At 59.3% G+C, this 228,542-nt stretch carries 217 protein-coding genes, 2 tRNA genes and 1 other annotated feature (1 of these 220 running past the window's edge); of the genes, 109 read left to right on the top strand and 110 right to left on the bottom strand.

Annotated features, from left to right (window positions below):
• Positions 1-93 precede the first annotated feature (93 nt).
• From QSV77_RS04185 to QSV77_RS04125, 13 genes are all read right to left on the bottom strand, one after another.
• A complete protein-coding gene (locus QSV77_RS04185; protein ID WP_302732617.1) occupies positions 94-1,047 on the bottom strand; it encodes an ABC transporter permease in 954 nt (317 codons plus the stop codon).
• The gene (locus QSV77_RS04180; RefSeq protein ID WP_142839559.1) at positions 1,037-1,981 is read right to left on the bottom strand and encodes an ABC transporter permease; all 945 of its coding nucleotides are present in this window, start codon (positions 1,979-1,981) and stop codon (positions 1,037-1,039) included. The genes QSV77_RS04185 and QSV77_RS04180 overlap by 11 nt, the downstream gene beginning before the upstream one ends.
• Positions 1,982-2,050: 69 nt before the next feature.
• A complete protein-coding gene (cueR, locus tag QSV77_RS04175; RefSeq protein ID WP_302732615.1) occupies positions 2,051-2,539 on the bottom strand; it encodes a Cu(I)-responsive transcriptional regulator in 489 nt (162 codons plus the stop codon).
• Between the two features lie 11 nt (positions 2,540-2,550).
• Positions 2,551-3,573, bottom strand: coding sequence for a 2Fe-2S iron-sulfur cluster-binding protein (locus QSV77_RS04170; RefSeq protein WP_302733883.1), 1,023 nt, complete (start codon positions 3,571-3,573; stop codon positions 2,551-2,553).
• Positions 3,574-3,586: 13 nt separating this feature from the next.
• On the bottom strand, positions 3,587-6,091 hold the full coding sequence (locus QSV77_RS04165; RefSeq protein ID WP_302732614.1) for a heavy metal translocating P-type ATPase: 2,505 nt from the start codon (positions 6,089-6,091) through the stop codon (positions 3,587-3,589).
• 164 nt (positions 6,092-6,255) lie between these two features.
• Positions 6,256-6,341: transfer RNA gene (locus QSV77_RS04160), tRNA-Leu, on the bottom strand.
• A gap of 138 nt (positions 6,342-6,479) precedes the next feature.
• Positions 6,480-7,208, bottom strand: a complete 729-nt coding sequence (locus QSV77_RS04155; RefSeq protein ID WP_302732613.1) for a nuclease — start codon at positions 7,206-7,208, stop codon at positions 6,480-6,482.
• Between the two features lie 187 nt (positions 7,209-7,395).
• Complete coding sequence (locus tag QSV77_RS04150) at positions 7,396-7,929, bottom strand: MerR family transcriptional regulator (protein ID WP_035217793.1); 534 nt, start codon at positions 7,927-7,929, stop codon at positions 7,396-7,398.
• A gap of 266 nt (positions 7,930-8,195) precedes the next feature.
• Positions 8,196-8,534: an integration host factor subunit alpha gene (locus tag QSV77_RS04145; protein WP_003502236.1), complete on the bottom strand. Its 339-nt coding sequence runs from the start codon at positions 8,532-8,534 to the stop codon at positions 8,196-8,198.
• Positions 8,535-8,776: 242 nt separating this feature from the next.
• Positions 8,777-9,748 carry a beta-ketoacyl-ACP synthase III gene (locus tag QSV77_RS04140; protein ID WP_269698161.1) on the bottom strand — a complete coding sequence of 324 codons (972 nt, stop codon included), beginning with the start codon at positions 9,746-9,748 and terminating at the stop codon, positions 8,777-8,779.
• A gap of 4 nt (positions 9,749-9,752) precedes the next feature.
• Positions 9,753-10,814 carry a phosphate acyltransferase PlsX gene (gene plsX, locus QSV77_RS04135; protein ID WP_302732610.1) on the bottom strand — a complete coding sequence of 354 codons (1,062 nt, stop codon included), beginning with the start codon at positions 10,812-10,814 and terminating at the stop codon, positions 9,753-9,755.
• A 100-nt stretch (positions 10,815-10,914) separates the two neighbouring features.
• Positions 10,915-11,478: a DUF177 domain-containing protein gene (locus QSV77_RS04130; RefSeq protein ID WP_269698163.1), complete on the bottom strand. Its 564-nt coding sequence runs from the start codon at positions 11,476-11,478 to the stop codon at positions 10,915-10,917.
• Positions 11,479-11,486: 8 nt separating this feature from the next.
• Positions 11,487-12,026: a ubiquinol-cytochrome C chaperone family protein gene (locus QSV77_RS04125; RefSeq protein ID WP_269698165.1), complete on the bottom strand. Its 540-nt coding sequence runs from the start codon at positions 12,024-12,026 to the stop codon at positions 11,487-11,489.
• Between the two features lie 270 nt (positions 12,027-12,296).
• Between QSV77_RS04125 and QSV77_RS04120 the strand changes: the two genes are divergently transcribed.
• The gene (locus QSV77_RS04120) at positions 12,297-12,827 is read left to right on the top strand and encodes an outer membrane protein assembly factor BamE (RefSeq protein ID WP_046798876.1); all 531 of its coding nucleotides are present in this window, start codon (positions 12,297-12,299) and stop codon (positions 12,825-12,827) included.
• A gap of 81 nt (positions 12,828-12,908) precedes the next feature.
• On the opposite strand, the gene QSV77_RS04115 is transcribed toward QSV77_RS04120, so the two are convergent.
• The 12 genes from QSV77_RS04115 to QSV77_RS04060 all read right to left on the bottom strand — a co-directional run bounded on the left by QSV77_RS04115 (position 12,909) and on the right by QSV77_RS04060 (position 25,250).
• Positions 12,909-15,047: a sodium-translocating pyrophosphatase gene (locus QSV77_RS04115; protein WP_302732609.1), complete on the bottom strand. Its 2,139-nt coding sequence runs from the start codon at positions 15,045-15,047 to the stop codon at positions 12,909-12,911.
• A 220-nt stretch (positions 15,048-15,267) separates the two neighbouring features.
• Positions 15,268-16,491: an MFS transporter gene (locus QSV77_RS04110; protein ID WP_302732608.1), complete on the bottom strand. Its 1,224-nt coding sequence runs from the start codon at positions 16,489-16,491 to the stop codon at positions 15,268-15,270.
• A 21-nt stretch (positions 16,492-16,512) separates the two neighbouring features.
• The gene (nusB, locus tag QSV77_RS04105; RefSeq protein WP_046798873.1) at positions 16,513-17,010 is read right to left on the bottom strand and encodes a transcription antitermination factor NusB; all 498 of its coding nucleotides are present in this window, start codon (positions 17,008-17,010) and stop codon (positions 16,513-16,515) included.
• A gap of 4 nt (positions 17,011-17,014) precedes the next feature.
• Entirely contained in the window at positions 17,015-17,461 is a 447-nt protein-coding gene (locus QSV77_RS04100) for a 6,7-dimethyl-8-ribityllumazine synthase (protein WP_020809943.1), read from the bottom strand.
• 175 nt (positions 17,462-17,636) lie between these two features.
• Complete coding sequence (locus QSV77_RS04095) at positions 17,637-18,269, bottom strand: LysE family translocator (protein WP_065115375.1); 633 nt, start codon at positions 18,267-18,269, stop codon at positions 17,637-17,639.
• Positions 18,270-18,564: 295 nt separating this feature from the next.
• Entirely contained in the window at positions 18,565-19,176 is a 612-nt protein-coding gene (locus tag QSV77_RS04090; RefSeq protein ID WP_302732606.1) for a riboflavin synthase, read from the bottom strand.
• A complete protein-coding gene (gene ribD / locus QSV77_RS04085; protein ID WP_302732605.1) occupies positions 19,176-20,390 on the bottom strand; it encodes a bifunctional diaminohydroxyphosphoribosylaminopyrimidine deaminase/5-amino-6-(5-phosphoribosylamino)uracil reductase RibD in 1,215 nt (404 codons plus the stop codon). The genes QSV77_RS04090 and ribD overlap by 1 nt, the downstream gene beginning before the upstream one ends.
• 2 nt (positions 20,391-20,392) lie before the next feature.
• The gene (gene nrdR, locus QSV77_RS04080) at positions 20,393-20,872 is read right to left on the bottom strand and encodes a transcriptional regulator NrdR (protein WP_006312828.1); all 480 of its coding nucleotides are present in this window, start codon (positions 20,870-20,872) and stop codon (positions 20,393-20,395) included.
• Positions 20,873-20,884: 12 nt separating this feature from the next.
• On the bottom strand, positions 20,885-22,174 hold the full coding sequence (gene glyA / locus QSV77_RS04075) for a serine hydroxymethyltransferase (protein ID WP_269698174.1): 1,290 nt from the start codon (positions 22,172-22,174) through the stop codon (positions 20,885-20,887).
• Positions 22,175-22,362: 188 nt separating this feature from the next.
• Positions 22,363-23,694 carry a murein L,D-transpeptidase gene (locus QSV77_RS04070; RefSeq protein ID WP_142839547.1) on the bottom strand — a complete coding sequence of 444 codons (1,332 nt, stop codon included), beginning with the start codon at positions 23,692-23,694 and terminating at the stop codon, positions 22,363-22,365.
• A gap of 374 nt (positions 23,695-24,068) precedes the next feature.
• Positions 24,069-24,578: a MarR family winged helix-turn-helix transcriptional regulator gene (locus QSV77_RS04065; RefSeq protein ID WP_169539083.1), complete on the bottom strand. Its 510-nt coding sequence runs from the start codon at positions 24,576-24,578 to the stop codon at positions 24,069-24,071.
• Between the two features lie 234 nt (positions 24,579-24,812).
• A complete protein-coding gene (locus QSV77_RS04060) occupies positions 24,813-25,250 on the bottom strand; it encodes a DUF6163 family protein (RefSeq protein WP_046798867.1) in 438 nt (145 codons plus the stop codon).
• Positions 25,251-25,434: 184 nt separating this feature from the next.
• Between QSV77_RS04060 and hemB the strand changes: the two genes are divergently transcribed.
• From hemB to QSV77_RS04045, 3 genes are all read left to right on the top strand, one after another.
• Entirely contained in the window at positions 25,435-26,448 is a 1,014-nt protein-coding gene (gene hemB / locus QSV77_RS04055; protein WP_302732604.1) for a porphobilinogen synthase, read from the top strand.
• A 98-nt stretch (positions 26,449-26,546) separates the two neighbouring features.
• On the top strand, positions 26,547-27,005 hold the full coding sequence (locus QSV77_RS04050; protein WP_302732603.1) for an RDD family protein: 459 nt from the start codon (positions 26,547-26,549) through the stop codon (positions 27,003-27,005).
• A 178-nt stretch (positions 27,006-27,183) separates the two neighbouring features.
• The gene (locus QSV77_RS04045; protein ID WP_302732602.1) at positions 27,184-27,942 is read left to right on the top strand and encodes an arginyltransferase; all 759 of its coding nucleotides are present in this window, start codon (positions 27,184-27,186) and stop codon (positions 27,940-27,942) included.
• Between the two features lie 84 nt (positions 27,943-28,026).
• On the opposite strand, the gene parC is transcribed toward QSV77_RS04045, so the two are convergent.
• Positions 28,027-30,279: a DNA topoisomerase IV subunit A gene (gene parC, locus QSV77_RS04040; protein WP_302732601.1), complete on the bottom strand. Its 2,253-nt coding sequence runs from the start codon at positions 30,277-30,279 to the stop codon at positions 28,027-28,029.
• Positions 30,280-30,508: 229 nt separating this feature from the next.
• Between parC and QSV77_RS04035 the strand changes: the two genes are divergently transcribed.
• Complete coding sequence (locus QSV77_RS04035; RefSeq protein ID WP_142839541.1) at positions 30,509-31,699, top strand: hypothetical protein; 1,191 nt, start codon at positions 30,509-30,511, stop codon at positions 31,697-31,699.
• A 40-nt stretch (positions 31,700-31,739) separates the two neighbouring features.
• Here the strand turns inward: QSV77_RS04035 and QSV77_RS04030 are convergent, their stop codons facing one another.
• From QSV77_RS04030 to aspS, 4 genes are all read right to left on the bottom strand, one after another.
• Positions 31,740-33,221, bottom strand: coding sequence for a SulP family inorganic anion transporter (locus QSV77_RS04030; RefSeq protein ID WP_302732600.1), 1,482 nt, complete (start codon positions 33,219-33,221; stop codon positions 31,740-31,742).
• A 74-nt stretch (positions 33,222-33,295) separates the two neighbouring features.
• Positions 33,296-33,351 (bottom strand) — a sequence feature (sul1 is cis-regulatory element that is thought to sense ions involved in sulfur or methionine metabolism; They are found in Alphaproteobacteria).
• Positions 33,352-33,429: 78 nt separating this feature from the next.
• The gene (locus QSV77_RS04025) at positions 33,430-35,535 is read right to left on the bottom strand and encodes a HAMP domain-containing methyl-accepting chemotaxis protein (protein WP_302732599.1); all 2,106 of its coding nucleotides are present in this window, start codon (positions 35,533-35,535) and stop codon (positions 33,430-33,432) included.
• Positions 35,536-35,848: 313 nt separating this feature from the next.
• Positions 35,849-37,294: a cell envelope integrity protein CreD gene (gene creD / locus QSV77_RS04020; protein WP_302732598.1), complete on the bottom strand. Its 1,446-nt coding sequence runs from the start codon at positions 37,292-37,294 to the stop codon at positions 35,849-35,851.
• A gap of 252 nt (positions 37,295-37,546) precedes the next feature.
• Positions 37,547-39,334, bottom strand: a complete 1,788-nt coding sequence (aspS, locus tag QSV77_RS04015; protein ID WP_302732597.1) for an aspartate--tRNA ligase — start codon at positions 39,332-39,334, stop codon at positions 37,547-37,549.
• 180 nt (positions 39,335-39,514) lie between these two features.
• Here aspS and QSV77_RS04010 point away from each other — a divergent pair, with 180 nt between their 5' ends.
• The 6 genes from QSV77_RS04010 (at position 39,515) to QSV77_RS03985 (ending at position 45,967) form a co-directional block, all read left to right on the top strand.
• Positions 39,515-40,786, top strand: coding sequence for an MFS transporter (locus tag QSV77_RS04010; RefSeq protein WP_302732596.1), 1,272 nt, complete (start codon positions 39,515-39,517; stop codon positions 40,784-40,786).
• A gap of 82 nt (positions 40,787-40,868) precedes the next feature.
• Positions 40,869-42,029 (top strand): ribonuclease D, encoded by a 1,161-nt coding sequence (rnd, locus tag QSV77_RS04005; protein ID WP_142839535.1) that lies wholly within the window; start codon positions 40,869-40,871, stop codon positions 42,027-42,029.
• A 77-nt stretch (positions 42,030-42,106) separates the two neighbouring features.
• Complete coding sequence (locus QSV77_RS04000; protein WP_302732595.1) at positions 42,107-42,715, top strand: hypothetical protein; 609 nt, start codon at positions 42,107-42,109, stop codon at positions 42,713-42,715.
• A 205-nt stretch (positions 42,716-42,920) separates the two neighbouring features.
• Positions 42,921-43,949 (top strand): adenylate/guanylate cyclase domain-containing protein, encoded by a 1,029-nt coding sequence (locus QSV77_RS03995; protein ID WP_052820378.1) that lies wholly within the window; start codon positions 42,921-42,923, stop codon positions 43,947-43,949.
• Between the two features lie 152 nt (positions 43,950-44,101).
• Positions 44,102-45,460, top strand: a complete 1,359-nt coding sequence (locus QSV77_RS03990) for an esterase-like activity of phytase family protein (RefSeq protein WP_142839534.1) — start codon at positions 44,102-44,104, stop codon at positions 45,458-45,460.
• 159 nt (positions 45,461-45,619) lie between these two features.
• The gene (locus QSV77_RS03985; protein WP_302732594.1) at positions 45,620-45,967 is read left to right on the top strand and encodes a hypothetical protein; all 348 of its coding nucleotides are present in this window, start codon (positions 45,620-45,622) and stop codon (positions 45,965-45,967) included.
• Between the two features lie 127 nt (positions 45,968-46,094).
• Here the strand turns inward: QSV77_RS03985 and QSV77_RS03980 are convergent, their stop codons facing one another.
• From QSV77_RS03980 to QSV77_RS03960, 5 genes are all read right to left on the bottom strand, one after another.
• Positions 46,095-47,018 carry a hypothetical protein gene (locus tag QSV77_RS03980; RefSeq protein WP_302732593.1) on the bottom strand — a complete coding sequence of 308 codons (924 nt, stop codon included), beginning with the start codon at positions 47,016-47,018 and terminating at the stop codon, positions 46,095-46,097.
• A gap of 223 nt (positions 47,019-47,241) precedes the next feature.
• Positions 47,242-48,765, bottom strand: a complete 1,524-nt coding sequence (ppx, locus tag QSV77_RS03975; RefSeq protein ID WP_046798850.1) for an exopolyphosphatase — start codon at positions 48,763-48,765, stop codon at positions 47,242-47,244.
• A complete protein-coding gene (locus QSV77_RS03970) occupies positions 48,762-50,960 on the bottom strand; it encodes an RNA degradosome polyphosphate kinase (RefSeq protein ID WP_142839947.1) in 2,199 nt (732 codons plus the stop codon). The genes ppx and QSV77_RS03970 overlap by 4 nt, the downstream gene beginning before the upstream one ends.
• A gap of 104 nt (positions 50,961-51,064) precedes the next feature.
• On the bottom strand, positions 51,065-51,793 hold the full coding sequence (hdaA, locus tag QSV77_RS03965; protein WP_302732592.1) for a DnaA regulatory inactivator HdaA: 729 nt from the start codon (positions 51,791-51,793) through the stop codon (positions 51,065-51,067).
• A gap of 2 nt (positions 51,794-51,795) precedes the next feature.
• Positions 51,796-52,953 (bottom strand): AI-2E family transporter, encoded by a 1,158-nt coding sequence (locus QSV77_RS03960; RefSeq protein WP_269698193.1) that lies wholly within the window; start codon positions 52,951-52,953, stop codon positions 51,796-51,798.
• 275 nt (positions 52,954-53,228) lie between these two features.
• Here QSV77_RS03960 and QSV77_RS03955 point away from each other — a divergent pair, with 275 nt between their 5' ends.
• The 4 genes from QSV77_RS03955 to QSV77_RS03940 all read left to right on the top strand — a co-directional run bounded on the left by QSV77_RS03955 (position 53,229) and on the right by QSV77_RS03940 (position 56,958).
• Positions 53,229-54,023 (top strand): class I SAM-dependent methyltransferase, encoded by a 795-nt coding sequence (locus QSV77_RS03955; protein ID WP_302732591.1) that lies wholly within the window; start codon positions 53,229-53,231, stop codon positions 54,021-54,023.
• A gap of 123 nt (positions 54,024-54,146) precedes the next feature.
• Positions 54,147-55,220 carry a phosphoribosylformylglycinamidine cyclo-ligase gene (gene purM / locus QSV77_RS03950; RefSeq protein WP_302732590.1) on the top strand — a complete coding sequence of 358 codons (1,074 nt, stop codon included), beginning with the start codon at positions 54,147-54,149 and terminating at the stop codon, positions 55,218-55,220.
• On the top strand, positions 55,217-55,891 hold the full coding sequence (purN, locus tag QSV77_RS03945; protein ID WP_302732589.1) for a phosphoribosylglycinamide formyltransferase: 675 nt from the start codon (positions 55,217-55,219) through the stop codon (positions 55,889-55,891). The genes purM and purN overlap by 4 nt, the downstream gene beginning before the upstream one ends.
• A 131-nt stretch (positions 55,892-56,022) precedes the next feature.
• Entirely contained in the window at positions 56,023-56,958 is a 936-nt protein-coding gene (locus tag QSV77_RS03940; RefSeq protein WP_302732588.1) for an omptin family outer membrane protease, read from the top strand.
• An 80-nt stretch (positions 56,959-57,038) separates the two neighbouring features.
• Here the strand turns inward: QSV77_RS03940 and QSV77_RS03935 are convergent, their stop codons facing one another.
• The 4 genes from QSV77_RS03935 to QSV77_RS03920 all read right to left on the bottom strand — a co-directional run bounded on the left by QSV77_RS03935 (position 57,039) and on the right by QSV77_RS03920 (position 61,583).
• Complete coding sequence (locus tag QSV77_RS03935; protein WP_302732587.1) at positions 57,039-57,992, bottom strand: peptidoglycan-binding protein; 954 nt, start codon at positions 57,990-57,992, stop codon at positions 57,039-57,041.
• 144 nt (positions 57,993-58,136) lie between these two features.
• Entirely contained in the window at positions 58,137-58,730 is a 594-nt protein-coding gene (locus QSV77_RS03930; RefSeq protein ID WP_302733881.1) for an NUDIX domain-containing protein, read from the bottom strand.
• A gap of 40 nt (positions 58,731-58,770) precedes the next feature.
• Entirely contained in the window at positions 58,771-59,367 is a 597-nt protein-coding gene (locus tag QSV77_RS03925) for an NUDIX domain-containing protein (protein WP_269698202.1), read from the bottom strand.
• A gap of 11 nt (positions 59,368-59,378) precedes the next feature.
• On the bottom strand, positions 59,379-61,583 hold the full coding sequence (locus QSV77_RS03920; protein WP_302732586.1) for a molybdopterin-dependent oxidoreductase: 2,205 nt from the start codon (positions 61,581-61,583) through the stop codon (positions 59,379-59,381).
• Positions 61,584-61,611: 28 nt separating this feature from the next.
• On the opposite strand from QSV77_RS03920, the gene QSV77_RS03915 reads away from it, so the two are divergent.
• Entirely contained in the window at positions 61,612-62,475 is an 864-nt protein-coding gene (locus QSV77_RS03915) for a 23S rRNA (adenine(2030)-N(6))-methyltransferase RlmJ (RefSeq protein WP_271361016.1), read from the top strand.
• Between the two features lie 3 nt (positions 62,476-62,478).
• Here QSV77_RS03915 and QSV77_RS03910 read toward each other — a convergent pair whose 3' ends face one another.
• Positions 62,479-63,426: a lysylphosphatidylglycerol synthase domain-containing protein gene (locus QSV77_RS03910; protein ID WP_142839520.1), complete on the bottom strand. Its 948-nt coding sequence runs from the start codon at positions 63,424-63,426 to the stop codon at positions 62,479-62,481.
• Positions 63,427-63,687: 261 nt separating this feature from the next.
• Here QSV77_RS03910 and QSV77_RS03905 point away from each other — a divergent pair, with 261 nt between their 5' ends.
• The 4 genes from QSV77_RS03905 to QSV77_RS03890 all read left to right on the top strand — a co-directional run bounded on the left by QSV77_RS03905 (position 63,688) and on the right by QSV77_RS03890 (position 65,823).
• The gene (locus QSV77_RS03905) at positions 63,688-63,873 is read left to right on the top strand and encodes a type II toxin-antitoxin system HicA family toxin (RefSeq protein WP_271361015.1); all 186 of its coding nucleotides are present in this window, start codon (positions 63,688-63,690) and stop codon (positions 63,871-63,873) included.
• Positions 63,874-63,921: 48 nt separating this feature from the next.
• On the top strand, positions 63,922-64,311 hold the full coding sequence (locus QSV77_RS03900) for a type II toxin-antitoxin system HicB family antitoxin (protein WP_271361014.1): 390 nt from the start codon (positions 63,922-63,924) through the stop codon (positions 64,309-64,311).
• A gap of 125 nt (positions 64,312-64,436) precedes the next feature.
• The gene (locus tag QSV77_RS03895; protein WP_302732585.1) at positions 64,437-65,204 is read left to right on the top strand and encodes a ribonuclease; all 768 of its coding nucleotides are present in this window, start codon (positions 64,437-64,439) and stop codon (positions 65,202-65,204) included.
• Positions 65,205-65,226: 22 nt separating this feature from the next.
• Positions 65,227-65,823, top strand: coding sequence for a glutathione S-transferase (locus QSV77_RS03890; RefSeq protein ID WP_302732584.1), 597 nt, complete (start codon positions 65,227-65,229; stop codon positions 65,821-65,823).
• A gap of 115 nt (positions 65,824-65,938) precedes the next feature.
• Here the strand turns inward: QSV77_RS03890 and QSV77_RS03885 are convergent, their stop codons facing one another.
• Entirely contained in the window at positions 65,939-66,595 is a 657-nt protein-coding gene (locus QSV77_RS03885) for an outer membrane protein (RefSeq protein ID WP_142839515.1), read from the bottom strand.
• Between the two features lie 350 nt (positions 66,596-66,945).
• Here QSV77_RS03885 and QSV77_RS03880 point away from each other — a divergent pair, with 350 nt between their 5' ends.
• From QSV77_RS03880 to QSV77_RS03860, 5 genes are all read left to right on the top strand, one after another.
• On the top strand, positions 66,946-67,734 hold the full coding sequence (locus tag QSV77_RS03880; RefSeq protein ID WP_302732583.1) for an SDR family oxidoreductase: 789 nt from the start codon (positions 66,946-66,948) through the stop codon (positions 67,732-67,734).
• Positions 67,731-69,776 carry an excinuclease ABC subunit UvrC gene (gene uvrC, locus QSV77_RS03875; RefSeq protein ID WP_302732582.1) on the top strand — a complete coding sequence of 682 codons (2,046 nt, stop codon included), beginning with the start codon at positions 67,731-67,733 and terminating at the stop codon, positions 69,774-69,776. Before QSV77_RS03880 ends, uvrC begins: the two co-directional genes overlap by 4 nt.
• Positions 69,777-69,879: 103 nt before the next feature.
• Complete coding sequence (pgsA, locus tag QSV77_RS03870; RefSeq protein ID WP_046798832.1) at positions 69,880-70,467, top strand: CDP-diacylglycerol--glycerol-3-phosphate 3-phosphatidyltransferase; 588 nt, start codon at positions 69,880-69,882, stop codon at positions 70,465-70,467.
• On the top strand, positions 70,467-70,721 hold the full coding sequence (moaD, locus tag QSV77_RS03865) for a molybdopterin converting factor subunit 1 (protein ID WP_142839513.1): 255 nt from the start codon (positions 70,467-70,469) through the stop codon (positions 70,719-70,721). The genes pgsA and moaD overlap by 1 nt, the downstream gene beginning before the upstream one ends.
• 4 nt (positions 70,722-70,725) lie before the next feature.
• A complete protein-coding gene (locus QSV77_RS03860) occupies positions 70,726-71,193 on the top strand; it encodes a molybdenum cofactor biosynthesis protein MoaE (RefSeq protein WP_302732581.1) in 468 nt (155 codons plus the stop codon).
• Positions 71,194-71,251: 58 nt separating this feature from the next.
• Here the strand turns inward: QSV77_RS03860 and QSV77_RS03855 are convergent, their stop codons facing one another.
• Positions 71,252-72,148: a branched-chain amino acid ABC transporter permease gene (locus QSV77_RS03855; protein ID WP_302732580.1), complete on the bottom strand. Its 897-nt coding sequence runs from the start codon at positions 72,146-72,148 to the stop codon at positions 71,252-71,254.
• Between the two features lie 61 nt (positions 72,149-72,209).
• Here QSV77_RS03855 and QSV77_RS03850 point away from each other — a divergent pair, with 61 nt between their 5' ends.
• Complete coding sequence (locus QSV77_RS03850) at positions 72,210-72,761, top strand: CGNR zinc finger domain-containing protein (protein WP_302732579.1); 552 nt, start codon at positions 72,210-72,212, stop codon at positions 72,759-72,761.
• On the top strand, positions 72,758-73,270 hold the full coding sequence (locus tag QSV77_RS03845) for a hypothetical protein (protein ID WP_302732578.1): 513 nt from the start codon (positions 72,758-72,760) through the stop codon (positions 73,268-73,270). Before QSV77_RS03850 ends, QSV77_RS03845 begins: the two co-directional genes overlap by 4 nt.
• 286 nt (positions 73,271-73,556) lie before the next feature.
• Here the strand turns inward: QSV77_RS03845 and ndk are convergent, their stop codons facing one another.
• Both ndk and QSV77_RS03835 read right to left on the bottom strand, forming a co-directional pair.
• A complete protein-coding gene (ndk, locus tag QSV77_RS03840) occupies positions 73,557-73,979 on the bottom strand; it encodes a nucleoside-diphosphate kinase (RefSeq protein WP_003502118.1) in 423 nt (140 codons plus the stop codon).
• Between the two features lie 103 nt (positions 73,980-74,082).
• Positions 74,083-74,778 carry a glutathione S-transferase family protein gene (locus QSV77_RS03835; protein ID WP_052820359.1) on the bottom strand — a complete coding sequence of 232 codons (696 nt, stop codon included), beginning with the start codon at positions 74,776-74,778 and terminating at the stop codon, positions 74,083-74,085.
• A gap of 247 nt (positions 74,779-75,025) precedes the next feature.
• Between QSV77_RS03835 and QSV77_RS03830 the strand changes: the two genes are divergently transcribed.
• Entirely contained in the window at positions 75,026-76,072 is a 1,047-nt protein-coding gene (locus QSV77_RS03830; RefSeq protein ID WP_302732577.1) for a GGDEF domain-containing protein, read from the top strand.
• 172 nt (positions 76,073-76,244) lie between these two features.
• Positions 76,245-78,128: an ABC-F family ATP-binding cassette domain-containing protein gene (locus tag QSV77_RS03825; protein WP_302732576.1), complete on the top strand. Its 1,884-nt coding sequence runs from the start codon at positions 76,245-76,247 to the stop codon at positions 78,126-78,128.
• A gap of 65 nt (positions 78,129-78,193) precedes the next feature.
• Here QSV77_RS03825 and QSV77_RS03820 read toward each other — a convergent pair whose 3' ends face one another.
• From QSV77_RS03820 to QSV77_RS03800, 5 genes are all read right to left on the bottom strand, one after another.
• On the bottom strand, positions 78,194-78,676 hold the full coding sequence (locus QSV77_RS03820) for a heme-binding protein (protein ID WP_142839506.1): 483 nt from the start codon (positions 78,674-78,676) through the stop codon (positions 78,194-78,196).
• A gap of 89 nt (positions 78,677-78,765) precedes the next feature.
• On the bottom strand, positions 78,766-79,374 hold the full coding sequence (locus QSV77_RS03815; protein ID WP_271361006.1) for a response regulator transcription factor: 609 nt from the start codon (positions 79,372-79,374) through the stop codon (positions 78,766-78,768).
• Complete coding sequence (locus QSV77_RS03810) at positions 79,371-81,044, bottom strand: sensor histidine kinase (protein ID WP_302732575.1); 1,674 nt, start codon at positions 81,042-81,044, stop codon at positions 79,371-79,373. The genes QSV77_RS03815 and QSV77_RS03810 overlap by 4 nt, the downstream gene beginning before the upstream one ends.
• 163 nt (positions 81,045-81,207) lie before the next feature.
• Positions 81,208-83,148 (bottom strand): EAL domain-containing protein, encoded by a 1,941-nt coding sequence (locus tag QSV77_RS03805; protein WP_302732574.1) that lies wholly within the window; start codon positions 83,146-83,148, stop codon positions 81,208-81,210.
• Between the two features lie 54 nt (positions 83,149-83,202).
• Positions 83,203-83,472, bottom strand: coding sequence for a hypothetical protein (locus QSV77_RS03800; RefSeq protein ID WP_302732573.1), 270 nt, complete (start codon positions 83,470-83,472; stop codon positions 83,203-83,205).
• A 404-nt stretch (positions 83,473-83,876) separates the two neighbouring features.
• Here QSV77_RS03800 and QSV77_RS03795 point away from each other — a divergent pair, with 404 nt between their 5' ends.
• Entirely contained in the window at positions 83,877-84,803 is a 927-nt protein-coding gene (locus tag QSV77_RS03795) for a Gfo/Idh/MocA family protein (RefSeq protein ID WP_302732572.1), read from the top strand.
• A gap of 24 nt (positions 84,804-84,827) precedes the next feature.
• On the opposite strand, the gene QSV77_RS03790 is transcribed toward QSV77_RS03795, so the two are convergent.
• The 3 genes from QSV77_RS03790 to QSV77_RS03780 all read right to left on the bottom strand — a co-directional run bounded on the left by QSV77_RS03790 (position 84,828) and on the right by QSV77_RS03780 (position 87,966).
• Positions 84,828-85,856 (bottom strand): sensor domain-containing diguanylate cyclase, encoded by a 1,029-nt coding sequence (locus QSV77_RS03790; RefSeq protein ID WP_302732571.1) that lies wholly within the window; start codon positions 85,854-85,856, stop codon positions 84,828-84,830.
• 141 nt (positions 85,857-85,997) lie between these two features.
• Positions 85,998-86,447 (bottom strand): DNA polymerase III subunit chi, encoded by a 450-nt coding sequence (locus tag QSV77_RS03785; protein ID WP_271361000.1) that lies wholly within the window; start codon positions 86,445-86,447, stop codon positions 85,998-86,000.
• Positions 86,448-86,472: 25 nt separating this feature from the next.
• The gene (locus QSV77_RS03780) at positions 86,473-87,966 is read right to left on the bottom strand and encodes a leucyl aminopeptidase (protein WP_302733880.1); all 1,494 of its coding nucleotides are present in this window, start codon (positions 87,964-87,966) and stop codon (positions 86,473-86,475) included.
• 331 nt (positions 87,967-88,297) lie between these two features.
• Here QSV77_RS03780 and lptF point away from each other — a divergent pair, with 331 nt between their 5' ends.
• The 7 genes from lptF to QSV77_RS03745 all read left to right on the top strand — a co-directional run bounded on the left by lptF (position 88,298) and on the right by QSV77_RS03745 (position 96,753).
• Positions 88,298-89,467, top strand: coding sequence for an LPS export ABC transporter permease LptF (gene lptF / locus QSV77_RS03775; RefSeq protein ID WP_302732570.1), 1,170 nt, complete (start codon positions 88,298-88,300; stop codon positions 89,465-89,467).
• Positions 89,464-90,552 (top strand): LPS export ABC transporter permease LptG, encoded by a 1,089-nt coding sequence (gene lptG, locus QSV77_RS03770; protein ID WP_271360998.1) that lies wholly within the window; start codon positions 89,464-89,466, stop codon positions 90,550-90,552. Before lptF ends, lptG begins: the two co-directional genes overlap by 4 nt.
• On the top strand, positions 90,552-92,933 hold the full coding sequence (locus QSV77_RS03765; RefSeq protein WP_302732569.1) for an LPS-assembly protein LptD: 2,382 nt from the start codon (positions 90,552-90,554) through the stop codon (positions 92,931-92,933). Before lptG ends, QSV77_RS03765 begins: the two co-directional genes overlap by 1 nt.
• Before the next feature lie 299 nt (positions 92,934-93,232).
• Positions 93,233-94,180, top strand: coding sequence for a peptidylprolyl isomerase (locus QSV77_RS03760; protein ID WP_269698249.1), 948 nt, complete (start codon positions 93,233-93,235; stop codon positions 94,178-94,180).
• Positions 94,181-94,206: 26 nt separating this feature from the next.
• Positions 94,207-95,229, top strand: a complete 1,023-nt coding sequence (gene pdxA / locus QSV77_RS03755; protein WP_302732568.1) for a 4-hydroxythreonine-4-phosphate dehydrogenase PdxA — start codon at positions 94,207-94,209, stop codon at positions 95,227-95,229.
• Complete coding sequence (rsmA, locus tag QSV77_RS03750) at positions 95,229-96,059, top strand: 16S rRNA (adenine(1518)-N(6)/adenine(1519)-N(6))-dimethyltransferase RsmA (RefSeq protein WP_269698253.1); 831 nt, start codon at positions 95,229-95,231, stop codon at positions 96,057-96,059. The genes pdxA and rsmA overlap by 1 nt, the downstream gene beginning before the upstream one ends.
• A 70-nt stretch (positions 96,060-96,129) precedes the next feature.
• Positions 96,130-96,753 (top strand): alpha/beta hydrolase, encoded by a 624-nt coding sequence (locus tag QSV77_RS03745; protein WP_269698836.1) that lies wholly within the window; start codon positions 96,130-96,132, stop codon positions 96,751-96,753.
• 1 nt (position 96,754) lies between these two features.
• On the opposite strand, the gene gmk is transcribed toward QSV77_RS03745, so the two are convergent.
• From gmk to fabD, 7 genes are all read right to left on the bottom strand, one after another.
• Positions 96,755-97,417: a guanylate kinase gene (gene gmk, locus QSV77_RS03740; protein WP_142839495.1), complete on the bottom strand. Its 663-nt coding sequence runs from the start codon at positions 97,415-97,417 to the stop codon at positions 96,755-96,757.
• Between the two features lie 5 nt (positions 97,418-97,422).
• Positions 97,423-98,310 (bottom strand): YicC/YloC family endoribonuclease, encoded by an 888-nt coding sequence (locus QSV77_RS03735; RefSeq protein WP_046798811.1) that lies wholly within the window; start codon positions 98,308-98,310, stop codon positions 97,423-97,425.
• A gap of 71 nt (positions 98,311-98,381) precedes the next feature.
• Complete coding sequence (gene mltG, locus QSV77_RS03730; RefSeq protein WP_302732567.1) at positions 98,382-99,602, bottom strand: endolytic transglycosylase MltG; 1,221 nt, start codon at positions 99,600-99,602, stop codon at positions 98,382-98,384.
• A 328-nt stretch (positions 99,603-99,930) separates the two neighbouring features.
• Entirely contained in the window at positions 99,931-101,193 is a 1,263-nt protein-coding gene (gene fabF, locus QSV77_RS03725) for a beta-ketoacyl-ACP synthase II (RefSeq protein ID WP_302732566.1), read from the bottom strand.
• 252 nt (positions 101,194-101,445) lie between these two features.
• A complete protein-coding gene (locus tag QSV77_RS03720; RefSeq protein ID WP_003502080.1) occupies positions 101,446-101,682 on the bottom strand; it encodes an acyl carrier protein in 237 nt (78 codons plus the stop codon).
• Between the two features lie 349 nt (positions 101,683-102,031).
• Positions 102,032-102,769, bottom strand: a complete 738-nt coding sequence (gene fabG, locus QSV77_RS03715) for a 3-oxoacyl-[acyl-carrier-protein] reductase (RefSeq protein WP_006314577.1) — start codon at positions 102,767-102,769, stop codon at positions 102,032-102,034.
• A gap of 96 nt (positions 102,770-102,865) precedes the next feature.
• On the bottom strand, positions 102,866-103,810 hold the full coding sequence (gene fabD, locus QSV77_RS03710; RefSeq protein ID WP_302732560.1) for an ACP S-malonyltransferase: 945 nt from the start codon (positions 103,808-103,810) through the stop codon (positions 102,866-102,868).
• A gap of 221 nt (positions 103,811-104,031) precedes the next feature.
• Here fabD and QSV77_RS03705 point away from each other — a divergent pair, with 221 nt between their 5' ends.
• The 5 genes from QSV77_RS03705 (at position 104,032) to rplI (ending at position 107,839) form a co-directional block, all read left to right on the top strand.
• Positions 104,032-105,075 (top strand): aldo/keto reductase, encoded by a 1,044-nt coding sequence (locus QSV77_RS03705; protein ID WP_174031136.1) that lies wholly within the window; start codon positions 104,032-104,034, stop codon positions 105,073-105,075.
• A gap of 292 nt (positions 105,076-105,367) precedes the next feature.
• Positions 105,368-105,829, top strand: a complete 462-nt coding sequence (rpsF, locus tag QSV77_RS03700; RefSeq protein ID WP_003496829.1) for a 30S ribosomal protein S6 — start codon at positions 105,368-105,370, stop codon at positions 105,827-105,829.
• 13 nt (positions 105,830-105,842) lie between these two features.
• Entirely contained in the window at positions 105,843-106,091 is a 249-nt protein-coding gene (gene rpsR / locus QSV77_RS03695) for a 30S ribosomal protein S18 (RefSeq protein WP_003496832.1), read from the top strand.
• A gap of 183 nt (positions 106,092-106,274) precedes the next feature.
• Positions 106,275-107,249: a DUF2232 domain-containing protein gene (locus QSV77_RS03690; protein ID WP_142839489.1), complete on the top strand. Its 975-nt coding sequence runs from the start codon at positions 106,275-106,277 to the stop codon at positions 107,247-107,249.
• Positions 107,250-107,263: 14 nt separating this feature from the next.
• A complete protein-coding gene (gene rplI, locus QSV77_RS03685; RefSeq protein WP_046798806.1) occupies positions 107,264-107,839 on the top strand; it encodes a 50S ribosomal protein L9 in 576 nt (191 codons plus the stop codon).
• 261 nt (positions 107,840-108,100) lie between these two features.
• On the opposite strand, the gene QSV77_RS03680 is transcribed toward rplI, so the two are convergent.
• Genes QSV77_RS03680 through QSV77_RS03670 form a run of 3 tightly spaced genes read right to left on the bottom strand, consistent with a single transcriptional unit; the run spans position 108,101 to position 111,385 of the window.
• Entirely contained in the window at positions 108,101-109,168 is a 1,068-nt protein-coding gene (locus QSV77_RS03680; protein ID WP_302732559.1) for an HlyD family secretion protein, read from the bottom strand.
• Between the two features lie 19 nt (positions 109,169-109,187).
• Positions 109,188-110,933 carry an MFS transporter gene (locus QSV77_RS03675; RefSeq protein ID WP_302732558.1) on the bottom strand — a complete coding sequence of 582 codons (1,746 nt, stop codon included), beginning with the start codon at positions 110,931-110,933 and terminating at the stop codon, positions 109,188-109,190.
• A complete protein-coding gene (locus QSV77_RS03670; protein WP_302732557.1) occupies positions 110,930-111,385 on the bottom strand; it encodes a MarR family winged helix-turn-helix transcriptional regulator in 456 nt (151 codons plus the stop codon). Before QSV77_RS03670 ends, QSV77_RS03675 begins: the two co-directional genes overlap by 4 nt.
• A gap of 309 nt (positions 111,386-111,694) precedes the next feature.
• Here QSV77_RS03670 and QSV77_RS03665 point away from each other — a divergent pair, with 309 nt between their 5' ends.
• Complete coding sequence (locus tag QSV77_RS03665; RefSeq protein ID WP_046798803.1) at positions 111,695-113,182, top strand: replicative DNA helicase; 1,488 nt, start codon at positions 111,695-111,697, stop codon at positions 113,180-113,182.
• Positions 113,183-113,284: 102 nt separating this feature from the next.
• On the opposite strand, the gene QSV77_RS03660 is transcribed toward QSV77_RS03665, so the two are convergent.
• The 3 genes from QSV77_RS03660 to QSV77_RS03650 all read right to left on the bottom strand — a co-directional run bounded on the left by QSV77_RS03660 (position 113,285) and on the right by QSV77_RS03650 (position 115,238).
• Complete coding sequence (locus QSV77_RS03660; RefSeq protein WP_302732556.1) at positions 113,285-113,587, bottom strand: AzlD family protein; 303 nt, start codon at positions 113,585-113,587, stop codon at positions 113,285-113,287.
• Entirely contained in the window at positions 113,584-114,288 is a 705-nt protein-coding gene (locus tag QSV77_RS03655) for an AzlC family ABC transporter permease (RefSeq protein WP_142839485.1), read from the bottom strand. Before QSV77_RS03655 ends, QSV77_RS03660 begins: the two co-directional genes overlap by 4 nt.
• A gap of 92 nt (positions 114,289-114,380) precedes the next feature.
• A complete protein-coding gene (locus tag QSV77_RS03650; protein ID WP_302732555.1) occupies positions 114,381-115,238 on the bottom strand; it encodes an AraC family transcriptional regulator in 858 nt (285 codons plus the stop codon).
• Between the two features lie 86 nt (positions 115,239-115,324).
• On the opposite strand from QSV77_RS03650, the gene alr reads away from it, so the two are divergent.
• The 14 genes from alr to rarD all read left to right on the top strand — a co-directional run bounded on the left by alr (position 115,325) and on the right by rarD (position 127,508).
• Positions 115,325-116,500 carry an alanine racemase gene (gene alr / locus QSV77_RS03645; RefSeq protein ID WP_302732554.1) on the top strand — a complete coding sequence of 392 codons (1,176 nt, stop codon included), beginning with the start codon at positions 115,325-115,327 and terminating at the stop codon, positions 116,498-116,500.
• 65 nt (positions 116,501-116,565) lie between these two features.
• Positions 116,566-116,835, top strand: a complete 270-nt coding sequence (locus tag QSV77_RS03640) for a type II toxin-antitoxin system ParD family antitoxin (RefSeq protein WP_302732553.1) — start codon at positions 116,566-116,568, stop codon at positions 116,833-116,835.
• 16 nt (positions 116,836-116,851) lie between these two features.
• Positions 116,852-117,142 (top strand): type II toxin-antitoxin system RelE/ParE family toxin, encoded by a 291-nt coding sequence (locus QSV77_RS03635; RefSeq protein WP_142839482.1) that lies wholly within the window; start codon positions 116,852-116,854, stop codon positions 117,140-117,142.
• 6 nt (positions 117,143-117,148) lie between these two features.
• Positions 117,149-118,555: a DNA repair protein RadA gene (gene radA, locus QSV77_RS03630; protein WP_142839481.1), complete on the top strand. Its 1,407-nt coding sequence runs from the start codon at positions 117,149-117,151 to the stop codon at positions 118,553-118,555.
• 89 nt (positions 118,556-118,644) lie between these two features.
• Positions 118,645-119,232, top strand: a complete 588-nt coding sequence (locus QSV77_RS03625) for a CvpA family protein (RefSeq protein ID WP_046798795.1) — start codon at positions 118,645-118,647, stop codon at positions 119,230-119,232.
• A gap of 138 nt (positions 119,233-119,370) precedes the next feature.
• Positions 119,371-120,879, top strand: coding sequence for an amidophosphoribosyltransferase (gene purF, locus QSV77_RS03620; RefSeq protein ID WP_003502024.1), 1,509 nt, complete (start codon positions 119,371-119,373; stop codon positions 120,877-120,879).
• Between the two features lie 146 nt (positions 120,880-121,025).
• Positions 121,026-121,766, top strand: coding sequence for an SDR family NAD(P)-dependent oxidoreductase (locus QSV77_RS03615; RefSeq protein ID WP_302732552.1), 741 nt, complete (start codon positions 121,026-121,028; stop codon positions 121,764-121,766).
• 216 nt (positions 121,767-121,982) lie between these two features.
• Entirely contained in the window at positions 121,983-123,368 is a 1,386-nt protein-coding gene (gene cysS / locus QSV77_RS03610) for a cysteine--tRNA ligase (protein WP_302732551.1), read from the top strand.
• A 253-nt stretch (positions 123,369-123,621) separates the two neighbouring features.
• On the top strand, positions 123,622-123,990 hold the full coding sequence (locus QSV77_RS03605) for an endonuclease domain-containing protein (protein WP_302732550.1): 369 nt from the start codon (positions 123,622-123,624) through the stop codon (positions 123,988-123,990).
• Entirely contained in the window at positions 123,987-124,463 is a 477-nt protein-coding gene (locus QSV77_RS03600) for a GFA family protein (protein ID WP_302732549.1), read from the top strand. The genes QSV77_RS03605 and QSV77_RS03600 overlap by 4 nt, the downstream gene beginning before the upstream one ends.
• The gene (locus tag QSV77_RS03595; RefSeq protein WP_302732548.1) at positions 124,460-124,921 is read left to right on the top strand and encodes a GFA family protein; all 462 of its coding nucleotides are present in this window, start codon (positions 124,460-124,462) and stop codon (positions 124,919-124,921) included. Before QSV77_RS03600 ends, QSV77_RS03595 begins: the two co-directional genes overlap by 4 nt.
• Positions 124,921-125,406, top strand: a complete 486-nt coding sequence (locus QSV77_RS03590; protein ID WP_302732547.1) for a GFA family protein — start codon at positions 124,921-124,923, stop codon at positions 125,404-125,406. Before QSV77_RS03595 ends, QSV77_RS03590 begins: the two co-directional genes overlap by 1 nt.
• On the top strand, positions 125,403-126,359 hold the full coding sequence (gene pip, locus QSV77_RS03585) for a prolyl aminopeptidase (protein ID WP_302732546.1): 957 nt from the start codon (positions 125,403-125,405) through the stop codon (positions 126,357-126,359). The genes QSV77_RS03590 and pip overlap by 4 nt, the downstream gene beginning before the upstream one ends.
• A 240-nt stretch (positions 126,360-126,599) precedes the next feature.
• Positions 126,600-127,508, top strand: coding sequence for an EamA family transporter RarD (gene rarD / locus QSV77_RS03580; RefSeq protein ID WP_302732545.1), 909 nt, complete (start codon positions 126,600-126,602; stop codon positions 127,506-127,508).
• A gap of 54 nt (positions 127,509-127,562) precedes the next feature.
• Here the strand turns inward: rarD and QSV77_RS03575 are convergent, their stop codons facing one another.
• On the bottom strand, positions 127,563-129,323 hold the full coding sequence (locus QSV77_RS03575; protein ID WP_302732544.1) for a penicillin-binding protein 2: 1,761 nt from the start codon (positions 129,321-129,323) through the stop codon (positions 127,563-127,565).
• 243 nt (positions 129,324-129,566) lie between these two features.
• Positions 129,567-130,187 (bottom strand): TIGR00730 family Rossman fold protein, encoded by a 621-nt coding sequence (locus QSV77_RS03570; RefSeq protein WP_080842185.1) that lies wholly within the window; start codon positions 130,185-130,187, stop codon positions 129,567-129,569.
• A gap of 156 nt (positions 130,188-130,343) precedes the next feature.
• Here QSV77_RS03570 and QSV77_RS03565 point away from each other — a divergent pair, with 156 nt between their 5' ends.
• The 6 genes from QSV77_RS03565 (at position 130,344) to QSV77_RS03540 (ending at position 138,112) form a co-directional block, all read left to right on the top strand.
• Positions 130,344-132,377 (top strand): LysM peptidoglycan-binding domain-containing protein, encoded by a 2,034-nt coding sequence (locus QSV77_RS03565; RefSeq protein ID WP_302732543.1) that lies wholly within the window; start codon positions 130,344-130,346, stop codon positions 132,375-132,377.
• Positions 132,378-132,483: 106 nt separating this feature from the next.
• Positions 132,484-134,370 (top strand): ABC transporter ATP-binding protein/permease, encoded by a 1,887-nt coding sequence (locus tag QSV77_RS03560; protein ID WP_302732542.1) that lies wholly within the window; start codon positions 132,484-132,486, stop codon positions 134,368-134,370.
• A gap of 128 nt (positions 134,371-134,498) precedes the next feature.
• Complete coding sequence (locus tag QSV77_RS03555; protein ID WP_142839938.1) at positions 134,499-135,233, top strand: phosphatidylserine decarboxylase; 735 nt, start codon at positions 134,499-134,501, stop codon at positions 135,231-135,233.
• 24 nt (positions 135,234-135,257) lie between these two features.
• Positions 135,258-136,127 carry a CDP-diacylglycerol--serine O-phosphatidyltransferase gene (gene pssA / locus QSV77_RS03550; RefSeq protein WP_269698360.1) on the top strand — a complete coding sequence of 290 codons (870 nt, stop codon included), beginning with the start codon at positions 135,258-135,260 and terminating at the stop codon, positions 136,125-136,127.
• 171 nt (positions 136,128-136,298) lie between these two features.
• On the top strand, positions 136,299-136,430 hold the full coding sequence (locus QSV77_RS03545; protein ID WP_256367995.1) for a hypothetical protein: 132 nt from the start codon (positions 136,299-136,301) through the stop codon (positions 136,428-136,430).
• Positions 136,431-136,819: 389 nt separating this feature from the next.
• Complete coding sequence (locus QSV77_RS03540) at positions 136,820-138,112, top strand: PleD family two-component system response regulator (RefSeq protein ID WP_302732541.1); 1,293 nt, start codon at positions 136,820-136,822, stop codon at positions 138,110-138,112.
• A 681-nt stretch (positions 138,113-138,793) separates the two neighbouring features.
• Here the strand turns inward: QSV77_RS03540 and QSV77_RS03535 are convergent.
• Both QSV77_RS03535 and QSV77_RS03530 read right to left on the bottom strand, forming a co-directional pair.
• Entirely contained in the window at positions 138,794-139,555 is a 762-nt protein-coding gene (locus QSV77_RS03535; protein ID WP_302732540.1) for an SOS response-associated peptidase, read from the bottom strand.
• A gap of 10 nt (positions 139,556-139,565) precedes the next feature.
• Positions 139,566-139,889 carry a YnfA family protein gene (locus tag QSV77_RS03530; RefSeq protein WP_142839466.1) on the bottom strand — a complete coding sequence of 108 codons (324 nt, stop codon included), beginning with the start codon at positions 139,887-139,889 and terminating at the stop codon, positions 139,566-139,568.
• Positions 139,890-140,031: 142 nt separating this feature from the next.
• Here QSV77_RS03530 and QSV77_RS03525 point away from each other — a divergent pair, with 142 nt between their 5' ends.
• From QSV77_RS03525 to QSV77_RS03485, 9 genes are all read left to right on the top strand, one after another.
• Positions 140,032-140,448 (top strand): NUDIX hydrolase, encoded by a 417-nt coding sequence (locus tag QSV77_RS03525; RefSeq protein WP_271360970.1) that lies wholly within the window; start codon positions 140,032-140,034, stop codon positions 140,446-140,448.
• Between the two features lie 98 nt (positions 140,449-140,546).
• Positions 140,547-140,984, top strand: a complete 438-nt coding sequence (locus QSV77_RS03520) for a TIGR02301 family protein (RefSeq protein WP_269698364.1) — start codon at positions 140,547-140,549, stop codon at positions 140,982-140,984.
• A gap of 105 nt (positions 140,985-141,089) precedes the next feature.
• On the top strand, positions 141,090-141,347 hold the full coding sequence (locus QSV77_RS03515) for a hypothetical protein (RefSeq protein ID WP_003496894.1): 258 nt from the start codon (positions 141,090-141,092) through the stop codon (positions 141,345-141,347).
• Between the two features lie 14 nt (positions 141,348-141,361).
• The gene (locus QSV77_RS03510) at positions 141,362-142,129 is read left to right on the top strand and encodes a hypothetical protein (RefSeq protein ID WP_142839463.1); all 768 of its coding nucleotides are present in this window, start codon (positions 141,362-141,364) and stop codon (positions 142,127-142,129) included.
• A gap of 121 nt (positions 142,130-142,250) precedes the next feature.
• Positions 142,251-143,099 carry a folate-binding protein YgfZ gene (locus tag QSV77_RS03505; RefSeq protein WP_302732531.1) on the top strand — a complete coding sequence of 283 codons (849 nt, stop codon included), beginning with the start codon at positions 142,251-142,253 and terminating at the stop codon, positions 143,097-143,099.
• 2 nt (positions 143,100-143,101) lie between these two features.
• Positions 143,102-143,725: an HD family hydrolase gene (locus QSV77_RS03500; RefSeq protein WP_302732530.1), complete on the top strand. Its 624-nt coding sequence runs from the start codon at positions 143,102-143,104 to the stop codon at positions 143,723-143,725.
• The gene (locus QSV77_RS03495; RefSeq protein WP_302732529.1) at positions 143,722-144,240 is read left to right on the top strand and encodes a tyrosine phosphatase family protein; all 519 of its coding nucleotides are present in this window, start codon (positions 143,722-143,724) and stop codon (positions 144,238-144,240) included. Before QSV77_RS03500 ends, QSV77_RS03495 begins: the two co-directional genes overlap by 4 nt.
• A 78-nt stretch (positions 144,241-144,318) precedes the next feature.
• Positions 144,319-145,140 (top strand): mechanosensitive ion channel family protein, encoded by an 822-nt coding sequence (locus QSV77_RS03490; protein ID WP_142839460.1) that lies wholly within the window; start codon positions 144,319-144,321, stop codon positions 145,138-145,140.
• 184 nt (positions 145,141-145,324) lie between these two features.
• Positions 145,325-146,011, top strand: coding sequence for a metal-binding protein ZinT (locus tag QSV77_RS03485; protein ID WP_271360964.1), 687 nt, complete (start codon positions 145,325-145,327; stop codon positions 146,009-146,011).
• A 194-nt stretch (positions 146,012-146,205) separates the two neighbouring features.
• On the opposite strand, the gene QSV77_RS03480 is transcribed toward QSV77_RS03485, so the two are convergent.
• From QSV77_RS03480 to QSV77_RS03470, 3 genes are all read right to left on the bottom strand, one after another.
• Positions 146,206-147,024: an ABC transporter permease gene (locus QSV77_RS03480; protein WP_046798769.1), complete on the bottom strand. Its 819-nt coding sequence runs from the start codon at positions 147,022-147,024 to the stop codon at positions 146,206-146,208.
• A complete protein-coding gene (locus QSV77_RS03475) occupies positions 147,021-147,809 on the bottom strand; it encodes an ABC transporter ATP-binding protein (protein ID WP_194287535.1) in 789 nt (262 codons plus the stop codon). The genes QSV77_RS03480 and QSV77_RS03475 overlap by 4 nt, the downstream gene beginning before the upstream one ends.
• Before the next feature lie 410 nt (positions 147,810-148,219).
• A complete protein-coding gene (locus QSV77_RS03470; protein ID WP_302732528.1) occupies positions 148,220-149,263 on the bottom strand; it encodes an ABC transporter substrate-binding protein in 1,044 nt (347 codons plus the stop codon).
• Between the two features lie 290 nt (positions 149,264-149,553).
• On the opposite strand from QSV77_RS03470, the gene QSV77_RS03465 reads away from it, so the two are divergent.
• The 4 genes from QSV77_RS03465 to QSV77_RS03450 all read left to right on the top strand — a co-directional run bounded on the left by QSV77_RS03465 (position 149,554) and on the right by QSV77_RS03450 (position 155,649).
• On the top strand, positions 149,554-151,113 hold the full coding sequence (locus tag QSV77_RS03465; RefSeq protein ID WP_302732527.1) for a VOC family protein: 1,560 nt from the start codon (positions 149,554-149,556) through the stop codon (positions 151,111-151,113).
• A 269-nt stretch (positions 151,114-151,382) separates the two neighbouring features.
• Positions 151,383-154,154, top strand: a complete 2,772-nt coding sequence (locus QSV77_RS03460; protein ID WP_302732526.1) for a DUF2339 domain-containing protein — start codon at positions 151,383-151,385, stop codon at positions 154,152-154,154.
• Positions 154,151-154,795, top strand: coding sequence for an HD domain-containing protein (locus QSV77_RS03455; protein WP_302732525.1), 645 nt, complete (start codon positions 154,151-154,153; stop codon positions 154,793-154,795). The genes QSV77_RS03460 and QSV77_RS03455 overlap by 4 nt, the downstream gene beginning before the upstream one ends.
• Positions 154,796-154,806: 11 nt before the next feature.
• Positions 154,807-155,649, top strand: coding sequence for an MOSC domain-containing protein (locus QSV77_RS03450; protein WP_302732524.1), 843 nt, complete (start codon positions 154,807-154,809; stop codon positions 155,647-155,649).
• Between the two features lie 89 nt (positions 155,650-155,738).
• Here the strand turns inward: QSV77_RS03450 and QSV77_RS03445 are convergent, their stop codons facing one another.
• Complete coding sequence (locus tag QSV77_RS03445) at positions 155,739-156,473, bottom strand: bifunctional 2-polyprenyl-6-hydroxyphenol methylase/3-demethylubiquinol 3-O-methyltransferase UbiG (protein ID WP_302732523.1); 735 nt, start codon at positions 156,471-156,473, stop codon at positions 155,739-155,741.
• Positions 156,474-156,653: 180 nt separating this feature from the next.
• Between QSV77_RS03445 and QSV77_RS03440 the strand changes: the two genes are divergently transcribed.
• Positions 156,654-157,868 carry an MFS transporter gene (locus QSV77_RS03440; RefSeq protein ID WP_302732522.1) on the top strand — a complete coding sequence of 405 codons (1,215 nt, stop codon included), beginning with the start codon at positions 156,654-156,656 and terminating at the stop codon, positions 157,866-157,868.
• A 2-nt stretch (positions 157,869-157,870) separates the two neighbouring features.
• Here the strand turns inward: QSV77_RS03440 and recO are convergent, their stop codons facing one another.
• From recO to rpoZ, 11 genes are all read right to left on the bottom strand, one after another.
• Positions 157,871-158,635, bottom strand: coding sequence for a DNA repair protein RecO (gene recO, locus QSV77_RS03435; RefSeq protein WP_271360956.1), 765 nt, complete (start codon positions 158,633-158,635; stop codon positions 157,871-157,873).
• Positions 158,636-158,691: 56 nt separating this feature from the next.
• Complete coding sequence (locus QSV77_RS03430; protein ID WP_302732521.1) at positions 158,692-159,069, bottom strand: response regulator; 378 nt, start codon at positions 159,067-159,069, stop codon at positions 158,692-158,694.
• Positions 159,070-159,205: 136 nt separating this feature from the next.
• A complete protein-coding gene (locus QSV77_RS03425; RefSeq protein ID WP_046798760.1) occupies positions 159,206-159,958 on the bottom strand; it encodes a Crp/Fnr family transcriptional regulator in 753 nt (250 codons plus the stop codon).
• A gap of 345 nt (positions 159,959-160,303) precedes the next feature.
• Positions 160,304-161,245: a GTPase Era gene (era, locus tag QSV77_RS03420; protein ID WP_080722881.1), complete on the bottom strand. Its 942-nt coding sequence runs from the start codon at positions 161,243-161,245 to the stop codon at positions 160,304-160,306.
• 82 nt (positions 161,246-161,327) lie between these two features.
• Positions 161,328-162,047 carry a ribonuclease III gene (rnc, locus tag QSV77_RS03415; protein WP_142839449.1) on the bottom strand — a complete coding sequence of 240 codons (720 nt, stop codon included), beginning with the start codon at positions 162,045-162,047 and terminating at the stop codon, positions 161,328-161,330.
• Positions 162,044-162,790, bottom strand: coding sequence for a signal peptidase I (lepB, locus tag QSV77_RS03410; RefSeq protein ID WP_046798756.1), 747 nt, complete (start codon positions 162,788-162,790; stop codon positions 162,044-162,046). Before lepB ends, rnc begins: the two co-directional genes overlap by 4 nt.
• Positions 162,791-163,000: 210 nt before the next feature.
• Positions 163,001-163,405 carry a holo-ACP synthase gene (acpS, locus tag QSV77_RS03405; RefSeq protein WP_046798755.1) on the bottom strand — a complete coding sequence of 135 codons (405 nt, stop codon included), beginning with the start codon at positions 163,403-163,405 and terminating at the stop codon, positions 163,001-163,003.
• Complete coding sequence (locus QSV77_RS03400) at positions 163,402-163,980, bottom strand: DUF2062 domain-containing protein (RefSeq protein ID WP_269698396.1); 579 nt, start codon at positions 163,978-163,980, stop codon at positions 163,402-163,404. Before QSV77_RS03400 ends, acpS begins: the two co-directional genes overlap by 4 nt.
• A gap of 443 nt (positions 163,981-164,423) precedes the next feature.
• Positions 164,424-164,570, bottom strand: a complete 147-nt coding sequence (locus tag QSV77_RS03395) for a hypothetical protein (protein ID WP_052679647.1) — start codon at positions 164,568-164,570, stop codon at positions 164,424-164,426.
• 197 nt (positions 164,571-164,767) lie between these two features.
• Positions 164,768-167,002 (bottom strand): bifunctional (p)ppGpp synthetase/guanosine-3',5'-bis(diphosphate) 3'-pyrophosphohydrolase, encoded by a 2,235-nt coding sequence (locus tag QSV77_RS03390; RefSeq protein ID WP_142839446.1) that lies wholly within the window; start codon positions 167,000-167,002, stop codon positions 164,768-164,770.
• 132 nt (positions 167,003-167,134) lie between these two features.
• A complete protein-coding gene (gene rpoZ / locus QSV77_RS03385; RefSeq protein WP_046798752.1) occupies positions 167,135-167,527 on the bottom strand; it encodes a DNA-directed RNA polymerase subunit omega in 393 nt (130 codons plus the stop codon).
• Positions 167,528-167,919: 392 nt separating this feature from the next.
• Here rpoZ and QSV77_RS03380 point away from each other — a divergent pair, with 392 nt between their 5' ends.
• Positions 167,920-168,489, top strand: a complete 570-nt coding sequence (locus tag QSV77_RS03380; protein WP_035218078.1) for an NYN domain-containing protein — start codon at positions 167,920-167,922, stop codon at positions 168,487-168,489.
• Positions 168,490-168,705: 216 nt separating this feature from the next.
• Positions 168,706-170,205, top strand: coding sequence for a methyl-accepting chemotaxis protein (locus QSV77_RS03375; protein WP_271360951.1), 1,500 nt, complete (start codon positions 168,706-168,708; stop codon positions 170,203-170,205).
• A 149-nt stretch (positions 170,206-170,354) separates the two neighbouring features.
• On the opposite strand, the gene smpB is transcribed toward QSV77_RS03375, so the two are convergent.
• A complete protein-coding gene (gene smpB, locus QSV77_RS03370; RefSeq protein ID WP_046798750.1) occupies positions 170,355-170,837 on the bottom strand; it encodes an SsrA-binding protein SmpB in 483 nt (160 codons plus the stop codon).
• A gap of 223 nt (positions 170,838-171,060) precedes the next feature.
• Positions 171,061-171,945, bottom strand: coding sequence for a 4-hydroxy-tetrahydrodipicolinate synthase (dapA, locus tag QSV77_RS03365; RefSeq protein WP_046798749.1), 885 nt, complete (start codon positions 171,943-171,945; stop codon positions 171,061-171,063).
• Between the two features lie 401 nt (positions 171,946-172,346).
• Here dapA and QSV77_RS03360 point away from each other — a divergent pair, with 401 nt between their 5' ends.
• Positions 172,347-174,419, top strand: coding sequence for a lytic transglycosylase domain-containing protein (locus QSV77_RS03360; protein WP_302732520.1), 2,073 nt, complete (start codon positions 172,347-172,349; stop codon positions 174,417-174,419).
• Positions 174,420-174,586: 167 nt separating this feature from the next.
• Here QSV77_RS03360 and QSV77_RS03355 read toward each other — a convergent pair whose 3' ends face one another.
• Together QSV77_RS03355 and QSV77_RS03350 are read right to left on the bottom strand one after the other, a co-directional pair.
• Positions 174,587-175,654, bottom strand: a complete 1,068-nt coding sequence (locus tag QSV77_RS03355) for a porin (protein WP_302732519.1) — start codon at positions 175,652-175,654, stop codon at positions 174,587-174,589.
• Between the two features lie 580 nt (positions 175,655-176,234).
• Entirely contained in the window at positions 176,235-177,302 is a 1,068-nt protein-coding gene (locus QSV77_RS03350) for a porin (protein WP_302732518.1), read from the bottom strand.
• Positions 177,303-177,917: 615 nt separating this feature from the next.
• Between QSV77_RS03350 and QSV77_RS03345 the strand changes: the two genes are divergently transcribed.
• The 6 genes from QSV77_RS03345 (at position 177,918) to QSV77_RS03320 (ending at position 181,425) form a co-directional block, all read left to right on the top strand.
• Positions 177,918-178,559 (top strand): hypothetical protein, encoded by a 642-nt coding sequence (locus QSV77_RS03345; protein WP_302732517.1) that lies wholly within the window; start codon positions 177,918-177,920, stop codon positions 178,557-178,559.
• Entirely contained in the window at positions 178,556-178,894 is a 339-nt protein-coding gene (locus QSV77_RS03340; protein ID WP_302732516.1) for a hypothetical protein, read from the top strand. Before QSV77_RS03345 ends, QSV77_RS03340 begins: the two co-directional genes overlap by 4 nt.
• A complete protein-coding gene (locus QSV77_RS03335) occupies positions 178,891-179,145 on the top strand; it encodes a hypothetical protein (RefSeq protein WP_302732515.1) in 255 nt (84 codons plus the stop codon). Before QSV77_RS03340 ends, QSV77_RS03335 begins: the two co-directional genes overlap by 4 nt.
• A gap of 495 nt (positions 179,146-179,640) precedes the next feature.
• Positions 179,641-180,387, top strand: coding sequence for a LuxR family transcriptional regulator (locus tag QSV77_RS03330; RefSeq protein ID WP_302732514.1), 747 nt, complete (start codon positions 179,641-179,643; stop codon positions 180,385-180,387).
• Positions 180,388-180,461: 74 nt separating this feature from the next.
• Positions 180,462-181,148 (top strand): acyl-homoserine-lactone synthase, encoded by a 687-nt coding sequence (locus tag QSV77_RS03325; RefSeq protein WP_302732513.1) that lies wholly within the window; start codon positions 180,462-180,464, stop codon positions 181,146-181,148.
• Entirely contained in the window at positions 181,141-181,425 is a 285-nt protein-coding gene (locus QSV77_RS03320; protein WP_302732512.1) for a hypothetical protein, read from the top strand. Before QSV77_RS03325 ends, QSV77_RS03320 begins: the two co-directional genes overlap by 8 nt.
• 107 nt (positions 181,426-181,532) lie before the next feature.
• On the opposite strand, the gene QSV77_RS03315 is transcribed toward QSV77_RS03320, so the two are convergent.
• From QSV77_RS03315 to QSV77_RS03300, 4 genes are all read right to left on the bottom strand, one after another.
• Complete coding sequence (locus tag QSV77_RS03315; protein WP_302732511.1) at positions 181,533-181,892, bottom strand: response regulator; 360 nt, start codon at positions 181,890-181,892, stop codon at positions 181,533-181,535.
• 10 nt (positions 181,893-181,902) lie between these two features.
• Positions 181,903-183,435, bottom strand: a complete 1,533-nt coding sequence (locus QSV77_RS03310; protein ID WP_302732510.1) for a sensor histidine kinase — start codon at positions 183,433-183,435, stop codon at positions 181,903-181,905.
• A gap of 1,038 nt (positions 183,436-184,473) precedes the next feature.
• Positions 184,474-184,710, bottom strand: coding sequence for a hypothetical protein (locus QSV77_RS03305; protein WP_302732509.1), 237 nt, complete (start codon positions 184,708-184,710; stop codon positions 184,474-184,476).
• Positions 184,711-185,035: 325 nt separating this feature from the next.
• Positions 185,036-185,126, bottom strand: a tRNA-Ser gene (locus QSV77_RS03300).
• A gap of 163 nt (positions 185,127-185,289) precedes the next feature.
• Between QSV77_RS03300 and QSV77_RS03295 the strand changes: the two genes are divergently transcribed.
• Positions 185,290-185,631, top strand: a complete 342-nt coding sequence (locus QSV77_RS03295; protein ID WP_149898946.1) for a hypothetical protein — start codon at positions 185,290-185,292, stop codon at positions 185,629-185,631.
• 93 nt (positions 185,632-185,724) lie between these two features.
• Positions 185,725-185,901 (top strand): hypothetical protein, encoded by a 177-nt coding sequence (locus tag QSV77_RS03290; protein WP_302732508.1) that lies wholly within the window; start codon positions 185,725-185,727, stop codon positions 185,899-185,901.
• Between the two features lie 3 nt (positions 185,902-185,904).
• Here QSV77_RS03290 and QSV77_RS03285 read toward each other — a convergent pair whose 3' ends face one another.
• Entirely contained in the window at positions 185,905-186,705 is an 801-nt protein-coding gene (locus QSV77_RS03285; RefSeq protein WP_302732507.1) for an HpcH/HpaI aldolase/citrate lyase family protein, read from the bottom strand.
• Between the two features lie 7 nt (positions 186,706-186,712).
• On the bottom strand, positions 186,713-187,930 hold the full coding sequence (locus tag QSV77_RS03280) for an NAD(P)/FAD-dependent oxidoreductase (protein WP_302732506.1): 1,218 nt from the start codon (positions 187,928-187,930) through the stop codon (positions 186,713-186,715).
• 328 nt (positions 187,931-188,258) lie between these two features.
• Between QSV77_RS03280 and QSV77_RS03275 the strand changes: the two genes are divergently transcribed.
• Both QSV77_RS03275 and QSV77_RS03270 read left to right on the top strand, forming a co-directional pair.
• Positions 188,259-188,606 carry a hypothetical protein gene (locus QSV77_RS03275; RefSeq protein WP_142839932.1) on the top strand — a complete coding sequence of 116 codons (348 nt, stop codon included), beginning with the start codon at positions 188,259-188,261 and terminating at the stop codon, positions 188,604-188,606.
• A gap of 137 nt (positions 188,607-188,743) precedes the next feature.
• Positions 188,744-189,856: a pyridoxal phosphate-dependent aminotransferase gene (locus QSV77_RS03270; protein WP_302732505.1), complete on the top strand. Its 1,113-nt coding sequence runs from the start codon at positions 188,744-188,746 to the stop codon at positions 189,854-189,856.
• A 283-nt stretch (positions 189,857-190,139) separates the two neighbouring features.
• Here the strand turns inward: QSV77_RS03270 and QSV77_RS03265 are convergent, their stop codons facing one another.
• The gene (locus tag QSV77_RS03265; RefSeq protein WP_046798706.1) at positions 190,140-190,406 is read right to left on the bottom strand and encodes a sel1 repeat family protein; all 267 of its coding nucleotides are present in this window, start codon (positions 190,404-190,406) and stop codon (positions 190,140-190,142) included.
• A 587-nt stretch (positions 190,407-190,993) separates the two neighbouring features.
• Here QSV77_RS03265 and QSV77_RS03260 point away from each other — a divergent pair.
• The 6 genes from QSV77_RS03260 to QSV77_RS03235 all read left to right on the top strand — a co-directional run bounded on the left by QSV77_RS03260 (position 190,994) and on the right by QSV77_RS03235 (position 194,487).
• Positions 190,994-191,332, top strand: coding sequence for a DUF2147 domain-containing protein (locus QSV77_RS03260; protein ID WP_142839437.1), 339 nt, complete (start codon positions 190,994-190,996; stop codon positions 191,330-191,332).
• A 174-nt stretch (positions 191,333-191,506) separates the two neighbouring features.
• On the top strand, positions 191,507-192,103 hold the full coding sequence (locus QSV77_RS03255) for a hypothetical protein (RefSeq protein ID WP_302732504.1): 597 nt from the start codon (positions 191,507-191,509) through the stop codon (positions 192,101-192,103).
• A gap of 159 nt (positions 192,104-192,262) precedes the next feature.
• Positions 192,263-192,445 carry a hypothetical protein gene (locus QSV77_RS03250; protein WP_035218142.1) on the top strand — a complete coding sequence of 61 codons (183 nt, stop codon included), beginning with the start codon at positions 192,263-192,265 and terminating at the stop codon, positions 192,443-192,445.
• A 10-nt stretch (positions 192,446-192,455) separates the two neighbouring features.
• Positions 192,456-192,629, top strand: a complete 174-nt coding sequence (locus QSV77_RS03245; RefSeq protein WP_193559488.1) for a hypothetical protein — start codon at positions 192,456-192,458, stop codon at positions 192,627-192,629.
• Positions 192,630-192,731: 102 nt separating this feature from the next.
• Positions 192,732-194,237 (top strand): AMP nucleosidase, encoded by a 1,506-nt coding sequence (gene amn, locus QSV77_RS03240; RefSeq protein WP_269698401.1) that lies wholly within the window; start codon positions 192,732-192,734, stop codon positions 194,235-194,237.
• 58 nt (positions 194,238-194,295) lie between these two features.
• Positions 194,296-194,487, top strand: coding sequence for a type II toxin-antitoxin system VapB family antitoxin (locus QSV77_RS03235; protein WP_142839433.1), 192 nt, complete (start codon positions 194,296-194,298; stop codon positions 194,485-194,487).
• A 376-nt stretch (positions 194,488-194,863) separates the two neighbouring features.
• Here the strand turns inward: QSV77_RS03235 and QSV77_RS03230 are convergent, their stop codons facing one another.
• The 3 genes from QSV77_RS03230 to QSV77_RS03220 form a co-directional block, all read right to left on the bottom strand.
• On the bottom strand, positions 194,864-195,334 hold the full coding sequence (locus tag QSV77_RS03230) for an OsmC family protein (RefSeq protein ID WP_302732503.1): 471 nt from the start codon (positions 195,332-195,334) through the stop codon (positions 194,864-194,866).
• 64 nt (positions 195,335-195,398) lie between these two features.
• Complete coding sequence (locus QSV77_RS03225; RefSeq protein WP_302732502.1) at positions 195,399-196,772, bottom strand: aspartate aminotransferase family protein; 1,374 nt, start codon at positions 196,770-196,772, stop codon at positions 195,399-195,401.
• Between the two features lie 291 nt (positions 196,773-197,063).
• On the bottom strand, positions 197,064-197,972 hold the full coding sequence (locus QSV77_RS03220) for a diacylglycerol kinase family protein (protein WP_302732501.1): 909 nt from the start codon (positions 197,970-197,972) through the stop codon (positions 197,064-197,066).
• 237 nt (positions 197,973-198,209) lie between these two features.
• On the opposite strand from QSV77_RS03220, the gene QSV77_RS03215 reads away from it, so the two are divergent.
• Positions 198,210-199,454, top strand: coding sequence for an MFS transporter (locus QSV77_RS03215; protein WP_142839430.1), 1,245 nt, complete (start codon positions 198,210-198,212; stop codon positions 199,452-199,454).
• Positions 199,455-199,702: 248 nt separating this feature from the next.
• Complete coding sequence (gene mgtE, locus QSV77_RS03210; RefSeq protein WP_142839429.1) at positions 199,703-201,076, top strand: magnesium transporter; 1,374 nt, start codon at positions 199,703-199,705, stop codon at positions 201,074-201,076.
• A 150-nt stretch (positions 201,077-201,226) separates the two neighbouring features.
• Here mgtE and QSV77_RS03205 read toward each other — a convergent pair whose 3' ends face one another.
• Entirely contained in the window at positions 201,227-202,063 is an 837-nt protein-coding gene (locus QSV77_RS03205; protein ID WP_065115238.1) for an undecaprenyl-diphosphate phosphatase, read from the bottom strand.
• Positions 202,064-202,183: 120 nt separating this feature from the next.
• Positions 202,184-202,573, bottom strand: a complete 390-nt coding sequence (locus tag QSV77_RS03200) for a helix-turn-helix domain-containing protein (protein WP_142839427.1) — start codon at positions 202,571-202,573, stop codon at positions 202,184-202,186.
• A gap of 103 nt (positions 202,574-202,676) precedes the next feature.
• On the opposite strand from QSV77_RS03200, the gene QSV77_RS03195 reads away from it, so the two are divergent.
• Positions 202,677-203,693 carry a zinc-binding alcohol dehydrogenase family protein gene (locus QSV77_RS03195; protein ID WP_302732500.1) on the top strand — a complete coding sequence of 339 codons (1,017 nt, stop codon included), beginning with the start codon at positions 202,677-202,679 and terminating at the stop codon, positions 203,691-203,693.
• Positions 203,694-203,784: 91 nt separating this feature from the next.
• On the opposite strand, the gene QSV77_RS03190 is transcribed toward QSV77_RS03195, so the two are convergent.
• Both QSV77_RS03190 and QSV77_RS03185 read right to left on the bottom strand, forming a co-directional pair.
• Positions 203,785-204,525, bottom strand: a complete 741-nt coding sequence (locus QSV77_RS03190) for a pentapeptide repeat-containing protein (protein ID WP_302732499.1) — start codon at positions 204,523-204,525, stop codon at positions 203,785-203,787.
• A 362-nt stretch (positions 204,526-204,887) separates the two neighbouring features.
• Positions 204,888-206,552: an electron transfer flavoprotein-ubiquinone oxidoreductase gene (locus QSV77_RS03185; protein ID WP_302732498.1), complete on the bottom strand. Its 1,665-nt coding sequence runs from the start codon at positions 206,550-206,552 to the stop codon at positions 204,888-204,890.
• A gap of 386 nt (positions 206,553-206,938) precedes the next feature.
• Here QSV77_RS03185 and QSV77_RS03180 point away from each other — a divergent pair, with 386 nt between their 5' ends.
• On the top strand, positions 206,939-207,550 hold the full coding sequence (locus QSV77_RS03180; RefSeq protein WP_302732497.1) for a 3'-5' exonuclease: 612 nt from the start codon (positions 206,939-206,941) through the stop codon (positions 207,548-207,550).
• Between the two features lie 36 nt (positions 207,551-207,586).
• Here the strand turns inward: QSV77_RS03180 and QSV77_RS03175 are convergent, their stop codons facing one another.
• From QSV77_RS03175 to QSV77_RS03165, 3 genes are all read right to left on the bottom strand, one after another.
• The gene (locus QSV77_RS03175) at positions 207,587-208,162 is read right to left on the bottom strand and encodes a GNAT family N-acetyltransferase (RefSeq protein WP_142839931.1); all 576 of its coding nucleotides are present in this window, start codon (positions 208,160-208,162) and stop codon (positions 207,587-207,589) included.
• 272 nt (positions 208,163-208,434) lie between these two features.
• A complete protein-coding gene (locus QSV77_RS03170; protein ID WP_302732496.1) occupies positions 208,435-209,199 on the bottom strand; it encodes an isocitrate lyase/phosphoenolpyruvate mutase family protein in 765 nt (254 codons plus the stop codon).
• A gap of 311 nt (positions 209,200-209,510) precedes the next feature.
• A complete protein-coding gene (locus QSV77_RS03165) occupies positions 209,511-210,239 on the bottom strand; it encodes an SDR family oxidoreductase (protein WP_302732495.1) in 729 nt (242 codons plus the stop codon).
• Positions 210,240-210,329: 90 nt separating this feature from the next.
• Between QSV77_RS03165 and QSV77_RS03160 the strand changes: the two genes are divergently transcribed.
• Positions 210,330-210,713 carry a helix-turn-helix domain-containing protein gene (locus QSV77_RS03160; RefSeq protein ID WP_271360927.1) on the top strand — a complete coding sequence of 128 codons (384 nt, stop codon included), beginning with the start codon at positions 210,330-210,332 and terminating at the stop codon, positions 210,711-210,713.
• Between the two features lie 76 nt (positions 210,714-210,789).
• Here the strand turns inward: QSV77_RS03160 and QSV77_RS03155 are convergent, their stop codons facing one another.
• The gene (locus QSV77_RS03155) at positions 210,790-211,710 is read right to left on the bottom strand and encodes a cation diffusion facilitator family transporter (RefSeq protein ID WP_142839419.1); all 921 of its coding nucleotides are present in this window, start codon (positions 211,708-211,710) and stop codon (positions 210,790-210,792) included.
• A gap of 80 nt (positions 211,711-211,790) precedes the next feature.
• Between QSV77_RS03155 and QSV77_RS03150 the strand changes: the two genes are divergently transcribed.
• Positions 211,791-212,579 carry an SDR family oxidoreductase gene (locus tag QSV77_RS03150; RefSeq protein WP_269698416.1) on the top strand — a complete coding sequence of 263 codons (789 nt, stop codon included), beginning with the start codon at positions 211,791-211,793 and terminating at the stop codon, positions 212,577-212,579.
• Between the two features lie 21 nt (positions 212,580-212,600).
• Here the strand turns inward: QSV77_RS03150 and QSV77_RS03145 are convergent, their stop codons facing one another.
• Positions 212,601-213,578, bottom strand: coding sequence for a sensor domain-containing diguanylate cyclase (locus QSV77_RS03145; RefSeq protein ID WP_302732494.1), 978 nt, complete (start codon positions 213,576-213,578; stop codon positions 212,601-212,603).
• 411 nt (positions 213,579-213,989) lie between these two features.
• Here QSV77_RS03145 and QSV77_RS03140 point away from each other — a divergent pair, with 411 nt between their 5' ends.
• From QSV77_RS03140 to QSV77_RS03130, 3 genes are all read left to right on the top strand, one after another.
• Complete coding sequence (locus tag QSV77_RS03140; RefSeq protein WP_302732493.1) at positions 213,990-215,288, top strand: Hsp70 family protein; 1,299 nt, start codon at positions 213,990-213,992, stop codon at positions 215,286-215,288.
• 43 nt (positions 215,289-215,331) lie between these two features.
• Positions 215,332-216,243, top strand: a complete 912-nt coding sequence (locus QSV77_RS03135; protein WP_302732492.1) for a uracil-DNA glycosylase family protein — start codon at positions 215,332-215,334, stop codon at positions 216,241-216,243.
• A gap of 151 nt (positions 216,244-216,394) precedes the next feature.
• On the top strand, positions 216,395-216,586 hold the full coding sequence (locus tag QSV77_RS03130; protein ID WP_003509784.1) for a hypothetical protein: 192 nt from the start codon (positions 216,395-216,397) through the stop codon (positions 216,584-216,586).
• 368 nt (positions 216,587-216,954) lie between these two features.
• On the opposite strand, the gene QSV77_RS03125 is transcribed toward QSV77_RS03130, so the two are convergent.
• Positions 216,955-217,893: a DMT family transporter gene (locus tag QSV77_RS03125; protein ID WP_142839415.1), complete on the bottom strand. Its 939-nt coding sequence runs from the start codon at positions 217,891-217,893 to the stop codon at positions 216,955-216,957.
• Positions 217,894-218,338: 445 nt separating this feature from the next.
• On the opposite strand from QSV77_RS03125, the gene pepN reads away from it, so the two are divergent.
• From pepN to QSV77_RS03110, 3 genes are all read left to right on the top strand, one after another.
• Positions 218,339-220,987 (top strand): aminopeptidase N, encoded by a 2,649-nt coding sequence (pepN, locus tag QSV77_RS03120; RefSeq protein WP_302732491.1) that lies wholly within the window; start codon positions 218,339-218,341, stop codon positions 220,985-220,987.
• Between the two features lie 136 nt (positions 220,988-221,123).
• Complete coding sequence (locus QSV77_RS03115) at positions 221,124-221,444, top strand: carboxymuconolactone decarboxylase family protein (RefSeq protein WP_271360923.1); 321 nt, start codon at positions 221,124-221,126, stop codon at positions 221,442-221,444.
• A 238-nt stretch (positions 221,445-221,682) separates the two neighbouring features.
• Positions 221,683-224,019: a PAS domain-containing sensor histidine kinase gene (locus QSV77_RS03110; RefSeq protein ID WP_302732490.1), complete on the top strand. Its 2,337-nt coding sequence runs from the start codon at positions 221,683-221,685 to the stop codon at positions 224,017-224,019.
• Positions 224,020-224,219: 200 nt separating this feature from the next.
• On the opposite strand, the gene QSV77_RS03105 is transcribed toward QSV77_RS03110, so the two are convergent.
• The gene (locus tag QSV77_RS03105) at positions 224,220-227,189 is read right to left on the bottom strand and encodes a bifunctional [glutamine synthetase] adenylyltransferase/[glutamine synthetase]-adenylyl-L-tyrosine phosphorylase (protein WP_302732489.1); all 2,970 of its coding nucleotides are present in this window, start codon (positions 227,187-227,189) and stop codon (positions 224,220-224,222) included.
• 321 nt (positions 227,190-227,510) lie between these two features.
• Here QSV77_RS03105 and QSV77_RS03100 point away from each other — a divergent pair, with 321 nt between their 5' ends.
• Positions 227,511-228,374: a MipA/OmpV family protein gene (locus tag QSV77_RS03100; RefSeq protein WP_302732488.1), complete on the top strand. Its 864-nt coding sequence runs from the start codon at positions 227,511-227,513 to the stop codon at positions 228,372-228,374.
• A 45-nt stretch (positions 228,375-228,419) separates the two neighbouring features.
• Here the strand turns inward: QSV77_RS03100 and QSV77_RS03095 are convergent, their stop codons facing one another.
• Positions 228,420-228,542, bottom strand: the 3' end of a protein-coding gene (locus QSV77_RS03095; RefSeq protein ID WP_302732487.1) for an SDR family oxidoreductase. 1,602 nt of this gene lie beyond the right edge of the window; only the last 123 of its 1,725 coding nucleotides appear in the window; its start codon lies off the right edge, out of view; the stop codon is at positions 228,420-228,422.

Genomic DNA, 228,542 nt, shown 5'->3' with positions numbered 1-228,542 from the left:
CATGCGGCTTCAGACGATATTACTCTCCTTCCAGTTCCTTCGCCTCAGCTATGTTTGACGATGATCAAGCCGGCCATTCCCTGCCGACAGGCGTCAATGACCATTCTGTTTTTTGGTCTCCAGGTTCAGCCCATGGCCGATCCAGGTCACGCTCAGCGCCGACAGGAAAATCGCCAGACCGGGTGCGATGACGAGAATGGGCATGCGCTCCGCATAGGCCTGGGCATCGGCGAGCATCAGCGCCCAGTCGGCGGCCGGCGGCTGCACGCCGAGACCCAGAAACGACAGGCCGCCCACCGTGATCAGCTTGTGGCCAAAACGCAGGAACGCCACGGCCGCAATCGGCCAGATCGTATTCGGAATGATATGCCGGAAGATGATGAAGCGCCGCGTGCAGCCAAGTACTTCCGCCGCGCGGATATATTCGCGGGAATTGATCGACAGCGTCAGCCCGCGCGCCAGACGCGCAAAGGGTGTCCAGCCGACAATCGTCAGCGATGCGATCAGGGTTCCATATCCCGGCCCGAAGATGGCGACCAGGAAGATGGCAATCACCACGTCCGGAATGGCGATGAGCAGGTCGACCACGCGCATCAGGACTTCGTCGAGGATACCGCGGCTGCGGCCGCTGATGATGCCGACAAAGGTGCCGATGGCGACCGAGAGAATGACGGTGATGGCGGCAATCGTGACCGTGAAACGGCCGCCGATCAGCAACCGGCTGAGCACGTCGCGACCGAGATGGTCCGTTCCCAGCCAGTAGGTGGCGCCTGGCGCATTCAGCCGCAGGCGAAGGTTCTGCTGTGCGGGATTATACGGCGATATCCATGGCGCGATGACCAGCAGCAGGATGATGACGAGAAAGATCGCCGATCCCGCATAGAAGGTCCAATGCCGTCGGCTGATGAAGTCCGTGAACCGGCTGAAGGCCGACGGGCGCTTGGGGGTGGCGGTCATTGGCGTGTTGATCATGGGCGTATTGCTCAGGGGCGTATTGCTCAGGGGCAAGGCGGCTACCGGCGCGCTCGGGAACTGGCTAATGGTCATTGTGACCTCGCATTGCTGGATTGATCAGGACATAAAAGCCGTCGGCCAGGGTATTGATCAGGATGGACAGGGCGACGATGCAGATGAAACCACCCTGCAGCATCGGGATGTCGCGATTGACCACGGCATCATAAAGAAGCCGACCCATGCCTGGAATGGCGAAGATGACTTCCACGACCACTGAGCCGCCAAGCAGGCCCGCGAGCCACAATGCAAAGAAGGTGACGACGGGCAGCGAGCCGTTGCGGACACCGTGCCGCAGGACCGTGCTATGCATGCCGAGACCCCGGCTGCGAGCGGCAGTGATATAGGGCGCGCGCAGAACCTCGGCCATCGCCGCGCGTGTCACCTGCGTGAAATAAGCGAGCGGGCGCAGCGTCAGGGTCAAGGCGGGAAGCACCAGCGATCGCCAGCTGTCCCATCCCGCCGACGGCAACCAGCCGAGATAGAGCGCAAAGACCAGCGCCGACATGGGCGCGAACCAATATTCCGGCGTCGCAACGAAGGTCTGGATCATCAGTGTCGCGAAATTGTCGAGCCGCCCGCCCGGGCGCATCGCCGCCAGCGTGCCGAGCGGCAGCGCCACGGCGACCGCGATTGCCAGCGCCGTCAGCGCCAGCGTTACCGAAACGCCGAGGGAGCGCAGAAGCTCACCGGCCACCGGCTGGCTGCTGGTGAAGGAAAAGCCCAGATCGCCGCGCAGCGCGTTTGAGAGCCATGCGAAATATTGCACATAGAGCGGCCGGTCGAGCCCGAGACTCACTCTCAGCGCCTCGACCGCATGCGGATCGAGCGCGGTATCGCGCATGCGGGAAAACAGGATGGTGCGGGCCGGATCGCCACCCGCCATATAGGGCAAAAGAAACGCGATGACGGAAACGATCGTCAGCATCAGGCACAGAATAAGGAAGCGTTGCAATATCTGTATCCACATGGCCCGGTTTCCTTCACCACAATTGGCATTTGCTGCAATCGACGATCAGTTCCCGATGGGAACGGCTGTTTATTTCATGAGACGCGACAATTCCGTCGCCACGCCGGAGGTGCCCCTCAGCATTCCGGAGCGCTTGGGCACAACCGCTACCGGAACAAAATCGGGGTCTTCGGATTGCGCCAGATCCTGAATGATCGGGCAATCCGGCTCGCCATTGTCAGGGCAATAGGTTGCGAGATTTCGAAGCGTGTCGGCCATGTCGCGGAGCGAATGCATCTTCGCTTCCAGATCCACGACATGCTCCATGACGATGCGTTTGACATCGCAGGACGCGCCACCCGGATCGCGCCACAGCGTCATCAACTGCCTGATCTTTTCGATCGAGAAACCAAGGTCGCGTCCACGCCTGATGAAACGCAGCGTCTCCAGATCATTGGCCGTATAGACCCGATATCCGGAATCCGTGCGGTTTGCCGATTTGATCAGGCCGATCATCTCGTAATGACGGATCATCTTCGCAGAAACACCTGAGGCGGTGGCGGCTGTGCCGATATTCATGGATCCTGCTCCTATCTGTCCGGGGTGAAAAACACGTCTGCATGAATGTCGGCGGCGCGCATGCCCCGCGCCACCAGTTGCGGCACGGTTGCCTCGATCATCGCCGGCGGGCCCGCGAGATAGGCTTTCCAGCCGTCAAGGTCGTCAAAATCATCCGCCACCGCGTTGCCGACATAACCGCACCGCATCTGCGCATGTGGCTCATTGGAGAGAACCGGAACGAAGCTCAGATTGCCGTGGTGCGCGGTAAGCGCTTCGAAATACTCGACCATATAAAGATCGCGCAGGGCGCGGGCGCCGAAATAGACATGGACGGGGCGATCCCGGCCCGTCATTTGCCCCGTTGCAAGAGCAGCCTCGACAACCGCCTTGACCGGTGCCAGACCCGAGCCGCCGGCAATGCCAAGGATTGGCCCACAATGTTTTTCCCGCAGGAATGACGAGCCGAAAGGCCCCACCAAAGTGACAGGATCGCCCGCCTTGGCCTGCGCGAATATATGGCCGCTTGTCAGGCCGCCCGGCACGTGCCGGATGTGGAATTCGATCAACTCCTCGTCGATCCGGCTGGCGATGGAATAGTCGCGCGGCGAACAGTCCGGGTAAAGCAGACGCACATATTGGCCGGGTTTGAAGGTAAACTGCGCGCGATCGTCGAGCCTGATGCGGATGAGCTTGATATCATGTGTCGCATCCACGGCTTCCGCTACCACGCCCTCAAAGCGGCCGGTCGGAATATCGGCAAACTCATCCTCGCCGTTGAGCCAGCCGATCGTCACGTCGCTTAGCGGCACGGCGCGGCAGGCGAGCGTCAGGCCTTCCGCCTTTTCCTCTTCGGTCAATGAAAAGGGCGTGTGCTTGAGAAGATCGATCTCGCCGGAGACGAGGTGCGATTTGCAGGCGCCACAGCGGCCCATGCGACAGCCGTGCGGATAGGTGATGCCTGCAGCCAGCGCGGCCTGAAGCACGGTCTCGCCTTGCGCCGCCATTATGCTGCGTCCGATCTGCGGCAGATAGATTGTGTTGCCAGGCGTCATCATATCCGCCCTCCTATTCGGCCGCTGCGAGCTGCATGCCAGCCGCTTTGTCCACCAGCGGCGCACGGAAGCTTTTCAGGCGCAGCGCATTTGTCAGGACAAACACGCTGGAAAGCGCCATGGCTCCGGCGGCAAGGACAGGCGACAGCAGAACGCCGTTGACAGGATACAATATTCCGGCCGCAACGGGAACGAGTGCAGCGTTGTAGGCAAAGGCCCAGAACAGATTCTGGCCGATATTGCGGATGGTCGCCTTGGAGAGCGCGATGGCATTGGCAACGCCGCGAAGATCGCCCGACATCAGCACCACATCGGCGCTTTCAATCGCGACATCCGTGCCCGTGCCGATGGCAAGGCCGACATCAGCCGCGGCAAGCGCCGGCGCATCGTTGATGCCATCGCCAACAAAGGCGACGCGTCGCCCGCCAGCGGCCAGTCTCTTCACCGCCTCGACCTTGCCGTCCGGCAGCACTTCCGCCACCACTTCATCAATGCCAAGACGGCGAGCGATGGCTTCGGCAGTGCGGCGGTTGTCGCCGGTAATCATCGTGACCTTGAGACCCAGCGCATGCAGCGCCGCGATTGCTTCCGGCGTCGTCGGCTTTACCGGATCGGCAACAGCAATGATCACGGCCAACCTGCCATTGACGGCGGCATAAAGCGGCGACTGCCCTTCCCTGCCCAGCCGTTCGGCATCACCGGCGAACATGGAAACATCGTAACCGAGCTTCGTCATGAAGCGATCCGCACCCGCTTCGACCTTGCGGCCATCGACTATCGCCGCCACGCCGAAACCGGGGGTGGCCTCAAAGCTCTCCGCATTGGCAAGCGTCAGGCCGGCATGTTTCGCAGCCTCAACAATTGCCTCGGCGATCGGATGTTCGGAACGGTTTTCGAGTGAAGCAACGAGGCGCAGCACTTCATCCGCGTCGAACCCCTCAGTCGTGGTGAAATGCACCAGTTTCGGCTTGCCGAGCGTCAGCGTACCGGTCTTGTCGACGGCGATAACATCGGCATCACGCAGCGTCTGGAGCGCATCGCCACGCCTGAACAGCACACCCATCTCGGCAGCGCGGCCGGTGCCGACCATGATAGAGGTGGGCGTGGCAAGGCCCATGGCGCAGGGACAGGCGATGATGAGGACTGCAACAGCGTTGACAAGCGCGAAGGTCAAAGCCGGGTCCGGCCCGAACACGAACCAGACGATGAAGGTGGCGAGTGCGGCCAGCATCACCGCCGGCACGAACCAGTTGGTCACCTTGTCCACCAGCGCCTGAATGGGCAGCTTGTCGGCCTGCGCCTCCTCGACCATGCGGATGATCTGGGCGATCAGCGTATCTGCACCCACCTTCGTGGCGCGGAAGGTGAAGGAGCCATTACGGTTGACCGTGCCGCCGACGACTTCGGAACCCGCCGCTTTGGTCACCGGGATCGGTTCACCTGTTATCATCGATTCATCGACATAGGAGGAGCCATCGATTACCAGGCCATCGACGGGCACCTTTTCGCCCGGACGGACAACGATCACGTCACCGGTCTGTACGTCCTGCAACGGCACATCGACGGTTTCGCCATTGCGCAGGACGCGGGCCGACTTGGCCTGCAGGCCGACCAGCCGCTTTATCGCCTCGCTGGTGCGACCCTTGGCGCGCGCCTCGAGAAAACGGCCGAGCAGGATGAGCGTGACGATAACGGCCGCCGCCTCATAATAGACATTGGCCGTGCCATGCGGCAGGATTTCCGGCAGGAAAGTGGCGACCACCGAAAATCCCCAGGCGGCGGCAGTGCCCAGCACGACAAGCGAATTCATGTCGGGTGCAAGCCGCAAAAGTGCGGGTATGCCCTTTTTGAAGAAGCGCAGACCGGGTCCGAAAAGAACAAGCGTGGTCAGCGCAAATTGCAGATACCAGCTTTCCCGCATGCCGACCGTTTCCATCACGAAATCATGGATGGCGGGAACCAGATGCGAACCCATCTCCAGCACGAAGACCGGCAGTGTCAGGGCAACGGCAACGGCAAGGCTGATTTTCAGACCGCGCAATTCGGTTTCGCGTCGGTCCGGCTCATCACCCTTGGCTTTGTCCGTGGCGATTTCGCTTGCCTTGTAGCCAGCCTGGCTGATTGCTTCGGCCAGTCTGGCGGCAGAGACGGTATTGCCAGCAACGCGGACAGTGGCGCGTTCCGTGGCCAGATTGACGCTTGCACCGGAGACACCGGCGACAGTCTTCAGCGCCTTCTCCACGCGCCCGACGCAGGAGGCACAGGTCATACCCTCAATATCGAGTTCGATGGTTTTTTCGTCGACGCCATAACCCGCATTCCGCACGGCTGCGATGACAGCCATCACATCGGGCGGGCCGGAAAAGGCAATATCGGCGCGCTCGGTCGCGAGATTGACCGAGGCCTTGAGAACCCCCGGCACCCTGGCAATCGCCTTCTCGACACGACCGACGCAGGAGGCGCATGTCATGCCATCGATCGCAATCTGATGGCTTGCCCGGATCTCTGTTTGTGACATGCGTATGACCCCTCTTTTCTTTATATCGAAAAAGATAGGGCTTCCCATCGTGGCAAGGTCAATAGGTTCTTTTTGATGATTTTCAAGAAGAGATGACACGCACGTGAACGGGCGTTTTTACGCCGGCTCAGGACTTGAGGTAGGGGAATAAATCAAAGGGAAGTTGGTGCGGACGGCGGGACTTGAACCCGCAAGACCAATGGTCGGCAGATTTTAAGTCTGCTGCGTCTACCGATTTCGCCACGTCCGCATTGCCGCGCCGCTTGCCAATCCGGCTCCGGCGCTGCAACTTGCTTCGTCATTATTCGGTGCAGGATTAAATAGTTCCGATCCCGAATGCCGACAGCGCCTCATCTACACAGGCAGAACGGTTGCGGTCAACGGGGCCTCAGCCACACCAGGACTGATTTTTTGCAGATGCCGGATGTGCCAGTCCTTCGCGGACGAGCTGATCGGCAAAGGAGACACCCGAACGCGAAAGCCGTTTGCGTTCCATGGCTTGCCCGCTGGCACCTGCGGAAGAGGCAACATCGAAGGTACCGGCATTCAGCATGTCGCGGAGCCTGACCTTGGCGACGAAACCGCGCTGGCGTTCTTCCATGCAGCGCGCCCGGTCGATCTGCGGAACCTCGATGCCGGCAAGCTGCATTTTCACGCCCTTCATCCAGAAGGTGTTGCCGTCGGCCACGCAGTTGTTAAGCCCGGAACGGCCACAAAAGGCAAAGGCACCGCTCTTTTCACCGATCGAGATTTTTTCGACCGTGGGACGGGTTTCCGGCAGGATGGCTGCGACCTGGCTCTGCGAAGACGTGGATGGCATGGCGATGGAGCGTGGTGGCACCGGCCCGTTGCCGGGCGAAACCGCCGATGCAGGCCGAATGCTCGCCACTTTTTCCGGCGCGGCCGCCTCACGTTTTGCTGCGGTTGCAAGTTTTGGAGAATTCGCTGTCGCGGATGTCGCCTTCGCAACATGACGTTGCGGCAGGAAACTGTCGCGATATTCGTAAGCCTGAATGCCACCGGCGACGACGCCCAGCATCAGCACCCAGGGCCAGACGCTGCCACCAGCCGATTTCTTCGCCGTGCGGCGTCGCCCTGTCGATTTTCGATTGCTCACGATCGGACTCCTTCTTTACGGAGCCGCATTATCGGCCAAAGGAGTTTCCGAAAGGTTGGCATTTTAGAGCATTCGCGTTTTCCTCGAATCGAGAAAACGCTCTAACTCTTTGTTTTGACGCGTTTCCAGACGGAGAACCGCGGTTCACTTTTCCTGGAAATGCTCGAACAGACCTGTGGATAAACGATCAGCGAACCTGATCGAGAAGTCGCTTGCATTCGAGCAGATCGAACAGGGCTTCCTGAAGCAGCGCCTGATCATCCTTGCCGATGCCCGACTTGCCGACCGATATTTCCGCATCGCTGCCGCCGCCACCGAAGCCGAAGAAACGGCCGCTTGGCTTGGCCTTCGGGCGGCCGACCACCTCGTCGCCATCGGTATCGATGACGCGCGGTTCGGCGACTTCCTTCTCGCCACTCGCCGCCATGATGGCTTCCATGGTCGCGAGATCACCCGAGGCAATGGCCGCCACGAAACGGTTGCCATTGGCTTTCAGCAGCTTCTGCACGCCCTTGATGGTATAACCGTGGTCATAAAGAAGGTGACGAATGCCTTTGAGGAGATCGATATCGTCAGGGCGGTAATAACGGCGGCCCCCGCCCCGTTTCATCGGCTTGATCTGCGGAAAGCGTGTTTCCCAGAAACGCAGCACGTGCTGCGGCAGGTTCAGCTCATCCGCCACTTCACTGATGGTCCGAAACGCGTCGGGGCTTTTGTCCAAATTTCCACTCCCATCCGGACCTGGAGCGCCATGCATCCAGCCGGTGCTGAACAGAACGCCTATCACCCGCCGAACATTCAACCGTCGCGAAAACCGTATCCGATCTTCACGCCGATGCCCGTTACGGCAAGATACCAATTACTAAAATTGATTATGATGCGAGTCGACTGGATTTCAACGGCTTGCACGTTGAAATTCAAGCATGTTCACAAGAAGAATGGGGAAAAGGGCTTGCCATATGGCAAAAATGCCGTGCCGCAGCCGGCTTACGCCCCGGCCTTTTGACCCTTTTGCTTGGCCTTGCGGGCCGTGTGCGCCTTGAGAATACGCTGCTTCAGCACATTCGACGCCTTGAAGGTCATCACCCGGCGCGGCGAAATCGGAACTTCCTCACCCGTTTTCGGGTTGCGGCCGATACGCTCGTTCTTTTCCCGGATCTGGAAGGTCGCGAAGGACGAAAGCTTGACGACCTCACCACGGGTGATTGCGTTGCAAATCTCGTCGATGATCGTCTCGACCAGTTCTGCGGATTCGGTGCGGGACAGCCCGACTTTACGAAACACAGATTCTGCAAGATCTGCGCGTGTCACTGTCTTCCCGGCCATTTTTCCCCACAAACCGTGTCTGAATTTTTCTCTAGGAGCCGCCGAGATTATTTCCCTTGTGGCGACCGGTCAAGGGATTGTTCCAGATTCATTTGAGGCTTTCGGCAATCAGTGCAAGGGCTTAGGGCGCTTGGTGCAGATTTGCCGCAACGACAGGGTGCTCAGGCGCAACGGATCAGGCCTCGACTGCGAAAAACACAACCGATTTCGCGTCAACGCCTGCCCGCGCAATGAATTTACCGTTACCAGCGCAGCAGCACCGCACCCCAGGTGAAACCGCCGCCCATGGCCTCCAGCATGACCAGATCGCCCTTCTTGATGCGACCGTCGCTGGCCGCAACGGCCAGCGCCAGCGGAATGGATGCTGCCGAGGTATTGCCGTGCTTGTCGACGGTAATGACCACCTTTTCCGGATCGATATTGAGCTTCTTCGCCGATCCGTCGATGATGCGCTTGTTGGCCTGATGCGGCACGAGCCAGTCGAGATCATCCGCCGTCGTGCCGGTTGCTTCGAAAGCCTGCTCGATGACGTCGGTGATCATGCCGACGGCATGCTTGAATACTTCGCGGCCTTCCATGCGCAGATGGCCGACGGTGCCAGTCGTCGAAGGCCCGCCATCGACATAAAGCTTTTCCTTGTGCGAACCGTCGGACCGCAGCTGCGCGGTCAGGATGCCGCGATCGTCAGAGGTCCCCTCGCCTTCGCCAGCTTCCAGAACAAGAGCGCCGGCGCCATCGCCGAACAGAACGCAGGTGGTGCGGTCTTTCCAGTCGAGGATGCGCGAGAATGTTTCAGAGCCGATGACCAGAACGCGCTTGGCCATGCCACCGCGAATATAAAGATCGGCGGTCGAGACGGCATAGACGAAACCGGAACAGACGGCCTGCATGTCGAAGGCGAAACCATGGGTCATGCCGAGACGATTCTGGATGTTCACCGCCGTTGCCGGAAAGGTGTTGTCCGGAGTGGAGGTCGCCAGAATGATGAGGTCGATATCATCAGGGGTCAGGCCAGCATTGTCGAGCGCAGCACGGGCCGCAGCTTCACCGAGCGAAGCGGTCGTTTCGCCTTCGCCGGCGATATAGCGCTGCCGGATGCCGGTGCGCTGCACGATCCATTCGTCGGATGTCTCGACGACACCTTCGATTTCGCTGTTGGTCATCACACGCTTCGGAAGCGCTGCCCCGAAACCACGGACTATAGAGCGGATCATTCCCTTATTCCTCGTCAGCCACGAGAGCTTCGGGCGCCGGGGGCGGAAGCCGTCTTGCGTGGTAAATTTTCAGATCATTTTCAATCTTGGCCGTCAGGCCGTTATGAACCATGTCGTAGCCGACATCCACGGCGGAGGCAAAACCGATGGCATCAGTGCCGCCATGGCTCTTGATGACAATGCCGTTCAGGCCGAGAAACACGCCACCATTGACCTTGCGCGGGTCCATCTTTTCCCTGAGCACGTCAAAGGCGCTTTTCGCCAGGACATAACCGATCTTCGCAAAGAAGCTGCGGGAAATCGCCTCACGCAGCAGCGTGGTGATCTGGCGTGCCGTGCCTTCGGCGGCCTTGAGCGCGATATTGCCGGTGAAACCTTCGGTCACCACCACATCCACCGTGCCCTTGCCGATATCATCGCCTTCAACGAAACCGCGATAGTCGATGGTACCGAGGTCAGCCTCGCGGATCAGCCGTCCGGCCTCGCGCACCTCTTCCTGACCCTTGACCTCCTCGACGCCGACATTCAGCAGGCCGACGGTCGGACGGTCGATATCGAACAGGGCACGCGCCATGGCGCCGCCCATAAGGGCGAAATCCAGCAATTGCTGGGAATCGGCACCGATCGTTGCGCCGACATCGAGAACGATGCTCTCACCCTTCAAAGTCGGCCAGATGCCGGCGATGGCCGGACGTTCCACCCGCGCCATGGTGCGCAAACAGAATTTGGCCATGGCCATCAGCGCGCCGGTATTGCCGGCGGAGACGACGACATCCGCCTCGCCAAGCTTCACGGCCTCGATGGCGCGCCACATGCTTGAGACATAGCGGCCGCGACGAAGCGCCTGGCTCGGCTTTTCGTCCATGGCGACCGAGACTTCACAATCGTGAAAGACCGACTTTTCCCGAAGCGCGGGATATTGTGCCAGAATGGGGTCGCATTTGCTCTTCTGCCCATAGAGCAGAAAAGTTACATCGTTGTGCCGTTCAAGCGCCTTGGCGGCACCGGGTATGGCAACATCTGGGCCGAAATCGCCACCCATGACGTCAATTGCAATTCTGATCACTCGTCCCTTATCCTTTTTGCCGCCACTCAAGCGGATTTTGCGCGAAAATACCTTTTCCGGCTTTTGTTACAATAAAATTATTTCAGCCCAACCGGGCCATTCAGTCTTTTTTCCAATCTTTTAACGCGGCGAAAGGCGACGGGCGCTTTTCTTCTTCCGGCTCCTTGTCTGCGGTTTCTGGAAATTCCGCATCCGGCTTGCGCGGATAGGGGTCGATCGCCAGGGCAGCGAATTCGGCAACCGCAGCGCCGACATCGATGCTGTCGCCGGTGAACTGGTCGGGGATGTCAGGACCATCGGGGTCGAGTACGATCTCGCCTTCCTCATTGGTGACCATCCGCGCCAGCTTCGATCCCTCCGGCACAAAAATATGCTCAACAGGTTCGTCGATCTTGCTCGTGACCGGCTCCAGCGTCACGACGCAGGACTGGGTCACGGCCGCATGCACCTCGCCCTTGATCTTCACGCCGTCCTTCTTCCAACGGGTAACCTGCAATTCCGCCTTCAGATATTCGACAGAAACCACATTCCAGAATTTCGCCAGCGCCTTCAGCTCCTCGGCGTTGGCTTCCAGACCAATCCTGACGGGATTGGCGGAAATATGGCCTACCTTTACGGGATAGGAAAAAGGCAGGTCGTCATTTGCGGCGTGTCGCGTGTTCATGGTGAACCTCATCGTCCAGGCAAGGGCAGCGTCAGGCTTCCGGTTGCTATTGTTTCTTCGGAGACGGCGGAAAGGGCCGAAGAGGCTTCCATCATCCAGCCTGCCAGCCCGTCCAGCGCCGGCGCCGTCTCGTCTGCCTGCGGATATATATTGCGCCGAAGCGCTGCGGCAAGGGCAACGGGGTCGGATGCGTCCAGCGCCGCCGCATAGGATTCGAGCCGCCCGTAAAACATGCCGGCGAATTTCTTCATGCGTTTCGGCACGCCCTGGTCACCGATACCGAGTTCACGGATGGAATGATCGATATCCTGAAAAAAGGCGTCAACGATCTCCTGCGCGATCTCCTGACCGCTGACCCCGGAGGACTTGGTGCGACGGAAATAGAGAATCATGATGACCGACAGCATCTCGAAACGGCCCATCACGGTATCGGGAACGCCGAGATCGAGATAAAAACCGGGCGTGCGGGCGGCCGCCGTCAAGGTCTCATATTGCCGGTCGACTATGGCGCGATTGTTGTTTTTCTTCTTGAAGAGCCCGAATATCATCGTTTTTTTCCGAACGTGACCGGTGAATTCACTTACCGCCCCTCGCACTTGTTGCATGATCGTCAAAGCTGGTTTACCGAAGCATCCACGAATTGCAATGCTGTCGCGGTCACGTTCGTCTTTCGGCTGAAACAGTCGAAGAGAACCGGAGGAGTTCCAAAAGACCGGGAAAGCATTGAATTTGGGGGGTGATCGGGATTTTCCGTCCCCGGATTGACACAATCATGTGCACAGACACTGTGCACCACGCAATGCCGGAAGGTGCCATTCATGATCGCAGTCGGGGAAAAGCAGTTGAGCAAGCAGAAATCCGCAAGTCACGGCAAAATTCTGAGCAAGACGGCCATCGCAATCGTGCTCGCATCCGGCCTGCTTTCCGCCTGCACCAGCACCACCGATGTGTTCCACAACGGCTACGTCATGGACGAGCAGTCGCTCCAGCTGATCCCGGAAGGCTCCAGCCGCGAACAGGTTCTGTTGACCATGGGCACGCCCTCCACCACGGCGACCTTCGGCAACGAGGTGTTCTATTACATCTCGCAGAAGCGCGTGCGCCGCGCCGCCTTCATGAAGCCGACGCTGGTCGAGCAGAACATTCTCGCCATCTATTTCAACAAGGACGGCGTGATTGAACGCAAGGCAAATTACGCGCTGCAGGACGGCAAGGTCTTCGACACGATTTCGCGCACCACCCCGACGGGCGGCAAGGATCTCACCTTCCTGCAGCAGCTGCTCTCCGGCGGCACCTCGGGCGCCAACATCGCCAAGAGCATTCTCGGCCAGGGCAACAACACGCCCTGACCGGCAGGCAAAAGCATTCGCAAAATCAAAGGCCCGAGGATTGCTCCCCGGGCCTTTTTTTGTGTGTCAGGCATCAAGCTTTCAGTGGGCAAGAATTGCCAGCAGCAGCAGCGCCACGATATTGGTGATCTTGATGGCCGGATTGACGGCGGGGCCGGCGGTGTCCTTATAGGGGTCGCCGACGGTATCACCCGTCACCGACGCCTTGTGGGCGTCCGAACCCTTGACGTGGCGCACGCCGTCCTTGTCGATGAAACCATCCTCGAAGCTCTTCTTGGCATTATCCCAGGCGCCACCGCCTGATGTCATGGAAATCGCCACGAACAGGCCGTTGATGATGACGCCGAGCAACGATGCCCCGAGTGCGGCAAAGGCTGACGCCTTGGAGCCCGAGATCAGCAGCACGCCAAAATAAACGACGAGAGGGGCGAGAACCGGCAGAAGCGACGGGATGATCATTTCCCGGATCGCCGCTTTCGTCAGCAGATCGACCGCCCTGCCGTAGTCAGGCTTTTCCGTGCCCGCCATGATGCCGGGTTTTTCGCGGAACTGACGACGTACCTCCTCGACGATGGCACCTGCCGCCTTGCCCACCGCCGTCATGGCGATGCCGCCGAAGAGGTAGGGGATAAGGCCACCGAACAGCAGACCGGCAACGACATAAGGATTGGCAAGGCTGAAGGAAATCTCGCCCATGTCCTTGAAGTAGGGATAGGTATCGCCATTGGCGGCGAAATAGGACAGGTCGTTGGCATAGGCGGCAAACAGCACCAGCGCGCCGAGGCCGGCAGAGCCGATGGCATAACCCTTGGTCACCGCCTTGGTGGTGTTGCCGACTGCATCCAGCGCGTCGGTCGCCTTGCGCACATCCGGATCAAGGCCGGCCATCTCGGCAATGCCGCCGGCATTGTCCGTGACCGGGCCGAAAGCGTCGAGCGCCACGATCATGCCGGCAAGGCCAAGCATGGCGGTGACCGCGATGCCGGTGCCGAACAGGCCGCCGAGCTGGTAAGTGCCGATGATGCCACCGACGATGACGATGGCCGGCAGCGCCGTCGATTCCAGGGAGACGGCAAGCCCCTGGATGACGTTGGTGCCGTGGCCGGTAACCGATGCCTGGGCGATGGAGTTGACCGGGCGCTTGTTGGTGCCGGTATAATATTCGGTGATGACGACGATCAGCGCCGTGACGACCAGGCCGACCAGCCCGCAAAGGAAGAGGTTGGTGCCGGTAATTTCCATTCCGGCGACCGTGCCTATCGTTCCCCAGCCAACCGTTGCATAGGTTGCGACCGCAAGACCGGCGACCGAGAAGATGCCGGTGGCGATAAGCCCCTTATAGAGCGCGCCCATGATGGAATTGTTGGTGCCAAGCTTGACGAAGAAGGTACCGGCAATCGAGGTCAGGATGCAGGCGCCGCAGATCGCCAGCGGATAGGCCATGGCGCTTTCCAGGATCGGCGTTCCGGCAAAGAAGATCGCGGCGAGAACCATCGTCGCAACAACGGAGACGGCATAGGTCTCGAACAGGTCGGCCGCCATGCCGGCGCAATCGCCGACATTATCACCGACATTGTCGGCAATGGTTGCCGGGTTGCGCGGGTCATCCTCCGGAATGCCGGCCTCGACTTTGCCGACGAGGTCACCGCCGACATCGGCGCCCTTGGTGAAGATGCCGCCGCCGAGACGGGCGAAGATCGAAATCAGCGACGCGCCGAAGCCGAGCGACACCAGCGCGTCGATGACCGCGCGTGATCCGGGCGGATGGCCAAGGACCGAGGTCAGGATGTAATAATAGATGGAAACGCCAAGCAGCGCGAGGCCGGCAACCAGCATGCCGGTAATGGCGCCCGACTTGAAGGCGATATCAAGGCCGGCGCCAAGGCTGTGGGATGCGGCCTGCGCGGTGCGCAGATTGGCGCGCACGGAAACATGCATGCCGACGAAACCGGCAACGCCGGACAGCACCGCGCCGATAACGAAACCGATGGCCGCGATGGCCGACAGCAGATACCAGGCAAGAACGGCGACGATCAATCCGACGATGGCGATGGTGAGATATTGACGGGTGAGATAAGCCTGCGCACCTTCACGGATAAAACCTGCTATTTCACGCATACGCTCGTTGCCCTGATCGGCATCGAGAACGCTCTTGGTCGTCCACACCGCGTACACCACGGACAGGACCCCACATAAAATCACTAACGGTATTACGGTCATGCGCACTTACCTCCCAAAAGGCCGGGTCTCACTCCCTCCCCGGCGCGGCGAACCATGTGCAAGGACATGGGCGTTCACACGCGCACCAGGTCCTGTCGGGGCCGTTTATTCCCCTCCCAAGGAAAAACGGCCTGCGCGGCAAGATTGCGTTGGCGAAAGGTGCGGCGTCAAGCCCACAAATTTGCCTGAAACATGAAAGGGGTAGAGAAGGAGCGCGACCTTACGCGGCGGTTTTGCGCTGCCTCAGCAGCAGCGAGAGGACGAGCAGCAGGCAAAGGCCCGCAACCGGCCAGATGACGAGGTTCATCACCGACCAGCCCCATGCCGTAAACACCTTGCCGGAAGAGAAGGACGAGAGCGCTACCGTGCCGAACAGCACGATATCGTGGAAGCCCTGCACCTTGTCCGCCTCATGCGGGCGATAGCTTGACGTGATGATGGCGGTTGCGCCGATAAAACCGAAATTCCAGCCAAGCCCGAGCAGGATGAGCGCGGCCCAGAAGTTCCACAATTCGATGCCCATATGGGCGATGACGGCGCAGGCCATCAGCACGGTGAGGCCGAATGCAACGATTTTTTCCGCACCGAATCGGGAAATCAGCATGCCGGTGAAGAAGCTCGGCGCGAACATGGCCAGAACGTGCCACTGGATGCCGAGCGTGGCAAGTTCTGTGGGGAAACCGCAGCCGACGACCATGGCAAGCGGCGCACCGGTCATCATGAAGGTCATCAGCGCATAAGAACCGATACCGCAGACCATGCCGGTGATGAAACGCTGGGTGCGGACGATTTCCGACAGCGGACGCGCGGCCTCCGTATGGGTGGATGCTGCCTTCGGGTCGGGCAATTTCAGGAAAGCCAGAATGGCGATCGAGACGAGGCCGAGCGGCACCAGTGCGATGAACGCGCCGGCAAAAGTGACCGGTGCGAGCAGATCCTTGCCGAGGATAGCCAGTTGCGGCCCGACGATGGCCGAAATGATGCCGCCTGCCAGAATCCAGGAAATAGCCTTCGGCTTGTAAAAGGATGGCGATGCGTCGGCTGCGGCGAAACGGATTTTTTGCGTGAAGCCGCCTGAGATACCGATCAGCACCAGACCGAGAGCAAACAGCCAGAAATCCTTGCGGAAGAGCGCGACTGCGGCGATACCGCCGCCGATCGAGCACATCAGCGCGCCGACCATGAAACCAGCCTTGCGGCCGAGGAAGCGGGATGCCGCCGCAACGCAGATGGCGCCGAGCGCCACGCCGATATTGAAGCCGGTGAGCGGCGCGGTTGCCAGCGACTTGTCGGCACCGAGCAGCTGATAACCGGCAAGCGCGCCGACTGAAAAACTTAAGGGCGCGGCCGACCCCATGATCGCCTGCGCCATGGTGAGGAGGAAGACGTTGCGCTTGGCCTCGCCCAGTTGAACTTCAAGTCCGGGGACGGAAACGGCGCTCATGTCTTCCTCACCTAATGTATTTTAGCGTTTTGCCTCGCCGCGCACCTGCTTGGCGATGCGGTCAAGCACCGCATTCACCAGCTTCGGCTCGTCGTGTTCGAAGAAAGCGCGGGCGATTTCAACATATTCCGTGACGATGACGGCGACCGGTACGTCATTGCGCTCAAGGATCTCGAAGGTGCCGGCGCGAAGAATGGCGCGCACGGTGGCATCGAGACGCGACAGCGGCCAGTCTTCCAGAAGGGCGGAACGCACCAGGGGGTCGATCTTCGTCTGGTCACGGACGACGCCGGAGACGATGGAGCGGAACCACGACGGATCGGCCTTCAGATAGGTATCGCCATCGACTTCCTGACCGAGACGGTGCGCCTCATATTCGGCCACCACTTCCATCACGCCGGTGCCGCCGACATCCATCTGGTAAAGCGCCTGCACGGCCGCAAGGCGGGCCGCGCCGCGCTGGTTGGCCGGCTTTACCGAAGGCTGGCGCGGTTCGCCGCCATTATCAACGTTCGACATGCGCTCAGCCACCCAGTTTCTTCTTCAACTCGATCATGGTCAGCGCCGCACGGGCGGCAAAACCGCCCTTGTCCTTGTCGGAACGGCGCACGCGCGCCCAGGCCTGCTCGTCATTTTCAACGGTGAGGATACCGTTGCCGATCGGCAGCGATTCGCTGACGGCGAGATCCATCAGGGCGCGGGAGGATTCGTTGGAGACGATGTCGAAGTGGTAGGTCTCGCCGCGGATGACCATGCCGAGTGCGACGAAACCATCATATTCCGTACCGTCATTGTCGGCGCCATCAAGCGCCATGGCGATGGCGGCGGGGATTTCCAGCGCGCCGGGAACGGTGATGACGTCATAGGTGGCGCCGGCCTCATCAAGCGCGAACTTCGCGCCTTCGAGAAGGGCATCCGCCATATCGTCGTAAAAACGTGCTTCCACGATAAGAAGATGAGGTTTGGACATGTGAGGGTTCCTGGGGATTTTCCCGAAAAGCTTTACGCCGGATCATACCGGCTTTTGCGGCGGTCAAACCACGGCTGGCCGTTCTTGGCAAGTATTTTCATGCATCGCCCACGCAGCATGGCCCGTTTGCGGGGTATCCCGCAAGGCTTGATGTCTCTGCGGCGCGGATGAAAAATCAGCTTTTCTGGAAAGCCAGATGCACGCCAAGCCCCATCAGCACCGTTCCGGCGGCGCGCCGGGCCAGAGCCTGCACGGCGCTCGACCGCTTCAGACGCCCGACCATGGCGCCCGCCAGAAGCACGCCGACGAGATCGGCGGAGGAGAAAATGAAATTGACGGCGATGCCGAGGATCAGGAACTGCAGCCAGACCGGGAAAGCGGCCGCCGGATCGACGAATTGCGGCAGGAAGGCCAGAAAGAACAGCGCCGTCTTCGGATTGAGGACATCAACGATGATACTGTCGATGAAAGCCCGACGCGCCGATTTCGGCTCGATGGTCAGATTGACCGCTTCGCCTTCCAGCTTGCTGCGCAGCATCGAGAAACCCAACCAGATGAGATAAAGCGCGCCGCACAGCTTCACCGCGAGGTAAAGCCATGGCACCGCCTGAAACAGCACGGAGAGACCGGCCGCAGCGGCGAAGATATGAAAATAGCAGCCGACATGGATGCCGAGTACCGCCATCAGCCCGGCAAACCGACCCCGCGCCATGGTCTGTGCCGCCGCGTAAAGCATGGCCGGACCGGGAATATAGGCGAACAGGGCGGTGGTTATGAAAAAGGCTGTCAGCAGTTCAAAAGACGGCATGATGTATGTTCCCTACCCTGTTTGGCGCGCAGTCGATCTCAAACGGCTGAATGACGTCTTTACAATCTTTCCGGTTCGACCGGAAGTGTGGCGGCGACCAACACCGATCACGATCAAACTCGCTGCTCCTCCTCCGTCATGCCGGACTTGATCCGGCATCCAGCCGACGCGCGTCTGTGCGGCGAAAGGAGTCTTCTCAGCCCAAGGACTTGGGCTGGCTGGATTCCGGCTCAAGGCCGGAATGACGGGAGAAGGAAGAGTCCGCGAACATAATAAAGCGCCGAGCCTCGCCAGCTTACGCCGAGGGAAATTCCGCAAGCCGTGCGGCATAACGCGCCATCGTATCGACTTCGAAATTGACGAAGTCTCCGGGCTGGCGCTCGCCCCACGTCGTCACAGTGAGCGTGTGGCGGATGAGCAGCACGTCGAAATCGGTGCCTTCGACGGCATTGACGGTCAGCGAAGTGCCGTCGAGCGCCACGGAACCCTTGGGCGCCACGAATTTCGCCAGATGGTCCGGTGCGCGCAGGCGGATACGTACCGCTTCGCCTTCCGGCTCCACGGCCAGGATTTCCGCCTTGCCATCGACATGGCCGGAGACGATGTGACCGCCAAGCTCGTCGCCGATCTTCAGCGCCCGCTCCAGATTGACATGGGTGCCCTGTTTCCAGCCGGCAATCGTCGTCAGGCGCAGCGCCTCTTCCCAGGCCTCGACCTCATACCAGCGCTCGTTGCTGCCGTCTTCCGGCAGCCTCGTCACCGTCAGGCAAATACCGCCATGGGAGATGGATGCGCCCATATCGATGGTCTTGGGATCGTAGTTGGTCGCCACCCGCAGACGAATGCCTTCAGCCAGGGCTTCCAGCTCGGAAATGGTTCCAACGTCGGTGACAATTCCGGTAAACATCAAATCGGCCTTTCATAATCGAAGCAGCGATCCGGCCCATAGACGGTTTCGCTGACCAAAGCATAATCGCCCGTGATATCGGCACGGCGGAGCGGCGTTTCAATGCCGCCCTCACCGATCACGACAGGGCTTTCAAACAGCATGATACGGTCCACCAGCCCGGCTTCAAGGAATGATTTTGCGGCAAAGGCACCGCCTTCGACCAGAAGTTCCGACATGCCGCTATCGGCAAGGATGTGGAGGAGGTTTTCGAGGGTTGTGGCTTCGAGGATCTGGACGCCAGCGTTGGTGAGGAGTTGGCGCTTTGACTCGCGGTTACCCCCCTCTGCCCTGCCGGGCATCTCCCCCTCAAGGGGGGAGATCGGCAAGGGGCTAGCCGCTCGCGCAAATTTTTTCCCGGTTTCCCATTCGCCTTCGTTGGAAAGCAGACTAGACGGCGCTCCGTCGAGGGCAGAGGGGGGTAAAGCCGCAACCACCACCGGAACCTCCCGCGCACTCCGCACCAGCTTCGACGTCAGCGGCAATTCAAACTGCCGGTCCAGCACGATGCGCACCGGCGAGCGCTGCTCCATGCCGGCGATCCGCACCGTCAGTTCCGGGTCATCCGCAATCGCGGTCCTGATGCCGACGAGAATACAATCGCAACGCGCCCGCAGCTCATGCACGGCATGGCGAGCCTTAGGACCGGTGATTGCCACCTGCCCCTCGCCTTTCCTGCCGATCATGCCATCGGCGGAAACGGCAAGTTTCAGAATCACATGCGGGCGTTTTTTCATCTGGCGCGTGAGGTAACCGGCAAGCGCCCTCTTACCCTCATCACGCAGCAGGCCGGTTTCCACGACAATGCCGGCATCGCGCAAAATCGTATAACCACGGCCGGAAACACGCTCATCCGGATCATCCACCGCCACCACGACACGGGCGACGCCGTATTCGACCAGAGCATTGGCGCATGGCGGGGTCTTGCCCCAGTGCGAGCATGGTTCGAGCGTCACATAGGCGGTAGCACCACGGGCCGCCTCGCCGGCGATTTCCAGCGCCTGACGTTCGGCATGGGGGCGACCGCCGATGGCAGTCACCGCTTCGGCGATGATTTTCCCGTCCTTGACGAGAACACAGCCGACCGAGGGGTTGGTCAGCGTCTGGCCCTGGTGGCGAAGCGAAACCTCGATGGCGCGGGCCATGAACCTTTCGTCATCGGCACGGCTCGTCACGGCTAGACTCCGGCGTCCGTGTCGCGGGCGATCTTGGCGTTGATTTCGGCAATCACGTTTTCAAAATCCTCGGCATGGCTGAAATCGCGATAGACCGAGGCATAACGCACGAAGGCCACGTCATCGAGGCTTTTCAGCGCTTCGAGAACCTGCAGGCCGATTTCTTCCGAGGGAATTTCCGTCTCGCCGGAGCTTTCGAGACGACGGGCAATGCCTGACACGGCCCGCTCGATCCGGTCGCGGTCAACCGGGCGCTTGCGCAGCGCGATCTCGAAGGATCGCACCAGCTTTTCCCGGTCGAAGGGCAGCTTGCGGCCGCTTTTCTTGATGACCATCAGCTCACGCAGTTGCACGCGCTCATAGGTCGTGAAGCGGCCGCCGCAATCGGGGCAGATGCGCCGCCGGCGGATGGAGGTGTTGTCCTCCGCCGGACGCGAGTCCTTGACCTGTGTGTCTTCGGAACCGCAAAATGGGCAGCGCATCGTCTTTTTTCCTTACATGTACGGGTACATCGGGAAACGGTCGGTCAGGCCGACGACCTTTTCACGTACCGCAGCTTCGACGGAGGCGTTGCCCTCGTCCGAATTGGCAACCTTCAAGCCGTCAAGAACCTCGACGATCAGCTTGCCGATTTCGCGGAATTCCGCTTCCTTGAAACCACGCGTCGTGCCGGCCGGCGTGCCAAGACGGACACCGGAGGTGACGAAGGGCTTTTCCGGATCGAAAGGAATGCCGTTCTTGTTGCAGGTGATGTAAGCGCGGCCCAGGGCTGCTTCCGCACGCTTGCCGGTGGCGTTCTTCTTGCGAAGGTCGACCAGCATCAGGTGGTTGTCCGTGCCGCCGGAAACGACATCCAGACCGCCTTCGATCAGGGTTTCGGCCAGTGCCTTGGCGTTCTTGACGACCTGTGCGGCGTAGTCCTTGAACTCCGGCTGCAGCGCTTCACCGAAGGCCACTGCCTTGGCGGCGATGACGTGCATCAGCGGGCCGCCCTGCAGGCCGGGGAATACGGCCGAATTGAACTTCTTGGCCAGATCCTCTTCATTGGTGAGGATCATGCCGCCACGCGGGCCGCGCAGCGACTTGTGCGTCGTCGTCGTTGCAACATGGCAATGCGGGAACGGCGACGGGTGCTGGCCACCGGCAACGAGACCGGCGATGTGGGCCATGTCGACCATCAGGTAAGCGCCGACTTCATCGGCGATCTCGCGGAAACGCTTCCAGTCCCAGACGCGGGAATAGGCGGTGCCACCGGCGAGGATCAGCTTCGGCCGGGTTTCCTTGGCCTTGCGCTCCACTTCGTCCATGTCGAGCAGGTTGTCGCCTTCGCGCACGCCGTAGGACACGACGTTGAACCATTTGCCGGACATGTTGACCGGCGAACCGTGGGTCAGGTGACCTCCCGAGTTCAGGTCGAGACCCATGAAGGTATCACCCGGCTGCAGGAGCGCGAGGAACACGGCCTGGTTCATCTGCGAACCGGAATTCGGCTGGACGTTGGCGAAGTTGACGCCAAACAGCTTCTTGGCGCGCTCGATGGCAAGCTCTTCAGCGATGTCGACGAACTGGCAGCCGCCGTAATAACGCTTGCCCGGGTAACCTTCGGCATATTTGTTGGTCATGATCGAACCCTGCGCTTCAAGCACGGCGCGGGAAACGATGTTTTCCGAGGCGATCAGTTCGATCTCGTGGCGCTGGCGACCCAGTTCCTTCTCGATCGAGCCGAAAATATCCGGATCAACTTCGGCAAGCGGACGGGAGAAGAAAGCATCTGTGTTCGACATGGTGAAGGCTCCTGAAACAGTAATGCGATGGCGTCTTAGCGTTCCGCCCGGACAAGAGCAATACGAGGTGCGAGATTTGCCCGTCAAAACGCGACGTTGCGACAAAAAACGGCAGCTGTTCTCAGAAAATCGTCAAGAAAAAAGCCGCACCCGAAGATGCGGCCTGTTTTCATCGATAAAAGCGCCGATCAGTTGCGCGGCAGAAGGTCGTCATCAACAGCGCCAGCCGGCTGCTCCATGCCGCTCGTGGTGTTCAGCGCCAGTTCGGCGTTGCCGTCCTTCTCGTAGATATCGTCGCGGAACTGCACCACGCCGTCCTTCGCAGACCATGCGGTGATGTAGACGAAATAAACCGGCACTTCCTGAGCCAGCTTGATCGGCGTGTTGACGCGGGTGGCGATGACGCGTTCCATTTCCTGACGCGACCAGCCGGGCGTGTCGCGCAGCAGCCAGCTTGTGAGGTCGCGCACATTCTGAACGCGCACGCAGCCGGAGGATTCGAAACGCATCAGCTTGTTGAACAGGCCCTGCTGCGGCGTGTCGTGCATATATTCGTTGTTCGGATTGTGGAAGTTGATCTTCGTCGAAGACATGGCGTTGATCTTGCCGGGGTCCTGACGGAACATCAGGTTCGGGGCCTTCGGCGCGAACCAGTCGACCGCGGTCGGCGGCACTTCCTGTCCCTTGCCATCGATGAGGCGGATATTGTTCCGCTCCAGATAGGTCGGGTCCTTCTGCATCAGCGGCACGATATCCTTCTCGATGATCGAGCGCGGCGCGGTCCAGTAAGGGTTGAGGATGACCTCGTAAATCTTGGAATTGATGACATGCGTCGGGCGGCTGGCGCGGCCGACGACAGCCGTGTTGCGCAGGACGACGCGCTCATTCTCCACCGCTTCGATGGCAGCGGCCGGAATATTCACCATCAGGTGACGCGGACCGAGATCGCCCGACATGGACTGGATGCGCACGAGGTTGGTCTGCAATTGCGCCAGACGAATCTGGGCCGAAACATTGAGCGCCTTGGTGGTATATTCACCGCTGACACCATCGGCCGGAAGACCATGGCGGGCCTGGAAGCGTTTCAGCGCACCATCGACGTAACTATCGAAGGCGCTGGAAATGCCGGCTTCGCGCGGCAGGTCGCCGGACACCATCAGTCGCTGGCGCAGCGCCTGTACGGAGGGGTCGGAGACGCCGATCTGGAGACGCTGCTGGCTGACGGGCACATCCGGCCAGCCGCCATTCTGGACGATCTGCTGATATTGCATGATCGCCTGCTGCATGTAGACCGGCGCTTCCCGGCCGAGAACCGGATTGTTGGAAACGACGCCGACGGCGGAACGCGACGTATTGGCGTCGAACTGGTCATCCCAGTTGCCGCGGCGTGACGAACCCATGAGGTCGTTCAGCGCATTTTGCGCCAAGGCCGGCGCGGCAAGTGCTGCAACACCAACGGAAACGGCTGAGCGCAGAAGCGCGCGGCGCGATACGGAATCGGAAACGGATTTCTTTGTCATTCTACCTACCAGCCACTCTCTTCGGCATTCTCAACAATGCCTAAATCAATATGATTAACAAACACGTACAACGTGCCTGCCGGCCGGTAATGCTCGAGGCCCAGGGTCTGGGCGCTACAGCCTGGCGGAACAGTCGGGACTTGCCGCGACAGCAGGAGAAACAGCCGGCTCCCTCACCCTTGCCGGTCCCATATCAATATGGCCAATTCGTGTCACGAGCCTTTTCTCACAAAGCTGTGTTGCCTGAAAACAAAGGCGAAGGCTCGGATAAGGCACCGGGCTTGACATGAAAAACAAGCGTCGGCGTTGCACGGAATCCGCAAGCCGGAGGCAAAGCGATGCCCCCGGCTTAAACAGTGAACCCGTCGCGGATATTAGAGACGATAAGCGATCGAGTCGTTCCAGAAGCGATCGAGGCGCTGCAGCAGCTTGTTCATTTCGGAGAACTCGCCGGTGCCGATGCCGCCGACCTTTTCGATCGAGCCGACGTGGCGTTCATAAAGGCGGGCAACCGTTTCGGCGATGGCCTGGCCTTCTTCGGTCAGGCTGATGCGGACCGAGCGGCGGTCGACACGCGAGCGCTGGTGGTTGATGAGACCGAGGTCGACCAGCTTCTTGACGTTGTAGGAAACGTTAGAGCCGAGGTAGTAACCGCGGGAACGAAGTTCACCGGCCGTCAATTCGGAATTGCCGATGTTGAACAGCAGGAGCGCCTGTACGGCGTTGACGTCATCACGACCCTGACGATCGAACTCGTCCTTGATGACATCGAGGAGGCGGCGGTGGAGACGTTCCACCAGATGCAGCGACTCCATGTAGAGCGAACGGATGGTATCTTCGTGTGCGTCGGCAACAACGGCCTGCGGCTTAACTTTGCTATTGATCATGACTGCCTCACTGTTTTGTTTGGCGGTGTGTTTGTTTGTCTCCCGCCTTGAGTGAGAACCTAATCAATGCGCATAAAATTCTACTTAAAAGCTACGATTAACAAATGGTTACCTGCATTTTCCCATGAGGACCCAACTTGTGGCGAAGCGGGAATGGTCAGAGGCCATGCATTATAAATCAATGACTTAGAGGTAAAAAACAGCCTGAAAACAGGCCGCATTGCTTTATTCTTATGGTAAATCAATTCTTGCGCGTTCTTCATTCTGGCGGTGATCCAGCCAGAAAGCGACCAGAAATAGTATATAAATGGTTGCCACGAGACCGTGCATGACGGGTACCAGCGTGTTGGCGCCGAAGATATGTGGCCATACCTTATACATGGCGATCTGCGCGCCTGCCCCCATGACCCACATGACCGCGCCCCAGGAGGCGCCAAGCCAGAGACCGAGGGCCGCAACCGGGAAAATAACCGCCAGTGCACTGCCCGCCACCCGCCAGGGCAGGTTCAGCATATCGAACCGCCCCTGCCCGCCCAGCGAATACCCCGTGAGCATTGCCCAATATTGCAGGCCGAACCAGAAACAGGAGACCGCGACCAGCCTCATGAAGACCAGAAAGAGGATTTCCGTAAGCGGACGCTTCGGCAGAGGTTGAGAATCAGGTTCCATGGCCGGAAGATACGGTCTCGACGGGCGGGCGACCAGCCCATATTGAATCCGGTGGTCTACCTTGTCAAAGCATCGCTGCCCGGCAAGGCAGGCAAGAGGGAAAGCCAGGGCGACATTGTCGCATTCGCACGGCGCATGCTTCATGTTATGCAGCTTGCGAAATTTGACCGAAGGACATTCTGACATGCAGGACAAAACGCATCTGGTCGACGAGATCACCGGCCATCGCCGCATGCGGCGCAATCGCAAGGCGGATTGGACGCGCCGTCTGGTGCAGGAGAACCGCCTGACCGTCGACGATCTCATCTGGCCGGTCTTCATCGTGCCCGGCAGCAATATCCTCGATCCCATTCCGGCGATGCCCGGCGTCAACCGCATGAGTATCGACAAGCTCGTCGAAGCGGCGAAGGAAGCCACCGACCTCGGCATTCCGGCAATCGCCACCTTCCCGAATATCGAGATGGATCTGCGTGACGAGACCGGCTCTAATGCGCTCGAGGCCAACAATCTCATCAATCAGGCGACGATCGCGGTCAAAAAAGCCGTTCCAAATATCGGCATGATCACCGATGTCGCGCTCGACCCCTTCACCAGCCACGGGCATGACGGCATTTTGCGCGGCGACGAGATCGTCAATGACGAGACGGTCGATCAGGTCGTCAGGGCGGCGATCCTGCAGGCCGAGGCCGGTTCGGACATTATTTCTCCGTCGGAAATGATGGATGGCCGCATCGGCGCCATTCGTCGCGGCCTTGATGCCGCCGGGCACCAAAATGTCGGCATCATGGCTTACGCAACGAAATTCGCCTCCGGCTATTATGGCCCCTATCGCGAGGCCATCTCCACGGCCGGCCTGCTGAAGGGCGACAAGAATAGCTATTACATCAGCCCTGCCAACGGCATGGAAGCGATCCGTGATGCGGCGCTCGATGTGGAGGAAGGCGCGGATATGCTGATGGTCAAACCCGGCCTGCCCTATCTCGACATCTGCTGGCGGCTGAAGGAGAATTTTGGGCTGCCGACTTTCGCCTATCAGGTGTCCGGCGAATATACCCAGATCAAGGCGGCGGCCATGAATGGCTGGATCGACGGCGAACGGGTGATGATGGAAACACTTCTCTGTTTCAAGCGTGCAGGCTGCGATGGCATCTTGAGCTATTTCGCCATCGAGGCTGCACGCAAACTCGCAAAGGGCTGACGGCCACCTCTTATTGTATTCGGTCGTTTTCTTCCCATATTGTCTGCTGACACGGCATATAAGCCGCGCTGTCAGACCTTTTCAGGAGAGAACGAAAGATGAGCCTCGACCAGAACCCCACTTATGCCGCACCGGACGACTGGCGCGCCTATAGCGGCGTCCTGAGCCGGCGCGTCTTCGCGTTCCTGATCGATTACGCGATCGTTCTGCTGCTTTGCATTCCGGCCGCCGTGATTGTCTTCTTTCTCGGCGTGATTACATTCGGCCTCGGCTTCTTCCTCTACCCGGCGCTGTTCGTCATCGTCGCGGTGCTTTATTTCGGCGTATCACTCGGCGGTCCCTCGCAGGCCACACCCGGCATGCGGGCGATGGGCATCGCCATGGCGCGCATGGATGGGCGGCGAATCGATTTCCTGCTGGCGACCGTGCACATCGTGCTGTTCTGGGTCATCAACTCGGTTCTGACGCCGCTGATACTGCTCGCAGGCCTGTTTACCGAGCGCTCGCGCCTCGTTCACGACTTCCTGCTCGGCACCGTCATGGTCAGAACACGCTGATATCGCAGAAAGCCACGAAAACGTGGCTTTTAAAGGCGGTAAATACCTCATCCCGCAGTTGACGTTTTCCGTCATTTTGCCATTCTGTGAAATTATGCATGTCGCTTGAAGCGCCGCCGCCAACCCCGTGAAATCGCGGCGCGCTTTCATAACAGACGCAGGAGGCGATCACGGTTCGATGAACACGCAGGCGACGCCCTCCCCCCAATTCTATCTTACGGCGCCGGCCACCTGCCCCTATCTGCCGAACCAGATGGAGCGGAAGGTCTTTACGCATCTGGTTGGCCCGCGCGCGTCAGACATGAACGACCTTCTGACCCAGGGCGGTTTCAGGCGTTCGCAAAACATCGCCTATCGCCCGGCCTGCGAAAACTGCCGCGCCTGCGTTTCCGTGCGCATCCTGACCGAGCAGTTCCAGCCGACGAAATCGATGCGGCGCGTGTTGTCCATTAACAAGGATGTCGTCGCCACCGTTCACGCCGCCGAACCTTCCACCGAGCAGTTCTCCCTGTTCCGCCGTTATCTGGATCACCGCCACCAGTCTGGCGGCATGTCCGACATGTCGGCGCTGGACTATGCAATCATGGTCGAAGACACGCATGTGAACACCCGCATCATCGAATACCGCGTGCGCGAACCGGGCTCCGGCATTGATTCCAGCAAACGCGGCGAGTTGCTGGCCGTGGCGCTCAGTGACGTGATGAGCGACGGCCTGTCGATGGTCTATTCTTTCTTTAATCCCGATCTCGAAAAGCGCTCGCTCGGCACCTTCATGATCATCGATCATATCACCCGCACCCGCGCGCTTGGCCTGCCGCATGTCTATCTCGGCTACTGGGTCGATGGTTCGGAAAAGATGGGCTACAAGACCCGCTATCACCCGCAGGAACATCTGACGCCGCGCGGGTGGGAGGTTTATCACCCTGACGAAGAATAACGGGGTCGCCACGTCCTATTCAATTCGGATAGCAAAAACACACGAAAGACGTCCCGAATAAACTTCCGGGACGCCACTTCAATATTACCCGCCAAATTTCCCGCTACGTGGAAAACCCTTCGGCACGGTGCGGCCAACGGTGGCACGGTCGGCCAGCCATTCGCGCAGTTCTTCACCCACCTTGTTGAAGAGACGCCCGGCCGTGTCCGACCAGGACAAGCCCTCGGCGAGCGCGAAACATTTCACGTCGATGACACCGCCATCCTTGTAGCGTTGCAGGCGCACGCCCTTGCCGCGTGACATTTCCGGCACCTGCGACAGCGGGAAGGCCAAAAGCTTGCGGTTTTCGCCGACAACAGCGACATGGTCGCCCGTCACCGGCACCGCCAGCTTGGCTTCGTCAGGCATGGCGACATTCATGATCTGCTTGCCCTTGCGGGTATTTGCGACCATTTCGCTTTCCGCCACGATGAAACCGTTGCCAGCGGTGGAGACGAGCAACAGCTTGCGTGAGGGATCATGGACGAAGGCGGTCAGGATGTCCTGATCGTTCTCCATGTCGACCATGATGCGGATCGGCTCGCCATGGCCGCGCCCACCCGGCAGCTTGTCGGCGCCGAGCGTATAGGCCTTGCCGCCGGTGGTCAAAAGCAGCAGCTTGTCGGTGGTCTGCGCCGGGAAGGCAAGCTTCGGGCCGTCGCCTTCCTTGAAGGTCAGGGTCGACGTATCGGACATGTGGCCCTTCAACGCCCTGATCCAGCCTTTCTGCGAAATGACGATGGTGACCGGTTCCTTTTCAATCATCGCCTGCTGGATGGCCTCGATATCGGCATCCGGCGCATCCGCGAACTGCGTGCGGCGGCGGCCAATTTCGGTTGCCTTGGCATATTTCTTTTTGACCTCGCCGATTTCCCAGGCGACGGTCTGCCACTGCTTGTCGTCGGAGGCGAGCAAGCCTTCGATTTCGGCCTTCTCGCTGCTGAGTTCATCGAACTCCTTGCGGATTTCGAATTCCTCGAGCTTGCGCAGATTGCGCAGCCGCATGTTGAGAATGGCTTCGGCCTGGTTGTCGGTGAGTGACCACTTGGCCATCATCACCTGTTTCGGCTCATCCTCCTCGCGGATGATGCGGATTACCTCATCCAGATTGAGATAGGCGACCAGCAGGCCGCCCAGAATCTCGAGCCTGCGATCGATAGCGGCCAGACGGTGGCGGGAGCGGCGGACCAGCACGTCCTTGCGGTGCGCCAGCCATTCGGTCAGCACCTCGTTCAGCGCCATGACCTTCGGCACCTTGCCAAGCGACAGCACGTTCATATTGAGCGGCAGGCGACTTTCGAGGTCGGACAGGCGGAACAGCGATTCCATCAGGAGCGTCGCATCGACGGTGCGGTTCTTCGGCACCAAGACGATGCGCACGTCTTCGGCGGATTCGTCGCGAACATCTTCCAGCAGCGGCAGCTTGCGGGCGAGCAGAAGCTCGGCGATCTTTTCGATCAGCCGCGATTTCTGCACCTGGAAGGGAATTTCGGTGATGACGATCTGGTAACCGCCGCGACCGAGATCTTCCGTTTCCCATTTGGCGCGCACACGAAAACCGCCGCGGCCGGTCTTGTAGGCATCGAGAATATTCTCGCGGCTTTCGATGATCACGCCACCCGTGGGCAGATCGGGGCCGGGAATGAACTCCACCAGCTTTTCGACCGTCGCATCGGGATGCTTGATGAGATACAGCGCCGCATCGCAAAGTTCGTGGGCATTGTGCGGCGGGATCGATGTCGCCATGCCCACGGCAATGCCAGAGGCACCATTGGCCAGAAGATTCGGGAAAGCACCCGGCAGGACCACCGGTTCCTCGTCTTCCTCATTATAGGTGGCGCGGAAATCCACCGCGTCCTCGCCAATGCCTTCCAGCAGCAATGCAGCCACATCGGTCATGCGCGCTTCGGTGTAACGATAGGCGGCAGCGCCGTCGCCATCGATGTTGCCGAAATTGCCCTGCCCGTCGACGATCGGATAACGCTGCGAGAAATCCTGCGCGAGGCGCACCAGCGCATCATAGACCGACTGGTCGCCATGCGGGTGGAACTTACCGATGACGTCACCGACGATACGGGCGCATTTCTTGAAGGCCGAGTTGGGACGAATGCCCATTTCGCTCATGGCGTGAATGATGCGGCGGTGAACCGGCTTCAGCCCGTCACGCACATCCGGCAGCGCACGATGCATGATCGTGGACAAGGCGTAAGCGAGGTAGCGCTCTTCAAGCGCCGCCTTCAAATCGACCGGATGAATGTTATCGTCTCCGCCAGACGGAGGTACAAGATTTTTTCCCATGGTGCTTGACTAGCCGAAATGCCGATTCCCGGCAAGAAACTCAGGGGTTTGCCCTGTGGATGAAAACACCTCTTTCGTGAGGTTTTTTGTTAACCGCGATCTAAATGCCGCAATGCCGCCGTCATGGGAATCGATCTAAATTCTGTAGACCTTTGAATAATCGTGAATATAAGTATCACCATTAGCATTCTGACAGGGTGCACATCCGTACGTTGAGGGAAGAAACATCATGAGATTGAAATCCACCCGGCAGGTTCTTTTCGCGAGTGCCGCGCTTCTTACGCTTTCGGCACCGGCTTTTGCGCTGGACGGCGGGGATGTGCTGAAGAAGATCAATGCAGCCTATGCCGCCCAGGGCGGTGAGATCGCCGCCGGCTCGGTTGCCGTAAACGGCTCGACGGTGACGCTGAACAGCGTGACCTTCAACGCAGCCGCCGATCCCGCCAAGAAAATCCCGGTCGGCAACATCACGCTTGAAGGCGTCGAGGAAAACAACGGCGGTTACACGATCAAGAACGCCCGTTTCGACAATATCGACTACAAGCAGGAAAACGTGGAGATCAAGGCAAGCGACATCTACATGTCGGGCCTCGTCATTCCCGCTGATGCGACCACCGGCACCGTCGATGCGCTGATGTTCTATGACGAAGCACATAGCGGCCCGGTTTCGGTTTCCATCGATGGCAAGCCGGCTTTTTCGCTTGAGGAAAGCACCGCGACGATGTCGGTCAGCGATGACAAGGCCTCGATCGGTTTCGAACTTGATGCATCCGGCTTCAAGGCCGATCTCAGCGAAGTCACCGACCCGGCCACGAAGGACGCGATCGAGAAGCTCGAACTCAAGGCCCTTTCCGGCGACATGACCATGAGCGGCAGCTGGGAAGTTGCCTCCGGCACCGTTGATGTCGAGGAATATGCCATCAACCTCGACAATGTCGGCCGCCTCAACATGTCGTTCGGCTTCTCCGGCTACACGCTTGCCTTCATCAAGTCGATGCAGGAGACGGTGAAGGCGCAGGCCGCCAATCCGAACAAGGAACAGGCAGACCAGGCAGCCAGCCTTGCCATGCTTGGCCTGATGCAGCAGCTTTCCTTCGTCAATGCCGAGATCAGCTTCGAAGATGCCAGCATCACCAAGCGCGCCATCGATTACACGGCAAGCCAGCAGGGCATGACGAGCGACCAGCTCGCCCAGACCATCAAGGGCATGGCCCCGATCATGATGGCCTCGCTCAACGTACCGGAGTTGCAGAACATGGTATCGACAGCGATCAACACCTATATCGACAATCCGAAGAACTTCTCGATCACCGCGGAGCCGGAAAAGCCGGTTCCGTTCCCGATGATCATGGGCGCTGCGATGGGCGCGCCAAATACCCTGCCGAAAATGCTCGGCGTGACGGTGACGGCAAACGAATAAACAAAAAAGCCCCGGTTCTGCCGGGGCTTTTTATTTGTACTCAATGCAGCGGGGCTGCCGCCGAACCCTGCTTGTCGTGCAGGGCGAAACGGTCGATCATGTGAGCGCTCGCCTCATTGACGCCGATCACTTCGACCCGCCTGCCGACCTTACGGAATTTCAGGACCACCTTGTCCAGCGCGCCGACTGCGGAGATATCCCACAGATGCGCCTCCGAGACATCAATCGTCACCGCCTCCACCTCTTCGGCAAAATCGAAGGCGGCGATGAAGCTTTCCGTCGAAGCGAAGAAAATCTGGCCGTCGACGCGGTAGATCCGCTCGCGACCATCTGCTGAAAGCTCCGGTCTGACGTGGAAAAGCTTGGAAACCTTGCCCGCGAAAAACACGCCGGAAAGAAGCACGCCCGCCAGCACACCCTTTGCAAGGTCATGGGTGGCGAGCACCGTGCCGACGGTTACCAGCATGACGATGCTTGACGATGGCGGGTTGCGGCGCAGATCAAGGATCGAACGCCACGAGAAGGTGCCGATGGACACCATGATCATGACAGCCACCAGAGCCGCCATGGGAATGATGCGCACGAGATCATCCAGCACCAGAATGAGGAACAACAGGAACGCACCTGCAACGAAAGTGGACAAGCGGCCGCGACCGCCGGAGCTGACATTGATGACGGACTGGCCGATCATGGCACAGCCGCCCATGCCGCCGATAAGGGCAGACGCGATATTGCTCGTCCCCTGCCCGATGCATTCCTGGCTCTTGTTGCTGCCCGTATCCGTCATGTCGTCGACGATCTGGGCCGTCAGCAGCGATTCCAGCAGGCCGACGGCGGCGAGCGCCACGGAGTAGGGAAAGATGATCTGCAACGTTTCGAAGGTCAGCGGCACCTGCGGCAATGCAAAGATCGGCAATGTCGACGGCAACTCACCGAGATCGCCGACCGTGCGGATGTCCATGCCGGAAAACACCGCCACGCAGGTCAGGGCAACGATGGCGACCAGCGGTGATGGAATGATCTTCGTGACCAGCGGAAAGAGATAGATGATCGCAAGACCGGCGGCGATCATGACGTAGGTTTCGACCGGCACGCCGATCAGTTCCGGCAATTGCGCCATGAAGATCAGGATCGCCAGCGCATTGACGAAGCCGGTCATGACCGAACGCGAGACGAAGCGCATCACCCGGCCGAGTTTCACAAGGCCCGCCAGGATTTGCAGCACGCCCATGAGAATGGTGGCGGCGAAGAGATATTGCAGCCCGTGCTCCTTGACGAGCGTAACCATCAGGACGGCGGTGGCAGCGGTTGCCGCCGAGATCATGCCCGGTCTGCCGCCGGTGAAGGCGGAAACGCAGGCAATCGCGAAGGAGGCGAACAGCCCCACTTTGGGATCGACACCGGCAATGACGGAAAAGCCGATGGCTTCCGGAATGAGGGCGAGCGCCACGACGATACCTGAAAGAAGATCGCCGCGAATATTGGAAAACCACTCACGTCTGTAAGTCTGAAATCTGTTCATCTGATTTTTTCGCAAAGAATGACGCACCGGCCGGAGCCATGTCCGGTAGATTGAAAAGGAATGTCGGTGCTTTGCGTTGTCTGGCGGATCGGCGGCCAGAAGAGCCACCCGGGATTTCACCGGGTCCGTGGTGAGTACCCCACCTATAAACAGCAAAAAAGCGGGCGGCAAGTTGCGCGCCCGCTTTTCGATGCAGCGAAATGAGGTATCAGGCCGCTTCGCGCAAGCCTTGCTCCTCGATATCCATATCGCTCAGCCGGAACTGACAGACAAGATCCTTGAGACGGGCCGTCTCGCTCGCCAGCATGGCGCTGGCGGCATTGTTTTCCTCGACCATGGCGGCATTCTGCTGCGTGCCCTGATCCAGATTGTTGACGGCGGTATTGATCTCGGAAAGCCCGAGCGACTGCTCCTTTGTCGCAACGGCGATGGCTTCGATATGGCCGTTGATCGTCTTGACCGAGCCGCCGATGCGCGACAGGGCTGCGCCGGTTTCCCGCACGAAACGCGCACCGTCCTTCACCTCGGTGCTGGAGTTGCGGATCAGCACCTTGATCTCGGCCGCGGCTTTTGCAGAGCGCTGTGCCAGTTCGCGCACCTCCTGGGCGACGACGGCGAAACCGCGTCCCGCCTGGCCCGCACGGGCTGCCTCGACGCCGGCATTCAACGCAAGAAGGTTGGTCTGGAAAGCGATCTCATCGATGACGCTGATAATGCTGCCGATCTTGCCGGATGACTGTTCGATCTTTTCCATGGCCATGATCGTATCGACGACGAGGTCGGCGGTGCGGCTGGCATCCTCATCGGCAGAATGGGCGACCGTGCGGGCTTCCACAGCACGCTCAGCCGAGATGCGGATATTCGCGGTCAGTTCATCGAGAGCGGCGGCAGTTTCTTCCAGCGAGGCGGCCTGCTGCTCGGTGCGGCGGGCAAGATCGGCAGCGCTCTGGCTGATTTCCTGGCTGCCGCCGTCGATTGCCACGCTCGACTGCACGACGCCGGACATGGCGGCATCCAGCTGGCGGATGGTGCGGTTGAGATCGTGGCGCAGCGTCTCGAAATCCGGAGCGAAAGGCTCGTTCAACTCGAAGGAGAGATCACCGGCGGCAAGACGGTGCAGCGCTGCCGCAAGACCGCTCGTCGCCTGCATCAGCCGCGCCTGTGCCTCCGCCTCCGCCTCGCGCTGGAAACGGGCCTTTTGGTCTTCCGCGTGTTGCCGGGCCGCAAAAGTCTGGTTCTCCAGTTCGATCTTGGCGATGGCGGCCTGCCGGAAAATTTCCAACGCCTGCGCCATGGCGCCAAATTCATCCTTACGGCGCAGGCCGGGAACGTCGAATTCGGTTTCACCTTCGGCAAGGCGACGCATCGCACCGGTGATCAAGGTCGCGGGGCGCGTTATCGAACGGCCAATGAGATAGACCCCGGCAAAAAGGATCACGACGGTCAGGGCAATGAGGGCGACGACGATCGAAACCGTGGTTTCCGCCGCATTTTTGTTCTGCAGCGCGCTTGCCTGCCGCTCCTGCCGATAGGCCGAGGAAATATCGGCGACGAGCGGCAGCAATGCGGTATAGGCCGTGGCGACCGTTTCGCGTGCCGCCTGCTCCTCCAACACCGCCTGCGCATAAAAGCGGAAGGAGGCGGTGTAGATTTCCAGCGCATCCATGATGCGCTGGCGCTCGACGCCCGGCCGGTACTCCAGCTTCACCAGCGCCTTGAAGGTTTCCACCTCCGCGGCGTGTTTTGTCGCATAGGTTTCGTCGCGCCGCAGGATGAAATCCTTCTCGTGCCTGCGCATCATCAACATGCTGGCGCGGATTTCGGCATTGGCAACGGTGTCGATGTGTTTTTCAATGGAATGCACACCATTGCGCATCGCGCCTTCAAGGCCTTCCGCGGGGGTGAGACCCAGCTCCTGATTTTTGGAAACCAGCGCTTTCATGCGTTCTCCATAGGCAGCAACACCCTGCGCCAGCGCATCAAGTTTCACGCGGGCCTGCGGCGTGGCGCTGCCTTCGAGAGAATTGACGGACTGCCCAACCTTGCCCATCGTCTGGTCGAACTGCGCAACGGAATTCATGTCCCTGGAAAGCAGGAAGTCCCTCTGGTGAAGACGGCTTTCATGCAGAGCGTCCACAAGCGTCGTCAACACCCCGTCCCTCTGGATCAGCGTGTCTTCAGCGATGCGATAACGCTCCTCCATCTGCCGTTGCCACAACAGCATGCCCGCGATGACGGCGATACCGCACAGCGCAGCCAGCGCCAGCATGGACACGCGATGCGCTATTTTGAACGTCGAGACCAGCGAAAACATTCAACCCTCATTTGTGAAATTTCATGGGGGCGATGAATGATCGACAAGACTTAAGAAGTTCTCTACCGGATTTGTCAGTTTGATTAAGTTTTTATGACAATCCACAGATTAAGCAGAATAGACAGGAGATACCCGCAAGCAAAAGGCTTGCACGATAAAGATACCTTCCGGGAAAACAGAGTAGACAGGAGGCGGAAAGCGCTGCTTTCCCGCTTCAGTATTGCCTCCCTGCTTTTCTCACCTGACGCCAAGCCGGATAAGGAAAAACAGGGAGTTACGTCGATTGAGATCAATCCGGCCGGAGCATGCCAGACTATGCCACCTCGTTTGCGGAGTTGCGCATCTGCGAAGCGCCTGCCCCCGACCAATCGACCCGGCGGGTGGCGTACATGGTTGCGGCTATGGCAATGAAGGAAATCACAGCACCTGCCAGCAACGCATATTCGTCTTCGTTCAAAACCAGATACATGACGCCGTAGGCGACCGCCAATACGGTAAACAACGCCACACCATTCCTGCGACTATTGGTTGCGCTACCGAGATAAGATGCGATCAGCGCCGCCGTCGCTGTTGATGCCGTAATATAGGCCACCGTGAAGCCCGTATGCTCGGAGAGCGCCAGCAGCAACACGTAGAAGATAATCAGCGCCAGCCCCGTCAGCACATATTGTATCCAGTGCACGACAGTACCGCCCTTGAGTTCAACGATGAAGACGGCAAGGAACACCAGTGAGATGAAACCGATCGAATATTTCAGCGTTCGGGCGATGATCTGGTAAAATTTCACGGGTTCGACGAGGTTGATCGTCATCAGGCTGCCCGACAGCGGCAGACGCGTGCCCTCCACCACCCGGTCTATGCCTCTCGCAAGATAAGGAATGGTCCAGTTCGCCTTGAAATCCGTAGCGGTGACGGTCTTCTGCTCGGGCAGGAACAGGCCTTCGAAGCCGGGATGTGGCCAATCGGCGTTTGCCGCAAAGCTCGTCGTCTGGCCGGCCGGCGCCACGGCAAAACTGCCTGAACCATTCAGGGAAAAGGCGATATCGAAGGCGAAGCCGGTTTCGATGAGGTTTCTCTCAATCGGCCTGTGCACACCGGCATCGGACCGGATCGATACCTCTGGACCGGCGCGGTTGGTCATCACCGAAATATCCCGCATGCCGGGATCAAAAGGCAGAACCGGGCCGCCATCGATTTTGACGCCGGCGCTGGAGCGTATGCCGGTCATATCCTGTATGCTGAGGACGAGAATGGCGTTCTCCAGTCGCGGCGTGCCGGAAAAGCGCGCGAGGTCCTGCAGGATGCCGGAACCGAAGCGGCCTTTCAGCGCGATGTTGCCGTTATAGACCGGCAGGCTGTAGATCGACAGCTGCTTTTCCTCGGTCTTCAGATCGGCCGCAACTTCAAGCGTTTCCGGCATGACCAGCACCCATTCCGTCGTGCGGTCGACGATGCTTTGGCCATTCACCTCGCGGCGGCGGTCCACGTCGAAAGGCACGGCAAGATAGGGACCGTTCACCACCTGATCACCGCCCCAGCCATTGGCAATCCGCCCCGACACATCTTCCGCCCGCGAGGCGCGCTCTTCCGTCAACCCCCAGACAAGCAGGAGCGGCACGAGCAGAACCATGGATATGAAGCCGATCATCAGGAACTTGGCGCCCGGCGAGCGCAGGCTGACGGCGAAATTGCCGCGCGGCGGGGCTGGAGGTGCATATCCACCCGCCGGCGCGATATCTTTTTCCGTTTCATGTACCATTCTGAAATCCTTATAAATATGATCGCGCCGAAACCGAAAGCGAAGTTCGGCGGCGCTGTCCCAAGTTTAAAACCCCAAATAGTCTTGCGTCCCCCAGGTGAACGCAGAGCCTATACTGGAAGCGGATTTCGGCTGATTGTGCGCGGAATTCGGTTTAACTCGCGGTAAAATTGTGACTTTGCCGCGTTCGTTGCAAAAACAAAAAGGGCCGGCGTCGCCGCCAGCCCTTTGTTTGAACCTGAATAGACCAGATCAGTCCTTTTTGGACGGAATAACGCGCAGCGCCAGTTCGCGAAGCTGCGTCGGCGTTGCCGGCGACGGGGCGTTCATCAAGAGATCCTGCGCCTGCTGGTTCATCGGGAACAGCGTGATTTCGCGCAGGTTCTTGGCGCCGACCAGCAGCATGACCACACGGTCGATGCCGAATGCGCAACCGCCATGCGGAGGCGCGCCGTACTGGAAGGCGCGGTAGAGACCGCCGAAGCGCTCTTCCACATCGCTCTGCGATAGGCCGACCTTTTCGAAGGCCTTGACCATCAGCTCAGGCGACTGGTTACGGATCGAGCCGGAGGCGATTTCGAAGCCGTTGCAGACCGCGTCATACTGGAACGCCTTGATGGAGAGCGGATCCTGCCCTTCCAGCGCTTCCATGCCGCCCTGCGGCATGGAGAAGGGGTTGTGAGCAAAGTCGATCTTCTTTTCTTCGTCGTTGTATTCGAAGAAGGGGAAATCGACGATCCAGCACATTTCGAAACGGTCGCGGTCAATCAGGTTCAGCTCGTCGGCGGCGCGGGTGCGCGCCTCGCCGGCGAACTTGTAGAACTTGGCGGGATCACCGGCGACGAAGAAGCAGGCATCACCCGCTTCCAGGCCGAGCTGCTGGCGTAGCGCCTCGGTGCGTTCCTCGCCGATGTTCTTGGCAAGCGGACCGGAACCGCCGACCTTGCCGTCCTCTTCCCTCCAGAAGATGTAGCCGAGGCCCGGCTGGCCCTGAGACTGCGCCCATGCGTTCATGCGGTCGCAGAAAGCGCGCGAGCCGCCGGTCTTGGCCGGGATTGCCCAGACCTGAACCTTGGGGTTGGAAGCGATCATGTTGGCGAAGACCTTGAAGCCCGAACCATCGAAATGTTCGGTCACGGCTTCCATGACGATCGGGTTGCGCAGGTCCGGCTTGTCGGAGCCGTATTTGCGGATCGATTCGTCATAGGGAATGCGCGGCCATTGTTTCGTCACCGGCTTGCCGTCGGCAAACTGTTCGAACACGGCCGTCATCATCGGTTCCATCGTGGTCCAGACATCTTCCTGGGTCACGAAGCTCATTTCGACATCGAGCTGGTAGAATTCACCCGGCAGACGGTCGGCACGCGGGTCTTCATCGCGGAAGCACGGAGCGATCTGGAAGTAGCGGTCGAAACCGGCCACCATCAGAAGCTGCTTGTACTGCTGCGGCGCCTGCGGCAACGCGAAGAACTGGCCTTCGTGGATGCGCGAGGGAACGAGGAAGTCGCGCGCACCTTCCGGCGAGGATGCGGTGAGGATCGGCGTCGTGTATTCGGCAAAGCCCAGTTCACCCATGCCCTTGCGCATGGAAGAGATGATCTGCGTGCGCTTGACGATGTTCCTGTGCAGCGTCTCGCGGCGCAGGTCGAGGAAGCGGTACTTGAGGCGAACGTCCTCGGGATATTCCGGCTCACCGAAGACAGGCAGCGGCAATTCCTTGGCAACACCCAGAACCTCGATTTCCTGTGCGTAAAGCTCGATCTCGCCGGTCGCCATGCCCTTGTTGATGGTGTCCTCTGAACGCGCCTTGATCAGACCGTCGATACGGATCACCCATTCGCCGCGCACCGTCTCGGCAACCTTGAAGGCCGGGCTATCGGGATCGGCCACCACCTGGGTGATGCCGTAATGGTCGCGAAGGTCGATGAAGAGAACGCCGCCATGATCTCGCACGCGGTGAACCCAACCGGAAAGGCGAACGGTTTCGCCGACGTCGGACTTGCGGAGAGCGGCACAGGTGTGGCTGCGGTAACGATGCATTTTTATATCCTGGAACGTGTCGTGGGCCAGATCAGCCGCACTGTCGAATTTGGCCGGAAAAACGCATGACCAGCCTGATTTGTCAAGGCAAAGCGCAAGATTGTCGCCTCCTGACTGTCCTTTCCCCCGCCTTGGCTTTAGATAGTGCTTATTCAGCCCGCCAAACCGAGTCGGCCCGCAATGAGCCAGATCAGACCCCTTATCCCGCTTCTCGTCACCGCCGGCATCCTGATCGGCGGCAATGGCCTGCAGGGAACCTATATCGCGCTGCGCGGCCTGTCCGAAGGGTTTTCGGCCAGCACCATCGGCCTCATCAGCGCCGCCTATAGTCTCGGTTTCGCGCTCGGCTGCATTTCGGTGACACGCCTGCTGCGCAAGATCGGCCATATCCGCACTTTTGCCACCATGGCGGCCGTGGCGTCGGCTGCGTCGATTGCCATGCCACTCATTCTGCATCCGCTGTTCTGGCTGGCGATGCGCTTCATCATCGGCATTGCGGTTGCCTGTCTTTTCGCGGCCATCGAAAGCTGGATCAATGCGCAGGTGACGAATTCCAACCGGGCGCGGACACTCTCCATCTATCGTTTCGTCGATCTCGGCTCCGTCACGCTGGCGCAATACATCATACCCGTCGCCGGCATTGATGGCCCGGTGGTGTTTTCGCTGATCGCCATGGCGCTCTCGCTGTCGCTGGTGCCGATCTCGCTTGCCGACAAATCCAACCCCGCCCCGCCGAAACAGATACCTTTCAATCTTTTCGCCGTCTGGCGCATTTCGCCACTTGCCGTCGTCGGCTGCGTCGCCGTCGGTCTCAGCATGGCGGCATTCCGCAATATCGGTCCGATCTACGCCGAGCAGATCGGCCTTTCGGTAACGGCGATCGCCACCTTCATGAGCGCCGGCATCATCGGCGGCGTGGTGCTGCAATATCCGCTCGGCGTTTATTCCGATCGTTATGACCGGCGCATCATCATTCTCGCCACCACCGCGGGTTCGGTGATCGTCGGTCTATTTCTAGCCTTCTTCGCTGGCACCGACGAGTGGAGCAACATTATCGGCGTCTTCGTGTTCGGCGCATTCGCCCTGCCGCTTTATTCGCTCAGTTCCGCCCACGGCAACGACCATGCCAAGGAAGGCGAACATGCGATGGTTTCGGCCGGGCTTTTGTTCTTCTGGTCGGTGGGTGCGACTGTCGGCCCCCTGCTCGCTTCCGTTCTGATCGACCAGTTCGGCCCGAAGGCACTGTTCAGCTACACCGCCGCGATCCAGATCGTTTTCATCGCCTACACCATATATCGGCTGCGGGTGCGCGAGGGTGTTCCCGTGGAAGAGAGGAACTGGCGGTTCCGTTCGCTTTTGCGCACGTCAGCCTATTTTCAGAAGCTCGCGGCCCCCACGCCGCCCAAAAAGGACGGGACGGAGCCCAATCCGCCCGAGAAAAACGATCCTTGAACCTTCAAAGGCGGGCTTTGTATTGACATGCGCCCGGCAAAGGGAAAGTAAGACGGATAATTTTCACGAGTGGCCATTTGCAATGATTGAAACGACTGCCGCCCTCGCCGAAGCCTGCACGGAACTGGCGAAATCGGAATTCATCACCATCGACACCGAGTTCCTGCGGGAAACGACCTTCTGGCCGGAGCTTTGTCTCGTGCAGATGGCAAGCCCGACGCTTGAAGTGCTGGTCGATCCGCTCGCCAAGGGTCTCGATCTCACGCCGCTTTTCGAGCTGATGGCCAATCCTGCTGTCGTGAAGGTTTTCCATGCCGCACGGCAGGATATCGAAATCATCTACCATCTCGGTGGGCTCATTCCGCACCCGATCTTCGACACCCAGGTCGCCGCCATGGTCTGCGGTTTCGGCGATTCGATCTCCTACGACCAGCTGGTGCAGAAGATCAAGAATGTGCAGATCGACAAATCCTCGCGCTTCACCGACTGGAGCCGCCGCCCGCTGACCGAAAAACAGCTGGATTACGCGTTGGCCGACGTGACCCATCTGCGCGACGTCTATCTCTCGCTGAAGTCGCAGCTGGAGCGCGAAGGCCGCTCGCTGTGGCTGACCGAAGAGATGGACATTCTGGAATCGCGTGACACCTATGACATGCATCCCGACGATGCGTGGCTGCGGCTGAAATCGCGCCTGCGCAAGCCGACCGAGCTCGCCATCCTCAAATTCGTCGCCGCCTGGCGCGAGCGTGAGGCGCGCTCGCGCAACGTGCCACGTTCGCGCGTCCTGAAGGATGATGCGATCTTCGAAATCGCCCAGCAGCAGCCAAAGGACGCCGAGGCGCTGTCGCGCCTGCGCACGATCCCCAAAGGCTGGGAACGCTCCACTTCGGGTACCGCCATCATCGAAACCGTAAATGCAGCGCTGGCATTGCCGAAAGAGGAAATGCCCAAGGCGCCGCGCCACAGCCACGCGCCGGAAGGCTCCGGTGCTGCCGTGGAACTCTTGAAGGTTCTGCTGAAGCTGACGGCCGACAAGCACGGCGTTGCCGCCAAGGTCATCGCCAACAGCGACGATCTGGACAAGATCGCCGCTGAAGGTGAAAACGCGACCGTGGGGGCACTGACCGGCTGGCGGCGCGAACTCTTCGGCGATGTGGCGCTGAAACTCATCAACGGCGAAGTGGCGCTGCGTTTTGCCGGCAAGAAGGTCGAGGCGGTTGAGGTTGCTGTGAGCGGCGAATAGCCCCTCGCTTTTAACCCCAATTTTGCCCGTATCGCGGTCCATCCCTGTGCACATCGTTGCGCTTTGAGGGTCTTGTGATGAAACCTGCCTGCATCCTGCTGCTGGCCGCCCTTGTGGCAGCCGCAGGCATTCTCCCCGCGCCTTTTTCCGCGCGCGCCGATGACGGCAAGGTCGATCTTCAGGGCGAATGGACGACCGACTGCCTGAAGATCGGCAAAAACGACCGGCATGGCATCGTCACACGCATCACGATACGCGGTGATCGCATGCACGCCGTCTCGCAAATCTATGCCCGCAATGGCTGCCAGCAACCCACGGTGCAGGTACGTTATGAAGGCACGCTTGATGGTGGCCTGAGAGACCATGACAGCATGCTCTTTGCCCATACCGTCACCGCGATTACCATGACACCGAACGACGCCGACGTCGTTGCGCACTATAATGGCGACCCGAAGGGCACCGGCTGCGGCCTGAACGGCTGGAAGGAGAATGTTCCCTTTGATGTCGATGGCCGGACCTGTGCAGCCATCACCTTTGCCCACAAGGGAGAAACCCTGTTCGACCGGGCATGGATCGACGGCAAGCGGCTGCGTTTTGCCGCCTTTCCGGTCAAATGGTCGAACCGTTCGCCGGATGACCGGCCGCAATCCCCGCTTGAAACTGTCTATTACAGAACATCATATTAGACGTAATGCCACCTGTGCGCCCGTTTTGCGGCAACAGGGCAACAACCTTTCCAATCCTTCATGTGACCTTACCGAAAGGTCACTTTTTGCAGCGCATTTTCCACATTAATGTCGCATATGACCGCAACAGAAGCTTCGCCGACGGGAGCGGCCAGTTCTTCCTTCCCGAGGCCAAGCCTTCCCTGCCCGAGACCCAAGAACCGACATGAGAAAATTGCTGCCCATTCTGGATTACGTGGTGCTCTTCGTTGCCGTGGCCGGCGCCGGGGTGGCCTACGCATTTCTGGAATATGGCGGCGGCGCATTGATCGGCGCGACCTATGCGCTGTTTGCCTGCGCACCCATTCTCGCTTTTGAGCGCGGTTACATCATGCCCGGCCTGTCGCGGCGGGTCAGCGCATTGCCGACACCGGTCTATATCGCCGTCGGTCTGATCATCTATGCCGTTCTCGTTTTCTGCGGCTTCGGGCTTGGCGGCACCATCCTGTGGCTGAGCGGGATATTTCCCGGCACCTGGAAACGGGCAGTGCATGCCGAAGTGCAGACGCTCGTCTTCACCCTCATCGTCTGCGGCATCATCGTTTTCATCATGCGGGTGCGCGAGCTTCTTGGCCGCGACATCTTCATCGATCTCATTCTCGGTCGCTATCGCCGCCCCGTCAGCGAAGACCGCGTCTTCATCTTCATCGATCTTGTCGGCTCCACCTCCTTTGCCGAAACCAATGGCGACCTGAAGGCCCAGGAGTTTCTCGGCGAAATCTTCGCGAGCTATGCCGCACCGGTCCGGAAACATGGCGGCGTCATCGATGACTATATTGGCGACGCCGCCATCATTACCTGGCCCTATCACATGGCGATCAGGCGGGCGGCCTGCGTGCGCTGTGTCTTCGATATTCTGGCGACCATCGAGGAAAAACGCGACATGTGGATTTCCCGATTCGGCGAAGTGCCGCGCCTGCGCTTCGCCATCCATGGCGGGCCGGTCATAACAGCGGAAATCGGCGTCGATCACCACAAGATCACCTATTTCGGCGATACGGTAAACACGACCTCGCGTCTCGAATCACTGAGCAAGATGCTCGGCCACCCGGTGCTGATTTCCGCAGACCTTGCCCATCAGCTGGTGCTTCCAAAGGGTGTGCGCAGCGAATATCTCGGTGAACATGCGGTCAAGGGCCGTGGCCAGACACTGGGTGTATGCACGCTCAGCCAGTATCAGGCCCCTGCCGCATAAGGGCAATTGGCTGGAAGAAGCCGTGCTGTCCCGTTTGGAGACGGCAGCCGTCATCAAAATTCATCAAAGCTTCAAACGACAATCACCTGCCTGTCATGGAGCGCCCCTATCGCCTCAATCCTGTCTTCAACAGGTATCGAGGGGTCTTATCCATGAAGCACATTCTTTTCGCGTCCTGCGCAGTTCTCGCGCTTGCCACCACATCTTATGCGGCCGAGAAGGAGTTTCCGGCAAAGCTGGTCTCCCACGCCATTCTGCCGGCCAACACCATCATCCCAGCACCATCAGATGCGCCGGAGCACCTCAAGACCTCCGCCAAGTTCACGACGGCCGACCGCAAGCGCGCCGAGGGCCTCGGCACCGTGCCCGGCAAGGACGGCGTTCGCCTGACCGGTCTTTCCATGCCGTTCAACGGCCAGCCGATGCAGGGCTTTTCCGGTATCAAGGCCATGGCCGACGGCAGCTTCTGGAGCCTTTCCGACAACGGCTTCGGTTCCAAGCTGAATTCCAGCGACGCCATGCTGATGCTTCACCATCTGAAGTTCGACTGGGACGCCGGCAAGGTCAACGCGCTTGAAACCGTGTTTCTCTCCGACCCTGACATGAAAGCGCCCTTCCCGATCGTTCTCGAAGGATCGAGCAAGCGTTACCTGACGGGCGCCGATTTCGACGTCGAATCCATTCAGCCTGTCGCCGATGGTTTCTGGGTGGGCGAAGAGTTCGGTCCTTACATCCTGAAATTCACCCGTGACGGCAAGCTGACCGACGTCATTGCCACCAAGGCTGGTGACATCGACGTGAAGTCGCCGGATCATCCGACTCTGGCCCTGCCCGGCAACCCGACGCAGAAAATGCCTGCCTTCAACCTGAAACGTTCCGGCGGTTATGAAGGCATGGCGCTCTCCAAGGACGGTTCGAAGCTCTACGGTCTGCTGGAAGGCCCGCTCTACACCGCCGATGGCCAGGTGGAGAAAACCGAAGACGGTTCGACCGGCCTTCGGATCATCGAACTCGACACCGCCAAGAAGGAATGGACCGGCCGCACCTGGCTCTATCCGCTGGCAGAGGGCGGCGAAGCCATCGGCGACTTCAACATGCTTGACGACAGCACGGCGCTGGTCATCGAACGTGACAATGGCGCCGGCACCGCCGACAAGGCGTGCGCCGATCCGAAGAAGCCGGAAGCAAACTGCTTTGCCGTGCCTTCCAAGGTCAAGCGCATCTACAAGATCGAGTTCAATGACGCCAATGTCGGCAAGGCCGCCCGCAAGATCGGCTATATCGATCTTCTGAAGATCTCCGATCCTGACAACAAGAAACGTCAGGGCGGCGGCAACGGCTATTACGACATGCCTTTTGTCACCATCGAGAATGTCGACCGCGTCGACGCCACGCATATCATCGTCGGCAACGACAACAACCTGCCCTTCTCGGCAGGTCGTGCGCTGGACAAGGCTGACGATAACGAATTCGTCCTCTTGGAAGTCAAGGACCTGCTCGACGCCAAGTAAGTAAAACGGTGCCGGAACTGGTTCCGGCACCACCCGCGCGACCGCGCATATTCAACAGGGCGGAGCGTCCTTGCAGCCTCCAGAGGAGGCGCGGCGCTCCGCTTTTTTTCCAGCCAAGCCTGACCCGGAGCCCGGCTCCGAAACGGGAAAGACCCCTTCATGCAGGATCATGCCGAACGACTTTATTATGCGCTGAGGAAAAGCTGGTCGGGCGAGACCAGCAGCCTGTGGTCGCGGGAAAACCCCGCCCGTGGACAGGGCAGCGTCACCGCTCTGGTGGTTCAGGATATTTTCGGCGGTGATATCGCCAAAACCGCCGTCAGCGGCGCCGACCATTTCTACAATATCGTCGATGACATTCGCTGGGATTTCACCTTCGCCCAGTTTGATATTCCCGTCGGTTATCAGGACAGGCCCGCCACCCGCACCGAAGCGATGGCAAAGATTACGCCGCTGCAATATGCCTATCTCAGCGCCTGCATCAGGAAGGCGCTGGGGCACGGTTGATCTAATCTAAAACGAAGGCCAGCCAGTTTGCCCAGCCCCGAAACAGGTCCGGAGCCGCGCGCGCACAACGATGAAATCAAGCGATGTGCAAAACCAGCGTCGTCTCTGATTTGCCTGGAATAAGGTACTATTTCAGGCAGTCATCCAGACGTTGCTGGCCGCCCCAATCGGCGAATGCCTTCTTTGAGGCGACAATCAGGGCGTTTTCGTTGTTCGCATCGTATTTGACCGCCGGTATTTTCTTTCCGAAAAACACCCACAGGACATCTGCGGTCTCCACCTGACCGGCGAATCTGTTGTTACGCGTGACATTGTCGGTGATTGGCAGACCGGCAAGTGATCGCGCAAGGGCGGGTGTTCCCTCTCCAACTCTCGGGCCGGCATCCCCAACCACGAAAGGCACCGCAATTTTTTTATCCTTGCGGATGGCAACTCCGAAGGAGCCCATGACAATGCCATTGGAAGCAAGAATGGTGCTTTCTGGAATGACGCCGGCGGGAATTCTCAGAGGATTGACGTAACGGCGCTGAACAGCTTCATCCCTGATGCTTTGATCGGCAAATTTTGTTGGCGAGACAAAGAAACCGCTACCGTCCGATTGCTCCACAGGAACGACTCCACGCACAAGCTCGCCCTTCATGGAAACCTCGTCTTTGCCGAGTATGCCATACCAGCGTACAACGCCCACGGATTTATCTTTCCAGCCTGCCTTACCAATCCGCGCGACGTCGCTCATAAACGTCTCGGTGCAGGTCGCATTGTCGGTCGAACCATGGTATTTTTTGCCACCAGGCAGATATACTTGGCCTGCATTGCACAGATGAATAAGAGCACCTGCCGTTGCATTTTTGGGATGATACGCTTTTCCGTATCCATCAATATTGATGTTTACCTTCGAATAACCGACAACTCCATTATCATTGAGTATCTTTGCGGAACTCAGTCCCTTTATGTCGCGCGTAGTTTTCCCTTCACATTTCGATTGGGCGACAGCGTAACTCGATGCAAAAACAGCGGCAGTAAACACTACCATAGCAGACAATATTTTCATGAAAGACTTCCCCCGAAGAAACGATCAAATAAATTTTCGTGGCTTATCTTAATCCTTCCTCCATGGGTTGCAATAAAAAAATCAACCACTGGTTATGTGATCTGCGATCCAGGTGCAGCAATGCAAAAAGCCGCCGATCTTATTGATCGACGGCAGTCATTCAGAAAAATCGTTGTTATGAAATTATGCCGGCCGATGTCGCAAGCCGGCGACTTTAGACGGCTTATTCGAACACAAACGCCAGCCGCTTGCCCGTCAGCTTCGCCAGCTGCTGCAAACGCCCGTCCAAACGCTCGCCGGCAAAATCGCAATAATCGTGCGGCACCACGAATTCCAGATCGAGATCGGGATTGGTGGATTTGCGGAATTTCAGATGGTCGACAACGCCCGGCATCGAGGCCGAGAACAGGTAAACGACGCGCAGCAGGCCGCCGAGCAACTTGCCGAGTTCCAGCAGCCGGTCACCTGCCATGGCCGCCAGCGGCTCGGTGGTGCCGTTGTCGTTCAGTCCCTCGAAGCGATAATAATTGGCGAGCGCTATATAGGCTCGGCCCGGATGGGTAATTGCGACGAAAGAGGAGTGGGCGATGATATTGAGCGCCTGCAGGCCGCGATAGTCCGGATGCGCACGCCAGCTGATATCGGCGAGAAGGCAGGCCGCCTGGCGGTAACGGCTTTCTTCTTCCGTCTCGTCGATGCCGAAGACAGGAAAGGTGCGACCGCTCCAATCCGCCAGTTCACGCGCATGTTCGGGCGAACGGGCGCGCAGGATGGCAAGTTCATCGGCCGTTACCAGCAGCGGGTCCAGATCCCGCTCCGTTTCCGTCAGCAGCGAATAGAGATAACCTTCGCGCACGCCCTGCGCGGAAAAGGCGATCTTTGCCGGCTTCATCACCTTCAGAACCTCGCGCATGGCGATGGCGCCGAAGGGCAGAAGCGAACGGCGGTTCTTGGAAACCGCCTGCCAAGCCGGATCCTTGCTGTCCCTGGAGAGAATGACCTCCTCCAGAAAATTCAGCATTTCCTCCAGCGGCAATTCATATCCCTGCATCATATGCAGCGGGTAACCGGTGATTTCCATGTGCAGCTTGGCGATGTTTCGCCATGTGCCGCCCACGGCATAAAAGGTGCGTCCCTCACCCGCCGTCAGCAGCTTTGCAAAGGATTTGACGTGTTTTCTGGCAATGGTCGCTGCTTTTTCGAGCGAACCATCCGATTGCTCGGAAAGCCTCAGGCCACCGAGCGGCAGGGTAATGCCCTCGCCGCAGCTTTTGCCCTTGATGTCGATGAGTTCGAGCGAACCACCGCCCAGGTCGCCGGCAATGCCATCCGGATCATGGAAACCGCTGATCACTCCATAAGCGGAATAAAGCGCTTCCTTTTCGCCTGACAGCACCTCGACCTCGCAACCGAGAATGGCTTCTGCCTCGCGGATGAAATCCGGACCGTTTTCCGCTTCACGCGCCGCCGCCGTCGCCAGCACGTAAAGTTCCTGTGCCTGCGCCTGTTCGGAAAGCGCATGGAAACGCCTGAGCGCCATCAACGCCCGGCTGACACCTTCCTCATGCATGCGGCCCGTCAGCGCCAGTCCTTTGCCGAGACCGCAAAGGACCTTTTCGTTGAACAGCACCGCGGGCGCGCGGGAGAGACCTTCATATACGACAAGACGAACGGAGTTCGAACCAATATCTATGACGGAAACGGGGGCAAGGCCGGTCAGCCGCCCCTGTGCTTCTGATCGAGTCATTCAGCCTGTTTCTTGCGGGAAGAAATCAACCCGGCAATCAATTTGGGCGCACTGGATTTCAAGGCTTCACCACGTCCGGAAAGGCTGGGATTGGTCATGAAATAGTGCTGCGCGTTGAACGGTTCTTCGCCTTTACGCACCTCGATGCGCCTCGACGTTCCGTCCGCAAGTATCTCGTAGCTCTGCTGGTTGTCAATGAGATTGCCCAGCATAATCTGTGAAAGAACCTGCTCGTGCACGGTGGGATTGGTGAGCGGCACCAGCGTTTCCACACGGCGATCAAGGTTGCGCGGCATCATGTCGGCCGAGCCGATATAGACCAGCGCCTTGTCGGACGGCAGCCCGAAACCGTTGCCGAAGCAGAAAATCCGGCTGTGTTCGAGGAAGCGGCCGACGATGGATTTGACGCGGATATTGTCGGAAAGACCGGCCACCTGCGGGCGCAGGCAGCAGATGCCGCGGATCACCAGATCAATCTCCACACCCGCCGCACTGGCGCGGTAAAGCGAATCGATGATTTCAGGATCGACCAGCGAATTCATCTTCATCCAGATCGCCGCCGGCGCACCACGCTTGGCGTGCTCGATCTCTTCATTGATGTGCTTCACGATGCGCGAACGCAGCGTATAGGGCGAAATCGCCAGCTTCATGCCCTCTTCCGGCTCACCATAACCGGTGATGAAGTTGAAGATATTCGCCATGTCGTGGGCGATCTTCGGGTTGCAGGTGAAGAAGGACAGGTCGGTGTAAATCTTGGCCGTGATCGGGTGATAGTTGCCCGTGCCGAGATGGCAATAGGTTCTGAGCTTGCCGTCCTCGCGGCGCACCACCATCGACATCTTGGCGTGGGTTTTCAGTTCGATGAAGCCGAACACCACCTGCACGCCGGCACGCTCCAGATCGCGCGCCCAGCGGATGTTGGCTTCTTCGTCAAAGCGGGCCTTCAATTCCACCAGAGCGGTGACGGATTTGCCGGCTTCGGCCGCGTCAATCAGCGCACGGACAATCGGGCTGTCATTGGAGGTACGGTAAAGCGTCTGCTTGATGGCGAGAACTTCGGGATCGCGCGCTGCCTGCAGCAGGAACTGCACGACCACGTCGAAGCTTTCATAGGGGTGGTGAACCACCATGTCCTTTTCGCGGATGGCGGCGAGGCAATCGCCGGCATGTTCGCGCACGCGCTCCGGGAAACGGGCGTTGTAAGGCTCGAACTTCAGGTCGTCGCGCGGCGCGCGCACGATTTCCGAAATGGTGTTGAGCGCCAGAAGACCCGGCAGAACCGCGACGCGATTGTCCGGCACGCCAAGTTCATGCACCACGAACTGGCGCAGCGACTGCGGCATTTCGCTGTCGGTCTCGATGCGGATAACGGAGCCGCGGCGGCGGCGCTTCAGCGCGCTTTCGAAGAAACGGACCAGATCTTCCGCCTCTTCCTCCACCTCGATATCGCTGTCGCGAATGATACGGAAGGTGCCGAAGCCGCGGACCGTATAACCGGGATAAAGCCGGTGGATGAACAGGCCGACCACATCTTCAAGCGTGATGTAACGAATGGCGTTCTTGTCATCCGGCAGGCGCACGAAGCGGTCGAGTGCGGGTGGCAGGCGCAGGAGCGCGGTCATCGGCTCGCGGCCGTTGACGCTGTCGAGCTGCAGGCCCATCGAGAAGCCAAGGTTGGGAATGAAGGGGAACGGGTGCGCGGGGTCGATGGACAGCGGCGTCAGCACCGGGAAGATACGCTCTTCGAATTCGGTGCCAAGCCAGGTGCGGTCGGCATCGGACAGTGCGGCAGGCCGCACGACGAAGATTTCTTCCTTGGCGAGATATTGCTGCAGCACGGCGAGCGAGGCCTGCTGCTCCATCTGCAGATTGTCGATTTCCTTCAGAATGTCTTCCAGCTGCTCGGCCGGCGTCTTGCCATCCGGCGTCCGCACGGTGATCTTCTGGCGAACCTGGCCTTCGAGGCCGGCGACGCGGACCATGAAGAATTCATCGAGGTTGGCGGCAGAGATGGAGAGGAAACGCAGCCGCTCCAGAAGCGGATGATCCGTATTCAGCGTTTCTTCAAGAACGCGACGGTTGAACTGGAGCCAGGAAAATTCGCGGTTGACGAAACGAGCGGGGCTATCCCAGAGGCTCTCGCCCTCGGTCACCGGCTGAACCTTGTCGAAGTTGTCCTGCGCTACTGCGTCCATGCCCTGTTCCATCCCCTGACCAATTTCCGTCCCGTGATCCTGTTGCATCGCGTGATCGTCCTTCTTGCCCGTATAACAGTTTGACGACGGAACTGTGACAGTCGTCAATCGATGTCCAGCTCGCTGCCCGCCGCGGTGCTGTCCATCGCATTGAGGACTTCCGCTGCCAGCGGGCGGGTTATTCTCGTTCCGCGCGCAAGCGCCAGCCTGTCGATGCGGTCCACAATCGTCTGGGCCGTATCGAGCGAGCGCTCCATTCTATTGACGATGTAACCTATGAGTTTGTCATCCATGTAAAGCTGCCGGTCGGCGAAGAGTTTTACCAGCACCTGCGCCAGCAGCCCCTCATCCGGCTCACCCGTCTCCACCACCGTCACGGCCTTCAGGCGCGAGCGCAGGTCCGGCAGCGTTACCGGCCATGCGGCCGGCCATTGCCGGCTTGTCATCAAAAGCGTCGTGCCGTGCTGGCGCACGCTGTTGATGACATGGAAGAGTTCGGTGTCGTCAAAACCGCGGCGGTCGGCATCCTCGAAGAGAACGGGTCCGTTCTCGGCCGCACGCGCGGCATCACCGCCGGCCTGCGGGTGGATATCCCGGGCGCCGGCAATGTTTTTCCAGATATTGGCGAGATGCGATTTTCCCGAGCCGGGTGGCCCGGCCAGCACGACGACCGGCGCGCGCCAGTTCGGCCATTCATCGACAAGGCTGACGGCGGCCGCAAGTGACGCGGACACGAGGAGATCGTCCCGGCCGGAGGCGGCCTGGTGTGAGAATGCGAGCGGCAGCTGCTCGGCCTTCGACCGGGCGTTATCGGTTTTGATTGGGTCAGTCATCGTCAGCCCTGACCATCCACCTTGGCGGAGGACGTTTCCTTTTCTTCCAGGCCAGGATTGGCGTCCCAGGGAAGGTTGGCAGCGTGTCCGTGATAGAGATCGCTTTCAAGATACCGCGACAATGCGAAGCGGACAAGCACGCCGACGGCGGCAGCCGCCGGAACCGCGACCAGAAGACCGACGAAACCGAACAATGCGCCGAAGGCGAACAAAGCGAACATCAGCCATACCGGATGCAGACCGACGCTTTTGCCCACGAGCTTCGGCTGCAGGATATTGCCTTCGATGAACTGGCCGGAAAAGAACACGGCAAGTGTGAGAAACACATAGATGTAATCCGGCCAGAACTGCACGATGGCGACACCGACGGCAAGGATGAGGCCGACCATGGAGCCGATATAGGGAATGAAGCTGATGAGGCCGGAGAAAAGACCGATCAGCAGGCCGAAATTCAAGCCCACCAGCGACAGGCCAACGGCATAATAAACACCGAGAATGATGCAGAGCGACCCCTGCCCGCGCACGAAACCGGCAATCGTCTTGTCCATGTCGCGGGCGATCTGGCGGACGGTATGCACGTAGTCGCGCGGTATCCAGCTGTCGACCTTGTCGATCATCCGGTCCCAGTCGAGCAGCAGGTAAAAGGCGACAACGGGGGTGACGACCAGCAGCGACACCACATCGACCAGCGATTTGCCGGAGTTCCAGATCTGCGTCAGCAGCGTGCCGATGAAACCGGCGCCTTCGGTGAGGAGCTTGGAGAAATTCTCCTTCACGGCGTCGATCTGGTTGCTCACCCAGTCCGGCAGCAGGTTGGTATCGGCACCGGCAATCAACTGCTGCAGGGACGAGATATATTGCGGGATACGGGTGATGAATTCCGAGGCCTGGGCGGCGATGAGCGGAATGATGATGATGAGCGACAGCGCAAAGATCAGCACGAAGGAGACGAGAATGACGACCGTCGCCATCAGCCGGTTGAGACCGCGACGCTCCAGCCAGTCGGCAACCGGGTCAAGAAAATAGGCAAGCGCCATGCCGGCCACGAAGGGCAGCAGAATGGAGCTGAAGACCATCAGGAAAAGGACAAAGACGGCAAGCACGCCGATCCAGAAAAATACCTGCCGGCGCAGGCTCATGCCGCTTACATGGGGTTGCATTCACTCATCCTCTTGTCGCCGTGCCGTCACCGCCCAAGATGGAGATAGGATGCCCATATGCTTATGGTCAAGACCGCTGCGGCTGCGCACGGGCCGCCGGAGCACCCAGGCCTGGTTATCTTTTTCCCATGCAAGCTCGTCCAGTTGGCAAAATCCCGCCTTTCCGGGGCTTTGGGCCGCAACGGCAGGTTGACCGACCGCCAATATTAGACAAATATCAAATAATAGTCGGGCGAGCCCGCAGCGCTCTGTGATGTCCGGCAACCGGAGGCACGATGCAAGGCACCAGTGAAAATGGCATCGCGGAACACAATGCCGGTCTTTTCGATCACCCCGACATTGCCGAGTGGTACGACAACCAGCAGCTTTATCCGGCCGAACGCATTATTCTAGACCAGTTCCGCCATGCCTATGCCGGCAAACGGCTACTTGATCTCGGGGTCGGCACCGGCCGGACGACGAAGCCGCTTCTGCCGCTGGTGGGTGACTATATCGGCATCGATCGTTCGCAACCCATGCTGGCGCTGGCGCGGCGCAATTTTCCGGCAGCCACCTTTCTCGACATGGATGTGCGGGCGATCGGGCAATTCGGTGCGGAGCGGTTCGACTGCGTGCTTGGTGCGCTCGCGATTTTAAGTGCCTTCGGCCATGAGGATCGGCTCGCCATCATCCATGCCATCAGCAACATTCTGGCGCCCGGCGGTTATTTCATCTTCTCATTTCATAACCGGCAATGGAAACGGGCCGGCGGCATGCCGTTGCACCGGCGATCCTGGCACCCGCGGGAAGTGGTGAATTCGCTGCATCCGCAAAGCTGGATCAACTATCTGCGCCTGCAGGCCGCCACCCGGCAGACACCTGAATACGCCATTCTGGTGGATCAGGCGCATCGCTGGAGCGGCCTGTTTTATTTCATCGACCTTGCCGCCCAGAGCCGCCAGCTGGAAGCGGCGGGTTTCGAAATCGTCGCCCGTTTCGGCGAGAACGGCCGGCTGATCGAGGAAAACTCCGATACGTCCAATGACGGGTTGCTTAATCTCGTCTGTCGCGTCGCTTCGCCGGCATCATGAGTGTCTCACACCGCAAGCCCTGCCAAAGCCGTTAAAAACCGGAGCTTTTGCCACTCAAACCCTTGCATCAGGCCCCGTCCCGTGCGAATGGCGACGCCAAAGGAACCAGCGGAGACGAGAGCCATGAGCCAGTCGGGCAAGAACGGTCTTACCTATAGTGACGCAGGTGTGGATATCGACGCCGGCAATCTGATGGTCGAAAAGATCAAACCGGCGGTGCGCTCGACACGGCGTCCCGGCGCTGATGGCGAAATTGGCGGCTTCGGCGGCCTGTTCGATCTGAAGGCGGCTGGTTTTACCGATCCGGTTCTGGTGGCCGCCAATGACGGCGTCGGCACCAAGCTGAAGATCGCCATCGACGCGGATTATCACGATACGGTTGGCATTGACCTCGTTGCCATGTGCGTCAACGATCTCGTCGTTCAGGGCGCCGAGCCGCTGTTCTTTCTCGATTATTTCGCCACTGGCAAGCTCGACCCGGATCAAGGTGCGGCCATCGTTTCCGGCATCGCTGCCGGTTGCCGCGAATCCGGCTGTGCGCTGATCGGCGGCGAAACCGCCGAGATGCCCGGCATGTATTCCAACGGTGACTATGATCTCGCAGGCTTTGCCGTGGGTGCGGCCGAACGCGGCCAGCTTCTGCCGGCCGGCGACATTGCCGAAGGTGATGTCATTCTCGGCCTGTCTTCCTCCGGCGTTCACTCCAACGGCTTTTCGCTGGTGCGCAAGATCGTTTCGGTTTCCGGTCTTGGCTGGGACGCCCCTGCCCCCTTTGCCGAAGGCAAGAAGCTTGGTGAAGCACTGCTGACACCGACACGCATTTATGTGAAGCCGCTCCTGAAGGCGATCCGCGAGACCGGCGCGCTGAAGGCGCTGGCGCACATTACCGGCGGTGGTTTCCCCGAGAATATTCCGCGCGTTCTGCCCAAACATCTCGCCGCCGAGATCGATCTCGATGCGATCAAGGTTCCGGCGGTCTTCTCGTGGCTGGCAAAGACCGGCGGCGTCGAGGCCAAGGAAATGCTGCGCACCTTCAATTGCGGCGTCGGCATGATCGTGGTGGTTTCGGCTGAAAACGCTGCCAAGGTTACCGATGCGCTGACGGCGGAAGGCGAAACCGTGTTCCCGCTCGGCCGCATGGTCGCCCGGCAAGAGGGCGCGCATGGCACGATCTACAAGGGTACTCTCGGCCTATGATGCGCGCCGCCCTGTCGTCCGGTCGCACACGTGTCGTCGTTTTCATCTCCGGCAGCGGCTCCAACATGGTGTCGCTGGCGAAAGCCTGCCAGGCGGCGGATTTTCCGGCTGAAATCGTTTGCGTCATCTCCGACAAGGCTTCTGCGGGCGGTTTGGAAAAGGCCCGGGATCTTGGCATTCCAACGCTCGTCTTCGAGCGGAAGACCTATGCCAGCAAGGCCGAGCATGAGGGCGCCATTCTTGCCGCACTTGGCGAAATCGCGCCCGACATCATCTGCCTTGCCGGTTACATGCGGCTGATATCAGGGGATTTCATCGCTCCCTATGAAGGCCGCATCATCAATATCCACCCGTCGCTGCTGCCGCTTTTCCCGGGTCTCAACACCCATCAGCGCGCCATCGACAGCGGCATGAAGATTTCCGGCTGCACCGTGCATTTCGTGACCGAAGGCATGGATGAAGGTCCGACCATTGCTCAGGGCGCTGTTCCGGTGCTTTCCAACGATACGGCCGAGACACTCGCGGCGCGGCTTCTGAGCGTCGAGCACCAGCTTTACCCACTCGCCCTGAAGCGACTTGCAGAAGGCAAAGTGCGGATGGAAGGCGGCAAGGCCGTCTTCACGGATAACGAAAGTAAATCCGAGTATTCCAGTCTGATTTCCACTTTCTGATAAAGAAATCACTAAAGTACAACAATACTTAAAGTGGTATTTCCGGAAAAATAAACCGATCATTTACCATAATCATCTCTAATGCCTGCAACGGCCCGTATTTCGGGCCCTCCGGTCAGTCAGGAGCGATTATGCTATTTCCGAGATTTTCCCTGCCGCTTACGGCAGTTTTGCTGATGGGCACCAGCCTGCCGCTCGCCGCGGAACAAAGCGGTATTACCGCCTCGCTGGATGCCGGTGTTCTCAATCTCCGGGCAACGGAAACCGTTCATATTGGCGGCAGCAAGCTGAGCGAACTCGAATGGGAAACCAAAAACGCCATGGCGTTGCGTGGCTCCCTCGGGCTTGAGCTTGCACCCGGCTGGCGCGTCAAGGCCGAAGGCCGCGTCGGTTTTGAAGGCGACGGCTACATGACCGACTATGACTGGATAGCGCCTTTTTCCAGAGACAGCTCCAAAAACAACTGGAGCCATCGCTCCCAACACGATGATACGCGACTTGATCACTATTTTTCGGGAAGCTTCGAGCTTAACCGCATGCTGCTGGATGATCCCCAGCAATATCTCAGCGCCGGCGTCGGTTTTCGTTATACGGATGTGCAATGGTCGGCCTATGGCGGCAGCGCCGTCTACAGCCTTTTCTCTCGAAGAGATCTGAACATCAGGTTCAAGGACGGTGAAAAGGGCATTACCTATCGCCAGCAAATCCCCGCCTTCTACGGCAACCTGACCGGCGGCCAGAGATTCGGCAACTGGTCGCTCAATGCCGGCCTGGAGGGCGGCGCGATGGTTTTTGCCAAGGCGACGGATGATCACTGGATGCGCGATATGCGCTTTACCGATAAATTCGACGTTGCCGGCATGTTCGGGGTGAAGGCGGGTGTTGCCTATGACCTGACCCAGAATGCCTCGATCTACATAGATGGCGCCTATGAATATACCAGTCTGGGGCGCGGGGACACGCATTATAGCGGCGCGGGCGCTGGAAACCTGACTTCGGAAAAGAATGCTGGCGGGGGCGACCTGCAGTCGATTTTCGTGGGCGCCGGTATCAAGGGTCGGTTCTGACACCCAATGAAGTCTGCCCAGAAAACCGCGCCTCGTTAAAGGCGCGGCTTTGATTTATGGGCACATTGCCCAATCAGTATCTAAAACCAGTCCTGCTGCCAGATATAATCACGGTAGGTCCATGGCGGCGTGTTGGCCAAGGTTGCCTTGGAATATATCTTCAACAATTCGGCACCGAAGGTTGAAGCACCGGGAACAAGGCCGACCTCCCATTGAAAATGCCACCATTCAGCGCCGAGATAATCGCCACCCTTCTCGAAGGCTGCGCGTGCGCGGATTGGTTTGAAACCGTTCTTGGCAAAAAGGGCCGTCAAGTCGAGAAAATGGCCCGTGACGGACACTCCCTTGACGCGGTTCTTGTTGGTCACGACATCGGGGATCGTCTGCTGCGGCGGCAAAGCTCCTTTTTCAGCCCTATCCTGCCAGCAACGGGCATAAACATTGTAGCGTCTCTCGCCGATCCGCTGGGCGACATAGGCGTCGTTCGACGGATCCTGCATACCGCTCCAGATGAAAAGATCGAGCGCCCGCCCTGAGTAGTGAAAGGAAGTGGCGCTGCGGTTTTTGCTGACCGTGGCGTTTAAATCGCGGACGCCGCCGGAAGAGGTCATCAATCCACCCTGGCGACGAACCTCCTTGTAGACCTGCTTATAGGCGGACATGACGTCGCTGCGCAGCCTGACACGCGGATACCCTTTTTCCTTTCCCGTTCCGAAAAGGTCCGCCTCACCTATCTCGATGCTGTAGCTCGCATCGCCTGCCAGTGATAGCGGCGAGACCAATTCCCGCTGCCGTGTTTCATATGCCTGCTGCAAGGCAGCGAGCGTTACAGGCCCTATGCGACCATCTTCATAAAGTTGATTGTCCGCCTGAAATGACAGTACCGCTTCTTCCGTATCCGCACCGAAGACGCCGTCCGTCTCGAGACTTTCATAATCGGCCGAGGCCGATTTTCGCCCCTCGAAATGCAGAAAATTCAAAATTTCCTGGACCGCCTGCACGGCACTGCCGCGCGAACCTTTTTCCAAAATCATAGCCAGCCCCCCAGCCGCTTGTGAACCTAGACGCACAAAGCTTACCGGGGTTGATTAATTAATCAACAACAATTTTTAATTGAATTTAAAGTAATTTAGAGTATAGTTCGAGAGACATTCCCCGTTTTCGCACAGCCTTTAATATTAAAGGCTGTGACGGTTGAGCATTGCCCATTGCAAGAGGATAATCGTCTTGGAATCGGTGATTTCGCCGGACGAGATCATCGCGAAGGCTTCGTCGAGACCATAGGTCAAAACTTCCAGATCCTCGCCTTCGCTTGCAAGACCGCCGCCGTTACCGGCCTGCACGTCGAGATCGATATGCGCGACGAAGAGGCTGACCTTTTCCGTCAAGGTTCCGGGGCTGGCATACATGTCGAAGAGATAATCGACCTTCTCAACCGCGTAACCGGATTCTTCCATCGCCTCACGGCGAATGGCGTCGGCCGCATTGTCGTCATCGAGAAGGCCGGCCGGGACTTCGATCATGAAGCTTGGATCGCCGTTTACGAAGGCGGCGGGGCGGAACTGCCGCACCATCACCACGCTGTCGCGCTTCTTATCGTAAAGCAGAATGGCCGCGGCGCTGCCGTGGTCGTGCACTTCGCGCACGATGCGGATCGTTTTGCCATCCGGCATGCGCTGGTCGAAAATAAGCTTCTGCATATGCACGAAGCCCTTCCAGACCGTCTCTTTTTCCACCAGCCGTATTCTGTCCGCCTCGCCGGCAGCAGTCATTTTCAATGAACCGTCCATAGTCACTCCGCAGGCAATTTCGTCACAGGGTGAGGGACGATTTGTTCAGGGCCGCCCATTGCAGCAGCATGATCGTCTTTCCATCGCAGATATCGCCGGTTTCTATCATCTTCATGGCATCCGCCAGTGAAAACTCCAGAACCTCGATGTCCTCGTCCTCATGTGCGGCACCGCCGCCCTCCTCCACCCGATCCGATGAATCGATGATGGCGGCAAAAAAGTGCAGAATTTCGGTCACGGAACCGGGCGACATGAAGGATTTGAACAGAAACCGCACGTCTTTCACGACATATCCGGTTTCCTCCATCACTTCGCGGCGAATGGCCTCGGCCGGGTCGTCACCATCCAGCAGGCCGGCGGGCGCCTCCAGAAGCCAGCCGTGATAGCCGTTCACGTAGGTCGGCACGCGAAACTGCCGCACCAGCACCACCGTCTCGCGGCGCGGATCGTAAAGCAGGATGGTCGCGCCATTGCCGCGATCATAGGCCTCACGCCGGATGACTTTCGTTTCACCTTTCGAATTGGTGTAATCATAGGTGATGTTGCGGAGATGATACCAGTTCTTCGAGAGCGTCTCGTCTTTCAGAATTTCAATCTTCACATTGTCGAACTTGCTCATTCCATGTCCCGTCAGTCTTTGCGCAGCCAAACCTTGTTGTCATGGAAAGCCGCGCCACCATAGGGGGCAACGGCATCGGCGCCGGTGAGAACATTGATGCCCTCGCCATCCAGATGCGCCTTGTTGGGCCACAGCCCTTCGGCAATCAGCACGCCTGGCCTGGCGCCCTCAACAATCTTCGCATGGAGGCGTACTTGGCCGCGTGCGTTGCCAATGCGGACGATGTCGCCATCGGCGATACCGTGACCGGCGGCATCCTCGGCGCAGATCATCAATTCCGGGCGGCCTTCCTTCTGCACGGAGGTCTTGGTTTCCGCAAAGGTGGAGTTCAGGAAGTTGCGGGCCGGCGATGTCGCCAGCCGGAAGGGATGATCCCCGTCGGCGGTCTCGATGACATCCACCTGATCCGGGAATTTCGGAAACTCGGATACCGGCCCCATGACGCCGATATTTTTTGGCGGTTTGTTCGGAGACGGCCCCGTTGCCCAATCCGGGCTGAACCGGAACTTTCCGTCGCCATAACCAAAGCCCTCGAGATAATGCGCCACCTCGAAAGACGGCTGCGCATCGATCCACTTCTCCTCCGCCAGCGTATCGAAATCACCCCAGCCGCTGACTTTCAGCATACGGTCGGCATGCTCGCGGGCCGAAAGGCCGAAACCGGGCATATGATCGACGCCGAGGCGTTTCGCCAGTTCCTCGATAACGAAGAGGTTGGTGCGCACCGTTTCCGGCGGCTCGACAAGTTTGGGCCCAAGCAGAATATGGTTCTGGCCACCGGCGCGGTAGATATCGTCATGTTCGAGGAACATGGTGGCCGGCAGCACGATATCGGCCATGTCAGCCGTCTCGGTCATGAATTGCTCGTGCACGGCAACGAAAAGATCGTCGCGCAGGAAACCCTGCTTCACCAGCCGTTGTTCGGGCGCCACGTTGACGGGATTGGTGTTCTGGATGAGCAGCGCCGTCACCGGGCCGCCGTGGCGCAGCGCATTGGCATCGCCCGTCAGCACGGGGCCGATCTGCGACTGGTCGAGCTGGCGCACATCGGGGTCGGCATAGGCCGTGCCCATCAGTTCCGCCTTGTTGAGCCGGAAAATATCGCCGTTATTGTGGAACGCGCCGCCGCCCTCATATTGCCAGGAGCCGAGCACGGTGGCGATCGACAGGGCCGCGTGCATGGCGACCGCGCCGTTGCGCTGGCGGGCAAAACCGTAACCCAGCCGGAAGAACGTCTTTTTCGTCGTGCCGACAAGCCTTGCGAAACCCTCGATCTCTTCGACGGAAAGACCTGTAATCTCCGACGCCCATTGCGGCGTCTTTGTCTTTAGATGCGCTTCCAGCCCGGCCGGATCATCGGCAAAGCGCGCCATGTAATCGCGATCGGCATAACCATCGCGGAAGGCGATGTGCATGATGGCGCAGGCGAGCGCCGCATCCGTGCCGGGGCGAACGACGATGCGCATATCGGCCTGTTTCATCGTCGGATTGTCGTAGATATCAACGACGACGATCTTTGCGCCGCGCTCCTTGCGGGCCTTGACCGCATGGGTCATGACATTGACCTGCGTGGCAACCGCATTGGTGCCCCAGATGACGACGACATCGGCCTTGCCAATCTCGCGCGGATCGGGACCACGCAGCGCACCCGTGCCCATCACGTAACCCGTCCAGGCCATGTTGGTGCAGATCGACCCGAAGAAGCCGGAATATTTCTTGGCGTGGCGCAGCCGCTCGATGGAATCGCGCTGCACCTGCCCCATGGTTCCGGCGTAGAAATACGGCCAGATGGCCTCCGCGCCATGCCGGGCCTCCGCCTTGACGAAAGCATCCGCCACCTCGTCCAGCGCCGCTTCCCAGGAAATCTCCTGCCAGTCACCCGCCCCTTTTACGCCCTTGCGGCGCTTCGGGGTCAGCAAACGGCCGGGATGATAGATGCGTTCGGAATAGCGCGCCACCTTGGCGCAGATGACGCCGGCGGTGTATGTATTGCTGTTGGCGCCGCGCACGCGGCCGATACGGCCTTCCGCGTTGATATCGACCTCCAGCGCGCAGGCGCTCGGACAGTCATGCGGACAGACGGTGTGGCCGATACGGAGTTCGGCATTGGTGGCGGCTTTTTCAGCGGAGATCGGGGTCGCAACGTTCATGGCTTTTGTATATTGCATCAATGTTGCGGCCAAAAGGCCGAAGTGACGTCCATCAAGAATATTCATCCTGGCCATCTGCAAGCGAGACACATCCATGAACTACCGCCACATCTATCACGCCGGCAATTTCGCGGATGTTCTCAAACACGCAGTTCTTGCCCGCCTGGTGCGCTACCTGCAGAACAAGGACAAGGCGTTTCGGGTGCTGGATACCCATGCCGGCATCGGGCTTTATGACCTTACCTCGGAAGAGGCGCAGAAGACCGGCGAATGGCAGACCGGCATCGGCAAGCTGGTGGAGGCCGACCTGCCCGCCCCCATCGCCGAACTGCTCGAGCCCTATCTCACCGCGGTGAAGGAGCTCAATCCGGAGGGCGGCATTCAATTTTATCCCGGCTCGCCGAAACTCGCACGCATGCTGTTTCGTCCGCAGGACCGGCTTTCGGCCATGGAACTGCATCCGGACGATAGCCGGGCTTTATCCCGTCTCTTCGAGGGCGATTATCAGGTGCGTGTGACCGAGCTGGACGGCTGGCTGTCGCTCGGCGCGCATCTGCCGCCCAAGGAAAAACGTGGCCTTATCCTCGTCGATCCGCCTTTCGAGCTTGAAAACGAATATCAGCGACTGGCCGATGGCCTGAACAAGGCCTATCGGCGTTTTTCCACGGGCACCTATTGCCTGTGGTATCCGCTGAAAAAGGGTGCGCCGATCAAGGATTTTCACGAGCGGCTGCAATCCTTCGACATTCCGAAAATGCTGTGCGCCGAGCTTTCCGTGAAAAGCGACCGGCTGGAAGGCCTGAGCGGCTCCGGCCTCATCATCGTCAACCCGCCCTATACGCTGAAGGACGAGTTGCACACGCTCCTGCCCTTCCTGAAAACGGTGATGGCGCAGGACCGCTATGCCTCGCACCGCGCCTTCTGGCTGCGCGGCGAGGAAAAGTCGGAGGAGGACTGAGGGTTACCTCAATCCTTCCCGCTTCTGCGCCTCTGCAAGCTGTGACCGCTCGAAGAACAGGATCACGAACAGGGCCATGATGAACGGAATTATGAGGTAGAACAGCCGGAAAACCAGCAGCGCCGCGATCACGTCCGCCGGGTTCATATCCGGCAGACCGGTGACGAAGACCAGTTCCAGCACGCCAAGCCCGCCCGGCGCATGCGAGATGAGCGCCGCCGAGAACGAAATCAGGAATATCCCGAGGATGATCATGAAACCGGGATTTCCGGCCTCCGGCAGCGCGAAATAGATGATGCCCGCCGCACCGATCAACTCGATCGGCCCGATGACCAGCTGTTGCGCCACCAGTTTCGGTGCCGGATAGGGCAGGAAAAACGAGCGGATTTTCAGCGGTTTCAGCTTCAGCAGACTGCCAAGCACGTAAAGGCCGACGATAACAAGCAGCAGGATGCCTGTTGTTGTGGAAGCCTCAACAGGAAGGATGCCGGTGAAGCGTTCGGTGATGTCAGGCTCGTAAAGCAGCACCATGCCGATGAGCATGATGGTTCCGATGATGAAGGTGAAGGAGCAAAGACCAACGAGAACGCCAACCTCGGCGGCGCTCAGGCCCTTGGACGTATAGGCCCGGTAGCGCACCACGGCGCCGGAAAACACGGAAGCACCGACATTGTGGGAAAGCGCATAGGTGGTAAACGAGGTGAGCGTGATGAAGAACCAGTTCACCTTGCGGCCGAGATGCTGGAGCGCAATGCGGTCGTAGCCGGCAAGCGCGGCATAGGCCAGCAGTGTGGCCATGCCGGAGCACACCCAGTCCCGCACACGGATGGCCATGAAGCTTTCCCAGAGATCATCAAGCGAAAGACCGCGCAGCTCATGATAAAGCAGCCAGGCTGAAAACCCGATCGTCGCCAGACCAACGACAGGCCAGATATATTTCTTAAATCTCATGCGGTCATGCCGCCTATTTCCTCCAGCTTCGCCCAAGCCTCCTTCCGTCTTTCGCGGAAGATTCGCCGGAGTCTATTCGTTATGCGGCGAAGCTTTCAACCTTTTCACAAAAAATTGCCTGTCACCTTTTGTTGCCGTGTCACACTCCTACCCCACGTGGTCCTCACGCAGCATTCGCAAGGCTGTAATCGTGCAAATATATGCACAGCAGAAATTGACCTTTCCTGTTGCGAGTGCAAATATATGCACAGCGGAGATTTAATGGAAACAAATGCTGCTAAAGTCATCAAGCGGCTGAAGGAAGAAGGTTGGGCGTTCGACCGGCATGGAGCTGCCCACGACATCTATCGCCACCCCGAAAAGGGTTTTGTACAGGTGCCGAGGCACCGTCAACTCAGTCCGGGCGTGGCGGGTTCCATTGCGAAGAAGGCCGGGTGGAACGCTTAACGTTCCCGTCGCGAAAAACCAATGTTCAACGACCTATGGAACTGCGAAATGACTGTCAGGTATCCCGCACTTATAGATGGAGAGAAAGGCGCTTATGGCGTGGTCTTTCCGGATATGGACGGCGTGGTCGCCATGGGTGAAACCATAGACGAAGCGATTATCAACGCCGAAGAAGCCCTGCGCGATTACGCGCTTGAAATGGACCGAGACAACGCGCCTCTGGCGGAACCCAGCGCGCTCGAAGAGGTATCCGTGCCTGGGGGAAGCATGTTGACGAGTGTGCCACTCATTCGTCTTGCGGGAAAACCCGTGCGTGCCAACATGATGCTTGACGCCGACGTTCTCGATTTCATTGATAAGGAATCCACCAGACGCAAGATGACGCGCACCAGCTACGTCAACTGGATGACGCGACGTATTGCGCAGATGGGCGGCTGAGGGATTGTGGGAAGTATTGGCAGCTCACACGAAACAACATTTGCCCCGTTCACAAGTTGATGTAAGACCACTTTGTCGCCTTCAGGCGATGTGAGGTCATCCACTTTCCGGAGAGCGCGCACGGAATGAATCGTTATGCCGGTTTCATCGCTTTCGGTATTCTGTCGCTTGCCGCGCTGTGGTTTGCGCAAGAACAAACCGTTCCCACCAGCTCCAATCCGAACCGCCAGACACAATCGCAATCACAGCCCGCTGGAAATCCAGACGCACCTCGACGCGATGCATCCCAACAGCATGCAGGCACCAACCCCGCCCCTCGCGGCACGGGTTTTGATTTTTACGTGCTATCATTATCCTGGTCGCCGGCATTCTGCGCCAGTTCGGAAGGTTCCGGCAATCGCCAGCAATGTGGCAGCGACAGGCGTTACGGTTTCGTCGTGCATGGGCTCTGGCCGCAAAACGAAAACGGCTATCCCGAATTCTGCAAAAGCGGCGAACCGGACCGTGTGCCGGACGCGATCGGCCGCACCATGTTCGACATCATGCCCTCCATGGGTCTGATCGGCCACCAGTGGCGCAAACACGGCTCCTGTTCCGGCCTGTCGCAGAAAGATTATTTTTCAGTGACGCGGGCCGCATTTGAAGCCGTGACACTGCCGGGCAAGATCGCCTCGGGCGCGCAAGCCGCCACCCTTTCCGCCGACGCCATCGAAACCGCCTTCACCGACGCCAATCCCGGCCTGTCGAAACGCGGCATCTCGATCAGCTGTGATGAAAAGCGCCTGGAAGAAGTGCGCATCTGCCTCAACAGGGACATGACATTTCGCGACTGCCCCGAGCTTGACCGCAAAGGCTGCCGCGCCGGCTCCACCGAAATCATCCCCATACGCTAATTCAACCCCATAGGACCCAACCATGGAACTGCTTTATTCGCCCGCCTCCCCCTATTCCGCCAAGGTGCGCATGGCCGCCCGCCATCTCGGCATCGAGATTACCGATGTGCGCGTCGACGCCAGCGCCGAGCCCGCAACGCTGATGGACAATAATCCGCTCGGCAAGATCCCGGTCCTGCTGCTGGATGACGGCGGCTCTGTTTATGACAGCGTGGCGATCATGCATTATCTCAACCGTCTTTCGGGCGGCAAGCTTTACCCGAAAAAGGACGGCAAGCGCACGGAAGCGGAAATTCTGGAAGCGCTTTGCGACGGCATCATGGATTGTCTCCTGGCCATCGTTTACGAGCGCCGTTTTCGCCCGGAGGACAAGATCCATCAGCCGTGGATCGACAAGCAGTGGAAAAAAGTGGTCCGGGGCCTCGACCATCTGAACGCCAACCTGCCCAAGACCGGCAAGAAGCTGCATGGCGGCCATTTCGCGCTGGCAGCGATGATCGGTTATCTCGACCTGCGTTTTGCCGGTGAATGGGCCGAAGGCCGCGATGCGCTGGCACAATGGCCGGAGATTTTCGGCAAGCGTTTCGAAGCCTATGCGGAAATGAAGGCAGCCGCCTGAGGCGAAGCGGAACAGTGCCCGGCCAGGTCGCCGGGCGCTCTCGGCAACCCACAAGAACAAAAACAAAAAAGCCGGGGTTTGCGCCCCGGCTTTTCCTTGACCGATCCGTGAAGGATCAGAACTTGACGCCGATACCGGCCTTGACGGAGTGATCGTCGAAACCGCGCGAGAATGCGCCGGAGTCGAGACCGTAGTCCTTCTTCTGGTAGTCGCTGTAGCGATATTCCAGACGGGCGGTGATGTTGTCGGTCACCATGGCTTCAACACCGGCACCAACGGTGTAACCGAGGGCGGTGGCGCTGTCCTTGGAGGTCGCGTCACGAACCTTGTTGTCGGAGACAGCAAGACCGGCCGTACCATAGAGCAGGAACGGGTTCATGTCGTAACCAACGCGGCCACGCAGCGAGCCGTTGACGCCCTGCTTGCCTTCGATGGCGCGACCGGCAACCGTACCGGCAGAGCCCTTCTCGTCGCCCAGGTTCACGTCTGCTTCCGCACCGTAAACGATCTGGCCGCTCTGCATGTTGTAACCACCGTACAGGCCGCCACCGAAGCCCTTGGCGTCACGGCCGTCATTGCTGGAGCTGAAACGGCCCCAGTCATAGTTGACCGTACCACCGAGGTAAGCGCCGGACCAATCCTTGACGGGTGCGGGCTGGTCGTAGGACACCGGTGCCTGGGGCACTTCGTTTACGGCGTCAGCGGCGTGAGCAGCCGAAAAGCCGGCAGCTGCCATGGTCGAAGCCATAAGGGTTGCTACGAAAATACGCATGCTATTCTCCTTTCAGGACCGCTCTGCACTCAAAACATTGTTTTCAGACGCGGTGTAAAAATCGTCGGGTTAATCGCCCCTCTGGAAACTGAACTTGATGGGAGAATGCGGAGATCAAAGAGCCAAAATGTGAATTGTTTGGGGCAGACACGTGACTAGAATTAGACGTTGCCTAATTGCCACAAGGGTTTTATTAACCCTAACAAAAGCCTAATCAGCAATAGATCGGCTTTAAACTTAGTTATATTTAAATTAAATCAAAATTGCATTGCGAATAAAAAATCGCCCAATTCTTTTAGGGCTGACGGACAGCTTGCGATTTGCATTTATATCCAGCACATAGGGCATGTATGAGCAAATGCAGGTCCGCCGTGAAAGAAGATATACAAAAGACAGTCTTGATAACCGGAGCCGCCCGAAGGCTTGGACGGGCAATCGCCACCGATATGGCCGCCCATGGCTTTGCGATTGCCGTCCATGCCAATGAATCGATGGCGCAGGCGGAGGAATTCGCTAACGAAATAAGGCAAAACGGTGGCAAGGCCGTTGCCGTTCAGGCGGATTTGACACAATCTGCGCCAACCATGGCGCTTGTCGAAAAGGCAGCTTCCGCCCTCGGCCCCATCGGCGTCGTCGTCAATAATGCCTCGGTTTTTCTGGAGGACAGTGCGGATAAACCCGATCCGGCGATCTTCGACGCGCATTTTTCCGTGCATGTGCGGGCACCGTCCCTCATCGCCGCTGCTTTTGTCGAGCAATTGCCGAAGGACAAATCCGGTCTGATCGTCAATATCATCGATCAGCGCGTGCTGGCGCTCACACCCCGTTTCTATTCCTACACGCTTTCGAAATCCGCCCTCTGGACTGCGACACGAACGATGGCGCAGAGCTTTGCGCCGCGTGTGCGGGTGAACGCCATCGGGCCGGGTCCCTCCTTCAAAAGCGAAAGACAGGCGCCCGAGGACTTTCAGGCGCAGATCGACGGCCTTATATTAAAGCGTGGTCCTGCCCCGGATGAGTTCGGGCGGACGATTCGCTTTCTTTACGATACGCCGTCGGTCACCGGACAAATGATCGCGCTCGACGGCGGCCAGCACCTTGGCTGGGAAACCCCTGACGTGGCGGAGATACCTGAATGAACGGAAAGAAGCTGCCTGATGGCGGTATTCTCTTCGATGAAACCGACGATGAAGACGACGATGCAAGCCTTGCCACGGCAGAAGTGGCGGAGGCTCCGCGCGACGCCGTGGGCATGGACTGGAATGCGGGCTGGAAGAATGAATCCGGCCTGAAGGGCATGGACCTCATCGGCGAATTCGTCAAACACCTGCCCAACTCGCCGGGCGTCTATCGCATGTTCAACGAAGCGGGCGACGTTCTTTACGTCGGCAAGGCGCGCTCGCTGAAGAAGCGTGTCGGCAACTATGCCCAGGGCCGCGTGCATTCCAATCGCATCGCCCAGATGGTGCGTTTCACCACCCATATGGAGTTCGTCACCACACGCACGGAGACAGAGGCGCTTCTCCTGGAAGCCAACCTCATCAAGCGCTTGCGGCCGCGCTTTAACGTGCTTCTGCGTGACGACAAATCGTTTCCCTATATTCTCATCACCGCCGACAATCGTGCCCCGGCGATTTTCAAGCACCGGGGTGCACGGGCGCGCAAGGGCGATTATTTCGGACCGTTTGCGTCGGCCGGCGCAGTGGGGCGCACGATCAATTCGCTGCAACGCGCCTTTTTGATCCGCACCTGCACCGACAGTGTTTTCGAGACCCGCACGCGTCCCTGTCTTCTGTACCAGATCAAGCGCTGTTCCGGCCCCTGTACGCATGAGATCAGCGATCAGGGGTATGAGGAACTCGTCAAGGAAGCCAAGGATTTCCTGTCCGGCAAAAGCCAGAGCGTCAAGACCGCCATTGCGCGGCAGATGAACGAGGCGGCCGAGGATCTCGATTTCGAGCGCGCCGCCGTCTATCGCGACCGGCTGGCCGCACTTTCGCATGTCCAGAGCCATCAGGGCATCAATCCGGCCGGCATTGAGGAAGCGGATGTTTTCGCCATTCATCACGAAGGCGGCATTTCCTGCATTCAGGTGTTCTTTTTCCGCACCGGCCAGAACTGGGGCAATCGTGCCTATTTCCCGAAGGCGGACCCTTCCCTGCCCGGCTCGGAAATCCTCAACGCATTCCTTGCGCAGTTTTACGACGACAAGCCGGTGCCAAAACAAATCCTGCTGTCCGAAACCGTCGAGGAACAGGAATTGCTGGCCGCAGCACTCGGCGAAAAAGCCGGCCACAAGGTCACGATCAGCGTGCCGCAGCGCGGCGAGAAAAAGGACATTACCGACCATGTTCTTGCCAATGCCCGCGAGGCGCATGGCCGCAAGCTGGCGGAAACCTCTTCGCAGGCACGGTTGCTGAAAGGTTTTGCAGAAACCTTCAGCCTGCCCTATGTGCCGCGCCGCATCGAGATTTACGATAACTCGCATATCATGGGCACCAATGCCGTGGGCGGCATGGTGGTGGCGGGGCCGGAAGGTTTCGTGAAAAATCAATATCGCAAGTTCAACATCAAATCGACCGACATCACCCCGGGTGACGACTTCGGCATGATGCGCGAGGTGATGACCCGCCGTTTCTCACGCCTGCTGAAGGAAGAGGGCAAGCCGGACCGAGAACGGACACCCACACCGGAGGAAGCGGCCGACATGCCTTTCCCCAGCTGGCCGGACGTGATCCTGATCGATGGCGGTCAGGGGCAGATGACGGCGGTGCGCGCCATCCTCGATGAACTCGATATTCGTGACTGTGTGACCGCAATCGGCGTTGCCAAGGGCGTGGACCGCGATGCCGGCCGTGAACGCTTTTTCGCGGATGGACGCAGCGACTTCTCCCTGCCGCCGCGCGATCCCGTGCTCTATTTCATCCAGCGCATGCGTGACGAAGCTCACCGTTTCGCCATCGGCTCGCACCGGGCGCGGCGCAAGAAGGAAATGATACGCAATCCGCTGGATGAAATCTCAGGCATTGGCCCCGGTCGCAAACGGTCGCTGCTGCAGCATTTCGGCACTGCCAAGGCCGTTTCGCGTGCCGGCCTCAACGACCTGATGGCCGTCACCGGCATTTCCGAGGCGGTGGCGCGGCAAATCTACAATCACTTCCACGAGAGCGGCCGCGATTGATACCGAACCGTCGTGGCGAACTGCTAAAAAAACATAATCACATGTTGACCCTATGCGTCAGGGGCGGCATCAAGACAGCTGATCTTTGACTGACAGGTTTCCCATGGCTTCGCGCGCATACAGCATCCCCAATCTTCTGACCTATGGCCGCATATTGGCGGTTCCTGTCATCGTTTTGTGCTTCTTCATCGAGGGCAAACTGGAAAGCTCGGATTTCGCGCGCTGGACGGCGCTCTGGCTGTTCATCATCGCCTCGCTGACCGATTTCCTCGATGGTTATCTGGCCCGCATCTGGAACCAGACGTCCAATATCGGCCGGATGCTGGACCCGATCGCCGACAAGCTGCTGGTCGCCTCCGTGCTGCTACTGATGGCTGCTGATGGCACCATTGCCGGCTGGTCGCTCTGGGCCGCCATCACCATTCTCTGCCGTGAAATTCTGGTCTCCGGCCTGCGCGAATATCTGGCGGCGCTGAAGGTCAGCGTTCCCGTCACCCGCATCGCCAAGTGGAAGACAACGATCCAGATGGTCGCCATTGCCTTCCTGCTGGCAGGTCCGGCGGGTGACAAGGTCCTGCCCTATACGACAGAGATGGGCATTACGCTTCTCTGGCTTGCGGCTGCGCTCACCATGTATACCGGTTATGATTACTTCAAGGCCGGCCTCAAGCACATCGTGGACGAAGACTGATGACACGCATCGTTTATTTCGCCTGGGTGCGCGAGAAGATCGGTACCGATGAGGAAGAGCTGGACATTCCCTCCTCCGTCACCACGGCTGGTGAGCTGATCGCCTGGCTCATAACCCGTGGCGAAAACTACGAGGCGGCCTTCGAATTTCCTGATGTGATCCGCGTTGCGGTCAATCAGGAACATGTCGAGCATGACGAGAGCATCGTCGGCGCGCGCGAGATCGGTCTCTTTCCGCCGATGACCGGGGGATGAGCGGATGCAGAAAGCTGTGCAGCCGACGATCCGTGTGCAAAGTGAGGATTTCGATGCCGCAGACGAAACCCGGCGGCTGACGCAACGCGACAAAAGCATCGGCGCGGTCGTCGCCTTCACCGGGCTTTGCCGCGACGACGGCGGCACGCTTGCAGCGCTGGAGCTTGAACATTATCCAGGCATGGCCGAAGCCGAAATTACCCGCATCGCCGCACTCGCCATCGAACGCTTCAACCTTCTCGGCCTCACCGCCATCCACCGCCATGGCAAGATCGCTGCCGGTGAGAATATCGTTCTCGTCATTGCCGCTTCCAGCCACCGGCAGGCGGCCTTTGACGGCGCAAATTTCGTGATGGACTATCTGAAGACCTCCGCCCCGTTCTGGAAAAAGGAACATGGCAAGGACGGAGCGGTGCGAGACTGGGTATCAGCCAAGACGACCGACGATTCGGCGAAGGACAAGTGGCGGTAATTCATCTCCTTTTCCCGCATTTCCGGGCGGAGAACCGCAGTCCGCTTTCGGAAATGCCTCAAGGCGCCTCCGCCCTGCTGCGCATGACAATCAACCAGCCGACCAGAAGCGCCAGCACCGCCGCATCACGCCAGACGACCGGGCCATAACCGGCCCACAGGGTTTCCGCAAATCCGACGGCCGCCGCCCCCAAACCGCAGATAAGCGGGCTGGCATAACCGCCCGCTGCCGAAATCAGCACGATCTTGAGGCCGAAGACGAGGCCGGCGCCAAAATCCATGGTGCCGTAATAAAAAGTGGCCAGCACACCGGCAATGGCGGCGACAAGTCCTGCCGCGCAGTAGGATAGCAGGAATACCCGGCCCGCATTTACGCCGCAGAACGATGCCGCAAGCGGATCATCCGATACGGCTTTCCACCGTCTGCCGAAAGCGGAACGGCCGAGATAAACGGATCCTGAGAGGACGACCAGTCCAAACGCTGCCGTGTTCAGCATCTGCATTGGCGTCAGGGTCACGGCAAAGCCGCCATCGCTCCAGAAGCGCACCGGTTGCGACAAAAGCGGCGGCAGCCATAATTGCCTTGTGCCGGCAGCGATCCTTGCACTTTCGGTAAGCGCAATAAGCACGCCGATGGAGGCGACTGTCACCGCATTGGGAGAGGCTTTCACCAGCGGCCGCATCACCGCCCTGCCGACGAAACCCGCAGCCCACAACCCGCCGAACAGCCCTGCCCCCGCCCCAAGCGCCAGTGTGGCCGGCAGAACCAGCCATAACCGGTTCCAGCCGAAATCGGCAAATAACAGGCAGGTCTGGCCGGCGAAGGCGAATATGGCACCATAGGTGACATCGGCACGTTTGGTGACAGAAAAGGCGAGGGCATAACCGAAGGCCAGAACCGCATAGAGGGCTGCGACCGGCACGGCATTCAGCAATTGTTGCAGGAAATAAGCCATACGCATCCTCCCAGCATTATTGTAACTGTTAAAATACGTTTTGACAGTTATAATATGCCGCATGATCTTTCGCTGGACAGCTCATCGTTTCGCAGGCGGCGCATTGGCGCTTGATGTCGCCAATAGTGTGATCCTGCGCTTGGACGCCGCAAAATCGGTTGACCGTTTTGCAGTGCCCGAACAGATCGCCACTTTTGCCGAGGCATCGACACGGCTTGGCGCGGAGCGCGACAGGTTTCCCGCACTCAACGCACCCGAAGCGGAGCAACGGCCAATCCTTCTCAAACTTCGAGAGGCGATCGACGATTATTTTCGCTCGTCGATCATGGGTGCCGGCGGTGATGACGCCAGGCTGGCGGACCTTCTTTTCGCCTGCGGCACGGCCTTGCGCACCTTTCCGGCGGCCGAAAGCCTCGGCAACGCCACGGCCCATTCCGCCCTGTCGCTGCTTGCGCGGGAGACACGGGAACGGCTGCGGATCTGCGGCAATTGCGGCTGGCTCTTCATCGATCGCAGCAAGAACAGAAGCCGGATCTGGTGCGACATGGCGGTGTGCGGCAACCGGCAAAAAGCCAGCCGGCACTACCACCGGACAAAGGAGGCGCAGGCATGAACAGGATTGCCCTTCCGTTGCTTGCGGTCGTGGCCGCGCTCGGTCTCTCCAGCTGTCAGCGCGACGAACCGCGCGAGGTCGCGAAGATTTCAGGCCGCATGTTCGTCTTCAATTACCGCGTGGCGATTGCCACCTATCTGGTGACCCTGCAGCGCGTCGCGCCCATCGCCGACGGCAGCACGGTGGAGGCCTCATTCGAAAATCCCCGTGGTGGTCCTGACCTGACGACGAGCGACAGAATTTTTCCAGCCGACGAAAAGATCGCCGTTCAGAGCCCGCCGGTCGAATGCGTCAAGCAGGATCGGCCGTATAAAGTCACCATCCGCATCAAGGGGCCTGAGGGCGCTGTTCTGCAGACGATCGAGACCACGATCCACTCCGACACGGACCAGTCGCTTCTTCCCGCCAAACCGCTGGTGGTCGGGCCGCTCTACACGCCCAATCCAGAGGTGTTCAAACCTGACGGTACCACGGATATGCGGCCGGCCCAGGGGTGTCCGGCGTCGTGAAGACTTTTGGCGACCCGAGTTCCCGGAGCGAAGTAACAAACTCTCATCCGTCATGCCGGGCTTGACCCGGTATCCAGCAGCCGCGCGTCTGCGCGGCGTAAAGAGTTTTTCGCGATCAAAGACTTGATCGCACTGGACCCCGGATCTGGTCCGGGGTGACGGAGTGTGGAGGCCCGTACCTGTCACCCAACAAAAAAACGGAGCCTTTCGGCTCCGTTTCTTCGAGTCTTTTCAGCGGCTTCGTGCAATCGCCTGCAACAGCGATTCAAGCCGTTGATATTTTGAATCAGCCGACGATTTCGGTTTCGGCGAACCAGTAGGCGATTTCCTGTGCGGCGGTTTCCGGAGCGTCGGAACCGTGAACGGAGTTTTCGCCGATGGAAAGCGCGAAGGACTTGCGGATGGTGCCTTCAGCGGCCTGGGCCGGGTTGGTGGCGCCCATGATTTCGCGGTTCTTAAGGATGGCGTTTTCGCCTTCCAGAACCTGAACGATGGTCGGGCCGGAGGTCATGCCTTCAACGAGTTCGCCGAAGAAAGGACGCTCTTTGTGAACGGCGTAGAAGCCTTCAGCTTCGCGCTTGCTCATCCAGACGCGCTTGGAGGCGACGATGCGCAGGCCGTTATCTTCAAATACCTTGGTGATCGCGCCCGTCAGGTTACGCTTGGTTGCGTCCGGCTTGATCATCGAAAATGTGCGTTCAATCGCCATGTGTCCGTTTCCTTTTCCTATATAGAAAGTGGGCGGTCTTTACCCGCCCAAAGGCCCGAAAACAAGGGGGATCGACCATATTGCGATAACGGCGCGAGACATTTCACGCCGCTGTCACACTGCGGCCTCTTGCATCATAGAGATCAAGGCAGCCTTCGAACCAGTCCCGCACCGGGTCATTATCGGAAAACAGATCGGCACCGGTGGTGATCCTTGCCCATTGCAGCGCGCCGAACACGATGTAATCGGCAAAAAGCGGCGACGTGCCGCCGATAAAGGGCTGGAAGCTCAACATGCGACGGATCGGCGCCAGCAATGCCGGAAAGGCCGCGATTTCCGCTTCGCGGTTCGCCGCGACATCCTCAAGCGGGCGGCCAAGCGCTTTCGTCCTGCTGTCACGGAAGTAACGGCGATCCGGCTCATCCAGCATATTGTGGATATCCAGCAGGGCGATACGGGTGATGGCCGGGTGAAGCACCGTCTGGGACCAGCTTTCAACGAAGCGGGCCATTGCCTTGCCGCCCTCCCCGTCAAACAGCGACGGCCGCTCCGGATAGGCGTCATCCAGATAAAGCGCAATTTCGAAACTGTCGCTCACCAGCTGCTCGCCGTCGCGCAGGATCGGCACCGTTCTCGAAAAACCGTCCTCAACCGTCGGTATGACCGTGAAGGGCAAGGGGCGCTCCTCGAAATCCAGCCCCTTATGCGCCAGCGAAAGCACGGTTTTCCAGCAATGGGGAGAAAACGGCCGGGAAATGTCGCTTCCACACAGCGAGTACAAGGTTCTGGAGTTCGTCATGGGCAGCACCTTCTTTGGCTATATCGATACAACGATATAAGAACGGCAATGGCCTGAAATCAAATCAGCATTAATCATGTTATCGATCAAAAGCCGTCCACTCTCCGACAAACGCGAATTCCAGCACCAAGACGACAAAAACATCCCAGGAGTTTAGTCTATTTTAAACCGTGGCGTGTAGGAATAGCCGCATTCGGATGCTGCATATTTCGATGAATCCATAAATACTATCTTTTTGGGGCTGACGGTGACGACATCTGCTGGCGATAAAAAACGCGAACAGTCAAAAAACGGTCTTGTCGTTACCAAGATCACGCAATTCATCGCCAAGATGAATATTGCGCCGCTGCCGCGCAATTACGAATTGATCTACGAAATATTGTCGGGGCACAACCCGGCCATGGGGCGCGATATATTGGCACTCGGCAACGCGCCGCAGCAGCATGAAATCGATATTATCGGCCAGAGACACAATTTGCCCGGCTTTTCGAAGATCGAGGCCGAGGCAATGGCCAACGAGGCCTTCGAAACGCTGAAGCAGATCTCAGCGCGGCTGGAAGCCGGCGTGCAGCGGGCCGAAACGTTCATCGCCAGCCTTGCCGAGGAAAATCATCAGGAGCCGCCGGCAACCGAGCGGCTCGCCCGCTTGATGGGCGACATTCACGAGGAACAGACGAGCCTGCGGCACTTCATCGCCATGGGGCTGATGAAAATCCGCGAAGTTGAAAAACGCCGGGCCGAACTGCAGGCAAGTTCCCTGCGGGACGCATTGACGGCGCTTCCCAACCGCGCGGCTTTCCTCGAAAAACTCGCAGACCTTTTCGCCGGCGACCAGGCGGCATCCGCCACCTCGCTGATGCTGCTCAACATTGACCGCTTCCGCGAAATCAATGGCAAATATGGCACCAGCGCCGGCAACAAGGCGCTCCGGCGGTTTGCGGCACTTTTCCGCAAGACCATCAAGAAAGACGATTTCGTTGCCCGCGTCGGCGGCAATGAATTTGCCTTTCTGTTTGCCAACGTCTCGCAAAATACCGCAGAAGCGATTGCGGAAAGGCTGCGGCAAAGTGTGGAGGCGCTGCGCTTCGTGACCAGTGAAGGCGAAGGCGAACATCTGACGGTTTCGATCGGCGTTGCGGCGGTGGACGGCACCGCCACGCCCGCCGAATTTTTCAGCCATGCCGAACTTGCCCTGCTTTCGGCACGCTGCGGGACGCGCAACTGCGTTGTTGGCTATTCCCGGGACCTGGCCCAGCACAGCCGCAGCAGCTATCTGGCCCAGCTTGGCTGTTAGAGCACTTCCAGTGAAAATGCATCGCGGTTTTGCGCCCGAAAAACGCGCAAAACCAAAGTTTGCGCGCACGCGCGACAATTCCGCCCAAACCGACTCGCTTCAAACGCCATATATGATCCGATGTGGCGCGGGCGCTCTTGCCTTGGCCACGCAGTTCGGCCAAAACGGCGCCATGATTACGATTACCGACCTTTCCGCCCGTATCGCCGGGCGCCTGCTTCTCGACCATGCCAGCGTGGCGCTTCCCGCCGGCGTGAAGGTGGGTCTCGTTGGCCGCAACGGCGCCGGCAAATCCACCCTGTTCAAGGTGATTACCGGCGATTTTTCCGCCGAAAGCGGTTCGGTCAGCATTCCCAAACAGGCGCGCATCGGCCAGGTGGCCCAGGAAGCGCCGGGAACGGAAGAATCGCTGATATCAATCGTGCTTTCCGCCGACAAGGAACGCAGCGCCCTTGTGGCCGAAGCGGAAACCGCAACTGATCCGCACCGGATCGCCGAAATCCAGATGCGGCTCGTCGATATCGATGCGCATTCGGCCGAAGCCCGCGCGTCCAGCATTCTTGCCGGTCTCGGGTTCAACCACGAGGCACAGCTTCGCCCCGCCTCCTCCTTCTCCGGCGGATGGCGCATGCGCGTGGCGCTCGCCTCCGTGCTGTTTGCCGAGCCGGACCTTTTGCTGCTCGACGAGCCGACCAACTATCTCGACCTCGAAGGCACGCTGTGGCTGGAGGAATATATTCGCCGCTATCCGCATACCGTCATCATCATCAGCCACGATCGCGACCTTCTGAACAATGCCGTCAATTCCATCGTGCATCTGGACCAGAAGAAGCTGACCTTCTATCGCGGCGGTTACGACCAGTTCGAGCGCCAGAAGGCCGAGGCCGACGAATTGCAGATGAAGGCCAAGGTCAAGAGCGACGCTGCGCGCAAACATCTGCAAAGCTTCATCGACCGCTTCCGTGCCAAGGCCACCAAGGCCCGACAGGCGCAAAGCCGCATCAAGGCGCTGGAGCGCATGGGCACGGTTGCCGCTGTTATCGAGGACCATGTTCAGCCGATCACATTTCCCGAGCCGGAAAAACAGCCCGCCTCGCCCATCGTCGCCATCAATGGGGGTGCTGTCGGTTACGAACCGGGCAAATCGATCCTGAAGCAGCTCAATCTGCGCATCGACAATGACGATCGCATCGCGCTGCTCGGCTCCAACGGCAATGGCAAATCCACCTTCGCGAAATTCATTTCCGGCCGGCTTGCCCCGCAGGCGGGCGATCTTCGCACCGCCCCCGGCCTGAAGATCGGTTTCTTTGCACAACACCAGCTGGATGATCTGGTGCCTGATGAAACGCCGGTCGAACATGTGCGCAAGCTGATGCCGCTGGCGCCTGAAGCGCAGGTGCGCTCACGCGTGGCGCAGATGGGCCTTGCGACGGAGAAGATGGCGACGGCGGCGAAGGATCTGTCCGGTGGTGAAAAAGCGCGTCTGCTGATGGGGCTTGCCGCATTCCACGCGCCGAACCTGTTGATCCTCGACGAACCGACGAACCATCTCGATATCGACAGCCGCCGCGCGCTGATCGAGGCGCTGAATGATTATAACGGCGCAGTCATCCTCATCTCGCACGATCGTCACCTCATCGAAGCGACGGTGGACCGGCTGTGGCTGGTTGCCGATGGCACGGTCAAAACCTTCGAAGGCGACATGGAGGAATATCGCGACATCGTCGTTTCCTCCGGCAAGAAAAAGGAAGACAAAACCGAGGCCGCGTCCGATCAGGCGTCGAAGGCAGATCAACGCAAGGCGAATGCGGAAAAGCGCGCCCAGCTTGCGCCGCTCAAGAAAAAGATCAACGAAATCGAATCCCTGACGGCGAAGCTTGAGAAAATGATTCAGGCGCTCGACAAGGAACTGGCGGACCCCGCCCTTTACGAAAAGGCGCCCGCCAAGGCCGCACAGAAGGTCAAGGAACGTGGCGAGGCCGCTGCCAAACTTTCCGACGCCGAAGAGCAATGGCTGATGCTTTCCGGCGAATATGAGGAAGCAATGGTGGGGTGATGCGCGTCAGCGCGGGCCCAATTCCGACGGCTTTTTCAGAAGCCGCCGGATTTATCTGACGCTGCTTACTTGGCGCCGATGGCGTTGAGGCCTTCGCGGGCGCATTCCACATCAATGGCGCCAGAGGGCGCACCGCCGACGCCGATGCCGCCGACGAGGGCCTCACCGATCTTGATCGGCAGACCGCCGGCCTGGATGACCATGCGCTCGTCCATATTGCGCAGACCATCATTGGCAGGCTTGGAGGCGATGAAATCCGCGATTTCGCCGCTATCACGACCAAGCGATGCGGCGGCGAAAGCCTTGCCGGTTGCGCTGGAGACCGTATGCGGGCCGGAATTATCCGCCTTCAATACCGTCTTGGTGGCGCCGTCGCGGGTGACGATGGCAACGGTGACGGCGCTACCTTTTGCGACACAAGCCTGAAGCGCTGCCTTGGCCGCCTTTTCAGCCATTTCGAGCGGCAGGTAAGGAGCGGTCGGCAGCGTCTGGGCCAATGCAGCCGAAGGGGCGATCAGAACGGACGCGATGAGAAGATTGCGGATCATGAAAAGGTCCTCTTGCTTGATGAGGACTTCAACCTAGGCAAATAAAACACGGCTGCGAATCCGTAAGCCTTGCCGGATGGTCAGTAGTTCTACCGATCTTCGCCGGCCTCCAGCCACAGCCTTGTCATTTCCGCCTGTGAGGTGGTGCCGAGCTTGAGGCCGATGGCGGCGCGATGACTGTCGACCGTGCGTGGTGACAGGCCAAGCCCATCGGCGATCTGGCGGGTGGTGAAACCGAGTGCGATGCGCTCGAGTATCTCACGCTCACGCGCGGTCAGAAGCGACAGCAGCGCCACCGTTTCCGCCTGCAATGCCCGTGCGTCCAGCGTGCGGGCAAGCGTCTGGTGCGCCTTCTGGATCGCGTCGATAAGATCCTGCTCATCCACGGGCTTCGACAGGAAATCCACGGCACCGTTACGGAAGGCGCGGCGGCAGGCCTCGATATTTCCATGGCCGGAAATGATGATGACCGGCCAGTCGATACCTTCCTCCACCAGCTTTTCCTGAAGCTTGAGGCCGGTAATGGCGGGCATGCGGATGTCGAAGATCAGGCAGCCCGGCTCGAGACCCGGCAAATGGCTGAGGAAAGCCGTTGGATCGGCAAATCCCTTCGCCTTGATGCCGACCGTGGACAGAAGCAATATCAGCGCCTTGCGCACGGCGTCGTCGTCATCAACGAGATAGACGGGCAACGTCATGGTTTCGTTGCCTCCGTGGTGACCGGCAGGACAACGCGGAACAAGGCGCCATTGTCCTGCTCGATAAAGAGGATTTCGCCGCCGGCGCGCTCCGCCAGCCGCTGGCTGAGCGCGAGACCAAGTCCCATGCCGTTGTTTTTGGTGGTTGCGAAGGGGGTAAAAAGCCGGTCGCGCAATTGCAGCTCCACGCCGGGGCCGTTATCGGCGACTTCGAACAGGGCAAGATCGCCCTCGCGGGTGAGCGTTGCGGTGATTACGCCCTTGCCCTCGGCACCGGCCAGCGCATCAAGGGCATTACGCAGCAGATTGAACATCACCTGCTCCATTTCCACCGGATCGACCCGAACCAGAAGTGGCACCTCTGGCTGGCGGATATCGATGACGACCTGCTGGCGCGCCGCCTCGCCGGTCAGAAGTGCATCGACATTACGCAGCGCAACGCGCAGATCATGGGCCGTGGCCGGATGGCGGTGCGGCAGCGACCAGTTGCGGAAACGGTCAAGCATGTTGGCGGCGCATCGCGCCTGCTCGATCATATCGTCCAGCGCGCCGGAAAGCGTTGCGACATCCTGACGGGCAAGAAGCCGCCGCCCGGCCTGCGCCTGCGCCAGAATTGCCGTCAGGGGCTGGGTCAGTTCATGGGCAAGGCCGCTTGCCATTTCTCCAAGCGCATTGACGCGCGAGGCGTGGGTCAGCCTCGCCTCCATGCCGCTTAGCTCTGCCCGTCTTTCGGCGGCGCGTATACGTGTTCTCTGCCTTGCCATCACGATGCCGAACACAAAAATGACGCTGGCACCGGCCAGCGCCGCCAGCAAGGCGCCGCCCGGCAGAAGTTCCCGCCAGGTGATGGGAAGCGCCACCTCCAGAAGCAAAGGCTGGCTGTCACTGCTCAGCTGCCGGGCATATTGCGGCTCCACGGGCAGTTGCGGCGGGCCGTATAACAGGGTGCCATCCGGCATCTTCAGGCGGATCACTGCCCGTTGCGCCGACCAGAAGGGGGAATCGGATGCCAGCAGCCGTGCCGCATCGACAGCAAGCACCAGCGCCTGCCGTGCCATCTCGCTATTGGGGCTGCGCTTGACGATGAGATAATGGCCGGGCCTCAGCGCACTTGCCAGCAATGCGGGCTTGCCCGTAAACACCGATGACGCGTTGCGGATATCCGCCGCCAGTTCATTTTCCAGCGGTCGGGTGCCGGCTGCGGGACCACCCTCCGTCAACGAGACCAGCTGGACTTCATCGATGCGCGGATAAAATTGCAGAATGGGTGCGGCGATGGCAAGCAGCAGGCCATGATCCGATCCCTGCTCCGCCTGCGCCACCGCAGACAGCGCCGTCACATGGGCATCATGCTGATCCGCCCGGCGCGTAGCCTCGGCCTGCAAGGCGTCGCTCTGCCGCTCCAGCTCGCCCAGCAGGCTACCATATTGATAGGCCGCCAGGGCGGACACGACCGCCACCATCAACAATGCCCAGACCGCAAACACCCGGAAAAACGACAATACGGGCGCAGGACGCAGATCACCCGGCGATGGCCTATGGCCGGATACGGCATCGGCGATGGTGCGCAGCGATTGCGTGACGCTACCCGCCCTTGCCGCGGTTTCCCCTGGCGGCGATTGCGCCGATATTCCGGCTCGTCTGTTCCCTGCGTCGTTTTTTTCAAGCATTGGTTCGCTCGCCTGACCGGAAAACACGGTCGGAACTCTGGTTCTTCAAAGCACCTCCTCAGCATAGACCGGGCAAAGATTCAATCCGGAAGACGCCGGCTACCATGCCACGGCAGCCAGAACGCGCCGACGGAGCGGTACGACATGGCTTGCCGCAAACGCTCTAGGCGCATTCCCTGCGGGGCTGCAGGCGATCGAGCGGCACAGCGGGCGAATAGAGATAACCCTGACCGAAACGGATGCCCATCTGCATGAGAAGCCGGCTCTGCTCCTCCGTCTCTATGCCTTCCGTCACCAGCTTGGCGCCGTAACGCTCGGCGCTTTCGAATGCGAGCGCGATGGCGTCCTTGAAGCGTGACTGATCGAGCCGGGACGTCATCCAGTGGTCGATCTTGACCTCTTCGAAGGGGAACCTCGCGAGCAGGGTGAGCGCGGCATAACCTGTGCCGAAATCATCAAGCGACAGCCGCACGCCTGCTTCACTCAGCCTGTCGAAATTCTGCTGCACGACATCGATGGCCGGTACACGGCTCATTTCCGTCACCTCGATCGACAGCCGATGCGCCGGAACCGCCATTTCACTGAGGAACGCCACGACCCGGTCTCCGAAACGCGGGGTCGAAAATGACGAGGCGGAAATATTCACAGACAAATGAAAATCCGGCTCAAGGCTCCGCAGATTGCTGAGGTCGCGGACGACCGCCTCGATTGTCGACCACTCGAATTCCACCAGCAGCCGATGGCGCTCGGCAATTTCCAGCACATAATAGGGCGAAAGCGCCTGCCCGCGCGCATCGGTTGCTCGCAGAAGCGCCTCCGCACCGATCATGCGGCGATTGTGCATTTCAAATTTCGGCTGGTAGCATATTGGCGGCCTGCCGGATTTGACCCAATGGACCAGCATCTGCCGAACACCCTCGTCGCGGCTGGCTTTTTCGGCAAAGGAGAAGGGGAAAATCTGCACCGGATTTTCGCTTCTCCTCAGCGCCAGGCTGAGATGCCTGAGAAATGATGCCACGTTCTGCCGGGAAAGCATGTCCAGGTTGGCCGCGCCGATCTTCAGATGCGGGGCCGGCCCCGCCTCCGCGGAGCGGCAAAATGCGCTCAGCCCATCATGCAGATGCATCATGAGCCGTGCGCTTTCCGACTTTTCCAGCGAGACCCCCTCGATGACCACCGCAAGTGTCGTATCGCCGAACATGAAGCTGCGCGGCGCATTGGAGTGCGACAGCAGGCTGCTGTCACCATCACATACTTCCCGCGCCAGTCGCGGCCAGAAAAGATCGGCCCAGTCCTCGCCTTCACAGGCGGCAACATCGGCAATATTGACGATTTCTATAAGAAGGAGCGCGTGTGGCACGGGCGGCTCCCGCCGGGCCATCGTTTCGATGTGGTCTTTGAGGGCGCGACGGTTGGGCAGGCCGGTCAGGGAATCCGTCCGCGCCGCGATATCACGCTTCCTCACTTCCTCCCGCGCCCGCGCCTCGCTGCGCAGAACAAGAAACAGGCAGGTGATCATCGGCAGGCCAACAACGACCGCCCCCAGGGTGCGGCGGCCGACGCCGCTCAAGAACAGCGCTTGATCGATAAGGCCCAGACCGAACGAGACGGAAATGGCAAACAGCGCCGCAAGAAACCGCACACCAAAAACGGCGAGAATATCGCGCATTCCCAGCTCAGTGAAACGGCGTCGGCGCATCCAGCCATACATCAATATCCCGAAAGCCGAGATGACGACCATGTCCTGAAAAGCGGCAAGAAACAGCACGGGGCCACCGATCACGTAGCGCCCGGCAGCAACGAGAAGCAACGCTATTCCGCCACCCTGCCATGAGCCAAGAAGCCCCGCCAGAAACAGCAGATCCGAGCGGATATAGGGTTTGGAAGGCAGCTGGATAAACTCGGAAACCAGAAGCGTCAGCAGAAATCCGGCCACGCCGAAAATGATACCGTAATAAATCTTATAACGCGGGTCATCGAGGGCGATCTTGCGGCGCATGAGGATCAACACGGATACCATGCCGATCACCGCAGCTGCCTGGAGCAGCAGGAATGGAAGCTCGGCGGCAGCGGCCGCTGCCTGAACGGCGATCAATTCCATCATCTGCAAATCCCCGGTTATTATTTGTTTCGCCGCCGGAGTTCCGGCGTTCGCCTTTCACAATTCCCGTATCTGCGAGGTACGGACTATAACACAGAGCCCGCTGCCACGGCCGGCCCATATCGCCGCCGCAGTTCGCATCCCGGTAAAATTCTCCGGAGCGACAATCGCTCCCGCCTGTGGGGCGACCAGCACCGCATAATGCCGCGCCGGGAAATAAAGGAACAGGAGCGGCGTGACAACAAACAACCGGACGGCAACATCCAGCCAGATAATCTCCGGCGCCCAGTTCGTATCGACAAACAGGTACCGATTATAGACAATCATGCCGAAATTAATCCACACGTATTGAACCGATGGTTGCTTTCATTGATTTTACGAATGAACCCGGAAGACCGGTCATCTTTAAATAAAAATACCATCCAATTACTCTTTGATACACCCTTAAGAAAAAAATAAAGTTCCAAATTTCAGCAATTATTCAAAACAACTACAAAACTACCATTAAAAAATATTGAAAAGCCGGATTTATGATTTAAACTTGAAACATCACCTCTAATTCCAGATATTACTTTATTCCGAAACGACATATTCAGCGTTTTATTTTCCGGTATTGCTCATCAAAAAAGCCATTCCCGGCCGGGACGATCACCTTGCCCCTTCGGCCATTTCTGCTAGAAACTTATAAAGTCACACTTTATTTCATGAAGCACGCACACGGGTACCTCTCCATGTCAGCCACCAAGCTTGCCATCGTCGGCGTCGGTAAAATCGTTCGCGACCAGCATCTTCCAGCCATCGCGGGCAATCCGGATTTCGAATTGATCGCCACGGCGAGCCGGCATGGCACCGTGGATGGCGTCGCCTCCTATGGCACCATCGAGGCAATGCTGGAAGCGGTTCCGCAGATTGAGGCCGTGTCCCTGTGCATGCCGCCGCAGTTTCGTTATGAGGCAGCCTATGCGGCTCTGAACGCCGGCAAGCATGTTTTCCTTGAAAAGCCGCCGGGTGCTACGCTTTCTGAAGTGCAGGATCTTGTCCGCCTTGCGGATTCGAAGGGACTTTCGCTGTTTGCAAGCTGGCATTCGCGTTACGCGCCGGCGGTGGAAGCGGCCAAGGCATTTCTGGCTTCCACAAAAATCGACAGCGTGCATGTGATCTGGAAAGAGGATGTGCGCCACTGGCATCCGAACCAGGCTTGGATCTGGCAGGCGGGTGGCCTTGGCGTCTTCGACCCCGGCATCAACGCACTTTCGATCATCACCCATATCCTGCCCCGCGCGCTGTTCCTGACCAAGGCGACGCTGGAATTCCCGGAAAACCGCGATGCGCCGATCGCTGCGGACCTGCATTTTTCCGACGTGACGAAAATGCCTTTGCGGGCCGAGTTCGACTGGCGCCAGACCGGCAAGCAGAGCTGGGATATCATCGCCGAAACGGCCGGCGGACGGATGGTGCTTTCGGAAGGCGGCGCAAAACTCTCGATCAACGGCGAAGAGAAGCTCTCCCAGCCTGAGCGGGAATATCCCGCCCTTTACGAGCGTTTCGCGGAGATCATCAAGGCCGGCCGCTCCGATGTGGATCTGGCGCCCTTGACCCATGTGGCCGACGCCTTCCTGCTCGGCCGCCACAAATTCGTGGATTCCTTCTACGACTGACAAAAAGGCCGTTTTCAGAACTTCTCAGAGGGCGCGGCTGACAAAACGGTCGCGCCCTGATTTTTTGGCTTGATACAGAGCCTCATCGACGCTGCACAATAGCGCCGCGCGATCCGCCCCCGCCTGCGGGGCAATCGCGCCGCCGATGCTGAGGCGCGCTGTGACTTCATGACCATCGACATCGAAAGGTTCACGGAAGGCGGACAGAAGCCGGTCGGCCAATCCGTTCATCAACACCGACGAGTTGGGATGCGGTATGAAGATTGCAAATTCATCGCCGCCCATGCGCACCACGATATCTTCACTGCGGATAGCATCGCGAATACGTCCGGCAGCGGCAGTCAGCACACAGTCGCCCGCCGGGTGGCCGAATGTATCATTGATCGTCTTGAAGCCATCCAGATCGAGATAGAGAACACCAAAGGTTTCATTTGCCTGAAGCGCCGCCCCCAGCTGGCCATCAACGATCGCCTCCAGTGCCTTGCGGTTATAAAACCCGGTCAGCGGATCGGTCATTGCCGCATCGCGCAGTTCGCGCTCGGCGAGACTCATGGTGAAATTGGCTTTCTGGAGACGCAACAGCGCCGCCGCCAGCAGCGCGAAATGCCGGAGATTGTCGATTTCGGCGCGGGAAAATTTTCTCGGCACCGTATCGACGAGGCAAAAGGCTCCCACAACGAGGCCCGCCTCCAGTTCGATCGGCGCACCGGCATAAGAACGCAGTTCGGGGCCGCCTTTCACATAGGACATGAAACGAAAATCGGGATGCTCCGTCAGATCGGAAATGGCCACGACATCCCGTCTGGTAATGACACGGTTGCAGATGGACAGATCGCGCGGGCATTCCGACAGCTGCATTCCCACCTGTTCGGCGATATGCAGCCAATCCTCATCGACGATATGAACGGCGGCGCGCGGCACGCCGAACACGCCCTGCCCCAGCTGAGAAAGCACCTTCAGTTCCGGTATTTCCGCATTCTTGAAGGACATGATGGACCTCACCGCGACCAGACGCTCCGTTTCCCCTTCCGGTCGTGATATCGCCTGTCCCATGATGATGTCCTTCTGCTATTTCATATGAAGCCTCGTCCGGCCGGCACATAATGCAAAAACCGATATGCGGCGCCACATGCGAATTGTTGTCGGTCTGTTTGTGGGCTTCCGCAGGCGGCCGGTCTCGACACCTGCCGGCAACTACGCCTTTTTCTGCCAGCGCCCCTCTGGCGACTGTTGCCAATAGGTCAGTGCGTGACCTTCAGTCTTCAGCCTTTTCCAGTGATTTCGCGCCATTTCGAGCTGGTAGGCATCATATCCGTCGAACATGAAGACGATGCGCTCATAGGCCTCTACCGCCGGCGGTTCGGCGCCATCCACCAGAAAGCGGACATTTGCGCCGTTGCCGTTGACTTCCGAGGCTGTGAGCAGAATCGGCTGGCTTTGCGGTGCCGGAGACGCATCCGTGGCGTGCGGCAGAAAACTGTCGTCACGAAAGGTCCACAGATGCGCGTCGAGGAAATCGCGGCGCTCCTCGTCCACCGTCTGGATCGCGACTTTCCAGCCGCGTTCCAGCGATTTTTCGAGCAAAGGCGGCAGCGCGTCCTCGAGCTTCGATTCCGTCAGATGGTAGAACAGAATTTCGGTCATCCGCAGACTTCGAACTCCGCTCGCATCAATCTTCGTAATGGGCGCGAACGAGTTCGTTCAAAAGCCTCACGCCATAACCCGATCCCCAGGACTGGTTGATTTCGGTCATGGGCGATCCCATCGCCGTGCCGGCAATATCGAGATGCGCCCACGGCGTTTCACCCACAAAGCGCTTGAGGAACTGCGCGGCGGTGACGGAGCCCGCCAGACGGCCCGAGCTGTTCTTCATGTCGGCAAATTTGGAATCGATGATCTTGTCGTAATCCTTGCCGAGCGGCATGCGCCACAGCTTTTCCGCCGTCGCGTCACCAGCCTGGGCGAGGCGCGTCGCAAGCTCGTCGTCATTGCAGAAAAGGCCGGCCTGAAGATTGCCGAGCGCAACCGTGATCGCACCCGTGAGGGTGGCGAGGTTGATCATGAATTTCGGGCTGAAACGCTCCTTGGTGTACCAGAGCGCATCCGCCAGAACCAGGCGACCTTCGGCATCGGTATTAATGATCTCGATGGTCTGGCCGGACATGGAAGTGACGATGTCGCCCGGACGCTGGGCATTGCCATCGGGCATGTTTTCCACGAGACCGATAACGCCGATGACATTTGCCTTCGCCTTGCGGGCCGCAAGCACATGCATGAGGCCGGTGACGGCTGCGGCGCCACCCATGTCGCCCTTCATGTCTTCCATGTTGAGGCCGGGCTTCAGCGAAATGCCGCCAGTATCAAAAACGACGCCCTTGCCGACGAAAGCAATGGGTTCATCCTTCTTGGAACCACCGTTCCACTGCATGACGGCAAGCCGCGGCGGACGGGCCGAGCCCTGCGCCACGCCGAGAAGCGCGTTCATGCCAAGCTTCTTCAAGTCCTTTTCGCCGAGAATCTCGACATCGACACCCAGCTTGCGCAGCTCTTCCGCCTTTTCGGCGAATTCGACGGGGCCTAAAACGTTCGGCGGCAGGTTGACGAGGTCGCGCGCCAGAACGACGCCGCCCGCAACAGCCTCGGAGACGGCAAAGGCCTTTTCCGCTTCCTGATGAGCGGCCGTGATGATGACGACATCGACTTTCTTCGGTGTCTTTTCGTCGTCGGATTTTTTCTTGGTCTTGTAGGCATCGAAGCTATAGGCGCGCAGCAGAAGACCCAGTGCGAAATCCGCAGCAGCCTGCGCGCTGATTTCGACGCCCGGAGCATCGAGATAGATGGCGACCTTGTCTGCCTTGCGGAAATTGGCGGCGGCGGTGCCGCCGGCGCGCAGCCAGTCATGCGCAACAAGTTTCGCCGGCTTGCCGAGGCCGATGACGAGCAATCGGTCGGCGCTCGAGCCCTGCGGCGCGATCACATCGAGCGTCGTCATGGATTTGGCAGCAAATCCCGCAATCTTCGCCGCCCTCTCGATCACGCCACCCGGATCGGCCTCGGAAGCACCGGCGGCGGCCTGCGCCTCACCGGAGGCCTGCAGCACAACGGCCAGCGAGTTTTCAAGCGAAGCGGAATTGGCGAAAGAAATATCGAATTTGGCGGACATGTTTTCCTGCTCTTCATGGTCAAATTGCATGATGCGCACGATCATGGCCTTTTCAGCCCCCGGCGCAACCCTACATTTTTTATGGCCTGATTTGTTTAAAGGCCGACATTCCTTAAAGGTCCACATTCGTTAAAGGAATGACATTTTTGCGGCTGGGCCGATTACGTCATGAAACCGACAGCTTGTTCCACAAAAAGACACAGGCGATGGAAAAATCGTCGTGCAAAACATATTTGTGAGCACGCCGGAATAGCCAATTGCAAACGATGCGATTAGATAGGCGGAAATCCGGCGGGCAATCGCACGGGAAAACAATGTCGAACAGGGCCGTATGAAGCTTCTTGAGAACTATATCCTGCGGCGGACAACGCAGATGTTTCTGGTCGCGCTGTTGCCGGTGCTGGCCATCATCTGGACCATCCAGGTTCTCCAGAGAATCAATCTCGTCACCGATACAGGCCAGTCGATGGGCTCCTTCATGGCGCTCGCGACGCTGATCCTGCCGACGCTGATCCCCGTTGTTTTACCTTTTGCCCTCGTCATCGGCATCACCCAGACATTCACGGCGATGAACAATGATTCCGAGCTTGCCATCATCGATGCGGCCGGATCGCCGCGTTCAGTGATGTTTCGCCCGGTTCTCATTCTGGCCGCCGTTCTGAGCGCCCTTTCCTTCACCATCACCAATTTCATCGAGCCGCCGGCGCGTAACTCCGCCCGGCAGATGGTGGCTGCGGCCTATGCCGACCTCCTGTCCTCGGTGATCGAAGAAAAGACCTTCCGTACCATTCAGGATGGTCTCTATGTGCAGATCGCCCAAAGGCAGGGCCGGATCCTCAAGGGCCTGTTCGTCGCCGACCGCCGCGATCCGAATTTCGATCTCATCTATTATGCCAAGGAAGGCATGATCGATGAGAGCGGCACATCGCTGACCATGCGCGACGGCGAAGTGCAGCAGAAGACACCTGACGGCAAGGTGTCGATCGTCAAGTTCCTGTCCTACGCCTTCGACCTTTCGACCATGTCGGAAAAGCAGGATTCCGAACCCTCGCTGTCTCCGGGCGATGCCAGCCTCGGTTTCCTTCTGTCGCCCGACGAGAACAATGCGAGCTACAAGCGGTCGCCGGAAAACTTCCGCAGTGAGCTGCACAAGCGCCTGTCGGACTGGATGTTTGCCTTTGCCTTCGCGTTGATCTCGCTGGTCATCGCCGCCGATGCCCGTTCGCATCGCGAGGCGCGCATGCATCCCATGGTCGCCGCGCTGGTAACGGCCTTCATGCTGCGCTGGCTCGGCTTTTACGTCACCAACCAGGTCAAGCAGAGCGCGGCTTTCATTCCGCTGGTCTATGCCGTGCCGGGTCTCAGCGGCGGTGCGGCCGCCTTTATCCTGATAACCGGTCGCAAGCCGAAGATGCCGAAGATTATCGCGGATGCGGCGGGCCGGATGCGCCGTCTGTTCTCCAGCCGGCTGGCACGCAATTCGGGGAGCGACAACGCATGATTTTCAACACGCTTGCCCGGTATTTCCTGAAACGATATCTGATGACGGCCGTCTGGTTCGTGCTTGGCGTATCGTCGATCATCTATCTCGCGGATTTCAGCGAGACGGCACGGCGCATGTCCAGCGTGCCGGGCTATTCGGTTCCGGGCGCACTTGGCCTGACAGCACTTCGCCTGCCGCTGATTCTGCAACAGACCGTTCCCTTCATCGCCCTTTTCGTGGGCATGACGACGCTGATCTCGCTCAATCGACGTTACGAACTGGTTGTCACGCGCGCAGCAGGTGTTTCCGCTTGGCAATTCATCCTTCCTTTCGTCCTCGGATCCGTCCTTCTCGGCATTCTGTCCGTTGTCGTTTTGAACCCCATCGCCGCATGGGGCCAGAATCGGTCGCTGGCTATGGAAGCGGGATGGCGCAACGAAGCCAATGGCGGCCGCCAGCAGCAGATCATTCCATGGATGCGTCAGGCGAGCGGCGGCCAGGATACGATCATCGGCGCCAAGAGCTTCGAGGACAACGGAACGATGCTGCTCGATGTGGTTCTGATCCACCTCGACAAGGACGGAAACATCGTCTCGCGGCAGGATGCCAAGTCGGCAAAGTTGGAAGATGGTTACTGGCTTCTTAACGGTGTGACGGAAACGCGTGCCGGGCATGTGCCAGTTCGGCAAGAGAGCACGCAGATCAGTACCAATCTGAGACGCGAATTCGTGCAGGAACGCATGACACAGACGGAAACCGTTGCTTTCTTTGATCTTTCTCACAAGATCGAAGTTGCAAAGTCTTTTGGACTGTCTTCAAAAGCGCTTGAGACGCAGTATCATTTCCTGCTATCGACGCCCCTGCTTCTGGTTGCGATGACCTTGATCGCCGCGACCGTTTCATTAAAGTTCAGCCGCTTCGCCCAATCGCGTTCCGTGATTCTGGGTGGAATCGTTTCCGGCTTCGTGCTTTATGTAGTAACCGTGCTCGTAAGGGCATTCGGGAGTGGTGGTGTTGTCCCTCCCACCGTCGCGGTCTGGGTTCCAGTCGTCGTGGCGTTGGCTTTGGGGGCAACCATTCTGCTTCATCAGGAGGACGGCTAGTGGCGGTATATGACCGCGGGAATATCAGGCGGCTTTGGACGGCCCTTCTGACGGGTGCCGCTGTGTGCGCGTATTTGGCATCAAGCCCGGTCGCTTTTGGCCAGGGCGGGTTGCTTGCGTCTGCAAGCCAAGACGATTCGAAACTCCTGCTTACAGCAAATGAACTGACCTATAATCGCGACTCCCAGCGCGTCATCGCGAAGGGCGTGGTTCGCATGAAATATTCGGGCTACCGCATGGTGGCCCAGCAAGTGGAATATAATCAGCAGACCGGCCGTGTGATCGCGCATGGCAATATCGAGCTGATCGAACCCGGCGGCAACAAGATCTATGCCGACGAAATGGACGTTACCGACGACTTTGGCCAGGGATTCGTCAACGCGCTGCGCGTCGAGACCCCTGATAATACCCGCATCGCGGGTGAAAGCGCCGAGCGTCTCGAAGGCGACCTGATGGTCCTCAACAACGGCGTCTACACCGCCTGTCTGCCCTGCGCCGCAAAGCCTGAAAAGGCGCCGCTCTGGCAGGTCAAGGCAGAGCGCGTCGTTCAGGACGGCAAGACCCATACGATCCGGCTGGAAAAAGCCCGCCTGCAGCTTTTTGGCCATTCCATTGCCTATGTGCCGTTTCTGACGGTTCCGGACAATACGGTGAAGCGGAAGTCCGGCTTCCTGTTCCCGCAGATGAGCATTACCGACAATCTCGGTTTTGGCATCGGCGTTCCCTATTTCCAGGTCCTGTCCGACACATCTGATGTGACGGTTACGCCGACCTATTACACGACGCAGGGTCTGCTGTTGCAGGCGGAGCTGCGCCAGCGTTTCGAAACCGGCATGCATACGGTCACGATCGCCGGCATCAGCCAGCTGAAATCCGAAACCTTCACGGCCGGAACCAGCGACGCGCTCAACGACAATCGCGGCATGATCGCCAGCAAGGGCGATTTCAACATCAATCCGCGCTGGGCATTCGGCTGGGATGCCATGGTGCAGACCGACAACAACTTTTCACGCACCTACGGGCTGAAGGGTTATAAGAACGACGTCCAGACCAACCAGATCTACCTCAGCGGCGCGAGTGAACGGAACAGCTTCGACGCCCGCGGTTATTATTTCAACGTTCAGAATACGGACGATACCGAATCTCAGGAACGTAAGCAGGCGATCGTTCATCCGGTTGTCGATTACCGTTATTTCGTTCCGGATCCGATCTATGGTGGCGAGCTTTCGCTGACCACCAACCTGACCAGCATCACCCGCCTGAAGCAGGACGCATACGCTCTTGGTGGCTATTCGCGCTTTAACGGACTTGAGGGTGACTATACGCGCCTCTCCACCGAAGCCGAGTGGAAGCGCACCTTCACCATGGATAGCGGCCTGCAGATCACACCGATCCTCGCTGCACGTGGCGATGCCCTGTGGACGGACATGTCCCCGGCAAGCTTCACCTCTGGCGGCACGTCTTATGCCTATGAAGGCATGATGCATGATGACGCGGCGTTCCGCGGCATGGTCACCGGCGGTCTTGAGGTGCGTTATCCCTGGCTCTTCACGGCGCTTAACAGCAGTCACGTGATCGAACCGATCGCACAGATCTTCGTGCGTCCGAATGAGCAATATTCCGGCCGTCTTCCCAATGAAGATGCGCAGGCTTTCGTGTTCGATGCGACTAATCTGTTCGAGCGTGACAAATTCTCCGGTTTCGACCGGATCGAAGGCGGCACGCGCGCCAATCTTGGCTTCCGCTACAATGGCACGTTCGACAACGGTTACGGCGTTCGCGCCGTTGTCGGCCAGTCTTTCCATCTGGCGGGCGAAAACTCCTTCGCTTCTTATGATCTGGCGAATGTCGGCGCTGATTCCGGCCTCGAATCCGACCGTTCGGATTACGTCGCCATGGCCGCCTTCGATGCACCGATCGGCCTTTCGCTGTCATCGAGCCTGCGTCTCGACAAGGACAACTTCGACGTCAACCGGTCGGAGACAGGCCTCAGCTATTCTGACCGCCGCATCACCGGCAAGGTCAGCTATACCCAGGTCAAGGCGCAGCCAAAATATGGCTATAACGAAGACCGCGACATCGTTCAGGCTTCCGGCATGCTGCGCATGGATGACAACTGGTCGCTCTTCGGCTCGATCAATTACGATCTGAATGGAAAATTTGCCTCCGAGCGCCGCATCGGCATTGCCTACCAGGACGAATGCACGATCTTGACGGTCAGCTATTCCAACGAGGGCAACATCAATTCCACTCGGCAGGCCGCCAATGACTGGTCGATCAACGCCCGTCTGGCGTTCCGCACGCTCGGCGATATCAGTGTCGGCTCCGCAAATGAAGACTGGGCCGATATGGATATCGGCTGGAAGCCGAATAATTACTGAGTTTAAAGGCGGGTCACGCAGCATCGTGACCCGCCTTTTTGCCATTCAGCCAGTAAAAGTCACGGTTTCGCCGCAACAACACGCCAGTGTCGGCCGGGTATAAACCTCTATCGGGTTTTCTTTCAACAAACCGACACATTGCCGTCCTGCGGATCGCGATGATATATACGTGGCAAAATCGCGGCGCGGACGCGCAAATGCAGGTCTGACAGGCCGGGGAATGTGAAATTTCCACCGTCAGGCAGAACAGACTGGCGGGACAGGGAGACAGGCCCCTGCCCGACGAAAGGGAGAAGGACATGATGAATTTCGGAAAGACGGCTTTGCGTGGCGCTGCTTTCGCCTTTGCGATATTTGCCGTTCCCATGGCCGCCGTGCCCTATACCGGCCAGGCTTTCGCCGACGCCACGGTCAAGATCGTCGTCAACAAGACACCGATCACCAATGACGATATTGCCAAACGCGTCGCCTTCCTGAAGTTGCAGCGCCAGTCCGGTAATCTCAACGAAAAGGCGCGCGAGCAGCTGGTCGATGAGGCACTGAAACGCGAGGAAATCGGCCGTGTGAAAATGTCGGTCAGCACCGATGAGGTCGATGCCGCTTTTGCGCGTTTTGCCGGCAACAACAAGATGAAACCGGATCAATTGTCGAAGGTGCTGGCACAGGCGGGCGTCGGCGCTGACCATTTCAAAGCCTTCATCGCCGTGCAGATGAGCTGGCCTCGCCTTGTCAACGCCCGTTATGGCGCACGCGGCAAGATGTCGAACCAGGACCTCGTTACCCGCCTGCAGGAACGTGGCAACAAGCCGGTCACGACCGAATATTTCCTGCAGCAGGTCATCTTCGTCATCCCGGAGTCCAAGCGCAATTCCATTACCGGCAAACGCAAATCCGAGGCTGAAGCCTCGCGCAAGCGTTATCCCGGCTGCGACCAGGCCATGACCTTTGCAGCAACCATGCGCGACGTGGCGATCAAGGATCTTGGCCGCATTCTCGCGCCTGAGCTGCCGGAAGACTGGAAGGCGCTGGTTGAAAAGACCAAGGAAGGCGGCACCACCGGAACGCGCGTGACCGAAAAGGGTGTCGAATATCTGGCCATCTGCAAGCAGCGTCAGGTTTCCGACGACTATGCGGCGGAGATGGTGTTCAAGTCCGAAGACCTGATGAAGGCCAAGGACGGCGAAAACCCGAACGAAAAGAAGTATATGGATGAGCTGCGCAAGAAGGCGCAGATCGTCAACACCTGATACTGATACGAAAGTCGGGTCTTTCCGTGACACATGCATCCCTGCCGCTTGCCCTGACACAGGGAGATCCAGCCGGTATCGGCCCTGATATCGCCATTGCCGCCTGGGCCAGGCGTCAGGAGAACGGTCTTCCGCCGTTTATCTTTATCGGTGATCCCGATGTGGTGGCCAGCCGTGCGGCACTGATCGGCATTCCGGTCAATATCGAGACCTGCGATGTGGCGGATGCCGTAAGCGTTTTCGATCGCGCTTTCCCAGTCCTGCCGCTTCCCGTCGGGTTCGAGGTTCAGGCAGGCCAGCCACATGTCGGAGCCGCGCATGCGACGATCAAGGCGATAGAAACCGCCGTTTCCCTGACTGTTGAGGGCAAGGCTGCAGCCGTCGTCACCAATCCGATTGCAAAATCCGTGCTTTACGAAGCGGGTTTCGGATTTCCCGGTCACACGGAATTTCTGGCCGATCTCGCTTTGCGCCTTAGGGGTGAGCAGGTGATGCCGGTGATGATGATTGCCGGTCCCAAGGTCCGCGTCGTCCCGGTCACGATCCACATCCCCGTCAAAGACGTGCCGGCAGCGTTGACCGAAGAACTGATTGTCGAGACATGCCGTATCGTCGATGCCGATCTGCGGCAGAAATTCGGAATAGAAGCTCCGCGTCTGGCGGTTGCCGGGCTTAACCCGCATGCGGGCGAGGACGGCGCGCTTGGCACCGAGGACCGCGACGTGGTTCATCCGGCGACCATGCGGCTACGCAAAGACGGGATCGATGCTTTCGGCCCCCTGCCCGCCGATACCATGTTCCACGACGCCGCCCGCAAGCGCTATGATGTCGCCGTGTGCATGTATCACGATCAGGCACTCATTCCGGCCAAGGCACTCGGCTTTGACGATTCGGTCAATGTCACGCTCGGCCTGCCCTTCATCCGCACCTCGCCGGACCACGGCACCGCCTTCGGCATTGCCGGTCAGGGCATCGCCAATGAGGCAAGCCTTGTGGCGGCGCTGAAGATGGCGGCGGAAATTTCCGCCCGCAGTCGGGCCGTCGCATAATGGCGGCCATAGACGGACTGCCGCCGCTGCGCGATGTCATCCAGCGCCATGGGCTCGATGCGAAGAAATCCCTTGGGCAGAACTTCCTGTTTGATCTCAACCTCACCCAGAAGATCGCCCGGACAGCGGGGCCGCTTGAAGGCGTGACGGTGATTGAGGTCGGCCCGGGACCTGGCGGCCTCACCCGCGCCATTCTTTCGCTCGGTGCCAAAAAGGTCATCGCCGTCGAACGCGACAGCCGCTGCCTGCCGGCGCTGGCGGAAATCGAAGCGCATTATCCCGGGCGTCTCGAGGTGATTGAGGGCGATGCCCTCAAGACCGATTTCGAGGCGATGATTCCCGCCGGTGAACCGGTGCGTATCATCGCCAACCTGCCTTACAATGTCGGCACACAATTGCTGGTCAACTGGCTTCTGCCAAAAGCGTGGCCGCCTTTCTGGCTCTCCATGACGCTGATGTTCCAGAAGGAAGTCGGCCAGCGCATCGTGGCTGAGGAAGGCGACAATCATTACGGCCGCCTTGGCGTTCTCGCCGGCTGGCGCACGGTATCGGAAATGGCCTTCGACGTGCCACCGCAGGCCTTTAGCCCGCCGCCGAAGGTGACGTCCACCGTCGTGCACCTGCTGCCCAAGGACAAGCCGCTGCCTTGCGATGTCGCCAAGCTTGAAAAAGTGACCGAGGCCGCCTTCGGTCAGCGGCGCAAGATGTTGCGCCAGAGCGTGAAGAGCCTTGGCGGCGAAACGCTGCTGGAAAGAGCGGGCATTGACCCCACACGACGGGCGGAAACGCTGTCGGTGGAGGAATTCGTGACATTGGCGAATTGCCTGTAACACGCTCTGTGATGCACTGTTCTGGACGGTGGGACACAGGTTCGTGGACCCTGCGATTAGAGGAACAAGCGTGGAGAATGCCGGTTTTCACTACAAGCTCGATGTTCCCACCGAAACACCCGACTGCGCGGTTGTCCTGCTGCATGGATCGGGACGAACGGAAGAGGACCTCATCTCCTTTGGCCGCGCCACCTTTCCTAAGGGCGTCTTATATGCGCCGAGAGGGGCTGTTCCCTGGGAGAATGGCTTCGCATTTTTTCGCAGAAGGCCTGACAGACAGCTCGATATCGACGATCTGAAACATCAAGCTGCCAGACTATGCCGGTTTGTCACCTTCGTGTTTCAGCAGACGGGGCAAAGACCCGTTCTCGTCGGATATTCGAACGGTGCGATCATTGCGGCTGAAACGATATGTCAGGACCGCCATCCGTCAAAGGGCGCTATCCTGCTTCGCCCACTATCTCCGAGGAGTGAACAGCCTCTTCCAAACCTCGCAGGGTATCCCATACTTTTGCTTGCGGGCGCCCGTGACGACCGGCGTCACCCCTCCGATGCCCCGCATCTGGCCGGTCAACTGGCTGCAGCCGGTGCGGAGGTCATTCTGGAAACGATCGACGCGGGCCATGGATGGGCAGAAGATGCCATGGACGAGCGACTGACCCGTCAATGGCTGGCGCGTGGACCCGCAGCGTAAATCAGAGCTGCGGCTCTTCCTCGAGCAGCGCCCGCACAAAATCGAACATGCCGTGACGGCGGTCGCGGCGGACGCGTTCGGCTTTTACGATCGCCTCCACGGCTTCGAAGGCCGCCTGCAGGTCGTCGTTGAGGATGACATAGTCATAATCGCGCCAGTGCTCTATTTCAGCGCGGGAATTGACGAGGCGCGTCTTGATGACCTCTTCGGTGTCCTCTGCCCGGCGGTGCAGGCGCGATTGCAGTTCGGTCATGGTCGGCGGCAGGATGAAGATCGAGACGACGTCGGCCTTCATCTTGTCCTGAAGCTGCTCGGCGCCTTGCCAGTCGATATCGAACAGCATGTCGCGGCCAACAGCCATGGCATCTTCCACCGGCCCGCGCGGGGTGCCGTAAAAATTGCCATGAACCTCCGCCCATTCCAGCAGCGCATCGCTATCCCGCAAGCGCTCGAATTCACGCTTGGAAATGAAATGGTAGTGGATGCCGTCAATCTCGCTCTGGCGGCGCGGGCGCGTCGTGACGCTGACGGACAGACCGATATTCTTGTCCTTGTCGAGCAGGTTGCGGGCAATCGTGGATTTGCCTGCGCCCGATGGTGAAGAAATCACCAGCATCAGCCCTCTGCGGGCAATCGTGACGGGAGAATCATTCACCGGGGCCATGGGGTCTACTCCAGATTTTGGACCTGCTCGCGGAACTGGTCGATAACCACTTTCAGCTCTATGCCTGCTGCGGTTACCGCACTGGCGTTCGATTTGGAACAGATTGTATTCGACTCGCGGTTAAATTCCTGTGCAAGAAAATCGAGCTTGCGGCCGACAGGCCCGCCATTTGCCAAAAGCTCACGCGAAGCCTGCACATGGGCGCGCAGCCGGTCCAGCTCTTCACGCAGGTCCGCCTTGGTGGCGATCAGCGCCGCCTCGGCGTGGAGGCGATCACGATCGAGCCCGTGCATGCCCTCGCCGATCAGGGCGATCTGCTGGGCAAGCCTTGCCGCGATCTGTTCCGGCTGGCGGGAAGGATCATTTTCAATAAGCTCCACAAGCGTTTCGATCCTGTCGATCTGCCCGGACAGGATGGCAAACAGCGAGGCGCCTTCCCGCTCGCGCATGTCCTTCAGCTTCTCGATGGCAACTGCGAAACCGGCCAGCACATCGGCGTTGCGTGCGGCCTGCGCCTCAGCGTCATCTTCCGCCTCGCGAAAATCGACCAGACCGCGCAGTGACAGCAGCGTATCGAAGCTCAGCGGCTTGTCTTCCACGACATCGCCAAGCTCTTGTTTGAGCGCCAGAACAGCGGCGAGAGCATCACGATTGATGACGGCCTCCAGCCGGTTTTCCGCAATGGCCAGCGTCAATCCTGCCTGGATGTTGCCGCGGGAAAGGTGCCCGCCCGCAATTTCCCGCAGGGCCGTTTCCAGCGCTTCCAGACCGGTCGGCAGGCGCAGGCGCATATCAAGCCCCTTGCCGTTTACCGAGCGAAGTTCCCACGCCCAGCGGTAACGGCCAGATGTTCCTTCGCTGCGCGCAAAGCCGGTCATCGATTGCAATGTCATATCTGGAAGCCCCCCGTCATGCCGTACAAAACCGGGCCTTGCGTTTGGCAGGGCCCGGTCAGGATCATCAATCAGTCGTTGGTCGGTTTTTCCGCCTCTGCGCCGCCCGGCTGGCCATCCACGGCCACATCCGGATTGGCGCCGGCTGCCGCCTTTTCCGCCTCGATCTTGCGCCAGCGGCGGACATTGGCGTTGTGCTCGTCCAGCGTCTTGGCAAAGACGTGGCCGCCTGTGCCATCGGCAACGAAATAAAGGTCGTCGGTACGCCACGGATTGGCAACCGCCTCAAGTGCTGCCCGGCCCGGATTGGCGATGGGAGACGGCGGCAGGCCCTTGATGACATAGGTGTTGAACGGCGTCTGCTTCTGCAGGTCCGACTGATAGATTGGCCGGTCGGAGGGTTTTCCGTCGCCGCCGAACAGACCGTAGATGATCGTCGGGTCGGATTGCAGGCGCATGCCCTTCTTCAGGCGGTTATAGAAGACGGAGGCGACATGGGCGCGCTCGTCATCCTTGCCGGTTTCCTTCTCGACGATCGAGGCGAGCGTCACGAATTCCTCGACGGTCTTGATCGGCAGGTCGGGGTCGCGCCGTTCCCAGATCATGTCGATCAGCTTGTCCTGCGCCGCGCTCATCTGGTTGATGATCTCTTCGCGCTTGGTGCCGCGGGTAAAGCGATAGGTATCAGGGCGCAGGCTGCCTTCTTCCGGCAAGGCGGAGGGCAATTCGCCATCCAGTACCTCGTCTGCGGCAAGGCGCGCGAACATCTGCTTGACGGTCAGACCTTCGGGCAGCGACACGGAATAAAGGATCGACTTGCCGGATTCCAGCAGCATCATGATGTCCTTCATCGATGCGCCGGCCTTGATCTCATATTCGCCCGCCTTCAGCGTCTGGTCCTTCTGCAGGTAGCTGCCGGTCATCAGGCGGAAAATGCGGGCATTCGAAACGACGTCGTTGCGTTCGAGATTATTGGCAATCTCGATAATGCCAGCGCCGTTGCGCACCGTGAAATGTGTGTTCGTCTGAAGTGGACCGGGCTCCTGGAACGCATTGATCATGTAATAGAAAGCGGCAATGGCCAGGACACAGACGGCAACCGCAAGCGTCATCAGAAAATTCAGGAAGATCACTAGCTGGCCATGGGCCTTGCGGGAGCGCTTCGGCGGGGCCGGCACCTTTTCCGGGCGCAGCGCCTCGGTTGGGGATTTCGGAATGATCGGGCCGCGATTGGATTCGCCCGCGCCGTTCTGTCCGTATGGTCCCTGGCTGTTCTGGTTCGTGTCGCTCACCGTCGGTCCTTTTCAGTTCGGCGTTGTCAGCGCTTTTTGCGCAGGTAATGCGGCAAAAACAGGTTCGGAATGTCTTCCTGCACCACATAGAGATATCGTGAAGGCTTGCTATTCCGCTTCACGAACATCGTTTCGGACAAAGCCGATGGAGGAAGCAGCCTGCGGCCGGAAATCACCCCGAACCGGCAAACGCTTCCCATAAACGACTACAATATCGGCGCGAAAACCGGAATGGCTTTCGCAAGCCGCAATGCGTTCTTCAAAGGAAAGAACGTCCTTTGTCAGCACCCGGTGGGAGGGCGCCAGCGGCGGCAAGCCGCCGCCGCAATTATGCTTCGTAACGACGCAGCACGAGAGAGGCGTTGGTGCCGCCGAAACCGAAAGAGTTCGAGAGCGCCACATTGACCTGCCGCTTGCGCGCCTTGTGCGGCACCAGATCGATCTTCGTCTCGACATCGGGATTGTCGAGGTTCAGCGTCGGCGGAACGATGTTGTCACGGATCGCGAGCGTCGCGAAAATCGCTTCGATCGCACCCGCCGCACCCAGCAGATGGCCGGTGGCCGACTTGGTGGAAGACATGGAAATCTTCGAGGCCGATTCGCCAACAAGCCGCTCGACTGCGCCAAGTTCGATCGTATCGGCCATGGTGGAGGTACCATGGGCATTGATGTAGTCGATATCGTCAGGCGTGAGACCCGCGCGCTTCAGCGCCATCAGCATGCAGCGATAGGCGCCTTCGCCGTCTTCGGACGGGGCCGTGATGTGGTAGGCATCACCGGAAAGGCCGTAACCGACGACTTCGGCGTAAATCTTCGCGCCGCGCGCCCTGGCATGCTCCAGCTCTTCCAGAACGACGATGCCCGCGCCCTCACCCATGACGAAACCGTCGCGGTCGCGGTCGTAGGGGCGGGATGCCTTCTGCGGGTCATCATTGTGCTGGGTGGAAAGCGCCTTGCATGCGGCAAAACCGGCAAGCGCGATGCGGCAGACCGGCGATTCGGCACCACCGGCAACCATGACGTCGGCATCGCCAAGCGCGATCAGCCGGGCGGCGTCGCCAATGGCATGCGCACCGGTCGAGCAGGCCGTTACCACGGAATGATTCGGTCCGCGCAGCTTGTGGCGGATGGAAACCTGGCCGGATACGAGATTGATCAGACGGCCGGGAATGAAAAATGGTGAAATGCGGCGCGGGCCCTTGTCGCGCAGCGTATAGCCCGCCTCGACAATGCCTTCCAGGCCGCCGATGCCGGAGCCGATCAGAACGCCTGTCGCGATCTGGTCCTCATCCGTTTCCGGATGCCAGTCCGCATCGGCAAGCGCCATGTCGGCGGCGGCCATCCCGTACAGGATGAAAGGATCGATCTTGCGCTGTTCCTTGGGCTCCATCCAGTCATCGGCATTGAAGGTGCCGTTGGAGCCATCACCGACGGGAATGCGGCAGGCGATCTTTGCGGGCAGGTCCTCGACTTCGAATTCAGTTACGAGACGGGCGCCGTTCTGGCCGGCGAGCAGCCTTTCCCAGGTGACTTCCGTTCCACATCCAAGAGGAGATACCATGCCGGTACCGGTGATAACGACACGCCTCATCGCCAATGCTCCGCCCTTATCCAAATCATCGGTCTTTTCTGCAATGCCGGACGCCATGAACTGACGTTTGCGAGACGCTGCAGCATTTCAAATGTCCGCATAATTTTCGCCGCGCACCGTTTCCGGCCGGGGAGCTTATGCGGAGCCTGGAACGCGCGCCGGTTCGGGCACGTACCGTCTCTCTATAAAACATTGGCCCGGACGAGCCGGGCCAAGATGGGGAGGATATTGCACCTCCCCCATGAAGGTCGATCAGGCCTGGGCCTTCTCGATGAACTTGACGGCGTCGCCAACGGTCAGGATCGAGTCAGCTGCGTCGTCGGGAATTTCAACGCCGAATTCTTCTTCGAAAGCCATGACCAGTTCAACGGTGTCGAGCGAATCAGCGCCCAGATCGTCAATGAAGCTGGCGCCTTCGACAACCTTGTCGGCGTCAACGCCAAGATGATCAATTACAATTTTCTTTACGCGTTCTGCGATATCGCTCATGTCGGTTTCCTCGACCTTTATTTTGAAGGGAATGCCTTGCGGCACCCTGCCCTGTTAGAAGCCCTCATGCGCCGTTCAAATCCGGCACCGCTGGCAAACCCGTTCAACCCGGTCCAAGCTAGACATCGTCACGCAAAATCGCAACGGCTTCCTGTCTCTCCGGGACGACTGTTCACAGTCTTGGCCCGCTTAACACGGTTTCAATCGGTCGAAAAGCCTGAAAACGCGCTAAGCACAGCGTATGACAGGCAATTTAGCCGGAAACCGGTCGGCGGAGCCTTGCGGCGCGAGCTACCCAAGAAGGTGCTGAAATAGCGCCGCAATCCTTTTCATGACGGCTGGAAGCGCGTCAGATCATCGCCATGCCGCCGTTGACGTGCAGGGTCTGGCCGGTCATGTAGGCGGCCTCATTGGAAGCCAGATAAAGAACGGCGGAGGCGACTTCAGCGCCGGTGCCCATGCGCTTCATGGGGATGGCGCCCATGATGGCGTCCTTCTGCTTGTCGTTCAGCTTGCCGGTCATGGCGCTTTCGATGAAGCCCGGAGCCACGCAGTTGACGGTGACGTTGCGGGTGGCGATTTCCTGTGCCAGCGACTTCGAAAAACCGATCATGCCGGCCTTGGAGGCGCAATAATTGGCCTGGCCGGGATTACCGGTGACACCGACGATGGAGGTGATGTTGATGATGCGGCCGAAACGGCGGCGCATCATCGGATGCGTCAGCTCACGCGTCAGGCGGAACATCGCGGTCAGGTTCACTTCGATGACGTTGTCCCAGTCCTCGTCGCTCATGCGCACGAAGAGACCGTCCTTGGTGATGCCGGCATTGTTGACGAGAATATCGACGCCTTCCAGCTCGGCTTCGGCCTTTTCGCCGAGAGCCTTGACCTCGGCGCGGTCGGCAAGGTTAGCCGGGAAAATCTTGACGCGATCGCCAAGTTCCGCCGCCAGCGCCTCGAGCTTTTCGACGCGCGTGCCATGCAGGCCGACGGTTGCGCCCTGTTTGTGCAGAAGGCGGGCGATTTCTTCGCCGATGCCACCGGTCGCGCCGGTTACGAGAGCCTTGCGGCCTGTCAGATCTAACATGGTCCGTTCCTTCTTTAGAGCAAATCCTGCAGGAGCTTTTTGCGGTTCTGCGTCGGGAATTGTCAAAAATAAAGCCGTTGCGGGGCGAAGCCCGTCTCAGCCGATAAGAGTGGCAAGAAGCTGGTCGATATCGGCCGCACCGTTGACGGCAACGCCGTTCACCGTCTTGTCGATACGGCGGGCAAGGCCCGTCAGCACCTTGCCGGAGCCGATCTCGTAAAGCTGCGTGACATTGTTGGCGGCAAACCACTCAACCGTTTCGCGCCAGCGCACCTGACCCGTCACCTGCTCGACCAGCAGGGCGGCGATCTCGTCGGCATCGGAAACCGGCGCGGCGCGCACATTGGCGACGACGGGCACGACGGGCGCCTTCTTTTCGACCTTGGCCAGCGCCTCGCGCATCGCTTCCGCAGCCGGCGCCATCAGCGCCGAGTGGAAGGGCGCGGAAACCGGCAGCATGATGGCGCGCTTGGCGCCTTTTTCGGAAGCGATCGCGGCGGCTTTTTCGACAGCGGCCTTGGAGCCGGAGATGACCAGCTGGCCGCCGCCATTATCATTGGCGATCTGGCAGACGCCGAGAATGCCGGCCTCCTCGCAGATTGCCGAAACCGCAGCATGTTCCAGCCCGATGATCGCTGCCATGGCGCCTTCGCCGACCGGCACTGCGGCCTGCATGGCATTGCCGCGGATGCGCAGAAGCCGCGCGGTATCGGCAATCGAAAACGTGCCGGCAGCACAGAGCGCCGAATATTCGCCAAGCGAATGGCCGGCGACATAGGAGACAGCGTCGGAAAGCTTCAGACCGCGCGCTTCGAGAACCCGCATGACTGCCATGGACACGGCCATGAGTGCCGGCTGGGCGTTTGCCGTCAGCGTCAGCGTCTCTTCCGGGCCGTTCCACATGATATCGGAAAGCTTCTGGCCAAGCGCCTCGTCCACTTCCTCGAACACGGCGCGCGCCTCGACGTAGGTATCGGCAAGCTCCTTGCCCATGCCGACGGCCTGGCTTCCCTGACCGGGAAATGTGAATGCAATACCCATGGGATGTGGTCCTTCTTGTCTGGCTTGCCTTTATTCCAGCGACTTCCATTCACATTCCGGCCAGCGGTGTCAAGACTTGACGCCCTGCGGCAGGCGCATCCGCAGGGTTTTGCCACCCTATTCGGCCTTTCTTTTAGTCATATTTTTTCTTGCACTGCGGCAATTCCCCATTACTTTCATGCCACCCTTCAAAACATCTCGCCAAGCACCGGGACATTTCCATGAAACAGAGACTATTGGGCCGCACGGGTATTTCCGTGTCCGAAATTTGCCTTGGCACCATGACGTGGGGCACGCAGAATACCGAAGCCGATGCCCATGGGCAGATGGACTACGCCATCGAGAATGGCGTCAATTTCTTCGATACGGCCGAGCTTTACCCCACCACCCCCGTTTCCGCCGAAACCCAGGGGCGGACGGAAGAATATATCGGCACATGGTTCGAAAAGACCGGCAAGCGTGATCAGGTCGTGCTCGCCACCAAGGTTGCCGGCTCCGGGCGCGATTACATTCGCGGTGGCCGCGATATCGATGCCGCCGCCATCCGCGAGGCAGTCGATACCAGCCTCAAGCGCCTGAAGACTGATTATATCGACCTTTACCAGATTCACTGGCCGAATCGCGGCACCTATCACTTCCGTGGCGCCTGGGGTTTCGATGCCTCCGGTCAGGACAAGGAGCGCACGCTCGCTGAAATCACGGAAAAGCTCGATACGCTCGGCGAACTGGTGAAAGCCGGCAAAATTCGCGCCATCGGCCTTTCCAACGAAAGCGCCTGGGGCACGCAGAAATATATCGACATCGCCGAGGCTCGCGGCCTGCCACGCGTCGCCACCATCCAGAACGAATATAACCTGCTCTATCGCAGCTTCGATCTGGACATGTCGGAAGTCGCCCATCACGAGGATGTCGGTCTGCTCGCCTATTCGCCACTGGCGGCCGGACTTCTCACCGGCAAGTACCAGAACGGCGCCTACCCGGCGGGATCCCGCGGCACCATCAACAGGGAGCTCGGCGGCCGCCTGCAGCCACATCAGGAAGCGCCGGTCAAAGCCTATCTGGAGCTTTCCGCCGAGCATGGGATCGATCCGGCACAACTCGCAATCGCCTTCTGCCTCACCCGCCCCTTCATGGCCGCAGCCATCATCGGCGCAACAACAATGGACCAGCTGAAGGTGGATATTGCCGCCGCCGACGTGACCTTGTCGGATGACGTTCTCAATGGGATCGCGGCGATCCATCGCAAGTATCCGATGGCGATCTGACACCATCACGGCGCGCTTTTTTACCCTGTGTCCTTGCATTCCGGGCAAAAATGGGTATAAGCGCGCTGTTCACAACACCCGGTCCAATTGGCTGGTGGCTGAACGGAGGGCTGGTTTCGGTAACGAAACAGCAGGAACCATAAGGTTTTTCCGGCCTCCCGTGTCTCCGCTCTCGACCGTCTCGAACAACGCTTTTCTTGCTTTAAGGCCTCACGGCCTCACCCAAGAGCAGTCGTTGAGGCTTAGCGCCGTTGCCGGGTGAAGGACGAAACGCAAGAAAGGCAAAGCTTAAATGGCTCTTTACGAACACATCTTCCTTGCCCGGCAGGATATTTCTGCCCAGCAGGTCGACGCACTTGTCGAGCAGTACAAGGGCGTTATCGAATCGTTCGGCGGTAAAGTCGGACGCGTCGAGAACTGGGGTCTGAAGTCCCTCACCTACCGCATCAAGAAGAACCGCAAGGCTCACTACGCTCTCATGGACATCGACGCTCCGGCGGCTGCAGTTCATGAAGTCGAGCGCCAGATGCGCATCAACGAAGACGTTCTTCGCTACATGACCATCGCCGTCGAAGCCCACGAAGAAGGCCCGTCCGCGATGATGCAGAAGCGCGATCGCGACGACCGTCCGCGCCGTGACGGCGACCGTCCGGACCGTGGCCCGCGTGAAGATCGTGGCCCCCGCGCACCGCGCGAAGGTGGCTTCGGCGACCGCGAAGACCGTCCGCGCCGTCCGCGCGAAGACCGTGCATAAGGAGAATTGACCAATGGCTGATACATCCTCTTCCCAGGCACGCCGCCCGTTCCACCGCCGTCGCAAGACGTGCCCCTTCTCCGGCGCCAACGCTCCGAAGATCGACTACAAGGACGTTCGTCTGCTGCAGCGCTACATCTCTGAGCGCGGCAAGATCGTTCCTTCCCGCATCACGGCCGTTTCCCAGAAGAAGCAGCGCGAACTCGCCCAGGCGATCAAGCGCGCCCGTTTCCTCGGCCTGCTGCCATACGTCGTAGCGTAATGAATTGAAGCGAGGCTGCGCTTTGGTGCAGCCTCGTTTTTCTCGATCAGCTGACTCTTAATCAGCGGGTCGAAAATTATAATCCTTCCGCGTTGGGCGCGGATCGATACTCTAAAAACCCATGTTGGGGATAAGGCTCTCGGAGCGATCCTCTAACTGCTCAAGTTTCAGCAGGACAGCGAAGTGCAAAAGTTGAACCAGACAGTGCTGATCTCCGGCGTTCTCGCCGGCATATGCGCCGCGTTTTTGACGCTTGGCGCAACGGCACAGTCGTCCTTTTCCTTCCTGCTTTATGCCGGGTCGGCCATGCCGATCTTCATCGCCGGGATGGGCTGGGGCAATCGCGCCGCCATCGTCGCGATCATCACCACGGCCATCATCGGCGCGCTGGTCATGTCGCCGCTTTTCGCGCTGACCATCGCCATTTTTACGCTGATTCCGGCGGGCTGGCTGTCGCATCTTGCCAATCTGGCGCGCCCGGCCTCCGAACTCGGCGGTCCGGATGACCTGCTCGCCTGGTATCCGCTGTCCGGCATCGTCCTGCATCTGTGCATTCTGGTCTGCATCGCCGTCATCATTCTCGGCTGGATGATCGGCTACGGCCCTGATCTCGTTGCCCGCATGGTCGATATCATGATGACCTCGGTGCAGAACCGCGAACCCCTGTTCGAGCCCAATGCCGAGGCGCTGGCCCAGACGAAATCGCTGCTGGTGCTGATGCTGCCGATCGTTCAGGGCGGCCTGTGGGTCATCCTGCTGTTTGCGGCCTATTATTTTGCAAGCCGGCTGGTCGGTTCCTTCGGCAAGGGTCTTCGCCCGCGTGAGGATATCGCTTCGGCGCTGCGCATGCACCGCAACGCGATCTTCATCTTTCTCGGCGGCATCGTCGCCATGTTCTTCGGGGGCGTCGCTGCCATGGTTGGCGCGGTCATCTGCGGCACCTTCGGCGCGGGCTTCCTGATGGCAGGTTATGCCTCGCTGCATAAAAAAGCGCGCGGAAAGGACTGGCGTCTGCCGGTTCTCATCCTCGCTTATCTCTCGGCGGTCTTTGTCTTTCCGCTGTTCATCATTCTCGTGCTCGGCTTGAGCGACGTGCGAAGCACGATCTCGCTGACGCCTGCACGGAAAACCGACAATTCGAACGAAACCAACAACTAGAAAGGATCAAGAAGATGGACGTTATTCTTCTCGAACGCATCAACAAGCTCGGCCAGATGGGCGAAACCGTCAAGGTTCGCGACGGTTACGCACGTAACTTCCTGCTGCCGCAGGGCAAGGCGCTGCGCGCCAACGCCGCCAACAAGACCCGTTTCGAAACCGAGCGCGCAACGCTTGAAGCCCGTAACCTCGAGCGCAAGTCGGAAGCCCAGAAGGTTGCCGAAGCACTCGAAGGCAAGTCCTTCATCGTCGTCCGTTCGGCTGGCGAAACCGGTCAGCTGTACGGTTCTGTTGCTGCCCGCGACGTCGTCGAAATCCTCGGCGCAGAAGGCTTCAACATCGGCCGCAACCAGGTTGAACTGAACACGCCGATCAAGACCATCGGCCTGCACAACGTTACCCTGCACCTGCACGCCGAAGTCGAGCTTCAGGTCGAACTGAACGTTGCCCGTTCCGCCGAAGAAGCCGAACGCCAGTCCAAGGGCGAAAGCCTCACCTCCGCCGACGCCATCTACGGCGTTGACGAAGACGCACTGCGTCCGGAAGACTTCTTCGATCCGGAAGCTGACGGCAACGGCGACGACGAATAAGATCTGGCTTAACGGCCATAGGAAAACCCCGGATGGAAGCATCCGGGGTTTTTTGTTTGCGTTGAGTATGCGGAGAGGCCTACCCCCCTCTGCCCTGCCGGGCATCTCCCCCACAAGGAGGGAGATCGGCAAGGCGATATTGCATCGCTACATTCGCAACGTTAGGTGATCGAGCGGTAGCCGCTTGTCGATCTCCACCCTTGTGGGGGAGATGCCCGGCAGGGCAGAGGGGGGTGAACCGCACCCTCCAACCTCAACCGACTACCTCGCCGCCGTCTCCGCCCCCTCAACCGCCGCGCTCTTATCCACATGCACCACCACCGACATGCCCGGCGACAGATCCGCCGCCAGCGGCTGATCCGCATCAATCGCGATGCGAACGCCAAGGCGCTGGGCGATCTTCACGAAATTGCCGGTCGCATTGTCCGGCTTGATGACGGCGAATTCCGATCCGGTGGCCGGCGAGAACCGCTCGACACGGCCGTTGAGCTTGCGGCGATGCAGCGCATCGACCGAGATCGTTACCGGCTGGCCGACCTGCATGCCGGCAAGCTGGGTTTCCTTGAAGTTGGCGATGACCCAGACATCATGCGGCACGACAGCCATCAACTGTGTTCCGGCCGTGACATATTGGCCGGTGCGCACGCCGACCTCACCCAGCCTGCCGTCCACCGGCGCATGGATTTCGGTATTGTCGAGATCGATCCTGGTGAGTTCGACAGCGGCTTCGGCATTGGCGACCGCCGCCTGCAGCGAACTGCGATTGACGATGATGGTCTGCAAGTCCTGACGCGACACTTCGAGCGCGGCTTTCGCCTGCGACAGGGAGGCCCGGGCCTTTTCAAGCGCGGCATGCGCCTCTTCCTGCAGGCTGGAGGTTCCGACGCCGCTTTTGATGAGATTATCCTGCCGGTCGGACGCGAGCTGCGCCTGTTTCAGCGAAGCCTCGGCGCTATCGACTGCCGCCTGACTGGAGAGAATATTGGCATTGGCAGCGTTTTCCTGCTGGCGGGAATTATCGAGCGCTGCCTTTTGCGTATCGAGCGATGCAGCCGCCTGCGCCTGTTTCTGGCGGTAGATGCGGTCATCGATCTTTGCCAGCAACGTACCCTGCTTGACCTCTTGGTAGTCCTTGACCGGCACATCCACGACATAACCGCTGACCTGCGGGCTCATGGTCGTGACGTAACCGCGCACGAAGGCGTTGTCGGTCATTTCGACGGTGGAGAGAAACGGCGGCAGCCGCCAAGCGTAAAGCACGAGTGCTATGCCGGCGAGACCGCCGAGCAGAACGAGAATGGAAACGGGGGTAAAAAACTTCTTCAGCATTTTGTCACTCTTGGAAGGTTCAAGACTGTGGTGCCGGTGCGGCATCGACATTATCCCGGAGAAGGAATGGACGGATGCGTATCCAGGCAAGGTGGAGCAAAAGCGCAGCCAGTGCCAGCGCCGAAACAACTGATATCAGCAGGAACGTGTCATTATAGGCGAGCACATAGGCCTCCCTGCTGACCTGCTGTCCCAGAAGCGACAGCCCCTCCGCCTTCAGCAGCGCCGGATCGGTGATGACATGGCTGTAAGCACCGGAAAGCTGGGATACGCGCTGGGAGACCATGGGGTTGGTGAGCAGGATATTTTCCACCAGAACATTGGAATGGAATTTTTCGCGCAGCGTCACGAAACTGCCGAGCAGCCCGGTCATCAGCATCGAACCCGTGATCTGGGTGAACAGAAATATGGCGATGAAATTCACCAGATATGGAGCGCCTCTGGCAAGTGCTGCGGCAAAACCCTTGGACATGACGGGCGGCAGGAACATGGCGGCACCAAAGGCGATCATCATCTGGCTGAGATACATTTCACCCGGCCGCGTCAGATTGGTGGACTGGCTGTCCATGAACGAGCCGGCGGCAATCAGCGTCAGCGCGATCACATGGGCCGTATCGACATATTTCGTCAGCATCAGAAAGGCGCAGGCCGCGCCGCCAAGCACAGTCGCCAGCAGCACCAGTGCATAAAGCGTTGTCGTCTGTTCGTTCAGCAGGCCAAGCTGCTGGTAAAAGCCGACTGCCGTTGAAGATTGCTCGGAGGAAACCGCGCGGTAAACCAGCAGGACAGCGATGATATGCAGGTTGGTTTTCGAGAAAATCCAGCGCAGGTCGAGCAGCGGGTTCTTGCGCGGCAATTCGATGAAGGCCATGAGCGTCAGAAGCGCGATCGACGTCGCCAGAAGCACGCCCAGCCACCAGGTTTCGAACCACCAGTAGAACCGGCCGAGCGTCAGCATGACCGCCAGACAGCCGAGACCGCCGGCAAACAGCAGATAGCTCAGAATATCCACGCGCTCGATGACTTTGGCGCGCGGCGGCGGCGTGACTTTCAGCACATAGATCATGGCGAAGGAGATCAGCGCAAAACCCACCTCCATGGAATAGAGCGCATTCCAGCCGCCGATTTCCAGCAGGGAGGGCGAAACGATGCGCGCGATGGGTGCCGACAGCAACGTACCGGTCAACGCGATGCTGAAACCGAGCGAGAATTTTCGCGCCGGCGGAAAGGCCTCGAGAATATAAAGGAATCCGAGTGACGAGATCGGCGCGGCGGCCATGCCGCTGACGAAGCGGATCACGGTTGCCGAATGCAGGTCCGTCACGAAGAGGTTGAGACAGGAGGCAACCACGAAGGCGATGATCGAGAGTTCGGCAAAGGGCCGCAGGCCATATTGCGCCCTGATCTTGAAGAGCGCGATGGAGAAGGTAGCATAGGGCGCCATATAGGCAGCGGAAAGCCATGCCACCTCAGCCACCGTGGCGGAAAATTCGCCCTGTAACTGGTAGATATTGGCCATGACGAGGTTCATGCCCAGACCCTGGGTTATGAAGAACGACAGGCCCGCAAAGATGAAACACAGCCGCAGCCACACCGGCCGCTCAATCGGCTGCGGTGCAGCGGGAACAGCAGGTTCCGGCGCGATCTCGCCACCATCGGCATCGCTCACTGTTTGGGAGGCAGCCACGGCTTCCTCTGGCCTGGCAACAGCCACATCCTTTTCAGAGGCAGCCTCGTCCGTGGTCTGCGGCAACACGGTGCTCACGATTGCACCCTCCCCGCCGCAAGGTTTTGCAGATTGGCCGAAAGACGGCGCATCACATCCAGCGCCATGGCCAGATCCTCAGAGGAAATATCGGCGGCGATTTCCGAGCGCAGCGTCTTTGCCACCGCCTGCACCGTGCCGGAGGTCTTCTCGCCCTCTTCCGTCATATGGATGCGCTTGGCGCGGCGGTCGTTTTCATCGGAGCGACGTTCGATGAGGTTCTGTTTTTCCATGCCATCGAGAACCCGCACCAGCGTCGGAGTTTCGATTTCCATTTCTTCTGCAAGCTCGGTCTGCGTCAGCGGGCCGCGTCGCGACAGGGCAAAAAGCGCACGGGCACGCGCCAGCGTCAGGCCGCTTTCCCCTACCCGCGCATCAAAAAACGCGCGCAGTTTGCGGGTGAAAGCGGAGACTTCATCGAGAAGCTGTTCCTTGTCGGTCTCGCGGGACATGTCAGCAAGCCTTATAATTAGCACACTACTTATTTACTACCTACTTATTCGTAAGCCTGACGATTTTCAAGTTTCTTTCATGCCGGGTCTGCCATGCGGTAAACTCATGGCAGCGAATCACGTTGCCGGAAAATTCCGGCACCCCGTCCCCACCCGCCTGTGGATTGCTGGGGACAACTGAAGATGTGATCCAGCTTTACAGAGCGGACGTCAGCCTGCCGTATAGTGTTGCAACAATATCATTGACTGCCATGCCCCAGGAAGCCAAACCCAAGGTTTAAGGACAAGGCAAGGGAGATCGCGCAAACCATGAACGACGCTGTGAGAAAGATCACCCCCGCAGAACCGCATTACCGCGAAGCGCCGAACAATATCGAGGCTGAGCAGGCGCTGCTGGGCGCCATCCTCGTCAATAACGACGCCTATTACCGTGTGTCGGATTTCCTGAAGCCCGTGCATCTTTACGAAGCCCTGCATCGCAAGATTTTCGAGGTGGCGGGCGATATCATCCGCATGGGCAAGACCGCCAATCCGGTGACGATCAAGACCTTCCTGCCCGCCGACGACAAGATCGGCGACCTGACGGTGGCGCAATATCTTGCGCGCCTGGCCGCAGAAGCCGTATCGATCATCAATGCCGAGGATTACGGCCGGGCGATCTACGACCTAGCTTTGCGCCGCGCGCTGATCCAGATCGGCGAGGATGTCGTCAACATCGCATTCGACGCGCCGCTGGACATGCCGCCGCAGGCGCAGATCGAAGACACCGAGCGCCGCCTGTTCGAGCTGGCGGAAACCGGGCGTTACGACGGCGGCTTCCAGTCATTCAACGATGCGGTGGCGCTGGCAATCGACATGGCCGGCGCCGCTTTCGAGCGTGACGGCAATCTCTCCGGCATTTCCACCGGCATTCACTCGCTCGACGCCCGCATGGGCGGCCTGCAGCGCTCCGACCTTATCGTGCTTGCGGGTCGTCCGGGTATGGGCAAGACCTCGCTGGCCACCAACATCGCCTATAACATTGCGGCGTCCTACGATCAGGAAGTGCAGCCTGATGGCTCGTTCAAGGCGAAAAACGGCGGCGTCGTCGGCTTTTATTCGCTCGAAATGTCGTCCGAACAGCTGGCCACCCGTATCATTTCCGAGCAGACCGAAGTGTCATCCTCGAAAATCCGTCGTGGTGACATCACCGAAGCGGATTTCGAAAAGCTCGTCGCCTGCTCCCAGATGATGCAGAAGGTGCCGCTTTACATCGACCAGACCGGTGGTATCTCCATCGCCCAGCTTTCCGCCCGTGCGCGCCGTCTGAAGCGCCAGCGCGGCCTCGATGTTCTGGTCGTGGACTATATTCAGCTGATGACCGGCGGCGGCAAGGGCGGCGAAAACCGCGTGCAGGAAATCACCCAGATCACCACGGGCCTCAAGGCACTTGGCAAGGAACTCAACGTTCCCATCATCGCGCTGTCACAGCTCTCCCGTGCGGTGGAAAGCCGCGAAGACAAGCGCCCGCAGCTTTCGGATCTGCGTGAATCGGGCTCCATCGAGCAGGACGCCGACGTGGTGCTGTTCGTGTTCCGTGAGGAATATTACGTCAAGAACATGGAACCACGCGACCCGGCCGACCCGAAATATGCCGAATGGGAAAACCATTTCGACCGGGTGAAGGGTACGGCGGATGTCATCATCGCCAAGCAGCGTCACGGACCGACCGGCACGGTGAAGCTCGCCTTCCAGTCCGAGTTCACCCGCTTTGCCGATCTGGCCGACCCGTCCTTCAGCCAGTACGAAGAGCATTGATCCGAACCGGATGGCGAGGGCGAAACGGTCTTCGCCCTCACAACCTCCCCCATTTCAGTATGGGAACGGATGGAGTCTTTTCAGGGTCTTGGCAGGATTTTCTTACAATCCGATTCCGCGCAGCAGCGCCACGGTGACGACGCCGAGCGTGGCTGCCGGCAGCAGGCTGAGGCGCAGCGCCGCAATCGCCGTTACCGCGCAGGCGATGGTTTCTGCCAGCCCGCTCGCAAGCGCCGTCGGTGTGACAACGGCCATCAGAACGGCGGGCGGCACCACACCGAGCGCCTTCTTCAGGCGCGGCGTCAGGGTGAAATGACTGACCAGCAGCAGGCCGCCTAGCCGGGTGGCGACTGTTGCCGCCATCATGGCAAGGATCGTCAGCAGGGTATTTGCATCAAGCGTCATGCCGGCTGCTCCGCCTGTTCTTCGTGACTGAAGGCGGCGACGGCAAGCCCCGCCAGGGCACCGGCTGCAATATACCAGGCGCCCGGAACCAGCGCATGGGTGAGACAGGCAGCAGCTGCGCTTGCCAGCAACACGAAGCCTGTCTCCCTGCCCTTCCAGAAGCCCATGAGCAGCACGATGAAGACGGCCGGGAAAGCGAAATCCAGACCGAGGATCGACATGTCGCCCATGACCGCGCCAAGCAGCGCGCCTGCAAGTGTGCTTAGATTCCAGAGGAGATAGATCGGCAGCGCCGCGCCGATAAAAAAAGCCGCGGTCAAATTTGCAGTCATCGCCCGAAACTCCGACAGCGCCCAGGATTCATCCGTCAGCACCAGCATGGCCGCATATTTTCGCCAGCCGGTAAAATCATCGAGCTTGCCTGCGATCGAAGCGCTCATCAGCACATGGCGCAGATTGACCAGCAACGCGGCAAAACCGAGTGCGCTCCAGCTTGCCGGATGGGTCCAGAGATCCATGGCGACGAATTGCGAGCCGCCGGCAAAGACCAGCAGCGACATCAGCGATGCTTCGAGCGGCGACAGGCCCTTGGCGATGGCGACCGCGCCGAACACGACGCCAATCGGCACCATGGCAACCAGCAGCGGGGCAGCGGCCCTCAACCCGGCGGTAAATTCGGCACGTTTTTCCGATGCGGACATCCCATCCTCCCTTTCAGAAGACTGCGATTACGCCTGGAAAGTCATCCGGTCTTGAATGAAAGTGACATCGGGCAGGAAAACAGGGCAGCGGATCAAGCCGTCCGGAATTGCCCCGGCGTGACGCCGGTGCGTGCCTTGAAATGCCGGGTGAAATGCGCCTGATCGGCAAAACCGCACAGTGCCGCCACCTCGGCCGGCATCTCACCGGCGCGCAAAAGGCGACGCGCCTGCCGGATTCGCACATCCGTCAGATAGGCATGCGGGGTAATGTGAAACTCCTTCCGGAAAGCCCGGATGATGTGAGCACGGCTGAGACCGGCGATGGACGCCAGCTCCTCAAGACCGATATCGGTTTCGTAATTATCGGAAAGATAGTCGCGGGCGGTATAGACCGCCGTTTTTTCGCGGGTTTCGACGGGCAGAATAATGGCGCTGCCGTGCCTGCCGAAGAGAGCTGCAAGAACCGAAAACATACCCTCATCCGCTTCCAGAGCGCCGGATTTCGCCTCCAGCCGCCGGTGCGCCATCTGGAAGGCTGCGGCCATCTGCGGGTCGCGCGGCAGAAACCTTGGGAAAGATGGCGTGCCGTGAAAGGCTCTGCCCGTGACATCCTCGATGACGTCACGCAGCAGCAAGCTGTCGGGATAGATCATCCGATAACGATAACCGCCGCCGCCCGGCGCACCATAGTGAATCTCATCCGGGTTGATGAGATAAAGATGCCCCGGCCCCGTCTGTTCGGTGGTGCCCTGAATGGTGGAGATTTGCGAGCCGCTTTCGATCGCGCCGATCGAGAAAGTGTCATGCGCGTGCGGCGAATATTCATGGGTGAGAAACGTCGCACTCAGACATTCCATGCCGCCGAAACGCCGGTCACGCCAGAAACGCGTCGTTTCCGCCGCGGCAATCGGCATGACATCTATGGCCTGTTCCTGCGAAACATTGTGCATGAGCCGAGTTTAAAGCATTCGATCCTTACCGTCTTGAACAAAAGTGCTAGGGTCTGGCCGGTTCCAAAATCAACCGGACGCATGGCATGACAGACGACTTCGAAGATACATTTTCTGAAAACGAAACCGACGCATTCGAACACGCGCCGCTGAGGCTGACCGTCGATCTCGGCGCGCTGGCCGACAATTGGCGGGACATGAAGAAGCGGTCCGGCAAAGCGCGGACAGCAGCTGTCGTCAAGGCCGATGCCTATGGTCTCGGTATCGAGGATTGCGGCGCGACGCTCTATCATGCCGGTGCGCGGGATTTCTTCGTGGCGACGGTGGCCGAGGGCGCGACGTTGCGCTCCTACGCCCCGGAAGCGCGCATCTTCGTTCTGTCAGGCATCTGGCAGGGCCAGGAACGGCAGGTCTTCGACAATGATCTGGTGCCGGTGCTGGCCTCCGAGGAACAGCTGTCCTTCTGGATGGCGACAGTTACCGAGCGGGGCGACCACCCCTGCGCGCTGCATGTGGACACCGGTTTCAATCGCCTCGGGCTGCCGCTCGACGACGCGCTGTTCCTTGCCGACGACGTGACGCGACCGGCGAGTTTCGACCCGGTTCTGGTTCTGTCGCATCTCGCCTGCGCCGACACGCCATCCTCGCCGATGAACAGGGTTCAGCTCGAATCATTCCGGAAGGTTAGCGCTGCTTTCGAAGGTATCGAATCAAGCCTTTCGGCATCCGCCGGAATTTTCCTCGGCTCAGATTATCATTTCGACCTCACCCGCCCCGGCATCGCCCTTTATGGCGGCGAGGCGGTCAACAATGTCGCCAACCCCATGCGGCCCGTCGCCAAAGCCGAAGCGCGGATCATCCAGATACGCGAGGCGGGTGAAGGCCAGACCGTCAGCTATGGTGGCAGCTTCCTGCTCAAGCGCGCAAGCCGGCTTGCCATTGCTTCCGTCGGTTATGCGGATGGCTATCAGCGTTCGCTGTCCGGCTCCGGCATTCCGCTGCGCGAAATGGGCCATGGCGGCGCTTATGGCGTTGTGAATGGCTACAAGGTGCCCGTTGCCGGCCGCGTGACAATGGACCTCACCATTTTCGACGTCACGGATGTGCCTGTTAACGCCATTCGCAGCGGCGACTATATCGAGCTTTTCGGCCCGAACGTGCCCGTCGACGAGACCGCACGGGCGGCTGGCACCATCGGCTACGAGATGCTGACAGGGCTTGGCCTGCGCTACGAACGGCAATATCTGATGGCCGACGACTGAGAGCTGCCTTTAGCTCTTGGAAAGCCGACGTGACCTGTGCTAAAAGAGAACAAAAGGAGATCGAAATGCCCGAAATCCATTTGAGCGAGCAGGACGAGAAGTTCATCGAGGAGCAGGTGGCGGCTGGTATTTACAGCGACGCGGACGCCGTCATTCATGCGGGCCTGCAATTGTTAAGCAGTGAGGAAGGTAAAAGAGCCGCGCTTCAGTTGCTGATCCAGGAGGGCATCGACGACGCCGAGGCGGGCCGGGTTCACCGTTATGTCTCACAGGACGAGTTTCTGAGCGATATCAAAAGAGTTTCCGCGCAGCTAAAAACGGGGACCGGCCATTAAAATCCGGACTCCAACCTTGACCACGCGCGCAAGGCGCGACCTTGCCGAAGACCACGCCTATATCGAGACTGAAAATCCCCTTGCTGCCGATCGCCTCGTCCTCGATATCTTCAATAAAATCGAATCGATAGCGGCACTGGGCTTATCCGGTGTCTCAAGAAGCGGATATGGAGCCGGGCTTCGCAGCATCGCTTATCGTGAGCGCGTCATTTTCTTTCGTGTCGACGAGAATGAGCTTACCGTTCTGCGCGTGCTGCATGGCCATCAGGACATTTCCGCCAAAGATTTCAAACAAGAAGAAAACTGACATAAGATGGCCAAAGCCAAGACCCAATTCGTGTGCCAGAACTGCGGCACGGTTCACACCCGCTGGGCGGGAAAATGCGAAGGCTGCGGCGAGTGGAATACCATCGTCGAAGAGGATCCGATGGGCGGCATCGGCTCCGGGCCGGGCAAGGTGCCGAAGAAGGGCAGGCCTGTCACGCTGACCTCGCTTTCCGGCGAGATCGAGGAAGCGCCGCGCATTCCGACCGGCATCAGCGAACTGGACCGGGCGACCGGCGGCGGTTTCGTGCGCGGTTCGGCGGTCCTGATCGGCGGCGATCCTGGTATCGGCAAATCGACGCTGCTGATGCAGGCAGCGGCGGCCCTGTCGCGGCGCGGTCACCGCGTCATCTATGTCTCGGGCGAAGAGGCGGTGGCGCAGGTGCGCCTGCGCGCCCAGCGTCTGGAAGCGGCGGAAACCGATGTGCTGCTGGCTGCTGAAACCAATGTCGAGGATATTCTGGCGACGGTTTCCGAGGGCAAACGGCCCGATCTCATCATCATCGATTCCATACAGACACTTTGGAGCGACACGGCCGATTCCGCGCCCGGCACGGTGACGCAGGTGCGCACCGGCGTGCAGGCGATGATCCGGTTTGCCAAGCAGACGGGCGCGACCATGGTGCTTGTCGGCCATGTGACCAAGGAAGGCCAGATCGCCGGTCCGCGCGTGGTCGAGCACATGGTCGATGCCGTACTCTATTTCGAGGGTGACCGCGGCCACCACTACCGTATTTTGCGCACCGTCAAGAACCGCTTCGGACCGACGGATGAAATCGGCGTTTTTGAAATGTCCGATCGCGGCCTCAGGGAAGTCTCCAATCCCTCCGAACTGTTTCTGGGGGAGCGCAACGAAAAATCGCCCGGTGCAGCGGTTTTTGCCGGCATCGAAGGCACCCGCCCCGTACTCGTCGAAGTGCAGGCGCTGGTCGCCGCCACCTCGCTGGGCACGCCACGCCGCGCCGTGGTCGGCTGGGACAGTTCGCGGCTTGCCATGATCCTTGCCGTGCTGGAGGCCCATTGCGGCGTGAAGCTCGGTCAGCATGACGTTTATTTGAACGTGGCTGGCGGATACCGGATTTCCGAACCGGCGGCGGATATGGCGATTGCCTCGGCGCTGGTTTCCTCGCTTGCCGGTCTTGCCCTGCCCGCCGATTGCGTCTATTTCGGCGAAATCAGTCTGTCGGGTGCGGTACGTCCGGTGGCACACACGGTGCAGCGATTGAAAGAAGCCGAAAAACTTGGTTTTTCCGCCGCACTTCTGCCGTCTGGTTCAGCTGAATTGCCGAAAGCGGGCAAAGGTCGCTGGACGGAAATTGAAAGCCTTCCGGACCTCGTGGCGCGCATCGCCGGCTCCGGCAACCGGTTCAAACAGGTTGAGGACGACGAATATTGATCCTTTCGCCAAGGGAAACAGTGGTGTAAGAGGATCGCAAAATTGGCAAGGCAGCGTCTGACAAGGCGTCGCACCTCCGGAGTTGGTATATGCCCATTACAATTTTCGACGGCATCGTCATCGCCGTTGTTCTTTTCTCCGCCGTTCTTGCGATGGTGCGCGGCTTTTCCCGTGAGATTCTGTCGATCGCGAGCTGGGCCGGTTCGGTCGCCGCCGCCTATTATCTCTATCCGGTTCTGCTGCCCTATGCGCGCAACTATACCGATGACGACAAGATCGCCATCGCCGGTTCGGCTGGCGTGGTCTTCCTCGTCTCGCTGATCGTCATCTCCTTCATCACCTCGCGCATTGCCGATTTCATCATCGACAGCCGCATCGGCGCGCTGGATCGCACGCTCGGTTTCCTGTTCGGCGCGGCGCGCGGCATTCTGCTTTTGGTCGTCGCGGTCGCCTTCTGGAACTGGCTGGTGGATGTGAAGACGCAGCCGGAGTGGGTGACGCAGGCCAAGTCCAAGCCCTTCCTCGATGGGCTGGTGGGCAAGCTGGAGGCGGTTCTGCCTGACGATATCGAGCCGCAGATTCGCGCCCGTATCCTTGGAAAACCGCAGGAACCGACGGCCGCGCAGGCCCCTGCGGAAGATGTGCCGGCAACAAATCCGCCAGCAACGAATAATTGACACGAGGGTGCGCCTTGCAATGCATGCAAGGCGCGCTATTTGTGCTAAATATCAAGCACGACACAGACAGGCCAACCGGGAGACACGCTCACCGGAGAGGTCTTTCTTTTTTCTCGGTAGAGAGCAAGGGCAAGCCGGATGATTGAGCCGCTTTCGCATTCCCCGTTCCCTGGGGCCACTTTCAAGGAAGAGATCGACGGCGATACGCTGCATGAAGAGTGCGGCGTTTTCGGCATTCTCGGCCATGCCGACGCCTCGGCGCTGACCGCGCTCGGCCTGCATGCGCTTCAGCATCGCGGCCAGGAAGCGGCTGGTATCGTCTCCTTCGACGGCAAGCGTTTCCATCAGGAACGCCATATGGGCCTCGTCGGCGATCATTATACCGATCCCGCAACGCTTGCCCGCCTGCCCGGCTCCATCGCCATTGGTCACACCCGTTATTCCACCACCGGCGAAGTGGCGATGCGCAACGTGCAGCCGCTGTTTGCCGAGCTGGAAGAAGGCGGTATTTCCATTGCCCATAACGGCAACTTCACCAACGGCCTGACGCTGCGCCGCCAGATCATCGCCACCGGCGCCATCTGCCAGTCGACATCGGATACCGAAGTCGTTCTCCACCTCATCGCCCGCTCGCGCCACTCCTCCACGGCCGATCGTTTCATCGACGCTATCAGGCAGATGGAAGGCGGTTATTCGATGCTGGCGATGACGCGAACCAAGCTGATCGCCGCGCGTGACCCGATCGGCATCCGCCCGCTGGTCATGGGCGAGCTTGATGGCAAGCCGATCTTCTGCTCCGAAACCTGCGCTCTCGATATCATCGGCGCGAAATTCGTGCGCGACGTTGAAAACGGTGAAGTCATCATCTGCGAAATCCAGCCCGATGGTTCGATCACCATCGATGCGCGCAAGCCTTCAAAGCCGCAGCCGGAGCGTCTCTGCCTGTTCGAATATGTCTATTTCGCCCGCCCCGATTCCGTCGTCGGCGGCCGCAACGTCTATACGACACGCAAGAACATGGGCATGAACCTTGCCAAGGAAGCGCCGCTGGAAGCCGACGTCGTTGTCCCGGTTCCCGATGGCGGCACGCCGGCAGCACTCGGTTTTGCGCAGGAAAGCGGCATTCCCTTCGAATACGGCATCATCCGCAACCACTACGTCGGCCGCACCTTCATCGAGCCGACGCAGCAGATCCGTGCTTTCGGCGTCAAGCTCAAGCATTCCGCCAACCGGGCGATGATCGAAGGCAAGCGCGTGGTGCTGGTGGATGATTCCATCGTGCGCGGCACCACTTCGGTCAAGATCGTTCAGATGATCCGCGAAGCCGGCGCCAAGGAAGTTCATATCCGCGTTGCGAGCCCAATGATTTTCCATCCGGATTTCTACGGCATCGACACACCTGACGCCGACAAGCTGCTCGCCAACCAATATGCCGATGTCGAGGCGATGGCGAAGTTCATCGGTGCCGATTCGCTGGCTTTCCTGTCGATCGACGGGCTTTACCGCGCCGTCGGCGGCGAGAACCGCAACCATGCGCGGCCGCAGTTCACGGATCATTATTTTACCGGCGACTATCCGACCCGCCTTCTCGACCAGAACGGCGAGGCGATGGGCAGCAAGATTTCCATGCTGGCCAGCAACGGCTGATAGCCCGAATGAACAAGCGGCCGCCGGCTTCCGGGGGCCGCTTTTTTCTTGCCTTTTGTTCAGGCCGTCCCATGCGACGATTTAATCGCTTGCAGCCGGCCGCTGTGGCTTCGTAAAAGGAGGCGCAATCATTTCGGAGGGGCAACATGACCATCAATCTCAAGGGCCGGATCGCGCTCGTCACCGGCGCTTCGCGCGGTATCGGTTATTTCACGGCACTGGAACTGGCCAAGGCCGGCGCGCATGTCATCGCCTGCGCCCGCACGGTCGGCGGCCTTGAGGAACTGGACGACGCCATCAAGGCCGTTGGCGGCACTGCGACGCTGGTTCCCTTCGATCTTTCCGACATGAACGCCATCGATGCGCTGGGCGCCAATATCTTCGAGCGCTGGGGCAAGCTTGATATTCTGGTCGCCAATGCCGGCGTCCTCGGCGTCATCTCGCCGGTCGGCCATATCGAGGCCAAGGTTTTCGAGCGGGTGATGACCATCAATGTCACCGCCACATGGCGGCTGATCCGCTCGGTTGAGCCGCTGCTGCTGAGATCGGATGCCGGCCGCGCGCTGATCCTGTCTTCGGGTGCCGCCCATAGCTGTCGCCCCTTCTGGGGTGTCTATTCCACCTCCAAGGCTGCGGTGGAAGCACTTGCCCGCACCTGGGCGGCAGAGACCGAAAAAAGCGCGCTGCGCATCAACAGCATCAATCCCGGCGCCACACGCACCGCCATGCGGGCCCAGGCCATGCCCGGCGAGGACCCGGCCACCGTGCCGCATCCCTCAGAGGTCGCCGCCGCCATTCTTCCGCTTGCCTCGCCGGAGCTTACCGAAACCGGCAAGCTCTTTGTCGTGCGTGACAGGAAGTTCGTGGACTACCGCCAGCCGAAGTGACTGTTTCATGCCTCGGCAGCCGATGCGGTCACCACGGATGCTCTTGACCGCACGGCACCGCCGCGCCATAAGGCAAGACATGAAAACAACGATCTGCACCTGCTGCTGAATAAATTTTGCTGGTTCGCCGCCGGCCAGATCGTTTTCGTCTCCCCGCAAGGTCCAACAGACAAACGGTCCGGTCAGGACAATTGACTGCCTTTAGGGAACACCCGCATGTCCTTGCGCCTCAAACTCCACAATACCCTGACACGCGAAAAGGCGGAATTTGCGCCAATCGACGCTGATAATGTGCGCATGTATGTCTGCGGCCCGACGGTCTATGATTTTGCCCATATCGGCAATGCGCGCCCGGTCATCGTGTTCGATGTTCTCTACCGGCTGCTGCGTCACGTCTATGGCGAGACCCACGTGACCTATGCCCGCAACATCACCGATCTCGATGACAAGATCAATGCGCGGGCGCTGCGCGATTATCCGCATCTGCCGCTCAACGACGCCATCCATGCGGTGACGAAAAAGACCGCCGACCAGTTCCACGACGATGTGGCCATGCTCGGCTGCCTTCCGCCGACCGTCGAACCGCGCGCCACCGATTATATCGCCGAGATGATCGATCTCATCGAAAAACTGATCGCCCGCGGCCATGCCTATACGGCGGGCGGCGAGGTGCTGTTCGACACCCGCTCGATGGCCGATTACGGCCAGCTTTCGAAGCGGCCTCTGGACGAGCAGCAGGCGGGCGCACGCGTGGCGGTGGAAGCCCACAAGAAGACCCCGGGCGATTTCGTGCTGTGGAAACTGTCCTCGCATAACGAACCGGGCTGGGAAAGCCCCTGGGGCCGTGGCCGTCCCGGCTGGCACATTGAATGCTCGGCCATGGCCGGTCGTTATCTCGGCGAGGTGTTCGACATTCACGGCGGCGGGCTCGATCTCATCTTCCCGCATCATGAGAACGAAATCGCGCAATCGCGCTGCGCCCACGGCACGCATGTCATGGCCAATGTGTGGATGCATAACGGCTTCGTGCAGGTGGAAGGCCGCAAGATGTCGAAGTCCGAGGGCAACTTCGTGACCATCTACGAATTGCTGCACACGGAGAAATTCGGCGGCCGGCAATGGCCGGGCGAGGTTCTTCGCCTTGCCATGCTGATGACGCATTACCGCGAACCGATCGATTTTTCGGTGAAGCGTCTTGAAGAGGCCGAACGTCTGCTTGCCAAGTGGCCCGCGGCCGATGCCTCCGATGCGGCACCGGATGAAACCGTGCTTGAGGCGCTTGCGGACGATCTGAACACGGTTGCCGCCGTCCAGGCGCTGCACGCGCTGGCCCACGCCGCCAATCTGGACCCTTCCAGGCTGCCGGCCTTTGCCGCCAGCGCTGCACTGCTCGGTGTCTTGCCGAAAAAGGCGGAAATGGATGAGGCCATCGTTTCGGCTGTCGATGCGCTGGTGCAATTGCGGCTCGAGATGCTGAAGGCGAAGAACTTTGCGGAGGCAGATCGTGTTCGCGACGAGCTTTCGGAGAAGGGCATTCAGTTGAAGGATGGCAAGGACAAGGAAACGGGCGAGCGGACCACGACGTGGGAGTTGAAGCGGTAGGGCTGCGATTCGCGGCTTACCCCCTCTGCCCTGCCGGGCATCTCCCCCACAGGTGGGGAGATCGACTCGTGGTTAGGCCCCGCATTTCTCTTCGGTCGAAATGGAGCGACGCAGGCGCGTCATACCGATCTCCCTCCTTGTGGGGGAGATGCCCGGCAGGGCAGAGGGGGGTATCCTCGCTCACCACAATCCGCTTGCGATTTTAAGTTCCCTCAACCAATCTAAGGCGAGGCACTAAACGGCGAACCAGAGCATGCCGCATGCAGATGTAGACCCGATGCATCGCAAATATGCGAAGCAGATGCGGAAAGTAATGACGGATGCCGAGCTGAAGCTCTGGAACGCTATTCGCGCCCATCGCCTTGAAGGATTGAGTTTTCGCAGGCAAATGCCGATTGCCGGTTTTATCGTCGATTTCGCCTGTTCGGATCATCGACTTATTATCGAGCTCGATGGCTCTCAACATACATCTGAGGCAGCGTTAAACTACGATCGTGAAAGAACCGTGCGGCTTGAAAAAGACGGCTGGACCGTCCTCCGTTTCTGGAACGATGATATCCTCAAAGACATCGATAATGTCTGTCTCCACATTATCCGAACGGTAAAGGAGAACCAAGCATGACCACCCATACCGGCGGATGCCAGTGCGGCGCGATCCGTTTTCGCGCGACCGGCGATCTGAAAGACAGCTCCGTCTGTCATTGCCGCATGTGCCAGAAGGCTTTCGGGGCTTATTATGCGCCGCTGGTCTCCGTGCGCGGCGTCGAATTCGAATGGACGCGCGGTGAGCCGAAACGGTTTCAATCTTCCAGTGTCGTCAAGCGCGGTTTCTGCCCGGAATGCGGCACGCCGCTGACTTATGAAGCGCCGGATGGCGTGGCGGTGGCAGCAGGGGCATTCGACGATCCCGCGGCGCTGCCGCCGACCATTCAGTGGGGCGTGGAGCGCAAGATCGATTTCGTCGACAGCATCCACACGCTGCCTGCCGTTCCCACGGAAGACGACCTGACCTCGGTGGATTATCTCACCAACCTCGTCTCCTATCAGCACCCCGACCACGACACTGAAAGCTGGCCACCGGAGAGCGGAAAATGAATGAAGCGGGCTTTTCCGGTGGTTGCCAGTGCGGCGCCGTGCGTTTTCACGCCGGCAAGCTTGGCCGGGCCTCCATCTGCCATTGCCGCATGTGCCAGAAACATTTCGGCAATTTCTTCGGCGCGCTGGTCAGCGCCGATCAGGCGCATCTGGTCTGGACACGCGGTCAGCCTGCCCTCTTCCGCTCCTCGACCAAGATCCATCGCGGTTTCTGCAACAAATGCGGCACGCCGCTGACCTATCATTATCCGGGAGGTGTGGAGATCGCCATCGGCGCTTTCGATCACCCGGAGCGGATCGAGCCGCAGGTGCAGGTCAATTTTCACAAGCGCATGCCGTGGATCGAGCAGCTGTTTTCCAAACCGGCCGTGGAACAGGGCGTGGACGAGGCGGAAATCAACTCCTATCAGCACCCGGATCACGACACGCAGGTCTGGCCGCCGGAAGAAGGCCGCTGATGGGCGAGCTGACGGCCTTCAGTGGCGGATGCCAGTGCGGCGCAGTGCGTTATCGGGTCAAGGGCGGGTTGCGTTATCCGCATCTGTGCCATTGCCGCATGTGCCAGAAGGCGTCGGGCAATTATTTCATGCCGCTTGCGGCAAGTACCCTTTCGCAGTTTGAGATGACCCGCGGCGAAGCATCATGGTTCCAGTCTTCCGACCATGTGCGCCGCGGTTTTTGCGGCCGCTGCGGCACGCCGCTTTTTTACGACGTTACGGGCGCCGATTTCATCAATATCACCCTTGGTTCGCTGGATGAGCCAGAGCGGATAAAACCGGAGGCGCAGTCCAATCTTGCCAGCAAGATGCACTGGTTTTCCGAGCTTGACGGCTTGCCGGTCGAGCCGGAACCTGCAACGGATGACGCGCCCGCGCCGGTGAACAGCCGGCAGCATCCGGACCACGACACGGCCAAATGGCCATCAGAGGACATTAATCCATGACCGAAGAATTGCGCGGCTTTTACCCCGAGATCGAACCTTTCGAGACCGGCATGCTCGATGTCGGCGATGGGCACGTGATCTATTGGGAACGAGTGGGCACACGCGGCGCGAAGCCGGCGGTTTTCCTGCATGGCGGCCCCGGCGGCGGCGTGAACCCCACGCATCGCCGCGTTTTCGATCCTGCACTTTACGACGTCATCCTGTTTGATCAGCGCGGCTGCGGCCGTTCCACACCGCATGCGGAACTGGAGGCCAACACCACCTGGCATCTGGTCGCCGACATTGAAAGGCTGCGCGAGCTTTGCGGCTTTGAAAAATGGCTGGTTTTCGGCGGTTCCTGGGGTTCGACGCTGGCACTCGCTTATGCTGAGACCCATCCGAACCGCGTCAGCGAACTCGTCCTGCGCGGTATCTACACCGTCACCCGGCCGGAACTGGACTGGTACTACCAGTTCGGCGTTTCGGAAATGTATCCGGACCAGTGGGAAAAATTCATCGCGCCCATCCCGCAAGCCGAGCGTGGTGAGATGATGCAGGCCTATAATCGCTATCTCACCGGCACTGACGAGGCAAAGAAGCTTGAATGCGCCAAGGCATGGAGCCAGTGGGAAGGCGCGACCATCGCGCTCGTTACCGATCCTGACCGCGTCGAGGATTTCGGCGAGGATAAATATGCCATCGCTTTTGCGCGCATCGAGAACCACTTCTTCGTCAATGCCGGCTGGCTGGAAGAACGGCAACTGCTGCGCGATGCCGGCAAGCTCAGGGATATTCCCGGCGTCATCGTGCATGGGCGTTACGACATGCCCTGCCCGCTGAAATATGCGTGGCAGCTGGCCAAGGCCTGGCCGAAGGCGGATTTCCACATTATCGAGGCGGCGGGACACGCGATGAGTGAGCCCGGCATTCTCGACCAGCTGATCCGCGCCAACGATCGATTTGCCGGGAAATAAGAGTCTTTTCAGCGGCTTGAAACGGCCGGATGAGACAATGATTCATGGGGGATGCCGATAAGGCTCCACGCGCGGCTTCCCGCGTGGAGCATCCGGACAGTTACGATGGCAGCTTATTTCAAGAGCAAAGCGCCTGTTATTCATGCAGTTTTTCTCATGAACCCTTCACGGAAATGAATTGGCCGCCCCTGTGGCGATCCGCTATAAAACGCCATCCGAACAATTTTGGCGGTACTCCCCATGGCACTCGACAAATCGCTCCCGGCCCAAGAGGGCGGCGACAGCGCGCGCGGTTTTGCTTTCGCGCTCTCCGCTTATCTCTTGTGGGGCTTCCTCCCCATCTACATGAAGGCGGTTGCGCATATCTCGCCGATCGAGGTCATCGTGCATCGCGTCATCTGGTCGGTGCCGATCGCGGCGGCAGTGCTGATTGCGCTCGGCCGGACAACGGAAATCCGCTCGGCACTGAAAAGCCCGAAGATGCTGGCCATGGCGAGCCTCACCGCCGCCCTCATCAGCATCAACTGGGGTATCTATATCTGGGCGATCGGCGCCGGCCGCGCGCTGGATGCCGCACTCGGTTATTTCATCAATCCGCTGTTCAGCATTTTTCTGGGTGCCGTGCTCCTGAAGGAAAAACTATATCCGGCGCAGATCGCCGCCATCGGCCTCGTGGCAATAGCGGTGGCGATCCTGACCTGGCATGCGGGCAGCCTGCCGTGGGTGTCCATCGCGCTTACCATGTCCTGGGGATTTTACGCCTTTTTCCGCAAGACATTGCCGATTGGCGCGACGCAGGGCTTCCTGCTCGAAGTCATGCTGCTGTCCATTCCCGCCGTGCTGGTCATGGCCTGGCTGGGCTTCAGCGGACAGGCGCATTTCATGGGCGGCAATTCCGCCGACACCTGGCTTCTGGCAGCAAGCGGCGTGATCACCGCCGTTCCGCTCATTCTCTATGGCAATGGCGCCAAGTTGCTGCGGCTTTCGACCATCGGCATCATGCAATATATCGCGCCGACGATGATCTTCCTCATCGCCATCTTCATCTTCAAGGAACCCTTCGACACCGTGCGGATGGCGGCGTTTGCGATGATCTGGGTGGCGCTGGCGATCTATACCGGCTCAAGCCTGATGCGGTTCAAGCGGTAATCCGGCTCCTTCCCTCGTTCCTGTGCCCGCTGCGGGAACGAGGAGAGGCGGACATCAATAGTCCATCAGCAATTGCGGATCCGCTTCGTATCCGAAACGCGGTTTGACACCGAGGAGCGCTGCCGTCTGGGCGACGATTTCGCGGATCATCGGCGCTGCGGTCGAGGCTGCCGTGCGGCCGCCGTTCTCACCCGTCTTTGGCGCATCGATCATCGACAGCACGACATATCTCGGCTTATGCATCGGAAAGGCGGCGACGAAGCTGTTGAAATTGATATCCTTGGCGTAGCGGCCGTTGATGACCTTGTCAGCGGTGCCGGTTTTGCCGCCGACGTGAAATCCTTCGACCTGCGCACGCCTGCCGGAGCCCTTGATACCATTCCAGTTGAAAAGATAACGCATATCGGCGCTGGTCTTTCCCTTGATGACGGCACGGGAAACCGTGGCTGCATCTTCCCTTGAACGCGACAGGAAAGTCGGTGAAATCAGGTTTCCGCCATTGATAAGCGCTGCGGCGGCAACCGCCGTCTGCAACGGTGTGGTGGCGATACCGTGCCCGAAGGAAATGGTGACGGAATTGATCTTCTTCCACGTCCTCGGCTGGGTTGGCGTGGCCACGCCCGGCATCTCGGTCTCCATGCGCGACAGCAGCCCGAGTTTCGTCAGGAACTGCTGGTGGCCTTCGACACCGACCATGTCGGCAACCGCCGCCGTGCCGATGTTGGATGAGTATTGAAACACTTCCGCGATTGAAAGCGGGCGGTTCTTGCCCCAGAAATCCTTGATGGTGAAGCCGCCCATGCGGATCGGCCGCGACGCGTCAACCACCGAATTCAGCGTGATCGCGCCTGCCTCCAGCCCCATGGCGAGCGTGAAGCTCTTGAAGGTGGAGCCCATCTCGAAGGTGGCGTTGCTCATGCGGTTGAACCAGCCCTTTTCATACTCCCTGTCGATGCTGCCATCGGCAAGCGTACGGGACGGTTCGTTGGGGTCGTAGTCCGGCACCGAGGCCATGGCCAGCACCTCGCCCGTCTCCACATCGAGGATCACGGCACCCGCCGCTTCCGCCTGATAGTCGGTTTTCGCCTTCATGACGACCTCACGGACGATGTTCTGCACCCGCAGATCGATCGACAGTTTCACCGGCTCCAGCGCCACGCCGCTTGCAAGACCAGTGGCGCGCAGATCGGCGAGCCCCTGCTGGTCGAGATAACGCTCCATGCCGGCAAGGCCCTGATTATCGACATTCACGTGGCCAATAATATGCGAGGCCGTCGGACCGCCCGGATAAAACCGGCGCTTTTCCGGCCGGAAGCCGATGCCGGGTATGCCGAGATTGAGGATATCCGCCTGCTGACGGGGCGTAAGCTGGCGTCGCAGCCATTGGAAACCGCTATCCGAACGCAATCTGCGATGTGTGTCGCGCCAGTCGAGATTGGGGATGACGGTCGCCAGCTTCTCCACCACCTCGTCGGGATCGACAACCCGGCGCGGATCGGCATAAAGCGACACCATGTTGAGATCGGTGGCAAGAAGCTTGCCGTTGCGGTCGACGATATCCGGCCGCGACGCGACGGCGGTGGCGCCGGTGTTGATCCACGCGGTTGCGACGGGTTGCGCAAGCCCATATTGAACAAGACGCGCAGCCACGACGGCATAGATGGCGACGAAAACGGCGATCAGGATACCGAGGCGCATTTGCGTATCCACCCGGCGGCGGGCGGCGGAACCAAGCACGCCTTCCCTGCCCCGCAGCGGGCTTCTCTGAATAATGAAATGCGCCCGGCTTTTAAGCCGCACCACAAAAGCAATCATTTCCTGATGTACCCAATCTCATGGCGGCGAAAAGAGATTCCGCGACAGCCAACGTCCTGGTGACGCTGGCACAGGATCAGTCGCAGGGCCATGAAAAGAGCGGGTTGGGCGATGCCGCTGTTAAATCTGTATTAATATACACTTAAAATTATAATGAACCGCGCGGCGGTTCATTAACGATTTTCCAATGCGCGAATGCATGCCGTTATCCCGAAACCGCCGCACGCTCCAGGGCAACATGTTTCAGAGGCGGGAAATGACCGAAGGGTCGCCTTCCGGGTTCTGCTGCGCCAGCGCCCGGTCGATGATGGCGGGCACGATGTCCTTCACCTCGTCGACGACAAGCGGGTTCAAGAGGTGGGCCCGATGGATGAAACCCTGGTCGCGCATGTGCTGCACCAGCTCCAGCATCGGGTTCCAGAAACCGTTGATATTGGCAAAGACCATCGGCTTGGCGTGACGGCCAAGCTGCGCCCAGGTCATGATCTCGACGATCTCTTCCAGGGTGCCGACACCGCCCGGCAGGGTCACGAAGGCATCCGAGCGCTCAAACATCATATGTTTGCGCTCATGCATGTCCTTGGTGACGACAAGCTCGTTCAATTGTCCGAGAGAATGGCGCGTTGCCTCCATATCGACCAGAAATTCCGGTATGATGCCCGTCACTTCGCCGCCGTTGGAAAGAACGCCGCTGGCAACCGCGCCCATGATGCCCTTGGTGCCGCCGCCATAAACGAGGCGGATGCCGTTTTCGGCAATGGATTTTCCAAGCGCGCGGCCTGCTTCCATGTGAGCTGGATCACGTCCGGGCTGGGAGCCGCAATAAACGCAGATGGATCGAATCGCTGTATTTTTGTCCGTCATGAGAGGAAGGAACTATGCGGGATGCTGCACGTCAAGAAAATTTGGGAAATCCCTTGTAAATATGGCCTTTTGGCCACACGCCGCTTGTCTGGCGCCAGGTAAGACGCTAGCAATCTCAACTCGTGTGAAAAGCTTGAAATACCCGGAGATTCCAGGATGAAAAACAATAAAGCCGGTTTGCTGGCGCTGATCGTGCTGGGCATTGCGTCCCTGCTCATGATCTTTTTCGTCCTGCCGAGGATTTCCAACGACGGCAAACCGATCGGCGAGGCCATCAATGACGCCGGCAATGCGGTGAAGAACAGCGTTGAAATGGGTGGCGACAAGGCGGGCGACATCCTGTCCGACGCCGCAGAGGAAACCGCCAATATCGCCGACAAGGTGGGGCGGCTGGCGGCCTCTGCAACCCAGTCGATCAAGGATCTGACAACGCTTTTCGCCGACAGCAAGGTTCCCTCCGACGCGGATTTCGCAGCGGCGCGCAAAAAGGTCGAAGCTTCGCTCAAGGAACTGACCAATATCGAAATCCCGGAATCGCTGGACGAAACGACGTCGCGGCTGATCACCACCGCGCGCACGGCGGCCGAGCGCACCACGGCCTTCCTGCGCGGTCTGCCCGACAATGCGGCAGCGGCAGCGGCCCAGATCCGCCGCCTGGCAGGTGTTTTCGCCGGCACCGACGATGGCGCAGCGCAGCCGGCACAGCCCGCCGCTGCACCTGCCACCACGGCTCCTGCCGGGGCTGCGCAGGCAACGCCCGGCGTGCCGACCTTTGACGTGTTGCGCGTCGAGCCGGATGGTTCGGCCGTGGTCGCCGGCAAGGCGCAGCCGGGTGCCAAACTCGAAATTCTCAGCAACGGCAAGGTGATCGCCCAGACGACCATCGACGGCACCGGCGATTTTGCCGCGGTTTTCGACAATCCCCTGCCGCCGGGCGACCATGAGCTGGTGCTGCGCTCCACCGACACCAGCGGCAAGGCGACACAATCCGAAGAAGTGGCAACCGTCTCGGTGCCCAACGGCAAGGCCGGCGAACTTCTGGCGATGGTTTCCAAGCCCGGCGAGGCAAGCCGCGTGCTGGCAATGCCGGAGGCGGTACCTCCAGCACTGCAGACCACACAATCGGGACAGCCCGCAGCGGCAATCGCCGAAACCGGCAATGCCGCCACTCCCCCTGCAGCCGTTGCCGGAGTGACGGCTCCCCCTGCGGCCGGTTCCGCTCCAGCTCAGGCTGCTGCCTCGACCGTTCAGGTCACCGCCGTGGAATTTGAGGGATCGAAGATTTTTGTCGCCGGTTCCGCACCTGCCGGTTCGACGGTGCGTGCGCTGGTCGATGACCGGGAAATCGGCAAGAGCATTACGGAAACCTCCGGTCATTTCGTCGTGGAGGGCGATGTCGATCTTGCCGTTGGCAGCCATATCATCACCGTCGAGGAACTGAATGCCGACGGCACGGTAAAGCTGCGCGTGCGTGTTCCCTTCGAGCGGCCACAGACCGATCAGGCAACCGTTGCCATGCAGGCGACGACCGCTTCGCCCGCCGCCGCCACAGCCGCACCGGCTGAAAACCAGAGCACGGCAATCGACCGCGCCGCTTTTGAAAAGCTGCGAGAGGACGTTTCCAAGGCTTTCGGCATTCTTTCCAATCTCTACAGGGATCAGGCGACACCGGCGCTCGATCAGGCGATTGCCGGTCGCTCCGCGGTAGTGATTGCCCTGAAGTCGCTCTCCGAATTCCGCACCGCCGCGGCAACAGAGCCGGCCTTCACCGCCTTTGCAGGTGGCATCACCGCCAAGGCGCGTGATCTGCTGGCATCGGTCGAGGCATGGCCGAATGATGTGGCGGCCATCGGCAAGGGCATCGCATCGCTCGCAAGCCGACTGACCGAACTGCACATTACCGCACCAGCCGCGCCCGCGCCGCAGGCACCTGCCGGCCCGCAGACCTTCGAGCAGGCACCGCTCGCCGAAAGCCAGAACAGCGTCATCATCCGCCGCGGCGATACGCTGTGGCAGATTTCCCGGCGCGTTTATGGACAGGGCGTGCGTTACACGACGATCTACCTCGCCAATGAGGACCAGATCAAAAATCCTGACCTCATCGAGCCCGGCCAGATTTTCGGTGTACCGGAAAAGGCCCTGCCGAATGCGGAAGAACTCCACCGCAAACGGCTGAAGGGCGGCTCCTAAAGCGCCGAAGAGGTTGCGGTTAAGCCGCGACAATCCCATCTGTGACAAGCACGGCGGCGAAAGCCGCCGTCATGCTGTCGGCTTCCGGCAGTGACCGGAGAGAATGATGGCCACGAAGAAAAAAACCATTTCGGCGGATTCCAGCAATCCGACCCAGACCCTGATCAATCTCTGGCCCTATATGTGGCCGGAAGGCCGATGGGACCTGAAGATGCGGGTGATCTGGGCAACCGTGTTCCTTGTCGTCGCCAAGCTGGTGTTGATCGCCGTTCCCTATTTCTTCAAATGGGCAACGGATGCACTGAACGGCAAACTAGACATGGCAGGGCTGGTTCCGGCCTTCCTGCTCGGCGCAGTCGCACTGGTCATCGCCTATAATCTGACGCGGCTGATACAGGTCGGGCTCAACCAGCTGCGCGATTCGCTGTTTGCCAGCGTCGGCCAGCATGCGGTGCGCCAGCTGGCTTATCGAACCTTCGTGCACATGCACCGGCTTTCCCTGCGTTTCCATCTGGAACGCAAGACCGGCGGGCTTTCGCGGGTTATCGAGCGTGGCACCAAGGGCATCGAAACCATTGTCCGGTTCACCATTCTCAACACCGCGCCGACCTTCATCGAATTCCTGCTGACGGCGGTTATTTTCTGGGCGTCCTACGGTTTTTCCTATGTGCTGGTCACCGTCATCACCGTCTGGGCCTATATCTGGTTCACCGTCCGGGCCAGCAACTGGCGCATCTCCATCCGCCGCGCCATGAATGACAGCGACACCGACGCCAATACCAAGGCAATCGACTCGCTTCTGAATTTCGAGACCGTCAAATATTTCGGCAACGAGGAGATGGAGGCGAAGCGTTTCGACGTTGCGATGGAGCGTTACGAAAAATCGGCGATCTCGATCTGGACCTCGCTCGGCTGGCTGAACTTCGGCCAGGGCGTGATCTTCGGCATCGGTTCCACCGTCATGATGGTGATGTCGGCGCTCGCCGTGCAGCGCGGCGAACAGACCATCGGCGATTTCGTCTTCGTCAATGCGCTGCTGCTGCAGCTTTCCGTGCCGCTGAACTTCATCGGTTTCGTTTATCGCGAAATCCGTCAGGGTCTGACCGACATAGAGCAGATGTTCGACCTTCTCGAGGTTGAGGCCGAGGTTACCGACCGGGCGGATGCGAAACCGCTTGGCGCCGGACCGGGCGCCATCTCGTTCCGCGACGTGCATTTTGCCTATGATCCCGAAAGGCCGATTTTGAAGGGCGTTTCCTTCGATGTACCGGCCGGCAAGACGGTGGCGATCGTCGGGCCTTCGGGTGCGGGAAAATCGACGATCTCGCGGCTGCTTTATCGTTTCTACGATATCCAGGAAGGCGCCGTCACAATCGACGGGCAGGATATTCGCAACGTGACGCAAAAGAGCCTGCGTTCGGTGATCGGCATGGTGCCGCAGGATACCGTGCTGTTCAACGACACGCTTGCCTACAACATCCGTTACGGTCGCCCCTCGGCAACGCAGGAGGAGGTGATGGCCGCAGCGGAAGCGGCGCAGATCAGCGCCTTCATCGGCAAGCTGCCGGAGGGTTATGCGACCATGGTCGGCGAACGGGGCCTGAAACTGTCGGGTGGTGAAAAGCAGCGCGTTGCGATTGCCCGAACCATTCTCAAAGCCCCGCCGATCCTCATTCTCGATGAGGCGACTTCAGCGCTCGATACGCATACCGAGCAGGAGATACAGAGCGCGCTCGACATCGTCTCGAAAAACCGCACCACGCTGGTCATCGCCCATCGTCTTTCGACGGTCATCCACGCTGACGAAATCATCGTGCTGAAGGAGGGGCTGATCGCCGAGCGCGGAACACACGCCTCGCTGATGGCGCAGAACGGCCTCTACGCCTCGATGTGGAGCCGCCAGCGCGAAGCCATCCGGGCGGAAGAGATGCTGCGCCATGTTCGCGAAACCGACGATCTCGGCGTCGTGGACCGCGGCGAACCGGCGCATTGACGGGCATAAACCCCTGATAACCGGGGGCGCAGATCCACCGGGCCATTGCCGGGCGGGTCGTTTGGCTGTAACCAGCTAGGCAAAATTTGTCGCATTGCCGTGTGGATCGTGTCGTATCACGACCACATATAGACGCGACAACGGAAACCGGAGCAAGGAATCTCATGAGTCTGTTCGACACCATTCGCAACACCATCGTACCGATCCACAAGGAAGGTTACGTCTTCGTCGCCGCCTTCTTCGTCGCATCGCTGGTGCTCGGCTGGATTTCCGAACCGCTATTCTGGGTCGGTCTCGTACTGACGGCCTGGTGCGCCTATTTCTTCCGCGACCCCGAGCGCGTTACACCACAGGATGACGACCTGATCATCAGCCCCGCCGATGGCAAGGTTTCCGCCGTGCAGACCGTCGTTCCGCCGCTGGAGCTGGAACTCGGCAAGGAGCCGATGGTGCGCATCTCGGTATTCATGAACGTGTTCAACTGCCATGTGAACCGCGCGCCGGTACGCGGCCGCATCGTCAATGTCGCTTACCGCCCCGGCCTCTTCCTCAATGCGGAAGTGGACAAGGCTTCAGAAGACAATGAGCGCAACGGTCTCGTCATCGAGACGGCGCATGGCAAGGTCGGCGTGGTGCAGATCGCCGGCATGGTTGCCCGCCGTATCGTCTGCTGGGTCAAGCCGAATGAACCAGTTGATGCCGGTGAGCGTTTCGGCCTTATCCGTTTCGGTTCGCGTCTCGACATCTTCCTGCCGGAAGGTTTCCAGCCACGCGTTTCCGTCGGCCAGACGGCCGTTGCCGGTGAAACCGTACTTGCCGAATTCGGCTCCGCCAAAGGCCCGGTCATCAGCCGCCGCGGCTGATGACAATCAGGAAGGGCATGCGCCATGGAAACGCCGATCGCCGAGCCGCAACAGAACGGAAAACAGGAGGGCCGCAAGGATAGCGGCCGGGGACCACGTCTGCGGGAAATTCCCTTCCGCCTCGTGATACCCAATCTCATCACCGTTCTGGCCATCTGTGCGGGCCTGAGCGGCGTGCGTCTCGCCATCGAAGGCCGCTTTGAGCTGGCCGTCGGCATGGTGCTGCTCGCCGCCTTCCTCGACGGCATCGACGGGCGCATCGCCCGGATGATGAAGGCGACCTCCAAATTTGGCGAACAGATGGATAGTCTGGCCGACATCGTCAATTTCGGTGTCGCCCCTGCCCTCGTGGTCTATGCCTATCTGCTCGATCAGGCGCGCTCCATCGGCTGGATCGCCGCGCTCATCTATGTCATTGCCGCCGGCCTGCGCCTCGCGCGCTTCAACGTGATGATCGAACGGCCGGTGAAAGCGCCCTGGCAGAACGAATTCTTCGTGGGTGTTCCGGCTCCCATGGGCGCCATGCTGGTGCTTCTGCCGGTCTATCTCGGCTTCCTCGGCGTGGAGCCGGACAAGCCCTTCGCCTATGTCGCCGCCGCCTATACGGTGCTGATCGGTTACCTCCTCATCAGCCGCCTGCCGGTCTGGTCGGGAAAATCAGGCACCAGCCGCATTCGCCGCGATCTGGTGCTGCCGATGATCCTCGTCGTCGTGCTCTACGTGGCGATGCTGATGAGCTTCACCTGGGAAGTGCTGGTTCTGACCGTTGCCGCTTATCTCGTCTTCATTCCCATCAGCGCCCGCCTGTGGCATCGCCGCTATGGCACGCTGACCATCGAAGAAGACGCGCATGATGAGGCGAATGGCGGAAACGGCCTCGATCGCGGTATTTGAAACCATAGGTTTATTTTTCCTGCGGGACCTTGCCGGCGGATGTGGCACAAAATGTCGCATCCCTCAAAGCCGGCTTCATTTTTTTTCGCCTCGAATCCGTCAAGATTACCCCCGAGAAAGGGGCTTCACACGCTTCGCACCGGCGAATGGCGTGAATTATGGAGAAAAGAAATGACGAACGAGACGAAGGCACAGCCGCAGGCGAAGCCGGACCTCAAAAGCCACTACCGCCCGCTTGGACTGAAGGCCGTCGCGGCCGCAGCCCTGATGCTGAAGCGCAAGCCAGCCGTCAAACCCGCCTGAAAACATTAAGTTTTTTTGGCCAGCGGTTTTCGGATCATCTGGTGCATCGGGTCAAGAATCAACATTCCCCGGCAGAACTTCAGCAATCGCGCGGCGCCTTTAACGGCGCCGTTTTTTGTCCGGCATGCAGCATGAACGACCGGTATTCATAAATTCAGGAACTTTTTGTAACGAAGCCGCAACGAAAATGAAGTAAAAAGCGCGGCCTCTACGAAACGTCTGTACGAGCGCAAACGTATAGACTAGTGAATAACAAAGAATTTTCTATTTTTCGCAGTTTTTTCCAAAACAATGCATAAGCCGACTTCCAAATCCGCAGACATGCGGATGACGAATATCCGGTGTTCAGGAAAGATTGTGAAGACAGGCCAGGGGGGCTTGGGACGGCCATGCAGGATAAAATCCTTCTGATTGAAGATTCCGTTGCTCTTTCCATGCTGCTGAAGTCGCGGCTCTCGGAAGAGACCGAGGCTGAGGTCATTCATTGTGACAGCATGGCTGCCGCCGATGCCCTTCTGAGCGTCCATGATTTTACACTGGCGCTGACGGGGCTCAATCTGCCCGACGCGCCGAAGGGCGAGATTTTAGGCCTTCTTTCCGAACGCAAGGTGCCGGCGATCGTCTTCACCGCAACGGTGGATGAAGAGGCGCGCAAACGTTACGCCGAAAAGAAGATCATCGATTATATCGTCAAGGACGGGCATCGCACCGTCGATGCGGTGGTCAAGACCGTCGATCGGATTTTGACCAACCGGCGCTTTTCCGTTCTGGTCGTCGATGATGCGCGCACGGCGCGTTCCGGCCTGGTGGAAATACTGGAGCGGCAGAATTTCAAGGTCAGCGAGGCCCATTCGGGCAACCGGGCGCTGGAAATCCTGTCACAGGATCCCTCGATCCAGCTCGTCATCACCGATTATCATATGCCTGACATGGACGGTTATGAGCTGACGCGCCGCATCTGCGACAGCCGTTCCTCGGAGGATCTGCGGGTGATCGGCATCTCATCCTCCACTGACCGGCTGCTTTCGGCCAGTTTCCTCAAGGCAGGCGCATCCGATTTCGTCTATCGCCCCTTCGTGCCGGAAGAGTTGCAGTGCCGTATCGACAATAATATCGAAACGCTGAAGCAGCTGAAACGCCTGCGCGAACTGGCCGAACGCGACCATCTGACCGGCCTGCCGAACCGCCGCTCCTTCTTCGAGCGTACCCGGGCGTTGATGGATATCATCAACGACAATGACGAAAACGGTGCGGTCGCCATTCTCGACATCGACCATTTCAAGAAGATCAACGACACACTCGGGCACGATGCCGGCGACCGGGCGCTGAAGAAGCTTGCCGAACTGCTGCACGACATGTGCCATGAGAAGCGCCATATTCCCGCCCGCCTCGGCGGCGAAGAGTTCGCCGTGTTCCTGCGCGGGCTGGATGCCCATGCCGCCTATCAGTTCTGCGAGGAACTGCGCTGCGCTGTTGAAAGTAACGGCCGCCAGCTGAGCGGCAGCAGCCTGGCGCTGACGATTTCGCTCGGCGTGGTGGAAATCGAAAAGGGCGAACCTTTCGACAACCAGCTGAATGCCGCCGACCAGCTGCTCTATCTCGCCAAGGCGAATGGCCGCAACCGGGTATATTCCGACGTGATGATCCAGGAAGGCCTGCAGAAGATGGGGCAGAACGGCTGAGAGCCCTTCGAAGAAGATAGCCGTTTATCGGAAGCGGGCGGGTGCCGCGAGTTTCTTCTCCCCGCCGGGGAGAAGTCCGCGGAAGCGGGATGAGGGGGCAAGCTCTCCGTCTCTCGCTGGCGTCGCCCCCTCATCCGACCCTTCGGGCCACCTTCTCCCCGACCGGGGAGAAGAAACAAGGGCGATATCCTGCCCCTTCATTACTGTCCCAAGAACGCCAGCGTCGCCAAATCGAATCCGCTTCACCATGTTAGAAATGAGCGAACGCCGCTTGTTTCTTCTCCCCGCCGGGGAGAAGTCCGCGGCAGCGGGATGAGGGGGCGAGCTCTCCGTATACCGCTAACGTTGCCCCCTCATCCGACCCTTCGGGCCACCTTCTCCCCGGCGGGGAGAAGAAACAAGGGGCGATATCCTGCCCCTTCATTACTGTCCCATGAATGCCAGCGTCGCCAAATCGAATCCGCTTCACCATGTTAGAAATGAGCGAACGCCGCTTGTTTCTTCTCCCCGAGGGGGAGAAGTCCGCGGCAGCGGGATGAGGGGGCAAGCTCTCCGTCTCTCGCTGGCGTTGCCCCCTGATCCCACCCTTCGAGCCACCTTCTCGCCCTCGGGGAGAAGAAATATGCGGCAACGTCCGGCCCTAGTCATTGGCCTTTGGAATCACGGTCCTTGGGAATCACGTCAGAACAGCGACATCTGCCCCTCGTCCTTCGGCGGCTTGATCTTGGCCAGCGGCGCGCTTTCCGGCACCGGCTCGATGAGATCGGCGCCGACATTGGCGACCTTGTTGACCTTGTCCGACACCGGGATCATCTCGAAGAAATCGTCCTGAGCCGGGCGCATCAGATCGGCCACCTCGCGCGGCTCCTGCGTCTTGCAGTCCAGCCAGCGGCTGAAATCCTCGGGCGCTATGACGACAGGCATGCGGTCGTGAATGCGGCCGATTGCGGCATTGGCGGCCGTCGTCAGGATTGCGCCGGTGTCGACTTCCGATCCGTCAGCGGAAGACCATGTTTCCATGAGGCCGGCAAAGGCGACGATGCCGCCGTTTTTCGGGCGGATGAAATAGGGCTGCGGCTTGCCGCCTTCCTCCTTTGGTGGTCGCCGCCATTCGTAAAAGCCGGTGGCGGGAATGAGCACGCGGCGATGGCGCATGGCGGCGCGGAAGGAGGCCTTGCCGATGGCGGTTTCCGAGCGCGCATTGATCAGCAGGGGAAAATCCTTGGGGTCCTTCACCCAGCCCGGCAGAAAGCCCCAGCGGACCAGCACCGCCCGGCGGTTGGGCAGGTTGCTGCCGCGCTCCTGCCGCTCGCCTTCCAGCACCACCAGAACCGGCTGGGTGGGCGCAATGTTGAAACGGGCGGGAAAATCCTCAAGCCCGATCAAATCGAGATAATCGGCGATTTCTTCCGGCGTCGCCTTCAGGACAAAACGTCCGCACATCTTCTTCTCCTCAGGCGCGTGGACCGAACAGGATGATGGCCGTGCCGGCGAGGCAAACGGCGCCGCCGGCGACATCCCATTTATCCGGCAATTGCCCTTCAACGCCCCAGAGCCAGAGAAGCGATGCGGCGATGTAAATCCCGCCATAGGCGGCATAGGCTCTGCCCGCCGTCTCGGTCGGCACCAGTGCCAATAGCCAGGCGAAAGCGGCAAGCGACAGCATGCCCGGCAATAATATCCAGACAGGCTTGCCGAGTTTCAGCCAGGCCCAGAAGGAAAAGCAACCGGCGATTTCCGCAAGTGCCGCCAATACATAGATAAGATAGACCTTCATTCCACCGTCTTCTGCGTGCACAATGGGGCGTGTTGTTCGCAACAGGTTAGAGCCTCCGCGCCTCATCCGAAAGGGCGCATCGGTGCTCTCGCACCACAATATGCAGACAGGCCCCAGACGGCCGAAACGAGTGAAACCCTTTATGACCCTTCGCATCAAGCCCCGCCCCGCCTCCTCCGCCATCGTCAGGAATGGCGACCGGCTGCTTCTCGTGCGCCGCGCCAATCCGCCGTCAAAGGACATGTTTGCTTTTCCGGGCGGGCGCGGCGAAGAGGGGGAAACACCGGCGGAGACGGCGATTCGCGAACTTCACGAGGAAACCGGCATCCTCGCGCGCAAACCGCAACTTTTCGCGACATATGACCTGCCGTCGCGCGACGCAGACGGCGTGCTGACCAGCCATTATTTCCTGTCGGTCTTCACAGTGGAAACGGATGCCGATCCGGCAGTGACGGCGGCCGACGATGCGGCGGATGCGGGCTGGTACACATTGGCGGAAATCCGCCGGCTGCCGGCGCCTGAAAGCGTCGTCGAATGCGCCGAGCGCCTGCTTGCATGATTGCCAGCCAGCAAGAATCGCGATTATTTAGGGCATGTCCGCCCGCCGGATGTTCACCAGCCAGCAGTTCACGCGTATGTGTGGGGCAGAATAGAATTTTGATACGATCAACCATTTTCCTGTCTCTTTTCCTGGCCATGTTGCCGGCCGGGCAAGAAGGCATCGCTTATGCGCAGCCTTCAAAGGCGGCTTCCAAGGAAGTCCGCCCTGCGGAAGTGACGCCGCCCAAACCCGCGCCCTATGACGACAAGCTGGCACGGCTTTCCGAAATACTGGGCGCGGTGCAATATCTGAGAACCCTGTGCCCGTCTTCCGGTCCGGAGGACTGGCGCAGATCGATGAGCGATCTTCTGGCTGCGGACACGGCCAACGAACCCGAAAGACGCCAGCGCATGACGGCTGCATTCAACCGTGGATACCGCTCCTTTGCGGCCATCCACACCAGTTGCACACGCGCCGCCGTCATGGCAGAAGAGAACTACCGTAACGAAGGGGCAACACTTGCTCAGGAAATTGCGTCCAGGTTCGGAAATTAGAGGATTGTTAACCTCTTTTCGCCGCAGCCCGTGCCGTTTTGATAAAAGGCTGCTAGTGTTGTTAACAGGGTGGTAAGGACTTGCCCGCCCTGTCGAGGATGAAAAATGCAGACGAGCCGTAACGAAATCGACGATATGATCGTGCATGAAAAGATGCAGGTCGCTCTGGAACACCAGAACGAGGCATGGGCTGACGGCATGGCCGACGGCATCGAGCCTGAGATCATCGCCGATGCCGCCATTGCTCTGGCCATGCGCGAAACCATCCGCATGCATGGCGAAGCCGGTGCGGAAGCAATGCTGGAATCGCTGCGCCAGCGTATGCTTGAAGGCGAATTTTCTCCGCAGCGGGTGATACAGTAAAGCCGGGGTCTATCATGTCTTGCCTGAGCAAGGGGCTTTTGCGCTCTTCCGCCATGCTGTCCATCGTGCTTGCTTTGACCGCCGGGTCGATTGGCTTGCCGAACCGCGCTTTCGCCCTTTCCGAGCTGAAACCGGCGCAAAACACCGAAAGCGAGCCGCAGGCCCAGAACGGTGACCAGCCGCAGCAGGCCCAGCCCGCGGAGCCGGACGAAATCGAAGGCGATTCGGAAGGCATTCCCCTGCCCGACCCCCTGGTCGACCGTTCCGCTGCCCAGACCAAACAGCAATCCTCCAAGCCGGACAATGCTCCGGAAATGTCCGTCGTCATCGAGCACGACATTTCCAAGGCCCCGGAAGCCGTTCGCAAGCTGCGCCAGCAGATCATCGACGCCGCCGCTTCGGGTGATATCGAAAAATTGCGGCCCTTCATCGCCGCCGGCCAGAACGAATTCCGCATCGACGGCAGCGACAGCGAAGACCCGATCGCGGCGCTGAAAAGCTATTCCGGTGATCCCGACGGGCTGGAAGTGCTGGCGATCATCATCGACCTGCTGTCGACCGGTTATGCCCATATCGATGCCGGCACGCCTGATGAAGCCTATGTCTTTCCCTATTTCGCCGGGAAGCCGCTGAATACGCTGACACCGCCGGAGAAGGTGGAGCTGCTGCGTATCATCACGGCGGGCGATCTGGCGGATATGCAGGAATATGGCAATTACAGCTTTTACCGCATCGGCATTTCGCCTGATGGCAAGTGGAAGTTCTTCACCGCCGGTGATTGATCGTCTCGCGGTGCTTGCCGTTCTCCGGTAAAAATCCTAACTGTGCGGAATGAGCCGTCCGGCAAGTGCATCTGCATTTTGCCGGAGATCGCGCAGCCTCGATGAACCGAACGGTGACGCCATGCCTTCCGCCTTTCTTGACGACCGCCGCCTGATCAGAGTTTCCGGCACAGGCGCCGAGGAATTTTTGAATAATCTCATCACCGCCGATGTTGAAAATTTGGTTGAGGGCGAAGCCCGCGCTTCGGCGCTGCTGACGCCGCAGGGCAAGATCCTGTTCGATTTCCTGATCGCGCGCGATGGAACGGATTACCTGATCGAGACGGGTGCTGCCGAGCAGGATGCGCTGCTGCGCCGCCTGACCATGTACAAGCTGCGCGCGCCGGTCGATCTGAAATCCGAAGCGACCGAAGGCGTCAGCGTTTTCTGGAACGAGAACGCGCCCGAGGCAGGCATCCGGGATGAGCGTTTTGCCAAGGCCGGCGTTGATCTGTTCCGCCTGCCGGGCGCCTCGTCCGCCGGCGACGCTGCAGCCTATGAGGCGCTGCGCGTCGAACATGGCATTGCCGAATCCGGACGGGACTATGCGCTGCAGGATGCATTTCCCCATGATGTGCTGATGGATGTGAATGACGGCGTTTCCTTCAAGAAGGGCTGCTTCGTCGGCCAGGAAGTCGTCTCACGCATGAAACATCGCGGCACGGCAAGGCGGCGCGTCGTTACCGTTTCGGCCGAAGGTCGGCTTCCAGACAGCGGGACAGAGATTACCGCCAATGGAAAACCGGTCGGCACGCTCGGGACCGTTTGCGGCAGCACAGCGCTCGCCATCGTGCGGATCGATCGTATTGCCGATGCGCTTGCCTCCGGCACCCCGCTTCTTGCGGAAAATGCCACCGTAACCGTGGCCCTGCCGGCCTGGAGTGGCCTTTCCTTCCCGGCCGCCGATCCGGCAGCGCGGGCGGAGGACTAGGCGTGGCGCTCGCAAAAAGTCCGCGCGCCTGGCAGCGCATGCTCTCCGGGCGGCGGCTCGATCTGCTCGATCCTTCGCCGCTCGACGTGGAAATCGCCGATATCGCCCATGGTCTTGCCCGCGTCGCCCGCTGGAACGGCCAGACGCGCGGCGATCATGCCTTTTCCGTCGCCCAGCACAGCCTCATCGTCGAGACGATTTTCTGCCGCATGTGCACGGATGCGACGCCCGGCGACATGCTGATGGCGCTTCTGCACGATGCACCGGAATATGTCATCGGCGACATGATCTCACCGTTCAAATCCGTGGTCGGCGGCGGCTACAAGACCGTCGAGAAGCGGCTGGAGGCCGCCGTGCATCTGCGGTTCGGCTTGCCGCCACATGCATCGCGCGATTTGAAGGACCGCATCAAGAAGGCCGATACGGTTGCCGCGTTTTTCGAGGCGACGGAGCTTGCCGGTTTTTCCACTGCCGAGGCGCAGAAATTCTTCGGCCTGCCGCGCGGCATTACCCGCGACATGTTTACCATCACGCCCCTGCCCTCGACGGAAGCACAGAAACTGTTCATCGAACGTTTCGAAGCAATCGAGGCGCTGCGCGCAACTAGGACCGGGAGCACGACATGACGGCAATCGTGGTATCGCCGCTGTCGCGGATCGCGGAAATGGCCGTGAAGCACAAGGCCCGCGAAATGGTGACGCTGATTGCCAAGGAGCAGAATTTTCACCGCCCGGCGGTGATTGCCGCCGACCGACATCTGACGCTTGCCATGAACGACATCGCCTTCAAGGGCAGCGGCGATCTTATCGCCCCTGATGATGCGCATGTGCTGAAGCTCATCGATTTTGCCCGGGAATGGGATCAGTCAGCACCGCTGCTCATCCATTGCTGGATGGGGATTTCGCGCTCGCCGGCCGCCGCCGTCATTGCCGCACTTTGCCTTTATCCGGATCAGGACGAAATGGCGCTTGCGCTTCGCCTGCGCGCCGTCTCGCCCTATGTCACCCCCAATGCCCGCATCATTGCCATTGGCGACCGGCTGCTGGCGCGAGAAGGCCGGCTGGTCAAGGCGATCAAAGCGATCGGCAGAGGGGCGGATACCGACGGCAATGTGCCTTTTGTGTTGCCGCTTGCCGGCTGACGCCCGATTTTTGGCGGAACCCCTGCGGCACCCATTCGTTACCAACCCTGAACAGCAATGAAAATCACGGGATAATTCATGGAACAACAGGCAACGGATATCATCGTCGCATCGCAGGCCGCCGTGCGGCAGGCGAGCGCGCTGGCGGTGCAATATTCCTTTTCGATCGTCGGCGCGCTTCTGCTGCTGATCGTCGGCTGGCTGGCTGCCACCTTCCTGCAGCGATGGGCCTTTCAGGGCCTGTCGCGCATTCGCGGTTTCGATGCGACACTCGCCGGTTTCTTTGCGGGCGCGATCCGTTATGTCGTGCTTATTCTGGTGCTGGTCATGGTGCTTGGCCAGTTCGGCGTGCAGACGGCCTCCATTCTCGCGGCGCTGGGTGCCGCAGGTCTCGCCATCGGCCTTGCGCTGCAGGGCACGCTGCAGAACATTGCCGCCGGCATCATGCTTCTGGTGCTGCGTCCCTTCCGGGTCGGTGAATATATCGAGACCAGCACGGTTAGCGGCACCGTGGTGGAAATCGGTTTGTTTGCCACCGAGCTTAAGACCAGTGACGGGCTTTATCGCCTCGCGCCCAACTCCACCCTTTGGAATGTACCGATCACCAATTACAGCCGCTTTCCCTCGCGCCGCCACGAGCTTAGCCTGACGGTGAACAATGACGAGGACTTGGCTGCTGCGCAGGATATGCTGATGCGCGTGGTGCGCTCCGAAAGCCGGGTGCTGCTGGACCCTGCCCCCGTCACCTTCGTTGATTCCGTCAGCGCCGACAGCGCGACGGTCAAATTGCGCTATTGGGTGCGCAGCGACAGTTATTTCGTAACGACCCGCGATGTGACGAAGGCCATGAAGCTTGCCTTTGATGAACGCAAGGCGGAAGTGAGCGCACAGCCCGCCTGAGGCCTCGAAACTCTCTTCCCAACCTCCATGTCTCAAGCGCGGTGGCTTTCCCGGCCATCGCGCTTTTTTTCATCACCGCCCGCCAGCTCGCGGCCTTGCGTCCTGCAAAAGACGTCTCTATAGGTCGGATTGTAATGTTATTACGTAACTGACTTTTCGACGACAGATATGAGAGGGCCAAACAATGCAGAAGACACTCATCCGCGTCACAGGCGCGGTCGCGCTTGGTTCCATGCTGCTGGTGGCAGCCGCTGCCACGGCCGCCGGCGGCAACAAATCCGCCGCCCACAGCCATGACCATGGGCACGATCACGGGCACCAGATGACCGAGGCGGAAAAGAAGATTTACAGCGGTTATTTCGAGGATGCCCAGGTGAAGCCGCGCACGCTTTCCGACTGGGACGGCGACTGGCAGTCTGTTTATCCTTACCTGCTGAACGGTTCGCTTGATTCCGTCATGGCCGAAAAAGCCGCCCATGGCGACAAGACGGCCGCAGAATATCGCGCCTATTACGACATCGGTTACAAGACGGATGTGAACCGCATCGTCATCAAGGGCGACAGCGTGGCTTTCTACAAGGAAGGCAAACCGGTCGAGGGTACTTATGCCAGTGACGGCCAGGAAATCCTGACCTACAAGAAGGGCAATCGCGGCGTAAGATACATCTTCAAGAAGACCGCCGGCGACGAGGCCGCTCCGCAGTTCATCCAGTTCAGCGACCACTCCATCGCCCCGGTAAAGGCCGGCCATTACCACCTCTACTGGGGGAATGACCGCAAGGCACTGCTGGACGAAGTCACCAATTGGCCGACCTATTATCCCTTCCTGATGGACGGCGCTGATATCGTCAAGGAAATGGCGGCGCATTGAGCCCTAGCAGGCTCACGGCTTTCCGGAGCGCGAGGAATGCCGAGCGCGTGCCTCTTTCGCCTTCTCCCCCCGGGGAGAAGGTCGCGGCAGCGGGTTGAGGGGGCAAGCTCGCCGCATATCTCTGCTGTCGCCCCCTCATCCGACCCTTCGGGCCACCTTCTCCCCGGCGGGGAGAAGAAACAAGCGACAACCGTTCACTGTCCCATGGTCGAGCGATGCGCCCAGCCGGTCATGCGTTTTTCAAGCCAGGCCATGATGGCGTACATGACGATGCCTTCCACGGCGAGCATCAGGAGGCCGGCAAAAACCAGCGGCACGTTGAACTGGCTCTGCGCCGAACTCATCATGTTGCCGAGGCCATAATTGGAGGCAACGGTTTCCGAGACGACCGAGCCGACGAAGGCGAGCGTGATGGCGATTTTCAGCGAGCCGAAGAAATAGGGCATGGAACGCGGAATGCCGACCTTCAGCATGATATCCATCTTCTTCGCGCCAAGCGCCCGCAGCACGTCCTCGGTTTCCGGCTCGATGGTGGCAAGGCCTGTGGCGACATTCACGACGATGGGGAAGAAGGAAATCAGGAAGGCGGTCAACACCGCGGGAACAGTGCCGATGCCGAACCAGATGACGAGGATTGGCACCAGCGCCACCTTCGGGATGGCATTGAAGCCGATCATCAATGGATAAAGCCCGGCATAAATGGTTTTCGACCAGCCGATGAACAGGCCGATGGCAAGGCCGGCGACAACAGCAATGGCAAAGCCCAAAGTCGTCGTATAGAGCGTCTGCAGCGAATTCTTCCAGATCGGCGACCAATATTGCAGGATGGCCTGACCTACCCTTACCGGCGACGGCAGGATGGTGGGCGGCATTTTCAGCGCGTAGACCAACAGTTCCCACAGAACGAAGAGCGCCAGCGTATAAAGCCAGGGAGCGGCCTTCACCCAGTTGACGCGGGCAATCAGCGGCTTGCGCGGCTCGGCCGTGACGGTGCTTTCCATGATCGCGCTCATGCCGCCACCCTCGCCTGCGCGATTTCGCCATGCAGTGCCTGCACCATGTCGTTGAAACCCTTGTCATACATAAGATCGAGCTGGCGCGGACGGGCAAACGGCACGCGATGCTCCGCCAGGACGCGGCCCGGCCTTGCGCTCATCACAAAAATCTTGTCGGCGAGAAAGGTCGCTTCGCGCAGATCGTGGGTTACCAGAATGATGGTCACGCGCTGCGCGGCGTGCAGGTCACGGATGACACACCACAATTCCTCGCGGGTGAAGGCATCGAGTGCGCCAAATGGCTCATCGAGCATCAGCAGATCCGGCTCGTGGATCAGCGCGCGGCAGAGATTGGCGCGCTGCTGCATGCCGCCCGAAAGCTGCCATGGATATTTCGAGCCAAAGCCCTTGAGACCGACGATCTCCAGAAGGCGCTCTGCTTTCGCGACATATTCCGCCTTGTGGGCGCGCAGGCGGCGGCGGTGTTTTTCGACAATTTCCAGCGGCAGCAGGATGTTCTCCAACGTCGTGCGCCAGGGCAGCATCGTCGGGTTCTGAAACGCCATGCCGACGATGGAGACCGGCTCCGTGACCTGCCGCCCGGCAACGATGACATTGCCCTTTTGCGGAATATGCAGCCCCGTCACCAGCTTCATCAGCGTGGACTTGCCGCAGCCCGACGGGCCGACCACGGCAGCGAATTCACCCTTGTCGACCGTCAGGTTCAAACCGGATACGGCCAGCGTGCCGGCCGACCCGCCATAACGCATGTCGACATTGTCTATTTCCACGAGATGTGACATCGCAGTCCCCGTTTTCAGTTGCTGATCGGGCCGTTTAATCCCGCAGCGTTGCTGCTTGTTTCTCCTCCTCGCCGGGGAGAAGGCGGCCCGAAGGGCCGGACGAGGGGGCGACGCCATCGAGAAACCCAGAGCTTGCCCCCTCATCCCGCTGCCGCGGACTTCTCCCCGGCGGGGAGAAGAAGTGAGCGGCGCCCACTCGGCCCATTCGATTGTCCTGCGGAGGCTACGGCTTCAAGAGCATGGCAAAACCGTTCCGCTTGTTTCTTCTCCCCGCCGGGGAGAAGGTGGCCCGAAGGGTCGGATGAGGGGGCGACGTCAGCGATAGGCCTAGAGCTTGCCCCCTCATCCCGCTGCCGCGGACTTCTCCCCGGCGGGGAGAAGAAACAAGCGGCACCCGCTCGTTTTATCCTTCAGGGAAGCATGCGTTCTTCCTTGGTCGGCAGGTAGGTCGCATCGAACACCTGTTCCGCCTTCACATTGCCCTTCAGGCCCATGGAAACCTTCAACGTCTCGATGGAGGCGGCAAGCCGGGCCGGATCGACGCCGCCCATGCCGTTTTCAACCACATAGGGCGTCTTGATGTTCATGCTGTTGGCCATGTTGAGGCGCTCCAGCTCAATGGCGCTGTCGAGCGTCTCGTTGCGCTTCAGCACCGCTGCCACGCCCTCTTCCGGGGTCTTGACGGAATCGGCGAAGCCCTTGGCCAGCGCCTTGAGGAAGCCCTTGACGGCTTCAGGGTTTTTCTCAGCGAAATCAGTGTTTACCAGCACCGCATTGCCATAGAGATTCAAGCCGTGCTCGGCCATCAGGATGGTCGAGATGTCGTCATCGGCAATGCCCTGCTTCTTCAGGTTGAGGATGACAGAAAAAGCAAAACCGAAGACGGCATCGACATCGCCCTTGGCAAGCATCGGTTCACGCACGGGAAAACCGATCGATTCGATCTTGATCTTGCTCTCATCCAGACCCGCGACCTGCTTGAAGGCCGGCCATTGCGCAAAGGCGCCATCCGGCGGCGGTGCGCCGAGCTTCTTGCCTTCCAGCGACTTCGGATCACCCGTGACGCCAAGCGACTTGCGGCCGACGACGGCAAAGGTCGGGCGCTCATAGACCATGTAAACGGCCTTGATCTTCTGGCTCGGATCCTCGTCGAGGAACTTCATCACCGAGTTGATATCGCCGAACCCCATCTGATAGGCGCCAGTTGCCACGCGCGGAATGGCTTCCACCGAACCGTTGCCGCTGTCTATCGTGACGTCGAGGCCTTCCGCCTTGAAGTAACCCTTGTCGAGCGCCAGCAGGAAGCCGGCGGCGGGGCCTTCGAATTTCCAGTCGAGCGTGAATTTGACCGGCGTTTCGGCATAAGCGCCCGTCACCGGCAGCACCATTCCGGCGGTAACGCCGATGGCAGCAATGACTAGCGCTTTGGACAACAACCTGCGCGTTAAGATCATCTATTCCCCCTGATGGTTTTGTTGGATTGGTTGCATAAGAGCCAATTCCCACCCGCAAGGCAAGATAAAATTGCATACAAAATAGCCATTATTTTGTATGCTTACTTTATGTGCATTATGGATCGATATGGAGGCAAAAAGCCCGGTTTCTGCGCAGCGTGCGTGCAACGAAGCGGAAGCAACATCGTTCACGCAGAGAACACAGCGTTCTCATTTGCCGGGGTTGCGGATCAGGCGCAGCGTAGGACAAATAGGGCCACGAACAGCAGGCGAAACGACGGGACGGCAAGATGAATTCTGCACTGGGCATACACCACATCACCATGATCACCCGGAAGGTGCAGGCGAATGTGGATTTCTACGCCGGCTTTCTCGGTTTGAAGCTGGTCAAGCGCACCGCCGGCTTCGAAGACGCCATGCAGCTTCACCTGCTTTATGGCGACGACATCGCCTCGCCCGGTTCGCTTCTGACATTTCTCGTCTGGGAAGATGGCGGCCAAGGCCGCGTCGGTTACGGCCAGACACTGGAAGTCTCGGTAGCGATCGATCCCGCCGCAATCGGCTTCTGGCTGACGCGGGCGCTGAAATTCGGCATCCGCGCCGAGGGGCCATCCGACGAATTCGGCGAGCCGGTCATCCGGCTGAAAGACCCTGACGGCCTGATCGTCAAGCTGGTCGGCACCCATGCCTTTGCCGATGCGACGCCACATGTGACGGACGATATTTCCGCGCAGGACGCGATTCGCCGCATCTATGGTGCGACGATGCTGAGCGAGGTACCGGAAGAAACCGTGGCGTTTCTGGAGAAACATTTCGGCTACCGGCAGGAAAGCCAGACCGGCGCGATCCGCCGGCTCGTCTCCAACAGCGGCGACATCATCGACGTGCGTGATGCCACCGGCTTTTGGTCCAGCGCACCGGGCACCGGCACGGTCGATCACATCGCCTTCCGCGCCCAGGATATCGATGAGCTGAATGCGGTGCTCACCGGACTGAAATCGCTCAATTCCAGCACCACCAATGCCCATGACCGAAAGTATTTCCATTCGCTCTATGTCCGCGAACCGGGTGGCGTGCTGATCGAAATGGCAACCGACGGCCCCGGCATGACGATCGACGAACCGCTGGAAGCGCTCGGCGAACAATTGTTCATTCCGCCGCTGTTCATGAAGGACGAGGCGGATGTGCGCGTTGCCCTGCCGCAATTTTCCATGCCGGGCGAGGAACGCATCATCTATCGCGACCTGCCCTTCGTGCACCGGTTCTATACGCCGGAGGAACCGGATGGCAGCACCATCATCCTGCTGCACGGCTCTGGCGGCAGCGAAACGAGTCTGATGCCGCTGGCGCACAGGGCCGCGCGCGGCGCGACACTTTTAGGCGTGCGCGGCCGCAGCACGGAAGAAGAGATCGCCCGCTGGTTCCGGCGTTTCCCCGATTTCAGCTTCGACCAGACTGATATTGCGGCAGAAGCAGAGGCCTTTGCCGCCTTTGTTGAGGGCGCGATCCGTTCCTACGGTCTTGATCGCTCGAAACTGCGGTTTATCGGCCATTCGAATGGTGCAAATTTCTATGCGGCCTTTGCCGCACTTTATCCCGACCTTGGCGGAGACGCCCTGCTCTACCGGCCCATGCCGGTTCTAGACACATGGCCGCAAACTGATCTTTCCGGCCGGAATTTCCTGCTCGTCGCCGGCGAACGCGACAAATATCGCGACGGAGCAACCGAGCTGCAAGGCCGGCTTGCGGCGAGCGGCGCAGAGGCACGGGTGGAAATGCTGGATGACGGGCATGAACTGGGGCTTGCCGATATAGAAGCGGCACGACGCTGGCTGGCGGATGCTTCCTGATTTTCGATAGATGGGCATGCGCCGAGCGGGTGCAGCCCATTTCTTCTCCCCGCCGGGGAGAAGGTGGCCCGAAGGGTCGGATGAGGGGGCAACGCTAGCGATGGACCGCACCCTTGCCCCTCATCCCGCTGCCGCGGACTTCTCCCCGGCGGGGAGAAGAAACAAGTGACACCCGCTCGCTCCATGTTACCCCCTGCCATACATCAACCGGGCCTTGCATAAATTCGCCAAAAGGGCTTTAAAAACAGCTTCGTAATTGGAGAGCCCGTTTGGAAATCCCGTTTCTCATCCTCGCCCTCATCGCGGCCTTTATCTACACGCTGGTCGCGAGCATCCGTAATTCAAGCCGAATCAAGTCGCTGGAACGTGAGGTCCTCAGCCTCAAGCGGCTGATGGCTGCCGGGGTCACATCTCCCGTGACGGCACAGGCTGAAAGCGCGGAATCCTCGGAAAAGACGGATTTCGAGGCGGAAGAGACAAATGGAGATTTGCCCGAAGCAGCGGCTTCCCAAGCTGAATATGCCTCAAAGCCGGAAGAAGCTGCCGCGATAGTGGAAGCTGGGGACGTAGCCCGTGAAGAAGCGCCGCCGGCGCTTGCCAGCGAGACCGCGTCCGCGCCGGCCACGAAAGAAAGCTTCGAAAGCCTGCTCGGCGCACGCTGGGCGGTCTGGGCCGGCGGGCTGGCGCTGGCGCTGGGCGGCATTTTCCTCGTCAAATATTCGATCGAATCGGGGCTGCTGAGCCCAGCGGTCAGGCTTTCGCTTGCCGCCATTTTCGGCCTCGTTCTCGGGCTTGCCGGCGAAGCGATCCGCCGCAAGGCGGTGCCGGGCATCGCCACCGCCTATTCCAACGCGATGATACCCGGCGTGCTGACGGCGGCCGGCGCATTAACGCTGTTCGGCGTGGTTTATGCGGCCTATGGAATTTATGACTATATCGGCTCCGGAACCGCCTTCATCCTGCTCGGGCTTGTCGCCTTTGCCACCATTGGCCTGTCGCTTCTGCATGGGCAGGCGCTGGCCGGTCTCGGTCTTCTTGGCTCGATGCTGACGCCGGCGCTGATTTCCAGCGAAACGCCGAATATCTGGGCGCTGTTCGTTTTCCTGACCATCTCGTGGCTGGCGACCGCGGCCGCAGCGCGCAGGCAGGGCTGGACCGTGGTTCCGTCCCTTGCCAATGCCGGCCTTGGCCTCTGGGCGCTCGGCTATATCGGCTTTTCCGAGACGATCAATGCCGAACCACCGACGCTCGCCTTGCTCGTCATGCTGGCCGGCACGATCTTCCTGTGGCCCGGGAAACACCTCGATACGCCGCCGGCAGAAACCGGCGAAACCGCCGCCCCTGAGCGGCGCGCCATCCGTGCCCTGCGGCTCTTGTTGCGCCCGTCGCTTGCCATCAACCTCACGGTATCGATGGCCGTTATCCTGCCGGCCATCGGCTTCCTGTTCGCCAGTGGCGGCATCGACACCCACCCGGCGCTCATCGTCTCGGCGCTCATCGCAGCGCTTGCAGCCCTTGGTGCCGCCCGCCACTACGCGGTGTGGCCGGCCATCATCGCAGCACTCGGCGCGCAGACGGCGGTTGCGCTGATGTCGCGGCAGGGCATCGATTTCATCGGCCTTATCAACGATACCGGCGTAACCCTTCCGCCCGTCGGAACAGGCTATACGGCTGAAATCGCCATGGCGCTTGGTCTTGGCGCTGTCCTCGTGCTCTGCGCCTTCTCCTTCCTGAAACGCAAGGGCGCTGACGATGCGGATTTTGCCCAGCTGTGGGCAGGTATTGCCGCGCTGTTCCCGGTCTGGCTGGCAACCGCAAGCTTCGTTGAATATGGCAATCTCGGCCGCGACTGGCTGCACGCCGCCTATGGTCTCGGCCTCGGCCTGGTGCTGATTGCCGGGGCCGAGTGGCTGCACCGGCAGGACAAAGAGGTCTATCGCAAGCCTCTCAACATTCTCGTGCTCGGCTCGTTTGCCGCCTTCGCGCTCAGCCTGCACACGCTGACGGAAGGGCTCGCGACAACCGTTCTGCTTTCGGTCATCGGTTTTGTTTATGTGCTGGCCAGCCGTTACCGCAACTGGGATGTGCTGCCTTGGGTCATGGCGGTGGCAAGCGTTGCCGTTCTCGGCCGCATCGCCTGGGAACCCACCATTGTCGGGCCGCAAAATCTTGGGACCACACCAGTCTTCAACGCGCTTCTGCCGGGTTATGGCATTCCCGCACTGCTGGCCGTCGCCTCGGCCTGGCTGCTGCGCGACTGGCCGGGGGTCAGGGCGAAAAACTTCCTGCAGGCGATTGCCAGCGTCATGGGGCTTCTCGCCGTCGCCATCCTCATCCGCCACGCGATGAATGGCGGCACGCTTGATAACAGCGTACCGACGCTTGGCGAACAGTCGATCTACACGCTGCTGACCATCGGCTTCTCGGGCGTGCTGATGACGCTGGATCTCAAGAGCCCCAGCCCCGTCTTCCGTTATGGTTCGATGATTGCCGGCGTGATTGCCGTCATCAACGTGTTGACGATGCATTTCTTCACGCTCAACCCTTATTTCACCGGCGAAAATACCGGGCGCATTCCGGTCCTCAACCTGCTGCTGATCGGTTACCTCCTGCCGGCGCTCGCCTATGGCGGCCTTGCCTATTACGCGCGCGGCAAACGTCCCCCGCCCTATGTCAGCATGCTGGCGGTGGCGGGTGCTGCACTCGGTTTTGCCTGGGCAACGCTTTCGGTCCGCCGGTTCTGGCAGGGCGAAAACATCGCCGACTGGAAGGGTTTTATGCAGGGCGAGACCTACAGCTATTCGGTGGTCTGGTTGCTGATCGGCGTGCTGCTGCTGGTGCTTGGCTCGCGCTTTAATGCCCGCAGCCTGCGTCTGGCATCGGCCGCCTTCGTGCTGATCTCTGTCGCCAAGGCATTCCTGATCGACATGAGCAACCTTGAAGGCGTGCTGAGAGCCCTGTCCTTCATCGGGCTTGGCGCAGTGCTGATCGGCATCGGCCTGTTCTACCAGAAAATCCTGGCCCGGAAGCCGCAGGCATGATCGCGGCCGAGGCTTTCGCGCCCTATGCGGCGCTTGCGCAGGATCTGATACCGCACGCCGCCGATGCCGGCGACGGCTCGCATGATCTTGCCCATATTCACCGCGTCTTCCGCAACGCCATGCGCATTCATGCGGGCGAAGGCGGCAATGGAACCGTGCTGGCGGCGAGCGTGCTGTTGCATGATTGCGTGGCGGTGGAAAAGAACTCGCCGCTCCGCGCGCAGGCCTCACGGCTTGCGGCGGAAAAGGCGGCCGGCATTCTGGCCGGGCTCGGCTGGCAGCAGAAAGATATCGACGCCGCCGCACACGCCATCACCACCCACAGCTTTTCAGCCAATATCGAGCCGCAGACGCTGGAGGCAAAAATCCTTCAGGATGCCGACCGGCTGGATGCCATCGGCATGGTGGGGGCAGCCCGTTGCTTTTATATTGCCGGACGCATGGGTTCGGCGCTTTACGATCCGGCCGATCCGCTGGCGAAAGACCGGCCGCTTGACGACCGCGCCTTTGCCATCGATCATTTCGAAACCAAGCTTTTCAAACTGGCGGACGGCTTTCGCACCGGAACGGGGCGGCAGATGGCCAAAGCCCGCCATGAGCGGCTGCAACAAGTGCTCGACCTGTTTCTCGACGAGATTTGAGGATATCCAAGATGCGTGTGACCGAACTCAACATCTATCCGCTGAAAAGTGCTCGCGGCATTCCCCTCTCCGAGAGCGCTGTTTCGGCCGAGGGCCTGCCGGGCGACCGTCGCGCCATGTTGATCGATCCCACCGGTCATTTCATCACCCAGCGCGAATTGCCTGCTCTCGCCACGGTTCTGGCGCGGCATGAGGATGGCGGCATGGCGCTTGCGCGGGAAAAGGACGACGAGATCGTCGCAAGACCGTCCGGAGAGCGCATGGATGTGGCGGTGTGGAAATCGATCGTCAGCGCCAATATCGCCGATGACGAGACCAACGATACGCTCTCGGCATGGCTAGGGCGCGAGGTGAAGCTGGCATTCTTCGATGATGCCTCGAAACGCGTTGCAAGCCTCGAATGGACCGGCAACGAAACGCCCGTCACCTTTGCGGATGGCTACCAGATCCTCGTCACCACCACCGCCTCGCTTGCCGCACTGAACGACAATATGCGCGCCAATGGCGAGGATGCCGTCGGCATGGAGCGGTTCCGGCCGAATATCGTGCTGGATACGGACGAGCCATGGGCGGAAGACCACTGGGCGGCCATCGAGATCGGCGGCATCCGTTTTGATCTGGTCAAGCCCTGTGCTCGCTGCATCATGACCACGCAGGACCAGATAACCGGCTCCCGCGATGTGCCCTCGCCCATGAAAGCCATGGGCCGCGTCCGCATGTCGGGTGATCGGCGCGTGCCCGGCCCGCTGTTCGGCTGGAACGTGACGCCGCGCAGTCAGGGCAGACTGTCGGTCGGCGATGTGGCCAAGGTGGTCGAGGAACGGCCGGAAGGCTGGGCGATCAAGAGGCGGTAGGCCGGTCCAGGTCAGATCGAGCCTAAGGGACGCGGATGTCCTCCCTCATTCCTGTGCTTGTCACAGGGATGAGGAGAGGATGGAATCGATCACGGCTTGCGGGCGCTGACGATCAGAAAGATCGGGCGGCGATCTTCGTGCTTCATCTCCGGTCTCTCCGCGAGCAAGGCGGGATCGGGCCTCGGCTCGGCCAGACGCGTCAGGGCAAAGCCGGCAGAAAGCAGGCTGTTGAGAATGCCTGACACCGTGCGGTGATATTTGACCACATCATCCGCCATCCAGTTGGAATGGCGCACGCCTTCGTTCTGGTAATTGTCGAGCGGCCAGTGGAGGATTTCGCCCTCCTCGTCGTAGAACCAGTCCTGTTTTTCCAACGCGGTGAAAACGGGATGTTCGATGGAAAAGATGAACTCACCGCCGGATTTCAGCACGGCGGAAACTTTCGCGAATGCCAGGTCGAGATCGCGGACATAATGCAGGGCGAGAGAGCTCAGCACCACATCGAAACTTTCCGGCGGAAAATCGATGTCCTCGATTGCCGCCCGACGATATTCGATACCGGGGCCGCCATTTATTTCGGCGGCACGGCGCAGCATGTTTTCCGAAAGATCAACGCCGACGACACGGGCCGCCCCCTGCTCTGCCGCATAACGGCAATGCCAGCCGAAACCGCAGCCGAGATCGAGAAGGCTGCGGCCCTGCAACGGCGGAAGCATGGCGCGCAGCTCGTGCCATTCGCCGGCCTGCCGCAGCCCTTCCACGGAGCGCGGCATGGCGCTGTAGCGCTCGAAGAACCCGGGGTCGTCGTAAATATTCTGCTTCATCGTCATCTCTCCGGAATTCCGGCAATAATGTGCGGGCATCCCATCAATCCCATGAATAATGGGGGTCAAGAAAAGTCGCTAGTGGGGACGGCTGACAAAAGCTAATATTCATCCCGATCAGAGGGAATCTGCAGAAGATTTGCGCCATCTCCAAGGCGCAGGCTGCAGCAGGAGAATTTCATGTCGCAAGCCACACGCCAGACCATGCCCTGGCTGATTATCGCCGCCGGGTCGCTGATTGCCGTCATGACCTTCGGTCCGCGTTCGGCCATGGGCTTTTTTCAGCTGCCGATGCTGGCCGACACCGGTTGGGATCGTTCCACCTTCGGCCTCGCCATGGCCCTGCAGAACCTGTTCTGGGGCCTCGGCCAGCCCTTCTTCGGCGCAATCGCCGATAAATACGGCACGGGCCGCGTGCTTGTGCTCTCAGGCTTTCTTTATGCCGCCGGCCTCATCTGCATGTCCTTCGGCACCTCGCCCTTCTGGCTGCATTTCGGCGGCGGCGTGCTTGTCGGGCTTGGCATCGCCGCCGGCTCCTTCAGCGTTATCCTGTCGGCCTTTGCACGCCATGTGACACCGCAGCAGCGCTCGCTTGCCTTCGGCATCGGCACGGCGGCGGGCTCTGCCGGCATGTTCCTGTTCGCGCCGATCAGCCAGGGGCTGATTTCCGCCTATGGCTGGTCGGACAGCCTCGTCTGGCTTGCCGTGATGATGATGCTCGTGCCGCTGCTCGCCTTCCCGATGCGTGGCAACTCCTCTTCCGGCAGCCAGTCACAGACGCAGTTCCAGCAGACGGCGGGCGAAGCGCTGCGGGAAGCACTTGGCCACAAGAGCTATATCCTGTTGACAACAGGCTTTTTCGTCTGCGGTTTCCAGGTGGCCTTCATCACCGCGCATTTCCCGGCCTATCTCGGCGATATCGGCATCGAACCGCGTTACGCCGTCATTGCCATGGCGCTCATCGGCTTCTTCAATATCATCGGTTCATTGGCCGCCGGCGTCATCGCCCAGCGTTATTCGAAACCCTATATGCTGGCCTATATCTATATTGCCCGCTCGGTTGTCGTGACGGCCTTCCTGCTCCTGCCGCAATCACCGCTTTCGGTCATCCTCTTCGCAGCCGTCATGGGCATTCTCTGGCTTTCCACCGTGCCGCCCACCAATGCGCTGGTGGCGATCATGTTCGGCACACGCCATCTCGGCATGCTCGGCGGCGTCGTGTTCCTGTCGCACCAGATCGGCTCGTTCCTCGGCGTCTGGCTCGGCGGCTTTCTGTATGACCGGCTGGGCTCCTATGATCTCGTCTGGTGGCTTGGCGTCGGCATGGGGATTTTTGCGGCCATCGTGCACTGGCCCATTCAGGAGCGACCCGCGCCGCGCCCGGCCATGGCCTGAGACTACACGGCTTCATCGAGCGCGGGCGGTGACGCCCTGCGCTGCAGCGCCTTCAGCGCCGCCTGCACGAAACCATCGCGGGCGGCGTTTTCATTCAGGCCACGCGGATCATAGACATGCCGGTTAAGAAAATGGGCTGTCAGGCGAAAGGCTGCCGCGAGGCTTTCGGGATCGGCAGCTTTCGATTGGCCCTCACCGAGAAAAGCGGGCAATGACAGCATCCGGGCGGCATAGGGCGCGCCTGCCGTGCGGCAAACCGCCCTGCCGGTTTTTGGCGACACATAGATGAGATCGGTGCGCAGCCCCGTCGCCGCGCATTCGGTGAGATCAAGCCCGAAACCGAGATCGTTCAGCACGGCGAGTTCGAACCGTACGAACAATTCCCCGGCATCGGCCGGATCGTGGAGATTGTCGAGGATGATATCGAGCGCCTGATAGAGATGCGGGTGCGGATCGCGCTCCGGCAGAAGCCTGAGAAGCGCGCCCATGGCCTGCACGCCGTAAACGGCGGTCGCCGTTTCCATCAGCTGTGCGGCGCGCAATTGCAGCGGCTCGATGCGGTATTCGCCAAGATGGTCGTCAAGTCGCGCCCGCCAGATGACATCCACCCGGTTTCCCGCCTGCAGCACCGGCTGCATGCTGCGGGAGCGACCGGAGCGGACCATGCCCAGATGGCGGCCGCGCGTACGGGTCATCACCTCGGCGATGACGCTCGTCTCACCATGGCGTTTTACGCCGAGAATGATTGCCTCATCCTGCCACTGCATGAAACCTGTCCGAATTTCGATTCAAGCCGGATCATAACCGATCCGGCGGCGAAACGTTATTCTTTTACGACGTCATTCGAAACGCCGAGAAGGTCGAGAACGAAATCCATGATTTCATTTTCTCCGAAGGGCTTGCCGAGCAGAGGCGCCCGCGAAAGATCTTCTGGAAACCCTGTCGTATCGCCGTAACCGCTGACGAAACCGAAGGGAATGCCGGCCTCGCGCAGCTGGCGCGCAAAATCATAACTCATGCCGTCGGAAAGGCTGACATCGAGAAGCACGCAATCGGCACCGTCCTGCTCGACGGCCTGCCTTGCCTGCGCAAGCGTCGTTGCGATGACGATGGTTTCGACACCCATGGACTGGAGGACCGCTTCGACATCAAGCGCCACCAGATATTCATCCTCAACGATGATAACCCGTTGTGGCACCATATGTTTTCTTCTTTCAACAGGAGGGGCAGCCAACTGGCTGCGCGCTGCTCCCTTCAACGTGATGTTCCAGCGCCATGGCTTAGCAGTCGCAAATTGCGACCCCACCGTCATTTAAAAAAGACATGTCAAAAGAAGATCAGATGAAGGGTCTTTGCCGCTTTTCGTCGCTTTCCCAGCCGGCCACATGGCTCAATCCGGCGTTGTCGAGCACCAGACAGCCTTTGTCCGTCCAGCGGATGAGGCCGCGATCAACAAGCTTTCTCAAGGTCTTGTTGGTGTGGACGATAGAAAGGCCGAGCGTATCGGCCACATGCTGCTGGGTGACGGGAATAGGCGTTTCGCCGCGCATGAGATCGACCGCCTTCGCCTTGCTGTAAAGAAAGGCGATGAGATAGGCAGCGCGCTCCAGCGCCGTGCGTCGGCCGATGCTGAGCAGATGACTGTCGAGCATGCGTTCCTCGCTTGCCGCGATCCAGGTCAGGTCATAAGCAAGGGTCGGATGATCGGTGAAGAGGTTGTTGAGGCGCGATCGTTCAAAAACGCACAGCGTTACCGGTGACAGCGCTTCGACCGAATGCTGCATTTCCCCCATCACCGTGCCCTGCAGGCCAACGAGATCGCCCGGCATGACATAGTTGAGGATTTGTCGCCGGCCGTCTTCCAGCGTCTTGTAGCGAAAGGCCCAGCCATGCAGCACGGTATAAAGATGGGCGCTGTGCGACCCTTCCATCAAAATGACAGAGCCGCTTTCCACCGCCAGCTCCCCCGTCTTGAAACGGGAGACGAAATCGAGTTCGGAAGGGGCGAAATCCCTGAAATGCGGCAGGTCCCGCAGGGGACATTGCTGGCACGGCGTTGTGGAAATCCCGTTCGGTTTTTTTGGCGACATGAATATCCGTCATCGAAAAAAGGTTGCGCCCAATTGTTTTGGAACAACCCGCCCGAACGCATTCGGTTCCCGATGGTGGCTGAAGATATTCAGTTCATTCAAGGATTGCGTCGCGCGCCCCCCTCGAACACACAAAAGCGAAGGGCTTGGGCAACCTCGACGTTCTCGTCGGTTCGCGACATTTCCCGCCCGTCATTCCGGCCTTGAGCCGGAATCCAGTCGACGCGCGTCGGCGCGGCGGGACAACTCTTTTCAGCCCAAGGACTTGGGCTGGCTGGATTCCGGCTCAAGGCCGGAATGACGGAAGCGGGTGTGTTTTCGCATTGCGCATATCGCGCCTGCGCGTTACCCCCGCGGAAATTCCAGTCCCATTTCACGGAAGCGCTCGGGGTCATCGCCCCAGTTCTCGCGCACCTTGACGAACAGGAAGAGATGGACCGGCTGCTCGAGGATTTCCGAAAGCTCCTTGCGCGATGCGGTGGAGATCGCCTTGATCGCATCGCCGTTCTTGCCGAGCGCGATCTTCTTCTGGCTGTCGCGCTCGACATAGATCACCTGCTCGATGCGTACCGAGCCGTCCTTGCGCTCTTCCCACTTTTCCGTCTCGACATGCGAGGCATAGGGCAGTTCCTGGTGCAGGCGCAGGAACAGCTTCTCGCGGGTGATTTCGGCGGCGAGCTGGCGCATCGGCAAGTCGGAAATCTGGTCTTCCGGATAATACCATGGGCCTTCCGGCAGCGCCTCCACCAGATAATCCATCAGGTCTTCGCAGCCCGAACCATTGGTGGCCGAAATCATGAATGTGCGATCGAAAGCCACCGTCTCATTGGCGGCGGCGGCAAGCTTCAGCAGGTCTTCGCGCTTCACCTGGTCGATCTTGTTGAGGCAGAGGATCTTCTTCTGCGGAACGTCCTTCAGGCCTTCAAGAATGGCCTCGGCATCGCCCTTCAGGCCACGCTCGCTGTCGATCAGAAGCAGGATGAGATCGGCATCCTTTGCGCCGCCCCAGGCGGAGGTGACCATGGCGCGGTCAAGCCGGCGGCGCGGCTTGAAGATGCCGGGCGTGTCCATGAAAACGATCTGGGCATTCTTGTGAATGGCGATGCCGCGCATCACGGCGCGCGTCGTCTGCACCTTGTGGCTGACGATCGAAACCTTGGCGCCAACCAGCCTGTTCACCAGCGTCGACTTGCCGGCATTGGTCGGGCCGATAAGGGCCACAAAGCCGGAACGGGTCGGAAGGTTGTTGTCTTCGCCTTCAATGGCGGGGTTTTCGTGATCGGTCATGTTATCCATCAAGGTCAGAGGTATTCAACATGCGGCCCGCGGGTCCGCCATGCGCTCGATTTTGGCACCCTATGGTGGGTGCTCAGTTTTTGGTGGGGCTTTTCTGCCAGACGCCTTCGCGTTCCAGCAATCTGGTGGCCGCCACCTGTTCGGCCGCGCGCTTGGAGCGCTCGACGCCGGTTTCCGGCTTCACACCGGGAATTTCCACCGTCACTGTGAAGCTTGGATCGTGATCCGGTCCGGAGCGATCGTCAACCCGGTAAGCGGGCGTCGTCGCAAATCTGGCATGCGCCCATTCCTGCAACTCGGTCTTGGCGTCGCGCCGCCCGGCATCGACGCGTGTCGCCCGGCTTTGCCAATATTTCAGAACGAACCGGCGGGATGCCTCCAGCCCGCCATCCAGATAGATGGTGGCGATCAGGCTTTCGACCACATCGGCGCGCACGTTCAGCATCGCCTTGCCGGTCAGCTTCTTCACGTCCGACCCGGTGCGGATGAAATTGTGCAGGCCCATTTCGTCACCGATCGCGGCGCAGGATTCGGCACTGACGAGCTGGTTCAGGCGAACGGACAATTCACCTTCGGTGGCATTGCGGAAGGTCGAAAACAGCAGCTCCGCCACGCAGAGGCCGAGGACACGATCCCCTAAAAATTCCAGCCGTTCGTAATTGCCGGCGGCGGCGGAGCGCGCGCTGGCATGGGTCAAGGCCCGGTCCAGCCGGGCCTTGTCCTTGAATTCATATCCGATCAACGCTTCCAGACGCGAAATCTCGTCCGCCGAAAGCGGCTTGGTCTTGCTCATTCCACAACCTTGAAGAGGCGATCCCAACGCATGTTGGCCGGCCATTCCCAAATGCGGCTGAACGGCGTGTCATTGCCCAGCGAGAAGAAGATGACGCTGGCGCGGCCGATCAGGTTTTCTTCCGGCACGAAGCCGACATCGAAGCGGCTGTCGAGCGAATTGTCCCTGTTGTCGCCCATCATGAAATAATGACCTTCCGGCACCAGGAATTCCCGGGTGTTGTCGCCGCGCGAGTCGGGCGACTGGTCAAGCGTGTCATAGGTGACGCCATTATCCAGCGTTTCGCGGAAGACGGGGACATTGGCGCCCGGATCGGCGCGGTAATCCGAGGTGAAGGTGCCGTCTGGCTGCTTCGGCACCGGCTGGCCGTTGATGAACAGCACGCCGTTCGTCACCTGAACGCGATCACCCGGCAGGCCGACCAGACGCTTGATGTAATCCACTTCCGGATTTGGCGGCAGGCGGAACACCACGACATCGCCACGCTTGGGCTTGCTGAATTCCAGAATACGGCCCGAAAACAGGTTCGGCGAGAAGGGCAGCGAATATTTCGAATAGCCGTAGGAGAACTTGTTGACGAAAAGATAGTCACCCACCAGAAGCGTCGGCATCATCGAGCCCGATGGGATCGTGAAGGGCTGAAACAGAACGGTGCGGATGACCATGGCCAGCAGTAGCGCCTGAATGATGACCTTGACGTTCTCCCAGAGGGCGTTCTGCTTCTTCTCAGCTTTTTCGGACACTTAAAGACCTGCCTGATTGTTTCCCGGCTTCTTCGGTTTGACGAAGGCATCGGGGCCGTTGTTTTGTCGTGCCTGCGCCGCATGAAGCAGTCTTCACACAGCCGGCAACGCTTTCATATTTCTGCGACTTCTCTAGAACCTTTCCAGCCCGAAGGGAAGCGCTTCTATGACACGGGTGCAAATAGGCAGCCAATGCGGCCGCACCGGGTCTCAGCCATTCACGGGAAGCGCCTCGATAATCACAAATGCCTGAGCATAAGGGAAATCATCCGTGATCGTCAGGTGGATATTGGCGCGGTGGCCGGCGGGCAGCATGGCCGCCAGCCTTTCCCCTGCCCCATTGGTCAGAAGCATGGTCGGCTTGCCGCCCGGCAGATTGACGACACCCATGTCCTTCCAGAAGACGCCATTCGCAAGCCCGGTTCCAAGCGCCTTGGAACAGGCCTCCTTGGCGGCGAAACGCTTGGCATAGGAAGCGGCGCGGTTCTTGCGGCCGTCGGATTTGGCGCGCTCTATATCGGTGAAACAGCGATGCGTGAAACGTTCGCCGAAACGCTCGATCGACTTTTCAACGCGGCGAATGTCGATCAGGTCGCTGCCCAATCCAATGATCATTTCAACATCTCCAGAGAAGCATTCCTGTTTGCGGCACGGTGGGCAAGATTTTCCATCTTGCGCCGCTGGAAGCCGCTGATCAGGCTATAAACCGCGAAATAGACGATGACCGCGCTGATTGCGGCTGGAAGCAGCGCGCCAACCGTCATGGGCTCCAGCACCGGCGTCCATATCTGCCGGAATTCGAGATGACTGAACAGCGCCACGAAATCCACATGTTCGGCACTTTCCATCTTCTGCCGGCCGAGAATGAAGTGGCCGATCTCCCAGGTGGACGCCCAGATGAAGGGAAATGTCAGCGGGTTGGCGAATGTGGTGCCAAGTGCGGCCGCAACCAGATTGACGCGCGTGAGGAAACCGAGTGCCATGGCTATGAGGATATGAACGCCGAGAAACGGCGTCCAGGCCACGCCGACACCGAGGGCAACACCGGCAGCAACCGAATGTGGAGAGGCGGAAAGCCTGAGCAGACGCAGCTTCATATAGCGCAGCGAACGGGAAAAACCCGTGCGCGGCCAGAAGAGGTCACGAATCTTTTCTGAAAAACCAACGGGTTCACGGCGGCGAAACGGCATGGAGACAGTCTATTTCATCGCTCGGGCGCAGCCAAGAGCATCATAGACGACGCAGGGATTTCTTTTGCATGTGTATTCTCCGCTTCCCTCATTCCGGCCTTGAGCCGGAATCCAGCCGACATGCGTCTGCGCGGCGAGAAGACTCTTTCCCGCCCAAGGACTCGGGCGGGCTGGATGCCGGATCAAGTCCGGCATGACGGACGCGGGATGTCACGAATACAGTGAATATCGAGCCTTCGATATCAGTCCCAATTTAGTGTCGTCTATTGCGACAGGGGACTGAACCGGGATTTTTTGCGGCGTATTGGTCAACCAGTTTGGGATAACCGCTTGAAGCGCGCATTCACATAGTTTTGCAAGATGCAGGGACGAGCGTGCCAACAACAGCCGCACACCCTCCTAGTCTCATACGCATGGCGAAGGGCTGCCATGCGCTGAGCGCATTACCGACGGAACATGCCGCGGTCAATTTCGCGCTGGCGGAACTCGAGGTCGACATTCGATACCGAGCCGCTGAGATATTCGAATTCGCGTTCCTGCGTGGTCTTGCCACGAACGGCACGGGCGATCTTGCGAAGCGGAGTAAACATGATTTTAGGTCCTTTCGGTTTGGGAGTGGCGTTTCTCATCGGTGTAAATCCCACCGGCACACCGCGTTTCCCGTCTTCAATTTCTGAAAGGAAGATAGTCTCAAACCCTGTCTGCGACCAGAGACAGGAAAAGGCCGCTGCCATGCAATGAATGCATAACAGCGGCCTTTTGAGTTACGATGGCGACTAAAAATGCCTCAATCGAAGGCACGTGCCACTGTTGATACGCAGTCGAGATCTTTCAGCTGCGACAGAAGCTGGTTCAGCTGCCGCAGATCCCAGACTTCGACATCCAGCGCCAGTTCGGAGAAGTCAGTACCGATGCGGACCATGTTCAGCCCGCGAATATTGACATCCAGCGTCGCGATCGATTGCGCCACCGAGGCGAGCGTGCCCGGCTCATTCAGCGCATTGATCATCACCCGCGCCATGAAGCGCGACTTGTTGGCCTCATCGAGATCCCAGCGGACATCGATCCAGCGCTCCGGTTCATCATCGAAGCGTTGCAGCGCCGGCGCCTGAATAGGATAGATGGTGATGCCCTTGCCTTTTTCCATGATACCGACGATGCGGTCTCCCGGAACGGCGCCGGCGGCACCGAAATGCACATCGACATTGCCGGAAAGGCCACGGATCGGCAGCGGGTCCGGCCCATCCAGCATCTCGGCCGCGCCATCGTCCTCAAGCACCGAGCGCGACTTGCCTGGGATCTTGAAGACCATGCCGGAAGCGCTGCGCATGTTGAACCAGCCATCGTCGCCGGTCATCTTCACCGTGACGCGCTCATCCTGATAATCCGGATAGACCGCCCGCAGCACATCCAGCGAGGAAACCTCACCGCGACCGACGGCGGCGATGGCGTCTTCAACATCCTTCTGCGCCAGACGATGCAGTACGGGCTTCAGGGCTTCCCGCGAGAAGGCCTTGCCGGCGCGCTCGAAGGTGCGCTCGAGAATACGATAACCGAGGCCGGAATATTGTTTGCGGATGGCCATGCGGGTGGCACGGCGGATGGCCGAGCGGGCCTTGCCGGTCACCACCACCTCTTCCCAAGCGGCCGGCGGCACCTGCACGCCGGAGCGGATGATCTCCACCTCGTCGCCATTGTTGAGCCGGGTGACGAGCGGCATGATCCGCCCGTTGATCTTGGCGCCAACCGTGGTGTCACCGATATTGGTGTGAACGGCATAAGCGAAATCGATGGGCGTCGCGCCGCGCGGCAGCGCAATCAGCTTGCCCTTCGGCGTGAAGCAGAACACCTGATCCTGGAACAGCTCGAGCTTGGTATGCTCGAGGAACTCTTCCGGGCTGTCGCCTTCGGCCAGCGATTCGATGGTGTGGCGCAGCCAGGAATAGGCATTCGATTCCGGCGAGAGCAGATCGCCCTCCCCGTTTTCACCATCCTTGTAGAGCGCATGGGCGGCGATGCCGAATTCGGCGATCTCATGCATGCGCTTGGTGCGGATCTGCAGTTCGATACGCTGGCGCGACGGGCCGACGATGGTGGTGTGGATGGAACGATAGTCGTTCTGCTTGGGTGTCGAGATATAATCCTTGAAGCGGCCCGGCACGACGCGCCAGCGGGTATGCACGACACCCAGCGCCCGGTAGCAGGACGGAATATCATCCACCAGAATGCGGAAACCGTAGACATCGGAAAGCTGCTCGAAGGAAAGCGACTTCGACTGCATCTTGCGGAACACCGAATAGGGCTTTTTCTGCCGCCCTTTGACATTGGCGCCGACCAGACCATTCGCCACGAGAAGCTCGCGCAGCTCGTCCTCGATCTTTTTGATCAGCCCTTCATTGCGCGTTTCCAGTTCCTGAAGGCGGTTCGTCACCGTGCCATAGGCTTCCGGGTTGAGATACCGGAAAGACAGGTCCTCCAGCTCGTCGCGCATATCCTGCATGCCCATGCGGCCGGCGAGCGGCGCATAGATTTCCATGGTTTCCTCGGAAATGCGGCTGCGCTTGTCGGCCGGCATATATTCCATGGTGCGCATATTGTGCAGGCGGTCGGCGAGCTTGACCAGGAGAACACGCACGTCATCGGAAATGGCAAGCAGCAGCTTGCGCAGGTTTTCGGCCTGCTTGGCCTTGCGGGTGACGAGATCGAGTTTCTTGAGCTTGGTCAGCCCTTCCACCAGCCGGCCGATGTCCTCGCCGAACAACTCGTCGATTTCGGCGCGGGTGGCGGTGGTGTCCTCGATCGTATCGTGCAGCAACGCCACCGCGATGGTCGATTCGTCGAGATGCATTTCGGTGAGGATGGCGGCAACTTCCAGCGGATGCGAGATATAGGGGTCGCCATTGGCCCGCTTCTGCTGGCCATGTTTCTGCATGGCATAAACATAGGCCTTGTTCAGCAGGGCCTCATTCGCATCCGGTTTATATTTTTGAACCCGCTCGACGAGTTCGTATTGCCGCATCATGCGATATTCCACAAAAAGAAAGCGCGCCAACCTTGGGGTCGGCGCACAATGCTGCATCAATAGGGATCAGATTATGACGGGAAATATTGACAGACGGTAACCACCGCCCGCCAATGGCGTCATAAACTTAGATCAATAGTCGTCATTTTTTTCCGGCGGCACAAGGCCTTCGATACCGGCCAGCAGTTCTTCTTCCGACATCTGGTCGAAAGTAACGGTTTCCGGCTGGTCGTCGTCTTCGCCATCGGCGCCAGTGGAGGCGGCAAGCGTGACCGGATCGGGCTCGGGCTCGTCCACTTCCACATGCTTCTGCAGCGAATGGATGAGGTCTTCCTTCAGGTCGTCAGGCGACAGCGTCTCGTCAGCGATTTCGCGCAGCGCCACAACCGGGTTCTTGTCGTTGTCGCGGTCAACCGTGATGGAAGAGCCTTGGGAAATCTGGCGCGCACGGTGGCTGGCGAGAAGCACCAGTTCGAAACGGTTGTCTACTTTATCAATGCAATCTTCAACTGTGACGCGGGCCATTGCCTGTCCTTTGCGTGTCGTAATGTCGTGGATCAGAGCGCCGTGCTTTCTTCGGGATGCACAAGGGATGCTCTAACCTATTGAATCTGCGCTTCGTGCCCTGCGAAAAACATTCAGGATTTCTCGCGACGAAGCTTTCCAGCTTCCGATACAGCCATTGGCCGCGGAATTCAAGTTTTTCCTGTCTTTGGCGTCTTTTGGCACCTTATTGCCGATGTTTGGCGTCTGATGAACAAAATGTCTAGAAGAATTGTCTTGGAATACGGGGGAAGGTAGCTTACTTAAAACGCAACGGCGGTGCGCAAAGCTCGTTGATACCACATGTTTTTTTGCGTTATCGACCGGATATAAAAGCCAGATAATGGCCTTTCCAAAAAAAGGAATGGGATGGAATGTTCGATCCACGGGAGAAAATTGCGCTCTTCATAGATGGAGCCAATCTTTATGCAGCATCGAAAAGCCTGGGATTCGATATCGACTACCGCAAGCTCCTTAAGGCGTTTCAGAAGCGTGGATACCTGCTGCGCGCCTATTATTACACCGCATTGATCGAGGATCAGGAATATTCCTCGATCCGTCCGCTGATCGACTGGCTGGATTATAACGGCTACAAGGTCGTGACGAAGCCGGCGAAGGAATTCACCGACGCGCTCGGACGCCGCAAGATCAAGGGCAACATGGATATCGAACTCGCGGTCGATGCCATGGAACAGTCCGAAACGGTTGACCACCTCGTCCTGTTCTCCGGCGACGGCGATTTCACCACGCTGGTGGACGCGCTACAGCGCAAGGGCCGCAAGGTGTCCGTGGTTTCCACCATGGCGACGCAGCCCGCAATGATTGCAGACGATCTGCGCCGGCAGGCCGATCACTTCATCGATCTGATGACGCTGAAGGCAGAGATCGGGCGCGACCCGAACGAGCGCCCTGCCCGGCATGTCGAGAGCCCCGAGACGATCTGATCCCGGTTTTTGCTGCGACAAAACCATCAACGCGTCCGTCCTGAAAAGACGGGCGCGTTTCTCTTTGCGCTCCACCGGCGAGGTAAAAATTCTTTTTAGAATTAACAAACATCAAATTCGGTAAGTCGAAATTATAACTTGGTTAATTTTAGACGTGTCTAAAAGACATAAGGGCACCAACGATATGATTTGGGTGCCAAATCAGGATGTTTAGACATGCATGGCCAAGCAAAAACCGACCGACAGCTCGATGAAAGACTGAATTTTCTGGGACTTGGCCACGAACAGCGGCAAAATCTCTCCGAGATGAAAGGTGTCATCACCGGCTCGCTCGATGCTTCGCTCGACCGTTTTTATGCCAAGGTTCGCGCGGTGCCGGAAACGGCAAAGTTCTTCGCCAACGATGCGCATATCCACCATGCCAAGAGCATGCAGCTGAAACACTGGGCGCGGATCGCCTCCGGCACGTTCAACGACGATTATACCGACGCCGTCACCGCCATCGGCCGCACCCATGCAAGGCTGGGGTTGGAGCCGCGCTGGTATATTGGCGGTTATGCGCTGATGCTTGACGGCATCGTCAAGGCGGTCATCGAATCCGAACTGAAGGGCCTCTTCATGGAGAAGAAGGCCAGGAAGCTGAAGGATGGGCTGTCTGCCACCATCAAGGCCGCTCTTCTCGACATGGACTATTCGATCTCCGTCTATCTCGACGTGCTGGCCGCCGAGCGGCTGAAGGTGGAGGCTGAACAGGCGCAGATGAAGAAGGAACAGGAGCACGTTCTCGAACTGCTCAACAATGCGCTGAACAAGCTGGCCAATGGCGACCTCACCTCCAGCATCACGGAAAAGACCGCACCGCAATTTGAAGGGCTGATCGCCAATTTCAACGCCGCGGTCGGTAATCTTTCCGGCGCCTTTGGGCAGATCGTCGAAGAGGCCAACAAGATTTCCGGCAACACCCGCGAGCTGACCTCTGCGACCGACGACATGGCCCGTAGAACCGAACAGCAGGCCGCCGCCCTTGAGGAAACCGCCGCAGCCGTCGAGGAAATCACCACCATTTCCAAACTCTCGGCGCAGCGCTCTGAAGAGGCGAAGGCCATCGTCGAAAGCTCGGCCGTCGAGGCGGCGCGCTCCCGCGATGTGGTGACGGAAGCCGTCAAGGCGATGGGCGCCATCGAGGAATCGTCACAGAAGATCACCCAGATCATTTCCGTCATCGACGAGATCTCGTTCCAGACCAATCTTCTGGCGCTGAATGCCGGCGTAGAAGCCGCCCGCGCCGGTGAGGCCGGCAAGGGTTTTGCCGTCGTCGCCCAGGAAGTGCGCGAACTGGCCCAGCGTTCGGCCACCGCCGCCAAGGAAATCAAGACGCTGATCGCCAAATCTTCCGACGATGTGATGCAGGGTGTCTCGCTGGTCAACAAGACGGGTGAATCCCTGAATACGATCGGCAACAAGGTGGATCACATTCAGGAACATATCGCCTCGCTGACCAAGGCGGCGCAGGAACAGTCCGTCGGCATTCAGGAAATCAGCGCCGCGATCAACAGCATGGACAATCTGACCCAGAAGAATGCGGCCATGGTGGAAGAAACCAATGCGGCCACGCATAATCTGAGCGATGTCAGCGCCAATCTGGCGGCACTTGTCAGCCGGTTCAGCGTCTCGGCTTCGAGGGCGCATGTCGAGCGGACGTATCGGGCTGCTTAAGCGGCATCAGGCGCTTCCCTCTCCTCATTCCTGTGCTCGTCACAGGAATCCAGTCGACACGCGTCTGCGTGGCGGGGAGAGTCCTTTCAGCCCAAGGACTTGGGCTGGCTGGATTCCTGTGACAGGCACAGGAATGAGGCAGGCAGATTTTAGGCGTTGTTGCCCTTCAGCAGCCGTGACTTCTGCCGGTTCCAGTCGCGTTCCTTCTCGGTCTCGCGCTTGTCGTGCAGCTTTTTGCCCTTGGCGAGCGCCAGTTCCAGCTTCGCGCGGCCCTTTTCGTTGAAATAGACCTTCAGCGGCACCAGCGTCATGCCATCGCGGTTGATACCGGCCCGCAGGCGGCTGATTTCGCGTTTGCTCAAAAGCAGCTTGCGGCGGCGGCGCGGCTCGTGATTGAACCGGTTGGCCTGCAGATATTCCGGCAGATGGGAATTGATCAGCCATATTTCATCGCCCTCATCCGAGGCATAGGATTCGGCAATATTCGCCTTGCCTTCGCGCAGCGACTTGACCTCGGTGCCGGTCAGCACGAGGCCTGCCTCATAGGTGTCGATGATTTCGTAGTTGAAGCGAGCCTTGCGGTTTTCCGCAACGATCTTGTTCACCACGCGCTGGCTGCCTTTGGGGGCCATGATATTTCAATCCCTTGTTTTTCTTATTGCGCCGCAGCCTGCCGGCCGGAGCGGTTTTCGAGATATAGTTCCTGCTTTTCCGCACGTCTTTGTCCCAAAACCGGTGCCCACTTTTGGGAGACATGCTCTATTTAGTATCGTCGCCGTAAAAAGAAAAGGCGCGCGGAACCCCTTCTGTCGCGAAGCGGACCCATTGCGCGCCTTTAAGGCTTTCAGGCGTCTCTCAGTTCATCAGGCCGGCATGTTTCAGCGCCGCGTCGATGGCTGCTTCGGTCGCCGGCTCCAGAGTGCTCATCAAGGGGGAACGGACCCGGCGGTTGCCGCCCCGTGTCTTCGACAGCGCATATTTCGTGCCGCAGACACCGGGCTCCATGAAGATCGCCTTGTGCAGCGGCATCAGGCGATCCTGATACTCCAGAGCCTTGGCGTAATCGCCTGCCAGCATCGCCGCCTGGAATTCCGAACAGAGGCGCGGCGCCACATTGGCCGTAACCGAAATGCAGCCGACACCGCCATGGGCGTTGAAACCGAGTGCCGTGCCATCTTCGCCCGAGAGCTGGATGAAATCCTTGCCGCAGGAAATGCGCTGTTCGGAAACGCGGTCGAGCTTGCCCGTCGCATCCTTGACGCCGACGATGTTCTTATGCGCCTTGACCAGCGCACCCATGGTTTCCGGCGACATGTCCACTACCGAGCGCGGCGGGATATTGTAGATGACGATCGGCAGTTTCACCGCTTCGGCAACAGCGGAGAAATGGGCAAACAGGCCCTTCTGCGTCGGCTTGTTGTAATAGGGCGTCACCACCAGCAGCGCATCCGCGCCGGCTTCCTGCGCGTGCAGCGCAAGCTCTATTGCTTCATCGGTATTGTTGGAGCCTGCGCCCGCAATGACCGGAACCCGTTTCGCCGCAACCTCGATGCAGAGTTCAACGACCCGTTTGTGCTCGTCGTGGGAAAGCGTCGGGGATTCCCCCGTCGTACCCACGGGCACAAGGCCCTTGCTGCCTTCGGCGATCTGCCATTCCACATGGGCGGCAAAGGCCTGTTCGTCCACGGCACCATTGTCCGTGAACGGAGTAATGAGGGCGGGAATTGATCCCTTGAACATGCAAAGCTCCTGGCGCCGAGCCGGTTCATGCTTCGGCCGCATTCGATGGTTAAAACCGGCACACATTAGTGCCAGCCCTTGGCGCCGACAAGCGCAAAGGCAGCCTATTTTGTCCGAAATTGTCGGAAGTGTGACAGTCCGGAAACGTCACACCACAGTTAAAAAATCGCGGCGGTGAAATTGCAGGCCGCTCGCGGGCCGGTGAATAAAAGTTGATGGGATTGCGCGGGGGGCGGTTAAGGTTTCGTTAATCTCAATCTCCGTAGATTCAATGCAGAACACGAGAGCGGAATACGAGGCGAGGCCTTGAGCGATTTACGCAATCCCGCTGCAATGAAACGACAATACAAGAACGACAGTACAAGAAGGTCGATTGTTTCCGTCTGGCGATGAAGAACGGTATGAAAAAAACAGTTTGGGGATTGATGGCGGCGGGCCTTGCCGCAACCGTTTGGAACGCGCTGGCCGGGCCGCTGCCGGAAGGTGCGGTGCCGCTTCCCTATGTGAAGCCGAATGCGCCGACCGTTCCCGCCTTCATGCCCGCCTCACCCGAAATCACTGGCGCCATACCGCGCCTCAACCGCCCCGATGATGCAGCCCAGCTGAAGGCCGGCCTCGACGCGCTTTCCAGCCGCGATGCGACGCGGGCGATTGCGTTGCGCAACGCCATGCCGACCGGCAGCCTGGACCGGCATATTCTCAGCTGGGCAATTGCCGTTTCCGGCCAGAAGGATGTGCCTTCATCCGAAATTGCCGCCGCCCAGCGCGAGCTTTCCGGCTGGCCGGGTGCCGCCACCCTGCGGGCCAATTCTGAAAAAGCGCTTTATCGCGAAGATCCACCGGTACCCCAGGTGCTCGCCGCCTTCGGCAGCAGCCGGCCGGAAACGGCCGAGGGCACCGTCGTTCTCGCCAAGGCACTCGCCTCCTCCGGCAAGGTGGCGGACTCCCAGCGCCTCATTCGCCAGCTCTGGGTCAGCGAAGGCATGGACAAGGACATGGAAGACCGTGTTCTTGCCGAGTTTCCCGCCTATCTGACGCCCGCCGATCACAAGGCGCGCATGGATTATCTGATGTATCGCAGCCGCATCGGCCAGGCGAAGCGTTTCGGCGATCTCGGCAAGGCGCAGTCGCTTTATAATGCATGGGCCGCCGTTCTGCAGCGATCCGCCACTGCCGGCGCATTGCTGGGCAAGGTTGACGCCAATTGGCGCAGCGATCCCGCTTTTCTCTTCGCGCGCATAGAAAACCTGCGCAACCAGCAGAAATATCCTGAAGCGGCCGCCCTTCTTCGGCAGGCCCCCAAAGAGGCGGCCAAACTCGTCAATGCCGGCGAGTGGTGGAATGAGCGGCGTATCATCGCACGCGGCCTTGCCGATCTCGGCGATTTTGCCGAAGCCTATCGCATCGTCGCCAATCATTCGGCCACCTCGCCCGTCGATATCGCCGATGCGGAGTTCCATGCCGGCTGGTATGCGCTGAGAGCGCTGCGCGATCCGGCGGCAGCTTCACGTCACTTCGACACATTGTTGCAGACCTCGAACCGGCCGCTTTCCGCCTCGCGTGCCTATTACTGGCTCGGGCGGTCGGCGGAAGCGGGCGGACCGGGCAATGCCCGTGACTTCTTCACCAAGGCTGCGGCCCACCCCGGCACCTTTTATGGCCAGCTGGCCGCCGCACGAATCGGCACCACGACGCTGAACGTCACCTATCCGAGCCCAAGCACCGGTGACCGGGAACGCTTTGCCGGTCGTGAGGCCGTGCGCGCCATCGACCGGCTGGAGGCGGCCGGTTATGGCTGGCGGGCCGACAGTCTTTACCGCTCGCTGGCCGACCAGCTGGACAGCCCCGGCGAGCTTGCCATTCTGGCGGCAAGGGCGGAAGGCAACGGCAATCATCAGGTTTCGCTGCAGATCGGCAAGACGGCCTTCAGCCGCGGCATCGATGCGGCAGCACTTGCCTACCCGCTCGGCGTCATTCCCGCCAGCGCCAATATTGCCGGCTCCGGCAAGGCGCTCGCCTATGCCATCGCCCGGCAGGAGAGCGCCTTCAACCCCTCCGCCGTCTCCGCTGCCAATGCCCGCGGGCTGCTGCAATTGCTGCCGGGAACCGCCAAGGGCGTGGCGGGGCGCCACGGCCTGCCCTACACACAGGCAATGCTGACCAGCGATGCCGGCTACAACGCCACGCTCGGCGCCCATTATCTTGGCGAGCAGATCGACAGTTTCGGCGGTTCCTACATCCTCACCTTCATCGCTTATAATGCCGGTCCGAAACGCGTGCCGGAATGGATTGCCCGCTACGGAGATCCGCGCGGCAAGCCCATCGATGAGGTGGTGGACTGGATAGAACGCATCCCCTTCCCTGAAACACGCAATTACGTGCAGCGGGTGATGGAGAATTATCAGGTCTACAAGACCCGGCTTGGACAACAGGCCGATATTGTCGATGACCTGCGCCATGGGCGTGCGGGGTAAACCGGTATAACCGGCGAAGGTCATCCCAGAGCATTCGAGCACCGGCTGGCCCGGTGCTTTTTTTATTTTCCAGACCCGAGTAGCGCACGCTTCGATGTGTGAAGCATTCAAACGAAAAACCCCGGCATTTCTGCCGGGGTTTCCATCACTGACAATGTCAGATCAGATTAGAACGTGCGCTGAAGGCGAACGAAACCAACCCAGCTGTCGCCAGCGCCCGTGTCGACACCCTCGGTGCCGTCAACGTCCTGGTAGTTAACTGCAACCTTGGCATCCAGACCCTGGGTGATCTTGTAGTCAACCGTCACACCAGCGCGCCATGCGTCGCGATTGCCGGTGAAATCGTTGTCAAGACCGATGTCGACCGTGCCGAGGTACTGAGCAGCAGGCGTAATGGTCAGCTTGTCAGTTGCCTTGATGGCGTATTCAGCAGCAACTGCCCACTCGGACTCTTCGTAGTAGTAGTTTGCGCCAGAAGCCCAAACGCCGGAGAGGCCGAAGGTGCCGGGACCGATGTCAGCATAAACGATAGCGCGGATTGCGCCGTTTTCCTGGTCGGTGTCGTAGGAGCCGAGCAGGTTGGCGGTAACCGCACCAAACTTGGCGCCGATGATGCCGCTTACGCCAACATTGTTCGAGCGTTCAAACGATCCACCCTTTACGAAGTCACCAGAGATGTTGGAAACATCACGGCCGGCATCCAGTTCTTCAACGCTGATACCTGCGTAGAACGAACCAGCGTCGTAGGTGTAACGCAGAGCGTTGCCACGAGTGGTGTTCGAAGACAGGATATCGGTTTCGCCGGAGAGATCGTCATCCCACCAGGTGTACATGTAACCGACCTTCAGGCCGCCGAGCTCGATGAAAGCCTGGTCGACGTTTACGCCGCGGCTGGAGTCGTTGCTGGCCTGGCCACGAAGACCGATGTAACCACGCAGAGCGCCGAGTTCGGTGTCGGTGCGGGTGTCGATGTTGAACTGGGCGCGGGTGAACGAGTTCCAGTCAGACGTACCGGACTGATCACGGCCGAAGTCGGTCTGGAAACGGATGTAACCGTCGAACTTCAGGCAGGTTTCTGTGCCGGGGATGTAGAAGAAGCCGGTGCCGAAAGCGTCGCAAACGCGAACGTATTCGAGGGGCTCGGGCTCAGCAGCGACAATAGCGTCGGCAGCGTGAGCGCCCGATACTGCTGCGAGAGCTGCAGCGGAGCCGATGAGAAGGCTCTTGATGTTCATGGTTGACCTCCAGTCAAACGCTTAATCTTCGTAAGCAGCCAGTGGGAAACACATATAAATGCGTGCCGCTTATGAAGCTGATTAGAGCCAAAACCGGACGGAGAGGCAATCGCAATCATGACAAGAGGAAGACAGTAAGGTGTCCTTAGTTTTTAGATGTTGCGAAATAGCTACAATTCTAACAGACAGGCCCACGTTTCTTAATGAATCGTTAATAACCAATGGTTTTCAGACACTTAATAAGCTTGCGGGTTAATCCGCCGGCGGAAAGCTCCGTTCGCCGCCGAATTCCTGACATAACCGGGCCACAGCAAAATGTCCGAAAAGCGATTGCACCTGGCAAGGAAAGGTCTTTTTTCTCCGACAAAGAATCGACTCGGGGGCGATTGTTCAGTTTCCGTTTTTTGGCGACTCAGCCGCCGAACGTTCAACGAATCAGCAAATGATGCCGAGCAGCAACCGGAGTGCAGAACCAAAGGACGCCTGTCCCCGTTCTCCTGCGTTTCCCTTTCAGTCTTGCTCAAACGAAAAAGCCCGGCATCTCTGCCGGGCTTTCCATCACTGACAATGTCAGATCAGATTAGAACGTGCGCTGAAGGCGAACGAAACCAACCCAGCTGTCGCCAGCGCCGGTGTCAACACCTTCGGTGCCGTCGACGTCCTGGTAGTTAACCGAAACGAGCGTGGAGAGGCCGTCAGTGATCTTGTAGCCAACAGCTACACCAGCGCGCCATGCATCGCGATCGCCAACCCAGTCGTTGTTAGCGCCAAGATCGATCGTGCTGAAGTACTGAACGCCGGGGGTGATGGTCAGCTTGTCGGTTGCCTTGATTGCGTATTCAGCAGCAACCGTCCACTCGGACTCTTCGTAGTAGCGGTTTGCGCCAGAAGCCCAAACGCCGGAAAGGCCGAGGGTACCGGGGCCGATGTCAGCCGTTACGATAGCGCGGACTGCGCCTTCTTCAGCGTCGGTGTCGTAGCCGCCGAGCAAGTTGGCCTTAACAGCACCGAAGTTAGCACCGATGATACCGGATACGCCAACGTTGTTAGCACGTTCGAACGAACCGCCCTTCAAGAAGTCTGCGGAGATGTTGGAGTCGCCACGCGGGCCTTCCAGCTCTTCAACAGCAACGCCTACGTAGAACGAGCCAGCGTCATAGGTGTAACGGATAGCGTTCAGACGGGTAGCGTTCGAAGAAAGGCTATCAACCTCGCCAGAGAGACCATCATCCCACCAGTTGTAGTAGTAACCAACCTTCAGGCCGCCGAGTTCGATGAAAGCCTGGTCGACAACAACGCCACGGCTGGAATCATGGCTAGCTTGGCCACGAAGACCGATGTAGCCGCGCAGAGCGCCAAGTTCGGTGTCGGTACGGGTGTCGATGTTGAACTGGGCGCGCGTGAACGAGTTCCAGTCAGAAGTGCCAGACTTGTCACGACCGAAGTCCGTCTGGAAACGGATATAACCGTCGAACTTCAGGCAGGTTTCGGTGCCGGGGATGTAGAAGAAGCCGGTGCCGAAAGCGTCGCAAACGCGAACGTATTCGAGGGGCTCAGGCTCAGCAGCGACGATAGCGTCAGCAGCCTGGGCGCCGGATACTGCTGCGAGAGCCGCAGCGGAGCCGATCAGAAGGCTCTTGATGTTCATGGTTGACCTCCAGTCAAAGTTTTTAAAAGGGTCTGGGTTCTTTCGCTGAAGGACAGCATTCCCTGCCCCATTCCCGTGTTCTTAGAAGCCAAACGATCCACCGCCTCGCTTCTGGTCGTGAAAATACAAAAGGTTTCGCCGCTTGCAATCGCGAACGTCCGATAAATAGCATTTACGTATATGCTTCATTTCGGTTTGTTGCGGAAACAACACACAGTGCCACAGCGACCGACAGAGGCTTTTACAATACGTTAAGAATTTCCTTGAAAATCCGTTAGTTAGCGCAGTTAACAAGGTCTTTCTAAATCACTGGCCTTTTCAGTGATGCGTTGCTCTGCCGGCGGCATGTGGGAGAAATTTTTGCTTTGATCTATCGTGGCACATGACACCACGCGGATGCATCTGTCAGCAAACGGCAGGAAAAACCCTCCGTCCGACGACTGATTCACCTGATAACGATTCGAGCAGCGGAAGATGTCGGCGATTTGGCAAACTGATTTGCTCTCAGCGCCGGCTGCACCTTGTTGACGCAGGCGCTTTCCTTTTGCGCTTCCGTCCTGGCGATCTCGCCATTGCGGCCGCTCCTCTGCCCGCCTGCAGGATGCCCGGGCCGAATTGCGCGATGCAAAGGACGCGCTGGAGTGGATCGCTGACGAATGGCGTCATCTATGGCCTCTGGCACCCGAAGAACTGTTGCTGGGGGCAAACGCTCACAATTGGGGGCGTTCGGATGGCGCTGAAAGGGATATTCTCGGTCGGTTCCTTGTAAGGGACACAACCCTTCTGAACGACAGGTTCAGCAAGAAGCAACAGCAGGAATATCCGAAGACGTGTTTCTTCGTGATGACGCCAGAAGAGGTGGAAGAGACCCTTGACACGCTGCGCAACCGTAAGCCGGGCGGAAAAAGCGAGAAGACGCTAGCCAAATCCCGTGCGTCCTTGGATGCTGCTATCGAACGGTTCGAACGCAAACTGGTTCTGGCGCAGGAATACGAGACAAATACCGCCATCCTGCGCGAGACTGCTGGCGTTGATGCTGCGAAACAGCGCATCAAAGAGGCCGAGACCCGTGTGGCCTTTATCAGCTCTAAAATCTCAAAAATACCGGCGTTCACTCACGAGGGCTTGGTGATCAAGGCTGCCGCCATCAGCGCCAGCGGCATTTTCGAAGCCTTGCGGCGAAGCGAGGGGGTCATTCCTGAGATGGCCCGTTTCATCGAACAGGTGATTGCCATGGGCGGGAGGGTTTCAGCATGAAGCCCCTTCAACCATTCGTATTCGATCCCGAGCCGTTTCAGACGCAACTCATTGAGCTTGAAACACTTCTTGCTCTCATCAGTGAACACCGCGCCACGCTCGATGCTTCCGAAGCCATTACAGCGGAGGAATTTGACGAGGCCGGCGGCGGCGAAATAGGGCAAAAGGAAGTTGCGCTCCTCATGCAGGTGGCATCCTTCCCAGCCTTTTCAGCCGAAGCCATTCTTTTAAAGGGCCGCTATCTGGCAGCGCTGCATGCCAATCATGCCCTCGGCTTCGAGTTTGCGGAGGCTTTCGTTGAAAGCTTTGCTGCTCTTGGGAGGAATTCTGCATGAGCAAGATTTCTCGAAAGCCTGTCCTGCCGTCCTCGCTCTCTTCGCAACTGCTGAACGGGACCGCTGCCGCTGATGAAATCCAGCAGGTAGCCGATTATCTGGCTGACCTTACCCTCCCCCTCCACAATTGTTGTTTGCGCAGACCGCGACTGCTGTGCCGACTAGCGCGACTGCAACCAAAGCCGCTGCTGCAGCATCCTGGTTCTTCACCATTTCTGGACATTGATAAAACTGCACGCCCCGCCGGCTGAGTTCTTTAGCGAGGTCCTGCTGGAACGCTGGATCTTGGCTCTGCAAGTAGGTCCTACAGAGCGTCGGCTTATCGATCGATTTTGGATTAGCGTTGAACGCTTCCCGCGAAGTGGTGCATGCGCTCAAGGCACACGAAATCAACAGGGCGACAAGCACCCGCAAATAAAAAATTGTCAAGAAAGCCCCCAATAACGTCCCCACAGCAACAAAAACACGCGAAGAGATTAGAGTCGAGCCTACTCAACCAGAATTTTTAGTAGGACAACGAAAAAGAGGAGGCATAGGTCACGCGCTCATTGCTTCTGAGAAATCGCGGTGGCTGAATTGCCGGCCAATCGATTATTTTCGGCCATCAATCGCACTATCTCCAGAGCAGCTTGAGCGTTTGTGCCTTTACAGAATTCGGATCGGGCTCTTTGAAGCAATAGTTTTATAATTGCTTTGTCGTACAACATTGTTCATTTCCGTAAGACGTTATTTGCAGTGAGCGCAACATGAATACGCACGATAGGCAGCAGGCCGCCAACGTCATGTTTGACTTTATTACAGCAATGACTGCGGCCAGCGATACGAACGCTATCATTAATGACCTGTCGAAAGTCTCCAATACCTTTGGCCTCGATTGTTTCGCAATTTCCGGAATCCCCTTACCCGGGGAAAAAATCGATAGATACGTTCTGCTAAGCGCGTGGCCGGAAGGCTGGTTTGAGCGTTATGTTGCAGAAGACTACGTCCACATCGATCCGGTGATTTACCAGAGCAAGATTTCGGACAGCGCTTTTGTTTGGTCAGAAGAGTTGGGTGGGAAGCCTATCCGACGTGAAGCCAAGAAGCTGATGAACGAAGCATCCGAGTTCCGCATGATTGATGGCTACAGTGTGCCGCTGCACATGCCGGGTGCACTTCAGGCTATCGTCACATTTGGCGCGGAAAAAATCGACCTCTCGACAGAGGCAAAAGGCGTCCTCCACATCGTCGCCATTTACGCCCACAACCGCCTCAGAGCGCTTTTGGAGCAGCAAATCGGCGCTGGTAAAAAGGATGCTCCCTATATTACGCAGCACGAACGTGACGTAATTCGCTGGTGCGCTGAAGGCAAGACCAACTGGGAAATAGGGCAGATTCTCGGGCGTTCAGAAAAAACAGTTCAGCATGAACTTCACAACGCCCAGCGGAAGATGAATTGTGTCAATCGTGCGCAGCTCATAGCCGAAGCCATCCGCACAGGTATCATTCGCTGACAATAGGCAGAACGGCCTATTTACCCAAAGGCGCGCTGCATTATCCCTACCCCTGTAAATTTGTGGGGGGTTTAATGCTTCGATATTTCAAAGGTTCATGTCTCCAGGCATCCGGCTTTGCCGAAAGGGTGTGGGAGTTCCGTCACCGACATTTTGTCGAGCGATTTGGGTGGGAGGCGCTTCGAAAAACGGATAGCCGAGAAATCGACATCTTCGACACGGATGAGGCCGTTCATCTCGTTTTGGAAGACGCAGGCGTCGTTTTAGGCTATTCGCGTTTGCTGGCCACCAGCGAGCCGCATCTTCTTTCCGATGTTTATCCCGAAATTATGAGTGGCAGCGATTATCCGCGTCAGGCAAATGTTTATGAATGGACACGATGCGTAGCGGAGCCCGGTGCTAGCCTTTGCGGTGTCGAAGCGTCTCATATGCTGCTAGCTGGCGTTGCCGAATTCTGCCTCAGTGCCGGCATCGAAGCCCTGATTGTTGAAACGCATCCGAAGCTGGTAAACCTGCTCGTGTCCAATCTCTGGGATGTGACACCCCTTGCAGTGCCGATAGTTTACGATGGAGCTCTTGTGGTTCCGATCCATGCTGTTCCGTCTGCTGCCGCCTTGGTATCTCATCACCGCGGCGCGCGCATTAACGGCAGTGTTCTGGAGTTGGATGCGGACACCTTAAACCCAACTAATCGAAATTATCTCAAGGCGTTTGTCGATCATGCTCATGCCGTGGAGACTGCGGAGGTGTATTATGCATAACCCTCTAACTGAGAATGCGGTTGCCCAGTACATTGCTGAGCAAACAGACGAATTGATATCTCTGGTAAGTGCTTGCCCTTCGAGCGAGCGAATCCAGTTTCTCGTCTACCTTCTGGACATGGTCCGTTCACAGGCGAAAGAAATCTATGATACGACGCCGAAGCCAGTGCCGACGCTCGTTTATTCGACGGAAAAGAACCATTCCGGTCAAAAACCGTCAGTGCGGCAGCAGTCCCGCAAGGTTCGCAATACCAAGTGCGAGGGCGACAATGTTTAAAATGATGAGGCCGATAAGCGTCGCTTTCAGTGCCATTTTGGAACCGTTATATTGCGTTGCGTGTTGCCGTCAGGTTTTGCAGGGCGACATCCGTCAGAATAGAACGTCTACGTAGGCATTCGTCGAATCTCGCCGATAACCTCATGTTCCCTGTACGGCTTCGAGAAGAATTTGCTGCCCGCAGGAAGGCTTTCTTCAGAGGGTGTCATATGACCAGACGTAATGATTATGTGGAGCGGCGGCCATCGATCCCGGACAATGGCGGCCAACTTCATACCATCCATGCCGCGAGGCATATCTACGTCTGTGAAGACAACGGAAATATCTGTTCGCTGCTCTAGAATCTCGATGGCTTCAATAGCGTCTCTGGCCTCTATAACCTCGAAACCCTCTTCCTCGAACATGTCCACGGCTGCCATTCGCAAAAGAGGCTCGTCCTCAACTACGAGGATTTTCTGCATTGGCATGTTCGGTTCCTTAAGACGCCTGCACCTGTAACAGCGGCGCTTTGAATTCTGCACTAAAGCCTGAATGTTCGTAACTCAGGCGAACACCCCCGGTTCCTACCAGACCCATATTTATTAATTTGGTACCAAACCCTTTTCGCGTTGGTTCAATAGCGGGGGGGCCATTCAATTCCCTCCAAGAGAAAACCAAATTCTCCGATCCTTCTATTAGCGTGACTACATCCCAACTGGCGGATACGCTGCCTTCTGGAACAGAGAGAGCGCCATACTTCAAGGCGTTCGTGGCAAGTTCGTGCAGTATTAGCGATAGAGAAAGTGTTGCGCTTGGACCAAGATTGACGGTTGGACCCTCAAGCTGGAACCGCGCACTATCGGTGAAAGTGCCCATAACAGAAGAAACGACGTCGAGGAGTTTTGCTTCGGTCCAGTTCTGCTGAAGGAGAACATTGTGCGCGGTCGACAAAGCGTGAAGTCTTTTGGTGAAAGCATCCACGGGCTCTCGCTGCGTTATGGGGCGCAATGTCTGAGTGGCAATCGCTTGAATCATCGCGAACATATTCTTCATGCGATGGTTAAGCTCTTGATTAAGAAGCATCTGCGCGTCTTCGGCACTCTTTTTTAAGCGCGCAGCGTTCTTGCGCTCTGTGCTATCGGCAAAAAGAATACCGACTCGCTTATCAGTAGGCTCGCCCACCCTGAAAGCGTGTACATCAAACCAACGTCCATCAAGTTCTTTTGCATAGTGTTCGAAGCGTGTAGGCTCACCGGTCTGAGCTACGCGGCCGTAAATCTCAAACCAATGCTCCTCGTGGTTTGGAGCCAGATCACGCATCCATTTGCCGTGGGCGTCGGTAAGTCCTGTCTGGCTGGCAAACGCAGGGTTGATCTCGATAAAGCGGTAGTCAACTGGACGCTCACCGTCGAATTTCAGTTCGACAATACAAAAGCCGTCTTCAATGGCTTCGAACAGCATCCGATATTGGGTGTCTGAAGCGCGCCTCTGGATATCATGGTCATTCCGCAGTTTGATCGCCTCGTTGCGGGCGTGAATGGCGTGCTTCAACTCCAGTTGCGTCATAACCTGCCGCGCAAGATTACGAAGACCTTCGGCTTGCTGAGCATTTAACCCTTCAGGCCGCGGCTTGTTGTCGATAACGCAGAGGCTACCAATCGCATTTCCCGCTTCATCCCGGAGGGGCGCCCCGGCATAGAAACGAATATGCGGCTCGCCCGTGACCAAGGGATTTTTGTCCGTCCTCGGATCTTCTGTAAGATCGGGTATGATCAGGATATCGCGCTCGACCAGAACATAAGCGCAGACGGAACTGTCTAAATCTGTTTCGCAGGGTTCAAATCCGACCTTCGCCTTGAACCATTGCCGAGTTCCACTGACGAGGCTGACCAATGCGACGGGCGTATCACAGATAAGACAGGCGAGCGATACGATATCGTCGAAACCCTGTTCTGGTGACGTATCGAGTATCGCAAAATTGTCGAGGACCGCGAGCCTCGTCTTATCGTGAACATAATCAGGAAGGGTCAATTCTGGCCTACATAAGAACTATCATAAGTTAGGACGATGGCATTTCTTTTCATGAATTAAAACACCTGGGATTTAAAGCGAAATTACAATGCATCCGCGTCATGCGATACCGATTACATCACTCACCTCGGCAATTTTGCAATCGTGACGTAAGAGCCGCCTCTCGTGGCTAAGTATGGGAAGAAAACGCATGTTCCGGCTTTTTTTGCGTCAGTCTATGGGGCTGAAAATACCGGCTCCCGCTTTTTTTGACTCAGTATGCGCGGTAGGAAAACGTAGCTTCCGGCTTTTTTCCAGTCAGTCTAGAACCTGAAGAAACCTGAAGTCGCAAGCATTCCCAGACACCGGCTGAGTTTTCCTCAGGATTGGGGAAAATGAGTGAAGGCATACCGGAAGCCTAGTTCCGTTTCCTGCTGTCGCACTGTCAAATGTAGATATCCAATCCCCATTGGGGGACGTATCCGAATGCTCACAAAAATTGATGCGGTTGCATTCATCCATCATCATGCGTTATGAGTGCGCAGCAACCACGGATGAACTGGCGCAAGAGGATTGGCCGGCCGTTATGGGTGCGGCCTTTTCTTTTGGCTCATAACCCTGTGTGCATTCTCACCCTTCTGCCGACAACTTGATAAAACTTCAGTTCGGCGTCCGATTTCCAGCCGTGGCTTGAAACGATTTTCCAAGGGGACCTAGCAAAACCTGACTTTTGTCCGGGAATTTTCGCCGGGAGCGATGCTAAGAAATGCTAAGGTTAGAAGCGGGATTTGCCGCTACTAAAATTTCAGTAAGCGCCCCGCCGTGGGGCGAGTGTGCGGCTGAACACGTCTAAAGTAGACACCGAATAGATCGGCATTCCGCACTCAGCATTCCGGACCAAGTACGCTCGCGCACGCGAGGCTTTGAATTTAATCAAAATAAATCAAACCGGCTTTGCATCGCTGCGATGCAAAGTGATTGTCGCCGGATTTGGCAAAACTCCGAATAACGGAGGTTTGGAACACCCCATGACCACCACCGAGCAAGTGCGGAAGAGTGTTATAGGTACGAATTAATTGTTGGCATCTCGTTGCCCTCGGCAGCAATCGCTTTCGCCCTATCGAGAATAGCCCGACGGTTCGGGACATTCGAAGCTCGGATCGTCTCAAGTGCCGTGCCTGTGATCCGATATCGCCCGCAGTCGTCGCAGATGATTTCAGCAAAATCACCCATGCGTGGAAGCGCTTCTTCCGCAGGCTTATCGCACACCGGGCAGTTGTCATTCGTCCAGTTCATCTCGTCCCCCCAAGGTTACCCATGCCAGTACTCAAGAATGCACGGCACGAAAGGATGGCGCAAGGGTTGGCAAAGAGGCTAACGCAAACATGGGGGTAACCCCTCCCTGTGCTGCCCCGGCGCATGTTGAAGAGATAATTCTGATTGGATGATTCGAGAGGTGAGGCCGTTCGGCGCAACACCCCCTGCCCCAACTATTGCATAAAGGTCGCAGTTGTTCGCCAAAGTTCACGGCCAATCGGCGCGCAAAGTGGGGAAGATAATGGGGAAGCGAAAATAGATAGCTCGATTTATAGAGCGCCATCAACATCTTAATAGAAATTGATGGCGGAGAGGATGGGATTCGAACCCACGATACGCTTTTGACGTATACTCCCTTAGCAGGGGAGCGCCTTCGACCACTCGGCCACCTCTCCGGTGCGGCCTGATTATTGCGTAAAAAAAATGAATGCAAGGGTTTTTCGCCAAGAAGCCGAAAAACCTGTTGGCTGAACAGCCACGCGCGAAACTTTGCGGGCAATTCGGGAACTTCTTTAAGGCCGGCACGTTCTCGCTTCGGTAACAAAAGAGGTGTTTCTAATGGCTCAGACCAAACTGAATGTTGTCGAAGACACGATCGAAAACCAGATTGCCGAGCTGCGCTCGCAAATCTCGTCGCTCTCCAAGTCCGTTTCCGCCCGCGCGGAAGGCGTGAGTGAGGATGCATCCGAATTTCTGGATGAGGCGCGCGGCCGTGTTCGCAAGGCTGCGAGCAATGTCCGTGCCCAGGGCCAGAATGTGGTGGAAGCGGTGAAGGAAAATCCCGGCACGGCAACCTCGCTGCTGACGATCGTCGGCGCACTCGGTTTTGCAATCGGTTATGCGGTTGGTGCCGGCACGCAGCAGAACTCGTCGAACAGCAGCCTTTATCGCTGGCGCTGAATACCGCACGAGCGTTAGAATTCAGGCAAGGCGGCAAAGTCCCGCCTTGCCTTTTTTGCATTGATTTAAAGACAACCAGAATGGGGGCCAGAAATGCTGTTCAGCGACGATCTTGAAGAGGCATTGGGGCATTTTGCCAGAGATCATGGCATCGACAGGGACGAGGCCCTCCAGCGCATCGTCCGCGCCGCCCTTATCAACAGCGGTTACCTCGCTTCCGGCGAAGAAGGCATTCCGCCCGAAAAGCTGAATGCCAGCAACGACGATTGAGGCTTAGTAGCCCGATCTGGAAGGCGCCGGTGTTGCCCCGCCCTTGTAGCGGGCAGACAGGGAGCGCAGCGTGTTCGAAAATTCTGTGACATCGGCACCAACGGCGACGAAGGATGCGCCCAATTCGAGATAACGGCGGTTATAGGTCTCATTGAAGGTGAGAATGCCGGCGGCCTTGCCAGCCGCGACGATCTTGACGATCGCGGCTTCGATCACCGCCTGCACTTCCGGCTCGTCGATCCTGCCGAGATAACCCATGTCGGCAGCGAGATCAGCCGGGCCGATGAAGACGCCATCCACCCCTTCCACGGCAAGGATATTGTCGAGATCGTTGATCGCGGCGCGCGTTTCGGCCTGCACCAGCAGACAGACGCTATCGGAGGCGCTGTCGGCGTAATCGGTTATGGTGTTGAAGGCCGACGCGCGGGCAACGGCTGCCCCCATGCCGCGAATGCCGCGCGGCGGATAATGCATGGCGCTGACCAAAGCTTCCGCCTGCGCGGCCGAATCGACCATTGGCACCAGAAGCGTGCGTGCGCCTGCATCCAAAAGCTGCTTGATCATCCAGCTTTCGCCGACCGGCACGCGCACCACGGGTTCTGCCGGCGACGTGGCAAGTGCACGCAGCTGATCGATGATGCTGCGCAGATCGTTCGGCCCGTGCTCGCCATCGATCACCAGCCAGTCGAAACCCGCCGTTCCGGCGATTTCCGCCGCGATGGCCTCGCCCATGTCAAGCCAGAGGCCGATCTGCGGCTTGCCGGCATGGATGGCGGATTTGAAACGGTTTTCGGGAGCAGGCATGATGTCCTCAGGAGAGCAATAATTTCAGATCGGCGGATGCGTCCGCCAGGATGGCGCGATCCGGTTCCGCACCGGTATCGAGCAGTTTCTTGCCCGCGACATAGGCCTTGGCATCGTTGACGGCATCCACCGCCACGAAACGCCCGTCGCGGAAATACCAGACCGACCAGCTGCCTTCACGGGCACCGGGCCGCAATACCGTCTCGTCATAACCAAGATTGAAGCCGGCGATCTGCAGCTTCACCTCATATTGATCCGACCAGAACCACGGTTTCGCCTCATAGGCGGTTTCAGTGCCGGCAAGCACGGCAGCTGTCGCCTCGGCCTGATCGACGGCATTCTGGACCGATTCGAGACGCACGTGCTGGCCGCGCCATGGCAGCAGGGCGCAATCGCCCACCGCGTGAATGTCCCGGTCGGATGTGCGGGTATGGTTATCCACCACAATGCCGTTGCCGACATCGAGGCCCGATTCGCGGGCAAGCCGGTCATTCGGTGTCACGCCGATGCCGACGATGACAAAATCCACATCAAGCATCGAACCATCGGACAGTTCGGCGGCGGCCACCCGGCCATCCATGCCGACAAGGCGCACGAGGCCGGTCTTTTCGCGAATGGAAACGCCATTCGCCTGATGGATGCCGCGCATGATATCGGCGGTTTCTTTCGCCGCCACGCGCTGGAGAATACGGTCGGCCATTTCGATCAGCGTCACATCGAGGCCGAGCTTGCGGGCAACCGCCGCCGCTTCAAGGCCGATATAACCGCCGCCGATCACCAGTAGCCTGCGGCCCGGCTTCATTTCTTCCATCAGCCGGTCAGCGTCGCGCTTGTCGCGAACGGTCAATACCCCTTCCAGATCGCCGCCGATGCTGGCGGGCAGCAGGCGGGGTGCGGCCCCGGTTGCCAACACCAGCTTGTCATAGGCGAGCGTGCTGCCATCCTGCATGCGCACCGTTTTGGCCTTGCGGTCGATATCTTCCACCCAGGTGGACAGCCGGATATCGACATTATTGTCCGCGTACCACTCCTGCGGGCGGAACATCAGCCGGTCAAAACTCATCTCGCCGAGAAGGTATTTTTTGGAGAGCGGCGGCCGCTGGTAGGGATAGGCATCCTCGGAGCCGATGATGGTGATGGGACGCTCATCCTTCAGCGCCCGGAGCTTTGCCGCCAGCGCGAAAGCGGCCTGCCCCGCCCCGACGATTACCAGCCTTCCCGTCACGTTCCACTCCCAGACACGAATCGCGATGGACCAACCCTGCCATGCTCGCGAAGCCATATTGCCGGATCAGGCGTAACGCCAAGTACGGCCCGCGTCAACCACGCTGCGACGCCAGCCCGGTGCAAGCATGACACATTATCAGCACAGGCTGCGACACGCCTGCAACCGGACCGAGCCAAGTGCATTCTATCAAGGGAAACATCGGCTTGCGAAAGGAAGATTGGCCCATGTCGAGACGGACAACAGACAATTGCGCGAATTTCCTTCACGACCTGGCAAGGAAGCCGCGTTAAAATCAGCATCAGGAGAGGCAATCCGGGAGGTTGTCATGGCTTTGCATATGGATCCCCGTCAGAACGTCCCCCAGGACGAGAAGTACGAGAAATTTCAGATCGACCGGCCCGGCAAGATCACCTTTATCGGGCATCATCTCAGCGCCAGCGACACCCTGCGCTGCCTTGTGCGCACCATTTCTCTTTATGGCGCAGAGATCGAGGTCAGCCCTCACCTGGAAATGCCCGCCAATTTCTATCTGGAAATTCTGGGCATCCGTGATGAGATCGGCTGCACGCTGATCCGCCGGGAAGAGGAAAAAGTCACCATCGGTTTCAACATGTTGATCGATGCGGAATTCCTGCACCATGTGCGCCGGCTGAGTTTCGAAACCAGCGCCTGAGCGGGCACGACGGGCGGCACGGGGGCGGAAAAACTGTTCCAAAACAGTCATCGGATAACCGGGCGCGGCTTGCGTCCGGTTTTTTTGCACCTATTGTGAGCCGGGTTTTCAAACACAGCTACCGGAACTTTCAGCCAATGTCCGCTTTTTCACGCCTCACCCCGCTTGCCGTCTCGCTCCCTTCAACCGTTCCTTTCGTTGGCCCGGAAGCCATCGAACGGAACCGCGGCCTGAAGGTGGAAGCGCGGATCGGCGCCAATGAAAGCGGCTTTGGCCCCGCCCCTTCAGTGCTTCTGGCCCTGCGGGATGCTGCAGCCGATACCTGGATGTATAGCGACCCGGAAAATTTCGAATTGAAGGAAGCGCTTGCCATCCATCATGGCGTTGCACGCGGCAATATCGCCATCGGCAGCGGCGTGGACGGATTGCTGGGTGAGATCGCAAGGCTGATTGTCGAGCCCGGCACGCCTGTCGTCACCTCGCTTGGCGGTTACCCCACCTTCAATTACCATGTGAACGGTTTTGGCGGGAAACTCGTGACCACGCCCTATGTGGACGATCACGAAGACCTCGATGGCCTTCTCGATCTCGTCATCCGGGAAAATGCGCCGCTCGTCTATTTCGCCAATCCTGATAATCCGATGGGAAGCTGGTGGGAGGCGAGCGAAGTCGTTGCCTTTGCACGCGCGCTGCCGGAAACCTGCCTGCTCATTCTGGACGAGGCCTATTGCGAAACCGCGCCCGCCAGCGCCGTGCCGGCAATCGATGCGCTGATCGGCCAGTCGAACATCCTGCGCATGCGCACCTTCTCAAAGGCCTATGGGCTGGCCGGCGCGCGTGTCGGTTATGCCATCGGCACGCTCGGCAATGTCGAAGCCTTCGACAAGATCCGCAACCATTTCGGCATGGCGCGCATTTCGGTCGCGGGTGCTTTGGCAGCGTTGAAGGATCAGGCCTATCTGCATGAGGTTGTTGGTAAAATTTCCGATGCCCGCGACCGCATTTCCGCGATCGCCCGCGATAACGGCCTTGCACCGCTGCCCTCGGCCACCAACTTCGTCACGATCGACTGCCACCGCGACGGCGCTTATGCCCGCGCCATTGTCGATGGACTGATGGAACATGGCGTGTTCATCCGCATGCCGGGCGTCGCGCCGCTCAACCGCTGCATTCGCGTGAGTGTCGGGCCGGACGACAAGCTCGATCTTTTCGAGCAGGCATTGCCGAAGGTTATCAAGGCGATCGGGTAAACTCTGGTTCCTCGCTTCCGTCATGCCGGCCTCGAGCCATAGGCTGCGAATGCGATTCAAAGCCACCCCGCAAACCACTGTTTGCGAATCATTTTCCGGACGAGACGTCCAGACATAAGAAAACCGCGCCGGCCTTGTTCCTGCCGGTCGCGGTTTGATGTGTCAGCGCCAAAGCTTCTTTTCAAAGCCCTCGCCGCGTTCCCCTTCGGGTTTACTTTCGTTTGCACCGGTCATCGGGACTGGAGGGAGCCGGACCGGAAATCTCACTGATAAACTGGATGGATCAGTGCATCGTCATCCAGTCGCGGGCGGCACGCAGCGCTTCGGCCAGTTCCGCCTTGGTCATGTTGCGGGCGAGATCCGCACGCAAAGAAGCGGCTCTTTCCGATCCACGGATCGCGGCGATGTTGAGCCATTTGTGGGCCGCGACCAGATCCACCGTGCAGCCCCGGCCGGTCGCATAGACCAGGCCGAGATTGCAAAGGGTGTCGGCGCGGGTTTCGCCACCGGCAACTGCCATTTCGATATCGCGAATTTCAAAGCGTGCCATCGTTTTAATCCCTGTCTTCTGCCTGTTTCATCAATCGCCTTCTTTCCGAGGCTAACCTTCAGAACCGCCGTCTTATGCGGCTTTTTTGTTCTTCGGGCCGGCAGGTTTTCCCTGCGCTTTTGATGACTTCACTATGCCGCAAGCCTTTCAACGGGCGCTTAAAAGGCATGATTAATGGGCCGCAAACAAACTGCAAACGATTGGTAAAATTGGGTTTTTGTTAAATATCACGAGGTGCGGAAATTAAGGACTTTCAGGCGATTTTTACGAAAAGTTTACATCTGGATTTAAACCCTTCGTTCACCACGATAAAAACATCGATTTTCAAATTCAACCGTCTCCACTGCGCAAACAGTCGCAAACGCCTCTCTAGCGCGGCAAATTTCTGTTTCCTTTTACGTTAACGTAAAATAGTATCCGGCTGTCTGTTTTATGAGGATGAGGCAGGCAAAGGATAGCATGGCCCAAAGGTGACCGCGTCGCAGGACGCCACACCATCGGCAATGCAGGACAGGGTTTAATGCGTATACGTTCTTCATGACCGGTGCGGTTCGGAAGGGTCTGCGCAAATTTCGGGAGGAGTTTTTATGAAGCGCGTAATGATGATTGCCGCTGCCCTCATGATGGGCAGCAACCTTGCTGTTGCCGCAGAAGCCATCGAGGGCAACTGGAAAACGGCCAGCGGCGAAACCGCCGTGATCGGCCCCTGCGGCACGGCCTTTTGCGTGACGCTGAAGACCGGCAAACATGCCGGAAAACAGATCGGCAAGCTTTCCGGCAAGGGAAACAGCTATGCCGGTGAGATCACCGATCCCGCCAACGACAAGACCTATAGCGGTTCCGGCACCGTTTCCGGCAATTCACTGAGCATGAAAGGCTGCGTGCTGAAGGTTTTGTGCAAATCGCAGACCTGGACACGCCTGTAACGGAATAGGCGGCGGGTGGACTTTCGGCTGCCCGCCAGCCAGCAGGCGCGGCCTGACCAGCCAGCGCGGCATTGGGAGATTTTTTGCGCCCAGAGCCACAAACGGATGCCGCGTGGAACATCCCTGACCGTTGATGTATCGTGCCACCCAGCCGCACCCCAACGAGAGCCACGCATGCCCCTCCCCCTTTCGACGATCCTGATTGCCGGCACCTCGCATGTGGGCAAAAGCACCCTTGCCGGTCTTTTGAATGAAAGGCTCGGCTGTGAGGCGATATCGACCGACAGCCTCGCCCGCCACCCCGGCAGGCCCTGGCCGGGCATACCGGCACCGGTGGAGGAATATTACACGCAGCTTTCGGCAGACACGGTCCACTGGTTTCTGAAGATTCATCACCAGAACATCTGGCCGCTGATCCGCTCGCGGATCGACAACAGCTGCAATACCGGCAATCCCGTGATCTTCGAGGGTGCGGCCCTGCGCCCGGAATTCATATCACCCCTGCTCGGCAGCGCGATCGCCGGTGTCTTTCTGCATGCCGGGAATGATTTCCTTCTCGAGAGGATGCGCTCTCACGCCCGATACGATGATGCAACGGCCAGCCAGCGGCGGATCATGGACGCCTTCGTCGAGCGATCGCTGCGGGAGAATACCGAGATGCTGGCCTCGGCGCAGCAACATAACGTGCCGGTCGTCGATGTGACGAAACCGCAAGCACTCGAAACCCTCATGGCCGATCTTGCCGCGCGCGTGACCGCCTCTTCCGCGTGATCAAAAGACGAGTGACCAAGGTCTCCAGCGAGGCCATTGCGGCATCAATCTGTCCTGTCACCACCCGTTAACATCCCTGAACACCATATGAACCGGGGTCTCAGGGTCCGTTCAGTCCGAGTATGGCAAAACTCTGTCCATCAACTCCAATAAAGGGGAATGGACATGGCAAAGTTGATCAGCCGGTTGGCAATCTTCGCGTTTCTCATGGCGATCTTCGCCATGTCCTTCGCTTCGCTCGTCGTTAATCCGAACCGCAGTTTTCAGCGGGTGAATGCCGGTGCGGCAATTGCCTGCCAGCACAGCCCGGCACCCGCCGCCAATTGCCCCGTCGTACTTTGAGGACCGACCGATGACCAACACTTTTTCAAACGGCCTGTTCTCTGCCCTGCGGCTGGTGCTGATGGCCTCGATCTTTCTCGGCCCGGTGGCAGGACTTGCGGTTTACAAAGCCGATCCCCGCCCGGCATCCAAGGGCGCCGGTTTTGTGCTCCTGATGAGCCTGCAGCGCGGCGCGCTCGGCTGAATCTAGCACACGCTTTATCGATCCAGCCGCTTTTTCCGTTTCTTTTCAGTTTCTTCGTATTTCTGTCGCTTGCCTGTCGAAATTGCCCTCTTATAATGGGCCATGACAATAGCAAAACGAACGATTCCGCCCTTCACCTTCATCAGCCCCGAGCCTTTCGCGCCGCAGTCCTTCACGGACCCGAAAGAAGCAGTCGAGGCTTTGACCGCGCTTTACGAACGCAATACGGCGTTCCTGATCAATTCCTTCACCGACCTTGCCAAGGGCGCGCCGATTGCCGGCCGTTACCGCGCCTGCTACCCGCAGGTGAGCCTGGAGACCGCAACCTTCGGCCATGTCGACTCGCGTCTCTCCTATGGCCACGTCACCGCGCCCGGCGTCTACACAACGACGATCACCCGGCCGGAGCTGTTCCGCCATTATCTGAAAGAGCAGCTGGGGCTTCTGATGAAGAACCACGGCGTTCCGGTCACGGTGTCGGAATCGGCCACACCCATTCCGCTGCACTTCGCTTTTGGCGAAGGCGCCTATGTCGAGGCGGCGGCCGCATCGTCGCTCTCCGACGTGCCGCTGCGCGATCTGTTCGATACGCCCGATCTCAACAATACCGATGATCTCATCGCCAATGGCGAATATGACCAGGTGCCGGGCGAACCCGCACCGCTTGCGCCCTTTACCGCGCAGCGCATCGATTATTCGCTTGCCCGCCTCAGCCATTATACGGCGACCAGCGCCAGCCATTTCCAGAATTTCGTGCTGTTCACCAACTACCAGTTCTATATCGACGAGTTCGCCGCATGGGCGCGGCAGATGATGAAGAATGGCGGCGAAGGTTACACAGCCTTCGTGGAGCCGGGCAACATCATCACGAATGCCGGTTCCGACAGGCCGGAAACGGACGCCGTGCTCGCCCGCCTGCCGCAGATGCCTGCCTATCACCTGAAGAAAAAGGGCCATGCCGGCATCACGCTGGTCAATATCGGCGTCGGCCCTTCCAACGCCAAGACGATTACCGACCATATCGCCGTACTGCGCCCGCATGCCTGGCTGATGGTCGGCCATTGCGCCGGCCTGCGTAACAGCCAGCGGCTGGGCGATTATGTTCTGGCGCATGCCTATGTGCGTGAGGACCACGTGCTTGATGACGACCTGCCGGTCTGGGTGCCAATCCCGGCGCTGGCCGAAGTGCAGCTGGCGCTGGAAGGCGCCGTGGCGGAAGTCACCGGTTACGAGGGCTTCGAGCTGAAGCGCATCATGCGCACCGGCACCGTCGCCACCATCGACAATCGCAACTGGGAGCTTCGCGATCAGGCCGGTCCCGTCAAGCGCCTGTCGCAGTCGCGCGCCATAGCACTCGACATGGAATCGGCCACCATCGCGGCCAACGGTTTCCGCTTCCGCGTGCCCTACGGCACCCTGCTCTGCGTCTCCGACAAGCCGCTGCATGGCGAATTGAAGCTGCCGGGCATGGCGACGGAGTTTTACCGCACCCAGGTCGCCCAGCATCTGCAAATCGGCATCCGCGCCGTGCAGAAACTCGCCGCCATGCCGACGGAAACACTGCACTCGCGCAAGCTTCGAAGCTTTTACGAGACGGCGTTCCAGTAAGATTGCACATCCTCGCCCTCAAGGTGCTGATGTAGCCCAGACACCTTGAGGCGTTGAATTGCGTGTAACGATCGATCTGGATGATGCACTGATTGCAGAGATTATGGAAATTACCGGGCTATCCAACACCGAAGCGGCGGTTGAAATGGCTCTGAGAGAATTCATCCGCATACACCGGAAACTTCGAGACGTCGGCCGTGAAGGCAATCTCAATGGAATCCGCGACAGCTGGAGAACGGATGAGTCCTAGTTGACTCACTCAATGCTCTCACTGCCATCAAGGAACATAACCTCCGTCATTCCGGCCTTGAGCCGGAATCCAGCCGACGCGCGTCCGCGCGGCGAGAAGAGTCTTTTCAGCCCAAAGACTTGGGCTGACTGGATTCCGGCTCAAGGCCGGAATGACGGAGAAAGAAACAATACAATCACAGCAAAATAACGCATTTAGCGGACAACAACAATTATGACTGAGCCTATAGCGCTTCAGACAAATCGAGATCTTTGGAAGCGCTCTATCCCTTTATTTTTATGGATGTCCAGCAAAACAACTACGCACTTTTACTGGACATTCTCTCGTGAAGTTGCCCGCCGCGGTCCACTCGCGCAGATCGCGCGCCGCATCCGTCTCAAACCACTTTCACCGTCCCCTCCACCCGCACTGGAAAATTCACCGACCGCGCGATGAAGCACTTATCATGCGCATCATGGTGCAGCTCATCCGCGCGGGCTGCATCGCCCTTCGAGATGGTGATGATCGGTTTCAGCACCACTTCGCTGAATTGCCCCGCGCCGTCCTTTTCCATGACAAGCGTGCCTTCGGCGTTGTCGACATAGTCTTCAACGATGATGCCATTGACCGAGCAGAAATGCAGGTACCAGAGCTTGTGGCAGGCCGAGAGGGAAGCGACCAGCAGATCCTCGGGGTTCCAGCGGGAGGGATCGCCGCGGAAAGCAGGGTCCGAGGAGCCGGCGATATCGGCTTTCCCTGCGGTGGAAATCGTGTAGTCGCGTTCATAATCGCGATACCCCGACGTCCCCTTGCCGCGATTGCCTGTCCATTTAACCTGCACGGCGTAACGATGTTCCTGTCCTGCCATCTGATTATTCCTCCCTTGGAAACTTTTTTCGCATTCTCTAACGGAAAACCGGTGTCGACTTTTCCTAGAAATGCTCTCGCGTATCACGCAGGTGATCGAGCCCCTTGCGTAACGTCTCGATGATCTCATCCACTTCCGAACGGCTGATGGTCAGCGCCGGCGAGGCCAGCATGCGGTCACCAGTCGCACGCATGACAAGGCCGTTTGCAAGGCAATGGTTGCGCACGGCGGTACCGATGTCATCGGGCTTGGCGAAACGTCTGCGGATTGCCTTGTCGGCAGTTATCTGCAGGCCGCCCATCAGGCCGACATTCACGGCCTCGCCCACCAGTTCGTGATCATCAAGACTTTTCCAGCCTTTGGAGAAATACGGACCGATATCGTCGCGCACCCGCTCCACCAGACCCTCATCCTCGATGATACGAAGGTTTTCCAGTGCAGCGGCGGCGCAGACGGGGTGGCCGGAATAGGTAAAGCCGTGGTTGAAGTCGCCGACTTCCGACAACATCACTTCCGCCACGCGGTCGGAAACGATGACGCCGCCGATCGGCAGATAACCGGATGAAAGGCCCTTGGCGACGGGGGCGAAATCCGGCTCCACGCCAAAATGCTGGTAACCGAACCAGGAGCCGAGACGGCCGAAACCGCAGATCACCTCATCCGATACGAGCAGGATATTGCGTGCCTTGCAGATGCGGGCGATTTCCGGCCAGTAGGTTTCCGGTGGCACGATGACGCCGCCTGCCCCCTGAATGGGTTCAGCGACGAAAGCGGCGACGTTTTCCTCGCCGAGTTCATCGATCTTCGCATCCAGTTCGCGGGCCACTTTCAGACCGAACTCGGCGGGCGAAAGATCGCCGCCTTCGGCATACCAATAGGGCTGGCCGATATGGGCAACGCCTTCGATCGGCAGGTTACCCTGCTCGTGCATCCATTTCATGCCGCCGAGCGAGGCGCCGGCCACCGTCGAGCCGTGATAGCCGTTTCGGCGGGCAATGACCTTCGTCTTCGTCGGATGTCCAAGCGCCTTCCAGTAGACCCGCGCCATGCGGAACCAGGTGTCGGTGGCTTCCGAACCGGAATTGGTGAAGAATACATGGTTCATGCCAGGCCCGGCGCGTGAGGCGATCTTCTGCGCCAGAAGTGTCGCGGGCGGCGTGGTGGTGCCGAAAAACGCGTTGTAATAGGGCAGCTCGTTCATCTGCCTCTGAACGACATCAGCGATTTCGCGGCGTCCATAGCCAATATTCACACACCAGAGGCCGGCAAAGGCGTCGAGGTATTTCTTGCCGGTGCTGTCATAGATGAACACCCCTTCGGCCCGTTCGATAATGCGGGTGCCGGCGGCATTCAGTTTGCCCATATCGGAAAAGGGGTGGAGGTGATGGGCGGCATCGATGGCGGCAAGGTTGGATATCGGCTTGGAGACTTCATTCATGACAGATCGCACTCCCATAAAGGCGACGGCGCTCAAGCCACCGCGCCTGCCGAACATGGCCGGGCGGCTTTGATTTGGCAAGGCTGGTGATTTTCAGGGGGCGGCCTGGACGAACGGAGGCGGCCGGGTTTCTTCTCCCCGAGGGGGAGAAAGTGGTCCGAAGGGTCGGATGAGGGGGCGAGGTTGCCGGAATTCGGAGAGCTCGCCCCCTCATCCCGCTGCCGCGGACTTCTCCCCCTCGGGGAGAAGAAACAAGCGGCGATCACTCAATCCAAACATACTCCGTTCGCGTTATGCGAAAAACGCCCGCCCCACCAGCACCTTCAACTCGCCGGCATGCACCTCCAGCGCCACATCCCGCTCCATCGGCAGCAATTCGCCATCGATGACGCAGCGCACATCGTGGCGTTTCTTCGGAAAATGCAGCTCCACATCCGTCACCGTCATGGCTGTCACGGCGGCGTTTTCCTTCAGCCTGCCGCGCAGAATGTCGAAGGCAAGCCTTGCGACACCGGAAGGGCGCAGCGGATCGGTGAGGTAAAAACCGAGATGGCCGCCGGATACATTATCCGCCACCAGCAGCGAGTTCTGGCCGAATTCATTGTTGGAGACGGAAATGGCCGATACCTTGCGGTGCTGGGTTTCACCATTGACGGTATATTCGACCTCGAAGACCGGCGGATTGAGGATGACGCTGATGGCGGCGCGGATGCTTGCCTTGATCTTGCCGAGACGCGAGGCAAAGGCGAGATTGTTGCGATAGCGCACCATGCGCGAATGCAGGCCGGCGGAAAACTGGTGAACGAAAAGCCGGCCGTTGGCACTGGCTATATCCACGCTGGCGATCTCGCCATTTGCCAGCGTTTCCAGCGCCAGGCGAATGTCGAGCGGCAGTTTCAGCGAGCGGGCAAACAGGTTCATGGTGCCGGCCGGCACGATGCCGAGTGCAATGCCCTGTTTCCAGGCGATGCCGGCCGCGGCCGAAATGGTGCCATCGCCGCCGCCGGCAATGATGCCTTCAATATCAGGCTCATCGGCAGCGCGTTGCATTTCCTCGACAATGTCCTTTCCGGAAACCAGACGGCATTCGATCTGGTGCCCCGCCCGGGAAAAGACCGCACGGGCGTGGTCGCAATAGGCGTCCATATCAGTGGTGCGAAAGGTGCCGCCATCACGATTGAAAATTGCAATGAGCTTCATGTCCAACCCGGTCCCGTAACGTTCGCAGCCGCGCGTAAATGCCTGGCTTCATATAGAGTTCCGAACACCATCGCGTGAAGATGCTCTTTTACCGAGAATCGCTCTACCGCAACGCATCATTTCATGTTAGGGATCACTTAAGGTCATTTTCATGACCGCGCATCTCCAGTCAGGGCAGACCGCTCCCATACGGTCTTGCCCTTTTTTCTGTGGGGTCCTCCCCCTTCTCAGGTCATCATGAGCCAGTCGAAAATTTCCGAAGCCCGTCCCGCAGCGGAGAATGAAACCGTTTACACGGACACTCCGGCCGTGGCGCTCTCGCCGCTTGCCATCGCGCTTATCGAACTGGCGCTGGCCGCCGGCGGCTTCGGCATCGGTACCGGCGAATTCGCCATCATGGGCCTGTTGCCTGACGTCGCCACGACCTATGGCGTGACGGTGCCACAGGCGGGTTACGTCATCACGGCCTATGCGCTCGGCGTCGTCATCGGCGCGCCGATCATCGCCATCCTTGCCGCGCGCATGACGCGGCGTGCTTTGCTTCTCGGCCTGATGGGGCTTTTTGCAGCCGGCAATATCTTGAGCGCCGTCGCACCTGACTTCCTGAGCTTTACCGTGCTGCGCTTCATCACCGGCCTGCCGCATGGCGCCTATTTCGGCGTTGCCGCGCTGGTGGCGGCCTCTATGGCACCGATCCATAAACGCGCCCGCGCCGTCGGCCGCGTCATGCTCGGCCTCACCATCGCCACGCTGCTCGGCACACCGCTTGCCACCTTCTTCGGCCAGCTGCTGTCCTGGCGCGCCGCCTTCATGCTGGTCGGCGGCATAGCGCTCCTGACCGTTGCCCTGCTCTGGCTGTTCCAGCCGCGTGACCGGGTGGAGGAAGGTGCAAGCGTCTGGCGCGAACTCGGCGCTTTCCGCCGCGTGCAGGTGTGGCTTACGCTTGCCATCGCGTCTGTCGGTTTCGGCGGCATGTTCTCGGTGTTCAGCTATATCGCCAAGACCACCACTGATGTGGCGATGATGCCGGTTTCCACCGTCTCGATGGTGCTGGCGCTATTCGGCATCGGCATGAATGTCGGCAATGTGGTCGGCTCGCGGCTGGCGGATATCTCGCTCAACGGCACGATTGGCGGCATGCTCGCCTTCAACGTGCTGGTCATGGTCGTGTTCGGCATGACGGCGCATGAACCGTTCATGCTGTGCCTCTGCGTCTTCCTGATCGGCTGCGGTTTTGCCGCCTGTCCGGCTGTGCAGACGCGGCTGATGGATGTGGCGCAGGATGCCCAGACGCTGGCCGCCGCCTCCAACCACTCCGCCTTCAACATCGCCAATGCGCTTGGCGCCTGGCTCGGCGGGCTGGTCATCGCCATGGGTTATGGCTATGCCTCGACAGGTTATGTCGGTGCGGTTCTGTCGCTTCTCGGGCTTGGCGTTTTCCTCATTTCCGTCACCGTCGAGCGGCGCGAAAAGGCGGCCTGAGCCGGCCCTATCGCAGCTTACGGAAATTTCACAATCGGGCGCTTGACTCTTTTCGGTTTCAGGCGCAACACGACCTTACGCGCATGCCTTGCGGCACGGCGCGGATTTCAACGGAGCATCATTAGATGTCTAGCGACAGTAGCAGTCGATTGCCTTTGCCGAGACCGGCGAACGTGAACTGATCCGACCGCTGTCGGCTCACCACCGCGTTCGCCGTTATCGGCGAATCGACGGAAAGGTGAGCAATCATGAACTTCCACAACCTCTCCCAGAGGGCCAGCAAGGCCGCACGTCTTCTTCGTAGCGGAAATGCCGGCTCCACCACCATTGCCGAACGCGTCGAGCACCTCAATACGCTTGATGTCGGCGAAGCCGCAACCGCCCTGCTCGCCATGCCGCAGGCAAAGGCCGTCGCCATTCTCGACAGGCCCGAACTGCACGGCGCAGCCGCGATCATCGCCCATATTCCTGTCGAACAGGCTGCCCGCTTCGTCAACCTGATGTCTGACGACCGCGTTGCCGACGTCATGGCGGAAATGGCCGAAGAACCGCGCGCAAAGCTGTTTTCCCGGCTGGACCGCACGACGGCGCTCTCCATCAAGCACCTGATGGGGTATCCGCCGCGCACGGCCGGCTCGATCATGACCACGGAATTCGTCAGCGTGCCTGATGACTGGACGGTGGAACAGACCCTTTCGCACATCCGCGTCGTCGAGCGGTCGCGTGAAACGGTCTATGCCATCTATGTGCTGGCGCAGGACGGAACGCTTTCCACCGTCGTGACGCTGCGTCGCCTGCTGACCGGCGAAGCTGGCGCCTCAATCCTCTCTGTCGCATCGAAGGAAGGCATCGTCTGCGCCAGCCCCCTGATGTCGCAGGAGGATGTCGCCCGGCTGATCCGCAAGCACGACCTTCTGGCACTGCCCGTCGTCGATGACCGCTCGCATATTCTCGGCATCGTCACCGTTGACGACGTGATCGACACCATGATCGCCGACACAACGGAGGACGCCCACAAGTTCGGTGGTATGGAGGCGCTCGGCAAGCCCTACATGACGATCGGCTTTCCGGACATGATCCGCAAGCGCGCCGGCTGGCTCGCAGCACTGTTCCTCGGCGAAATGCTGACGGCCAGCGCCATGCAGCATTTCGAAGGCGAGCTGGAAAAGGCCGTGGTGCTGACGCTGTTCATTCCGCTGATCATGTCGTCGGGCGGCAACTCCGGTTCGCAGGCTACCTCGCTCATCATCCGGGCGCTGGCGCTCGGCGAACTGAAGCTCTCCGACTGGTGGCGGGTGCTGCTTCGGGAAATCCCGACGGGCCTGACGCTCGGCTGCATTCTGGGCGCCATCGGTTTCCTGCGGCTCACGGTCTGGCAGCAGGCCGGCTTTTACGACTACGGCGAACACTGGCTGCTGGTGGGCGCCACCGTGTTTTCGGCACTTGTCGGCATCGTTACCTTCGGTTCGCTTGCCGGCTCCATGCTGCCCTTCATCCTGCAGCGCCTGCGGCTTGACCCCGCCAGCGCGTCTGCCCCCTTCGTCGCCACGCTGGTGGATGTCAGCGGCCTCGTCATCTACTTCTCGGTGGCGCTGGTGATCTTGAGCGGCACGTTGCTCTAAAAGACGAAAGGCCCGCTCGAAAGAGCGGGCCTCACTTTTACAAATCGAAATCTCGCCATTGTCATCCTCGGGCTTGACCCGAGGATCCACAACCCGACGCACGATGGATCCTCGGGTCAAGCCCGAGGATGACGGCGAGTGCGGCTCCCCTCACCCGCCGGCGCTGATGACGCCCGTCCCCAAAAGCCCCAGCAGGATGAAGCCGATGACCACGCGGTACCAGACGAAGGGCATGTAGCTCTTGGTGGAGACCAGCTTGAGGAAGACGACAATAACCGCGTAACCGACGATGAAGGCGATCAGGGTGGCAAGTCCCGTTTGCCCCCAGCCGACCGGGTTGTCCTCACCGATGCTCTTGAAGAGCTGGTAGAAACCGGAGCCGAAGACGGCGGGAACGGCGAGCAGGAAGGAATAACGGGCGGCCGCCTCTCGGGTGTAGCCGAGCAGCAGGCCGGCGCTGATGGTGCCGCCCGAGCGCGAGACGCCGGGGATCAGCGCCATGGCCTGCGCGAAACCGAAGAGGATACCGTCGCGCCAGATCAGCTGGTTCAGCTTGTAGCGTTTTTCACCAATCCTGTCGGCAATGCCAAGAACGATGCCGAAGACGATCAGCATCACGGCGGTGATATAGAGGTTGCGCAGCGAATGTTCGATGGCATCCTTGAAGAACAGGCCGAGAAACACGATCGGCACGGAACCGACGATGATGAGCCAGCCAAGGCGGGCATCCGCCTTGTCATAGGGGCCGAGGCGCAGGTTCTGCCGCAGCCAGGCGGCGGCAATGCGCATGATATCCGACCAGAAATAGACCAGCACGGCCATTTCCGTACCGATTTGCGTAATCGCGGTGAAGGCGGCCCCGGGATCGGCGCCGGAGGGCAGGAACTCCCCGGCTATCCTCAGATGCGCGCTTGAAGAAATCGGAAGAAATTCCGTAAGTCCTTGCAAAAGGCCGAGAAATCCGGCCTCCATCCAACCCATGCTCATGTGCTTTGATGTCCCTGCTGCGAATCACGATGGCAGCATTATGCATTAATCGGGGCAAATACATGTTGCATCGCACCATCGCGAGCATGGAAAGCGGCACGTGGTCTTACCCGTGATTTTTCAGGCGGCCTTTTCCTCGGCCTGGGGAAGCTGTGTGTATTTCGCGCCATTCTTGCAGACGACATGGGCGTCGCCCCAGCTTTTCAGCGCCGAAATCACCGGCTTCATCGTGTCGCCAAGCGGTGTCAGCGCGTAGTCCACACGTGGCGGCACCACCGGGAAGACGGTGCGCGAAATCAGACCCGCCTCCTCCAGTTCGCGCAGCTGCTTGGTGAGCATGCGCTGGGTGACGCTTGGAATATGGCGGCGCAGCTCGTTGAAGCGCAGCGTGCCCTCGTTGATGAGGTGATAAAGGATCACGCCTTTCCATTTTCCGTCGAGAAAACTCAAGGTCGATTCCACCGGGCAACCGGGAAAATTGCCGGTGAGCTTGGCGCGCGGTCGCGACATCACAGTATCCTTTTTGTATGTATCATCACAAAATGTGCATTCTTGCGATTGGTGTTCATATGTATCAAGTAAGAGGCACGCAAACAAGCAAAGGAGACTGTTCATGCGCGCCATCGGTTACAGGACAAGCCAGCCCATCACCGCCAGCGATGCGCTTGTCGATATCGACCTGCCGCAGCCGGAGGCGAAGGGGCACGACATTCTGGTGGAGGTGAAGGCCGTTTCGGTCAACCCGGTTGACACCAAGGTGCGCCGCAACCAGTCGCCGGAAAATGGTGCTACTCGCGTGCTCGGTTTCGACGCCTCGGGCGTGGTGAAGGCCATCGGCGACAAGGTCTCGCTGTTCAAGCCCGGCGACGAGGTGTTTTACGCCGGTGTCATCAACCGTCCCGGTTCCAACAGCGAATTCCACCTGGTCGATGAACGCATTGTCGGCGAAAAGCCGAAATCGCTGAATTTCGAGGAAGCCGCAGCCCTGCCGCTGACGGCGATCACCGCTTACGAGACGTTGTTCGACCGGCTGCGGGTGAAGGATCCGGTTCCGGGCGCGGCCAACGCCGTTCTGGTCATCGGTGGCGCCGGCGGCGTCGGCTCGATCGCCATCCAGCTTTTGCGGGCGCTGACGGACCTGACCGTCATCGCCACCGCCTCGCGGCCGGAAACGATGGCCTGGGCGAAAGACCTCGGCGCGCATCATGTCGTCGATCACAGCAAGCCGATTGCCCCGCAGGTGGAGGCGCTTGGCCTCGGCGCGCCGGGCTTCGTGTTTTCGACCACCCATAGCGACATTCACGCCGCCGACAGCGTGGCGACCATTGCGCCGCAGGGCCGTTTCGCGCTGATCGACGATCCGGCCGGCGGTTTCGATGTCATGGCCTTCAAACGCAAATGCGTATCGATCCATTGGGAAATGATGTTCGCCCGCGCGGTCTTCGAGACACCTGACATGATCGAGCAGCACAAACTGCTGAACCATGTTGCGAAACTGGTCGATGCCGGCAAGATCAAGACGACGCTGACGGAAGTCTTCGGCGCCATCAATGCCGCAAATCTCATCAAGGCGCATGCGCTGATCGAGAGCAACAAGGCCAAGGGCAAGATCGTGCTTTCGGGCTTCTAACCGACGCGACAGCGCGTCCGCCTGTGCGGGCGCGCCAATTCCGCCCTGTGCCACCACCACGCCCGAAAAAACTCGCGTGGCTTTTGTCTTGTCAGTCGTCGTCCGGATCTTCAGGGCACGGCCATGATGCAGGCGTGGTCAGTCCGCTCGGCAATTTTGTCTTGGCATCACCGCAGGCAATATCGACCTGTCTTTGCTCCAGCCCTGTCGCGGTGGAAAGATCCACCCCCTCGATGCGCGTCAGGAGCAGGAAGGCACTGGTGAAATCCACCGGGCCGCCGAGTGTTGCGCCGCCGAAGCGGGCACGCGACAGGTTGGTCAGGGAAAATTTCGAACCGTTCAGCGTCGCGCCCTCGAAATCGGCGCGGCCGAGTTCGGCCTTGGTGAAATCCGTACCGTCGAGCTTGGTTTTTTCGAACTTGGTGCGCTGCATTTCGGCGTTGATAAATTTCGCGTTGGTGGCGTCGGCGGCGCTAAAGTCGCTGCGATAAGCTTCCACCTTGGTCAGATTGGCGCCCTGCAGGTTCGCCTCTCCCAACGCCGTGCGGATGAGTTTCGCCTTTTCGAGATTGGCGCCCTTCAGCGAAGAGCCGCGCAAGTCGGTATAGGTAAAGTCCGCTCCGTAAAGCATCGCCGAATCGAGATTGCTGCCACCCAGCATCAGGAGACGCTTGTTGCATTCGCGCCAGTCTATGCCGGCCATGGCATCGGCGCGGCAGCTGGCAGCCACCAGCGGACCGCCGCTCAGCGAAACGGCAATAACCACGCCGGCCGCCAAAGCGGCACCAAACCTTGTCTTCCGCACGATATTCAGCTTCTGAAAGCCGGGCATTCTCTTACTCCCTGCCACCGGAGCGACGGCGCAAACGTGAGCCGCCCCTGGGGACCATATGCACATTCAAGGCGTTACCGCATTTCCATCCCGCATTCCACGGGCCAGTTGACGGCAGGACACCCCAACATCCTATATGTAAGAAATCGAAGAGCAATCCACAAATAGGCAGGGGGCAAAGAACGCTTTCGCCTTTGTCATGCCGGCCTTGAGCCGGCATCCAGCCACGGCGCGTCTGCGCCGTGAAATGGCCTTCTCGCCGCGCAGACGCGCCGGCTGCATTCCGGCTCAAGGCCGGAATGACGGAAACGGGATAGGCCCGAATACAACGACGGAGGGGAATTCACCCCTTTTAGCCACCATCACATATTGGCGTAAACCGGCCCCTCACCGCCCTGCGGCGGCACCCAGTTGATGTTCTGGTTGGGATCCTTGATGTCGCAGGTCTTGCAGTGCACGCAGTTCTGGGCGTTGATGACGTAGACTTGCCTGCCATCCTTCTCCACCCACTCGTAGACACCTGCCGGACAATAACGCGTCGAAGGACCGGCAAAGACGTCATGTTCGGAGCGCTTCTGCAGCTCCATGTCCTTCACCTGAAGATGCACCGGCTGGTCTTCCTCATGGTTGGTGGAGGACAGGAACACCGAGGACAGGCGGTCGAAAGTCAGAACGCCATCCGGCTTCGGATAGGCGATAGGCTTGTGCTTCGAAGCCGGCTCGAGGCTTTGCGCATCCGTCTTGCCATGCTTCAGCGTGCCGAAGAGCGAGAAACCGAACAGCTGGTTCGTCCACATGTCCAGACCACCAAGGCCGACGCCAACTAGCGTGCCGAATTTCGACCAGAGCGGCTTGACGTTGCGCACCCGCTTCAAATCCTTGCCGATATCGCCTTCGCGCCATTCGGCCTCGATCTCGGCCACCTCGTCATGGGCACGGCCGGCCGCAATCGCCGCGGCGATCTTGTCCGCCGCCAGCATGCCCGACAGCACGGCATTGTGGCTGCCCTTGATGCGCGGCACGTTGACGAGACCGGCCGAACAGCCGATCAGCGCGCCGCCCGGGAAAGTGAGCTTCGGCACCGACTGGTAACCACCTTCGGTGATGGCGCGCGCGCCATAGGAGATGCGCTTGCCGCCCTCGAACGTATCGCGAATGGCCGGGTGTGTCTTGAAGCGCTGGAATTCCTCGAAAGGATAAAGATAGGGGTTCTTGTAGTTGAGATGCACCACGAAGCCGACGGCAACGAGATTATCCTCGAGATGATAGAGGAACGAACCGCCACCGGTCTTGAAACCCAGCGGCCAGCCGAAGGAATGCTGCACGAGGCCCTGTTTGTGGTGCTCCGGTTTGACCTGCCAGAGCTCCTTGATGCCGATGCCGAATTTCTGCGGCTCGCGATCCCTCGACAGATCGTATTTAGCGATCAGCTGCTTGGCGAGCGAACCACGCACGCCTTCACCGATCAGCACATATTTGCCGTGCAGTTCCATGCCACGGGTGAAAGCGGGGCCAGGCTCGCCGTTCTTCTCGATGCCCATATCGCCGGTGGCGACACCGATGACGGCGCCTTCGTCATTATAAAGCACTTCGGTGGCGGCAAAGCCCGGATAGATCTCGACGCCGAGCCCTTCCGCCTTTTCCGCCAGCCATCGACAGACCAGCCCAAGCGAGACGATGTAATTGCCGTGATTGTTCATCAAGGGCGGCATCATGAAATTCGGCAGGCGGATGGAGCCGGCCGGGCCCAAAAACATGAACTGGTCGTCCTTGACCTCGGTCTTGAAGGGGTGCCCCTCCTCCTCACGCCAGCCGGGCAACAGCCGGTCGATGCCGATCGGATCGACCACGGCACCGGAGAGGATATGGGCGCCGACTTCAGCACCCTTTTCGAGAACGACAACCGAAAGCTCCGGCTCCACCTGCTTCAGCCGGATCGCGGCAGCAAGACCGGCCGGACCCGCACCGACGATCACAACGTCGAATTCCATCGCTTCGCGTTCGGGCAGTTCCATCGCTTCCGTCATCTCATCCTCTCAGATCGCCGGTCCCATCCGGCTGTTATTATATTCGCTTTCCACCATCGGCAGGGCATTGCCGGTGCGAGGTAAAAAGCCCGTGCGCAACAAGGAGTTCGCCTCCCCTGTCTTCGCAAAGCAAGACGCCTTTGTCGAGCTTCTATAGCGGCAAAACATGTCGCACGCCACTTAATTGTCAGACAACCTGATGACTATTTTATTACTTTTACGTTCACGTAATACAAGAATAAGGGTGACATGTTTAGGCGTCAAGAGCCCTTACCGTTTGGCGAGCGCCAGTTACTCCCCGGCGAGGCGCTGGCAGCCACCATTGCCATTCTGGTGATCGGGACTAGTGTGGCAAAGACGAGCGATCCGATCGGCAGGCAAGACACATGAAAACAGCTATCGTCTTCGACTGTGAATTTCTCTGCATTCAGGGGTCGCAAGGCCGGTTCTGGTGTGCGGCAATCGATCCTGATCCCGTCATCGCCCAGATCGGCGCCGTGAGGATCGGCCTTGAAGCCGATTTCCCTGTTCTGGAGACCTTCAAATCCTATGTCACACCTGTTGACCGGTATGGCGACAGATATGCGCTCGATCCATATTTTACAAACCTCACCGGAATTACCGAAGAACAGATCGATGAGAAGGGCACAAGCCTTCATAAGGCGCTGGCGGATGTGGAGATGTTCTCACAAGGAGCGAAATTGTGGTCCTGGGGGAAAGACGAACTGAATATGATGGCGATCAGTTGCTATATTGCCGGTATAAGCCCGCCAATTCCTGCATCCCGGTTCGATAACGCCGTCAAGCTGCTGCTTGCCGCCGGAATGCCCCTTGAAGACCTTGCCCGAACACCAAGCAACAAACTAGCGGATTATTTTTGTGTCGATCACCCCGTTCTCAAAGGACACGATGCGCTGGATGATGCCCTGTCGGTTGCCTACACGCTTCAGCATCTTCTGCGGTCCGGGAAACTTCAGCCCTCGGCGTTTGACCGTTAGGGGTCGATAGCTGATACCAACCCTCCATCCAGGGCGTTATTCTGGCGAGGCCTGCGACAGGGTTTTCCACTCGTCATTCAAAACGGCATAGATGAACTCGTCACCCCACGTGCCATTGAAGCGGTCATTCTGAATGAGATGTGCTTCCCGGCGCATTTTGAGACGTTCGACGATCCCGATCGAGCCGCGGTTCAGAGTGTCCAGCCGGGCAAAAATCCGGTGAAATCCAAATACGTCGAAACCCAGCCCGATCATCGCCCGCACGGCCTCGGTGGCGTAACCCTTTCCAGAGAAGGACGGATTGAAGATATAACCGACTTCAGCCTGCAGTGCTTCCCGGCTGGCGATTTTCAGAAGCACCTCGCCAATCAGCGCGTCATCATCGCGCCGGATTACCGCAAGCCGCAGCGTATCGCCATCCTCTTTGAATGAACCCGTCACTATCTCGGCGAACTGAGCCGCGAGTGCCGTCTTCCGGGGCGGTGAGGCGTATAGAAATCTGTAGACGTCGCTGCGACCGTGATAGTCGGCATACGACGGGAAATCTTCATCCCGGAACGTGCGGAGGATCAGACGTGGCGTCTGTAGCGACGAAAAACTTGACTTGTCCATGAATACCCATTTGCCAATAACCCCGCCCATGTAGGTTTCGAGCGGACAGATGCAAGACGGCTCAGGGCGAGTTACGCCCCTGCCGGGATCGCGCAAATGTAGTCCGGCCGGCCACAGTATGGTTGTTACCGTGGCCATTTTCGCCTTGCCGGACTGTTCCTCTCCGAAGCCGTCAGCACTTGTCCAGCAAAAGGGCAAGGTCGGCGACAAGATCGGCCGGATGTTCGATACCGATTGACAGCCGGATTTTTGAGTGAAGCGCGCGCCTCTTTTCAGACAAAAATACGCGCGCTGCTTTCCAGGTCACGGCTGACCCTTGCGTAGGGTGCGGGTCCGAAACTGATCCGGGCGACGCCGATCTCTGCCAGCGCACGAACCTCTTCCGTGTCTCCCGATGTCATGACGTTGACCGGCAGCGTCGTCTGCCGGCATATTTTTTCGATCAGCTTTTTATCCTTCAGCCCGGGCACGAAGAAGCCATCCGCGCCTGCTGCTGCATAGGCGGCCTCGCGGGCGAATACGTCGTCCAGCAGGGTTGCGTGATCCACCCCTTCCGCCGCCTTCAGAAACACATCCGTTCGCGCATTGATGAAAACCGGGATACCGGCATCACTTGCCGCGCTGCGGACCGCCCGAAGCCGATCCGACTGGTGACCTATGTCATGCAGACCCCTGCCCTGCACCACCTGATCTTCGAAGTTCAATCCGATGACGCCGAGGGCAAACAGGCGGCCAACATTCTGCCTAACGGCGGCGGGATCATCTGCATAACCGCCTTCAAAATCCACGGTGAGAGGCAGATCGACACATTTCGTTATGCGCGCGACGACTGACAATGCGTCATCCAGCGGCATTTCCTCACCATCCGAATAACCCTGTGCCGCGGCGACAGACCAGCTTCCGGTGGCTATCGCCTTCGCCCCGCCACGCGCAACGGCCACCGCACTTCCCGCATCCCAGATGTTGTAGAGGACGATGGGATCACCCGGAATGTGCAAGCTGCGGAATATTTCCGCACGTTCGATTTGACTGTTCATCGCGGTCTCTCCTGTGATCGATATTGCCGAGCTTTTGCTCATCCAATCAGTCGTTACAGGCGGCCGAAGCCGCTGCAACAATCCGGAAAACTGCTAACACCGGCCTCGCGTTGCGACCGCCGATTTTCGGGCGTCGATGTCCTTATTTTCAAGCACTGCGTGCGGCCAGTCTCGGGCGTCCCGCTCAGATCGCCCATTCTTCATCCGTCGTAAACACAATCGTCAGCCACCGGTCGGCTCCCTCGCCACCAAGCTCGTCTTGATCGCAGGCAGCAGCATCGTCGCTGCCCACGATCAATAGTCAAATCACTTCAATGCCGGTGATGTTGCGCAGGCAGGATCGCTTCGGCATGGGTCCGCTCGGTTGTGAGCGACCAGATCTCCTGGGCAAGTGTGTCAGGATCGATCGTTGGAAAACGCCCGTCACCGACAGGCAGGCCGTTGGCGACTGCCGCACGAAGTCCCGTGGAGTTGTCAATCATCGCACCGATGTGAAGCATTCCGGCGAACACTCCGCGATCCCTGATCTCATCGTGAAGGCCAAGAATGTAATTGCGTGTGGCAGCAAAAGCGGGGCCCGGGCCGCTTAGCCCCGGCATTGGTGTTACGGCCGAAAGACCATCCGCAATGACGATCGCGCCATCGCCGCGAGCGAGCATCCCAGGCAATACTGCCCTGACAACCTCAACCGGTGCGAATGTCAGGATATTGGTGAGTTCTCTCAGCGAAGCTGATGTCAGATCGACCGCTGGAAGCATCCGGAAATTGCCGACAGGCGCAAAAATCGCGGTATGAATGGGACCGGCCTTATCTTCGATATCACGGACCAAAGCCGGGATTGCTTCAATCTCGTTGAGGTCGGCAGGAAAGGCCTTGGCATCCACCCCTTGCGCCAGCAGTTCGTCTACCCTCTCGCTGAGGGATTGAGCATTGCGAGCAACAAGGGCGACCCTGAAGCCAGCCGTACCGTAACGTCTCGCGACGGACGCGCCGAGCCCGGTTCCATATCCAAAAATTGCAATTGTTTTCCGGTCAGTCATAACATCTCCTATGGCAGTATGTTTTCGTGACTAGCTATGTATGTTAGACTGGGAACAACACAAGAACGCATAATTTTAGGGCCTGGTCACATGAATCTACCTACCCCGCCATCACAACCCGGAACGAGTGCGGATTGCCGTCCCATTAGCCAGATGCTTGGCCGCATCGGTGACAAATGGACTATAATGACGATTACGATGCTGCTTGATGGCCCAAGGAGGTTCAATGAGTTGCGCAGACTTATAGGGGGAATTAGCCAGCAAATGCTGACAAGAACGCTGCGCGCTCTTGAGAATGATGGCCTCGTTTCCAGAAAAGTCTATCCGACGATTCCCCCGCAGGTGGAATATAGTTTGACCGCTCTTGGTCAATCTCTGGCGGAACCTCTTACAAGGCTAACCGGCTGGGTTCTGCAAAATATTGCCGAGGTCGAGCGCAATCGTTTGGCTGCCGCCAACAGATCGATGGATTAGCCTCCCTCATGCAATTCAGGCGCTGAAAACAAAGTGTAAAGACCGTTGGGCCGATATCTTCAGTGGCCTGGAACGCTCAAATCGCCCATTCTTCATCCGTCGTAAACACAATCGTCAGCCACCGGTCGGCTCCCTCGCCGCCAAGCGCATCGCCGATCTCGTCGCGGATGGCATCCCACTCCTCAAGCCGTCGGGCCGGCCAGTTCTTCGGCACGATGAAGAAAAGTTCGATCTGTCGGCCGCGTCCGACGCGGGCGACGTAGGAATAATGCGAGGCGAAGCCGAATTTTTCGACCGTCTCCGTCGCCACCCGGTCCACATGCTGCTTGAATTCCAGCGGCGTGACCAGAAGAATATCGGCAAGCGCCTGTTTCACATTGCCGAGCGGCATGGGAATGATGACAAGGCAGACCAGCGCCAGCACGGCAGGGTCGACATAGGGCGCGAGCCATGCCTGCGATGTTCCGGTCAGCCCGTAACCGATGGCGAAGGCGACGAACAGCGCCATGCTCAAGAGCGCGCTCATCAGCCAGCTTTTGGCATCCAGCGCCACGAAGGCGGATTTCAGCCGGCGGTTCTGCCGTTTGACGAACCATGCCATGGCAAGCGAAACGGCAAAGCTGAAGAAGGTGACGATGATGGCATAGTCGAACTCGATCGAGCGGCCGCCATCCATCAGGCTGTCGATGGCATTGATCAGCGCATAGATCGCCGCGCCCATCAGCAGCGTGCCGTTAAGGCCGAGCACCATCGGCTCCAGATGCCAGAAACCCATGGTGAAACGCTCCACCAGCCGGCCACCCGGCTTGGGCGCGGCCGAGGCTGCGATAAGCCGCGCCACGAGCAACGCCAGCACCGTCATGAAGGCATCGGTGAGCGCATAAACACCATCGAAAACCACGGCGAAGGAGCCGGAGAACAAACCCGCACTGATGCCGAACAGGGCCAGAAGAACCGTGACGGCAATGGAGAATTTAAGCAGAGATTGTTCTGTCATGACGTGTATTTGACCTTCAAAAGCGGACGCCACCTTCCTATAAACAGCACAGACACTCCTCACAAGACAGGACAAACCCCATGGATTTCGGCATTTCCGGCAAACGCGCCCTCGTTCTCGCCTCTTCTCGCGGCCTTGGGCTGGGCATTGCCACGGCGCTCGCCAAGGAAGGCGCAAATGTTCTTCTCGTCGGCAGAAGCGGCGAAAAACTGGAGGCGAATTGCAAGGCGATCAACGCGCTCGGCAAGGGCAAGGCCGACTGGGTGTGGGGTGATCTGGCCGATGACAATTTCGTCGAGGCCATGGTTGAAGCCGTCAAGGACAAGCTCGGCGGCATCGATATTCTCGTCAACAACACCGGCGGCCCGACGCCGGGTCTCGCTCAGGAAATGACGACCGAGAAGCTCGACACCTTCTTCCAGTCGATGGTGCTGCGGGTCATCACGCTGACCAATGCGCTGTTGCCGCAGATGAAGGAACAGGGTTTCGGCCGCATCCTGACCGTCGCCTCATCCGGCGTGTTCGAACCCATCGCCAATCTGGCGCTCTCCAACACCCTGCGCGGCGCGCTGGTGGGCTGGAGCAAGACATTGTCCAGCGAAGTGGCCGGTTTCGGCATCACCTCCAACCTGCTTCTGCCCGGCCGCATCCACACCGACCGCATCGACGAGCTGGATGGCGCCAACGCCAAGCGCCTGGGCAAAAGCGTCGAGGAAATCCGTGAAGCTTCGGTCAAGAGCATTCCGGCCGGTCGCCTCGGCACGGTGGAAGAATTTGCCGCCGCCGGCGCTTTCCTGTGCTCGGTGCCGGCAAGCTATATCACCGGCACGATGCTGCGAGTGGATGGCGGCGCGGCAAAGTCGAACTGACAGCCGCCACGCATACATGCGTCAGGAAACCGTTTCGTAGATCACGAAGCGGTTTCGGCCGGTGTTCTTGGCTTCGTAAAGGGCCGTGTCGGCGCGGCGCAGAACATCTCTGGCGCTCTCGCCGGGATTGGCAAAGGCTATGCCGGCCGAACAGCTATAACGAAAATCCGGCATATCCCCGAGCGGTGACGCATCCGCCAGCGACGACAGCAGCTCCCGCATGACAGTCTCGGCGATATGCATCCGCGAACCGCTGAGGACCAGCAGGAACTCCTCTCCGCCGATCCGGCCGACGAGATCATCGCGCCCGACGCTCGCGGAAAGCCGCGCGGCGAAATCCTTGAGAACCAGATCGCCGCAGGCATGCCCGAAGCGATCATTCACCGACTTGAAGTGATCGATATCCATGATGATGACGGCAAGTGCCTGCGCCTTGTTGGGGCCGAGCATGTGATTGAGGCTATCCATGGCATAACGGCGGTTGCCGAGACCGGTCAGTTCATCGCTCAGCGCCGACTTCAACGCCCTGTCGCGCTCCTGTCTGAGATCGCGCAATTCGATGCCGAGTTCGGAAATATCGGTGACGACGCACAGCATCCAGCCGCCCGGCAACGTCGTTTCAGTCGTCAGCACCCAGCGCCCGTCATTGAGACCGGTCTCAATGGTGCGGAAGGGCAGCTTGCCGCGCCGTGTTCTGGCGGAACGCAGCCAAAGCTCGAAATCGGCGGTTTCAATGGCGGTGCCGGTGGAGCTTCGATACCCGCTACGCATCAGGTCCACCCAACTCGGGAAATCAGCCGGCCCGATGCCGAGCGCCTTGCGAAAAACCGTATTGGCGAAACGCAACTCATCACTGCCGTCAAAAAGCGCGTAACCCTGCTGCGATGCTTCCATGAGATTGAGAAGCTGCCGGTTGAAAACCGCAATCTCGCCCCGCACCGACTCGGGACAGTCCAACGGTACGTCTTCCAGGAGGGAGTCGGTTATCTTGCGGGACATCAAATTTTCCGGGTTGGGAAGGGCAACAGGTGAAACGCAATACAGGCAGCTTCGATTTATATTCTTTGAGTATAAAATATGCCTCGCCACCTAATCTTCTGATTTGCGCCATTATAACCACGAACCCCTAAAGATATTGCCGAAAACTATCGCATTCTTTCATTGGCGCATGAGCAAATCGTTTACCACCCGCTCCCCCCCTGTCGATGTTTCCCCAGCCCCCTTCAGACAAAGGGGACGGGCCGTCCGGCAGCAATTGGCCGAAAAACGGCGGGCCGACGCTTGCCATTCCATCTGCCCTGTGCAATCAACCGCCCTCCTCTGACATCGGGACGCCAAAGGCATCCCTTATTTTCACGCCGGGCCACCCAAGGGCCGGGCGAATATTTTTTCGGCGACAAGGATATGGCGATGACGCAAAAGCGGGCACTTGGCCTCGATTTCGGCACGACCAACACGGTCATGGCTCTTTCCAACGGTGGCGGTGACAGCCATTCCATGCGTTTCACCAGCAACGCCGGCACGGATGACAGCATGCGCACGGCGCTCTCCTTCATGAAGGATGCCGGCCTCGGTGCCGCCGCGCTGCATGTGGAAGCGGGCCATGCCGCCATCCGGCAGTTCATCGACAATGCCGGCGATTGTCGCTTTTTGCAGTCGATCAAGACATTTGCCGCCTCGCCGCTGTTTCAGGGCACGCTGATCTTCGCCAAGCGCCAGAGCTTCGAGGATCTGATGGAGGTGTTCCTGCGCAAGCTGAAAACCTATGCGGGTGACGAATGGCCAGGCGACGTCTCGACCGTCATCGCCGGCCGGCCGGTGCGTTTCGCCGGCAGCAATCCGGACGAAGCGCTGGCGCTCGCCCGCTACAACGAGGCGCTGACGCGCGCCGGCTTTCCGGAAATCCATTATGTCTATGAGCCGGTGGCAGCCGCCTATTATTTCGCCCAGAGCCTGAAGAAGGACGCCAATGTGCTGGTGGCGGATTTCGGCGGCGGCACCACCGACTATTCGCTGATCCGTTTCGAGACCCATGCCGGCAAGCTTTCCGCCACCCCCATCGGCCATTCCGGCGTCGGTGTGGCGGGCGATCATTTCGACTTCCGGATGATCGACAATCTGGTCTCGCCCGAGATCGGCAAGGGCAGCAAGTTCAAGAGCTTCGACAAGGTGCTGGACGTGCCCTCCGGTTATTACGTGAATTTCGGTCGCTGGAACCAGCTGTCGATCTTCAAGACCTCCAAGGAATTCACCGCGCTGAAATCGCTGGTGCGTTCGGCGCTGGAGCCGGAAAAGCTCGAACTCTTCGTCGATCTCGTTGACCATGACGAGGGATACCCGCTCTATCAGGCAATTTCCGCCACCAAGATGGCGCTTTCTTCGGCGGAAGAAGCGGAGTTCAACTTCACGCCGCTCGGCAAGGCCGGGCGCAAGATGGCGAAACGCAGCGATTTCAACGGCTGGATCGCCGACGATCTCGCCAAGATCGAAGGCGCACTGGACGAGGTGCTGGAAAAAACGCAGGTGGCTCCCGAAGCCATAGACAAGGTGTTCCTGACCGGCGGCACCTCCTTCGTACCCGCGGTGCGGGAGCTTTTCACCCGGCGTTTCGATGCTGACCGGATCGAAAGCGGCGGCGAGTTGCTCTCGATTGCCCATGGTCTGGCGATGATCGGCGAAAGCGGTGACATTCAGCGCTGGACAGCGTGATTTACGGGTTCCCCGGGCGGGGAACATGGGATAATTTCCACTCATGATCGCCGCCCACGACCTTTCCCCGGCTGAACTTGCCGCCCTCCTGCATTTCCATGCGGATGCGGGCGTGGACTGGTTGCTGGAAGACCAGCCGCTCGACCGTTTCGCCGAATTTGCCGCCGCCCGCCCCGCCCGGCCGATGCAGGGACAGGAGACGGGCGCAGCCGCGCGCCAGCCAAGCCAGCGGCCGATGGAACGCGGCGGCGATACAGCCCAACACTCGCCGCAGCAGCAGCCGAAACGCCAGACGCCGGCACGCGGCGCGCCACCCGCCCCCGCGGTTCAGCAGAATGTTGCGATGCCGGACGAACAGGCCGTGGCGGCAGCGCGTTTTGCCGCCGAGAGCGCAAGGTCGCTTGCCGAGCTGAAAACCGCGCTGGAAGGGTTCAGCGGCTGCAATCTCAAGAACAGCGCGCGCAGCACGATCTTCACCGAAGGTGATCCCTCATCCGCCATCATGGTCATCGGCCCCATGCCGGATGCCGATGACGACCGCGAAGGCCTGCCATTTGCAGGCAAGACCGGGCTTCTGCTCGACCGTATGCTTTCGGCAATCGGCCTTGAACGCGGCAACATCATGCTCGGCAATGTCGTGCCGTGGCGGCCGCCGGGCAACCGTCCGCCGACTCAAGCCGAAATGGATATCTGCCGGCCCTTCATCGAGCGCCAGATCGCGCTGGCGGAGCCGAAACACCTGTTGCTTCTTGGCAACTTCACCGCACGTTTCTTCTTCGGCGGCACCGGAACGATCCATACGCTGCGCGGACAGTGGCGTGATGTCGCAGCCGGACATCTTGTTTTGCCGGCGCTGGCCAGCCTGCACCCGCAGGAACTTTTGAACGCGCCTGCCTCCAAGTCATTGGCATGGCAGGATTTATTGGCGTTTCAGGCCAAGGTTACGCAAGGCTGATTGCCTTATTATTGCTCAGTGTAAACGAATTATGAAAAAAGCCATGCGCAATTCGCATAACAGCGACGCATTTGGCCAGCTTGCCGAATCCATGCTGCGCTGCGATATACCGCAGTGTCTTGGGAGGAATTCGGTTTAAGGAACCAAGGCAATGACCACTCGCTTCCGTCCGGTACATTCCGGCTTTGAAACGCTCCGTCTGGCGGGCCTCGGCCCACGCTCCAGTCAGGGTTACCATCGTTTCGGCGCTGCCGCTAACGAACAGATGACCGCACGCGCTGCCATGCAGCAGGTCCGCGTGACGCGTCCTTCGGCTGTCTTTGCGGATTTCCGCGAGCGCTGAGAGCATTCAGGCCAGTATCAAGCTGGTCCACATATATGATTGCGCGCTGGCGTCTTTCTTCGGGAAGGCGCCTTTTGCTTTTGTGGGTTTTGCTGAGAGAGACGGCGAGGTTAAGAACCTTGCCAAATACTCTGACGTCATCCTCGGGCTTTTCGTAGTGTTGTCCGGTTCAGATTTCTGCACGCTCATGACATCGAAATTGAGGGCGCAAGGGACGAATGTTTCCCGCGACGTCATTCTCGGGCTTGACCCGAGGATCTAATCACCTCAACAAAATCAAAAAAGTTGGCAGATCCTCGGGACAGGCCGAGGATGACGCCGAGAGAAGATCATCAACTTCAACGGAACATATCGGGGGAATGGCGACTTCACCCCTGCGGCGTAGAGGCCTTGCGGGCTGCCCGTCTTGCCAGACCCAGCTGATGCTCTCGGAAGATGATGAATATGCCGGCAAGGATGACGATCGCCGTGCCGATCAGCATGGTGAGTGTGGGGATGTCTCCGAACAGAATGTAGGAAACTGCGATCCCGAAGACGATGGAGCTGTATTCGAAGGGTGCGATGACCGAGACTTCGGCATGGCGGTAGCTCTCCGTCAGGAAGATTTGCGCAACGCCGCCGCAGATGCCGCTGGTGATCAGCAGCATGGCCTGCGTCATCGTCAGCGCGCTCCAGCCGAAGGGCACGCTCACCAGCGACAGCAGGGTGGCGGTGAGCGAAAAATAGAGCACGATGGTCGGCGTTTTTTCGGTATCGACCAATTGCCGCACCTGGATCATCGCCAGGCCGCCCAGCGCCGCGCCACACAGCACGGCAATCGCCCCCAGGCCCTCACCGGCGGCAAAGCCGCCTTCGCGCAGAAGCGTCATCTTCGGCCACAAAATCACCAGTACGCCCATCATGCCGACGAACACCGCGCTCCAGCGATAGACGCGCACCTTCTCATGCAGGATGAAAGCGGCAAAGACGACGGCCAGCAGCGGCGATGCATAACCGATGGCGATGAATTCCGGCAGCGGCAGCATGGTCAGCCCGTAAAAACCGCAGGCCATGGACAGGATGCCGAGAAAACCGCGCTTGAAATGGCCGAGAAGATTGTTGGTGTGCAGCGCGCTGGTCAGCGCATGCAGCCAGGCGAGATAAACGACAATCGGGATAATGGCGAAGGCGGAGCGGAAGAAGGTGATCTGGCCGGCCGGCACATCGGGACCGGCGGCCTTGATACAGGTCTGCATGACAAGAAAAAAGCCAACCGAAACCAGCTTCATGCTGATCCCGCGGAAGGGATTGGTCGGTTCGGCGTTCATTGGCAGTTACTCATATCGGCTGCGCAAACACGCCATCGGTAAATTTTCATGCGGGGAGGACGACGCAGGGGAATTGGATTTGCGCAAGGCTAGAACATTCCTCCCGGCCTTTACATCAAAAAATGTTATTCACCCATGAATTCGGTTGATTTGGTGACGGCAAAGAATTGCTTTCGCGTTTTCGGCCTCGCGTCAGATCAAAGCGACATGCGCTAAAATTTGAAGAAAATAAAATATAATTTCAGTAATCGTTCAACATTTGCTGCGATGGTCCATGGGTCCGGCGGCGGGGGAGGATCGTCTGCATGGCCGGTAAAGCCTTTATGGCGGGACAGAATGTCCTCCGATGCGCACATGAACGTGACGAATACTCCACCTATTTTACATCCCGGCCTTATGACGACATGATGGCGGGAAGACCACGCTAAGTTATTCAGGAACAGTCATGCGAACAGACACGGGCCAGATCGTTCACCTGGCAGATTACCGCCCCACCGATTTCGTTCTGGAGCGGGTGGATCTCACCTTCGAACTCGACCCCAAGAATACCAAGGTCGAAGCCCGTCTGATCTTTCACCGACGCGAAGGCGCCGATTCCCAGGCACCGCTTGTTCTCGATGGTGATGAGCTGACGCTTTCGGGCCTGCTGCTCGATCAGGTCGAGATCCCTGCCAGCCAATATGACGCTACGCCCGACAGCCTGACTATCCGTGATCTGCCGGCGGAAACGCCCTTCGAGATCTGCGTCACCAATTACATCAATCCGCAGGTCAATACGCAGCTGATGGGGCTTTACCGCACCAATGGCGTTTATTGCACCCAATGCGAGGCGGAAGGTTTCCGCCGCATCACCTATTTCCCCGACCGCCCGGATGTTCTGGCGCCCTATACGGTGACGATCATCGCGGCGAAGGAAGGCAACCCGCTGCTGTTGTCGAACGGCAATTTCCTCGGCGGCGGCAATTACGACGAGGGCCGTCACTTTGCCGCCTGGTTCGATCCGCATCCGAAACCGAGCTATCTCTTTGCGCTCGTCGCCGGTGATCTCGGCGTGGTGGAAGACACGTTTACCACCGTCTCCGGTCGTGAAGTGGCGCTGAAGATTTATGTCGAGCACGGCAAGGAGCCGCGTGCGGCCTATGCCATGGACGCGCTGAAGCGTTCGATGAAGTGGGACGAAGAGCGTTTCGGCCGCGAATACGACCTCGATATCTTCATGATCGTCGCCGTATCCGATTTCAATATGGGGGCGATGGAGAACAAGGGTCTCAACGTCTTCAACGACAAATTCGTGCTGGCTGACCCGGAAACCGCCTCTGACGCGGATTACGCCAATATCGAGCGCATCATCGCGCATGAATATTTCCACAACTGGACCGGCAACCGCATCACCTGCCGCGACTGGTTCCAGCTGTGCCTGAAGGAAGGCCTGACGGTTTATCGCGACCAGGAATTTTCCGCCGACATGCGTTCGCGCCCGGTCAAGCGCATCGCCGATGTACGCCATCTGAAATCGGAGCAGTTTCCGGAGGATTCCGGTCCACTGGCGCATCCGCCGCGCCCGGACACTTACCGCGAAATCAACAACTTCTACACGACGACCGTTTATGAAAAAGGCGCCGAAGTCACCCGCATGATCGCCACGATCCTCGGTGCTGACGATTTCAAGAAGGGCATGGACCTTTATTTCGAACGTCATGACGGCGAAGCGGCGACGGTTGAAGATTTCGTCAAGAGCTTTGCCGATGCCAGCGGCCGCGATCTGTCGCAGTTTTCGCTATGGTACACCGAGGCCGGCACGCCGCTGGTCTCCGTCTCCTCCGCTTATGATGCCGGCAAGGCGACGTTCAGCCTGACGCTGGAACAGACCGTGGCGCTGACACCCGGCCAGCCGGTAAAACAGCCACGGCACATTCCGCTGTCGCTGGCGCTTATTCTCGACAATGGTCAGATCGCCGAGCCACAGGCAGTCACCGGCGGCGAATATCGGGATGGCGTGCTGCACCTGACCGAGCGCAACCAGACCTTCTCCTTCTCCGGCATTTCCTCGCGGCCCGTACTGTCGATCAATCGCAGCTTCTCGGCGCCGGTCAATCTGCATTTCGAGCAGAATGCTGCCGATCTGGTGCAGATCGCCCGGCACGAGACGGATATGTTTGCCCGTTTTCAGGCGCTGACCGATCTTGCCTTGCCGGCACTGATTGCCGCCACCAAAGCGGTGCAGAATGGCGGTGAAGTGCGCACGGACGCCGAGCTCATCGCAACGCTTATTGAAATCGTCGGCGATTCCTCGCTCGAGTCCGCTTTCCGCGCACAGGCGCTGGCGCTGCCAAGCGAAACGGATATCGCCCGCGAACTGGGTGGCAATACCGATCCGGACGCCATTCACAAGGCGCGCAACGCCACGATAAAGGCGATCGCAACGGCCGGGCTTGAAACCTTCAGGCAGCTTGCGGAAGCGGCAGGTAACGGCGAGGCCTACAGCCCGGATGCGGACAGTGCCGGACGCCGTTCGCTTCGCAATGGCGCGCTCAGCTTCCTTGCCTTTGCCGAGGAAACCCCTGCCCGTGCGGCAAAAGCCTATGCCGACGCCACCAACATGACCGATCTCGCGCATGCGCTCAGCGTATTGACCCAGCGTTTCCCCGACAGTGCCGAGACGAAAGAAGCGCTTACAGCTTTCGAAACGCGCTTCGCCGACAATGCGCTTGTTCTCGACAAGTGGTTCTCGCTGCAGGCCGCCATTCCCGGCGACGGCGCGCTTGATCGCATCAAGGCGCTGATGAAATCGAAACATTTCATCGCCACCAATCCGAACCGGGTGCGTTCGCTGGTCGGCACGCTGGCCTTTGCCAACCCCACCGGCTTCCACCGTGCAGACGGCGCCGCCTATCGGTTCCTGGCGGAGCAGATCATCGCCATCGACAAGCGCAACCCGCAGCTTGCCGCGCGCATTCTCACCTCCATGCGTTCATGGCGGTCTCTGGAGGCAAGCCGCGCCGAACACGCGAAGGCCGCACTGTCGACGATTTCCGACGCCAAGGGCCTGTCCGCGGATGTGAGCGACATTGTCGGGCGTATCCTGAAAGGCTAACCGCAAGCTTTCGCTGCGCCACCATTTCGAACATGCCGATACGCCGTCTTGATATCCATCAAGGCGGCGTATCGCATTGCGCAACATGATGGTCTCAAGGGGCCAAAACCGGCCCGGCAGCAGAAAGGAATTGCAGATGACCGACATGTCCAAGGCCAGCGCTTCGTTTCAACGCTTCATGACGGACGCTCCCGCCCACAATGCAGCATGGCTTCAGGCCGTGCAGAAACTGGGTGTGGCATCCACGCTCGATGTGAAGACCCAGAGCCTGATCTATATCGGCATTCTGGCCGCGCTGCGCCTTGAAAGCGGCATCGCCTTTCATGTCATGGAAGCCAAGGCGCGTGGCGCAAGCCGTGAGGATATCATCAGCGCGGTGCTGACCGGTCTGCCGGCCGCCGGAAACGGCGTCGTCGGAGCGCTTGGCCCGGCTCTCGACGCTTTCGACGGCGTCTGAAAACCGCTTCCCCCCGCCTCCCGCGACAGCCGGTATTCTAGCGCCGGCTCACTGATTTCACTCATAATTCCCGAGTTCGGCAGGGCTGGAAGAAACCGTCCCGAAAAAATACGGAGTCGGTTCAAGGGGTTAAAATTCTTTTAACTTTTGCCTCTGGACAGGGCGAATCGCATTTGATTCACTAGCCATATTCGAGCGGCGGCGCTTCGAATCATGGGGACATCACAAAGGCGGGACAATGACGAACGTGCGGCGGGCGACTGCGGGCGATGAGCGGCCGTATGCCAAATTTTCTGATCTTGCGGCCTGGGGCGAGAAGCTCTCCAGCGACCTGATGGGTTTGATGAATGGCTCCGACCGCCCGGCGCCGCAGGTCGAGACGCTGCTGAAGCGGCTGATACCCATTCTCATTCTCGCCTTTCTGGTCGTCGTCGCGGCCTCGCGCATGCTCGGCATCGTCGCGGAATATAGCCGCATGGAAGAGGCCGCCCGCCATTCCACGGCGCTGACGGCGCTGACCGCCAAGGCGGCCCTTCTCAACAACGGCACCGTCTTTCCCGCGCAGGACCGCGCCCGCGCAGAAGCGAGCCTCGTTTCGGCGCTGCCCTCCGGCAGCCTTGCCGATGGCACCATGGTGCTGCTCTCCGGCAGTAATGGCCGGATTTTTGCCGGCGCTGGCAAGGAAGCGATGCTCTACATCGGCACGTCGCTTCCCGCTTTGCTTCCGGAAATTGCCATCGTGCAGCGTTTTCCCGGCGCACCCGGCACCATCGAAACCAATATTGACGGCCAGCAGCATTATGCGACGATGATCCCCTTCGGCGATGATGGCGCGATGGTCATCGCGGCGCGTTCGCTGCAGCCGATCCGCTCCTTCTGGCGCAGCGAAATCGCCATGAATGTCACGCTGTTTGCCGGCATTTCCTCGATCCTACTCGTGGTGCTCTACGCCTATTACATGCAGGTGAAGCGCGCCCGCGACGCCGACGACATCTTCGCCGAATCCAACCTGCGGGTGGAAACGGCGCTGTCGCGCGGCCGCTGCGGGTTGTGGGATTTCGATCTTTCCACCCGGCGCATGTTCTGGTCCGGTTCGCTTTACGAAATTCTCGGGCTGCCGCCGAAGGCCGCACCGCTCTCCTTCTCCGACGCGGCCCGGATGATGCATTCCGAAGACGGCAATCTCTATGAACTGGCCCGCGCCGTCGGTTGCGGCAATCTGCGCCAGATCGACCAGATTTTCCGCATGCGCCACGCCAAGGGCCATTATGTCTGGCTGCGCGCCCGCGCCCAGGTCATCCGCACCAATAACGGCCCGCGCGTCATCGGCATCGCCATGGATGTCACCGAACAGCATCGCCTCGCCCAGCGTTACGCCGAGGCCGACCAGCGTCTTGCCGACGCGATCGAATCCACTTCGGAAGCCTTCGTGCTATGGGACAAGAATGACCGTCTGGTGATGTGCAACACCCACTATCAGAAGGCCTATGGCCTGCCTGACAGCGTGCTGGTCGCCGGCACCGAAAAAAGCACCGTGCATGCGGCCGCAGCCCGCCCCGTGGTGGAGCGTCGTGTTGCCGATGCCGACCAGTCCGGTCTGTCGCGCACCACGGAAGTGCAGCTGGCCGACGAGCGCTGGCTGCAGATCAATGAGCGCCGCACCCATGATGGCGGCCTCGTTTCCGTCGGCACCGACATCACGCTGCTCAAGCGCCATCAGGAACGGCTGCGCGATTCCGAGCGCCGGCTGATGGCGACCATCGGCGACCTCTCCGCTTCACAGCACAAGCTGGAGCGACAGAAGACCGAGCTTTCCGACGCCAACGCCAATTACCTTGCCGAAAAAGAGCGCGCCCAGGCCGCCAACCGGGCGAAATCCGAATTCCTCGCCAATATGAGCCATGAGCTGCGCACGCCGCTCAACGCCATTCTCGGCTTTTCCGAAATCCTGCAAAACGAGATGTTCGGGCCGGTCGGCTCGCCGAAATATTCCGAATATGCCCGCGATATCCATGACAGCGGCAAGCACCTCTTGAACGTCATCAACGATATTCTCGACATGTCGAAGATCGAGGCGGGCCATATGCGCATCAACCGCGAGACCATCGATCTCGCGCCGCTGATCGAGGAAACCCTGCGTCTGACCGCCATTCAGGCTGAACAGAAGAACATCACCGTGCAGCAGAAGGTCTGCGCCGGGCTGACGATGCAGGGCGACCGCCGCGCCATGAAGCAGATCATGCTCAACCTGCTGTCAAACGCCGTGAAATTCACCGGTGATGGCGGCCGCATCGCACTGCGCACCCATGTGCACGAGGCCGCGATGATCCTCACCATCGCCGATACCGGCATCGGCATTCCCACCCAGGCTTTGGAAAAGATCGGTCAGCCCTTTGAGCAGGTGCAGAGCCAATATGCCAAGAGCCAGGGCGGCTCAGGCCTCGGGCTTGCCATTTCCCGCTCGCTCGTGAAGCTGCATGGCGGGACGATGAAGATCCGCTCGTGTGAGGGTCGTGGCACGGTGGTGACGATTATTATTCCGCATGTGGCGGGGCATTGCGGGACGGTGCATTGATTGGGTAATATTGGTGGGTGTGGTTTACCCCCCTCTGCCCTGCCGGGCATCTCCCCCACAAGGAGGGAGATCGACCAGCTGCAATCGCTCGATCATCTCAAACGTTGCGAATTTGCCGGGGAGCATCCTTCTGGCTAATCTCCCACCTTGTGGGGGAGATGCCCGGCAGGGCAGAGGGGGGTAAACCACACCCACCAACCCTAACCACCATTCTTCACCGTCCCCACAAACACCTTCCGCACCGCTTTCGCCAGCCGCTTCACCTCACCCTCCAGCGTCGCAATGTCAGGGCAATCCCCCGCCCGGCAGACGAGGTCGGTCAATCCGGCCGGCGCTTCCTTCGGATTGAAGGCGCCGTCGATACATAGCCGCACGATCTGCGAGATTTCGGTATAGAGCCCCATCGCCGCCATGCAGTCGTCGAACGCCTGCGGCTCCATCACGGGTGCGGCCAGTACCTGCAGCGCCTCGGCCGTGTTGCGGCCCGGTTCATGAGGGACAAGGCCTTTTACGGGGCCGACCAGCGCCAGGTACTGGGTGATGAATTCCAGATCAACCAAACCGCCATTGATAAGCTTGAAGTCCCAGATGTTCTCCGGTGGCTTCTCCTGCTCGATAAGGTTTCGCATCTCCAGCACATCGGCGGAAACCTTGGCCACGTCGCGCTTCTGCGAAAGGATGGAGGCGATGATGCGGCGCGCGTCTTCCATCAGCGAGGCTTCGCCGCAGATCAGCCGGGCGCGGGAAAGCGCCATGTGTTCCCAGGTCCAGGCTTCCTCGCGCTGGTATTTCTCGAAGGCGGAAATCCGCGTCGCCACCGGCCCCTTGTTGCCGGAGGGACGCAGCCGCATGTCCACCTCGTAAAGCACGCCTTCCGCCGTCGGGGCAGACAGTGCCGCGATAAGCCTCTGGGTGACGCGGGTGAAATACCGCACAACATCGAGCGGCTTGGCGCCGGTGGATTCCTGGGCGCTATCATCATAATCGTAAAGCAGAATGAGATCGACATCCGAACCGGCGGTGAGTTCGAAGGAGCCGAGCTTGCCCATGCCCATGACGGCGACACGCCCGCCGGGATAAGGCCCATGCGCCGCTTCCATTTCCGCCAGCACGGCATTCAGCGCCGCCTCTATCACCAGATCGGCAAGATGGGTGAAAGCGCGGGCGGCGACCTCGCCACGGATCGCGCCGGTCAAGAGCCGCACCCCGATCAGGAACCGCTGTTCGGCGGCGAAGATGCGCAGCCGGTCGAGAATATCCTCGTAATGGCGGGCATTGGAGAGGAAATTGCCCATGCGATGGGCGAGATATTCGCGCGTCGGCACGTCGCTCATCAGCGCCGGGTCCAGCATGCCGTCAAAGACATGTGGGCGGGCGGCGATGATTTCGGCAAGACGCGGGGCCGAAGACATGATCGTTACCAGGAGCGACAGAAGCGCCGGATTGTTGCCAAGCAGCGAAAACAGCTGGATGCCGGCCGGCAGGCCGGAGAGGAAATTGTCGAAGCGCAGCAATGCCTCATCGGCCCTTTTGCTCTCGCCGAAGGCGCGCAGCAAATCCGGCGTCAGTTCCGTCAGCCGCTCGCGCGCCTCCACCGATTGTGTCGCCCGGTAGCGGCCATTGTGCCAGGTGCGGATGACGCGGGAAATATCCTCCGGCCGCTCAAAGCCCAGCGTGGAGAGCGTCTTTAACGTATCGGGATCGTCCTTCTGGCCCGTGAAGACCAGATTGCCGGCCTCGCCTGACAGTTTCGTCTCCTGCTCGAACAGCGCCGAATAACGCCGCTCCACCAGCCGCAGCACCTCCTCCAGCTTCTCGGAAAAGGACTTGGTATCGGCAAAACCGAGCATGAAGGCGATGCGCTTCAGTTCGGCTTCGGTGTCCGGCAGCACATGAGTCTGCTCGTCGCGCACCATCTGGATGCGATGCTCCACTTCGCGCAGGAACCAATAGGCTTCCGTCAGGCTGTCACGCGTTTCGGCATCGATCCATTTCGCTTCCGTCAGCGCCGCAAGCGCCTCCTCCGTCGCGCGGACCCTGAGCGGCGGCATGCGGCCGCCTGCTATGAGCTGCTGCGTCTGCGCGAAGAACTCGATTTCGCGAATGCCGCCGCGCCCGAGCTTGACGTTGTGGCCCTTCACCGCAATGGCGCCGTGGCCCTTATGCGCATGGATTTGCCGCTTGATGGAGTGGATATCGGCAATCGCCGCATAATCGAGATATTTGCGGAAAATGAAAGGCGTCAGCTCACGCAGGAAATTCTCACCCGCCTTGATGTCGCCGGCCACCGGCCGCGCCTTGATATAGGCGGCGCGCTCCCAGTTCTGGCCCCTGCCCTCGTAATAAAGCAGCGCCGCTTCCACCGGGATGGCAAGCGGCGTCGAGCCGGGATCGGGACGCAGCCGGAGATCGGTGCGGAAAACATAACCATCCGCCGTGCGCTCCTGCATGATACGCACAAGACGGCGCATCATGCGGCCGAAATTTTCCGTGGCATCATAGGGGTCGTCCATGATGCCAGCCGAGGGTTCGAAGAACACCACGGCATCAATATCGGAGGAATAGTTGAGTTCGCGCGCGCCGAGCTTGCCCATGCCGAGCACGATCAGGCCGGAGCCTTCGCTTGGCGCGGCGACGTTCTTCAGCTTCAGCTTGCCGCTCTCATGGGCGGAAAGCAGCAGGTGATCGATGGCGGCGGAAAGCGATGCATCCGCCATCTCGCTCAGCCAGCGCGTCGTATCGCGGGCGGTGAAGATGCGCGCCAGATCGGCAAGCGCCGCGACGAAGGAGAGCCGCCGCTTGGCGATTCTCAGCCGCGACATCACCTCGTTTTCGACGGGTAAGCCGCCTTCCTGCCCGGGTTTCCAGCAATCGCGCGCGTCACGAACGAGATCGGTGAGCAGCAGCGTCAGCGGTTTGGAAATCGCCAGCGTCAGCAGCCCCTCATCCGCCGCCGCCATATCGCGCAGATAGGGTGACAGGGTGAAGGCCGCAGCGATAAAATCCTTAAGCGGGCTTTCGTCCGCCAGCAACGCCGCCACCGCCGGCTCAACCTTGCCGATGTCCTTCAGCGTCGAAAGAACGGATTTCAGTTCCGTCTGCGTATAGGGGCGGATCACGCCCGGCAGAACCTCGCTCAGCCGCCTTTCGGCGTTTTGGGGTTTCGTCACTGTCTCTCTCCCTCTTGCCGCTTTCGCATCCGCGCTCTTCCGCCTGCAGCATTTTCAGGAACGGGCCGCTCCCCGCAAACCGTTCCGCCGCCATCCTCTGCCGAAGCCTTCGGGCGCATAGACTTGGCGTTGTAACAAATGCGAGGCGCTTTGCGATGAGGAAAACCGTTTCCGGCGATGTTTTCCAAGGCCGCGCCCCGGTTTTTCGCTCCGAAGTGCAAGTCCCGGCACCACGTAATGTCTCCGCAACTGTGCCCGCGTAGCGTCCTCCTCAACGAAACCCGACTCCCCGGTTTTCCAACGCTCGATGCTGCAACGGATATGATCATGAAACAATTTTTTACGGTGAAATGGCAAAAGAACCTGCGTGCGATGGCATTGTGCCTGACGGCGTTGCCCATGGCGCAGATCATTTCCACGCCCGCTTTTGCCGCCGATATCGGCAAATCGGACAGGCTCGCCGATCCGCAGGGCAATTTCGACAATGCCCGCTACAGCAGCTCCAGCGCCTGGAAGATCACGCTCGGCGTCGGCGCGGCCTATGCCCCCAAATATGAAGGCTCCGACAAGCTGGAAGCCGGCGCCGTTCCCCTGGTTTCCGTGCAATATGGCGATACGCTGAGCATCGATTTCAGCGGTGTCACCGTTAATGTCCTGAACCAGAACGGTTTCAGACTGGGCATCAAGGGCGGCTGGGAAGGCGGTCGCAAGGAAAAGGACGACAGGAAGAACCTGCGCGGGATGGGCGACATCAAGGCCGGCGGCGTGGTCGGCGGCGTCATCGCCTACGGCATGGACCCGTTCGAAATCTACGCCAAGGTGGACAAGACCATTGGCGGCAGCGAAGGCCTGACCGCCACCGTCGGTGCCAGCGTCTCGCACAAGGTCGACCAGTTCATTCTTGGCGCAGACCTCTCCGCCACCTGGGCGGATGACAAGCACATGAAATCCTATTTCGGCGTCACCTCAGCCCAATCGGCCCGCTCCGGCCTGCGCCGCTACGACGCCAAAGCCGGCTTCAAACGCATCGACGCCAGCGCCTCGGTCTCTTACTTGATGACGGAGAACTGGACGATCACCGGCACCGGCGGCGTCGGTTTTCTCTTGGGCGACGCCAAGGACAGCCCGGTGGTGAAAAAAGACATACAGCCATTTGCGATGGTGGGCGTGGCCTATACGTTCTGAGGCTGGCGGGAATGCGCGGCATCGCCCGCAAGACCCGACTGACATTCATGATGACGAAACGCGTTCCGGCGTTTGCATCTCTCCCGGTGAAGCGCGACATGGCGCTTCACCGGGGCCGTCAGGTTCCAGAGCACCCTTATAAGCGACAACCAACCCCACGAATGGCAG

This window comes from Agrobacterium sp. V1 (assembly GCF_030518355.1).
Taxonomy (GTDB): Bacteria; Pseudomonadota; Alphaproteobacteria; order Rhizobiales; family Rhizobiaceae; genus Agrobacterium; species Agrobacterium cucumeris.
Note: the sequence above shows the minus strand (reverse complement) of the source record. Positions and strands in the feature narration are given on the sequence as shown.

What these genes read in the sequence shown, in the direction of transcription:
- QSV77_RS04185 (WP_302732617.1), bottom strand. Translation starts at nt 1,047, where the DNA reads ATGACCATTAGCCAGTTCCCGAGCGCGCCGGTAGCCGCCTTGCCCCTG.
- QSV77_RS04180 (WP_142839559.1), bottom strand. Translation starts at nt 1,981, where the DNA reads ATGTGGATACAGATATTGCAACGCTTCCTTATTCTGTGCCTGATGCTG.
- cueR (WP_302732615.1), bottom strand. Translation starts at nt 2,539, where the DNA reads ATGAATATCGGCACAGCCGCCACCGCCTCAGGTGTTTCTGCGAAGATG.
- QSV77_RS04170 (WP_302733883.1), bottom strand. Translation starts at nt 3,573, where the DNA reads ATGACGCCTGGCAACACAATCTATCTGCCGCAGATCGGACGCAGCATA.
- QSV77_RS04165 (WP_302732614.1), bottom strand. Translation starts at nt 6,091, where the DNA reads ATGTCACAAACAGAGATCCGGGCAAGCCATCAGATTGCGATCGATGGC.
- QSV77_RS04145 (WP_003502236.1), bottom strand. Translation starts at nt 8,534, where the DNA reads ATGGCCGGGAAGACAGTGACACGCGCAGATCTTGCAGAATCTGTGTTT.
- QSV77_RS04140 (WP_269698161.1), bottom strand. Translation starts at nt 9,748, where the DNA reads ATGATCCGCTCTATAGTCCGTGGTTTCGGGGCAGCGCTTCCGAAGCGT.
- QSV77_RS04130 (WP_269698163.1), bottom strand. Translation starts at nt 11,478, where the DNA reads ATGAACACGCGACACGCCGCAAATGACGACCTGCCTTTTTCCTATCCC.
- QSV77_RS04125 (WP_269698165.1), bottom strand. Translation starts at nt 12,026, where the DNA reads ATGATATTCGGGCTCTTCAAGAAGAAAAACAACAATCGCGCCATAGTC.
- QSV77_RS04120 (WP_046798876.1), top strand. Translation starts at nt 12,297, where the DNA reads ATGATCGCAGTCGGGGAAAAGCAGTTGAGCAAGCAGAAATCCGCAAGT.
- QSV77_RS04115 (WP_302732609.1), bottom strand. Translation starts at nt 15,047, where the DNA reads ATGACCGTAATACCGTTAGTGATTTTATGTGGGGTCCTGTCCGTGGTG.
- QSV77_RS04110 (WP_302732608.1), bottom strand. Translation starts at nt 16,491, where the DNA reads ATGAGCGCCGTTTCCGTCCCCGGACTTGAAGTTCAACTGGGCGAGGCC.
- nusB (WP_046798873.1), bottom strand. Translation starts at nt 17,010, where the DNA reads ATGTCGAACGTTGATAATGGCGGCGAACCGCGCCAGCCTTCGGTAAAG.
- QSV77_RS04100 (WP_020809943.1), bottom strand. Translation starts at nt 17,461, where the DNA reads ATGTCCAAACCTCATCTTCTTATCGTGGAAGCACGTTTTTACGACGAT.
- QSV77_RS04095 (WP_065115375.1), bottom strand. Translation starts at nt 18,269, where the DNA reads ATGCCGTCTTTTGAACTGCTGACAGCCTTTTTCATAACCACCGCCCTG.
- QSV77_RS04090 (WP_302732606.1), bottom strand. Translation starts at nt 19,176, where the DNA reads ATGTTTACCGGAATTGTCACCGACGTTGGAACCATTTCCGAGCTGGAA.
- nrdR (WP_006312828.1), bottom strand. Translation starts at nt 20,872, where the DNA reads ATGCGCTGCCCATTTTGCGGTTCCGAAGACACACAGGTCAAGGACTCG.
- glyA (WP_269698174.1), bottom strand. Translation starts at nt 22,174, where the DNA reads ATGTCGAACACAGATGCTTTCTTCTCCCGTCCGCTTGCCGAAGTTGAT.
- QSV77_RS04070 (WP_142839547.1), bottom strand. Translation starts at nt 23,694, where the DNA reads ATGACAAAGAAATCCGTTTCCGATTCCGTATCGCGCCGCGCGCTTCTG.
- QSV77_RS04060 (WP_046798867.1), bottom strand. Translation starts at nt 25,250, where the DNA reads ATGGAACCTGATTCTCAACCTCTGCCGAAGCGTCCGCTTACGGAAATC.
- hemB (WP_302732604.1), top strand. Translation starts at nt 25,435, where the DNA reads ATGCAGGACAAAACGCATCTGGTCGACGAGATCACCGGCCATCGCCGC.
- QSV77_RS04050 (WP_302732603.1), top strand. Translation starts at nt 26,547, where the DNA reads ATGAGCCTCGACCAGAACCCCACTTATGCCGCACCGGACGACTGGCGC.
- QSV77_RS04045 (WP_302732602.1), top strand. Translation starts at nt 27,184, where the DNA reads ATGAACACGCAGGCGACGCCCTCCCCCCAATTCTATCTTACGGCGCCG.
- parC (WP_302732601.1), bottom strand. Translation starts at nt 30,279, where the DNA reads ATGGGAAAAAATCTTGTACCTCCGTCTGGCGGAGACGATAACATTCAT.
- QSV77_RS04035 (WP_142839541.1), top strand. Translation starts at nt 30,509, where the DNA reads ATGAGATTGAAATCCACCCGGCAGGTTCTTTTCGCGAGTGCCGCGCTT.
- QSV77_RS04030 (WP_302732600.1), bottom strand. Translation starts at nt 33,221, where the DNA reads ATGAACAGATTTCAGACTTACAGACGTGAGTGGTTTTCCAATATTCGC.
- QSV77_RS04025 (WP_302732599.1), bottom strand. Translation starts at nt 35,535, where the DNA reads ATGTTTTCGCTGGTCTCGACGTTCAAAATAGCGCATCGCGTGTCCATG.
- creD (WP_302732598.1), bottom strand. Translation starts at nt 37,294, where the DNA reads ATGGTACATGAAACGGAAAAAGATATCGCGCCGGCGGGTGGATATGCA.
- aspS (WP_302732597.1), bottom strand. Translation starts at nt 39,334, where the DNA reads ATGCATCGTTACCGCAGCCACACCTGTGCCGCTCTCCGCAAGTCCGAC.
- QSV77_RS04010 (WP_302732596.1), top strand. Translation starts at nt 39,515, where the DNA reads ATGAGCCAGATCAGACCCCTTATCCCGCTTCTCGTCACCGCCGGCATC.
- rnd (WP_142839535.1), top strand. Translation starts at nt 40,869, where the DNA reads ATGATTGAAACGACTGCCGCCCTCGCCGAAGCCTGCACGGAACTGGCG.
- QSV77_RS04000 (WP_302732595.1), top strand. Translation starts at nt 42,107, where the DNA reads ATGAAACCTGCCTGCATCCTGCTGCTGGCCGCCCTTGTGGCAGCCGCA.
- QSV77_RS03995 (WP_052820378.1), top strand. Translation starts at nt 42,921, where the DNA reads ATGAGAAAATTGCTGCCCATTCTGGATTACGTGGTGCTCTTCGTTGCC.
- QSV77_RS03990 (WP_142839534.1), top strand. Translation starts at nt 44,102, where the DNA reads ATGAAGCACATTCTTTTCGCGTCCTGCGCAGTTCTCGCGCTTGCCACC.
- QSV77_RS03985 (WP_302732594.1), top strand. Translation starts at nt 45,620, where the DNA reads ATGCAGGATCATGCCGAACGACTTTATTATGCGCTGAGGAAAAGCTGG.
- QSV77_RS03980 (WP_302732593.1), bottom strand. Translation starts at nt 47,018, where the DNA reads ATGAAAATATTGTCTGCTATGGTAGTGTTTACTGCCGCTGTTTTTGCA.
- ppx (WP_046798850.1), bottom strand. Translation starts at nt 48,765, where the DNA reads ATGACTCGATCAGAAGCACAGGGGCGGCTGACCGGCCTTGCCCCCGTT.
- QSV77_RS03970 (WP_142839947.1), bottom strand. Translation starts at nt 50,960, where the DNA reads ATGGACGCAGTAGCGCAGGACAACTTCGACAAGGTTCAGCCGGTGACC.
- hdaA (WP_302732592.1), bottom strand. Translation starts at nt 51,793, where the DNA reads ATGACTGACCCAATCAAAACCGATAACGCCCGGTCGAAGGCCGAGCAG.
- QSV77_RS03960 (WP_269698193.1), bottom strand. Translation starts at nt 52,953, where the DNA reads ATGCAACCCCATGTAAGCGGCATGAGCCTGCGCCGGCAGGTATTTTTC.
- QSV77_RS03955 (WP_302732591.1), top strand. Translation starts at nt 53,229, where the DNA reads ATGCAAGGCACCAGTGAAAATGGCATCGCGGAACACAATGCCGGTCTT.
- purM (WP_302732590.1), top strand. Translation starts at nt 54,147, where the DNA reads ATGAGCCAGTCGGGCAAGAACGGTCTTACCTATAGTGACGCAGGTGTG.
- purN (WP_302732589.1), top strand. Translation starts at nt 55,217, where the DNA reads ATGATGCGCGCCGCCCTGTCGTCCGGTCGCACACGTGTCGTCGTTTTC.
- QSV77_RS03940 (WP_302732588.1), top strand. Translation starts at nt 56,023, where the DNA reads ATGCTATTTCCGAGATTTTCCCTGCCGCTTACGGCAGTTTTGCTGATG.
- QSV77_RS03935 (WP_302732587.1), bottom strand. Translation starts at nt 57,992, where the DNA reads ATGATTTTGGAAAAAGGTTCGCGCGGCAGTGCCGTGCAGGCGGTCCAG.
- QSV77_RS03930 (WP_302733881.1), bottom strand. Translation starts at nt 58,730, where the DNA reads ATGACTGCTGCCGGCGAGGCGGACAGAATACGGCTGGTGGAAAAAGAG.
- QSV77_RS03925 (WP_269698202.1), bottom strand. Translation starts at nt 59,367, where the DNA reads ATGAGCAAGTTCGACAATGTGAAGATTGAAATTCTGAAAGACGAGACG.
- QSV77_RS03920 (WP_302732586.1), bottom strand. Translation starts at nt 61,583, where the DNA reads ATGAATATTCTTGATGGACGTCACTTCGGCCTTTTGGCCGCAACATTG.
- QSV77_RS03915 (WP_271361016.1), top strand. Translation starts at nt 61,612, where the DNA reads ATGAACTACCGCCACATCTATCACGCCGGCAATTTCGCGGATGTTCTC.
- QSV77_RS03910 (WP_142839520.1), bottom strand. Translation starts at nt 63,426, where the DNA reads ATGAGATTTAAGAAATATATCTGGCCTGTCGTTGGTCTGGCGACGATC.
- QSV77_RS03905 (WP_271361015.1), top strand. Translation starts at nt 63,688, where the DNA reads ATGGAAACAAATGCTGCTAAAGTCATCAAGCGGCTGAAGGAAGAAGGT.
- QSV77_RS03900 (WP_271361014.1), top strand. Translation starts at nt 63,922, where the DNA reads ATGACTGTCAGGTATCCCGCACTTATAGATGGAGAGAAAGGCGCTTAT.
- QSV77_RS03895 (WP_302732585.1), top strand. Translation starts at nt 64,437, where the DNA reads ATGAATCGTTATGCCGGTTTCATCGCTTTCGGTATTCTGTCGCTTGCC.
- QSV77_RS03890 (WP_302732584.1), top strand. Translation starts at nt 65,227, where the DNA reads ATGGAACTGCTTTATTCGCCCGCCTCCCCCTATTCCGCCAAGGTGCGC.
- QSV77_RS03885 (WP_142839515.1), bottom strand. Translation starts at nt 66,595, where the DNA reads ATGCGTATTTTCGTAGCAACCCTTATGGCTTCGACCATGGCAGCTGCC.
- QSV77_RS03880 (WP_302732583.1), top strand. Translation starts at nt 66,946, where the DNA reads ATGAGCAAATGCAGGTCCGCCGTGAAAGAAGATATACAAAAGACAGTC.
- uvrC (WP_302732582.1), top strand. Translation starts at nt 67,731, where the DNA reads ATGAACGGAAAGAAGCTGCCTGATGGCGGTATTCTCTTCGATGAAACC.
- pgsA (WP_046798832.1), top strand. Translation starts at nt 69,880, where the DNA reads ATGGCTTCGCGCGCATACAGCATCCCCAATCTTCTGACCTATGGCCGC.
- moaD (WP_142839513.1), top strand. Translation starts at nt 70,467, where the DNA reads ATGACACGCATCGTTTATTTCGCCTGGGTGCGCGAGAAGATCGGTACC.
- QSV77_RS03860 (WP_302732581.1), top strand. Translation starts at nt 70,726, where the DNA reads ATGCAGAAAGCTGTGCAGCCGACGATCCGTGTGCAAAGTGAGGATTTC.
- QSV77_RS03855 (WP_302732580.1), bottom strand. Translation starts at nt 72,148, where the DNA reads ATGGCTTATTTCCTGCAACAATTGCTGAATGCCGTGCCGGTCGCAGCC.
- QSV77_RS03850 (WP_302732579.1), top strand. Translation starts at nt 72,210, where the DNA reads ATGATCTTTCGCTGGACAGCTCATCGTTTCGCAGGCGGCGCATTGGCG.
- QSV77_RS03845 (WP_302732578.1), top strand. Translation starts at nt 72,758, where the DNA reads ATGAACAGGATTGCCCTTCCGTTGCTTGCGGTCGTGGCCGCGCTCGGT.
- ndk (WP_003502118.1), bottom strand. Translation starts at nt 73,979, where the DNA reads ATGGCGATTGAACGCACATTTTCGATGATCAAGCCGGACGCAACCAAG.
- QSV77_RS03835 (WP_052820359.1), bottom strand. Translation starts at nt 74,778, where the DNA reads ATGACGAACTCCAGAACCTTGTACTCGCTGTGTGGAAGCGACATTTCC.
- QSV77_RS03825 (WP_302732576.1), top strand. Translation starts at nt 76,245, where the DNA reads ATGATTACGATTACCGACCTTTCCGCCCGTATCGCCGGGCGCCTGCTT.
- QSV77_RS03820 (WP_142839506.1), bottom strand. Translation starts at nt 78,676, where the DNA reads ATGATCCGCAATCTTCTCATCGCGTCCGTTCTGATCGCCCCTTCGGCT.
- QSV77_RS03815 (WP_271361006.1), bottom strand. Translation starts at nt 79,374, where the DNA reads ATGACGTTGCCCGTCTATCTCGTTGATGACGACGACGCCGTGCGCAAG.
- QSV77_RS03810 (WP_302732575.1), bottom strand. Translation starts at nt 81,044, where the DNA reads ATGCTTGAAAAAAACGACGCAGGGAACAGACGAGCCGGAATATCGGCG.
- QSV77_RS03805 (WP_302732574.1), bottom strand. Translation starts at nt 83,148, where the DNA reads ATGATGGAATTGATCGCCGTTCAGGCAGCGGCCGCTGCCGCCGAGCTT.
- QSV77_RS03800 (WP_302732573.1), bottom strand. Translation starts at nt 83,472, where the DNA reads ATGATTGTCTATAATCGGTACCTGTTTGTCGATACGAACTGGGCGCCG.
- QSV77_RS03795 (WP_302732572.1), top strand. Translation starts at nt 83,877, where the DNA reads ATGTCAGCCACCAAGCTTGCCATCGTCGGCGTCGGTAAAATCGTTCGC.
- QSV77_RS03790 (WP_302732571.1), bottom strand. Translation starts at nt 85,856, where the DNA reads ATGGGACAGGCGATATCACGACCGGAAGGGGAAACGGAGCGTCTGGTC.
- QSV77_RS03785 (WP_271361000.1), bottom strand. Translation starts at nt 86,447, where the DNA reads ATGACCGAAATTCTGTTCTACCATCTGACGGAATCGAAGCTCGAGGAC.
- QSV77_RS03780 (WP_302733880.1), bottom strand. Translation starts at nt 87,966, where the DNA reads ATGTCCGCCAAATTCGATATTTCTTTCGCCAATTCCGCTTCGCTTGAA.
- lptF (WP_302732570.1), top strand. Translation starts at nt 88,298, where the DNA reads ATGAAGCTTCTTGAGAACTATATCCTGCGGCGGACAACGCAGATGTTT.
- lptG (WP_271360998.1), top strand. Translation starts at nt 89,464, where the DNA reads ATGATTTTCAACACGCTTGCCCGGTATTTCCTGAAACGATATCTGATG.
- QSV77_RS03760 (WP_269698249.1), top strand. Translation starts at nt 93,233, where the DNA reads ATGATGAATTTCGGAAAGACGGCTTTGCGTGGCGCTGCTTTCGCCTTT.
- rsmA (WP_269698253.1), top strand. Translation starts at nt 95,229, where the DNA reads ATGGCGGCCATAGACGGACTGCCGCCGCTGCGCGATGTCATCCAGCGC.
- gmk (WP_142839495.1), bottom strand. Translation starts at nt 97,417, where the DNA reads ATGGCCCCGGTGAATGATTCTCCCGTCACGATTGCCCGCAGAGGGCTG.
- QSV77_RS03735 (WP_046798811.1), bottom strand. Translation starts at nt 98,310, where the DNA reads ATGACATTGCAATCGATGACCGGCTTTGCGCGCAGCGAAGGAACATCT.
- fabF (WP_302732566.1), bottom strand. Translation starts at nt 101,193, where the DNA reads ATGAGGCGTGTCGTTATCACCGGTACCGGCATGGTATCTCCTCTTGGA.
- QSV77_RS03720 (WP_003502080.1), bottom strand. Translation starts at nt 101,682, where the DNA reads ATGAGCGATATCGCAGAACGCGTAAAGAAAATTGTAATTGATCATCTT.
- fabG (WP_006314577.1), bottom strand. Translation starts at nt 102,769, where the DNA reads ATGTTAGATCTGACAGGCCGCAAGGCTCTCGTAACCGGCGCGACCGGT.
- fabD (WP_302732560.1), bottom strand. Translation starts at nt 103,810, where the DNA reads ATGGGTATTGCATTCACATTTCCCGGTCAGGGAAGCCAGGCCGTCGGC.
- QSV77_RS03705 (WP_174031136.1), top strand. Translation starts at nt 104,032, where the DNA reads ATGAAACAGAGACTATTGGGCCGCACGGGTATTTCCGTGTCCGAAATT.
- rpsF (WP_003496829.1), top strand. Translation starts at nt 105,368, where the DNA reads ATGGCTCTTTACGAACACATCTTCCTTGCCCGGCAGGATATTTCTGCC.
- rpsR (WP_003496832.1), top strand. Translation starts at nt 105,843, where the DNA reads ATGGCTGATACATCCTCTTCCCAGGCACGCCGCCCGTTCCACCGCCGT.
- rplI (WP_046798806.1), top strand. Translation starts at nt 107,264, where the DNA reads ATGGACGTTATTCTTCTCGAACGCATCAACAAGCTCGGCCAGATGGGC.
- QSV77_RS03680 (WP_302732559.1), bottom strand. Translation starts at nt 109,168, where the DNA reads ATGCTGAAGAAGTTTTTTACCCCCGTTTCCATTCTCGTTCTGCTCGGC.
- QSV77_RS03670 (WP_302732557.1), bottom strand. Translation starts at nt 111,385, where the DNA reads ATGTCCCGCGAGACCGACAAGGAACAGCTTCTCGATGAAGTCTCCGCT.
- QSV77_RS03665 (WP_046798803.1), top strand. Translation starts at nt 111,695, where the DNA reads ATGAACGACGCTGTGAGAAAGATCACCCCCGCAGAACCGCATTACCGC.
- QSV77_RS03660 (WP_302732556.1), bottom strand. Translation starts at nt 113,587, where the DNA reads ATGACGCTTGATGCAAATACCCTGCTGACGATCCTTGCCATGATGGCG.
- QSV77_RS03655 (WP_142839485.1), bottom strand. Translation starts at nt 114,288, where the DNA reads ATGTCCGCATCGGAAAAACGTGCCGAATTTACCGCCGGGTTGAGGGCC.
- QSV77_RS03650 (WP_302732555.1), bottom strand. Translation starts at nt 115,238, where the DNA reads ATGCACAATGTTTCGCAGGAACAGGCCATAGATGTCATGCCGATTGCC.
- alr (WP_302732554.1), top strand. Translation starts at nt 115,325, where the DNA reads ATGACAGACGACTTCGAAGATACATTTTCTGAAAACGAAACCGACGCA.
- QSV77_RS03640 (WP_302732553.1), top strand. Translation starts at nt 116,566, where the DNA reads ATGCCCGAAATCCATTTGAGCGAGCAGGACGAGAAGTTCATCGAGGAG.
- radA (WP_142839481.1), top strand. Translation starts at nt 117,149, where the DNA reads ATGGCCAAAGCCAAGACCCAATTCGTGTGCCAGAACTGCGGCACGGTT.
- QSV77_RS03625 (WP_046798795.1), top strand. Translation starts at nt 118,645, where the DNA reads ATGCCCATTACAATTTTCGACGGCATCGTCATCGCCGTTGTTCTTTTC.
- purF (WP_003502024.1), top strand. Translation starts at nt 119,371, where the DNA reads ATGATTGAGCCGCTTTCGCATTCCCCGTTCCCTGGGGCCACTTTCAAG.
- QSV77_RS03615 (WP_302732552.1), top strand. Translation starts at nt 121,026, where the DNA reads ATGACCATCAATCTCAAGGGCCGGATCGCGCTCGTCACCGGCGCTTCG.
- cysS (WP_302732551.1), top strand. Translation starts at nt 121,983, where the DNA reads ATGTCCTTGCGCCTCAAACTCCACAATACCCTGACACGCGAAAAGGCG.
- QSV77_RS03605 (WP_302732550.1), top strand. Translation starts at nt 123,622, where the DNA reads ATGCCGCATGCAGATGTAGACCCGATGCATCGCAAATATGCGAAGCAG.
- QSV77_RS03600 (WP_302732549.1), top strand. Translation starts at nt 123,987, where the DNA reads ATGACCACCCATACCGGCGGATGCCAGTGCGGCGCGATCCGTTTTCGC.
- QSV77_RS03595 (WP_302732548.1), top strand. Translation starts at nt 124,460, where the DNA reads ATGAATGAAGCGGGCTTTTCCGGTGGTTGCCAGTGCGGCGCCGTGCGT.
- QSV77_RS03590 (WP_302732547.1), top strand. Translation starts at nt 124,921, where the DNA reads ATGGGCGAGCTGACGGCCTTCAGTGGCGGATGCCAGTGCGGCGCAGTG.
- pip (WP_302732546.1), top strand. Translation starts at nt 125,403, where the DNA reads ATGACCGAAGAATTGCGCGGCTTTTACCCCGAGATCGAACCTTTCGAG.
- rarD (WP_302732545.1), top strand. Translation starts at nt 126,600, where the DNA reads ATGGCACTCGACAAATCGCTCCCGGCCCAAGAGGGCGGCGACAGCGCG.
- QSV77_RS03575 (WP_302732544.1), bottom strand. Translation starts at nt 129,323, where the DNA reads ATGATTGCTTTTGTGGTGCGGCTTAAAAGCCGGGCGCATTTCATTATT.
- QSV77_RS03570 (WP_080842185.1), bottom strand. Translation starts at nt 130,187, where the DNA reads ATGACGGACAAAAATACAGCGATTCGATCCATCTGCGTTTATTGCGGC.
- QSV77_RS03565 (WP_302732543.1), top strand. Translation starts at nt 130,344, where the DNA reads ATGAAAAACAATAAAGCCGGTTTGCTGGCGCTGATCGTGCTGGGCATT.
- QSV77_RS03560 (WP_302732542.1), top strand. Translation starts at nt 132,484, where the DNA reads ATGGCCACGAAGAAAAAAACCATTTCGGCGGATTCCAGCAATCCGACC.
- pssA (WP_269698360.1), top strand. Translation starts at nt 135,258, where the DNA reads ATGGAAACGCCGATCGCCGAGCCGCAACAGAACGGAAAACAGGAGGGC.
- QSV77_RS03545 (WP_256367995.1), top strand. Translation starts at nt 136,299, where the DNA reads ATGACGAACGAGACGAAGGCACAGCCGCAGGCGAAGCCGGACCTCAAA.
- QSV77_RS03540 (WP_302732541.1), top strand. Translation starts at nt 136,820, where the DNA reads ATGCAGGATAAAATCCTTCTGATTGAAGATTCCGTTGCTCTTTCCATG.
- QSV77_RS03535 (WP_302732540.1), bottom strand. Translation starts at nt 139,555, where the DNA reads ATGTGCGGACGTTTTGTCCTGAAGGCGACGCCGGAAGAAATCGCCGAT.
- QSV77_RS03530 (WP_142839466.1), bottom strand. Translation starts at nt 139,889, where the DNA reads ATGAAGGTCTATCTTATCTATGTATTGGCGGCACTTGCGGAAATCGCC.
- QSV77_RS03525 (WP_271360970.1), top strand. Translation starts at nt 140,032, where the DNA reads ATGACCCTTCGCATCAAGCCCCGCCCCGCCTCCTCCGCCATCGTCAGG.
- QSV77_RS03515 (WP_003496894.1), top strand. Translation starts at nt 141,090, where the DNA reads ATGCAGACGAGCCGTAACGAAATCGACGATATGATCGTGCATGAAAAG.
- QSV77_RS03510 (WP_142839463.1), top strand. Translation starts at nt 141,362, where the DNA reads ATGTCTTGCCTGAGCAAGGGGCTTTTGCGCTCTTCCGCCATGCTGTCC.
- QSV77_RS03505 (WP_302732531.1), top strand. Translation starts at nt 142,251, where the DNA reads ATGCCTTCCGCCTTTCTTGACGACCGCCGCCTGATCAGAGTTTCCGGC.
- QSV77_RS03495 (WP_302732529.1), top strand. Translation starts at nt 143,722, where the DNA reads ATGACGGCAATCGTGGTATCGCCGCTGTCGCGGATCGCGGAAATGGCC.
- QSV77_RS03490 (WP_142839460.1), top strand. Translation starts at nt 144,319, where the DNA reads ATGGAACAACAGGCAACGGATATCATCGTCGCATCGCAGGCCGCCGTG.
- QSV77_RS03485 (WP_271360964.1), top strand. Translation starts at nt 145,325, where the DNA reads ATGCAGAAGACACTCATCCGCGTCACAGGCGCGGTCGCGCTTGGTTCC.
- QSV77_RS03480 (WP_046798769.1), bottom strand. Translation starts at nt 147,024, where the DNA reads ATGAGCGCGATCATGGAAAGCACCGTCACGGCCGAGCCGCGCAAGCCG.
- QSV77_RS03475 (WP_194287535.1), bottom strand. Translation starts at nt 147,809, where the DNA reads ATGTCACATCTCGTGGAAATAGACAATGTCGACATGCGTTATGGCGGG.
- QSV77_RS03470 (WP_302732528.1), bottom strand. Translation starts at nt 149,263, where the DNA reads ATGATCTTAACGCGCAGGTTGTTGTCCAAAGCGCTAGTCATTGCTGCC.
- QSV77_RS03465 (WP_302732527.1), top strand. Translation starts at nt 149,554, where the DNA reads ATGAATTCTGCACTGGGCATACACCACATCACCATGATCACCCGGAAG.
- QSV77_RS03455 (WP_302732525.1), top strand. Translation starts at nt 154,151, where the DNA reads ATGATCGCGGCCGAGGCTTTCGCGCCCTATGCGGCGCTTGCGCAGGAT.
- QSV77_RS03450 (WP_302732524.1), top strand. Translation starts at nt 154,807, where the DNA reads ATGCGTGTGACCGAACTCAACATCTATCCGCTGAAAAGTGCTCGCGGC.
- QSV77_RS03445 (WP_302732523.1), bottom strand. Translation starts at nt 156,473, where the DNA reads ATGAAGCAGAATATTTACGACGACCCCGGGTTCTTCGAGCGCTACAGC.
- QSV77_RS03440 (WP_302732522.1), top strand. Translation starts at nt 156,654, where the DNA reads ATGTCGCAAGCCACACGCCAGACCATGCCCTGGCTGATTATCGCCGCC.
- recO (WP_271360956.1), bottom strand. Translation starts at nt 158,635, where the DNA reads ATGCAGTGGCAGGATGAGGCAATCATTCTCGGCGTAAAACGCCATGGT.
- QSV77_RS03430 (WP_302732521.1), bottom strand. Translation starts at nt 159,069, where the DNA reads ATGGTGCCACAACGGGTTATCATCGTTGAGGATGAATATCTGGTGGCG.
- QSV77_RS03425 (WP_046798760.1), bottom strand. Translation starts at nt 159,958, where the DNA reads ATGTCGCCAAAAAAACCGAACGGGATTTCCACAACGCCGTGCCAGCAA.
- era (WP_080722881.1), bottom strand. Translation starts at nt 161,245, where the DNA reads ATGACCGATCACGAAAACCCCGCCATTGAAGGCGAAGACAACAACCTT.
- rnc (WP_142839449.1), bottom strand. Translation starts at nt 162,047, where the DNA reads ATGAGCAAGACCAAGCCGCTTTCGGCGGACGAGATTTCGCGTCTGGAA.
- acpS (WP_046798755.1), bottom strand. Translation starts at nt 163,405, where the DNA reads ATGATCATTGGATTGGGCAGCGACCTGATCGACATTCGCCGCGTTGAA.
- QSV77_RS03400 (WP_269698396.1), bottom strand. Translation starts at nt 163,980, where the DNA reads ATGCCGTTTCGCCGCCGTGAACCCGTTGGTTTTTCAGAAAAGATTCGT.
- QSV77_RS03395 (WP_052679647.1), bottom strand. Translation starts at nt 164,570, where the DNA reads ATGTTTACTCCGCTTCGCAAGATCGCCCGTGCCGTTCGTGGCAAGACC.
- QSV77_RS03390 (WP_142839446.1), bottom strand. Translation starts at nt 167,002, where the DNA reads ATGATGCGGCAATACGAACTCGTCGAGCGGGTTCAAAAATATAAACCG.
- rpoZ (WP_046798752.1), bottom strand. Translation starts at nt 167,527, where the DNA reads ATGGCCCGCGTCACAGTTGAAGATTGCATTGATAAAGTAGACAACCGT.
- QSV77_RS03380 (WP_035218078.1), top strand. Translation starts at nt 167,920, where the DNA reads ATGTTCGATCCACGGGAGAAAATTGCGCTCTTCATAGATGGAGCCAAT.
- QSV77_RS03375 (WP_271360951.1), top strand. Translation starts at nt 168,706, where the DNA reads ATGCATGGCCAAGCAAAAACCGACCGACAGCTCGATGAAAGACTGAAT.
- smpB (WP_046798750.1), bottom strand. Translation starts at nt 170,837, where the DNA reads ATGGCCCCCAAAGGCAGCCAGCGCGTGGTGAACAAGATCGTTGCGGAA.
- dapA (WP_046798749.1), bottom strand. Translation starts at nt 171,945, where the DNA reads ATGTTCAAGGGATCAATTCCCGCCCTCATTACTCCGTTCACGGACAAT.
- QSV77_RS03360 (WP_302732520.1), top strand. Translation starts at nt 172,347, where the DNA reads ATGAAAAAAACAGTTTGGGGATTGATGGCGGCGGGCCTTGCCGCAACC.
- QSV77_RS03355 (WP_302732519.1), bottom strand. Translation starts at nt 175,654, where the DNA reads ATGAACATCAAGAGCCTTCTCATCGGCTCCGCTGCAGCTCTCGCAGCA.
- QSV77_RS03350 (WP_302732518.1), bottom strand. Translation starts at nt 177,302, where the DNA reads ATGAACATCAAGAGCCTTCTGATCGGCTCCGCTGCGGCTCTCGCAGCA.
- QSV77_RS03340 (WP_302732516.1), top strand. Translation starts at nt 178,556, where the DNA reads ATGAAGCCCCTTCAACCATTCGTATTCGATCCCGAGCCGTTTCAGACG.
- QSV77_RS03335 (WP_302732515.1), top strand. Translation starts at nt 178,891, where the DNA reads ATGAGCAAGATTTCTCGAAAGCCTGTCCTGCCGTCCTCGCTCTCTTCG.
- QSV77_RS03330 (WP_302732514.1), top strand. Translation starts at nt 179,641, where the DNA reads ATGAATACGCACGATAGGCAGCAGGCCGCCAACGTCATGTTTGACTTT.
- QSV77_RS03325 (WP_302732513.1), top strand. Translation starts at nt 180,462, where the DNA reads ATGCTTCGATATTTCAAAGGTTCATGTCTCCAGGCATCCGGCTTTGCC.
- QSV77_RS03320 (WP_302732512.1), top strand. Translation starts at nt 181,141, where the DNA reads ATGCATAACCCTCTAACTGAGAATGCGGTTGCCCAGTACATTGCTGAG.
- QSV77_RS03315 (WP_302732511.1), bottom strand. Translation starts at nt 181,892, where the DNA reads ATGCCAATGCAGAAAATCCTCGTAGTTGAGGACGAGCCTCTTTTGCGA.
- QSV77_RS03305 (WP_302732509.1), bottom strand. Translation starts at nt 184,710, where the DNA reads ATGAACTGGACGAATGACAACTGCCCGGTGTGCGATAAGCCTGCGGAA.
- QSV77_RS03295 (WP_149898946.1), top strand. Translation starts at nt 185,290, where the DNA reads ATGGCTCAGACCAAACTGAATGTTGTCGAAGACACGATCGAAAACCAG.
- QSV77_RS03290 (WP_302732508.1), top strand. Translation starts at nt 185,725, where the DNA reads ATGCTGTTCAGCGACGATCTTGAAGAGGCATTGGGGCATTTTGCCAGA.
- QSV77_RS03285 (WP_302732507.1), bottom strand. Translation starts at nt 186,705, where the DNA reads ATGCCTGCTCCCGAAAACCGTTTCAAATCCGCCATCCATGCCGGCAAG.
- QSV77_RS03275 (WP_142839932.1), top strand. Translation starts at nt 188,259, where the DNA reads ATGGCTTTGCATATGGATCCCCGTCAGAACGTCCCCCAGGACGAGAAG.
- QSV77_RS03270 (WP_302732505.1), top strand. Translation starts at nt 188,744, where the DNA reads ATGTCCGCTTTTTCACGCCTCACCCCGCTTGCCGTCTCGCTCCCTTCA.
- QSV77_RS03265 (WP_046798706.1), bottom strand. Translation starts at nt 190,406, where the DNA reads ATGGCACGCTTTGAAATTCGCGATATCGAAATGGCAGTTGCCGGTGGC.
- QSV77_RS03260 (WP_142839437.1), top strand. Translation starts at nt 190,994, where the DNA reads ATGAAGCGCGTAATGATGATTGCCGCTGCCCTCATGATGGGCAGCAAC.
- QSV77_RS03255 (WP_302732504.1), top strand. Translation starts at nt 191,507, where the DNA reads ATGCCCCTCCCCCTTTCGACGATCCTGATTGCCGGCACCTCGCATGTG.
- QSV77_RS03250 (WP_035218142.1), top strand. Translation starts at nt 192,263, where the DNA reads ATGGACATGGCAAAGTTGATCAGCCGGTTGGCAATCTTCGCGTTTCTC.
- QSV77_RS03245 (WP_193559488.1), top strand. Translation starts at nt 192,456, where the DNA reads ATGACCAACACTTTTTCAAACGGCCTGTTCTCTGCCCTGCGGCTGGTG.
- amn (WP_269698401.1), top strand. Translation starts at nt 192,732, where the DNA reads ATGACAATAGCAAAACGAACGATTCCGCCCTTCACCTTCATCAGCCCC.
- QSV77_RS03230 (WP_302732503.1), bottom strand. Translation starts at nt 195,334, where the DNA reads ATGGCAGGACAGGAACATCGTTACGCCGTGCAGGTTAAATGGACAGGC.
- QSV77_RS03225 (WP_302732502.1), bottom strand. Translation starts at nt 196,772, where the DNA reads ATGAATGAAGTCTCCAAGCCGATATCCAACCTTGCCGCCATCGATGCC.
- QSV77_RS03220 (WP_302732501.1), bottom strand. Translation starts at nt 197,972, where the DNA reads ATGAAGCTCATTGCAATTTTCAATCGTGATGGCGGCACCTTTCGCACC.
- QSV77_RS03215 (WP_142839430.1), top strand. Translation starts at nt 198,210, where the DNA reads ATGAGCCAGTCGAAAATTTCCGAAGCCCGTCCCGCAGCGGAGAATGAA.
- mgtE (WP_142839429.1), top strand. Translation starts at nt 199,703, where the DNA reads ATGAACTTCCACAACCTCTCCCAGAGGGCCAGCAAGGCCGCACGTCTT.
- QSV77_RS03205 (WP_065115238.1), bottom strand. Translation starts at nt 202,063, where the DNA reads ATGAGCATGGGTTGGATGGAGGCCGGATTTCTCGGCCTTTTGCAAGGA.
- QSV77_RS03200 (WP_142839427.1), bottom strand. Translation starts at nt 202,573, where the DNA reads ATGTCGCGACCGCGCGCCAAGCTCACCGGCAATTTTCCCGGTTGCCCG.
- QSV77_RS03195 (WP_302732500.1), top strand. Translation starts at nt 202,677, where the DNA reads ATGCGCGCCATCGGTTACAGGACAAGCCAGCCCATCACCGCCAGCGAT.
- QSV77_RS03190 (WP_302732499.1), bottom strand. Translation starts at nt 204,525, where the DNA reads ATGCCCGGCTTTCAGAAGCTGAATATCGTGCGGAAGACAAGGTTTGGT.
- QSV77_RS03185 (WP_302732498.1), bottom strand. Translation starts at nt 206,552, where the DNA reads ATGACGGAAGCGATGGAACTGCCCGAACGCGAAGCGATGGAATTCGAC.
- QSV77_RS03180 (WP_302732497.1), top strand. Translation starts at nt 206,939, where the DNA reads ATGAAAACAGCTATCGTCTTCGACTGTGAATTTCTCTGCATTCAGGGG.
- QSV77_RS03175 (WP_142839931.1), bottom strand. Translation starts at nt 208,162, where the DNA reads ATGGACAAGTCAAGTTTTTCGTCGCTACAGACGCCACGTCTGATCCTC.
- QSV77_RS03170 (WP_302732496.1), bottom strand. Translation starts at nt 209,199, where the DNA reads ATGAACAGTCAAATCGAACGTGCGGAAATATTCCGCAGCTTGCACATT.
- QSV77_RS03165 (WP_302732495.1), bottom strand. Translation starts at nt 210,239, where the DNA reads ATGACTGACCGGAAAACAATTGCAATTTTTGGATATGGAACCGGGCTC.
- QSV77_RS03160 (WP_271360927.1), top strand. Translation starts at nt 210,330, where the DNA reads ATGAATCTACCTACCCCGCCATCACAACCCGGAACGAGTGCGGATTGC.
- QSV77_RS03155 (WP_142839419.1), bottom strand. Translation starts at nt 211,710, where the DNA reads ATGACAGAACAATCTCTGCTTAAATTCTCCATTGCCGTCACGGTTCTT.
- QSV77_RS03150 (WP_269698416.1), top strand. Translation starts at nt 211,791, where the DNA reads ATGGATTTCGGCATTTCCGGCAAACGCGCCCTCGTTCTCGCCTCTTCT.
- QSV77_RS03145 (WP_302732494.1), bottom strand. Translation starts at nt 213,578, where the DNA reads ATGTCCCGCAAGATAACCGACTCCCTCCTGGAAGACGTACCGTTGGAC.
- QSV77_RS03140 (WP_302732493.1), top strand. Translation starts at nt 213,990, where the DNA reads ATGACGCAAAAGCGGGCACTTGGCCTCGATTTCGGCACGACCAACACG.
- QSV77_RS03135 (WP_302732492.1), top strand. Translation starts at nt 215,332, where the DNA reads ATGATCGCCGCCCACGACCTTTCCCCGGCTGAACTTGCCGCCCTCCTG.
- QSV77_RS03130 (WP_003509784.1), top strand. Translation starts at nt 216,395, where the DNA reads ATGACCACTCGCTTCCGTCCGGTACATTCCGGCTTTGAAACGCTCCGT.
- QSV77_RS03125 (WP_142839415.1), bottom strand. Translation starts at nt 217,893, where the DNA reads ATGAACGCCGAACCGACCAATCCCTTCCGCGGGATCAGCATGAAGCTG.
- pepN (WP_302732491.1), top strand. Translation starts at nt 218,339, where the DNA reads ATGCGAACAGACACGGGCCAGATCGTTCACCTGGCAGATTACCGCCCC.
- QSV77_RS03115 (WP_271360923.1), top strand. Translation starts at nt 221,124, where the DNA reads ATGACCGACATGTCCAAGGCCAGCGCTTCGTTTCAACGCTTCATGACG.
- QSV77_RS03110 (WP_302732490.1), top strand. Translation starts at nt 221,683, where the DNA reads ATGACGAACGTGCGGCGGGCGACTGCGGGCGATGAGCGGCCGTATGCC.
- QSV77_RS03100 (WP_302732488.1), top strand. Translation starts at nt 227,511, where the DNA reads ATGATCATGAAACAATTTTTTACGGTGAAATGGCAAAAGAACCTGCGT.